The 230,686-nt window shown below is 57.7% G+C and carries 184 protein-coding genes, 2 tRNA genes, 2 pseudogenes and 1 riboswitch (1 of these 189 running past the window's edge); of the genes and pseudogenes, 76 read left to right on the forward strand and 112 right to left on the reverse strand.

Translation table 11 applies throughout. The annotated features are described in order from the left end of the window. The 8 genes from QMG40_RS07855 to QMG40_RS07890 all read right to left on the reverse strand — a co-directional run. On the reverse strand, positions 1-1,615 hold the 5' portion of the coding sequence (locus tag QMG40_RS07855; protein WP_283530238.1) for a transglutaminase-like domain-containing protein. Its footprint begins 866 nt before the window's first position; the window shows 1,615 of its 2,481 coding nt (coding positions 1-1,615); its start codon is at positions 1,613-1,615; the stop codon falls past the left edge of the window. After that, entirely contained in the window at positions 1,612-2,943 is a 1,332-nt protein-coding gene (locus QMG40_RS07860) for a DUF58 domain-containing protein (protein ID WP_283530240.1), read from the reverse strand. The genes QMG40_RS07855 and QMG40_RS07860 overlap by 4 nt, the downstream gene beginning before the upstream one ends. Positions 2,944-3,033: 90 nt before the next feature. Next, positions 3,034-4,005 (reverse strand): AAA family ATPase, encoded by a 972-nt coding sequence (locus QMG40_RS07865; RefSeq protein WP_283530242.1) that lies wholly within the window; start codon positions 4,003-4,005, stop codon positions 3,034-3,036. Between the two features lie 159 nt (positions 4,006-4,164). Beyond that, positions 4,165-10,266 (reverse strand): Ig-like domain-containing protein, encoded by a 6,102-nt coding sequence (locus QMG40_RS07870; RefSeq protein WP_283530243.1) that lies wholly within the window; start codon positions 10,264-10,266, stop codon positions 4,165-4,167. Between the two features lie 192 nt (positions 10,267-10,458). Then, entirely contained in the window at positions 10,459-16,614 is a 6,156-nt protein-coding gene (locus QMG40_RS07875; RefSeq protein ID WP_283530245.1) for an Ig-like domain-containing protein, read from the reverse strand. Between the two features lie 144 nt (positions 16,615-16,758). Further along, positions 16,759-17,832, reverse strand: coding sequence for an adenylate/guanylate cyclase domain-containing protein (locus tag QMG40_RS07880; RefSeq protein ID WP_283530854.1), 1,074 nt, complete (start codon positions 17,830-17,832; stop codon positions 16,759-16,761). Positions 17,833-17,902: 70 nt separating this feature from the next. After that, the gene (locus tag QMG40_RS07885; RefSeq protein WP_283530247.1) at positions 17,903-18,451 is read right to left on the reverse strand and encodes a PH domain-containing protein; all 549 of its coding nucleotides are present in this window, start codon (positions 18,449-18,451) and stop codon (positions 17,903-17,905) included. After that, complete coding sequence (locus tag QMG40_RS07890; RefSeq protein ID WP_283530249.1) at positions 18,444-19,409, reverse strand: biotin--[acetyl-CoA-carboxylase] ligase; 966 nt, start codon at positions 19,407-19,409, stop codon at positions 18,444-18,446. Before QMG40_RS07890 ends, QMG40_RS07885 begins: the two co-directional genes overlap by 8 nt. 217 nt (positions 19,410-19,626) lie before the next feature. On the opposite strand from QMG40_RS07890, the gene QMG40_RS07895 reads away from it, so the two are divergent. Both QMG40_RS07895 and QMG40_RS07900 read left to right on the forward strand, forming a co-directional pair. After that, positions 19,627-21,210 (forward strand): acyl-CoA carboxylase subunit beta, encoded by a 1,584-nt coding sequence (locus QMG40_RS07895; RefSeq protein ID WP_283530252.1) that lies wholly within the window; start codon positions 19,627-19,629, stop codon positions 21,208-21,210. Then, entirely contained in the window at positions 21,207-21,422 is a 216-nt protein-coding gene (locus QMG40_RS07900) for an acyl-CoA carboxylase subunit epsilon (protein ID WP_283530254.1), read from the forward strand. The genes QMG40_RS07895 and QMG40_RS07900 overlap by 4 nt, the downstream gene beginning before the upstream one ends. A gap of 48 nt (positions 21,423-21,470) precedes the next feature. On the opposite strand, the gene QMG40_RS07905 is transcribed toward QMG40_RS07900, so the two are convergent. Further along, complete coding sequence (locus QMG40_RS07905) at positions 21,471-23,249, reverse strand: molybdopterin-dependent oxidoreductase (protein ID WP_283530256.1); 1,779 nt, start codon at positions 23,247-23,249, stop codon at positions 21,471-21,473. 191 nt (positions 23,250-23,440) lie between these two features. Between QMG40_RS07905 and QMG40_RS07910 the strand changes: the two genes are divergently transcribed. Continuing rightward, a complete protein-coding gene (locus QMG40_RS07910; RefSeq protein WP_283530258.1) occupies positions 23,441-25,156 on the forward strand; it encodes a DUF885 domain-containing protein in 1,716 nt (571 codons plus the stop codon). A gap of 91 nt (positions 25,157-25,247) precedes the next feature. On the opposite strand, the gene QMG40_RS07915 is transcribed toward QMG40_RS07910, so the two are convergent. Next, positions 25,248-26,240 (reverse strand): DUF559 domain-containing protein, encoded by a 993-nt coding sequence (locus QMG40_RS07915; RefSeq protein ID WP_283530261.1) that lies wholly within the window; start codon positions 26,238-26,240, stop codon positions 25,248-25,250. A 247-nt stretch (positions 26,241-26,487) separates the two neighbouring features. Between QMG40_RS07915 and QMG40_RS07920 the strand changes: the two genes are divergently transcribed. From QMG40_RS07920 to QMG40_RS07940, 5 genes are all read left to right on the forward strand, one after another. After that, positions 26,488-27,945: a dicarboxylate/amino acid:cation symporter gene (locus QMG40_RS07920; RefSeq protein WP_283530263.1), complete on the forward strand. Its 1,458-nt coding sequence runs from the start codon at positions 26,488-26,490 to the stop codon at positions 27,943-27,945. Between the two features lie 128 nt (positions 27,946-28,073). After that, positions 28,074-28,454 carry a YbjQ family protein gene (locus QMG40_RS07925; RefSeq protein ID WP_283530266.1) on the forward strand — a complete coding sequence of 127 codons (381 nt, stop codon included), beginning with the start codon at positions 28,074-28,076 and terminating at the stop codon, positions 28,452-28,454. Positions 28,455-28,559: 105 nt separating this feature from the next. After that, positions 28,560-29,186: a TetR/AcrR family transcriptional regulator gene (locus QMG40_RS07930; protein WP_283530268.1), complete on the forward strand. Its 627-nt coding sequence runs from the start codon at positions 28,560-28,562 to the stop codon at positions 29,184-29,186. Positions 29,187-29,236: 50 nt separating this feature from the next. After that, on the forward strand, positions 29,237-31,903 hold the full coding sequence (locus tag QMG40_RS07935; RefSeq protein ID WP_283530270.1) for an MMPL family transporter: 2,667 nt from the start codon (positions 29,237-29,239) through the stop codon (positions 31,901-31,903). A gap of 172 nt (positions 31,904-32,075) precedes the next feature. Beyond that, entirely contained in the window at positions 32,076-33,353 is a 1,278-nt protein-coding gene (locus tag QMG40_RS07940; protein WP_283530272.1) for a GAF domain-containing protein, read from the forward strand. 84 nt (positions 33,354-33,437) lie between these two features. On the opposite strand, the gene QMG40_RS07945 is transcribed toward QMG40_RS07940, so the two are convergent. Continuing rightward, positions 33,438-33,827 (reverse strand): hypothetical protein, encoded by a 390-nt coding sequence (locus QMG40_RS07945; RefSeq protein WP_283530274.1) that lies wholly within the window; start codon positions 33,825-33,827, stop codon positions 33,438-33,440. A gap of 166 nt (positions 33,828-33,993) precedes the next feature. Here QMG40_RS07945 and exaC point away from each other — a divergent pair, with 166 nt between their 5' ends. From exaC to QMG40_RS07975, 6 genes are all read left to right on the forward strand, one after another. Beyond that, positions 33,994-35,517: an acetaldehyde dehydrogenase ExaC gene (gene exaC / locus QMG40_RS07950; RefSeq protein ID WP_283530277.1), complete on the forward strand. Its 1,524-nt coding sequence runs from the start codon at positions 33,994-33,996 to the stop codon at positions 35,515-35,517. 156 nt (positions 35,518-35,673) lie between these two features. Further along, on the forward strand, positions 35,674-36,090 hold the full coding sequence (locus tag QMG40_RS07955) for a DUF779 domain-containing protein (protein WP_283530279.1): 417 nt from the start codon (positions 35,674-35,676) through the stop codon (positions 36,088-36,090). 327 nt (positions 36,091-36,417) lie between these two features. Beyond that, on the forward strand, positions 36,418-37,029 hold the full coding sequence (locus tag QMG40_RS07960; protein ID WP_283530282.1) for a Maf family protein: 612 nt from the start codon (positions 36,418-36,420) through the stop codon (positions 37,027-37,029). A gap of 124 nt (positions 37,030-37,153) precedes the next feature. Further along, positions 37,154-37,597, forward strand: coding sequence for a hypothetical protein (locus tag QMG40_RS07965; protein ID WP_283530284.1), 444 nt, complete (start codon positions 37,154-37,156; stop codon positions 37,595-37,597). Continuing rightward, complete coding sequence (locus QMG40_RS07970; RefSeq protein ID WP_283530286.1) at positions 37,594-37,911, forward strand: winged helix-turn-helix domain-containing protein; 318 nt, start codon at positions 37,594-37,596, stop codon at positions 37,909-37,911. The genes QMG40_RS07965 and QMG40_RS07970 overlap by 4 nt, the downstream gene beginning before the upstream one ends. A 272-nt stretch (positions 37,912-38,183) precedes the next feature. Continuing rightward, positions 38,184-39,998, forward strand: a complete 1,815-nt coding sequence (locus QMG40_RS07975) for an acetyl/propionyl/methylcrotonyl-CoA carboxylase subunit alpha (protein ID WP_283530288.1) — start codon at positions 38,184-38,186, stop codon at positions 39,996-39,998. Positions 39,999-40,056: 58 nt separating this feature from the next. On the opposite strand, the gene QMG40_RS07980 is transcribed toward QMG40_RS07975, so the two are convergent. Together QMG40_RS07980 and QMG40_RS07985 are read right to left on the reverse strand one after the other, a co-directional pair. After that, positions 40,057-41,466 carry an MFS transporter gene (locus QMG40_RS07980; RefSeq protein WP_283530291.1) on the reverse strand — a complete coding sequence of 470 codons (1,410 nt, stop codon included), beginning with the start codon at positions 41,464-41,466 and terminating at the stop codon, positions 40,057-40,059. Between the two features lie 311 nt (positions 41,467-41,777). After that, on the reverse strand, positions 41,778-43,211 hold the full coding sequence (locus tag QMG40_RS07985; RefSeq protein ID WP_459252971.1) for an NAD(P)H-quinone dehydrogenase: 1,434 nt from the start codon (positions 43,209-43,211) through the stop codon (positions 41,778-41,780). A gap of 93 nt (positions 43,212-43,304) precedes the next feature. On the opposite strand from QMG40_RS07985, the gene QMG40_RS07990 reads away from it, so the two are divergent. From QMG40_RS07990 to QMG40_RS08005, 4 genes are all read left to right on the forward strand, one after another. Then, positions 43,305-44,126, forward strand: coding sequence for a purine-nucleoside phosphorylase (locus QMG40_RS07990; protein WP_283530293.1), 822 nt, complete (start codon positions 43,305-43,307; stop codon positions 44,124-44,126). Between the two features lie 33 nt (positions 44,127-44,159). After that, positions 44,160-46,034: a phospho-sugar mutase gene (locus QMG40_RS07995; RefSeq protein WP_459252972.1), complete on the forward strand. Its 1,875-nt coding sequence runs from the start codon at positions 44,160-44,162 to the stop codon at positions 46,032-46,034. Positions 46,035-46,118: 84 nt separating this feature from the next. Further along, on the forward strand, positions 46,119-46,826 hold the full coding sequence (gene deoC, locus QMG40_RS08000; protein ID WP_283530295.1) for a deoxyribose-phosphate aldolase: 708 nt from the start codon (positions 46,119-46,121) through the stop codon (positions 46,824-46,826). 84 nt (positions 46,827-46,910) lie between these two features. Then, positions 46,911-47,135, forward strand: coding sequence for a hypothetical protein (locus QMG40_RS08005; RefSeq protein WP_283530298.1), 225 nt, complete (start codon positions 46,911-46,913; stop codon positions 47,133-47,135). Between the two features lie 105 nt (positions 47,136-47,240). Here QMG40_RS08005 and QMG40_RS08010 read toward each other — a convergent pair whose 3' ends face one another. Then, on the reverse strand, positions 47,241-47,579 hold the full coding sequence (locus QMG40_RS08010) for a hypothetical protein (protein ID WP_283530300.1): 339 nt from the start codon (positions 47,577-47,579) through the stop codon (positions 47,241-47,243). 479 nt (positions 47,580-48,058) lie between these two features. On the opposite strand from QMG40_RS08010, the gene QMG40_RS08015 reads away from it, so the two are divergent. Then, complete coding sequence (locus tag QMG40_RS08015) at positions 48,059-48,655, forward strand: GAF and ANTAR domain-containing protein (protein WP_283530302.1); 597 nt, start codon at positions 48,059-48,061, stop codon at positions 48,653-48,655. A gap of 37 nt (positions 48,656-48,692) precedes the next feature. Then, positions 48,693-49,412 (forward strand): GAF and ANTAR domain-containing protein, encoded by a 720-nt coding sequence (locus tag QMG40_RS08020; RefSeq protein WP_283530304.1) that lies wholly within the window; start codon positions 48,693-48,695, stop codon positions 49,410-49,412. Between the two features lie 75 nt (positions 49,413-49,487). Here the strand turns inward: QMG40_RS08020 and QMG40_RS08025 are convergent, their stop codons facing one another. Next, positions 49,488-51,170: a sensor histidine kinase gene (locus QMG40_RS08025; RefSeq protein WP_283530306.1), complete on the reverse strand. Its 1,683-nt coding sequence runs from the start codon at positions 51,168-51,170 to the stop codon at positions 49,488-49,490. Beyond that, positions 51,148-51,519: a response regulator transcription factor gene (locus tag QMG40_RS08030; RefSeq protein WP_283530308.1), complete on the reverse strand. Its 372-nt coding sequence runs from the start codon at positions 51,517-51,519 to the stop codon at positions 51,148-51,150. Before QMG40_RS08030 ends, QMG40_RS08025 begins: the two co-directional genes overlap by 23 nt. Between QMG40_RS08030 and QMG40_RS08035 the strand changes: the two genes are divergently transcribed. Next, positions 51,520-53,412, forward strand: coding sequence for a glycosyltransferase family 2 protein (locus tag QMG40_RS08035; protein WP_283530310.1), 1,893 nt, complete (start codon positions 51,520-51,522; stop codon positions 53,410-53,412). Between the two features lie 6 nt (positions 53,413-53,418). Here the strand turns inward: QMG40_RS08035 and mfd are convergent, their stop codons facing one another. Next, the gene (gene mfd, locus QMG40_RS08040) at positions 53,419-57,087 is read right to left on the reverse strand and encodes a transcription-repair coupling factor (RefSeq protein ID WP_283530312.1); all 3,669 of its coding nucleotides are present in this window, start codon (positions 57,085-57,087) and stop codon (positions 53,419-53,421) included. Positions 57,088-57,294: 207 nt separating this feature from the next. Between mfd and QMG40_RS08045 the strand changes: the two genes are divergently transcribed. After that, positions 57,295-57,798 (forward strand): DUF2505 domain-containing protein, encoded by a 504-nt coding sequence (locus QMG40_RS08045; RefSeq protein ID WP_283530314.1) that lies wholly within the window; start codon positions 57,295-57,297, stop codon positions 57,796-57,798. Positions 57,799-57,810: 12 nt separating this feature from the next. Here the strand turns inward: QMG40_RS08045 and QMG40_RS08050 are convergent, their stop codons facing one another. Further along, entirely contained in the window at positions 57,811-58,617 is an 807-nt protein-coding gene (locus QMG40_RS08050; RefSeq protein WP_283530316.1) for a response regulator transcription factor, read from the reverse strand. Between the two features lie 219 nt (positions 58,618-58,836). Between QMG40_RS08050 and QMG40_RS08055 the strand changes: the two genes are divergently transcribed. Next, positions 58,837-60,537 carry a sensor histidine kinase gene (locus QMG40_RS08055; protein ID WP_283530319.1) on the forward strand — a complete coding sequence of 567 codons (1,701 nt, stop codon included), beginning with the start codon at positions 58,837-58,839 and terminating at the stop codon, positions 60,535-60,537. Positions 60,538-61,596: 1,059 nt separating this feature from the next. On the opposite strand, the gene QMG40_RS08060 is transcribed toward QMG40_RS08055, so the two are convergent. The 4 genes from QMG40_RS08060 to QMG40_RS08075 form a co-directional block, all read right to left on the reverse strand. Next, the gene (locus QMG40_RS08060) at positions 61,597-62,373 is read right to left on the reverse strand and encodes a hypothetical protein (RefSeq protein ID WP_283530321.1); all 777 of its coding nucleotides are present in this window, start codon (positions 62,371-62,373) and stop codon (positions 61,597-61,599) included. 125 nt (positions 62,374-62,498) lie between these two features. Further along, positions 62,499-63,110, reverse strand: a complete 612-nt coding sequence (locus QMG40_RS08065; RefSeq protein ID WP_283530323.1) for a signal peptidase I — start codon at positions 63,108-63,110, stop codon at positions 62,499-62,501. Positions 63,111-63,121: 11 nt separating this feature from the next. Next, the gene (locus QMG40_RS08070) at positions 63,122-63,712 is read right to left on the reverse strand and encodes a hypothetical protein (RefSeq protein ID WP_283530325.1); all 591 of its coding nucleotides are present in this window, start codon (positions 63,710-63,712) and stop codon (positions 63,122-63,124) included. Between the two features lie 79 nt (positions 63,713-63,791). Beyond that, positions 63,792-64,382 carry an alternate-type signal peptide domain-containing protein gene (locus QMG40_RS08075; RefSeq protein WP_283530327.1) on the reverse strand — a complete coding sequence of 197 codons (591 nt, stop codon included), beginning with the start codon at positions 64,380-64,382 and terminating at the stop codon, positions 63,792-63,794. Positions 64,383-64,685: 303 nt separating this feature from the next. Between QMG40_RS08075 and QMG40_RS08080 the strand changes: the two genes are divergently transcribed. The 6 genes from QMG40_RS08080 (at position 64,686) to QMG40_RS08105 (ending at position 70,787) form a co-directional block, all read left to right on the forward strand. After that, positions 64,686-66,425 (forward strand): sensor histidine kinase, encoded by a 1,740-nt coding sequence (locus QMG40_RS08080; RefSeq protein ID WP_283530329.1) that lies wholly within the window; start codon positions 64,686-64,688, stop codon positions 66,423-66,425. A 250-nt stretch (positions 66,426-66,675) separates the two neighbouring features. Next, positions 66,676-67,044: an Hpt domain-containing protein gene (locus QMG40_RS08085; RefSeq protein WP_283530331.1), complete on the forward strand. Its 369-nt coding sequence runs from the start codon at positions 66,676-66,678 to the stop codon at positions 67,042-67,044. A 193-nt stretch (positions 67,045-67,237) separates the two neighbouring features. Beyond that, positions 67,238-67,603: a VanZ family protein gene (locus QMG40_RS08090; protein ID WP_349361609.1), complete on the forward strand. Its 366-nt coding sequence runs from the start codon at positions 67,238-67,240 to the stop codon at positions 67,601-67,603. Between the two features lie 187 nt (positions 67,604-67,790). Beyond that, a complete protein-coding gene (locus QMG40_RS08095) occupies positions 67,791-68,459 on the forward strand; it encodes a hypothetical protein (RefSeq protein WP_283530334.1) in 669 nt (222 codons plus the stop codon). 13 nt (positions 68,460-68,472) lie between these two features. Next, entirely contained in the window at positions 68,473-69,777 is a 1,305-nt protein-coding gene (locus QMG40_RS08100; RefSeq protein WP_283530336.1) for an MFS transporter, read from the forward strand. Beyond that, positions 69,774-70,787, forward strand: a complete 1,014-nt coding sequence (locus QMG40_RS08105) for a hypothetical protein (protein ID WP_283530338.1) — start codon at positions 69,774-69,776, stop codon at positions 70,785-70,787. The genes QMG40_RS08100 and QMG40_RS08105 overlap by 4 nt, the downstream gene beginning before the upstream one ends. On the opposite strand, the gene QMG40_RS08110 is transcribed toward QMG40_RS08105, so the two are convergent. From QMG40_RS08110 to QMG40_RS08120, 3 genes are all read right to left on the reverse strand, one after another. Further along, entirely contained in the window at positions 70,784-74,791 is a 4,008-nt protein-coding gene (locus QMG40_RS08110) for a DUF4082 domain-containing protein (protein WP_283530340.1), read from the reverse strand. The genes QMG40_RS08105 and QMG40_RS08110 overlap by 4 nt on opposite strands. Before the next feature lie 200 nt (positions 74,792-74,991). Then, on the reverse strand, positions 74,992-75,471 hold the full coding sequence (gene sufU / locus QMG40_RS08115) for a Fe-S cluster assembly sulfur transfer protein SufU (protein ID WP_283530342.1): 480 nt from the start codon (positions 75,469-75,471) through the stop codon (positions 74,992-74,994). A gap of 4 nt (positions 75,472-75,475) precedes the next feature. Then, entirely contained in the window at positions 75,476-76,780 is a 1,305-nt protein-coding gene (locus QMG40_RS08120) for a cysteine desulfurase (RefSeq protein WP_283530344.1), read from the reverse strand. A 245-nt stretch (positions 76,781-77,025) separates the two neighbouring features. Between QMG40_RS08120 and lhgO the strand changes: the two genes are divergently transcribed. The 3 genes from lhgO (at position 77,026) to QMG40_RS08135 (ending at position 83,393) form a co-directional block, all read left to right on the forward strand. Beyond that, positions 77,026-78,231 (forward strand): L-2-hydroxyglutarate oxidase, encoded by a 1,206-nt coding sequence (lhgO, locus tag QMG40_RS08125; RefSeq protein ID WP_283530346.1) that lies wholly within the window; start codon positions 77,026-77,028, stop codon positions 78,229-78,231. A 263-nt stretch (positions 78,232-78,494) separates the two neighbouring features. Beyond that, positions 78,495-81,326, forward strand: a complete 2,832-nt coding sequence (locus QMG40_RS08130; protein ID WP_283530348.1) for a WecB/TagA/CpsF family glycosyltransferase — start codon at positions 78,495-78,497, stop codon at positions 81,324-81,326. A gap of 114 nt (positions 81,327-81,440) precedes the next feature. Continuing rightward, a complete protein-coding gene (locus tag QMG40_RS08135; protein ID WP_283530350.1) occupies positions 81,441-83,393 on the forward strand; it encodes a DUF4082 domain-containing protein in 1,953 nt (650 codons plus the stop codon). Between the two features lie 60 nt (positions 83,394-83,453). Here the strand turns inward: QMG40_RS08135 and QMG40_RS08140 are convergent, their stop codons facing one another. The 25 genes from QMG40_RS08140 to QMG40_RS08260 all read right to left on the reverse strand — a co-directional run bounded on the left by QMG40_RS08140 (position 83,454) and on the right by QMG40_RS08260 (position 115,582). After that, complete coding sequence (locus QMG40_RS08140; protein ID WP_283530353.1) at positions 83,454-85,400, reverse strand: O-antigen ligase family protein; 1,947 nt, start codon at positions 85,398-85,400, stop codon at positions 83,454-83,456. A gap of 88 nt (positions 85,401-85,488) precedes the next feature. Continuing rightward, entirely contained in the window at positions 85,489-86,292 is an 804-nt protein-coding gene (locus tag QMG40_RS08145) for a YveK family protein (protein WP_283530356.1), read from the reverse strand. A gap of 60 nt (positions 86,293-86,352) precedes the next feature. Further along, positions 86,353-87,330 carry a glycosyltransferase gene (locus QMG40_RS08150; RefSeq protein ID WP_283530358.1) on the reverse strand — a complete coding sequence of 326 codons (978 nt, stop codon included), beginning with the start codon at positions 87,328-87,330 and terminating at the stop codon, positions 86,353-86,355. Continuing rightward, positions 87,327-88,253 carry a glycosyltransferase gene (locus QMG40_RS08155; RefSeq protein WP_283530360.1) on the reverse strand — a complete coding sequence of 309 codons (927 nt, stop codon included), beginning with the start codon at positions 88,251-88,253 and terminating at the stop codon, positions 87,327-87,329. The genes QMG40_RS08150 and QMG40_RS08155 overlap by 4 nt, the downstream gene beginning before the upstream one ends. Before the next feature lie 206 nt (positions 88,254-88,459). Next, positions 88,460-89,725 (reverse strand): glycosyltransferase, encoded by a 1,266-nt coding sequence (locus QMG40_RS08160; RefSeq protein WP_283530362.1) that lies wholly within the window; start codon positions 89,723-89,725, stop codon positions 88,460-88,462. After that, positions 89,722-91,185, reverse strand: coding sequence for an oligosaccharide flippase family protein (locus QMG40_RS08165; RefSeq protein ID WP_283530364.1), 1,464 nt, complete (start codon positions 91,183-91,185; stop codon positions 89,722-89,724). The genes QMG40_RS08160 and QMG40_RS08165 overlap by 4 nt, the downstream gene beginning before the upstream one ends. A 5-nt stretch (positions 91,186-91,190) precedes the next feature. After that, positions 91,191-92,318: a DegT/DnrJ/EryC1/StrS family aminotransferase gene (locus QMG40_RS08170; protein WP_283530367.1), complete on the reverse strand. Its 1,128-nt coding sequence runs from the start codon at positions 92,316-92,318 to the stop codon at positions 91,191-91,193. After that, complete coding sequence (locus QMG40_RS08175; RefSeq protein WP_283530369.1) at positions 92,305-92,979, reverse strand: acetyltransferase; 675 nt, start codon at positions 92,977-92,979, stop codon at positions 92,305-92,307. Before QMG40_RS08175 ends, QMG40_RS08170 begins: the two co-directional genes overlap by 14 nt. A 2-nt stretch (positions 92,980-92,981) precedes the next feature. Beyond that, a complete protein-coding gene (locus tag QMG40_RS08180) occupies positions 92,982-94,103 on the reverse strand; it encodes a DegT/DnrJ/EryC1/StrS family aminotransferase (RefSeq protein WP_283530857.1) in 1,122 nt (373 codons plus the stop codon). 86 nt (positions 94,104-94,189) lie between these two features. Beyond that, positions 94,190-95,200, reverse strand: coding sequence for an NAD-dependent epimerase/dehydratase family protein (locus tag QMG40_RS08185; protein ID WP_283530371.1), 1,011 nt, complete (start codon positions 95,198-95,200; stop codon positions 94,190-94,192). Then, complete coding sequence (locus QMG40_RS08190; protein WP_283530373.1) at positions 95,197-96,306, reverse strand: Gfo/Idh/MocA family protein; 1,110 nt, start codon at positions 96,304-96,306, stop codon at positions 95,197-95,199. Before QMG40_RS08190 ends, QMG40_RS08185 begins: the two co-directional genes overlap by 4 nt. 72 nt (positions 96,307-96,378) lie before the next feature. Continuing rightward, positions 96,379-97,950 carry a sugar transferase gene (locus QMG40_RS08195; protein WP_283530375.1) on the reverse strand — a complete coding sequence of 524 codons (1,572 nt, stop codon included), beginning with the start codon at positions 97,948-97,950 and terminating at the stop codon, positions 96,379-96,381. Between the two features lie 531 nt (positions 97,951-98,481). Next, positions 98,482-101,208: a helix-turn-helix transcriptional regulator gene (locus tag QMG40_RS08200; RefSeq protein ID WP_283530377.1), complete on the reverse strand. Its 2,727-nt coding sequence runs from the start codon at positions 101,206-101,208 to the stop codon at positions 98,482-98,484. Next, complete coding sequence (locus QMG40_RS08205; RefSeq protein ID WP_283530379.1) at positions 101,205-103,934, reverse strand: LuxR family transcriptional regulator; 2,730 nt, start codon at positions 103,932-103,934, stop codon at positions 101,205-101,207. Before QMG40_RS08205 ends, QMG40_RS08200 begins: the two co-directional genes overlap by 4 nt. 178 nt (positions 103,935-104,112) lie before the next feature. Next, positions 104,113-104,688, reverse strand: coding sequence for an aminoacyl-tRNA hydrolase (gene pth, locus QMG40_RS08210; RefSeq protein ID WP_283530381.1), 576 nt, complete (start codon positions 104,686-104,688; stop codon positions 104,113-104,115). Between the two features lie 12 nt (positions 104,689-104,700). Then, complete coding sequence (locus tag QMG40_RS08215; protein ID WP_283530383.1) at positions 104,701-105,276, reverse strand: 50S ribosomal protein L25/general stress protein Ctc; 576 nt, start codon at positions 105,274-105,276, stop codon at positions 104,701-104,703. A 220-nt stretch (positions 105,277-105,496) separates the two neighbouring features. Then, positions 105,497-106,477, reverse strand: a complete 981-nt coding sequence (locus QMG40_RS08220; protein WP_283530385.1) for a ribose-phosphate diphosphokinase — start codon at positions 106,475-106,477, stop codon at positions 105,497-105,499. Between the two features lie 39 nt (positions 106,478-106,516). Then, positions 106,517-107,974 carry a bifunctional UDP-N-acetylglucosamine diphosphorylase/glucosamine-1-phosphate N-acetyltransferase GlmU gene (gene glmU / locus QMG40_RS08225; protein WP_283530387.1) on the reverse strand — a complete coding sequence of 486 codons (1,458 nt, stop codon included), beginning with the start codon at positions 107,972-107,974 and terminating at the stop codon, positions 106,517-106,519. A gap of 102 nt (positions 107,975-108,076) precedes the next feature. After that, positions 108,077-108,151, reverse strand: a tRNA-Gln gene (locus tag QMG40_RS08230). 189 nt (positions 108,152-108,340) lie between these two features. After that, positions 108,341-109,183 carry a hypothetical protein gene (locus tag QMG40_RS08235; protein WP_283530389.1) on the reverse strand — a complete coding sequence of 281 codons (843 nt, stop codon included), beginning with the start codon at positions 109,181-109,183 and terminating at the stop codon, positions 108,341-108,343. A 203-nt stretch (positions 109,184-109,386) separates the two neighbouring features. Further along, positions 109,387-111,180: an ABC-F family ATP-binding cassette domain-containing protein gene (locus QMG40_RS08240; protein WP_283530391.1), complete on the reverse strand. Its 1,794-nt coding sequence runs from the start codon at positions 111,178-111,180 to the stop codon at positions 109,387-109,389. A 65-nt stretch (positions 111,181-111,245) separates the two neighbouring features. Further along, positions 111,246-112,259, reverse strand: a complete 1,014-nt coding sequence (locus QMG40_RS08245; RefSeq protein ID WP_283530394.1) for a 4-(cytidine 5'-diphospho)-2-C-methyl-D-erythritol kinase — start codon at positions 112,257-112,259, stop codon at positions 111,246-111,248. 3 nt (positions 112,260-112,262) lie between these two features. Continuing rightward, on the reverse strand, positions 112,263-113,141 hold the full coding sequence (rsmA, locus tag QMG40_RS08250; RefSeq protein WP_283530396.1) for a 16S rRNA (adenine(1518)-N(6)/adenine(1519)-N(6))-dimethyltransferase RsmA: 879 nt from the start codon (positions 113,139-113,141) through the stop codon (positions 112,263-112,265). A 126-nt stretch (positions 113,142-113,267) separates the two neighbouring features. Further along, a complete protein-coding gene (locus tag QMG40_RS08255) occupies positions 113,268-114,428 on the reverse strand; it encodes a resuscitation-promoting factor (protein ID WP_283530398.1) in 1,161 nt (386 codons plus the stop codon). A 260-nt stretch (positions 114,429-114,688) separates the two neighbouring features. Further along, positions 114,689-115,582, reverse strand: coding sequence for a TatD family hydrolase (locus tag QMG40_RS08260; protein WP_459252973.1), 894 nt, complete (start codon positions 115,580-115,582; stop codon positions 114,689-114,691). A gap of 268 nt (positions 115,583-115,850) precedes the next feature. Between QMG40_RS08260 and QMG40_RS08265 the strand changes: the two genes are divergently transcribed. Genes QMG40_RS08265 through QMG40_RS08275 form a run of 3 tightly spaced genes read left to right on the forward strand, consistent with a single transcriptional unit; the run spans position 115,851 to position 120,757 of the window. Next, complete coding sequence (locus QMG40_RS08265) at positions 115,851-116,894, forward strand: AAA family ATPase (protein ID WP_283530859.1); 1,044 nt, start codon at positions 115,851-115,853, stop codon at positions 116,892-116,894. Positions 116,895-116,900: 6 nt separating this feature from the next. Then, on the forward strand, positions 116,901-118,355 hold the full coding sequence (locus QMG40_RS08270) for a DUF58 domain-containing protein (protein WP_283530400.1): 1,455 nt from the start codon (positions 116,901-116,903) through the stop codon (positions 118,353-118,355). Positions 118,356-118,384: 29 nt separating this feature from the next. After that, on the forward strand, positions 118,385-120,757 hold the full coding sequence (locus tag QMG40_RS08275; RefSeq protein WP_283530402.1) for a transglutaminase family protein: 2,373 nt from the start codon (positions 118,385-118,387) through the stop codon (positions 120,755-120,757). Positions 120,758-120,839: 82 nt separating this feature from the next. Here QMG40_RS08275 and QMG40_RS08280 read toward each other — a convergent pair whose 3' ends face one another. Both QMG40_RS08280 and rsmI read right to left on the reverse strand, forming a co-directional pair. Further along, positions 120,840-122,336 (reverse strand): NAD-dependent succinate-semialdehyde dehydrogenase, encoded by a 1,497-nt coding sequence (locus tag QMG40_RS08280; protein WP_283530404.1) that lies wholly within the window; start codon positions 122,334-122,336, stop codon positions 120,840-120,842. Positions 122,337-122,658: 322 nt separating this feature from the next. Next, positions 122,659-123,456 carry a 16S rRNA (cytidine(1402)-2'-O)-methyltransferase gene (gene rsmI / locus QMG40_RS08285; RefSeq protein WP_459252984.1) on the reverse strand — a complete coding sequence of 266 codons (798 nt, stop codon included), beginning with the start codon at positions 123,454-123,456 and terminating at the stop codon, positions 122,659-122,661. A gap of 196 nt (positions 123,457-123,652) precedes the next feature. Between rsmI and QMG40_RS08290 the strand changes: the two genes are divergently transcribed. After that, complete coding sequence (locus QMG40_RS08290) at positions 123,653-125,401, forward strand: dolichyl-phosphate-mannose--protein mannosyltransferase (protein WP_459252974.1); 1,749 nt, start codon at positions 123,653-123,655, stop codon at positions 125,399-125,401. Between the two features lie 81 nt (positions 125,402-125,482). Here the strand turns inward: QMG40_RS08290 and QMG40_RS08295 are convergent, their stop codons facing one another. From QMG40_RS08295 to QMG40_RS08310, 4 genes are all read right to left on the reverse strand, one after another. Beyond that, positions 125,483-126,292: a hypothetical protein gene (locus tag QMG40_RS08295; protein WP_283530409.1), complete on the reverse strand. Its 810-nt coding sequence runs from the start codon at positions 126,290-126,292 to the stop codon at positions 125,483-125,485. Between the two features lie 10 nt (positions 126,293-126,302). Beyond that, positions 126,303-127,472: a TIGR01906 family membrane protein gene (locus tag QMG40_RS08300; RefSeq protein ID WP_283530411.1), complete on the reverse strand. Its 1,170-nt coding sequence runs from the start codon at positions 127,470-127,472 to the stop codon at positions 126,303-126,305. Positions 127,473-127,752: 280 nt separating this feature from the next. After that, complete coding sequence (locus QMG40_RS08305; protein ID WP_283530413.1) at positions 127,753-128,616, reverse strand: SGNH/GDSL hydrolase family protein; 864 nt, start codon at positions 128,614-128,616, stop codon at positions 127,753-127,755. Between the two features lie 61 nt (positions 128,617-128,677). Continuing rightward, positions 128,678-129,670 (reverse strand): stage II sporulation protein M, encoded by a 993-nt coding sequence (locus QMG40_RS08310; RefSeq protein WP_283530415.1) that lies wholly within the window; start codon positions 129,668-129,670, stop codon positions 128,678-128,680. Between the two features lie 50 nt (positions 129,671-129,720). On the opposite strand from QMG40_RS08310, the gene QMG40_RS08315 reads away from it, so the two are divergent. After that, positions 129,721-130,521, forward strand: coding sequence for an RDD family protein (locus tag QMG40_RS08315; protein WP_283530418.1), 801 nt, complete (start codon positions 129,721-129,723; stop codon positions 130,519-130,521). A 37-nt stretch (positions 130,522-130,558) separates the two neighbouring features. On the opposite strand, the gene QMG40_RS08320 is transcribed toward QMG40_RS08315, so the two are convergent. From QMG40_RS08320 to QMG40_RS08340, 5 genes are all read right to left on the reverse strand, one after another. Then, on the reverse strand, positions 130,559-131,791 hold the full coding sequence (locus tag QMG40_RS08320; protein WP_283530420.1) for a L,D-transpeptidase: 1,233 nt from the start codon (positions 131,789-131,791) through the stop codon (positions 130,559-130,561). Positions 131,792-131,930: 139 nt separating this feature from the next. Beyond that, positions 131,931-132,746, reverse strand: a complete 816-nt coding sequence (locus QMG40_RS08325; RefSeq protein ID WP_283530422.1) for an MBL fold metallo-hydrolase — start codon at positions 132,744-132,746, stop codon at positions 131,931-131,933. 72 nt (positions 132,747-132,818) lie between these two features. Then, on the reverse strand, positions 132,819-134,312 hold the full coding sequence (ahcY, locus tag QMG40_RS08330) for an adenosylhomocysteinase (RefSeq protein WP_283530424.1): 1,494 nt from the start codon (positions 134,310-134,312) through the stop codon (positions 132,819-132,821). A gap of 50 nt (positions 134,313-134,362) precedes the next feature. After that, complete coding sequence (locus QMG40_RS08335; RefSeq protein ID WP_343319777.1) at positions 134,363-134,569, reverse strand: hypothetical protein; 207 nt, start codon at positions 134,567-134,569, stop codon at positions 134,363-134,365. A 30-nt stretch (positions 134,570-134,599) separates the two neighbouring features. Next, complete coding sequence (locus QMG40_RS08340; protein ID WP_283530426.1) at positions 134,600-134,998, reverse strand: DUF3499 domain-containing protein; 399 nt, start codon at positions 134,996-134,998, stop codon at positions 134,600-134,602. 67 nt (positions 134,999-135,065) lie between these two features. Here QMG40_RS08340 and QMG40_RS08345 point away from each other — a divergent pair, with 67 nt between their 5' ends. Then, positions 135,066-135,608, forward strand: coding sequence for a metallopeptidase family protein (locus QMG40_RS08345; RefSeq protein WP_283530428.1), 543 nt, complete (start codon positions 135,066-135,068; stop codon positions 135,606-135,608). 436 nt (positions 135,609-136,044) lie between these two features. Here QMG40_RS08345 and QMG40_RS08350 read toward each other — a convergent pair whose 3' ends face one another. Genes QMG40_RS08350 through QMG40_RS08360 form a run of 3 tightly spaced genes read right to left on the reverse strand, consistent with a single transcriptional unit; the run spans position 136,045 to position 142,050 of the window. Beyond that, positions 136,045-137,976: a DUF5719 family protein gene (locus tag QMG40_RS08350; RefSeq protein ID WP_283530430.1), complete on the reverse strand. Its 1,932-nt coding sequence runs from the start codon at positions 137,974-137,976 to the stop codon at positions 136,045-136,047. Beyond that, positions 137,969-141,583, reverse strand: a complete 3,615-nt coding sequence (locus tag QMG40_RS08355; RefSeq protein ID WP_349361614.1) for a glycosyltransferase family 2 protein — start codon at positions 141,581-141,583, stop codon at positions 137,969-137,971. The genes QMG40_RS08350 and QMG40_RS08355 overlap by 8 nt, the downstream gene beginning before the upstream one ends. After that, on the reverse strand, positions 141,529-142,050 hold the full coding sequence (locus tag QMG40_RS08360) for a WhiB family transcriptional regulator (RefSeq protein WP_283530435.1): 522 nt from the start codon (positions 142,048-142,050) through the stop codon (positions 141,529-141,531). The genes QMG40_RS08355 and QMG40_RS08360 overlap by 55 nt, the downstream gene beginning before the upstream one ends. Positions 142,051-142,425: 375 nt before the next feature. On the opposite strand from QMG40_RS08360, the gene QMG40_RS08365 reads away from it, so the two are divergent. After that, positions 142,426-143,208 (forward strand): TIGR03089 family protein, encoded by a 783-nt coding sequence (locus QMG40_RS08365; RefSeq protein ID WP_283530437.1) that lies wholly within the window; start codon positions 142,426-142,428, stop codon positions 143,206-143,208. Positions 143,209-143,264: 56 nt separating this feature from the next. Here the strand turns inward: QMG40_RS08365 and QMG40_RS08370 are convergent, their stop codons facing one another. Further along, positions 143,265-143,795: a GtrA family protein gene (locus QMG40_RS08370; RefSeq protein WP_283530440.1), complete on the reverse strand. Its 531-nt coding sequence runs from the start codon at positions 143,793-143,795 to the stop codon at positions 143,265-143,267. 216 nt (positions 143,796-144,011) lie between these two features. Here QMG40_RS08370 and QMG40_RS08375 point away from each other — a divergent pair, with 216 nt between their 5' ends. The 5 genes from QMG40_RS08375 to QMG40_RS08395 all read left to right on the forward strand — a co-directional run bounded on the left by QMG40_RS08375 (position 144,012) and on the right by QMG40_RS08395 (position 149,798). Then, complete coding sequence (locus QMG40_RS08375) at positions 144,012-145,187, forward strand: 5-(carboxyamino)imidazole ribonucleotide synthase (RefSeq protein WP_283530443.1); 1,176 nt, start codon at positions 144,012-144,014, stop codon at positions 145,185-145,187. A gap of 79 nt (positions 145,188-145,266) precedes the next feature. Beyond that, positions 145,267-145,815, forward strand: a complete 549-nt coding sequence (gene purE, locus QMG40_RS08380; RefSeq protein ID WP_283530862.1) for a 5-(carboxyamino)imidazole ribonucleotide mutase — start codon at positions 145,267-145,269, stop codon at positions 145,813-145,815. Then, positions 145,812-147,434, forward strand: coding sequence for an LCP family protein (locus tag QMG40_RS08385; protein ID WP_283530445.1), 1,623 nt, complete (start codon positions 145,812-145,814; stop codon positions 147,432-147,434). Before purE ends, QMG40_RS08385 begins: the two co-directional genes overlap by 4 nt. 100 nt (positions 147,435-147,534) lie before the next feature. Continuing rightward, positions 147,535-148,794, forward strand: a complete 1,260-nt coding sequence (gene manA / locus QMG40_RS08390; RefSeq protein WP_283530447.1) for a mannose-6-phosphate isomerase, class I — start codon at positions 147,535-147,537, stop codon at positions 148,792-148,794. Further along, positions 148,791-149,798: a lipid II:glycine glycyltransferase FemX gene (locus QMG40_RS08395; RefSeq protein ID WP_283530449.1), complete on the forward strand. Its 1,008-nt coding sequence runs from the start codon at positions 148,791-148,793 to the stop codon at positions 149,796-149,798. Before manA ends, QMG40_RS08395 begins: the two co-directional genes overlap by 4 nt. Before the next feature lie 48 nt (positions 149,799-149,846). Here the strand turns inward: QMG40_RS08395 and glpX are convergent, their stop codons facing one another. Next, positions 149,847-150,863 (reverse strand): class II fructose-bisphosphatase, encoded by a 1,017-nt coding sequence (gene glpX, locus QMG40_RS08400; RefSeq protein ID WP_283530451.1) that lies wholly within the window; start codon positions 150,861-150,863, stop codon positions 149,847-149,849. A 197-nt stretch (positions 150,864-151,060) separates the two neighbouring features. Between glpX and QMG40_RS08405 the strand changes: the two genes are divergently transcribed. The 5 genes from QMG40_RS08405 (at position 151,061) to QMG40_RS08425 (ending at position 156,471) form a co-directional block, all read left to right on the forward strand. Next, positions 151,061-151,696 carry a DUF4245 domain-containing protein gene (locus QMG40_RS08405; RefSeq protein ID WP_283530453.1) on the forward strand — a complete coding sequence of 212 codons (636 nt, stop codon included), beginning with the start codon at positions 151,061-151,063 and terminating at the stop codon, positions 151,694-151,696. Then, positions 151,696-152,355, forward strand: a complete 660-nt coding sequence (locus QMG40_RS08410) for a carbonic anhydrase (RefSeq protein ID WP_283530455.1) — start codon at positions 151,696-151,698, stop codon at positions 152,353-152,355. The genes QMG40_RS08405 and QMG40_RS08410 overlap by 1 nt, the downstream gene beginning before the upstream one ends. A gap of 161 nt (positions 152,356-152,516) precedes the next feature. Continuing rightward, positions 152,517-153,947 (forward strand): class II fumarate hydratase, encoded by a 1,431-nt coding sequence (locus tag QMG40_RS08415; RefSeq protein WP_283530457.1) that lies wholly within the window; start codon positions 152,517-152,519, stop codon positions 153,945-153,947. A 182-nt stretch (positions 153,948-154,129) separates the two neighbouring features. After that, on the forward strand, positions 154,130-154,807 hold the full coding sequence (locus tag QMG40_RS08420) for a TetR/AcrR family transcriptional regulator (RefSeq protein ID WP_283530459.1): 678 nt from the start codon (positions 154,130-154,132) through the stop codon (positions 154,805-154,807). Next, positions 154,804-156,471: an MDR family MFS transporter gene (locus QMG40_RS08425; protein WP_283530462.1), complete on the forward strand. Its 1,668-nt coding sequence runs from the start codon at positions 154,804-154,806 to the stop codon at positions 156,469-156,471. The genes QMG40_RS08420 and QMG40_RS08425 overlap by 4 nt, the downstream gene beginning before the upstream one ends. 18 nt (positions 156,472-156,489) lie before the next feature. Here the strand turns inward: QMG40_RS08425 and QMG40_RS08430 are convergent, their stop codons facing one another. Further along, positions 156,490-157,143: a TetR/AcrR family transcriptional regulator gene (locus QMG40_RS08430; protein WP_283530464.1), complete on the reverse strand. Its 654-nt coding sequence runs from the start codon at positions 157,141-157,143 to the stop codon at positions 156,490-156,492. Positions 157,144-157,223: 80 nt separating this feature from the next. Between QMG40_RS08430 and QMG40_RS08435 the strand changes: the two genes are divergently transcribed. The 3 genes and pseudogenes from QMG40_RS08435 to QMG40_RS17390 all read left to right on the forward strand — a co-directional run. After that, complete coding sequence (locus tag QMG40_RS08435; protein WP_283530466.1) at positions 157,224-158,627, forward strand: flavin-containing monooxygenase; 1,404 nt, start codon at positions 157,224-157,226, stop codon at positions 158,625-158,627. Further along, positions 158,624-159,532, forward strand: coding sequence for an SDR family NAD(P)-dependent oxidoreductase (locus QMG40_RS08440; protein WP_283530468.1), 909 nt, complete (start codon positions 158,624-158,626; stop codon positions 159,530-159,532). Before QMG40_RS08435 ends, QMG40_RS08440 begins: the two co-directional genes overlap by 4 nt. A gap of 158 nt (positions 159,533-159,690) precedes the next feature. Beyond that, positions 159,691-159,933, forward strand: a pseudogene (locus tag QMG40_RS17390) (deferrochelatase/peroxidase EfeB); the annotation flags it as partial. Between the two features lie 51 nt (positions 159,934-159,984). Here QMG40_RS17390 and QMG40_RS08445 read toward each other — a convergent pair. Further along, entirely contained in the window at positions 159,985-160,455 is a 471-nt protein-coding gene (locus QMG40_RS08445) for an NUDIX hydrolase (protein WP_283530470.1), read from the reverse strand. Positions 160,456-160,493: 38 nt separating this feature from the next. Then, positions 160,494-161,006, reverse strand: a complete 513-nt coding sequence (locus QMG40_RS08450; protein ID WP_283530472.1) for a prepilin peptidase — start codon at positions 161,004-161,006, stop codon at positions 160,494-160,496. Positions 161,007-161,074: 68 nt separating this feature from the next. Here QMG40_RS08450 and QMG40_RS08455 point away from each other — a divergent pair, with 68 nt between their 5' ends. After that, positions 161,075-161,887: a hypothetical protein gene (locus tag QMG40_RS08455; protein ID WP_283530474.1), complete on the forward strand. Its 813-nt coding sequence runs from the start codon at positions 161,075-161,077 to the stop codon at positions 161,885-161,887. Between the two features lie 44 nt (positions 161,888-161,931). Here the strand turns inward: QMG40_RS08455 and QMG40_RS08460 are convergent, their stop codons facing one another. The 3 genes from QMG40_RS08460 to QMG40_RS08470 all read right to left on the reverse strand — a co-directional run bounded on the left by QMG40_RS08460 (position 161,932) and on the right by QMG40_RS08470 (position 164,884). Beyond that, positions 161,932-163,263: a PhoH family protein gene (locus tag QMG40_RS08460; protein WP_283530863.1), complete on the reverse strand. Its 1,332-nt coding sequence runs from the start codon at positions 163,261-163,263 to the stop codon at positions 161,932-161,934. A 179-nt stretch (positions 163,264-163,442) separates the two neighbouring features. Further along, positions 163,443-164,117 carry a YoaK family protein gene (locus tag QMG40_RS08465; protein ID WP_283530476.1) on the reverse strand — a complete coding sequence of 225 codons (675 nt, stop codon included), beginning with the start codon at positions 164,115-164,117 and terminating at the stop codon, positions 163,443-163,445. Positions 164,118-164,128: 11 nt separating this feature from the next. Continuing rightward, positions 164,129-164,884, reverse strand: a complete 756-nt coding sequence (locus tag QMG40_RS08470; RefSeq protein ID WP_459252975.1) for an isoprenyl transferase — start codon at positions 164,882-164,884, stop codon at positions 164,129-164,131. Positions 164,885-165,065: 181 nt separating this feature from the next. On the opposite strand from QMG40_RS08470, the gene trhA reads away from it, so the two are divergent. Continuing rightward, complete coding sequence (trhA, locus tag QMG40_RS08475) at positions 165,066-165,713, forward strand: PAQR family membrane homeostasis protein TrhA (RefSeq protein ID WP_283530478.1); 648 nt, start codon at positions 165,066-165,068, stop codon at positions 165,711-165,713. Between the two features lie 36 nt (positions 165,714-165,749). On the opposite strand, the gene QMG40_RS08480 is transcribed toward trhA, so the two are convergent. The 6 genes from QMG40_RS08480 to mca form a co-directional block, all read right to left on the reverse strand. After that, the gene (locus QMG40_RS08480) at positions 165,750-166,961 is read right to left on the reverse strand and encodes an ABC transporter permease (protein ID WP_283530481.1); all 1,212 of its coding nucleotides are present in this window, start codon (positions 166,959-166,961) and stop codon (positions 165,750-165,752) included. After that, complete coding sequence (locus QMG40_RS08485) at positions 166,958-167,785, reverse strand: ABC transporter ATP-binding protein (RefSeq protein ID WP_283530483.1); 828 nt, start codon at positions 167,783-167,785, stop codon at positions 166,958-166,960. The genes QMG40_RS08480 and QMG40_RS08485 overlap by 4 nt, the downstream gene beginning before the upstream one ends. 5 nt (positions 167,786-167,790) lie before the next feature. After that, the gene (locus QMG40_RS08490; RefSeq protein WP_283530485.1) at positions 167,791-168,885 is read right to left on the reverse strand and encodes an efflux RND transporter periplasmic adaptor subunit; all 1,095 of its coding nucleotides are present in this window, start codon (positions 168,883-168,885) and stop codon (positions 167,791-167,793) included. A gap of 102 nt (positions 168,886-168,987) precedes the next feature. Next, a complete protein-coding gene (locus QMG40_RS08495; protein WP_283530487.1) occupies positions 168,988-171,180 on the reverse strand; it encodes a thioredoxin domain-containing protein in 2,193 nt (730 codons plus the stop codon). A 9-nt stretch (positions 171,181-171,189) separates the two neighbouring features. Continuing rightward, complete coding sequence (locus tag QMG40_RS08500) at positions 171,190-171,597, reverse strand: hypothetical protein (protein ID WP_283530489.1); 408 nt, start codon at positions 171,595-171,597, stop codon at positions 171,190-171,192. 57 nt (positions 171,598-171,654) lie between these two features. After that, positions 171,655-172,563: a mycothiol conjugate amidase Mca gene (gene mca / locus QMG40_RS08505; protein WP_283530491.1), complete on the reverse strand. Its 909-nt coding sequence runs from the start codon at positions 172,561-172,563 to the stop codon at positions 171,655-171,657. 156 nt (positions 172,564-172,719) lie between these two features. Here mca and QMG40_RS08510 point away from each other — a divergent pair, with 156 nt between their 5' ends. Further along, positions 172,720-173,157 carry a DUF4307 domain-containing protein gene (locus QMG40_RS08510; RefSeq protein ID WP_283530493.1) on the forward strand — a complete coding sequence of 146 codons (438 nt, stop codon included), beginning with the start codon at positions 172,720-172,722 and terminating at the stop codon, positions 173,155-173,157. Positions 173,158-173,362: 205 nt separating this feature from the next. Further along, positions 173,363-173,863 carry a transcription elongation factor GreA gene (gene greA / locus QMG40_RS08515; RefSeq protein WP_283530495.1) on the forward strand — a complete coding sequence of 167 codons (501 nt, stop codon included), beginning with the start codon at positions 173,363-173,365 and terminating at the stop codon, positions 173,861-173,863. A 160-nt stretch (positions 173,864-174,023) separates the two neighbouring features. Here the strand turns inward: greA and ilvA are convergent, their stop codons facing one another. The 3 genes from ilvA to QMG40_RS08530 all read right to left on the reverse strand — a co-directional run bounded on the left by ilvA (position 174,024) and on the right by QMG40_RS08530 (position 177,607). Beyond that, the gene (gene ilvA / locus QMG40_RS08520) at positions 174,024-175,262 is read right to left on the reverse strand and encodes a threonine ammonia-lyase (protein ID WP_283530497.1); all 1,239 of its coding nucleotides are present in this window, start codon (positions 175,260-175,262) and stop codon (positions 174,024-174,026) included. A 127-nt stretch (positions 175,263-175,389) separates the two neighbouring features. Continuing rightward, on the reverse strand, positions 175,390-176,598 hold the full coding sequence (locus QMG40_RS08525) for an AI-2E family transporter (RefSeq protein WP_283530499.1): 1,209 nt from the start codon (positions 176,596-176,598) through the stop codon (positions 175,390-175,392). A gap of 79 nt (positions 176,599-176,677) precedes the next feature. Beyond that, positions 176,678-177,607 carry an aldose 1-epimerase family protein gene (locus QMG40_RS08530; protein ID WP_283530501.1) on the reverse strand — a complete coding sequence of 310 codons (930 nt, stop codon included), beginning with the start codon at positions 177,605-177,607 and terminating at the stop codon, positions 176,678-176,680. A gap of 146 nt (positions 177,608-177,753) precedes the next feature. Here QMG40_RS08530 and QMG40_RS08535 point away from each other — a divergent pair, with 146 nt between their 5' ends. From QMG40_RS08535 to galK, 3 genes are read left to right on the forward strand one after another with little or no spacing between them, the layout of a single operon-like run. After that, entirely contained in the window at positions 177,754-178,569 is an 816-nt protein-coding gene (locus tag QMG40_RS08535) for a DeoR/GlpR family DNA-binding transcription regulator (RefSeq protein ID WP_283530503.1), read from the forward strand. Continuing rightward, complete coding sequence (gene galT, locus QMG40_RS08540) at positions 178,566-179,684, forward strand: galactose-1-phosphate uridylyltransferase (protein WP_283530505.1); 1,119 nt, start codon at positions 178,566-178,568, stop codon at positions 179,682-179,684. Before QMG40_RS08535 ends, galT begins: the two co-directional genes overlap by 4 nt. Beyond that, a complete protein-coding gene (galK, locus tag QMG40_RS08545; protein ID WP_283530507.1) occupies positions 179,681-180,850 on the forward strand; it encodes a galactokinase in 1,170 nt (389 codons plus the stop codon). Before galT ends, galK begins: the two co-directional genes overlap by 4 nt. Before the next feature lie 65 nt (positions 180,851-180,915). Here galK and QMG40_RS08550 read toward each other — a convergent pair whose 3' ends face one another. From QMG40_RS08550 to QMG40_RS08650, 21 genes are all read right to left on the reverse strand, one after another. Continuing rightward, positions 180,916-182,100: a TerC family protein gene (locus QMG40_RS08550; protein ID WP_283530509.1), complete on the reverse strand. Its 1,185-nt coding sequence runs from the start codon at positions 182,098-182,100 to the stop codon at positions 180,916-180,918. A gap of 135 nt (positions 182,101-182,235) precedes the next feature. Beyond that, entirely contained in the window at positions 182,236-183,081 is an 846-nt protein-coding gene (locus tag QMG40_RS08555; RefSeq protein WP_283530511.1) for a Bax inhibitor-1/YccA family protein, read from the reverse strand. A gap of 303 nt (positions 183,082-183,384) precedes the next feature. Continuing rightward, a tRNA-Leu gene (locus QMG40_RS08560) sits at positions 183,385-183,460 on the reverse strand. A 66-nt stretch (positions 183,461-183,526) separates the two neighbouring features. Further along, entirely contained in the window at positions 183,527-184,027 is a 501-nt protein-coding gene (locus QMG40_RS08565; RefSeq protein WP_283530515.1) for a GNAT family N-acetyltransferase, read from the reverse strand. Positions 184,028-184,152: 125 nt separating this feature from the next. After that, positions 184,153-185,586, reverse strand: a complete 1,434-nt coding sequence (locus tag QMG40_RS08570) for an NAD(P)/FAD-dependent oxidoreductase (protein ID WP_283530517.1) — start codon at positions 185,584-185,586, stop codon at positions 184,153-184,155. A gap of 104 nt (positions 185,587-185,690) precedes the next feature. Further along, positions 185,691-187,109: a S8 family serine peptidase gene (locus QMG40_RS08575; protein WP_283530520.1), complete on the reverse strand. Its 1,419-nt coding sequence runs from the start codon at positions 187,107-187,109 to the stop codon at positions 185,691-185,693. Between the two features lie 28 nt (positions 187,110-187,137). Further along, on the reverse strand, positions 187,138-188,091 hold the full coding sequence (locus tag QMG40_RS08580; protein WP_283530522.1) for a Ppx/GppA phosphatase family protein: 954 nt from the start codon (positions 188,089-188,091) through the stop codon (positions 187,138-187,140). 6 nt (positions 188,092-188,097) lie between these two features. Further along, a complete protein-coding gene (locus tag QMG40_RS08585) occupies positions 188,098-188,715 on the reverse strand; it encodes a DUF501 domain-containing protein (RefSeq protein ID WP_283530524.1) in 618 nt (205 codons plus the stop codon). A gap of 181 nt (positions 188,716-188,896) precedes the next feature. Continuing rightward, positions 188,897-189,760, reverse strand: coding sequence for an FtsB family cell division protein (locus QMG40_RS08590; protein ID WP_283530526.1), 864 nt, complete (start codon positions 189,758-189,760; stop codon positions 188,897-188,899). 144 nt (positions 189,761-189,904) lie between these two features. Then, on the reverse strand, positions 189,905-191,185 hold the full coding sequence (gene eno, locus QMG40_RS08595) for a phosphopyruvate hydratase (protein ID WP_283530528.1): 1,281 nt from the start codon (positions 191,183-191,185) through the stop codon (positions 189,905-189,907). Between the two features lie 154 nt (positions 191,186-191,339). Beyond that, positions 191,340-192,137, reverse strand: a complete 798-nt coding sequence (locus tag QMG40_RS08600; RefSeq protein WP_283530530.1) for a MazG family protein — start codon at positions 192,135-192,137, stop codon at positions 191,340-191,342. Continuing rightward, positions 192,127-193,368 (reverse strand): adenosine deaminase, encoded by a 1,242-nt coding sequence (locus QMG40_RS08605; protein WP_459252985.1) that lies wholly within the window; start codon positions 193,366-193,368, stop codon positions 192,127-192,129. The genes QMG40_RS08600 and QMG40_RS08605 overlap by 11 nt, the downstream gene beginning before the upstream one ends. A 43-nt stretch (positions 193,369-193,411) precedes the next feature. After that, positions 193,412-194,506, reverse strand: coding sequence for a DedA family protein (locus QMG40_RS08610; protein WP_283530534.1), 1,095 nt, complete (start codon positions 194,504-194,506; stop codon positions 193,412-193,414). Between the two features lie 244 nt (positions 194,507-194,750). Beyond that, complete coding sequence (locus QMG40_RS08615) at positions 194,751-196,073, reverse strand: thymidine phosphorylase (protein ID WP_283530536.1); 1,323 nt, start codon at positions 196,071-196,073, stop codon at positions 194,751-194,753. 88 nt (positions 196,074-196,161) lie between these two features. Then, on the reverse strand, positions 196,162-196,575 hold the full coding sequence (locus QMG40_RS08620; RefSeq protein WP_283530865.1) for a cytidine deaminase: 414 nt from the start codon (positions 196,573-196,575) through the stop codon (positions 196,162-196,164). A 15-nt stretch (positions 196,576-196,590) separates the two neighbouring features. Beyond that, complete coding sequence (locus QMG40_RS08625; protein ID WP_283530538.1) at positions 196,591-197,886, reverse strand: ABC transporter permease; 1,296 nt, start codon at positions 197,884-197,886, stop codon at positions 196,591-196,593. Beyond that, complete coding sequence (locus QMG40_RS08630; RefSeq protein WP_349361610.1) at positions 197,883-199,112, reverse strand: ABC transporter permease; 1,230 nt, start codon at positions 199,110-199,112, stop codon at positions 197,883-197,885. The genes QMG40_RS08625 and QMG40_RS08630 overlap by 4 nt, the downstream gene beginning before the upstream one ends. Continuing rightward, positions 199,109-200,674 carry an ABC transporter ATP-binding protein gene (locus tag QMG40_RS08635; RefSeq protein ID WP_283530540.1) on the reverse strand — a complete coding sequence of 522 codons (1,566 nt, stop codon included), beginning with the start codon at positions 200,672-200,674 and terminating at the stop codon, positions 199,109-199,111. Before QMG40_RS08635 ends, QMG40_RS08630 begins: the two co-directional genes overlap by 4 nt. Positions 200,675-200,830: 156 nt before the next feature. Continuing rightward, positions 200,831-201,949 (reverse strand): BMP family lipoprotein, encoded by a 1,119-nt coding sequence (locus QMG40_RS08640; protein ID WP_459252976.1) that lies wholly within the window; start codon positions 201,947-201,949, stop codon positions 200,831-200,833. Between the two features lie 328 nt (positions 201,950-202,277). Beyond that, on the reverse strand, positions 202,278-203,486 hold the full coding sequence (locus QMG40_RS08645) for an amidohydrolase (protein ID WP_283530542.1): 1,209 nt from the start codon (positions 203,484-203,486) through the stop codon (positions 202,278-202,280). Between the two features lie 120 nt (positions 203,487-203,606). Next, a complete protein-coding gene (locus QMG40_RS08650; protein WP_283530544.1) occupies positions 203,607-204,752 on the reverse strand; it encodes a mannose-1-phosphate guanylyltransferase in 1,146 nt (381 codons plus the stop codon). A 336-nt stretch (positions 204,753-205,088) separates the two neighbouring features. Between QMG40_RS08650 and sdhC the strand changes: the two genes are divergently transcribed. The 4 genes from sdhC to QMG40_RS08670 all read left to right on the forward strand — a co-directional run bounded on the left by sdhC (position 205,089) and on the right by QMG40_RS08670 (position 208,635). Beyond that, positions 205,089-205,481: a succinate dehydrogenase, cytochrome b556 subunit gene (sdhC, locus tag QMG40_RS08655; RefSeq protein WP_283530546.1), complete on the forward strand. Its 393-nt coding sequence runs from the start codon at positions 205,089-205,091 to the stop codon at positions 205,479-205,481. A gap of 1 nt (position 205,482) precedes the next feature. Beyond that, a complete protein-coding gene (locus tag QMG40_RS08660; protein WP_283530548.1) occupies positions 205,483-205,950 on the forward strand; it encodes a succinate dehydrogenase hydrophobic membrane anchor subunit in 468 nt (155 codons plus the stop codon). Between the two features lie 94 nt (positions 205,951-206,044). Beyond that, the gene (gene sdhA / locus QMG40_RS08665; RefSeq protein ID WP_283530550.1) at positions 206,045-207,844 is read left to right on the forward strand and encodes a succinate dehydrogenase flavoprotein subunit; all 1,800 of its coding nucleotides are present in this window, start codon (positions 206,045-206,047) and stop codon (positions 207,842-207,844) included. Beyond that, entirely contained in the window at positions 207,844-208,635 is a 792-nt protein-coding gene (locus tag QMG40_RS08670; protein ID WP_283530552.1) for a succinate dehydrogenase iron-sulfur subunit, read from the forward strand. Before sdhA ends, QMG40_RS08670 begins: the two co-directional genes overlap by 1 nt. A 149-nt stretch (positions 208,636-208,784) precedes the next feature. Here the strand turns inward: QMG40_RS08670 and QMG40_RS08675 are convergent, their stop codons facing one another. The 6 genes from QMG40_RS08675 to QMG40_RS08700 form a co-directional block, all read right to left on the reverse strand. Then, the gene (locus QMG40_RS08675; RefSeq protein ID WP_283530554.1) at positions 208,785-209,885 is read right to left on the reverse strand and encodes a YihY/virulence factor BrkB family protein; all 1,101 of its coding nucleotides are present in this window, start codon (positions 209,883-209,885) and stop codon (positions 208,785-208,787) included. Continuing rightward, entirely contained in the window at positions 209,863-210,420 is a 558-nt protein-coding gene (locus QMG40_RS08680; RefSeq protein ID WP_283530556.1) for a 2'-5' RNA ligase family protein, read from the reverse strand. Before QMG40_RS08680 ends, QMG40_RS08675 begins: the two co-directional genes overlap by 23 nt. Positions 210,421-210,422: 2 nt before the next feature. Next, a complete protein-coding gene (trpS, locus tag QMG40_RS08685; protein ID WP_283530558.1) occupies positions 210,423-211,451 on the reverse strand; it encodes a tryptophan--tRNA ligase in 1,029 nt (342 codons plus the stop codon). 14 nt (positions 211,452-211,465) lie between these two features. Beyond that, complete coding sequence (locus QMG40_RS08690) at positions 211,466-212,365, reverse strand: exodeoxyribonuclease III (protein ID WP_459252977.1); 900 nt, start codon at positions 212,363-212,365, stop codon at positions 211,466-211,468. A 129-nt stretch (positions 212,366-212,494) separates the two neighbouring features. Then, positions 212,495-213,097, reverse strand: coding sequence for a hypothetical protein (locus QMG40_RS08695; protein ID WP_283530560.1), 603 nt, complete (start codon positions 213,095-213,097; stop codon positions 212,495-212,497). Between the two features lie 87 nt (positions 213,098-213,184). Further along, the gene (locus tag QMG40_RS08700) at positions 213,185-213,925 is read right to left on the reverse strand and encodes a GAP family protein (RefSeq protein ID WP_283530562.1); all 741 of its coding nucleotides are present in this window, start codon (positions 213,923-213,925) and stop codon (positions 213,185-213,187) included. A gap of 125 nt (positions 213,926-214,050) precedes the next feature. Here QMG40_RS08700 and QMG40_RS08705 point away from each other — a divergent pair, with 125 nt between their 5' ends. From QMG40_RS08705 to QMG40_RS08720, 4 genes are all read left to right on the forward strand, one after another. Then, positions 214,051-215,376 carry a sensor histidine kinase gene (locus tag QMG40_RS08705; RefSeq protein WP_283530564.1) on the forward strand — a complete coding sequence of 442 codons (1,326 nt, stop codon included), beginning with the start codon at positions 214,051-214,053 and terminating at the stop codon, positions 215,374-215,376. Next, positions 215,373-216,026 carry a response regulator gene (locus QMG40_RS08710; protein WP_283530566.1) on the forward strand — a complete coding sequence of 218 codons (654 nt, stop codon included), beginning with the start codon at positions 215,373-215,375 and terminating at the stop codon, positions 216,024-216,026. Before QMG40_RS08705 ends, QMG40_RS08710 begins: the two co-directional genes overlap by 4 nt. Positions 216,027-216,263: 237 nt before the next feature. Further along, positions 216,264-217,343, forward strand: a complete 1,080-nt coding sequence (locus tag QMG40_RS08715; RefSeq protein WP_283530568.1) for a M4 family metallopeptidase — start codon at positions 216,264-216,266, stop codon at positions 217,341-217,343. Between the two features lie 10 nt (positions 217,344-217,353). Further along, positions 217,354-217,662, forward strand: coding sequence for a protealysin inhibitor emfourin (locus QMG40_RS08720; protein ID WP_283530571.1), 309 nt, complete (start codon positions 217,354-217,356; stop codon positions 217,660-217,662). Between the two features lie 127 nt (positions 217,663-217,789). Here QMG40_RS08720 and QMG40_RS08725 read toward each other — a convergent pair whose 3' ends face one another. After that, positions 217,790-218,665 carry a bifunctional methylenetetrahydrofolate dehydrogenase/methenyltetrahydrofolate cyclohydrolase gene (locus tag QMG40_RS08725; RefSeq protein WP_459252978.1) on the reverse strand — a complete coding sequence of 292 codons (876 nt, stop codon included), beginning with the start codon at positions 218,663-218,665 and terminating at the stop codon, positions 217,790-217,792. Positions 218,666-218,667: 2 nt separating this feature from the next. Next, positions 218,668-219,954: a serine hydroxymethyltransferase gene (glyA, locus tag QMG40_RS08730; protein ID WP_283530575.1), complete on the reverse strand. Its 1,287-nt coding sequence runs from the start codon at positions 219,952-219,954 to the stop codon at positions 218,668-218,670. A gap of 173 nt (positions 219,955-220,127) precedes the next feature. Continuing rightward, a riboswitch (ZMP/ZTP riboswitch) is annotated at positions 220,128-220,215 on the reverse strand. Between the two features lie 82 nt (positions 220,216-220,297). Between glyA and purU the strand changes: the two genes are divergently transcribed. Beyond that, positions 220,298-221,140, forward strand: coding sequence for a formyltetrahydrofolate deformylase (gene purU / locus QMG40_RS08735; protein WP_283530869.1), 843 nt, complete (start codon positions 220,298-220,300; stop codon positions 221,138-221,140). Positions 221,141-221,442: 302 nt separating this feature from the next. Then, a complete protein-coding gene (locus QMG40_RS08740; RefSeq protein ID WP_283530577.1) occupies positions 221,443-221,961 on the forward strand; it encodes a gamma carbonic anhydrase family protein in 519 nt (172 codons plus the stop codon). 66 nt (positions 221,962-222,027) lie between these two features. Here the strand turns inward: QMG40_RS08740 and QMG40_RS08745 are convergent. Next, positions 222,028-222,310: pseudogene (locus tag QMG40_RS08745) on the reverse strand (VOC family protein); the annotation flags it as partial. Between the two features lie 955 nt (positions 222,311-223,265). On the opposite strand from QMG40_RS08745, the gene QMG40_RS08750 reads away from it, so the two are divergent. The 3 genes from QMG40_RS08750 to QMG40_RS08760 all read left to right on the forward strand — a co-directional run bounded on the left by QMG40_RS08750 (position 223,266) and on the right by QMG40_RS08760 (position 225,983). Continuing rightward, positions 223,266-223,844 carry a putative quinol monooxygenase gene (locus tag QMG40_RS08750; RefSeq protein WP_283530579.1) on the forward strand — a complete coding sequence of 193 codons (579 nt, stop codon included), beginning with the start codon at positions 223,266-223,268 and terminating at the stop codon, positions 223,842-223,844. Between the two features lie 106 nt (positions 223,845-223,950). Continuing rightward, positions 223,951-224,364 carry a VOC family protein gene (locus tag QMG40_RS08755; RefSeq protein ID WP_283530581.1) on the forward strand — a complete coding sequence of 138 codons (414 nt, stop codon included), beginning with the start codon at positions 223,951-223,953 and terminating at the stop codon, positions 224,362-224,364. Between the two features lie 431 nt (positions 224,365-224,795). After that, entirely contained in the window at positions 224,796-225,983 is a 1,188-nt protein-coding gene (locus QMG40_RS08760; protein ID WP_283530583.1) for an ROK family transcriptional regulator, read from the forward strand. Here the strand turns inward: QMG40_RS08760 and QMG40_RS08765 are convergent. Then, positions 225,974-226,129, reverse strand: a complete 156-nt coding sequence (locus QMG40_RS08765; protein WP_283530585.1) for a hypothetical protein — start codon at positions 226,127-226,129, stop codon at positions 225,974-225,976. The two genes, QMG40_RS08760 and QMG40_RS08765, sit on opposite strands and share 10 nt — an antisense overlap. A 133-nt stretch (positions 226,130-226,262) precedes the next feature. On the opposite strand from QMG40_RS08765, the gene QMG40_RS08770 reads away from it, so the two are divergent. From QMG40_RS08770 to QMG40_RS08785, 4 genes are all read left to right on the forward strand, one after another. Beyond that, on the forward strand, positions 226,263-227,552 hold the full coding sequence (locus QMG40_RS08770; protein ID WP_283530587.1) for an ABC transporter substrate-binding protein: 1,290 nt from the start codon (positions 226,263-226,265) through the stop codon (positions 227,550-227,552). 91 nt (positions 227,553-227,643) lie between these two features. Continuing rightward, entirely contained in the window at positions 227,644-228,549 is a 906-nt protein-coding gene (locus QMG40_RS08775) for a carbohydrate ABC transporter permease (RefSeq protein ID WP_283530589.1), read from the forward strand. Further along, complete coding sequence (locus tag QMG40_RS08780; RefSeq protein ID WP_459252979.1) at positions 228,549-229,442, forward strand: carbohydrate ABC transporter permease; 894 nt, start codon at positions 228,549-228,551, stop codon at positions 229,440-229,442. Before QMG40_RS08775 ends, QMG40_RS08780 begins: the two co-directional genes overlap by 1 nt. 131 nt (positions 229,443-229,573) lie before the next feature. Beyond that, positions 229,574-230,671 (forward strand): Gfo/Idh/MocA family protein, encoded by a 1,098-nt coding sequence (locus QMG40_RS08785; RefSeq protein ID WP_283530591.1) that lies wholly within the window; start codon positions 229,574-229,576, stop codon positions 230,669-230,671. Positions 230,672-230,686 lie beyond the last annotated feature (15 nt).

Raw genomic sequence — 230,686 nt, forward strand, 5'->3', positions numbered from 1 at the left:
AACCCATGACAACCCTGGCCGGAATCCCCAAATGCCGTGCCATTAGGGCCATTGTTGTTGCATACTGCTCGTCATCACCCACCATCTCTTTCCCGCTCAGCATTTTGGTGATGCGGGCCGCGCTATGGCCAGAGTTGGAGGTGGTTTGACCCTCAAGGCCGTTGCTGAACTTACCCTCACGCTGCAGCGCACTCTCCAGCGCCTGGACCTTCTTCAACGGTGTGTCAACTTCTCCGACAATTTCGTTGGCCTTGGTCCCTACCACCGGTGGTACATTTTCAAGCTTGGGCAGGGGAACTGAACCAAAACCGGACCCGGCAAGTTTATTAGCATCAACGCTGGGAAGCTGCACATCCATGGTGTACTCATCCCCCTTGGCCACACCTGCCAGGTTCAATGCTGTGCCTGAGGCCTTGTTCAAGTACAGGTTGGGTGATTGGCCGCTAATGCTTTCATAGCTAAGGCTCTGTGCGGCGGAGACGGTGGGAATCCACACGTCGCTGTAACCATCTACAACAACGCCAACACTTGTTCCTGTTCCGGCTATGCCGTTGTTCAATGATTTGGGGTCCCCGATCGGGGCAAAGGAGGCAGAACTGTTGGGGTCCACGTTGAAAACGACGCCGTCATAATTGTCCATGGCGGCAAGGCGGACGCGGCCATTCTTTGGCAGGTCCTTCACCGTCAACAATGCTGTGTCTTTTTCATTTTTAACGTAGTCACGGAACTTTGTCAGCGGGGATGGCAAATTGTGGAGGTCTGGCGGTGGGATCACTGTGTCACGCAAAACATCACGATCGGCGCTGACAGTCAGTGCGGGTGCCGCCGCCATTGTCACGGCACCGGCAACAAGGATGACACCTGCGCCCATGCCGATACGGCGGAGCAGTGAAGTCAGGGTGGCTGCTTTGTCCTGGATTTGCTGGTTGGCAGAAATTGCACCTGCAGTTTCGCGGCGGAGGACTTCATGCCGGTAAGCGAACCAGGCGATGGCACCTGCAGCCAAGAGAGATCCACGCAGTACCGGGAGGAAAACTTCCGTGGTGCCAAACAGAATAGCTGTGATGAATAAAACCGCCACGGGGATCATGGCCCAATAACTGTTGCGCAGGCGCCAAGCGAGCGTTGCCGTGAGAATGGCTGCCACAAAAGCGGCTAAGTACGGGACAACTAATACCTCTACGCTCGTCCCTACGGGAGGTGCCAGGGTCAGCAGTTGTTTCCATGAAAGCATGATGCCCAGCAAGAGTCCACGTAATGATCCAAGGCTGGGGATGAAGCCAAGGATCGATTCTCCGGGAGCGGCCAATGCGCTGCCAAAAACCATGTAAACAACAAAACCAAAGCCAATCATGGTAATCAGGCCCAAACGCCAGTGGGCACCCAATGCGCCCACACCGAGACCAAGAACAATGGCACCAAAACCGGCAACCAGGTAATGCGGGTTATGCCCAAATGCCGGCCCGAAACCCACAACGGCCACGCCCAGCAAAATAGCCAATACGGCGCCGTCCAGGAGGAAATGCCACCACCGGCGCCCTCCGGCAAAAGCCGAAGGACTTGCCGAAGGACTCCGGGTGGCAACGGCCGGGTGTGCTTTCCTGCGGGCGCTCACGCGACTGCCTTCCTGAGAACAATGGCAAGATCAGCCAAATCGCCCAGTGTCAGCACTGTGAGATCTGCAATATTTGCTCTGGCGGGTTCGGCCCCCGAGTAACAGCGCACAGCAAAGGCGCGCACTCCTGGCGGGACAGCGGCAGCTGCACTGCGCAACTGTGAGGGTGTAACCCTGGAGCCAACAACAAAGAACACCACCGAGGCGTTGGGAACGGTGTCAGAGAGTGTGCGGGCCAGATCCACGGCTGTGCCTCTGCGGTTGTGACTTTGCAACCGTGTCATATCATCAAGGAGGTTCCGCCCTGTTTCACAGCGGATGGGTCCGCGCTGCGTCATAACGCTCAACTCACGGTTCTCCTTGATCGCTTGACGGCCCAGCGAAGCCGCAGCCGAGATCGCTAACTCAAGATCGTCGTCGTGCGCGTATTCATCCATGTTCACCGAAAGCGCCACCGCCATGTGGGAGCGACGCGTCTCCTCGAACTGACGGACCATCAATTTACCGGTCCGGGCAGTAGTCTTCCAGTGGATGTGCCGGCGATCGTCACCGGGGACGTAGTCACGCAACGCATGGAAGGCGATGTCCGAACTTGAGAGGTCCTTGGTGGTGAGGCCTTCCAGATCCTTCAGGAATCCAGCGGCCGGCCCATCAAGGGCGGTCGTGTGCGGGTGCACAAAGAGATCGGTGGGATCGGTCCACAAAACCTGGCGACGCAGCAGCTGTAATGGATCAGCACGCACGGAACGCACGGGCCCAACGGTGATCACAGCACGGCGTGTGGTGGGGATGGTAAAGAGGTCCTCATGGACCTGCCCCGGCGCCATGCGCGGCAAATGGAAGAGCGCAGTTGCCGCGCCCACCGGAAGTTCAAGAGAGGCAGGCAGCACAGCGTGGGGGGAGGTATTTGTAACGGCGATGCTACCAACAGCGCGATCCCCAACGGCCACACGGGTGCGCGCTAGATCAAGAGTCACCTCATACATTGACTTGCCCAGGATGAAGGCGATGGCGATGAGCAGCAACACCACGCTAAACAATGCGGCAATCTTGGCTTCCTGCCAGCCAAAGACGGCACCAACAATCCACAACACTATGGCTGCACCCATGGCCACGAAGCCTAAGGTACTAATGGTTTCAAGCACCGGTACCACGTGACGCTTCCACCACGTGGTGACTTTCAACCACACGGGAGCGCCATAAATGCTGGCGAAACTGCCGCCCTCACGCCACAGGGACGTGGGGTGCAGGCGTGTGGGTGTGCCTTCGCGTTGGAACGGCCGGGAGAGAAACTCTTTGGCCTTTCCTGCGTTGGACTTCATACTCATCTTTTACCTTTAGCTCAATGCGCTGTAGCTGGGTGGGCACCAGCTCGGCGGGGCGTGGTGGCTTTGCTGCTTTAACGTGGCCTAGCGGGACTAAACTGACGCGCGCTGTTGGGGTGCGGCCACTTCGGCCAGGACACGGCTGAGAACAACCTCAGGAGTGGCGCCGGCAAACTCAGCTTCCGGATCCATGACGAACCGGTGTGTCCACACGTAAGGGGCAAGTTCCTTCACATCATCTGGCAGTACGTAGTTGCGGCCCTTTGAGGCAGCCCACACCTTGGCGATGCGAACCATGGCGATGGCACCGCGTACTGACACACCCAAACGAGTTTCAGGAGCGCTACGGGTTTCTTCACACAGCCGTGAAATATACTCCAACACCGCCGCATCGGCATGCGCAGTTGCAGCCAGATCAGCCATTTCGGCAACGGCCTGCGGTGTAATGATGGCTTGCAGCGTTGAAGTCCTATCCCGCTGGCCGGAGCCGGAGAGCAGCTGCACAGTGGAGGCATGATCCGGGTAACCAATTGAGGTTTTGACCAGGAAACGGTCCAGTTGGGCTTCGGGCAGACGGTAAGTACCGGCCTGCTCAATGGGGTTCTGGGTTGCCAGCACCATGAACGGACGGCCCGTCTCATACGTGGTGCCATCCATGGTCACACGGGACTCTTCCATAACTTCCAACAGAGCCGACTGGGTCTTGGGTGAGGCCCTGTTAATCTCATCCGCCAGCACAATGGTGGCGAAAATCGGGCCCTTGTGGAACTCAAACTCCTGCGCCTTCTGATCGTAGATCATGACTCCGGTAACGTCTGAGGGCAGCAGGTCGGGGGTGAACTGGATACGGGAATTAGTTCCCTTGACAGTTGCCGAAATGGCCCGGGCCAGCATGGTCTTGCCCGTGCCGGGAGCATCCTCAAACAACACGTGACCTTCTGCCAGCATTGCCGCAAGGGTCAGGCTAATGACATGAGACTTGCCCAAGATTGCCTGGCCAACGTTAGAGACAAGTTTCTCAAACGTTCCTGCAAACCATGTGGACTGTTCCGGGGTCATGGACATAGTTCCTCTTTCGATCGTGTTATTGCGTGCCTGGCACACAGCAAACCTGCATTAGTTTATCCAGTAATTAGTGTTACTCGCCATTGGCGGGCCTACGGGAGTTGATTTTCCTAGTTAGCCGGCTTTGTAGAACGGCAGCATCCGGTGAAGAAAGTACCGCTAACACTCCCCCATACCGCCCGGAGTTGGTATATTCGTAGACTCGGCCTTCACATATCCCCAGTCGCTGTAGCCGGGCGAAGTGATGTGATACCACTTGTGCGAATCATTCCTGCCACCCCAATACTTGTAGCAGTTGACCTGCACGGGGGTGTTGGCCTCCAACCACTGCGATGAGCAGTTGGCAGGGCTGCCCGGGGTGAAGTGGTCACCGTTGCCGGACGCCTTCTCCAGGCAGCTCCGCGGATTGACCGAAAGAGTCCACGAGGTAGGCTTCGGTGGCGTCTTTTTCCCGCTCTTGGGCGTGACAGTCTGCACAGGACCGTACTGGCCAATGGAGTTCACCGTCCGTGCCTGGATGGTGACCTGGGTGTCATATCCGCCGGTATTAAACGATGCACTTCCATTCCCATTCTTACTGGACCAGCCACCACTTGGGAGGAGAATCTCCACGTGCTTGGCGTCCACGGCTCCTCCGGGGAAACTCCAGGAGTAGGAAACAGAGGTGCTGTCAGCACCACCATTGCTGCCGCTAAGTCCGGCTGTCCCTGGGGTGCCGTAGGGTTTCACCGAGTTCGACGGCGCCGAGGCACTTCCAGAGCTGGCGAACACTGCCGATTTGGCTCGCACAGTGACGGTGGTGTTTGCACCATTGGTGGCGGAAATCGTTTGTCCTGATGTCACAGGTATGTTGTTGGCCCCTGGGCTCACATTGGCAAAGTACGTTATCTCCCCTGGCGTGGCCCCACCCAGGGCAGCGCCGCTGAGGGCCGGGAAAGTAAGAGTGACCTGTCCACCGGATCCGCCTGTGTTGGCCAAAGCGATAGTAGGTTGGCCCACTTGACCGGGCTGGCTGACTGATCGCCAGCCAGCAGATGCCGGGCTCAGCTCAGATCCTGACACTTCGGTAGTTGCCTGGACCTTGAATGTGTAGTTGGCAACCGCGTTGGGCAGGGACACCGTCTGGCTTGTTTGCGTGGTGGTGATGGCATCTTTTTGTGCCCCATCCAAATACGTGAAGAGCGTGTATTGCTTGAGCACTCCGCCATTGAGTTTTGGTGCGCTCCAATTGACCCGCACCTGGTTTTGATTGCCCACCTGATCAACCAGTGAGGTTGTTGGCGGCGCAGGGGCAAATGGTTTACCAGCCGGTGAAACCGCCTTGGCGGTGTACGCACTCCACTCCGATGGCTTGGGCGCGCTGTTAATTGCCTGTACCCGGAACGTGTACTCTGTCCCGTTGGTCAGGCCCGGCCAAACAAGCTTGTTTCCAGTCACCGATTTTTGCGGGTTCTGGCCGGCAGGAACCGGGGAGATCTGCACGTTGAAACTCTTGACGGCAGAGTACTCGCCCACCGGGGTCACCCAGCTCACATCCAGCGTTGTGTCACCACGGACAATGGCGGGCGGTGCCGGCTTATCCGGCTGTTGGTCGGGGGTGGCCGAGGCAGAGGCTTTGGAGAAGGCGGACTCCCCCACAGCATTTTTTGCACTCACCGTAAAGGTATAAGGCTTTGAGTTCGTCAGCCCCGTAATCAAACAGGTGTTGGTGGCACAGCTCTGGGTGAGACCGTCACTGCGTTTGACTGTGTAACCAGTTAGTGGTGAGCCATTGTCCACCGGTGTGCTCCACTTCAGCAGCACGGATTTACTCTTGACCTCCTGCACCAGCGGAACAGCCGGAACGGCTGGCTTGCCTTTCACATTCAAGGTAATGCGTCCATCCACGTGGCGTGCCGGATCCTCGGTTTTGTCGGCCACCGTGTAAAGAACAACTACGTTGCCGGTGAAATCCTCCGGAGCCTGCACTGTGACATTTGATCCCGCAACAGACACCTGTGTGCTGGGGGCACCCGTGACCATCTTTGCATCCACTATTTTCAAGGCGGTGTCAGGGAACGGATTGACATCATTCTCCAGCACAGGAATCGTTTCCATCCTGCCTGCGTGCGCATCAGGAACTGAGTCGGCATTGGCCACGGCCTTGGGTTTGGTTGAGGAGCTCACTTTGATATTCACCTCGGCTGTGACAGGTGGGTTGTGCCCATCCTCCACTGAAATTCCTACAGAATGAGCCGAGCCCAGTCCTGCCTCTTTTGCCGCCTCAACGGTGAGGCTCGCGCCGTCGAGCTTGGTCTTGAGGCCGGCGGGACTATCTCCGGTGATGGCGAACTTCAGCTGATCCTTCTCGGGGTCGCTGGCTAGTAGCCCAAGATTCACGGTGCCGGATTCAAGCTGGGCAACCGTCAGTTCTGTTCCCTGGAGCTTGGGCGGCAGATTCTTTGCCGGTGCCGGAGTTACCTCGGTCATGATCGTCAGCGTTGATTTCAAACCGTCAGGATCCTCCGGGCCTGTGCCGTCAGTAACCTCAAAGGTGATGGATCCGGGGCCGTAAAAAGCTAGATCGGCCTTGTACGTCAGCGCCGCACCATCGGCTGTCAATGCCTCACGGGCAGGGGCACCAATCATCTGGATCTTGTCAGCCTGGCTGATCCTGGGCGTGCGCCCCTCGCGGACTTTGACGTAGTCGCCAAGGTTCGCCACAGCCGTCTCACCCGCCTGGACTTTAATGACTTCATTGCTGGCCAACACCGGGTATTGGGCGTCCAAGCCCGGCACCCACACAATGGCGCTCGAGGAGAGCTTGTCCTGATCAGTCACTGTGTAAGGGATCATCTGCGGTTTAGCGCTCAAGGTGATGCGTAGCGTGCCATCGGAATTGATGGAGGCATTCTCATTGGGCAGCGTCAGAGTCAGCGCCAGTTCATCGGCAACACCGTCCGGGTCCTCATCATTTTTCAACACAGGAACAGTGACGGTGTTCTTTCCCAGTGCCTCCTGAATTGTGACCTCATCATCGCGGGCAATCGGCGCACGCAAAGGAGCATCCGGGGTGACGTTCATACGGATGTTTGCTGTTGCTCTGGCACCTGAAGGATCACTGACCGTGTACCCCATGGTGGCAATACCCGTGGCTGAGGGGCTCGTCAGCAGCACCCGTCCAAGATCGGTAACGGAAGGCTCCATCTCGTCAGGACCATTGAAACCGTCCTTGATTACAAAGAGCTGGTCCGCGTCCGGATCAGTGTCATTGAGGACCACATCAAGGGCCACCTTACGGTCCGGCCGCATAGAGATAAAGTCATCGGCGGCTGCTGGAGGGCGGTTGCTGGAATCTTCCGGAGCAATCCCCACCTCAACCGTTCCTATCGCTTCGGCGCCCAGACGGTCTCTGACTTTATAGGTGAACTTGTCAGTCCCGGCAGCATTTCCTGCCGCCGTATACAAGACGAAACCCTTACCCGCCACGGCCGTGCCCAACGTAGGGGCAATATCAATGCCGGCAAGTTGCACCGAGTCCCCATCGGGATCAATACCGTCCAGAGGGATCTGAATCTTGGTTTGACCACCGGCGATCACCCGCCCCTTGACATTTTTAGGTGCCGGAGGCAGATTCCGTTCAACATCCTGGGCCACGATGTTGATTGTCACCGTGGCAGAATCGGTTTGACCCGATGCGTTGGTGACTTGATAAATAACGCTCACAGCGCCCGGGGTGGGCCCGGCCAGAAAACGCAGCGAATCCTGATCCACCCATAGTTTTCCGGCTGCTTCATCCGGTTGATCCACAATTTCCGGATGTTTCAGCGTAGCCCCGTTAGGATCAAAATCGTTGGCGAGCACGGGGATGCGCACCACATCGCCCACCCGAACGTCTGCCACGTCATCATGGGCCACGGGTGGTTGCAGCGTAGCTGGCGATGGAATACGTACCACGGCGACAGCACCGGTAGAGGTGCCCTGACCGTTTGAGACTGTGTAATTAATGGTGACAGGGAAACCTGGGTCTCTGATGTCAGTAATCTTCAAAATGTTGTGTTCCAAAACGGTTACCGAGACACCTGCGTCCGCTGAGACGTCAACCCCGCGGACCACCAATACCCCACCAGCTGGATCGGTGTCATTGCCAAGGACATCAACCAAGGTGCTGCCACCAACGGGCAGCAGCGCCATATCCTTCACAGCAATGGGGGCAAGGTCTTTCTGCGCCGCAACCACATCAACCCGAATCAGACCCGTAGCGCTTTGGGGACCGTTGGTGACCTGGTACGTCAGGTAGCTGGCGCCCAGAGTTTCAGAAGAGAAGGTGAAGGTGCCGTTATCGGCAATAGCAGAGAGAGTTCCGCTCTCCGGCTTGTCCACACTGGCTAGGCGAAGTTCGCCACCGAGCGGATCCTGGTCATTGGCCAGAGGTGCAACAATGGCGCTTTGGCCCACAACAACCCGGACGTAGTCGGCGTTGGCCACTGGCGGCACGCCGCCGGAGGGTTTGACGCTGACCTTGATCTTCTTCTCCACAATGGAGCGCGTATCGGAGACCTTGATGGTTACGGTGCGCAGACCGTTGGAGGAGCCATCATCGGTGTAGCTCAGTTCACCGTCCGGGGTGAACTTTACCTGGCCGGTTTCCTCGGCCGAGGACGCTCCGACAAGGAAGATGCTGTCGCCGTCAGGATCCAGCATGTCTGCCAGAACATTTTGGCTGATCGTTTGCCCCTGGCCAACAATCATGGTGGTGGGGCGCATTGAAACAGGTTCTGAATTCTCGGCCTCGGGTACCACCCGAACGCTCACGGTGCCCTGATCTGTTCCGCCGCGACCGTCGTCGTTGGTGTAGCTAAAAGTTTCGGTGACGGCGGGTGCGTCAGCCGGAGTCACCAGTTGCAGACCCGTCCCGCCGTAGACGGTTTGTAAGCTCCCTGCCTTGATATTTTCGGCGCTGTCACGCACTGTGAGCACGTCGCCGTCAGGGTCGGAGTCGTTGTACAGCACAGGTAATAGCGTGGTACTTCCGGCACGGACGCCGTACTGGTCGGGTTCGGCTACGGGTGGCCGGTTGGGTTTTGTCCTATCCGGCAGCGTGTTCACAACGTTGGGATCGGCTGAGTCTTTATCAGAATCTTCGGCGTTCTTTTGGTCAACACTGAGATCATCCCAGTTGTTGACAAGCATCATGTTTTCATTGACAAGCCAGACGTCCCCACCGGCCATGTCGTTGAGCACCACCACATCGCGGTTCTTCCTGAACACCAGATCGGATGCCGCCGTCGCCTTGGGAATATCCCGTGGCTTTGACTCACCGTCCACACAGTGGAAAAGGTATTTATTTGAGCCATTCCAGGCACTGTGGACGCAGCCGCCCTGCTGTACCGGGGCAATGGGGGTCCCCAACGATCCCGCATCAATAATCGTTGCCGTGCCACCGCCCAGGGGTTGGAGCACCAACGAGTTACCGGTTTCTAGTGCAACAAAATCGCTTTTCTCACTGCGCTGCTGCAGTTTTGCCCCCTTGGCTGAGGGGACCACCACTTTTTTATTTCCCGGAAGAAACACGGTCCCGGTCTCGGGGTCAAGCACTACCGGCTTATCCCCCACAACGCTTAGCGTCAGCCGGCCGTTTTCCGGCAAGCCCTCCATGGTGGCGTCCGTAGCCTCAATAACTTTTCCGTCACCGGAGACCTTTAGCTCGGTGAGCACGGCGGCACGCGGGTCAAGCACAAAAACCTGACTCACGCCGTCGTCCGTTTTAAGGGCGACGGCGGCGCGTGCATTGGTGATCTTCGTCCGGATTGGTTTTGTGGTTTTCTCATCGAACGAGCCGGCGGTGTTGGTGGGTACGCTCCACACCTTGCCGGAGGCCGGATCGGTGATGACAGTGATTTCACTGCCCAGGGAGATGGTTTTGCTGGCGCCAAGTGCTGTGTCCTGGGTCAGTGTCATGGCGGGCACGTCAACCTGGTTCAGGAGGGTCCCGGAATCGTTGTCCATGAAGACCGTTCCGGCGTCCTGGAGTACGTCGAAACCATCCGAGGTGGCTGTGAAGCCACCATCAAGCACCTTCGAGGGGACATTGAGGTGCCCCACCATGTTGATGCTGCGGTTGGTCACCCACACGCTGCCGTCGTTGAGATCCACGTCGGCGGTGCTGAAACCGGGGTAGATCAATGCCCCGGCAACAACAGCCGCGGAAACAACTGCAGCGGCGGATACTGAGAAGAACCGCCGTTGCGTGATCTTCCCGGCAAAAACGTTTAAAGCCATGAAAAAACCCTTAACTCGCCGGATGGTAGTGACCGGCTAGAAGACACTTGTAAAAATAATTGATCGGTGGTGACACTGGACAGCGCTCCCCCTAAGGACTACTAACCCACTGTTAGTGTTCCGTAACTGGGCCGTGCTCGCAATGGGGAGTTGTGCCCGTCGGAGCGCCTCCCCATTGGGGTTGGAGTAAACCTAGCAGCGGACGTTGCCCCCATTGCGATCACGCACATCTACTGTGATGCCCTTAACCCAGCGACCGGCCTGTGGACCTGTTGACATGACGTACCAGCTGCCGCTGCAGCCTGTCACCTGAACCCAACCATCGGCATAATCCAGCCACTTTCCCCCAAGATCAACGTTTCCACCAGGGGAAATATTACCGTCGCAGGTAGCCGGGTTGGATGAGAAGTTGTTGCGTTCTCCAGGTCCTTGCGTACAAGAGTGCCAGTCTCCAGCTTGTACACGGACTTCAGTCACCGGCGGCGCTGGAGGTGGTGGTTTAGACCCGGCTTTGGCTGAAACCGCAGGGGAGGGCGCACCGCAACCCCCAGCGTTGCAAGCTCTCACGCTCAGAGTTGCTGATTGATCATAGACTCCCGTAAAGGAAAAGCTCAAAGCCTTTGCCCTGCTTTCCCAGCCAGCACCATTGAGGCTGCTTTCGTAACGGGTGATGGCACTGCCATTGTTGTTAGCCGCCGCCCAGGTCCAGCTCAAGGTCTTATCTCCCTCTCCGGCTTGGTTTCCGCTCACTGTGGTCCGCTGCGGAACACCGTAAGGAGTAACCGTGGGGGATGCCGCTGAGTTGTCCCCGTTCGATGCGAACGCTCCCGTAGCGGCCCGTGCCCTGACGGTGGCTGCTACGCCACTTCCATTAGGAGAGGACAGAACAGCTCCGGAAGCAACTCCACAGGTTTCTCCCGTAGTGGTGAGGGTAACGCAGTACGTAACCTCATTGGCTGCATAACCATTGAGCTGCGCAGCAGTTAGAGGTGTGTAGCCAACTTGAACACGCCCACCAGCTGCGGTTTCATCCACTATCTTTATGCTCGGTACGGCCATGATGCCCACCTTGCCTACGGCTCGTTGCGGGGTTGAGGCAGGGCTGGCACCGCTGGTTCCAGCCTTGTTTGTGGCGACTACCGCGAAAGTATAGGGAGCCGTTGAGTTGTTCACCGTTACGGTCTGAGCGTTGGTGCCCGGCGTGTAGGCCCGTGAGGGCTCACCCCCGCCGCTTTGGGTCAGCGTGTAACCGCTGATAGCTGCGCCGTTGTTGAAGGGCGCCGCCCACTGGACGCTAATCTGGTTCTGACTGCCAACCTGGTTGAGCATCTGAACAGTGGGCGCGGCAGGGGCGGATGGTACGCCAGCCGGTACTACCGAAGCTGAGTAGGGGCTCCACGCTGAAGGTTTAGGCGCCTTATTAATGGCTTGGACTCTGAACTGGTATTCAGTTCCGTTCGTCAGCCCGGACCAGGTTAGGGAGTTGCCAGTTACCCCGGGTTTCTGGCCGTTTTGTCCCGGTGGCGCGGGCGATATTTCAACGTTGAATTTCGTGACGGCGGAGAATTCTCCCACGGGCGTCACCCATTCAACGCTGACCGACTTATCACCAAAAGTAGTAGAAGGGGCTCCCGGTGCGTCTGGAACTCTATCTGGCATCGCAACGGCTGATAACGGCGATGGTGCTGACGTACCAACAGCATTGCTAGCCGCCACAGCGAACTTATATTCTTTGGCGTTGGTCAGCCCTGTAATGGTGCACGTGTTGGTGGCACAATCCTGAGTACCACCTGCCCAGCTCACAGTGTATTTGGTAATGGGTGAGCCATTATCTGCTGGTGGATCCCATTTCAGCAGGACAGCCTTGTCCCGTTCTTCAACAATCTGAGGTTTGCTGGGTGCCTCGGGTTTGCCCTTGATGGTGATTTTGATGCGGCCTGTTGCGTGCCGGCCCGCATCCTTGGTTTTGTCCTCTACGGTGTATCTAACCACCACCGTGCCCTTGTAATCTTCATTGCTGTTAACACTCACGCTGTCGCCCGTGTGCGTCACGGTGATACCCGCACTGCCGGTTTCCGTCATTGTGTCCACCACGCGCAAAGGCGTATCGGGGAATGGATTGACGTCATTTGCCAACACTTTGACTACTTCAGCACGGCCAGCGAAGGCCTCCAGCACAATGTCATCATTTGCCACTGGGGGCGGAAGTGAGGTTGACGTTGCGCGCAGGAGGACTTCGGCCACAACCGGATCGTTGCTGCCGTCAGTAACACTAAGCTGCACAGTTGCCTGCGCACCCACCTGGGTGCCATTACTTTGGGATACGCTCAAAATGGTACCGGCAAAAGATACCTCGAAGTTTCCAGGCTGGCTGCTCACCATGGCGTAATTAAACTTTTCCTTATCCCCTGGATCAATATCGAATGCCAAAGGGCCTACATCCAAACTGGCTTTTTCTTGTTGGGGCACATCCAATGAGGATCCTGTGAACGTGGGTGGGGTATTCTTCTTTTCGTCTTTTTTATCGGGGGTAGACACCTTAGCAGGATCAACCAGTGTCATGACGGTTAGCGTGGATTTTAGCCCGGCTGGATCGTTCGGTCCCGTTCCATCGGTGACCTCAAAGGTGATTGATCCGGGACCGTAGAACTTGATGTCGGAGGCATAATTGACTCCGGCACCATCGCCAACAATGACATTGTTTTTTCCTGCACCAACAAGTGAGATTTTCGATTCCTCAGTCAGCCGGGGAGTGCGTCCATCTCTGACTTGGACGTAGTCGGCAAGTTTCATCACGGCACTCTCACCGGCCGTCATTCGAATGACGTCAGTGCTCTTGAGCACGGGGTATTGCTTGTCCTGCCCTGGAACCCAGATGAGCGCTGTGGATCTCAACCCATCTTGATCCGTAATGGTGTAAGGAATCAACTGTTCTTGTGGGGCAAGTTCAACCCGGACGGCTCCATCAGAAGTGACAGTGGCAGTATCTAAGTTCATCCCGGTGACTGCTTGAATACTGACCTTGAGCTCCTCCGTCACCCCGTCTGGATCAGCATCATTTTCAAGCACTGGAACATCAACTGTGTTCTTGCCCAGCATCTGTTTGACCGTGACACGGTCATCGCGGGCTATGGGCGCTTTCAAAGGTGCATCCGCTGTCACAGTCATGCGGATATTGCCGGTGGCTGTGGCTCCAAACTTATCTGAAACCGTGTACATCATGGTGGAGATGCCGGGCTCCGCTGGAGATGTTAGAAGCACTTTTAACTTCTCCGTCACAGTCGGCTTCATCTCAGCCGGGCCCTGGAAGCCATCCTTGACCAGCCCTAACTGTCCACCGTCAGGATCGGAATCATTGAGCAGAACATCCAAAGCAAGCTTGCGCCCCGGGCGCATCGTGATGTAATCGTCTTCGGTGACAGGAGGGTGGTTCACAGCAAGTGGCGGGGCAATACCAACGTCAACTCTTGCTGTTGCTTCGGCACCGAGCCTGTCGCGCACCCGGTACGTGAATGAATCCGTTCCGGAGGAGCTCCCGCCGGCCGTATAGTAAATAAACCCATTGCCTGTCTCAGCTGTTCCCAGCCGCGGCCCTTGGTCAATTCCAACCAGTTCAACGGAATCCCCCTCCGGGTCAATACCGTCCAGTGGAACCACAATCCGAACCTGGTCTCCCGCAATAACACGTCCGGTAAGGTTTTTAGGGGCCGGCGGCAGATTGTGTTCGGGGTCGGCTGCAACAATGGTGATAGTGACTTGCGCCGAGTTGAACTGACCGGAGCTGTTCGCCACCTTGTACACGCCTTGGACTGTTTTGGCCGTTGGACCGGCAATAAAGCGCAGCTGGTTCTGATCCGTAAATAGTTTGCCCAAGGCTTCATCCGGAGACTCCACCACGACGGGGGACTTAAGTACCTCACCATTGGGGTCTGAGTCGTTTTCCAGGACCGGGATGGTCACCACATCCCCAACCCGCACAATGGCGGTGTCCGGCTCAACTCTTGGTGGCAGCAACTTATCCGGTGCGGGAATACGAACCACCGAGATTTCGCCGGCAGCATTGCCGACTCCGTTGGAAATGGTGTATTTGATGCTCATTTTGTCTTTCAAGCCACGCAAATCCGTCACCTTGATGATGTTTCGGTCAATGATCGTGGCGGAGACAGGCGATCCTGTAGGCAATTCAACAGACTGGATGACTAACACGCCGCCAGCAGGGTCCGAGTCATTTCCCAATACATCTACCAAAGCTGACCCACCTGAGGGCAGCATGAGCAGATCCTTGACCGCAACAGGCAGCCCTTGTAAATCAGCTTCCACCACTTCAACTCGAATAAGACCTGTTGCGCTCATTGGTCCATTCGTCACCTGGTATTCCAAATAAACAGGTCCCACAGCACTGGAGGTAAAGATGAATGTACCATTATCTGCGATCTCCGAAACCGTTGAATTTTCCGGCTTGGAAACGCTCGCCAACCGCAATTTGCCACCCGCCGGATCCTGATCATTCTTCAACGGGGCTAGCACTACTGGCTGACCAACCACAGCCTTGAAAAAGTCCGCATTGGCAACCGGAGGCACGGCCCCTGCCGGCTTGACGTTGACGAGAATTTTTTTCTCGGTGATGTCCTGACCATCTGAAACAGAGATCATCATGGACTTCATACCAATATTTTCACCATCGTCGGTATAGCTGAGCTGACCATCAGGGGTGGACTTGATGACGGCTGAGCCGTCCTCTGACACCGCGTCATTTAGATAGATATCATCCCCGTCGGGATCGATCCAATCCGTCAAGATATTTTGGCTCATGGTCTGGCCCGATTCCACCACCAGGGTGGAGTCACGCATGGTGTCGGGAGGGGAGTTTTCACTCACCGGCACTACCCGCACATTGACAGCCGCCGTGGAGGTGCCGCCGCGGCCATCGTTGACGGAATACGCGAAGGCTCCGGCCCCGGCTTGTCCATCCGGGACTGTGATCTGTAAGCCTGTTCCATCATAGATGGAGGCCAAAGCACCCATCTCAGGTGCCACACCGGGAGGCTCCACTGTGAGTACGTCACCATCGGGGTCGGAATCGTTAAAGAGCACCGGCAGGATGGTGGTCCGCCCTGCTCGCACGCCAAAGGAGTCCGCTACTGCTTCGGGGGGACGGTTAGGTTTGGTCCTGTCGGGCAAGGTGTTGACAACGTTCGGGTCAGCCGAGTCCTTGTCAGCGTTGTCCGCCTTCTTCAAGTCCGTCTTCAGGTCATCCCAATTATTGACCAGGAGCATATTTTGATTGACCAGCCACACATTGCCGGTATTGACATCGTTGAGGACCACTACGTCCCGGTTTTTACGGAAAACAAACTCTGATTTCCCGCTCGCTTTGGGGATGTCCACCAGTTCACCACTGCCGTTGCAGGCCAGCACATATTTGTTTGCTCCGGACCAGGCCGCGTGGACACAATTGTTTTGAACTACCGGGGCCACAGTTTTTCCTGTGCCAGATAACTGCAGAACGTTCGCATCTGATCCGTCAAGGGGTTGGGTGAACAAGGCAGTAGCCGTTTCTACGGCTACAAAATCACCCTCTTCCGTTGGCTGGGCCAACAAAGCTCCCTGGGCGTTGGGAATAGTGATGGTTTTGCCACCGGGAAGGAACAGCGTTCCTTTCGCCGCGGCAAAGACCACCGGTTTTCCACCGGCAACGGTGATTTGTACGTCTCCCAAACCAGCCAACCCGGCAACGGCCGTGCGCTCCTGGGAGTCAACTTTTCCGGCGTCGTTCAGCACTGTGGTAATCAGCTCACCGGCATCGCTGTCCGCAGTGTAGATAGTGTCATCCGGTGCGGTGACAGAAACCGCGCCACCCAAATTTGTCAGGATGGGCTTGGTGGTTTTATCGTTGAAACCCGGCACCTCCGCATTGGGCATTGCCCAAACTTTCCCGGCACCGGAATCGCTGAGCGTTACAAGGTGGCTGCCCTGGGAAACCGTTTTGCCGCCGCCCAGGCTAGTCTCGGAATCCATTGCCATCATGGATACGTTCACGGGATTCAGCAGGGAACCACCATCACCGCTCATGAAAACATTACTGGCATTTTGAACTACGTCGAAGGTGGGGCTCGTGGCCGTAAACCCACCGTCGAGGACCTTTGACTGGTCATTGAGGTGGCCCACCAAACCATCGGCACGGTTGGTGACCCATACGCTGCCGTCGTTGAGGTCTACGTCAGCTGTGGCGAAGCCTGGATAAATCACTGCCCCTGTCACCACTGCCGCCGAAACAACAATCGCTGCCGAAGCAGTAAAGAGTTGCCTCTTGTTAGTGAAGGAGGTGAACAGGGAGATCAATGCCATGACAAACCTTTGCTTCCCCGCGCCGGCCGGAGAATCGGGTATGAATGAATACATGGGAGCAATCATCAGTCCCCTGGCCATCCTAGCGGATTGCTCCACATGATGGCTTAAAGATTATTTGTTAGGCGTTGCCTGGCTGGCGGGTCAGTCGATAACCAGGCCTTTGCCGGTTCCACGTTGGAGAAGAACGGGCGCGATCTCCCCGAATCCACGGACGTTTTCAACGGGCAGCTGGGTCAGCACAAATCTGTCGTCATTTTTCAAAGCTGACGCTGTGACGGAGTCAATGAGCACGGTGCCCGGTTCCGCCAGTGAGGTCAGCCGCGCGGCGAGGTTCACAGTTGGCCCATAAATATCGCCCAGACGCGAAAGCACCCGCCCCCACACCATGGCTACCCGAGCCTCGGGTAGGAAATCATCCGCAGCCATGGCCTCTGCCAATGAGAGGGAAATCTGTGCGCCGGCCACGGGGGTTTCACAGTTGAACAGCACTTCATCGCCAATGGTCTTCACCAGGCGTCCACCACCAACGCTGATGATCTCCGCACACACGTTCTCAAAGCGCTGCACCAGACGGGCAAGTGTTTTTTCATTCATACGACGGGACAGCGAGGTGTAGCTAACAAGATCTGCGAAACCAACGGCCCGCGCTAGGGGAAGCGGCGCGTCGTCCTCATCGCCGGCACGTCCCAACTCACTAGAAGCAAGTCCTTCTTCGGCGCGCACGGCCAGCCGCTGGATTCCGGCATTGAGCTGGCGGCGGTAGGAATACACCAGAAGTTCTTCCAACGGTGCAATCAGGTTCGGCAGCTCAGATACCACTGCACGGCGTGCCTCAGCGTCACTGACTCCATGTTCCACAACAAGGTCTTCTACCAGCGCCTCAATCTGCCAGACAGCCATCCTGTCAGTCATCTGACCGATGGAGCGGGTCACGGAGATGGCGGTTTCCTCTGTCAGGAGGCCCTCCCGAACCATTGTGACAACAGTTTGCAGCGCTTTTTGGTCGCGCTGGGTAAACGCAACATCGTCATCGCCCAGGTTGGGAAATCCCATGGCACGCCAAATTTTGCGCGCAGATAAGAGTGAGACTCCCACTCCGGCGGCAACATCACGGCGCTTGAGCGTCCGCTCGCCGCCAAGAAGCTGCGCCTCAAGAGCTCGCGTTTGATTGCGAGAGGCGGGGGGTAAGAGATTACGCGAGACAAGAGGAGACAGCGGCTCGGGTGGATCAGTTGTTTCTTCCAAGCTTGCGCAGCTCCTTCTCTGTCATGTCAACTCAACCAGCCTAGTCCCCTTCTCGGGGTGTTTGCTGTATGGACTCCCGAAACACTCTTGTCCAAGCCTGTTGGGTTTCCTCATTAAAGCTCTTCAAGTCAGGAACTTCCGCCACCGTCCGCATGGCGCCCCTGTACATGTATAGCTGCAGATCTCCTGATCCAACCATCCTTTGACGCCACTTTTGTACCGGGCGCACCTCTTGGACTTGTTCAAAATCATGAATTTGTTCGATGCGGCTCAGCGGCCCGCGCCGCACCAACAGTCTCTGGTTGGTCAGGATGTACCGCGTCCAGTTCCACCGGAGCACTCGCCGCACCGGGAAGATGAGCTCAAGAAGAACCACCGCCACCACGAGGATAACAATGGCAGGCTCTCGCCATGGCGCAGCAGCGGAACTTGGTGCCCACTGTGCAAAAGGAACGGATTGTAATTTAGCCAAGGCGGCAGATCCCACAAGAACCAGAAGCAGTCCTGCCGTGATGGGCCAGATCAGAATTCGGGAGTGCGGCCGGCAGCGGATAACAACCTGTTCGCGGCTGCGCAACCAACTACGCATAGTTCACCGTGCCGCCAGGCCCTGTGCGGCGCAGGTGAATCACATCCCCTGCGCTGACAGTATGGAGCGCCCCGCTAGCATCGCGCAGCACTAAACTGCCGTCTGCGTCCAAGGCTGTTGCGGTACCGTGCAGCATGGTTCCGCCGGGTAGTTCGGCACGGACTTCTTGGCCCAAAGTGCTCATGCATCCCTGCGCGAGCTCCAACACGCTCTGGTCCTGCACACCGCCCAGCGGACGTTGCGCATCCCCGCCTACTGCCACAAAGTCCAGATACAGTGCCGCAAACTTGTTCAGGTACGCAGGAAGCAGCAGGTTTCGGTCAAGGGTCGATGCACTTTCAAGCAGTAGTGAGGTGGCCCGCTCCGTGGGTAGATCCGCAGAGTCCAGGCTGACATTGACACCGGCACCAACCACCACACCGGCACCAACCACCACACCGGTACCAGGCTGAGCCCCCCGGCTGCCTTGGGCGCCGGGTGTTGCTGGTACCAATTGGGCCAGGATGCCGGCTACTTTGCGCCCCTTGACCACCACGTCGTTGGGCCACTTTAGCTCGGCGGGCACCCCCGTGACGGACCGCAGAACCGTGCACAACGCCACGCCGGCCAGGATGGAAAGCCAGCCATAACCAGTTGGTGCGAAGGCCACTCCGTGCCCCGGGCCCAGGTCCTCCCCCGGCCGCAAAAACACACTTGAGATCATGGCTGCACCGGGGGGAACTTCCCAGCTCCTGCCCATGCGGCCCTTTCCGGCTGGCTGGGCATCAGCGATCAACACGCTCAAACTAGGCCAATATTCATCAACATTTGCTGCACCAGCGGCCAAATCACTGTTAGTTGAACCGCTGGAAACAACCACTTCCACACGAGCAAAGCGGCCTTGGGGGTGCACCAGAGCAGCCTTCAGAGCCGTTTTCTTCAGGGGGTGCTGGTTTTGTTCAGGTGAGAGGCCATTCATGGCTTCAATCCTATCCGGCACAGCATTGCATTCGCTCGGGGCACACCCTCTCATACTTGCCACGGTGGAGGACCCTTAGATAGTTGGATAACGACTTTGTAGGGTTCCTACACACACAACGGCAATTTCCGTTACTAGACTGATCTTAGAGTTTGCCCTTTTGTGCGGTTCCTACTGAAGGGTCGCTACGCTTTCCCACTACCGAGCCGGAGTATCAATGAGCCACGATCTTTCAACGACAGCAGGCAAAATTGCCGATTTCCGCGACCGATTGGCTCAATCGGAGATGCCCTCAGGTGAGGCGGCCATCGAGAAGCAGCACGCCAAGGGCCGCAACACCGCCCGCGAGCGCATTGATATGCTCCTTGACCCTGATTCGTTTGTGGAGTTTGACGCCCTCGCCGTGCACCGCTCGCACGCCTTCGGCATGGAGAAGAAAAAACCTCTTGGTGACGGTGTTGTTTCCGGTTACGGCACAGTGGATGGACGCTTGATCGGCATCTACAGCCAAGATTTCAGCGTTTACGGTGGTTCGCTGAGTCAGGTGAATGGCGAGAAGATCGTCAAAGTGCAGGAGTTTGCTCTGCGCAACGGGTGCCCGGTGGTTGGCATCAACGACGGCGGTGGCGCACGTATCCAAGAAGGTGTTGCCTCGCTGGCGATGTTCGCTGACATTTTCCGCAACAACGTGCATGCATCTGGGGTTGTCCCGCAAATCTCTCTCATCATGGGCCCGTGCGCCGGTGGTGCCGCGTACTCCCCCGCTTTGACTGACTACGTTGTCATGGTTGATAAAACCTCGCACATGTTCATCACCGGTCCCGACGTCATCAAGACAGTCACCGGTGAAGACGTGGATATGGAAACTCTTGGCGGTGCCCGTCAGCACAACAGCACCACGGGTACTTCCACCTATCTGGCCACTGATGAAACGGACGCCATTGAGTTTGTCCGTGAACTCCTTGACTTCCTGCCCTCCAATAATCTCTCCGAGTCCCCCGTCACTGAGCATGAGCAGGAATTAGTGCTCGACGCCGCCGATCTGGCCCTTGACACGCTGATCCCCGACTCCGCCAACCAGCCCTACAACATGCGCACAGTGATTGAGCAAATCCTGGACGACGATCACTTCCTGGAAATGCAGGCCCTGTACGCTCCCAACGTCATGCTCGGTTACGGCCGGGTTGAGGGCCACACGGTGGGCATTGTGGCCAACCAGCCCATGCAGTTCGCTGGCACCTTGGATATTAACGCCTCCGAGAAAGCTGCCCGTTTTGTCCGCAACTGTGATGCCTTCAATATCCCCATCATCACACTGGTTGACGTGCCAGGCTTCCTGCCCGGCAAAGACCAGGAATTCCAAGGCATCATCCGCCGCGGCGCAAAGCTGCTCTATGCCTACGCCGAAGCCACCGTCCCGAAGCTGACAGTGATCACCCGTAAGGCCTACGGTGGCGCCTACATTGTTATGGGTTCCAAGAAGCTCGGCGCCGACCTGAACCTGGCTTGGCCCACAGCCCAAATTGGTGTCATGGGCGCCCAAGGCGCAGTAAATATCCTGTACCGCCGGGATCTTGCCGCCGTGGATGCAGAGGGAGGCGACGTTGAGGCACGCCGCGCAGAAATTGTTCGCCACTATGAGGACGAGCTCCTGAACCCTTACCAGGCTGCCGAACTTGGCTATATCGACGCCGTCATTGCCCCCTCTGACACGCGCATCCAGCTCATTAAAGGGCTGCGAGCCCTACGGGACAAGCGAGCCTCGCTGCCTGCTAAGAAGCATGGGAACATCCCGCTGTGACGGACCAGCCCCTAGAAGCGCCGTTGCTTACGGTGACCCGCGGCAATCCCACCGCCGAAGAACTGGCGGCGGTGACCGCCGTCGTACTTGCTCTGCAAAGCGATGGCAGCAGCGAAAATGTCCAAACTCCCACACGGCACTGGGCTAGGCGGGCACAGTTGAAGCTGCCGCCCACCCCTGGTGCTGGATCGTGGCGGCGTTCGGGGCACTAGCGCATCGTTGAGCGCACCCGCATGGCACTACTTCAATACAAATTGGGCCTAGATTGACTGGCGGTAGCCGAAGAACTCGTGGTCGTTGTTGTAGCCGCCCTGCCCGCCACCCACCTCGGAAAAGTGCTCAACGAACTCTATGCCCTTGATCCACTTCACGGGCTTGAATCCGAGCTGAACTTCGTTACGCAGCCGCAGTGGGGCGCCGTGGCCAAAGGAGAGGTCCTCATCGTTCATCTCGTAGGCCAGCATGGTGAGCGGGTAGTGCATCTGCTCGATGGGCTGGGCGTCGTAGTAAATCCCGCCGTCAGGGCCCAGCGCGAACGAATAGAAAATAACCCACTTCGCTTCGGGCTTGGGCTTGGCCAGCTCCAGGATTGTGTTCATCGAGACGCCGCCCCACTTGGCCACCCCTGACCAGCCTTGGATGCAGAAGTGCTGGGTGATTTGTTCGTGGTGGGCCAGCGCGCGCAACTGCTCTAAGTCCAGTTCCACCGGGTTCTCCACCAGGCCGTTGATGCGCAGTTTGTAATCGGCAAATTCAGCCAACTGCAGCTTCTTGTACTCTTCCGTCTCCGGATATTTACCGTTGTGCCAAAAGTACGGAGAAATATCCTTCTCGGTGTACTGGCCCGGCTTAGCGTCAATGTGCTCGAACAGTTTCTGCGCGGGCCCAACCAACGCGTACCCCACTTTTTGCACCTTTCGCGGGAAACGGTAGGTGAGCGGGGAAGCAGCAACCCACGCAACAATCATGACGATCAGCGACGCAGCAAAGATCCAGAAACCAACCCATGAGCCATCGTCACGCGCGCCGTACATATGGTTCAGGTTTCGCAGGGCACCGGTGGTCAGGACCAACGTCACGTGCACAAGGATGAACATCAGGAACCAGCACAGCACCAAAAAGTGCAGGGTCCGGGCGATCTGGATACTGAAGATGGAACTGATCCAGCGGAACCTGGTGGACAGTGCCGGGGACATCCCCAACCCCGTGATCAACGCCGCCGGTGCAGCTACAAAAACGGTGATGAAGTAGGCCATGAGCTGCAGGCTGTTGTAGTTGACCCAGCCATTTTCGATGGGCCAGTTTAGCGACAGATACTGGATGGCGACCGAGATGGAATTTGGGATCACGTCCCAACTCCTAGGGACCAAACGCATCCACTGCCCGGTGATGAAGAGTAGAACCATGAAGATGATCCCATTGAGCAGCCATAACGTGTCTACGCCCAAGTGCCACCAGCGGGCGAGCCCAATAGAGTGCCGCCTACCGGGAAGACCCACCCCATCGGGCAAGGTGATGGAGTCCTGCTTGGCCGTGTAGAGCGGATCGGTTGGGATTGGTTTCTGGATACGAAACCAATCCTTACCTGGGGTGGAGTGACGGGTCATGTACAACCGTGGATGGTCGGCGAGGATCGTCACACCGGAGCGCATGATAAAGATCAGCAAAAACGCGTTAAGAAAATGTTGCCACCCGAGCCAGGCAGGAAAACCGACAGGGGCATTCCCCGGGAGTTCGGACTCGCCGGGGTAGCGGGTGATGAAGTCCTGCACCGCGGGGAGTTCGCGCAACCCCTTCGCCACAGCGATGCCAACAATGAGCAGGAGCACACCGATAGGGATCAACCAGAGCAGATTGAACCATTTGTTCTTCCCAATCCGAATGCGTGGGGCGACACCGAATTGCGGTGGGACACCACCGGCCCACGCTGCGTCCACAACGTCGTGCTCTTTTTTAACAAGCTCGGTGCGGAAGCTCTGCTGCACTGTTGGTGTGTTGTCTGCTGCGGGAGAGTTCGGTTCGTCCTGAGAGGAGTCCATGTCCTGAACCTAGCACCAGAGGAGCGCATAGGAGCCGACTTAAACGCCCCATTAATTTACAAACTTCCGTCCCAGGAGCCAGTCATCTCGACACCTGGCGCGGCTGCTGTGTTGATGACGTTGGTCGATGAGAGCGTCGTGGGCAAATTGGTTGAGTAGCGGAGCCAACTGCGGCAGGTAGGCTCGGTGGCATGAGCTTACCTGCGCAGGCCGTTCGGGCCGCTACCGCCATTGACCATGCCGCCAACAGTTACACCGAGACGTTGCTGGCATTAGATCCGGGATTTGCCACAGAGCTGGGCCGGCCAGGGCATGAGAGCGAATACTCAGATCACTCCCCCGCCGGTTTGGACGCGTTTGCTCAGGCCGCCCGCAACACTCTTGCAGCACTGGCCCTCCTGACGCCCACGGATGAGGTGGACAAGGTCACCCTGCACGCCATGAACGAGCGCCTGGGCCTTGACCTTGAACTGCACGCCAGTGGTTGGCTTTTGGCGGATTTGAACAATATTGCTTCCCCCGCCCAAAGTATCCGAGCTATTTTCGATCTCATGCCCACCGCCACGGTCACGGATTGGGGACACGTTGCTGACCGGCTCGCCAATGTCTGCGCCGCCGTCGAAGGCTATATCGCTTCTCTGCGGGCAGGTGCAGCACTTAATTTGGTGGCTGCCCGCCGTCAGGTTCTCACAGTCATTGAGCAGTGCGAACGGCATGCCAGCGCAGATGGTTTCTTTGTTTCGCTGGCTCGGGATGCTTCGCCCTCTCCGGACGACGCCGATTCCAGCTTCCCAGCCGAACTCACCACCGCGCTGCTCGCCAACGCTGAGCTGGCCCGTGCAAGTTACAGCACCCTGGTAGATTTCTTGCGCACCGAACTTTTGCCCTTGGCGCCCACAGCCGATGCAGTGGGCAGGGACAGGTACAGCCTTGCCTCACGGTTGTTCCTGGGGGCTGAAGTAGATCTAGAGGAGAGCTACGCATGGGGTGTGGCCGAACTGGACCGCATCATTGCTGAGCAGAAATCAGTGGCCGAACAGATCAAGCCGGGCGCTTCAATCGAGGAAGCCAAGGCTGTTCTGAACGCTGATCCGCAACGCATCCTGCACGGTACCGGCGCGTTGACGGCCTGGATGCAGAAGCTCTCCGACACCGCCTTGGCAGATTTGGCCGGGGCCCAGTTCGAGATTCCCGAGATCATGCGCACCCTGGAGTGCCGTATTGCGCCAACTCAGGATGGCGGTATTTACTACACGGGACCTTCCGAGGACTTCTCGCGGCCCGGTCGCATGTGGTGGTCTGTGCCTGAGGGTGAGGATACGTTCACCACATGGGCCGAAACCACCACCGTTTACCACGAGGGCGTTCCGGGCCACCACCTCCAAGTTGCCACTGCCACGCGCCAATCGGCTCTCCTAAATGACTGGCGGCGCAATGTTTGCTGGGTGTCCGGACACGGCGAGGGCTGGGCGCTCTATGCTGAGAGGCTCATGGACGATTTAGGCTACCTGCGTGATCCGGGCGATAAAATGGGCATGTTGGATGGACAGCGCATGCGTGCTGCCCGCGTCGTCTTTGATATTGGCGTGCACTTGGGCTTTGAAATTCCTGCCCAGTGGGGCTCCGGGACGTGGACTGCCGAAAAGGGCCTAGAGTTTCTGCGCCAAAACTTGGACATCTCAGCAGGCCAGCTCAACTTTGAGTTCAACAGGTATCTGGGCTGGCCGGGGCAGGCTCCCTCATACAAACTCGGTCAGCGCCTGTGGGAAGACATCCGCGACGCTCGAGCAACACGGGACGGCTCCGAATTTTCGCTGCGGGACTTCCACACCCAGGCCTTAAACCTTGGCTCCGTGGGTCTGGACACCTTGAAAATGGCGCTCTTGGACTCATCCGCCGGAAACTAGGCCCACTATGGCCCGCGAGTTGCCACTTGTGGTGTCCAAATCGCGAATTTGGACACCACAAGTGGCAACTCGCGGCCAAGGATGTGGGTGATCACTGAAAGTCTCTGCGCGTCATCAGCCGTCCCTGCAGCGAGCGCCCGGACAGGTTCGTCGGATCCGGCCAGCCGCCACGTTTAAGCATCCGAGCAATTTTGGTGACAACCACTAATTCTCCTGCACGGATATCGTCATTGTTGATCAGCACTTGGTGCCAGCCCAGAGATGCGGTCACGAAGTCTCTGTCATGGTCCCTGACTTGCTGCTCCCGGGTGAAATGATGCCCGCCATCATACTCAATGCACGTCACGTACTCCTCACACGCCAAATCCGGACCAACTTTGCCTTGGCCGGCCGCGTCCCTGATCTCTACGTTGTGTTCAAAAGTCGGAAGTGGGGACCGGGCAATCATCAAGCGCAGCATGGTTTCACGAGGTGAGTCCGAGCCCACACGCGTTAGCTCCATCGCTGCCCGCAGCCTGCGCATTCCCCTAGCTCCTGCATGCTGGAGAACATAAAGTTCCAGCGCCTCCAGCTGGACTTTTGGCCACACCATACGCCCAAATGTCCTGCGATGTTCACAGATTATTTGATCGCTCACGGCCACCAATTCATCAACACTGAGCAGCTGCGCAATATCTACGAGCGTGCGTTCCACGGAGGTGGCAGGAACTCCGCCAATGTGGACAACATCATGGGGCCCCAGGGACAGCAGATGGCCGGTTACTCCTTTTCTTCTGGGCTGGCGCGCACCCACGGGCGTGGCGACATCGATGCACGGCAACTGTGTAAGCCGCTGAGGCAAGTAGAACTCATGCAATGTTGCCGCGCTCACGTGGCTGACAATGCCCCTTGCCGTCACGGCCGTGTGCGCTCGGCAGCTTTCCAAGAGGCTAAGCGGCGCGTCCTGGGGCACTCGAATTCCCCGTGAGGGCGTCCAGAGGTCCTTTCGCCGAGACCTGCTTCGGGAGATTCCGGCAGTTTTCGCCTCGTCCATGGTGAAGGGACGGATTGAGAGGTGCAAGGGAAGTGGTTTGAACTTATCCATGCACCCATTAACAGCAACTACTCTCCGCCGTGGAGGGCCATAGAGAAAAAATACTCGAATGTGTGGATAACGGGCGACTCCTGCGCCAAGAACGCTCTGAGGAACTTCGCGAGTTGCCACATATGGCGTCCACAGGGCGCTTCTGGACACCATATGTGGCAACTCGCGGCGATGGGCACCTCTGAGATCCGTAACAAGGGGCAACACAAATTATCCGCCTCTAGAGCACCCGGCCTACCGTTGCCTTATGACATCTACAGCCACCACCCCCAAGGCCACTACCCCCAAGGCCTCGAGGCTGCCCAAATGGGCAAGTTCGTTCGGCGTTCAAATTATTGCCGGTCTGATCCTCGGCCTGGTCTTGGGCCTGATTGCGCGCCAGCTCGGTGGCGATCCAGAGACCACCCCCAACGGCCTGGTCACCACACTGAGCGTTATTGGATCCAGCTACGTCTCTATTTTGAAGGCGGCCGTGGTGCCGTTGATCTTCACGGCTGTGGTCTCCTCGATCGCAAATCTGCGCCAAGTCACTAATGCGGCCCGTTTGGCGTGGAATACGCTGCTGTGGTTCGCCATCACCGCGCTGATAGCCGTCACCATCGGAATCGGTTTGGGCACTTTGTTCCAGCCGGGCGCCGGCACCGGCACGGCGACCCCCGCGGATTACACCGGTAAGTCAGGCGATTGGTGGGCCTTCCTCCTTGGACTGTTCCCCTCCAACTTCCTGGGTTTGAGCGCCTCAACCAAGGCTGCCGAGTCCGGAGCCCTGACCACCAGCGTGAACTTCAATGTTCTGCAGATCCTTGTCATCGCCATCGTCATCGGCATCGCCGCACTGAAAGTTGGCAAGGCAGCTGACCCGTTCCTGAAGCTGAATGGTTCGGCTCTAGCCGTCATCCAAAAGGTGCTCTGGTGGATAATCCGTTTAGCACCGATTGGTACGGTCGGTTTGATCGGCAACGCTGTTGCAAGTTACGGCTGGACAACCATCGGCTCCCTCGGGAAGTTCACCATTGCCATCTATGTGGGTCTGGCACTTGTCCTCTTCGTCGTGTACCCGGTACTGATCAAATCCCACGGCCTCTCGATCAAGGCGTACTTCTCCGGTGTCTGGCCGGCAGTTCAGCTGGGCTTCGTATCCCGCTCCTCAATTGGCACGCTGCCGCTCACCCAGCGTGTGACCGAACGCAACCTTGGCGTGCCGCGCGCTTACGCATCCTTCGCTGTACCTTTGGGCGCAACAACAAAAATGGACGGTTGCGCCGCCATTTATCCGGCCATTGCAGCGATCTTTGTGGCACAGTTCTTCGGTATTCAGCTTGATCTGGGCCAGTACCTGCTGATCGTGCTCGTCTCGGTCCTTGGCTCCGCTGCCACCGCGGGCACCACTGGCGCCGTCGTTATGCTCACCCTGACGCTCTCAACGCTGGGACTGCCGCTGGCCGGCGTCGGACTTCTGCTTGCCGTTGACCCCATTTTGGATATGGGCCGCACAGCCGTGAACGTTGCAGGCCAGGCCCTGGTTCCCACAATCGTTGCCAAGCGCCAGGGCATCCTCGATGAGGGACTCTACAATGCTCCCCGCAACGGCGATCCCTTCGCGGATGATCCAGACACTGAAACGGACAGCACCGATGATCTAGTGGCAGCGTTGGATTCAGGCTTGGACGGGATCGATTCGAAGCGCGAACCGGCCAATGCATAGGTAATCTCGCAGGCGTGTAGGGAACCCGGATCCCCAATGTTCGCACGTAGGATTTGAACCAGGCAGTAAATATTGCAGCCTACGCCGGTATCCATCGCCGCTGGCGCCCCATCAGCTAAAGGACAGCAATGATCATCGTTACCACCAACGACCTCCCGGGCTACAAAATTGATGCTGTGTTCGGCGAGGTCATGGGCCTGACGGTTCGGTCCCGGCATATTGGCGCCCAATTCACCGCCAGCTTTCGGGCTCTCGGCGGCGGGGAACTACCTGAGATGACAAAGGCCCTATATGAGAGTCGGCAGGAGGTTGTGGCGCGGATGGTCACGGAAGCCCAATCAAAGGGTGCCAATGCGATTGTTGCCGCCCGCTTCGACACTTCCGAAATGGGCGGGAACTGGACTGAGGTCTGCGCGTACGGCACAGCGGTCTTCGCGATCCCGCTCGCTGAAGGTCAGCCGGGCGCAACAGGCCAGTCGGTTTATTTATCGCAAAACCCGCAGGGCTAAGCCACAACGCACCTAGCTCAAGCGGCGAAGCGGAGCGCCCGGAACACATGGTTCCGGGCGCTTTTCAATTTGCACATAGTGCAAACTTGCACTTAGTGTAGTCATGTGAGCACCCCCGCATCTCCCCCTCCCAACCAGCCTTCGCGCCGTGAGCTGAACAAGACTGCCACGCGTGAAGCCATCGCCACCGCTGCCCTAGGTTTTCTGCGCAACCAGAGCGTTAACTCGTTCACGGTCGACGACGTTGCTGCCGCCGCCGGGGTATCCCGACGCACCTTCTTCAACTACTTCTCCTCCGTGGAAGCCGCTGTTGCCAGCTTTACGCAAAACTACCTGGATCAGGTCATTGTGGAGCTTGAAGCCCGGCCGGTTGATGAGTCACTGCTTGAATCGGCCCAAATAGCGCTCTCCGCCGTGGGTAGCCCCCACGATCTAGCCATTTTGGCCGAAACGTTCACTCTCACCCAAGACCCCCAATTGGACAGGTTTCAATTGCAAGCTTGGGAGGAGTGCACCTTCAAAGTCACCGAAGTAGCTCGGGGCCGTCTCCCGGCAGGCACAGATGAGTTGTATTTGTGCGCCCTGGTTGGTGCCGTCATGGGTAGTTGCCGTGCAGCATTCTCGGTCTGGTCCCAAACTTACGGAACCAGTACTAGCCCGGAGTCATTGGCTCAGCTGCGCACGAACTTGGAACGCACAATCTCTCACATACGTAACGGTTTCAATAACTAGTTTTTTATCGACTGGGTCCGCCCAGCCATCTTATAGAGAATGGATTCACCATGGCCCTTTGGCTATATAAATTGGGACGGTTCGCCGCTCGACGTGCCTGGCTGGTGATCACCGCCTGGGCCGTGATCATGGGCTTGGTGGGAGGTGCCGCAGTACTTTTCATGGGCCCCATGTCAAACAACTTCCAAATTCCCGGTACTGAGACCCAGCAGATGGCGGACAAGCTCAAGGCTGATCTGCCCGAAGCTTCCGGTGGCACGGGCTCTGTGGTGTTCACCAGCACCAACGGTGAACCGTTCACCACCGCCCAAGAGAGCGCCATCACCGACGCACTTGAATCAGTGAAAACTGTTCCCACCGTCAAAGATGTCATAGACCCGTTCCTGACAACAGCTGCCCAGAAAGACGGCGCAGCCAAACTCGCAGAAGGCGCCAAGGCGTTGGCGGACGGAGAAGCACAGGCCGCTGAACAAGCCCCTAAATTAGAAGCTGGAGCCGCTGAAATAGCCGCTGCCAAGGCCAAACTGGATGCCGCCCAAGCGCAGCTCGATGCTCAAAAGGAGCAGATAGCGGCACTGCCGCCAGGATCACCCCAGGCGCAGGCAGCAGGGGCACAAGTTGCTGGCGCGCAAGCACAGCTGGATGCTGGCATGGCCCAGTGGCAAGCCGGCAAGGACCAGTTCGACGCCGGTAAAGCCAAGTTTGACGAAGGCCAGGCAACTCTGGCTGCCAAGAAGGCCGAACTGACCGCGGGCCAGCGCACCGTCGATGCCACAGCCGGGCTCCGCTTTGTCTCTGAAAACAATAAAGCCGCCATTGGCCAGATCCAGTTCAGCCAGTCGATGAATGCTGTGACCCCGGATAACCGCCAGCTGGTCCAGGACAGGTTGAACACCTTGGAATCCAGTGGCGTCAGTGTCTCTTACAGCAAGGAAATCGTTGAAGACGTTTCCGAACTGTTCGGAATTTCTGAGGTAGTTGGCATTGCCGTTGCCGCCGCCGTCCTGCTGATCATGTTGGGTACTTTTGTTGCTGCCGGTTTGCCGCTGTTGATGGCCGTTGTGGGCGTCGGCATTGGTGTGGGCGGCACGATGGCCCTGACAACCGTTATTGAGATGTCCTCCATTTCGCCAATGCTGGCCTTGATGCTGGGCCTGGCTGTGGGAATTGATTACTCCTTGTTCATCGTCAACCGGCACCGCCAGCAGCTTCTGGCGGGTGTGGGTGTCCGTGACTCTATCGCCAAGGCCACCGGCACCTCCGGCAATGCCGTGACCTTTGCCGGGCTGACAGTTGTTATTGCCCTGGCCGCACTCTCCGTCACGGGCCTGCCGTTCCTTGCCATCTTGGGCTTGGCCGCGGCTGCCACGGTTGCTGTCTCAGTCCTGATCGCCTTGACTTTGACACCTGCATTGCTGTCATTGATTGGCACTAAGCTCATCTCCAAAAAGGCCTGGGCCAAGAACTCCCTGTCTACCGCGAAGCACAACGCAAACCTTGTGGGCATGAATAACGCCCAGAAGGCTGACGCTGATGAGGCGGCCGATGTTGCCCGCAGCGCCCGTGGTTGGGGCGGTCTTGTGACAAAGCATCCAGTCATCTCGCTGGTGGGTGCTGTCATTGCTCTGGTTGTCATTGCCATCCCTGCCACCGGACTGCGGCTGGCCCTGCCCGACGGCGGCTCTGAACCTGTCGATTCCAGCGCTTTCCAGGCGTACTCGATCACTGGAAAGAACTTTGGCGAAGGCATGAACGGGCCCATCATTGTGGTTGGCTCCTTGCCTGCCGGCTTGGATGAAGCGAGCGCCACAACACTGAATTTGGATGTGGCTGACAACCTGCGCCAGGTCAAAAATGTTGAGGCAGCCGTGCCTGTCACTGTCAGTAAGGACCTGCGCACCGCCGTCTATCAAGTGGTCCCCAAGGAAGGTCCCGCCAGCGAAAGTACCGTCCAGGTGATCCATGATCTGCGGGCTGAGGGAGCAACCATCAGCTCAGATTTGGACGTCAGCATTGGGCTGACGGGCCAAACGGCCGCCAACGTCGATGTCTCAGAAAAGCTGGGAGCGGCGCTTCCGCCTTACCTGGCGATCGTCGTCGGACTTTCCCTGGTGCTGCTGATTCTGGTCTTCCGCTCCATCTTGGTCCCGCTGCTGGCAACCGCCGGCTTCCTGCTCTCCCTCGTGGCTGCCTTTGGCGGTGTGGTGGCCGTCTATCAGTGGGGCTGGCTGGGCTCGATCTTCGATGTGGCGAATCCGGCAGCCGTACTGAGCTTCTTGCCGATTATTTTGATTGGCGTGCTCTTCGGGTTGGCGATGGATTACCAGGTGTTTATTGCCTCCGGAATGCGTGAAGCGTACGCCCACGGCCAGGATGCCAAGCAGGCTGTGCGGACCGGCTTTAAGCATGCCGCCCCGGTGGTTACCGCCGCGGCGATCATCATGATTAGCGTGTTCTCGGGGTTCATTTTCTCCCACCTGACAATGGTCCGCCCGTTGGGCTTTGCGCTGGCGTTTGGCGTGCTGATTGATGCGTTCGTGGTGCGCATGACAATTGTTCCGGCCACCATGCACCTGCTCGGCAAGTCGGCCTGGTGGCTGCCGAAGTGGCTGGATAAGATCCTCCCCGACGTTGATGTGGAAGGCGCTAAGTTATCTACTATCACTGCCACGGACGACGCCGAAACTCCCGTTTCCGGAAGCGCGCCGGCTAAGTAGCACCACCGTAGGAGACGCCCATGGCGTCACCGAGAAGGCGGGCAGGGCTTCGGCCCGGCCCGCCTTCTGCTTGCCCGGGCTGTGACCAAGTGAACTACACTTGTGACTCACGGCACGTCTCTCGCCTTGAGCGCCAGCCGCCAATTGCCCCTTGCTTGGTTTTGGAGAGTTGATGTCCCCGCTACACCCCTCTGGTGAAGGCTCGCCACAGATGCGGGACTTGGTGCGCGAATCCTGGAAACGCTCCCTAGCCGCCCTAACATCATCTGCGGGGCGGCCGCCTCCTGTCATCTGGGAGAGCCGGGAATTAAACGATTTCCGCCGTGACCACCCGCTGGCGGCCATCATGCCCGTCATCACCAAATTGCTGATTGAGCCCAGCCACAACACAGGACTTTTGGTTGCCGTGGGCGATGAGCATGGGCGCCTGCTCTGGGTAGAAGGCGACTCCCCTGCCCGGCGCAACGGTGAAAACATCAACTTCGCCACGGGCGCCGATTGGTCAGAGACAGTGGTGGGCACCAGCGCCCCGGGCACCGCGCTGGTTCTTGGCCAGAGTGTGCAGATCGTGGGGCAGGAACACTTCAACCCCGATGTTCACTCGTGGAGTTGCACGGCCGTTCCTGTCCACGATCCCGATTCCGGCTCACTCTTGGGCGTTGTTGACATTACAGGAGGTCCGGACGCCGTAGGGGCAAATACGCTCTCGCTGGTGCAAGCCACGGTGGCTGCCGCGGAGGCTCAGCTGCGCATCCATCGTCTGGAACGGCGGGCCAGCAATGCCGGGGAACGGGGTTCTTCGCGTTCAGCCGGCCGTCGTGGCCAGACTGCCGCCACCGCTAAACCGCTTTACCGTGACTCTCTGCAGCTTCTGGGCCGCGATCAGGGCCTGCTCCATGTTGCCGGCAAGGCCGTCACGCTCAGTGAGCGGCACACCGAGATTTTGGCCGTTTTGGCCTTGTACCCGCACGGTCTCAGCGCCGAGGAGCTCACCGAGAAAATTTACCCCGATGGCACTTCTTTGACCAGTATCCGTGCTGAGTTGGTGCGCCTGCGCAAGTTACTGCTCACTGTTGCACCGACGCTGGTGCCGGCGTCCCGGCCATATAGGCTGCCGCGCCCGCTCGTGGTGGACGCTGAGCAGGTCAGCAATTATCTTGACCGCGGAGCGCATCGCCTGGCGTTGAACATATACCGCGGCGCCGTCATGCCCCGCTCCATAGCCCCGGAGATCGAGGCCATCCGGAACCGGGTTGCGGTTCAACTGCGCGAGGCCATCCTCAACGACGCCAGTCCGGAGGTGCTCCTGACCTACTTGCAGCTTCCCGAGGTAGCGAACGACGTCGACGCCTGGCGCACAGCGTTGCGTCTCCTCCCGCCGCGCTCACCTAAGCGCTCCGCCATAGTGGCCCACGTGCAGGCGCTGGAAAGAGAACCGCTGGAACACTAGGCACAGGCACGGATACAGATACAAGGGGCAAAAGGGGCGCCGGAACGTTAGGCCCTGGCTCTGTTACTGAGTGGCCCACGCATGTCAGCCCGCGCGTGCCTCTTCGCTGTGTTCTTGAAGCTGGTGCCGGTCCCGGGCTGCAGTCCAGCCAAGAAGTCCCAGCAAGAGACCGCCAATGAACACCGCAGCGATGGCGAAAAGTGAACCATTGAGAAACAGCGAGAGGTATATATCCTCCTGATCACTCACCGGCCCGCTCAAGTCCCACTCCTGCGCAGAGAGCCCTATTAGTCGGTTGACTTTGGCGGCTGCCCACATCAGGACCAGCAGAGCTATACCCACGGCGCCAAAGTAAAAGTTCCAACTGCGCACTCTGGCCATTGCCCGTAAAAGCAGGCAGCCGAGCAACAAAATTCCCAGTGTCACCAGCACTATCAGTGCCGCTATCCCGTACACCCAGATCTCGTTCCCCATCTACTCAGCCTAGCAATCCCCCGCCGACCAACGCCCAGCCGAGCAACGAGGCCACGTTTATCTGCCTCATACAGTGTGAGGCAGATCATGCAACGTGCTTGCAACCTCCCCACGCGTACGCTTCCAACCAAGGACGCTGAGGTCCCCCACGCAAAGGAGTTAGACCATGACTGTTTATGCACAGCCCGGTAGTGAAGGCTCAAAGGTCACGTTTAAGGACCGCTACGAGAACTGGATTGGTGGCGAGTGGGTTGCCCCGGTTAAGGGCGAATATTTTGAGAACATCACACCCGTCACCGGCAAGGTTTTCTGTGAAATTGCCCGCGGCACGGCCGAGGACATTGAATTAGCACTAGATGCAGCACATAAAGTGGCTCCCAGCTGGGGCAAAACTTCTGCCGCTGAACGCGCCGGAATTTTGAATAAAGTCGCCGACAGGATCGATGAAAACGTTGAGTTGCTGGCCGTTGCCGAAACCTGGGATAACGGTAAGGCAATCCGGGAAACCCTCAACGCTGATATCCCCCTAGCGGCCGATCATTTCCGTTACTTTGCCTCAGTGGTTCGCGCCCAAGAGGGCAGCCTCACTCAGATCGATGAGAACACCACTGCCTACCATTATCACGAGCCCCTCGGTGTGGTGGGGCAGATCATCCCCTGGAATTTCCCTATTCTCATGGCGGTGTGGAAGTTGGCGCCGGCCCTCGCGGCGGGCAACGTTGTTGTCCTTAAACCTGCTGAACAAACCCCCGCCTCCATTCTGGTCCTGATGGAACTGCTGGCAGACATTCTCCCGGCCGGTGTCATTAACGTGGTCAACGGCTTCGGTGTTGAGGCGGGCAAACCACTGGCCTCCTCCAAGCGCATCCGCAAGATCGCGTTCACCGGAGAGACCACTACCGGGCGGCTCATCAGCCAGTACGCGAGCCAAAACCTCATCCCGGTTACGTTGGAGCTGGGCGGCAAGAGCCCCAACGTCTTCTTTGAGGATGTTATGGATAAGAAGGATGCGTTCTATGACAAGGCACTGGAGGGCTTCACGCTCTATGCCTTCAATCAGGGCGAGGTTTGCACCTGCCCCTCACGCGCGCTGGTGCAGGAGTCCATCTATGAAAAGTTCATGGTAGACGCCATTGCCCGCACCGAGGCCATCATTCAGGGCAACCCGCTGGATACCAACACGCAGATTGGCGCCCAGGCTTCCAATGATCAGCTGGAGAAAATCCTCTCCTATATGGACATTGGCCAGCAGGAAGGCGCCAAGATCCTCACCGGTGGCGAGCGCAATATCCTCGAAGGTGACTTGGCTGGCGGCTATTACGTCAAGCCCACCATTTTTGAGGGCACAAATAATATGCGCATCTTCCAGGAGGAAATCTTTGGCCCTGTGCTGGCGGTGACAAAGTTTGATGACTACGCCGACGCCATGCACATTGCCAATGACACGCTCTACGGCTTGGGCGCAGGTGTCTGGTCCCGCAACGGCAATGTGGCCTACCGTGCAGGCCGTGAGATCCAGGCCGGGCGAGTGTGGGTGAACAATTACCACGCCTACCCCGCTGGAGCCGCGTTTGGTGGGTACAAGTCTTCAGGTATTGGCAGGGAAAACCACGCCATGATGCTCGATCATTACCAGCAGACCAAGAACCTGCTGGTCAGCCACGGCGAGGACAAGCAGGGCTTCTTCTAAACCGGACGCCGGGCACCCCAAATACTCAGAGCGGTGCCCGGCCCCGTCGCTCGCTCACTCCACGTCGTGTTTTAGCCATCGCGCGCTCACTCCACGTCGTGTTTTTGCCGTCGCTCGCTCACTCCACGTGCAACCGAGAAGAAAAGAAACCCTGCAATGACAACTACAGCCGATGTTTTGGATGCCGCCATCACCATCCCGGGTGAGAGCGAATCACGCGTGGCTTTATCTGGCATGGCAGTTGAGCTGTTGCAAAAGTTGTGGGGTTTGCACGGTCCGTTAATGTTCCATCAATCCGGTGGCTGCTGCGACGGCTCCTCCCCCATGTGCTACCCGGCCGGAGAGTTCATCACAGCCGAAGCGGACATCCTGTTGGGACTCTTTGAGCTTCCTGACTGCGGACCACTGGAATTTTGGATGTCCAAGGAACAATTCAACTACTGGTCGCACACGCATCTTACCGTTGATGTTGTTCCCGGACGCGGCAGCGGCTTCTCCGTTGAAGCCCCTGAAGGCAAACGATTCCTGATCCGATCCAAGCTCGTGGACGGGTTTGTTCCCGCCCAGACCTAGCCCCCGTCCCCTAAGCCTCGCGCCCTAGACACACCCCAAACCCCCCCCGGTTGAGATTGGAGATCATGACACGCATAAAGCCTATTTGCGCTTACGTTTAGACTGCTGCCGTTTTTGCACAATGACAGCCACTACGGCCACCACGATGGCGCCGGCCATGGCGATTTCCATTCGTTCCCCTCCCTCCGCCGTGTTCACAAACCAGCCTCAAGCATAGGCGAGGCCCCCTGAGGCAGAAAAGTCGCAGGCAAAAAAGCCTGAAGCGGAAAAGTCGGAGACGGGAAGCCGGATCAGGAAAGTTGGGCCGGCTAAGTCTAGGCTTGAGGCATGACCCAATCACTCGTGCTTGCCTCCGCCTCTCCCGCCCGCACCAGACTCCTCAGCGAAGCAGGCATTGCCCACACAGTCATGGTTTCCGACGTGGATGAGGACGCCGCCACCGCCGCTGCAGGTCCCCTGACACCACCCGAAACCGCCCTCCTGCTGGCCCGCGCCAAGGCCGAATCGGTTGCTTTGAACGCCCCAAACTCACTTGTTGTGGGCTGCGATTCAGTGTTTGAACTTGCGGGAGAGCCCTATGGCAAACCATGGGAACCGGAGGTGGCACGCGAACGCTGGCAAATGATGCGCGGCAAGTCAGGAGTATTGCACACGGGCCACTGGCTCATTTCCTTGGACGACGCCGGATCTTCCGTTGGGCACGGTGAGGTCACCAGCGCCGTGGTCACCTTTGAAGACGTGTCCGACGCCGAGATCGACGCCTACGTGGCTACCGGGGAACCTCTCGCGGTGGCTGGCGGATTCACTATTGACGGTCTCGCGGGAGCGTTCATCTGTGGTGTTGAGGGCGACCCCCACACTGTTGTGGGACTTTCGATCTCCACACTTCGCCGTCTGTTAGCCAAAACCGGCGTGTCAATCACAGATTTATGGGCATGACCTTTCTAATCGCGACAGCCCCCGAGAGCACAAATGGGAAGTGGATTTAGAGAAAGTACTTGACGTAATGGAAAGTACTTCTCTAGAATCGGTTCAGCGAACCATTCCATGAAAGGTGCTCCCAATGACTCAGGGCAACAATCCCCTCTCGGCAGAAGAGGCGCGGGCGCTCCTGGCCAGGGCTGACGGCATCAGCAGCACGGCCATCAACAACACCGGCTGGCCCACTGCAATGATCTTCAACAGCCTGGCGATCTTCGGCTCCCTACTCATGATTGGACTGCACATTGTTGCCCACACAGGGTACGGCGCCGCGCTCATAAGCATGTCGGTTGGTTTCTGGGCCGTCTTCTCCTCACTAACCTGGACCTTCATGCAGCGCACCACCAAGGCTGGTTACTCCAAACGGTTCCTGTCATCCATTGCCATTTACATGGGCTTGTACGTTGTGGCCCTGCTGATTGGAACGCTGGTATTCCCCCACGGCAGCCTCGCGTATTACATCACTGCGGCCGTGGTGCTTGCAGCAGCCGGTCTTGCCGGTGCGTTCAGGGAACTGCGGGCATGAAGGAGCAATCTGCGAACCCAGCGCAGCACCCCCGCCACGAACTCAGCGAAGTCCTTCATCAGCCCGTGCGGTTCTCCATTGCGGCCGCTCTGTCACGAACTGAAACCATGGACTTCAAGGACCTTCGCAATGCCATTCAGGTCAGCGATTCGGTGCTGAGCAAGCAACTCTCGGCACTGGAAAAAGCGGGCTATATTGATATTAAGAAGGCATTTGTTGGTAAGTTTCCGCGTACTTCGGTCAAACTAACAGCCTCGGGAACTCAGGCTTGGGAGCACCACTTGGCCACCCTGCGCCTGATTGCCGGCGGGTAGCGGATAACGGGGTAGCAAATACCCCGGAGCCCGCACGCGATTTCGAAGCGGGGCCAAGCCCACGGGCCGAAGGTCAGCCAAGCCCCCGGGCCAGAGTGCAGCCAAGTCAGCCAAGCCGCCTTGGCGGCGGTACCAACAGGGACGGGGTCACAAAGGAACTTTCTTGTAGGAAACCCACAAAATATTCCTTCCATACACGCATAAACAGTCTCATGTGTGCCGAAAATCCACATATCCACGCTAGGCTCGCTTGAGAATAGAAGGAGTCCCGTGTGACCATTTCACGCTCTGCAACTGCCAATGCAGCGGAGGCAACCCCGCTGACCAAAGTCCTGATAGCCAACCGCGGCGAAATTGCCGTCCGTATCATCCGGGCCGCTCGCGACGAAGGCATCCTCTCCGTTGCTGTCTACGCAGAGCCGGATAGGGACGCCCTCCACGTGCGCATGGCTGATGAGGCGTTCGCACTTGGCGGTGAGACGGCCGCCGATTCCTACCTGGTCATGGACAAGCTCCTTGCTGCGGCCCAGGCTGCAGGGGCCGATTGTGTGCACCCCGGCTATGGTTTCTTGGCCGAAAACGCCGTATTCGCCCAACGGGTCATCGATGCCGGCCTCACGTGGATTGGCCCGTCCCCTGCGGCTATCGCGGCTCTTGGCGATAAGGTTCAGGCTCGCCACATCGCCGAAAAGGTCGGTGCACCTCTGGTCCCCGGCACCAAGAACCCTGTTGAATCCACACAGGAAGTCCTGGCATTTGCCGATGAATTTGGGCTCCCCCTGGCCATCAAGGCAGCCTACGGCGGTGGCGGCCGGGGCATCAAGGTTGTCCACACTCGTGAAGAGATCCCCGAACTCTACGAATCTGCCGTCCGTGAAGCCGTGGCGGCTTTTGGTCGTGGCGAGTGCTTCGTGGAGCGTTTCTTAGAAGCTCCCCGGCACGTGGAAACCCAGTGTCTGGCGGATGCCGCCGGCAATGTGGTTGTTGTCTCCACGCGTGACTGCTCATTGCAGCGTCGTAACCAAAAGCTCGTTGAAGAAGCACCGGCGCCGTTCCTCAGCGATGATCAAAACAAGCGCCTCTATGAAGCCTCCAAGGCCATCATGAAGGAAGCAAACTACGTAGGCGCCGGCACGTGCGAATTCCTTGTGGGCCCGGATGGAACCATCTCCTTCCTCGAGGTCAACACACGCCTGCAGGTGGAACACACCATCTCCGAAGAAGTGACAGGGATCGATCTGGTCCGCGAACAGTTCCGGATCGCCCGCGGCGAGGAACTCGGTTATGGGGACCCTGAGATCCGCGGCCACTCCTTCGAGTTCCGCATCAATGGCGAGGATCCGGGCCGCGGCTTCATGCCAGCCCCCGGCACCGTCACCACCCTGATATTGCCCACAGGCCCCGGCGTCCGCGTCGATTCAGGCATCACCGCCGGCGAAGTCATTGGCGGGAATTTCGATTCCATGCTGGCCAAGCTGATCGTCACCGGCGCCACCCGCGAGCAGGCCCTCCAACGCTCCAGCCGCGCGCTGAGCGAAATGCAGGTCGGCGGCCTGCCCACAGTCCTGCCCTTCCACCGCGCAGTGGTGATCGACCCCGCCTTCGCCCCCACCGACGGCACCCCCTTCACCACTCACACGCGCTGGATCGAAACCGAGTTCAACAACACCATCCCCGCCTTCGATCTCACGGGTGTTTCCAGCTCAGCGGACGACGCCGGAACTCGCCAAAGCGTGACAGTTGAGGTGGGTGGCAAACGGCTTGAGGTGACCCTCCCGGCGTCGTTCGCTTCCAGCAATGGCAACAGTAGCGGCGCGAAGAAGGCCAAGAAGGCCGGGCGCAACCGCTCCTCCAACCCGGCGGCAGCCAACGGCAACGCACTGACTTCCCCTATGCAGGGAACCATTGTGAAGGTGGCAGTGGCGGACGGCGATGTGGTCTCAGAAGGTGACCTGGTGGTAGTGCTGGAGGCCATGAAGATGGAACAACCCCTCACGGCGCACCGGGCCGGGACCATCACCGGTCTAAGCGCGGCCGCCGGTGACACAGTTTCTGCTGGTGCCGTGTTGGCATCCATCGAAGACTAAGTACCAACTAAAGCGGGTCCCGAGCGACGCTCGGGACCCGCTTTAGTTTAACGCCTTGTTAGGTGAGGTTGGAGGTGTAATCCAGGTCGCGGGTTTCCTTCATGATCAGCAACGCAATCAAGGTCAGGACCGCCATGGAGGAGAGGTAAATACCCACCAGGACCGGGCTGCCGCCAGCGGACTGCCAGAGCGCCACCGCAATGAACGGGGCAACAGCAGCACCCAAGATGCTTGACATGTTGTAGCTGATGGCGGATCCCGTGTAGCGGACATTGGTGGGGAACAGTTCAGGGAGCAACGCCCCCATGGGCCCGAAGGTCAGCCCCATCAGTGTGAAGCCCAGGATCAGTAGTGTCATGACGCCTGCCAGGCCTGCACCGAACAGCGGTACAAAGACTAGGCCGAAGGCGATGATGGCACTGGTAACCCACAAAAGCGTTTTGCGTCGGCCAAACTTTTCGGCCAGAGGTCCTGAGACAAGGGTGAAGATGCCAAAGAACACCACGCCAATGATCAGCATGATCAAGAATTCGTTGCGGGTGTAGCCAAGTCCGGGGACCCATGAAGCAATAGCATCGGCACCCATGGGTTTGCCAGCGGCTTCCGCTTTGGCCTTCGCGGCCTCAATAGTTGCCGGCGTGGTGCCGTAGGAGAGCGTGAACGTTGTCATCAGGTAGAACAAAACGTAGGTGGCCAGCATAACGAAGGTGCCCAGGATCAGGGGACGCCAGCTTGTCTTGAACACGCGGCCAACAGGCAGCTTGGAGACGTGCCCCTGGTCAACAACCTGCTGGAAGGCCGGGGTTTCAACCAGCTTCAAGCGCACGTACAGGCCAATGATGACCATGACCGCGCTGAGCAGGAACGGGATGCGCCAGCCCCACGCCTGGAACTGGGCTGTGCTCAGGCCGAAGCTCAGAGCAAGGAAGATGCCATTGGCCAGGATGAAACCGATGGGAGCACCCAGCTGAGGGAAAGTTCCCCAGATGGCGCGCTTGCCGGCAGGAGCGTTCTCGGTAGCCAGCAGTGCGGCACCGCTCCACTCCCCACCCAACGCAAGGCCCTGCATGAAGCGCATAACAACCAGGAGGGCCGGGGCCCAGAACACCCAACCGGGCACAAGTGCCGTGGGCAGGCAGCCAATCAAGAACGTGGCAATACCCATTGTTAGCAGGGATGCCACCAGGGTGCCCTTGCGGCCCACCTTGTCACCAAAGTGGCCAAAGACAATCGATCCCAGTGGGCGGGCAACGAAGGCCACACCAAAGATCGCAAACGAGCTCAGCAGGGCTGTGGCAGCGTCAGCGTTGGGGAAAAATAGTGCCGGGAAGACCAGCACTGCTGCAGTTGCGTATACATAAAAATCGTAAAACTCAATGGTGGTGCCAATAAGGCTGGCAACAATGACCCGGCCTTTGGTGTTGACCTGTGGGTTCTCCACTGTCTCCGCTTTTTCAGGCGTGCTCATGGGGTGGCTTTCTCTAGGGGCCCTGCCGCTCATATTCGAACAGTCCATTTATGCGTGATCTGTGTCTCACGCATAAATAGCCAAGCTAACAGAAATCTAGAGATTAGCGGGTAAATAGTAGCGGCAGGACGGTTTAATTCGCTCTGCGGCTTTTAATCCTAGACCCTGCGTCCACCCACTGGACAATCTTTTCACTATGTGGACACGCTGCTGGCGGCCACTTCGATTTCTGCGCACCGTGAAGTGGCCAGGTGCCGCAGCGCTCACCGTAGCGGCACGCCAGCACTCAACGGTGCGCAGGAGTCCAAGTGCTACATGTGCACGTGCAGGCGCCGGGCGGCCTCGGAGATGGAGCCTGACATGGACGGGTACACGGTGAAGGTGTTGGCAACGTCATCCACGTGCAGTTTTTGGGTCACGGCTAGGGCGATCGGGAAGATCAGTTCACAGGCGCCAGCGCCCACCACCACGCCGCCAATTACTGTGCCAGAACCCTTACGGGCAATGATCTTGATGAACCCGTCATTGACGTTTCTCATCTTGGCCCGCGCGTTGGTTTGCAGGGACAGCTTGATAACATCCCCCTGGTACTTACCCGAGGCCAGATCCGCTTCCGAGACGCCCACGGAGGCAATCTCAGGGGATGTGAAGATATTGGAGGAGACCTGATTGAGCTTCAGTGGGCGCACACCATCGCCACCCAGGTGGGCTACGGCGATGCGGCCCTGCATGGCAGCCACGGAGGCCAGTGCAAACACGCCCGTGCAATCCCCCGCCGCGTAGACGTTGGATGCACTGGTGCGGGAAACCCCGTCAACTTTAATGTGGCCGCTGGGCGTGACTTCAACACCAGCAGCTTCCAAACCAATGTCGGTGGTGTTTGGAATGGAGCCAACACAGACCAAGCAATGCGTACCGGTGACCTTGCTGCCATCGCCCAACGTGACAATGACGCCGTTCTCGGTGCGTTCTACCGACTCTGCGCGCGAGCGAGAGAGCACGCGCAGGCCACGCCGTTCAAAGACGTCCTCAAGCACGGCCGCGGCGTCAGAGTCTTCACCGGGCAGCACCTGCTCACGGCTGGAAATCAAGGTGACTTTCGAGCCTAGGCCGTTGAATGCCGAAGCGAATTCCGCACCCGTGACACCGGAGCCCACCACAATGAGTTCCTTGGGCAGTTCATCGAGATCGTAAATCTGCGTCCAGTTCAGGATGCGTTCCCCGTCAGGCTGGGCGGTGGCAAGCTCCCGTGGGTGGGCGCCCACGGAGATCAGAATCGCATCAGCTTTGATGATCTCCTTGGATTCTCCGCGGTCAACCTCAATGGTCCTGTTATCCAGGAGCCGGCCGGTGCCAATGACGATTTTGACTCCTACCGCTTCAAGCCCGCGCCGAATATCGGTGGACTGTTCACGGGCCAGCAGCATCACGCGTTCGTTGATGTGCTTCAGATCGGCCTGCATGACCGTCTTGGGGTCACCATCCTGGGCGTTGAAACTCACACCCATCTCAGTAGAGTCAACGCTGCGGTTCATGGCCTCAGCCACGGCGATCAGCGTTTTGGACGGGACCACATCGGTTAGAACGGCCGCACCGCCTACACCGGAGCGTTCCACAATGGTCACTTTGGCTCCCATTGAGGCAGCCACCATGGCGGCTTCATAGCCGCCTGGACCGCCGCCAAGGATGGCCAGGCTGGGGAGGGCAAAGGGATTAATGATATCTGGTTGGCTCGTCACAATCATCCATTCTTCCCTAGCGGAGACTTTGCACCAACTTAGCCAAGGCAACAGGGCCCAACAGTGCGCCGCAGCGCGTTGTGCCGGTATGTTGGTTCTGTGACTAATTCTCAGGCCTTGGCCCACACTGACCCCAGCGATCTTGCCCGCGATGCGGCAGCCTACATTGCACAACACACAGGAGTTGCCCACCATGACCTAGCCGTGGTGCTGGGTTCGGGATGGGGTGAAGCTGCCGGTCTCATTGGTGAGGTCACGGCAGTTCTGGATGCCGCTGACGTGCCCGGATTCTCCGCGCCGGCCGTGGTGGGGCATACAGGTTCATTGACATCCATTCGCACCCCGGCAGGAAAAAACGTGTTGGTGTTGGGTGCCCGCACCCACTTCTATGAGGGCCGCGGAGTGCGTGCAGTAGTTCACGGCGTGCGCACGGCTGCTGCCACAGGAGCAAGCACCATTGTGCTGACTAACGGTTGCGGTGGCCTCAATGAGGCGTGGGCCCCGGGCACTCCTGTGCTGATTAGCGATCACATCAACCTGACGGCGGCCTCTCCGCTGGAGGGCGCCACTTTCGTGGACCTGACGGATCTATATTCAGCACGGTTGCGTGCGCTGGCCCGCGAGGTGGATCCCACCCTTGATGAGGGTGTTTACGCGCAGTTCACCGGCCCGCATTATGAGACCCCGGCGGAGGTGCAGTACGCCAAGCGTATTGGCGCTGATCTGGTTGGCATGTCTACGGCGTTGGAGGCCATCGCCGCCCGTGCCGCAGGCATGGAAGTTTTTGGCATTTCCCTTGTCACCAATCTGGCTGCCGGGATCAGTCCCACACCGTTGAGCCATGGTGAGGTCATTGCCGCGGGCGAGGCTGCCGGGCCCAGGATTTCGGCCTTGTTGGCAGACGTGATTGCTAAATTATAGGAGTTCGCCCCGAAGTCCGGTTACATTTGTCTCGTGAGACATCTTAATGAGTTCCGCTCCGAGTCCAATGCTGCGCTCGAGGCTGCGGCCTTGAAGACGGCCGCTACGCAGTGGGCCACCCATGACCCCGATCCGGCCACCGCCGCGCAATTGCAGGCCTTGATCGCCAGCACGGATCCCTCCGACGCTGCCGAGCTGGCTGATAGTTTTGCCGGCGATCTGCAGTTTGGCACGGCGGGTCTGCGGGCGGCCATGGGTCCTGGTCCCAACCGGATGAACAAGGTGGTGGTGCGCCGCGCCGCTGCCGGGGTGGCCGCTCACCTGCTGGCCCTGGCCCAAAAGGATCAGGCCCACAAGGATCAGGCCCAGGAGGAACTGGCCCAGGAGGAACTGGCCCAAAAGGCCCCGGACGACGTCGGAACCTCCTTCGCGTCTTCTCTCACCTACCAGCCCAGGGCTGTCGTGGGATTTGATGCCCGCTACAACTCAGCGGACTTTGCCCAGGAAACTGCCGCTATCTTCACCGCGGCAGGGATTGAGACGTTCCTGCTGCCGGCACCGCTGCCCACCCCTGTTCTGGCCTTTGCTGTGCGCTCTCTGGGGTGTGAAGCAGGCGTGATGGTCACGGCCAGCCATAACCCGGCCAGGGACAACGGTTACAAGGTCTATCTTGGTGGCCGGGCCGTGGAGGCAGAAGCCCGCGGCGTACAAATTGTGGCTCCGCATGATGCGCTCATCGCCGGGCACATCAAGGCGGTAGCGAACTCCGGCGAAATCGGCGAAACCTCCTCCATCACCTTGGCCCCCAATGGGTGGAGCGTTCTGGACCCCGAGTTTGTTGAACGCTACAAGATAGCGGTGGTGGCCCTGGCTGACAGCGCTGTTTTCCCTGACCGGGATATCAGAATTGTCCATACCTCCCTGCACGGTGTGGGGCATGAGACGGCCATGGATGTGCTCCACAACGCCGGCTTCACCGACGTTCACGCCGTTCCCGAGCAGTCCGCCCCTGATCCCGATTTCCCTACTGTCACCTTCCCAAACCCGGAAGAGCCCGGAGCCATGGACCTGGCGTTTGCTTTGGCGCGGGAGGTGGGCGCAGACGTGGTCCTGGCCAACGATCCCGACGCCGACAGGGCCGCAGTGGGCGCCCTGGATCCAAATACTGGTCAATGGCGTCAGCTTCATGGGGACGAGGTGGGTGCCCTGCTGGGTGCCCACATGGTCGTCAGGGATCAGGACCCAAGTGGCGCAGAAACAAGGGTGTTCGCCAACTCCATTGTTTCTTCCAGACTGCTGGCCAAGATTGCTGCAGCTGCAGGGTACCGCCACGTCCAGACGCTGACAGGCTTCAAATGGATTTCGCGAGTTCCCCAGTTGACGTTCGGTTACGAGGAGGCGCTGGGCTATTGCGTGGCGCCGGAGCTGGTCCGGGACAAGGACGGGATCTCGGCAGGGTTGCTCATTGCCGAGATGGTTGCCGCGCTTAAGGCTGCCGGGCGCACGCTCTTTGACGTACTGGATGGGCTGGCGTTAGCTCATGGTTTGCATGCCAGCACTCAGGTCAGCATCAGAGTTGAGGACCCCCAAGGCATAGCGGACATGATGGCCGGGCTCCGGGCTGAACCGCCTGTCAGCTTTGATGGCTCAGAGGTTGCACAGTTCACGGATTTGGCGCAGGGTTCACCCGAGCTGCCGGCCACCGACGGTTTATCATTCTTGACGGAGAATGGCACACGGGTGATTGTGCGCCCCAGCGGCACCGAGCCAAAGCTCAAGTGTTATCTGGAGGTGATAGTGCCCGTGGCAGATAAAGACCAGCTCAGTGCAGCCCGGGAGGAAGCCAACCGGGCCTTGGCCGCCGTCGTACAGGACACAAAAGCGGCGCTGGGACTGGCAGCCAGCTAACCGCAGCAACAGCGCCCACGCGGTTTTCACGAACTCATGTGGCACCATAGTAGGTCTACAACCGCACTTGGGAAGGTACTCATCATGACACCCAACAGCCCCTTCACGGCTAATAACGCCGCTGACGATCTGGCCGCCTACATTGACCACACCCTTCTGGCGCCTCAGGCCAGCCGGGAAGAGATCCTGAAGCTGTGCAAAGAGGCAGCCGAGCACCACTTCAAGTCTGTCTGCGTCAACCCCGTCTGGGTAGAAACGGCCAAGAAGGCGTTGCTGGGATCAGGGGTGCTGACCTGCACAGTGGTGGGATTCCCGCTGGGTACCCACAACACTGATGTGAAGGTGTTTGAAGCTCGCGGGGCCACCATGGACGGCGCGGATGAGATTGACATGGTGATCAACATCGCCTCCGCCCGCGCACTGGATAAGGAAGCGCTCGTGTCTGATATTTCCGCTGTGGCTGAGGTGGTTCACGGTGAAGATTCCTTGCTGAAGGTCATTATTGAGACCTCCCTGCTCAGCGACGCTGAAAAGGTGCTGGCGTGCCAAGCCGCGGTGGAAGCCGGGGCCGATTACGTGAAAACGTCGACAGGTTTCAACGGTGGCGGCGCCAATGCCTCGGATGTCTCGCTCATGCGTCAAACCGTGGGCCCGGACGTTGGTGTGAAGGCATCAGGTGGCGTGCGTACCCGCGAAAAAGCACTTGAAATGATTGCCGCCGGGGCCACCCGGATTGGCACCAGTTCAGGCATTGCCATCGTCACCGGCGGTGCAGGCACCAGTTCGTATTAATCCGTACTAAGATCATGGGTAGATAAGCGCGCCGGCTCTCCGGTGCACCCCACCCAGTTCCCCACCTTGGGGTAAGGAGGAACCGTGTCCAACGGTAGCTACCGCCGCGAGAATGATCTTGTGCAGTCCGTCGTCTTGTTTGTTATCTTCTTCGCCTTGTTTCTTGGCGGAATCTTTGCCTTCTCCTACTGGTCCCTGGAGAGCTTTGCGCACGCGTTTGTGCCCGCCGGTCTTGGTCTGGGCTTGTGCACGCTGGCCATCTTTGTCCCTGTAACAATCATGGGCCGCTCCAACTCCGCTGGTGAGTAAGTAGTTGTAACAAAAGTAACCCGCACCAAATGATCCTTGGATCATTTGGTGCGGGTCTTTTTGTAATGAACGACGGCGTCACTAACCTTCTACGCCTGCCCCGGTTCAGGGATGGCCGGCATCTGTGCGGGCAGTGGTGGCCTCAACGCCTACCACTGTGGCCAGCAAATCTTCAATGGTATTTTCCATCCACTTAACGGCGTCTCTGGTATCGTTTGGCGCTGATCCGCTGGTTGGGCTCAGGGCGTTCAAGGCCAGGTAATCCCTTAGTTTGTCCTTGAGCTCCACGACGAGCTCAACGATCTCCCCCGAAACTTGTTGGTGTTGCTGCGCGCGGGATTGACGCACTCGTCTTTGGCCTACAAGAGTCAGCGGTCGCAGACTTTCTGGTGTAATTTCAGGGTTGCTGCCTGTGGCATTGTCATTTTCTCGTGGCGCTCTCATGGCAGCAACCCGGCCGTGGCATAAGCCAAGCAACCTGTCAGCAGCGGTGTTCTGTGTTGCAGTCGATTCATTGACATTGCGTCACTCCCCCGTAAATCGCGACTATTGATATTGCGCCGGGGTCTGGGGCGAATATCTCATTGTAGATGGACAAAGGAAGAATAGGTAACAATTTCTCGTGTCTTCTGGGTAGTTAGCGTGAAAAACGGGCATAGGGTGGAGGGACATCAGTAATCCAGTGATGTGTTTCAGTGCTTTTTAATCAAATCCAAGGAGGCGCGTTCCCGTGCCTCTCAATGCCTGCGCTAATGCCTCATGGTTGAATGTGTCTACTCTCATCCGTCCGGTCTCTGCGTCAACTTCTGCGGTTGTGACTATGAGCACAGCCAATGGTTGAAAGTGTGGACTCTGAATTTGCCCATTTTGGGGCTGAGCTATGTGCAAGCTTTCTGCAGAAGTTGCCCATTACTGGTATCTCTATGTCAGCATCTTCGGGCTTTGGACCAGAAACCTCGGTGTTTTCCAGCGACACCACCTCTGCCGGGATAGATGAGCTGCAATTCGATTTGGGGGAAGGGCCCCGGTGGACTGCGCTGCAAACGCGCCAGCCGGTGTTGCTCCCAGACGTTAAATTGGAGGCGCCTGTAAGCTGGCCTGTTTTTAGTAAAGCCGTCTCCGAATTTGAGGTAGCCGCCATATTTGTGTTCCCACTGCGTGTTGGTGCCGTAGATGTGGGTCTTATAGAAATGTATAGCTCAACGCCAGGATCTTTGGAATCCGCGGATTATTCACTAGCCATTCAGCTTTGCGAGGCCGCCTCCTGGCACCTTTTACGGTACATTTTGTCCCTAGGTCCGGCTGAGGGCACCCAAAGCATGGAGCCCTCAGAGTCCACAGAGCGAGTTTCCCGCCGGGCAATCCACCAAGCCACGGGTATGGTTTTGGTCCAAACAGGACTGTCGGCCACGAATGCGCTTTTGTTATTACGCGCCCACGCTTTTTCACATGATCAAACAGTGCATGAGGTCTCACGTGATGTGGTCAGCAAACGGCTTGACTTCACACAACACGGATGAGGCGATCTCCGCGCTCCTAGAGGAGTAGAATTAACAAATGTCGACTATAAACCGCGCCCGACGCGTGAGTGCCGCTTTCGTGAAGATAGCGGACACTTTGGTGACTGACTACGACGTTGTAGACATGCTGCACACACTTGTTGGGGAGACCGTTGGACTTCTAGATGCTTCAGCAGCCGGGCTGCTGCTGGTGGACCCCGCAGGTGAATTACAGGTGGTTGCCTCCACGAGCGAAAGAAGCCAGCTTGTGGAAGTACTTGAGCTGGAAGCCGGGGAAGGACCATGTATTGAGTGTTTTCGGACGGGCACCGTGGTCTCTGTCCCTGACATTGCTTCCGATGGCGCACGCTGGCCCCATTTTCAGGCCGCAGCGCTCTCACAGGGCTTTGTCTCAGTTCATGCTGTCCCCATGAGGCTGCGCGGGAACACCATCGGCGCTCTGGACCTTTTTCGTCAGGAGAAAGGCCGACTCAGCGAGGAAGACGCAATCCTGGCCCAAGGGTTTGCTGACATTGCCACCATCAGCCTCCTGCAGGAACGGGCACTGCGGGAAAGCACCCTGGTGAACGAGCAGCTCCAGCGGGCGCTGAATAGCAGGATCGTGATTGAACAAGCCAAGGGCGTCATTGCGCAAACCGCAAACGTCACCATGGATGAGGCTTTCGCCCTCCTGCGTTCCTACGCACGCTCCCACAGCACGCCACTGTATGAGACCTCTATGAACGTGGTGGAACGCATCATCACCATCACGGCCTAGGGACTCTGTGGCGGCACAGGAACTAGGCCCCAAGAAAAAACACCTGTATTGCTTCAGCGCTTCTTAGACATCGCGTCAGGGCGTGATCAGTGCAGGAATTCTTAGAGTGAACGTGCTCCCCTTCCCGGTTTGGCTCTGTGCTATTAGAGTTCCGCCATGGGCATCGACAATATCTTTGGTGATGGCCAATCCCAAACCTACACCTGGGACTGCGGCACTGCGGGCTGAATCTGTTCGGTAAAAGCGTGTGAAGAGCCGCGCTTGTTCATCGTCATTCATGCCGACCCCGTAGTCACGGACCAACACAACCACGCCAGAATCTTCATTCCTTCCCACAACATCCACAACACTGGAGGTAGGGGAGAATTTAATGGCGTTGGAGATCAAATTATCAATAGCCTGACTGATCCTGCCGCCATCAAAGCTGCCTAACAGCCCCTCCTCCGCATCCAGACGAAGCGTTATACCCCGTTCCGCAGCACGCGGTCGGGCAGCGTCCACTGCCGAGATGAGCAAAGGATACGCATCCCCAGGAACCAAAGAGACAGCCATGGCATCGCGTGTTGAGTCAAGCAAGTCACTGACTAGGGTCAACAATCGTTCGGCATTGCGGGAAATTACTTTCAGATAACCAGCCGTCGCTTCGTCTTTCTCCTCATCCATGACCAGTTCTAGGTAACCCAGAATGGAGGTCAATGGTGTGCGGAGTTCGTGGGATACACTGGCCACAAAATCTTCTTGGGCCGCCACCGCTTCCATCACTTCCGTCACATCGTGGAACACCACAACTGCCCCCTGGTTGTTCCCCCGGTCATCAATTATTTGTCGTGCCGACGTTGACATAGCACGCTGATTGACCCCCCTGCCCAACCAATACAGCTCACCAGAAAATTCGGCTCCGTCCACGGCTCGCCGGACCGGCCGTTTGGCTGGCTCTACAGCTGTAGTCCTGTCAGAACCGAACACTAGTAGTTCCGCTTCCGTAGGATTGAGCTTGCCTGGAGGTACGGCCAAACTGTGAAAAGTCCGCTGTCGAGTGTTCATAAGAACGTCACGCCCTTCTTCATCCACTACAACTACTCCCACCTCAGCCACGTTGATAATGGTGTCAAGATGCCATGCCCGTCGGTGCGCAATGGTAGAAGTTTCCGTCAAACGCTGCGCCTGCACGGTCAAACTTCTGGTAACGATCGTGGCTGCGATAGCCAGAGCCATCATGATCAAAGGGATCAGCAACGGTTTGATCAAGCCTGAACGGGTGGGCTCGGTAGTGGCAAAAATAAAAGGTGCCCATGCGATGGCCAAAGGAGCAAAAAAAGCAACCATCCGTGTGACGAGCGGGGGAATGTCCGACCACGCAAGCCAAAGCACGGGAAAGACGGATAAAAGGCTCACACCATTCAAAGTAGAATTGGTGCCATGGACCATCGCGCCAATGGGAATGAAATCCGCCAATGGCACAAGCCACATACACCAGTGCGGCAGCCGGCTCCAGCGCAGCAGCGCAGCAGCGCCCGTCAGTAAGAAGACCCCTGCAACACCCAAACTAAATAGCTCGTTTTTTACCAAGGCTGGGTCAATGACTAGCAAGAACACCACCACAATCAAGGTGGTAACGGTCAGTGGAGTCTGGCTCCACAGTACCCTGTACGCACGGGGTAAGGAAAAGAAATCCGCCCCCACAGTGACTCTCAACCCGCTAAGTAAAGTGGCGCCTTTTTCACCGCCAGGCGTCTCAGCGCCTAATGATTTCCGCAAGTTCTTCCTTTAACGAAATCGCCCTAAATGGTTTGAGAATGTAAGCGTCTGCTCCCGCGGCCATGGCACTGTCAATATCCCCTTGGCGCCCACGGGCGCTGAGCATCACCACCTTTCCATCGTGGAAGATCCGCAGTTCCCGCAGAACAGCCACTCCATTAATGTCCGGGAGCCCAATGTCCAATGTGATCAAATCTGGCCGAGCACTACGCGCACTTTCTAAGCCGGCCCGACCCGTTGCCAAAGAAGTAACTGAGAAGCCCATCTGGCTCAGAACTATTTCCAGCAATCCCCTGATATCGTCGTCGTCTTCAATGACCAGTGCTTTTTTTCCCCTAAAATCCAACATGTGCCCAGTATAGTGAAGAGTTACTTTACTTCTGCTGAAAGGGAAGCCCCCACAGTGCCAACAAACCAGCCTCGTGCCCCACACTGCGCTGATTCAGTGGTCATGGTTGCTTTGGCCCTCGTCTATGGTGCTGCAGCATTTTTGGTATTTTGCAGCTCCGGTCTATTCGGAGACTTTGGTGAAAATCCTTGGCGTGACACCGCGCTGCTGGCAGTGACGTTAACGGCTTCGTGCGCACTGACCTATATTTCGATGCTCTATTACGCCTATTTGCGCAGACGCCCAAATAACATTGGCGACCCGGAGATTCTGGATTGGCACTTTCTGATCCCTTGCCGAGACGAGGAAACCGTGGTGGCGGCCACTATTTCTGCTGCCCGCACCAGTTTTCCCTTTGCACATGTTTGGGTTATCGATGACTCAAGTGAAGACGGGACCGCAGCCGTAGTCTCCCGTGCCATGGATTTCGATAAACGCGTGCACCTGATATCCCGGGTACCCCCTGAGGCTAGAATCGGCAAAGGTGAAGCCCTCAACCACGCTTTCACGATTGTTTCGGATTTCATCGGAAGCGACAGTTCTCGCCGGGCACGGACTGTTATTGGAATTCTTGACGCCGACGGTTATCTCTCAGACGACTCGCTCAAATTTTTGTCCGGACCTGAGTCCTTCGGCGATCCAAACGTCGGCGCCGCCCAACTTGAAGTGTGGATGAAAAATCGCGATGATCGGCTGCCACTGCCGGAACGGGGAACACCTTCAAACGCATTGGCCAGATACTTGATTAGAATGCAGGATTTGGAGTTTCGGGCCACTAATTCTGCCATGCAGATGCTTCGAGTGCGCACAGGCACCGTCGGTATGGGTGGGAACGGACAGTTCACCCGGCTGTCCGTTCTAGATGAGGTAGCAACAAAGTATGGCAAGCCTTGGGGCAATAAGCTCGCCGAAGACTACGAACTTGGGCTGCGAATATTGGGGCTCGGCTGGCGAAACCATTATGTTCCTGAGGGTCATGTCTCGCAAGAGGCTTTACCATTCACGCGCCGTCTGCTAACGCAACGTACCCGCTGGGCACAAGGCAACATGGAATGTGCTTCTTTGCTTTCTGATCTTCGCCGGTCCAAGTCGCTTAGATTCTCTGGTGCACTTGAAATCCATTATTTCATGGCTCAGCCGTTGATAATGATGGGTAACTTGTTGCTCATCCCGATCCTCACTTACTTTGCGCTCATTGAGGGCAGATTCGGTTTCCTCGACGCCAGCGCAGTAATTCTGCAGGTTCTGGTGATCGTCCTATTTCTTTTAATCCCCTACTCGAGTTGGGGGGTCCTGTATCGCAGGAAAACACGGACAGAAGGGCGAGGATTTGGTGGACTACTGCTGGGCGTTGGAGCGTTATTCTACCTTTATGCTACGTATTTGTACTATCCCCGCGCTATAGGCCGTCTATTGACCGGGCGTAATTCTTGGGCGAAGACGGCTAGGAACAAGGATGGCAGAAACGTCCTAGCTATGGCCGATGTGTTCATGCTTGGTGAGCTGCCAGTTCTTGACCGGCGGACTCTGGCGCAGCTAGCTGAGGATTTAGGCAGCGCAGAACTGGCCACCAACTTCTCGAATGCCTTTGCCATGATGTGGCCTCAGCGTATGGCACGTCTGGAACAGGCGGTAGCGGCACAAAATTACGAGCAGGCTAACGATGCGGCCGGTAGCATCCGGGTATCCGCCACGATGGTAGGCGCAACACAGCTAGAGACTGCGGGGGCACAAATCGTAGAACTGATCCTCGCAGCGGACCCGGCAACGGCCCAAGGGGCGCTAGCCCAGCTAAACCGTATCGGCGAGGCCGCGGTGGATTCCATGCGTTTGCTGCGATTCACCGCAGAATAACCGGCTTCAAGCGGTTGGCACTGCTGTCGCATCGAAGATCGCTTCAAGCACTCCCTGTGCCCAGGTGAGTACCTCTGCATCGGCTAGGTCCCGGCCACCAATGCGCGCGGTTTTGGGCTTGGGGATCAACACTGAATTTAACGCCGGTTTCACCAACGATCCCGGATACATGCGCATCAAACGCATCACCTTTGATTCGGGGAGATCGGCAGGGGCAAACTTAATGAAGTTCCCCTGCAAGGCAACGTCCGAAAGCCCTGCGCCGCGAGCCATGACCTTAAAGTGAGCCACCGCAATGAGGTTGGTGGCAGCAAGAGGCAACTCACCGTACCGATCAACCAGTTCCTCCTGCACCTCTGCTATTCCTTCAACGCTGACAGCTGCTGCGAGTTTCCTATAAGCCTCAAGGCGCAGGCGCTCCCCGGGGACGTAGTCGTGCGGTAGGTGAGCATTGACGGGCAGCTCAATCTTCATTTCCGCCAGCCGCTCCTCCCCTTCGCCGCGGTATTCGGCTACTGCCTCGCCCACCAACCGGATGTACAGATCGAACCCAACGCCTTGGATGTGGCCCGATTGCTCCCCACCCAGTAGGTTTCCGGCTCCTCGAATTTCCAGATCTTTCATGGCCAGGGCCATTCCTGCACCTAGCTCATTGTGAGCTGCCACAGCTTTCAAACGCTCCAGGGCAACCTCGCCCAGCGGTTTGTCAGCGGGGTAGAGGAAGTAGGCGTAGGCACGCTCACGGCCGCGGCCCACGCGTCCGCGCAGCTGGTGCAGTTGGGACAGCCCGTAGTTGTTGGCTTGCTCCACGATGAGCGTGTTGGCGTTGGAAATATCCAGTCCTGTTTCAATGATGGTTGTGCAGACCAGGACGTCAAAGCGTTTCTCCCAGAAGTCAACAATGATCTGCTCCAGCCGTGACTCGCTCATCTGGCCATGAGCCACAGCTACGCGTGCGTCAGGAACCAACTGTTGAATATGAGCGGCGGTGCGCTCAATTGATTTAACACGATTGTGCACATAAAAAACCTGTCCTTCACGCATGAGCTCCCGGCGGATGGCGGCCCCCACCTGCTTGTCGCTGTGCGCACCAACATAGGTCAGCACAGGGTGACGTTCCTCTGGCGGTGTGGCCAAGGTGGAGGTCTCACGAATGCCCGTCATAGACATTTCCAAGGTGCGCGGGATGGGTGTTGCACTCATCGCCAGAACATCCACGTTGGTGCGCATCTTCTTCAGCGCTTCTTTGTGCTCAACACCAAAGCGCTGTTCCTCATCGACAATCACTAGCCCTAGGTCCTTAAACGCAAAGTCCTTTGAAAGCAGCCGGTGCGTACCAATGACAACATCCACTGTCCCGGTTCTGACCCCTTCAACAATTTCCTTCGACTCTTTTGCCGTTTGGAAGCGAGAGAGCGGTCTGACGCGGATGGGAAAGCCGGAAAAGCGTTCGTTAAACGTTTCATAGTGCTGCTGTGCCAACAACGTGGTGGGCACAAGCATGGCAACCTGTTTGCCGTCTTGGACAGCCTTGAAAGCCGCACGCACAGCAATCTCAGTCTTGCCATATCCCACGTCACCGGAAATCAGCCTGTCCATGGGAACTTCCTTTTCCATGTCAGCCTTGACCTCGTTGATGGCAACGAGCTGGTCCGGCGTCTCCACGTAAGGGAAGGCTTCCTCCAACTCGGCCTGCCAGGGCGTGTCAGCTCCGAAAGCGTATCCACGGCTTGCCATGCGGGCCGAATACAAACGGATGAGCTCTCCTGCAATTTCCTTAACTGCCTTGCGAGCTTTGCCTTTAGTGGCTGCCCAGTCAGAACCACCCATTTTTGACAGCGCCGGGGCGTCCCCACCTACGTAAGCGGTCACCTGATCCAGCTGATCGGTGGGCACAAACAGTTTGTCCCCGGGTGCACCGCGCTTGGATGGGGCATACTCCAAGACCAAATATTCACGCAGTCCTGCGGCTCCGCCAACTCCTGCTCCCACTACTTTGCGCTGAATCAACTCAACAAATTTGCCCACACCGTGCTGTTCGTGAACAACGTAATCCCCCGTTTGTAGCTGGAGAGGATCCACGGCATTCCTGCGTTTGGAAGGCATCTTGCGCATGTCCCGGGTAGAGACGGCTGAGGCACGCCCCAACAGGTCAGCTTCAGTGAGCAGGCCTAGCTTCAGCGAGTCAAGAACAAAGCCACGTCCGGTATCCGCTGTGGTCACCTCAATAATCCCCGGTTGCGGTTCATGGTCCAGTGTTTCAACGCGCGACGCCGGAATGTTGGCTTCGTGGAATAGCTCGGCAAGGCGTTGGGCTGGGCCAGGGCCCTGCGTCGCGACAACAACGCGCCACTGGTCCTTGACCCGCGAACCAATAAACTCCATCATTTCTGCCACATCGCCGCGGTAACCGCGAGGTTCCCGCGCGTGCAGGTTTAGTACATCCGTAGCTGTCCCTAGTTCCTCGTCTTGCGCCAGTGCGCTCATGGTCCACCAGCTCACTCCATGGCCAAGTGTCAGTTCGCGTGTCTCCGCCAAAGATTTGAATCCAGCTGTTGCCAGGTCGATTCCGTCCGCAGGCAAAGAGGCTGAGGCGAGGTCCAGGGGTGCATTGCCGCCATCGGATGCTGTGGACCAGGCGGCTTCGAGGAATTCCTCGTTGGTGGATACCAAATCGTGTGCCCTGGCGCTGACCTTTTCAGGGTCCAGCACCACAGTGATTGAGCTGGCCGGAAGTAGCGATGTCATCGCCACCATACCGTCGACTAAGGCCGGCGCCAACGATTCCATGCCTTCTACAGCTATGCCACCAGCTATTTTTTCCAACATGGCGGATGCGGCAGGCATCATGTCTTTGAGCTTTGCGGCACGGGACATGACAGTGGGGGTGATCAAAATTTCGCGGCACGGCGGGGCATACAGTTCAGTGGGGTGGGAAATGCTGCCTTTTACTGACGTCAAGGTGCGCTGATCGGCAACGCTGAACCAGCGCATGGCTTCAACCTCGTCGCCAAAAAATTCAATGCGAACGGGGTGGTTTTCGGTGGGTGAAAAAACATCCAGAATACCACCACGAACGGCAAATTCACCCCGGTGAGTCACCATGTCTACGCGAGCGTATGCGGCATCAGATAGGCGTTTGATTAATTCCGTAAACGGGATGTCCTCGCCTACTTTTACGCGCACCGGGACAAGCTCACCCAAACCAGCTACCAGCGGCTGCACAACAGCCCGGATCGGCGCCACGATCACCCTGAGGTGAGTTCCGGAGTCGAGCTCGGGGTGTGCCAGTCTGCGCAAAACGGCAAGACGGCGACCCACGGTATCCGAGCGCGGAGACAGCCGCTCGTGCGGAAGTGTTTCCCAACTGGGGAACTCCGCTACCGAACCAATGGGCAAGTAGGAACGTAGCGCGGCCACGGTGTCCTCTGCCTCGCGGCCTGTCGCTGTGATGGCCAGGACCACCCCTGGTTCACTGTCAGCGGAGGCGGCTGCAGTAGCACTCCGTTCACTTAGCCCGTCCGCTACTTCGGCAAGGAGCACGGCACGCATGCCGGCGGGGGCGCTGAAGGCTACGTCCGTGCTGCGTGTTGCGGGATCTGCCGCTGCGTAGCTGCGTACCCTGGCGAAGAGTGGATCCTGTGACAGCGCGGTCCGCAACCCTGCAAGACTCATGGGTGATTTTCTCCTTGGTGCCTGTTGATGCCTGACCACTGCCCACGTGATGGCCACTGCCACCTTGTGCGCGTTGTTTACCGTACCGGGGACAGCATGAAGGCCCGGAAATTAATATAATCCCCGGGACATAATCCAGCTTACTCGCAGTGCCCGGGGCTTGGTATCCTAGGAGCACCCCCTAACACCCCCTATTTTGGAGGAAACATGGCGCTTGCCGCCTCAACGACGCTCACAGCAACAGCTCAGCGTGTGACAGATGTCTTTACTAATGCAGACTTCATCAAACATGTCAGCGAAGAAGTTGGTGGGGAGCTGAAGTCATTCACCATTAGCGGGCCCACCACCGCGGCTTTCACCACTAAGACTGTGCGCACACTGCCCACTACTCGGATGCCGGAGATTGTGCAGAAGTTTGTTGGGGCTACCTTGACAGTGACCCAGATTGAATCGTGGAGTGCCCCGGAAGCGGATGGCTCCCGCAACAACGCCATAGAGCTTAAAGTCACCGGTGCACCGGTTGATATCGCCGCTCTTCAGAAACTCTCGGCCACCGGTGAATCCACCCTCGTGGAACTCACGGGCAGCGTCAAGTCCGGCGTGCCGTTTCTCGGTGCCAAGATCGCCACAGCGGCAGAGCCTGTGATCGGTAGGGCACTGAACTTGCAGGCCACGCTTGCGCAGAAATGGTTGGACAATCACGCCAGCTAATTATCGTCGGTGCTAAACCACCAGTCGATACCCAACGCCGCGCACGGTTTTGATCCAGCGCGGGTCACGTGGGTTATCCCCCAGTTTGCGACGCAAGTTAGCCATGTGAACTTCCACCGTGCGCTCATCCGAGTCGCTGATGAAAGAACCAACATCGTATTCTTCCCCTCGAAGTCTGCGCACCAAGTCCGACTTGGTGCGTACTTGCTTACCGCTGTCGAAGAGTGCTGCAAGCAGATCGAATTCCGTCCGCGTTAATTCCAGTTCTTTGCCGTCCACTTCAGCGGTCCTGTCACCACAAGCAAACACCAGTCCGTTGAGAGTGCGTGGTTCAGTAGCTAAAGCAGTCGCCGTCACGGCTAAGGTTGGCTCCTTAGACCCGGGCCTCTCCATATCACTAACGATGGCGGGTACAGGTACCTCCACTGCCACATTCTCTGCGCTGGAGACTCGTGGCCGGCGCATCATTGCACTGATGCGGGCACGGAGTTCTCTAGGACGGAACGGTTTGGTCAGGTAATCGTCGGCACCAGTTTCCAGCCCCAATAAAGTGTCCATCTCATCTGCCCGTCCAGTGAGCATGATGATGTATGCATCGCTGAAGAGCCGGACTCGCCGCGCTACCTCAAACCCGTCAATGTCCGGAAGACCAAGATCAAGGGTGACGATTGCTGGCCTGTGCGTCCTAATAGCGGCCACACCGTCAGCTCCATTGCTGGCGGTGTGAACAACAAAACCCGACTGGTTCAGGATCACACTGACAAGTTCCCGAATATCCTCGTCATCTTCCACGACGACCGCAACACGAGAATTGTCCATTTTTCCCTCACTAATAGTACTAAGACCGTTAAAAAGACCAACTTGTTACTGCAGTTTTGAGGCTCGTGAGCCTTTCGTATCCTCCAGTATGGCATCATCGATAGCGGCGGACTGTAATTTTTCCTGACTTGCGATCAATTTTTTGCACCAGACCGCACTCATGCTTTGTGGAGCCCAGTGCAACGGCTTTCTTCAAAGAGTTACGCAACGGAAGTTATCTTGTCTGAAACACCGAAAAATCAGTTCATTGGCCGGCACCTTCATGAGCGATCCCTAAGAACACGGATTATCTTATCTCAGCTGCCGCTGTTCCTGACCATGACTTTGGCCGCTGCCCTTATTGCCGTGCTGAACCCCGAATTTTTACGAGAGACAACCCTCATCGCAGGTTGCGCACTCAACGCGCTGCTTCTCATGGCTTGCATGGTGGTTCCCTGGAACAAAATCCCTCCAGTAGCTTCGTTGGTGATCCCATACTTGGGATTCATTGCCGTGGCGCTTTTCAGGGATGGTGCTCAAGAATTTCTGTCATCAACAGGAATTCTGGCACTTTTCCCCATCTTTTGGATCTGTTCCTCGGGGTTTGCACCCAAAACAGCCGTCCTTGTCAGCACGCTAGTTAGTTGGGTCATTGTCTGGATCCCCGTTTTTCAAAGTGATGCGCCTCTGAGCGTGGATACTCTTGTCAAGCCGTTGTTATTTCCATTTATGATGCTCGCCTTCTCTGTAGCTTCAGTGGTGCTCACAACCAGCATGGATGCCCATAGAACCCGGCTGGAATCTAAGGACAGGTTACTTCGAGCCGCTTTGGAACAAAGCCAGCACAGCGAACGTCTCATGGAAACCATCCTGGATACCGTGGGTGTTGGTGTGGTGGTGGTTGACGCAGACGGCAACGATCGCCTCGTTAACTCCACACAGATGGCACTGCATGACTTCGGGAAACCGGCAGGGGTCGCCGTTCCACAAGAGGGCGACTTACTATTGTTTAACGCCAACCGAGAACCACTTTCCCCGGAGGCTCGACCTGTACAGCGAGCTATCTCCGGTGAATCATTCACGAACTACCAAATCTGGATTGGTGCCGGCGAACGCGCACGTGGTTTATCCACCACCGCGAGAGTGATCCTCGATGAAGATGGCGCCCGTGATGGCGCCGTGATTGCTTATCATGACGTCACCGAGATGTTTAACGCCATCACGGCTAAAGATGATTTTCTCGCCAACGTCTCTCATGAGTTCCGGACACCGTTGACAGCTATCCAGTCGTATTTAGAGCTGGCGTTGGAAACCCCGGGGCTGCACCCTGGGCACGTAAGAAAATATTTGAGCATCGCTGATCGGAACGCCGAACGTCTCAGTGGATTAGTGACAGATTTATTATCCACCACGTCAATTACCGTGAAACGCAAACAAAGCGATGTGGCACGGCTTTTGGCTGACAGTATAGCTACTGCATCTCCGGCCGCGGCAGTCAATGCAGTGGTGCTTGACTGCCAATCTGAAGAGCCGCTCTTTGCCATGATTGATCCGGTACGCATCGGCCAAGTGCTGGATAATCTGTTGTCCAATGCCGTGAAATACTCCCCCAACGGCGGCACTCTCACGGTCCGTGCTTGGGCTGAAGGTACTGATTTGCACTGTTCCGTCCAGGACACAGGCCTCGGGATGAGCGCAACCGAACAGGCCGGCGTCTTCCAGAAGTTCTTCAGAGCCGGTACAGCTGTTGACCTAGGAATTCCCGGCATTGGCTTAGGCCTGATGATCTGCAAAACCATCATTGAAAGTCACGACGGTACGTTGAATCTAGAGAGTCAGCACGGTGTAGGAACCACCATGAGCTTCGTCATTCCCGCCTGTGTGAGATCAACTAATTCACAACTGACAGTTTCAACGTACTCGACACCTGCAGAAGTATAACGCCAGTAGTATTTGCTAATCTACTTGGGACTGCAACTAGCATGCCTTCGCTTATCTGCGCGGGAAATAGCGCCGAGAACCAGATTCTCGCCTTATGTTACACAAACTGAACTGTCAGCACTATCCGATGGCCCGCAAAGTGATCGTGACTTATAGTTCGCTAGCCTATCTAATTCACCCAGAAAGCTGGCCCCCAGTATTGGATTGTCTTATAGACAGGGTCACCAGCTACATTCCCATCCATCGGCTGGATGCGCAACGTATAACTATCCCACGGCGCCGCATCAGGGAACGCCACATCAGCGCGAAGTGATGATGTGGTGAACTCTACTCCGTACGTAGAGTTGTTTGCCCTGATAGTCACTTTGTAAGATGTCGCGCTACTTCCTGACCAGCTAAGGCCCAGCACTCTGGAGTTTGTAGTGGTACTAACAGTAAACGGACCAAGTGGCGATGGACCCTGCGCTGTCGCGGACCCACATGTTGGGCTTAGTTGACCTCTGAGCTTTACGGTACGATACGAAGCGTCTCCCGCAACGTCCCCGTTCATGGGCTGGATACGAAGGATGTAATCCCCCTGAGCAGCAGCCACGCCCACACTAAAAACGGCTTCACTATTCTGGGATCCAGAATGCGGTATGACCTGGGTTTGGGAAACTATAGTCCCAGCAACGGATCTAAGAGTAACAATATAATGTGATGTACCAGTGCTCCCGTTATTCCGCCAGATAAACCTAGGAGTAATGATCTTGCTATCAGCGCTATTGACTAAATTGCATGTAAAGAAATTTGTTATGATCCCGTTCGGGCGCATTGCAACAATAGGATTGCGCACAATATTTTGCGTACCCGTAGTTTTAGCTGCCCCTGCTGTAATGGTGTAGCCCACCTGGGCGGTTTGACTCCATTTAGCAACCGCTACGCCACCTCCACCCAAAAGCACAACCATAACGAACGCAACGGCAGCCGCGGTGAATCCAGGGAGGTCCCGAATACTGCCACCTCGGCGCAGGAAAGGCTTATGGGCTTTTTGAGAGTTCTTCTGTGGTTCCAGAGGGCTCATCGAGTTTTCTTCCGTCTCCTCGTAGAGATCAGCGTGTACATGACTGCGCTTAGCGCTAATAGCCAAGGCCAGGGCGTGCGGGTGACAGCTGCAACATTACTGTGCATTAAGCCATTCCCGGACCACCGGTTCAACCAAGAGAACGAAAAAACTGACCTTTCTTCGCCCTCTACGGCTCCCTGCACATTCGCGCCACCGAAATTCTGGTACTGAGTACCCGAATCGTTGTTGCCATCGGATTGCAGCGTCGATATCTTTTCTGGGCTGGTCGCCGTTCCTCCAGTCATCGGAGCACGCCCAACCGAGGTACCGACCGGTATGGTTGGCGAGACTGCAGCGCACGGAGACACAAGCGTACCTCCGTCAACACCCTGCATAACGAAGAGCAGTTCAAAGTCAGATACTTGGTTTCGGGTGGCATTGGGTGCCTGCAACGCCAACTGCAAATCAAGATTCATCGGCATTGCTTCACCAGCTTTTAGTGGCCACTTTTCCAGTACCACGGTGCAGTGTCCAGGACCGGGAAGTCTTGGAGCATCTGCAAGTCCCTTGGTAGCGACAGCCTGCAGACCCAGGTACTGCGGCAATATTGCACTGCTGGTCCTGCCAACATTGGCAACAGCAAGAGAAAAATATGCAGCTTCTGAGCTGACGTTATGCACCCACACCTTTGCATTTCTTGATTCTCCAGGCACGAACCCGTGGCTGTCAGCAAAAACGCTCGTTAAGCTTCCGAGTTTATACGCGACGCCGTCCCGGCTGAGCTCAAGCATGGCGTCTGTGTCTTGGGCAGCATGAGCAGGGGTAGCAAGGAACACTCCCAACATCAGTGACGCTAATACGGTTATCACCCCAGGGAGCAAGCTCAAGCGTGGCAAACCAGATCTGTTCGATTGCCTCACTTGCTGCGCCTCCCTTTTGGACGTGCGCGCTTCTTCTCTACCGTTCCTTTCACCATGGTCAGCGCACCGAAACCGATGAGCCCAACCGCTACAATCGGCAAAATAATGTGGCGATCCTGGCCAACCGCATTGGCAACAAATCCAACATAGGGTATGGCGTAGAAGAGTTTTCCCTTAACCTGGATAGCTTGCACGGCTTCGGTGTCCTCAAGCGAGTTGTTATCTCCCTTGGTGGTTAGTGCCCTAGCACCATCTTGTCCCACACCTACGGAGGAGATACGGTGAGTTATCACATCAGCTTTGCCCGACTCGATCTGGTATGTGATTATGTCACCCACTTGAAGATTCTCGAATGGGGCTGGTTTCACGACTAAGAAAGTTCCGGGCGCATATTTTGGCGCCATTGAATTCGTCAACACTGTATAAGTTTGTGACCCCGTGACCAGCGGAACAATGATCATTGCTAGGGCTGCCATAATCGCAGCAAGCAAGAGAATATACGCTGCTGCCCGTCCAACCATCCGTGAAGCATTGCCGAGAGGCCTGGCCGCAACAGCCGGCGCCGCATTGCGCTCAACTGGCGTCTTGCTTCTGTTGACAACAGACATGGCGGCCTCTCTTAGAGTTGGTTGACGACGATGGGGATGGCTACTTCAGCGCTTTGTCCCGTGAGACTTGCTGGCATGTTTGCAGCGAGTGTCGTCTGAAAACAAAACACGCCTGTGCTGCCCTTTGTTATATCTATTGTGGCCGTCACCGGGGTAGCGGCCGAATATAACGATGGCTGGCTACATTGGTCAAGAGAAGTTGCAGCAACTACTTTGGTTCCCAGGTACTGCGCCAATGCAGAACCCGAATTGTTATCTATGACCGGTGCACTGGTGATTGCGCGAACGGTAAAGACACCACCAGCGTCACTCTCATTGCCAAGTTTTACGCCGGCATAGGCGCTCTGTCCAGGTATGACCGTTCCCAACGGAGTGGTGCTCAATGACATGGTTGCTGCGTTTCCGGCTTCACTCGTCATGTTCATAGCGGTACTAGTCACGCTATCGGTCAAACTAATTTGAAAATTAGCGGCCTGAATACTTCCGGCATTCGCATTTGCTACCTTGTTCCAGAGTGCATAGCTACCTTGAACGGTCAGCATTCCCAGCACTACTGCAATCAGCACAAGGCCAGTTGCTTTCAGCGCGTGGGTGGTTTTCATGGCCGCTTCCGTCTAAGGGTGGTGATGTGCCGGTGGAACCGGCACATCACCGGGGTCTAGCGCTGGTATTGCCTGACTGTTAGTTGGCGTTTGCCGGTGCTACCTGAACCAGCTTATATCCGAAGGCTTCTGCGTTGAAGTCATACTTGCTGTTTACTGAGCTGCGGTTCTGCGTGTCGGTTTTGAACGTGAACGTCGTTGTGGCGTTTACGTTGCGAGCGAACGTTGACACGGGGGTGGTCACAGGAACAGTTGCAGCAACGAGGGTTCCGGGAATCAGATCGCCAGTCAATACTTTCTTGGCTGCACTTGTATCAGTGAAAACAGTTGTGACCGCAACATTGGAGTCTTCAAAGTTTTTGTTAGCCCCGGTCGGCAGTCCTTTAGTGACCAGTGTGGCTTTCATCAAGTCGCCCGTCAACGTTACGTTCAGGGGTTGAGTGTAAGTGAGCGTGTCACCCGGCACTACCTTATACGAACCGATGGCGATCGTGGTGCCGGCCGCGTTCTTCCAAACACCGGCATCCGCTACCAGGTTCAAATCACCGGAAACAACCGAACCCATGGAAGCATCCTGCGCCTGGTTCCAGGTAGCCAGTGTTCCGCCGCCACCTACCAACAGAATAACGCCTACGCCAGTTGCAATTGCGCCTTTTACCATCTTGTTCATGCGAGACCCCTTGTTCAAGTTCTTCTCAGCAAGTCTTCCTGCCGATGGGTATAACAATGCCGCTCCCAACTCAAGAATCAGCCTTGAAAACCCGGAAGATTCCAACAAGAATGCCCTAAGATTTTCCCCCGTTCCCAAAGACTCAAGAACACCTCAAGATAAAGTCTCAAGTCTCAGCCAAAAAAAGTCTTGGCTGCGCAACTCGAGTCATAGAACAGCGCTCTTTGGTCCGTGTGGGACTATCGTTATCTGCTGCATTTCAAACGCCCGTTGCGACTGCCACCCTGAAGGATCGAAGTAGTTATGCCAACCACAGTTTCACCGGATAGTACCGGCGGTCATTTCAACTCCAGGGGTACGTTGCAGAGAAGGACCTTCCTCACACAGCTGCCCCTGTCGATCCTGGTTGTTTTTGCAGCAGTCATGGCTATGGCGTTCTATCCGCAGTCGTTTCGGGAACCCCTCTTCATGAGTTCCCTCTTAATGCATGCACTGTTACTACTGGCAGCCTTCGCCGTGCCATGGGACAAACTACCTCGAGGCGCCTTCTTGATAATCCCGTATCTTGATTTCTTGGCGATTGGGCTCCTACGGTTTGGCCACCCTCAGTTCTTGTCAGCAATCGGCTTGCTCATCTTTTTCCCTGTCTTTTGGTTGGCTTCCTCAGGGTTGGCTAAACGCATCTCGGTAGTAGTCAGCGTATTTGCAGCCTTACTAATTGTTTGGATTCCGGTTTTCGGTCCACAGACTGGTTTTACACTGGAGCAGCTCGTCAAGCCAGTCCTTTTTCCTCTAGTCATACTGGCCTTCGCCATCATGGTGATCGCAGTGACCAAAAGAGTTAATCTGCAACGCAAGTCTTTGGAGGCCAAAGATCTGGAGTTGAGGGCCGCACTTGAAGTGAGCAGGCAGCGGGAGCGGTTGTTGTCAACGGTGCTAGGCACGGTCGCCGTCGGACTGGTAGTGGTGGACGCTGACGGCCACGATGTCCTAATGAATGATACCCAAACAGCTCTCCATTCTTTAGCACTCCCAGAGAACATCGCGGACCCTCAGGAGAAGGATCTGTTGCTGTTTGGGCCGGATACGATCACTGAGGTGCCGGCCCAAGACCGCCCGGTCCGTAGGGCTATAGAGGGCGAAACCTTTACTGATTACCAGATGTGGTTGGGAACCGGTGAGACCAAGCGCGCGGTTTCCACTACTGCACGGCCCATGTATGACGCGGCCGGAGCTTTCGACGGCGCCGTGATCGTGTTTCATGACATCACCAAGATGATGGCAGCACTAGAGAGTAAGAATGACTTTGTGGAGCATGTTTCGCATGAGTTTCGTACACCGCTGACATCGATTCACGGCTATTTGGAAATGGTACTGGAGGACACTCCCGAGCTCCCGGACGTTGCGCGACGTTTTTTGGGTATCGCAGCACGAAATGTGGAACGACTGAACGCTTTAGTGGCGGATCTCCTCACGGCGGATGCCGTTACTCTTCAGATAGGTCGCGCAGATGTTGCCCAGTTGATTGAGGAGAGTTTAGGTTCGGCGGCTCCCACTGCCGCGGCCAATAAAGTCACTTTGGTCAACGCCGTGGAGGTACCCCTCCAAGCGTTCGTCGATGCCAGGCGAATTGGGCAGGTGCTGGATAACTTCGTCTCAAACGCGGTCAAGTACTCCCCTGACGGCGGAACAGTCACCGTGCGGGCATGGTCCCACGGAGCGGATCTGTGGTGCGAGGTTCAGGACACAGGTATGGGCATGAATAGTGCGGAGCAGGCAGAGGCTTTCACTAAGTTCTTCCGCGCTAAGTCCGCCATGCAGCGATCCATTCCGGGCATCGGATTGGGGTTGATGATCTCACGGACCATTGTTGCCAAGCATGGCGGGACCATCAGCTTGCACAGTAAGCCCGGGGTGGGGAGCACTATTGGGTTCATGTTGCCCGGTTGTTTGGCCACCAAGGATGAAACAGCTGCCCTTGAACGAATCAATCCAGGGAGTGCGGCTGACGCTGGGCGAGCCAGACCAGTGTCCACTGACTAGCAGACTTCGGGCCTGATGAAAAGCTCAAGATTGACTCAAGTATTACGGCAAATCGGGAAGATTTTGAGTGGTTTTGTGTTGAAAACGGTCTTCTAAAAGGCAAAGGTTGTCCTTTTGTATAAGGTTTCGCCAAGATTGCAATTTTAAGGTGAAAACCAGTCTCATCTGCCTAATCTGGCATTATTATTGAGAGTGAACACACCATCAGTTGAGATTGTGTGTCACAACGAAGCAGGAGTTGGGAGCAAATATGACTGTCACCATGATGCCTCTTGTTTGTACCGAAACTTTGCACACACTAGAAGAATCGCTCAACGGTGAGACGGCTCTTTGCCGCAGCTTCGTCTGCCGCTTCATTGACATGTGGCCCGAGCGTTTCCGCCGCATTCACCAAGCCGTCAAAGCTGGCCACCTGGATAACGCCATGGACGCTGCCTTAAGCCTTCGCAGTTCCAGCATGATGGTTGGTGCCGCCCAGTTGGGCGAGCTGGCCAGTGACCTTGTCAGAACTCTTGAATCAGGCTGCAACGTCAACGCCGCTAGACAACTCAGAGCATTACGACAGTGCGGGAATCTAACTGCAGCCCAACTGACTTCGAGCTACGTTAACGCAGCCTAAGCGGATGTGAACGCACCCCTGCGAAGGAGCATTTTACCGCTTTAACCAGACAGACCAGAGGTGTAAGCACCGCAAGTCCGTGAAACACTCCTCTAGACTGGGCACGTGAGAACAACCAGCCACAAAGTGGCAATAGTCCTAGGCATCATTTATTTTTTTGCGTTGGCAGGAATCCTTTTTTTGGCCCTCCCCTGTGGACAGGCCCATTGATAGCGCACTGACTCATGTCATTGAGTGGTTGCACGCCCACGGATTACCACAATGGTTTGTTGGCTACCGCAAAATTGAATTCGGTGCCAATATTCTGCTCTTTGTCCCCTTTGGCGTTATTTTAACCTTGCGCCTGCCACGCCGCCTATGGTTCTTTAGCGTTGTCATTGCAGCAGCCGTCTCGGGAGCCGTGGAGTTGGCTCAGGGAGCATTTCTGCCCCAACGAGTACCCGCCCTAAGCGACATTGTGGCCAACACCTCCGGAGCCTTCCTTGGTGCGCTACTTGTACTGTTCGTGTGGGCTCTACGCAGGCGCCAGACGCGTGGGCTAACTCCGCAGAAAAGCTAGAAATCCATACACCGAAAAATCAAACACAATAGAATCTAGGGTCTCTTCACATTGCGAACGGATTAACTTCTGCCCCTAGCTCTAGAGCCGCGGAAGCGGCCGGGCTAAGCTAAGAATATAAGGTGGCCCGGCAATTGAGCGGTCATTTTATTTATTGGTGGGAGCATGAACCAACAGACTTGGAACAATGATGAAACCACGTATTCTGGTAATTGCCGGTTTGGGTCTTGCTGTGATCATTATTGCTTTGGCAGTGGTCCTGAATTTATTGCCTGGTCAGTCCGACGAAAAACAGGTTGCTGTTTCCACCATTGCCCCTCCAAGCCAACAATCAGAGCCCAAACCAGCCCCGGCCACCAATGCAGCAGTGCCCGCCCCGGCTAACCCCAAGGCTCCCGCCGCGACGCCAGACCCCAAAAGACCGCTTGAAGTAATTCCCCCTGTTGGGCAACCCACAAATCCAACTTTGCCTAAATCTCGGGTGGACGCGCCATTGATCAAGGCACCGCTTCCGCCCGAGGCCAGCGCCAACGGGAAGCTTGTTGACGGTTTTCCCTCCGCCGTGATTCTTACCGAACCAGCTTCGGCTTTGAAAAGTAGCTCGGTGAGCCCACAAGGATCAATTCTTCAGGTCAGCCTCGTTGCCCGCACCACCACCGAACCGCTGGGCGTCATGGCATTTTACCAAAAGCAGTTTGCCGCTCTGGGATTAAGTGCAGCCCAGGCTCCCGCTAGCACCGGTGCAACTGCCATGTGGTTCACCCGGGGCACGGATAAAATCACCGTTACAGCCACACCACACCCCAGCGGCGGCACGGAGTACAGCGTCTTCGGCATTTTTCACGCAGAAAAATAGGGAAACCCAGTAAATGTATCTTTCCTTTTCGGATCGCCGTGGCGGCAAAGATGAAATGCCAGCCCGCGCGTCCACTGTCTTTAAAGTATCGCCCATCATCATCTCACTTGGACTGGTCAGTCTCTTCACTGATATCTCCTCCGAATCCGTCAGTGCCATACTGCCGCTGTACATCACCGGCGCTTTGGGACTGACCATGGTGGCCTACGGTTTTCTGGACGGTATAAACCAAGGGATCAGCGCGGTGGTGCGTATTGGCGCTGGCTGGACAGCTGACCGCTCAGACCACCACAAACTGGTGGCTTTTCTTGGTTACGGCTTATCCGCCGTCTCGCGAGTTGGGCTGCTGGTGGCGACTGGCTTCGGGGCAATCACCTCCGTCATTGCCGTGGACCGGATTGGCAAGGGCATCCGGACTGGTCCCCGTGATGCGATGATCTCGGATGCCGCCCAGCCTGAGCATCTAGCCAGGTCCTTCGGTGTGCACAGGATGCTTGACACCGTAGGTGCCACGATTGGCCCATTGCTAGCGTTCGTTGTGCTCTTGCTGATCCCGAATGGATATCACGCAGTCTTTGTTGCTTCTCTTGCCTGCGGTGTCATTGGGCTAGCTGTCCTGGGCCTGATGGTTCCGGGCAGAAAACAACGTGCTGCCATTATCGCCAAAGCCTCTTCTGCTACAACGGAGACTGCGGTTGCCGCGGCCGGCCCGCAAGCCCGCCGGCTCCCGTTCCGGTGGGCGGACTTGAACAATATAGGCATGCGCAGGCTACTGATGGTGGCTGCCATCTTTGGTCTGGTGACCATAGGGGATGGGTTCATTTACTTGGTTCTGCAAAGCAGGGCATCCTTTGCAACCCAGTGGTTCCCGCTGCTTTATGTTGGAACCAACGTGGCCTACCTGGTGCTGGCTATACCGTTGGGCCGTTTGGCAGATCAATGGGGCCGAATGCGCTTGTTCATTGTGGGACACGGAGCTCTGCTGGCGGCCTACCTCTGCGCGGCACTGCCCACCACCGGTGCCGGGGCAACGCTGGCCTGCCTGCTTCTTCTGGGCATATTTTATGCTGCCACAGACGGAGTCTTAGCCGCTTTGGCTGGCCAATTCTCAACACCAGCCAGCAGAGCTAGCGGGATCGCCGCTGCACAAACAGTGGTGGCGCTATCCAGGCTTGTGGCCTCAGTTGGTTTTGGAATCCTGTGGTTTGCTTTGGGCCGCCAACAGGCAATCCTATTGGCCGCCATTGTTCTGGCCCTAGCAATACCCTGCGCAGTCTTATTAGTGCGCGGATTGAAGCCAACACAGGTTCCGTTGTGACGTCCCGGGCGCGCTGGGCGTGGCTTTTAAGTATCACCGCAATAACCTTGGCCCTAGCCATCGGCTATGGTGTGTGGTCATTCATCCAATACCAGCAACGCCAGAGCGCACCCGCTTCAGTAACGCTCACGAGCGGAGCAATTGACCCGTCAGTGCCTCACGTGGTTTTTCGAAATACCGCCTCAGGCGCCGGGTACGGACACGTTGCAGCGGTGCCCCTGAGCAATCCGGACGGTCCACGCCAGGTCACCGAAGCGGTGTGTGATCGCGTCTATTCCGCCGGTGGTACCAACGCTTGTCTGCGCACCAACGCCGGCATCGTCACCACTTTTGAAGCTGCGGTCTATAACGCCACATGGCAGGAAGAACGGGCCTGGCCGTTACCTGGCATTCCCAGCCGGACAAGGGTCTCCCCCGACGGGGAAATGGTTGCATCCACGGCTTTTGTCACCGGCCATGCCTATGCCCCGGCAGGATTTTCAACGGCAACAGTCATTGCCAAGGCCGCGGGTGGAGACTTTGGAAATTTGGAAGATTTCGCTTTGATTGTTGATGGTGACCCCATTGCCCCCGTGGATAGGAACCTGTGGGGCGTCACGTTCTCAGCGGATGACAATATTTTCTACGCCACGGCAGCCAGCGGGACAAACACGTGGCTGGTGCGCGGGGATCTGGCCAAACGGACTCTGACCTCCATTCAGAAAACTGCTGAGTGCCCGTCGCTGTCCCCCGATGGCACCCGCATTGCCTATAAGAAGAACACTGTCCCTGGCCCCAATCCACTTTGGAATATTGCTGTCCTGGACTTGGCGACAAATCTAGAAACTGTTTTGGCGGAAACTCGAAGTGTGGACGATCAGGTGGAGTGGCTTGACAATGCGAGCCTTCTTTATGGTCTGCCCCGCGCCGGCGCAGTTGGTGACAGTGATGTTTGGTTGGTTCCTGCCACTGCTGGCGGGGCTCCCACCCTGTTTATTGAACATGCGTGGTCGCCGTCCGTTGTTCGCTAGGGTGCTGGCGGCACAGAGAACACCACATCAACAAAGTAGTTGCTGGAGTTCCAACTGTTGACCGGCATGCCTCCACCAGTTCCGTAAAAGTACCGGCCGTTGCTGCTGGCGGCCACGGATAACGGACCTTGAGTGAACGGTGCCGCAAAGAATGCTCCCGTGGATGAGTAGCGCCCGTTCGGTGCATAGTAGGAGACCGTGTAGGTGGTTCCAGCCGTGAGCGCCAGAGGCGTGGCTAAGGTGGCGGTCTGCCAGCCGGTTGGTGTCTCAGACGTGAACTGGACTGTGGCCAGCCTGACACCTGCGCCGCTCCAGATGGAGCCTGTGTGCGCGCCCACGTTGCCTGAACCCTTGAAGAACCGGATGGCGGTTACGCTCCCGGCTATGGAGGGTGTGAACGCCACACCCAATTCAATAGCTGCTGGATCATCTGCGTTGGCTGCCGTGGCCGGCACAAGCGCACCAAACATGGAGTAATTACTTGGTGTTGCCGAGCCATCTGCGGTACCAAACTGCCATGTGGCATCCGCCAGTGCCGCCCCTTCGGCGGACACAAGCTGGCCCAGTGTCACGGAAATGGTGGCGCCCGCCGGAAGCGCCGCTGCGGGCGTCACGCTCAGTGTTTTCCCATCCGCAGATAATGCCGTGGTGCTGGCCAACACCGTGGCCCCGTTTTTCAACTTCCCCGTGTAGCCAGCCGCCAGCGGTGCCGAGAACGTTGCTTTCACAACCGCATCCACGGCCTGATCACTTGCCCCTGGGACAGGTGACTGGCTGAGCAGTGTCAGGGGTGCTGCTACTGGCGTGAAGATGACGTCAACCAGGTAGCTGGCAGAGGATCCGTTCACCGGATAATTGGAACCATAGGCGTACACCGCCGAACCCGCAGGCACATGCAGTGGACCAACATTAACGTCCCCACCATACGCCCCCGGTGTCGCTGAATACGTACCCACCGGATTGCTATACGCAGCCGTATACTCAGTCCCAGCAGTGAGCGCTACAGGAGTTGCAAACATCACGCTCTGCCACCCAGTAGTGGACTCACCGGCAAACACCGCCGAAGCCAGCAACGTCCCATCTCCCTTATACAAGTAACCGGTATGGGTACCCGTATTCCCAGGCCCCTTGTAGAACTTCACCCCAGTGACAGTGCCATTAGAAGCCGCACTGAACTTCACACCCAAGGACAAGGGCGTCCCGTCAGCAATCGATAACACAGTAGGAACAGCACTGTCCTGATACAAACCACACGGACAGCCAACCGTATCCGGCTTCACAGTTGTAAACGACCACACAGCACCAGCAGTAATCCCACCCCCAGCACTAGCAGCACTCAGTGTTGCCGTGTACACCGTGCCCTTGGCCAACGCAGCCGCCGGCGTAAACACCGCCGTCCGCGTAGCCACGTTATACAAGGTGGAACCAGCAACCGAAACCCCCGCCGCCGTCTTCACCACGATCCCCACACTGCCCGCCGTCACATCCTTAGACAACACAGCACTGACAGGAGTAGAAACACCCACACTGCCAGCACCACCAACCGGCACCTGGCCCGTAGCCACCAACGGGGAGGTGTCGGTTGTTTCAAAGATGGCATCCACAAAGTAGTTACTATTCTCATAACTGTCTGTGGGGAAGCTGCCGTTGGTGTTATAAACACCGGATGGTGCAGCGCCGAACCCGCCCGCGGCTGCCAGCGGAGCAGCCGTAATCCCCTTGTAGTCCCAGTAGCCGGTGGCGTAGGAGTAATGCCCCTTGGGAGCTTGGTAGGAGACCACATAACTCTGCCCTGCCGTGACGCTCACAGGGGTAACAAACTTGGCATTCTGCCAGCCGCTGGCACTTTCATTCGCGAATATCAGCGTTGCCAGCTCAGCTCCAGAGGAGTTCCACAGACTACCTGTGTGGGTGCCTGTGTTGGCTGCACTTTTGTAAAAGCGCACCCCTGAGATAAATCCGTTTTGGGTTGGGCTAAATCTCAATCCAAGAACGGTTGACCCAGCATCACCTGAATCTGCGTTCTTTGGCACGTCATTGCCAAAAACGCTGTACGGACCGTTGACTTGCAAGGTGAGTTTTTTCGGCGTGGTGGGATAGTTGGCACTGTCATCGATGCCGCGTACCAGGATATTTTGAGTGCCGATTCCATGCTGTACGTAGCTGTAAGTCCAGTTGCTTGTTCCGCTGGCGGGATGCCAAGTGGCACCCGCATCCGTGGAAACTTCGACGCCGGCCACTACCCCGCCGCTATCCGTGGCCGTTCCGCTCAGCGTCATCTTGGCGCCATTGATAACTGCCGAACCATTGGCCGGGCTAGCGATAACAACCACCGGAGCGGTGGTGTCCGTACTGGCTGCTGCTGCCACAAGTGCGGGGTCAAGGGTTGCCGGCTGCGCACCCATATCCGCAAAAAGGTTCACCTGGGCCTGGCGCATTCGAGGATCTGCCGGAGCACCTGCGCCGTCGTGTGTTTGGTCCAGTCCCCAGGTCCATTGCACGCTGCCGGCAGAGAAGATCAAAGCTCCGGCCGCGTTCTTGTACAGGGTGATGTTGTGGGTAGTGGTTCCTGGCAGAACAGCATTTCCGTAGTCCTGCAGGTATTGGGGTGTGCTGCCAACTGTGGTGGAGAGCCGGATCAGGCCTGCTGGCCTGAAGCCGTTGTCAAGGTCTTCATTGGATTCATAGCCCACCGTGTGCGGGGCTAGTGCGGCCTTGGTTCCTGCGGCCAGCGACTTCAGTGCCGTGTTCCGCCAGAGCCGGGTCTTCCCCTCAGCGGCGGACACTGTCACCGGAAGGTCGGTGTAGTTGGACATATAGATGGTTCCGCTGAGTGCATTTTCCGGCATGCCGCCGCCGTTGGCAGGGGAAGCGAACCGGGGGTCCCGCCACGTTCCAGTCCACTCCGGTGCCGGATCAATTTTGGCGTTTGACCAGGTCTCTTTGTAGGAGGTGATGGTGCGGTAGCTGGTGTTATCCGTGGCGGAGGGTTCGTACCGCGTCCTCCAATAATCGTCATTGCCGGAGAGGAACTGCAAGTTCACCCCAGCATTTGCCGCTGCCGTGATGTTGGCGCGTTGCGCGCCGGACCAGTATTCGTCATGGCCCACTGAGAGGAACACTTTGTGATTGGTCAGCAGGCTGCCATGCCGGTCCGTATCAACACCGGCAATATAAGTGGTGTCATAACCGTTTTGTTCCAGGAACCGCACCATTGCGTATTCACTGGCGAAGTAAGCATCCCGGCCGTCAACATCTCCACGGGTGACAACAGGACGGTTGTAACTGATCTTGAAGGCACGGCCAATGGATGCCCCCTGATAAAAGTCCGCGCCACCGTAGGTGTTGTAGGCCTGCCAGGTTGGATCTGAGGTTTGGAAGACTACCTTCGCATGGCTGGAATCATCCCGGACAATGAACGTGATGTGGCTGGTGTTTCCATTATCTTTCCTTTTTAACAAGGCAATATAAACACCCGATACGGCGTTGGCCGGGACGGCCCACGACGCCGAGAGCCCCCAGGTTCCACAGTCGTAGAGTTGCGTTGACACGTCAGAAAGGCATTGCGGCTGGGTCTGAGGGAGGGCGGCTGAGGGGTTGATGGTGGTGATCTTGCGAGCGCCTAGCCCCTGGTACCAACCAGTGCGGTAAATATCGATGCTGTAGTTCGAGGCATTGGTCTTAATCTTGAAGCCCATGGTTTGGCCCACATTGACGCTGATGTCGGTGGAAAACCCTTGAATGTCTGCATCCCCCGCCCCAGAGATATCCCAAACGGACGGGTCCGTGCCGGGTTTACTGTTCTCACAAGAAATCGGGTTACTCCCGGCGCCGCAGGGATCCGCAGCCAGTGCCTCCGAGATTGGACCGAGTATCAAACTCACCCCAACCATGGCCCACGCCAGCAATGCGGCCAGCACCACCACAAGCCACCTTGAGCGCCCAAGCAAAGGCGCGGCACCGCCGGAACGCATACTGCTGAGACGTGCATGTGATTCATTCATAGCTGCTGTAACGCCCTTGCTCTATTCCTCTGCCCGCCACCCCATCACAATGGCACCCGCCCACAACGGGTTTGGACTTTACCTGAGATTAGGTCCGGTGCTAGAGCAGCACAAGAGTAGTGGCAGAAACAAGTAGTTCAGCGGAAAAGCGAGTACTCGGAAACATTCCTGACACATCAAGGAACGTTGAGCCGTTTGCGTCAGGAAGCTGTTTGCATCAGGGCATCCTCGGCCGCAACCCATGCCAGCATGGCGCACTTGACCCGGGCCGGGAACTTGGAAACCCCTGAAAGTGCTGCTGCGTCTCCTAGGATCTCCTCATCCCCTGCCAGTTTGCCGCGGGAGCGCATAACCTCCCGAAAGTTCTCGATCAACTCCTGCAGCTCCTCCGCCTGTAAGCCAATAGCCAGTTCGCTGAGGATCGAGGCCGATGCCATGGAAATGGAGCAGCCATCCCCCGACCAGTGGATGCCGGAGATGCTCCTGGAAGTCTCCGGCTCGGAGGATGTTTCCACCCGCAGCGTGATCTCATCACCACACACGGGATTGAGCTGATGACACTGGCCCACCCCCTGCGGTAAATTGCTGACCTGGAGCTGGTCCGCCGGCAGGTCGGCACCGTGGCGGGTTTTAGCCTGCTCCAAAATGATCTGCTGGTAAAGAGAATCTATTGAACTCATGTTTTTATTCTCCGCTCACACCAAAGTAGGGACGAACTTTGGCAACTGCCTCAAGGAACACATCCACTTCCTCGGGGGTGTTGTACAAATACGTGCTCGCCCGGGTTGAGGCGGAAAGGCCAAGCCGGCGGTGCAGCGGCTGGGCACAATGATGCCCCACTCGCACGGCGATCCCTGAAGCGTCAAGGAACTGTCCGACGTCGTGCGCATGAACCCCTGCCACCTCAAACGCGGCCAAGCCAGCCCTCGGGATGCCCGAAGCCGGTCCCAGCACCCGGATGCCTTCGATGGCTTCAAGTCCACTGACCAAGCGCTGCCCCAGTGCAGCTTCCCAGTCATGGATGCGGTCCATGCCTGTCTCATGCAGGTAATTCACGGCTGCTGCCAGCGCTACAGCCTGGGAGATGGGCTGCGTGCCGGCTTCAAACCGCTGTGGCGCCTTGAGGTATTCGGCCTTTTCCATGGTGACAGTGGTGATCATGGACCCTCCTGTCAAAAAGGGTGGGAGCACATCTAACAGCGCGGCCTTCCCATAAAGGCCGCCAATGCCCGTGGGAGCGAGCATTTTGTGTCCTGAGAACACAGCAAAATCAACGTCAAGGGCCTGCAGATCCAACGCCATGTGAGGTGCCGATTGGCAAGCGTCCAGGACAACCAGTGCGCCCACGGCGTGGGCCATTGCGGTGAGCTCTGCTGCCGGGTTGATGACGCCCGTGACGTTGGAGACGTGGGTGAAAGCAAAAACCTTGGTGCGCTCGGTTAGTAGTTGCGCTGCGGCGTCCATATCCAAAGTGCCATCATTGTTGATGGGGATGAATTTCAGGGACGCGCCTGTGCGAGCGCACAGTTCCTGCCACGGCACCAGGTTTGCGTGGTGTTCCATTTCGGTGACAAGAATTTCATCCCCAGGCCCGACGCCGAACTGCCGCGCCTGGGCGGGCACCTCACCAATACTTGCGTTACCAAACGAGTAGGCCAGCAAGTTCAGCCCTGCGGTGGCGTTGGCCGTCCACACCAGCTCGTTTTCCGCTATGCCCAGGAAATTGGCCACTGTTGCCCGAGAGTCCTCAAAAACATCCGTTGCTGCCACGGCCAAAGTGTGTGCACCGCGGTGCACGGCCGAGTTGCGCTGCTCGTAGAATTCCTGCTCAGCTTCCATGACGCTTATAGGCTTTTGAGACGTGGCACCGGAGTCCAAATACACCAGCGGCTCTCCGTTGACCTCCTGCGCCAAAATCGGGAAATCATTGCGGATGCGCAGGACTTCAGTGCTTGTCATGGGACCGTCATGGTCAACAGGGTGTGGCATCAAAACAGACGCTCCTTGATAGATTCAGCAACTTTGGCTTCAGCAACAACCGGCCGTGGGACCGCCGCCGGGTGCGAGAGTAAATACATCACACCCATTTCACCTAATTGTTGCATCATTGCTGCGTTGCGGCATCTCAGGGGTGACTTACCTTAGCTGGCCCGTGTATGACTGACAGTTCACGGCTGCAGGGGTGACCGGCGCTACGCTGAGTTCATAAAGCAGCCTAATGAAAGTGGAGAAGTATGAAAAAGATCAGGGCCGGCGTGGTAGGCGGCGGAATTATTGGGGTGGCGGTGGCTCGGGAACTCTTACTTTCTGGCGCCGCTTCAGAGGTGGTCCTGTATGAGAAGGAGGCTGAACTAGCTGGCCATCAAACCGGGCACAACAGCGGAGTGGTCCATGCTGGGCTGTACTACGAACCCGGGAGTCTCAAAGCACGCCTCTGCCGCCGTGGCGGGGACCTACTGCGTGAACTCGCAGCACGACGGGTCGTGCCCTTTGATGAATGCGGGAAGGTGGTGGTAGCCCGCGACGAAAAAGAAAGGGCCCGCCTGAACTCGATTTTTGAACGTTCCGTGGCCAATGGCGTACCCGGAGTGAGATTGATCAGCCACACTGAACTGGCCATCATTGAACCCCACTCACGCGGAGTGGCCGCGTTGCACTCCCCCACCACCGCCATCACCGACTATAAGGCGGTAACAGTGGCCCTTGCTGCGGATTTCACCGATGCCGGCGGCACTGTGCGGCTTTCACATAAAGTTACAGAAATTCTGGACGGGGGAGCTCAATCGAGCGTAACCGCCAACGGCGCCACCGAGTCATTTGACCTGGTGATCAACTGTGCAGGCTTGCAATCCGACCGCTTGGCTGTGACCTCAGGCGATGAGAAGAACCCGCGGATTGTGCCGTTCTTTGGTGAGTACTTTCTGCTCCGTCCCGCCAAACGGGCCCTGGTAAACGGGCTGATATACCCGGTCCCGGACCCTAAATATCCTTTCCTTGGTGTGCACCTAACCAAGCGGATCGACGGGGAAATTATGGTGGGCCCGAACGCGTTTCTGGCCGGCGGACGTGAGGCCTACCGGGGCCATCAAGTATCCCCCTCTGACCTGGCCGATGTGCTTTTATTCAGTGGATTCTGGCGTTTTGCGGCCGGAAACCTCCCCGCTGCCTTCCGTGAAGCTCGAACAGTGGTGAGCACGCGTGCGTTTGTTGACGCTGCGCGCGCCTATGTTCCCGAACTTGCCGTGGCCGATGTGGTGCGGGACCGCAGAGGCATCCGCGCCCAAGCGATGAACTTTGACGGATCGCTGGTTGATGACTTCGTCATTACAGGCAGCAGCCGCGTGATGCACGTACGCAATGCACCCTCCCCCGGAGCAACCTCCTCCATGGCCATTGCCGAACATATTGTGGCCCTGGCTGGCAGCCAGCTCAACCCCTAGGACCACCACTTGCTTTGGTGTCCGCGGACATGCAGGCCACCCTCTCCAAAGTGAGTACCGCTACACGCCTAATGTAGGTAGATCCACCCACCAGGGGCGAGTATCGCGCCCAAAATTCGGGTAAGACCTCACTCTATCCGCGCCATTTTTCCCTCCCTAAAGTCCCCAGTAGAGCAGTAACTCCGCAGGCTATCCACGCCTGGGGACCTTGCTCTTTGCAAGGGCCGAACACTCGGCCCGCAGTGGACCAAATGGGGGTCGGAATGTTTGGCATCAACCTTGTACAGAACCCGGGTGCAGTCCGCACAAAAGGCCGGCTGAGCGGTCCCCGCACACTGTCCCCGGCGCCACAGCAACATGACGGGCGTACTGGCGGCAACGGGCGCATTCGCAGCACGCCAAACGTTGTCCACGCTGACGCTACGCTTTCTGGCAGCGCTGTCATTGGCGGAGCAGCAGTGGATCTACGCACCTTCAATGACGCCGTTGCACAGATCATCGCTGCCGCAGCTGGGCCACGGGATAAGCCGTTGGGTGTTGCCTCGGCCAACCTTGATCACATCCTGCACTTTGGTGCCGGGGGCCGCTGGGAGGGCAGCCTGGACCCGGCTGGTACCGTCGGCTGGCTAACACTGCTGGATGGTGCCCCCCTGAGAACAAAAGCAGCGCAGCTCACGGGACATGAATGGCCCAGACTGGCCGGAAGTGACCTGATTGATCCCTTGCTGGATAAGGCCGAGCTGGAAGGGCTACGTGTTGGCTTCCTTGGCGGCAGCGAACACACGCAGGAGCTCCTCAAGCTCAAGCTGGCCGAACGCAGACCCACACTGGAAGTTTCCGGCTGGTGGACTCCTGAGCGTGCCGAGCTGGCCTCCCCCGCTCTCTCCACCAAACTCGCCAAAGAGATAGCTCTGACATCCACCGACATTTTAGTGGTTGGTTTGGGAAAGCCCCGTCAGGAACTATGGATTAGCCAGTACGGCGCACTGACAGGCGCACCAGTTCTGCTGGCGTTTGGTGCTGTTGTGGATTTTTTGGCCGACCGAATCAAGCGAGCTCCGGAAGCCGTTTCCGCGGCAGGGATGGAATGGGCCTGGCGTTTGGCCATGGAACCGCGCCGCCTGGCCAACCGGTACTTGGTGCAGGGCCCGCAGGCTTATTTGCGTATGAAGCGGGACAGTACCGTGGAGCTCTCCCCCGCAATTCCACCACTCGCGGGGTGGTCAGCTGCCACCTCCAAGCTGACACAGGCTGTGTCCACAAACGGGCTCCCGCCCCAAGCAACCCAAGCAACCCAAGCACCACAGGCCGGTTGTTTTGTGGCCAAAGAGAACTTAGCTGATGTCAGTGTTGTTGTGGTTACCTACAACAACGCCGAAGATATCTCTCCCCTGCTGGAGTGCCTGCGGGCCGAGACCAAGGGACAGTCTCTCAAAGTAGTTGTTGCGGACAATGGCTCCACCGACGGGACGATCGGGCTGGTAGCCGATCATTTTGACGTGGTGCTTGTCAAAACTGGCGGGAATCTAGGTTACGCCGGCGGCATCAATGCAGCACTTCGTGAAGCCGGACCATACGCGGATGTGCTGGTCCTCAACCCCGATCTAAGGGTCCTTCCGGGCGCTATTGAAACCCTCAGGGGCAGGATGCGCCAAAGCGGCGCCGGTATTGTGGTTCCCAAACTCTTGGACGATGACGGCACCACGTACACGTCGCTGCGCCGTGAGCCCAGCTCGCTCAGAGCCGTCGGTGATGCAGTTCTGGGCAGCAGGGCAACAGGGCGCCCGGACTGGTTATCCGAAATTGATTACTGCGCGGAAAGCTACCACTACCCACACGCCATTGAATGGGCCACCGGGGCGGCACTCCTCATTTCCGGCACAGCCGCGGCCCAAGTGGGTGACTGGGATGAACGCTACTTCCTTTACTCCGAGGAAACTGACTACTTCCGCCGAATGAGGGAAAGCGGTCGCAGCGTTTGGTTTGAACCCGGGGCAACAATGGTCCACAGTAGGGGCGGTTCCGGTGCCTCCGCAGCGCTGGTGGCCCTCATGGCGGTAAACCGTGTCCGTTATGCCAGTGCACACCACTCCGCCGCCTACAGCGCAGGTATCCGTACCATCACCGCCGCTGGAGCTTTGGCACGCAGCTACAAAGCAGGCGAGCGCAAGGCATGTTTGGCCCTCGCCGGGCTGACGCGCTGGGATAAACTTCCCCAGGCCGTGGTTGCTTCCTCGGCAGTGACGGCTGGAACATCTGCGCCGGCTCCCTTTCCCGACGGGGCAGTCATCATTCCCGCCCACAATGAAGCCGCTGTCATTGCCAGAACACTGCAGCCGTTAGCTGCGCTGGCAGAGTCCGGTGCCATCGAAGTAATTGTGGCGTGCAATGGCTGCACTGATGCAACAGCAGCCATTGCCCGATCGTTCCCTGGCGTGAAAGTCCTGGAGCTGGCGGAACCCTCAAAAACCGCCTCGCTCAATGCGGCCGACGCTCTGTGCACTCGCTGGCCTAGGCTGTACCTGGACGCTGACATTGAAGCCACCACCGAAGCCTTGGCCGCAGTGTTTGAGCACCTACAGAATCCCAATACGTTTTCGGCCCGGCCGGCGTTTTCATATGACACCACCGGCTGCAGCTTCTTTGTCAGGGCGTACTACCGTGCCCGGGCACGCATACCCGCCCTGCAGGAACATCTGTGGGGCGCCGGCGCTTACGCCGTGAATGCTGCAGGACATCAACGCTTCTCGATGTTTCCTTCGGCAACCGCGGATGACCTGTACGTGGATTCGCTCTTCACCGGGCTGGAGAAAGCAATTTTGGCAACAGTGCCCTTAGTGGTGCGCACCCCCACATCGTCAAAGGAACTGATCAAGACTCTGCGGCGCATTTATCGTGGCAAGGACGAACTGAAAGCCGGGTCAAGTCAGAGCAGCGGGCTTGGCAATCTATTGCGCTCCGTGAACGGTTTTCAGCCCGCCCTGGACGCGGGCGTGTATGGTTCCTTGGCTGTTATGGGCAAGCTTCAAAAGAGTAAATCCCTGACGACGAGCGGGGGCTGGGACCGTGATGAAAGCAGCCGGGGAAGCCACTGACAGGCCAACCGAATTGGACCTACAGTTGCTTTTCCCATTGACTTACATGTTACGATTTGGTTACGGGGGAGAACGTCTTGGTCTGAAACGACAACCCTTCAGGACTATCCCATAATGCAAAAGAAGATAGCGCTCGCGCGCCTGGATTTGCCTGCCAAAGGCAAATTCTTCCGCGGCAAGCGTTCACAAATCACCCTCGCTTCAGTAGCGGCATTGGCGTTGCTGATGCCCATGCTGCTAGCCCCTCCCACAACAGCTTCTACCGAACTAGTTTCCGAAGTTTCTGCTCTGGATAACCGGGTACCACAGACCCTGGTTGACCCTGATACGAGATCAGTTGAGCTTGGCTCAACATTCTCCAGCAGCCAAGCCGGAGTAGTCTCAGCAATTCGATTCTATTGGACCCCAGTTAACGAGGGGCCTCATGTAGTCAACTTATGGTCAACAACCGGTGAGAATCTTGCCACCGCAACACTGCCAGCATCACAGGGAACCACTGCCGGCTGGCAAACTGTAAAGTTCACGACCCCGGTGGCAATCTCGAAGAACGAAAAATACGTTGCTTCTTATATCGCTCCCATGGGCCGTTACGCAGTTGAAGAAAACGGCCTGGACCAAAGTCAGACCCGTGGACCATTAACACTGCATGCCAAAGGTGGCGTGTATGCCTATGGCACTGGCGGAGAGTTGCCCACCTCCACTTACAAAAATAGCAACTACTTTGTTGACGTTGTTTTCACCCCCTCGGCAGGTGAGAGCGTGCCAACCACTCCGGCACCCGTTCCAACTACCGCGCCGACTTCTGCTCCTCCAACAACTGAGCCAACAAGCAAGCCGGAGCCAACAACCACACCCGAACCCAAGCCTGAGCCAACAACACCCGGGGCTGTGCCGGCAACCTTGGACCTCCCCCGTATCCCGTGGGAAGGTGGGGCTAGTTATTGGAAACAGTTCAAGCATGCAAATGATGCCGGGTGGTCTGATCCCTCATTCTTCCCGATTGTTGCTTGGTACAACGGGATAAGCTCCAACGCCGAAGCCCAGTATGACAAAAAAGTGGGTATCAACACCTACATTGGCATGGACTCCAACACTCCGTACAGCTTGTTCAAAGACAATGATCTGTTCTGGATTGGCGGAAAACTGAACAGTACGTTCACCGAAGCCAGCAGTAACTGGGTGGGTAACTTTCTTGACGATGAAGTTGATGGTCGATTCACACCTGAAGAAGGCCGTGCGGTCCTGCAGGATTTGAAGGATAAGAACGCGGGCAATGGACGCTTCAATTACTCCAATTTCACGCAAATGGTTATCAGCAATGATATGAAGGCCTCGGACTCCCAGGCTTTTGTCAATGACTACACTGACGCAGTTTCACTTGACATGTACTGGTACACGATTCCATTCTGCGACTGGTCACCGTTCCGGCAGAACTACATCACCCCTGTCAATCAAGAAAACTGCCGTACGGCATCAAGCTACGGGAAAACCATGGAGTCCCTACGCAAGCAGGATGCCGCCGATGGGAAGTTACAGGCTCCGTGGCAGTTTATTGAGCTTCTCAATGGCGGCCCCGGGGGCGGCCCCTTCACAGCCAATGTCTCTGCCGGCCAGCTGAAAGGCTCAGTCATGAGCTCAATTATCAACGAGGCACGGGGTTTGGTGTACTTCAACCAGAGCCTCTCCGGGCCTTGCCAAGGTGGCAGCCTGATCCGGCAGTCACAGGTTACGCAGAACTTTTGCGGTCAAGCTCAAGTGGATGCAGCCACCACCGTTAACAACCAGATCAAGCGACTGGCCCCCGTGCTCAATAGTCAGTCCTATGAATACTCCTTTGGTCCTGGTTTGGACACCATGCTCAAGACCTATGACGGATCTGCGTACGTATTTGCCATGGTCGATGGCAGTTCATCACCGGGGAACCGGGCGTTCACCCTGCCCAAGGGGCTCAAGGCGAACTCGGTTGAAGTAGTCGATGAGAATCGAAGCATCGCAGTTGGTCCCGATGGAAAATTCTCCGACAATTTTTCCAGCGAGTTTAGTTACCATATTTACAAGATAAAGTAATCCTCTTCACGCACGATTAGGGCCGTTTCCAGCCACCCCGCGGGGTGGCTGGAAACGGTCCTAATCGTGCGTGAACCGAGCTGTTTTTCGTCCGCTTCTCAGCCGGCGAATGTGACGTGCGCCCCTGTCCAGAACTACTGCCGAGGCGATAGAGACGGCTATTGCCAGAAGCCCGATCACTGCGATCGCGTACTTGGCTCGGACGGGAATGTATTGCACACCGATGACGGCAGGCTGCCGTTCGCTGGAAATTCTGGCTTTATCCAAGACACCCATTGTCTCTTGCGGTTCAAGCACCAGTTTTGTGATGGCTGCAGTCACTTCTTCCGCCGTTTCCTCTACGGCTTCGGGAGAGTCCTTGACGATCTCCACAACTATTGTGGGGCTATTAAAGTTCGTCTGCCACTGCCCTCCGGCGCTTGGCAAATATACAGCAACGGCATCCCGCAAACCGGTGCCATAAAGTGGCGCCGTCGTCGGAAGCACTGACGCGTTGGGGTGCCCGGCCTCATAAAGGCGCTGAATGATGGCAGCATAGTTGACGATCGATGAGGCCTCAGTGCGCAATGCGTTGCTTTTGGTGGCTCCGGGTGGCGCCTGGAAGTCGATGTTGAATTTAGCGTAGTAGCTTCCGTGAACGTTGTTCACGGAGAAGCCAAGTGGGACAAATAGAAGTAGGACCAGCACCGCAACATACCACCGTCGTTTCAAAGCCCCCCCGATGCGTCGAGCACCCGTATTCTCATGGGTATCTGCCCCGTGCTTCAAGGGATCTTCCAACGTGATTAGGTTAGCTTGGCGAAAATTCCAGTGAGCACCACAGAGGCCCACAATGAGAAAATACATGCCCATAGCTTGTGGAAAGTGGAAGGAATCAAAGAAGGCGCTCAATAATGCACCGGCCATAACGGCCGCACATAATGCCGGCCCCAGTGCTCCAATTAGCGGGTCAGGCCCACGCCTGCGCAGAAACGTTGTGATCATGGCAGTCAACGCCATGATCACGAATACGGCAGTTCCAACGATCCCGATCTCGATGAGGAAACCAATGTACTGGTTGTCAAAAATTCTGTACTGCGGTCCCATGGTACCCAGCCCCCTCCCAAAGGCAGGCGAAACTCCAACATATCCACCCAACACGGAATAGCTATCCGTTCGGGAATCCACGCTGGGATCATTGCCAGAAAACATGCCAATGATTGTCCCACTCAGTCCCGGAACCACCACGTACAGGACTCCAACACCGGCCAGCCCGGCCCAAAGCGCCATCCTCTTTACGGCGGCTTCCCACGTGGGGATGAGCAGCAGTAGTACGGCGACGATCCCCAAGAGTGCTGACCTTGTCACCGATAGAAATGCCGCCATGAAGATTGCTGCAACGGGAAACCACCTGGGAAACAACTTACGGTGCGATTCTCTAATAGCCATAGTCAGTGCAATGGGCAGAATCATGGATAACACAGCTGCGTATTCGAGGGCATGCCGTGCCGTTGACTCAGGACGGACAAAATCACCGCGGGTGTCAACTCCCCCGGTACCACCCGATGCCAGCCCAGGAATTTGGATGGCATCGACAATGTTGTGGCCGGTGAAGAACTGGGCCAATCCAAGGACAGCGTACAGTCCCCCGGCCAATGACAACCTGCGCAGGAAGACCAAGAAACGCTCGCGGTCATTGATACCGTCATTGGCCACCAGAACAACGCCTGTATATGAGGCAATGTTCAGCAACACCATGTTGGATGAATTTTGGTCCGTGAATGGTAACGACGTCGAAGCGGCCACAACATAGCTGACGAGGACGGCAAGGACAAAACCTAGGAACGTGATCCTTATGGGCTGTAGCCGACGGAACTCATGAGGTCGAATGCGGCGAACATGATGCCAAACCCACCACAGGAGCATGCCGAGACCAAAAATGGTGGAAGGAGCTCCAGCCCCTCCAAGTGCACCAATACCGCGGTCAGAAGGAATAGCCAACAATAAAAACAAGTAAATTGTCAGCACTGAGATAGCATCCCAAGGCTGCAATTTATGGGGTTGTGGGAGCTCTTTCAACCAGCTCCTACCCTTGCGAACTTGTGCCGTTTGCAAGCTATGTGCCGACGTCTGCGGACGATTCGACGTCGTCGGAGTCAGCTTCCGGTACGTGTTGTCGCTTACCGCTGCGACGAGTCGCCCGCTCAGCAGCGGGCCTGTTTGGTTGGCCCGTGTCATCTACGGCCAGCGGCTCGCTCTGCGGGGCCTGCCCTGCAACCAACTGCATGGGACCGAAAGGCGTGTCTGGGCTGTTGACGTCTTTCTTGTTCTTCTTTTCTCTACGCCGGGACATGAGCCTGTCAATGAACCCGGTGAGTAGTAATGTGGCTGCCAATCCGCCAACCGCGGCAATCGCTGTCATTTGAATTTGTTTTTTCGCTACTACTGTTGGTTCTAGGTCAGCTGATAACGTCATGGAAGCGATCACAGATTGGGCTGGTACGTTCAGTTCTTTCTGCAACTGCCCAAGAGTAGTTGGGACCAGCTCCATAGCACCACGCAATAATTCCATCGTCTCACCCGGGCTGTTCGCAGAAACCGCCACACTCATGATAGGCCCTGATGTTGTAGCATCCTTGGCAATTGTTATGTTCGCTCCAGGATACCTATCTGTTAAAGGTCCCGCTATTTCTGGAGAAACAACTTTTACTTGCAAAACACCCAGTGCTTGGTCCAGACCTCCGAGGTACAAGTAGGGGTTGTCACCTACCGTCACAGCCACAGCTGGGGGAATCAGGACTATGCTACCTTTTGCCTCATAAGTTGGCGAGACGGTGACAAAGGCAAAATAAGTGATAAAACCCGTAATAATTAAACCGATGACGAGAAAGTACCATCTACGTAAACAACTAATAAGCATGTCCCTTACGAACATATAACCGTCCCCCTCGACAGCTCATTATTTCCTGTGACGCCTACTCTATCCCGCATTTATGCCTCTACCACTGTTCGATTGGTCTTCTACACGCTTATTTCTTGCCACAATGACTTTGAGACGTTCCAGCCCACCCTTTCCTCCAAACGCCAGAACCACATTTTTAGCGCCTACCCTCAGAGCATCTTTGGTTGCTCGGGCAGGGTTAAGCACTATTCTGTCCTTTGCCAGTTCTAGAAACCGGGGCTCTAATGCATCTGCCATACCGACAGCAAAGATGTCCCTGAATAGTCCGGGTCCGACCCGGCGCCCGCGCACACGGTTGCTGACATTACCTGTATGGATGACCTGCAACCAGCCGGGGGTGCCACCAACTTCTAGCACCTTCATTTTCTTGCCGAGCTTAGTGTGCCAGTCTGACCAGCAAGTTACGGGGCTGGTCCAGGATTCACTCACCGAACAAAACGCATTAACCTTGTCCCTGCGCAAATACAGTCGGTTTCCTTGTTGAATGAGTCCATTAACAACGTAAATGGCTGTACGGCTTTGATTCTGTACAGCCTTTTGGAGCCGTTCCACAAAGTCAGATGCGATGCCATCGTCATTGTCAAGATTTGTGGTCAGTAGACCCTCTCGTCTGGCACCTGTCACTCTTCGAAGATCCTCAAGTAACGTTGCATGAGGTACTTCATCCCGATAAATGGCGATAAAGTCTCCGTCACGGGCCAGTTCGGCAATACGGAGTTTGAGCCATTGTGGACTTTGCGTGTCAAAATAAATTATCCACTGAAAGTTCTTTATACTTTGACTCTTAACTGCTGGCAGACAATATTTTTCAAATAGTATTTGTCTATCTCTGAGCCAGCCCTCCTGTGCACGTACCAAGCTTTCCACGCCAAGTGAGGGGAGATTGAAGCGGGTCAACAGCACATGGTCAATATTCATCGCTACGTCCTGTTCCGGGCTGGCAAAATGTTCATGGGTGCTGTTGCCTTCTTTATCTACTTCTCGCTGGAAGCTCACGCTGGGATGCCTCCAATCAAGGACATCATTGCCTTGGCCCTTGCATCCCAGGTATGCATGCCCGCAAAGGCCCGTCGAGAAGCAATGTCGCTTTCAGTAGGCAGTTCATCTAAGGCACAGCGAACCATTTCTACAAATTTCTCTTTAGTTTCAGCCACCTCAATCCATTCACTGTTCAGCCAACGTGTGGCGGGTAAATCGCTGCTGACCACGGGCAGCCCAGCCGCTAAATAATCCAGCGTCTTAATAGGAAAACTCGCCCGGTTGAACTCGTTATTTATATAAGGAGTGATGCCCACAGCCATGTTTTGCATCTTGGCGAACACTTGGTTTTCCGGAATCTCACCAAACCAAGTGACGTTGTTGGCGTTCAAAAAACGATCCAGCCGTTCGGTGGCCGCAGCTTCCCGTTCTCGGCGCGGCCCGATCACTTCAATATCTACACCGCTTTTAACCAGCGCATCAAGCACATCGAAATCCAGCCGTTCGTTAAGTTGGCCCACTAACCCCACGGCGCCACGACGCTCTTCATTGGCTGGCGCCAGTGCCAAGACAGCACAACCATTGGGTAAAACAACGGCACGCCGGCGAGCGGTTCCAACGCTAGCAAGGTCTGCCAAGGCCGGAGATACAACGCAAACAATGTCAGCAGCAGCAATGTTTGTTCGCAAGGTCGATGAAACAGACGCACAGGACAGGCCCATCATGCCAGCACCAGCCACCCAGTCGTCGGTAATATGCAAGATCCTCTTTCCAGAGACGCCTGCAGGAAAAAACTCGCGGGGGGAGAGCAGTATAGTTGCGAACTCATCGAAGGGTAGCTTGGCAAGGGTTTTGCGGATGGCTCGCCCAACAAGACGATTAGCAAAGCCGCGGATCATTGGACGGGTGAAACCAGGTGGAACAGCAACCCGAAGGCGCATCAAACCCGGTTTTAAACCGTCTAAGGCGTAGCCAGGATTTAGGGGCGGGCATCCCTTAGATGCCGGACCGGCAACTGGCACGGCCGGATCAACCCATAAAACCGATGTTCGCCTGGACAAGGCTTCAGCCAGCCTATGATCTGTTCCCCTAGTATTTTCCCATCGACTTCCTGGCATCATGACAACGAGTCGTTGCTGATCAGCAGTCATCCTCTAACCACCACCGGTAGCGTGCCGGACTTTAGTACCGGTTGAGCGTTGAAATCGTCGCGTGAATGGTTGCCGAGAAAACGAGCGGTGAGCTGTTGTTGTTTGTACCGGCCAAAACGTGCACTCGAGGCACCCCAATGCCGGGCTAACGCCAGTACTCCCATAGGTGGTCGGGAACGAGCCTCTTCATAGAATTGCAACTGCCTCAGAGCAGCCTGCTCCAACGAGTAACGTTCGACCACTAATTTTCTAGCGAAACTCCCTAGCTCACTACGTAGGTGCTGATCAGTGAGCAATGGTGTAAGTATCGCGACCAGCCGGGACACTGCATCCCCGGCTCCCGGTCCTGCCCCATACCAGCCCTGCCATAAGAACGTGGGGGCGGACTCCTCTGAGAGCAGACTCCAAAATCCGCTCTCGCCTTGCACCACCAGTGGCAGTCCAAAGGCCATTGCCCGTAGCGCAGAGCCGCCCATACCAATGCTCACATCGGCGCAGTCGTAGGCCGGTCTAGGATCCGTCAACTCCCCAACGAGAAAAATCCGCTGCACACCCAGGTTCGCGTTAGCTCGCTGCGCAAAAGTCCGTACATCCTCAAGTGCCGGACCGTCTCCGGCTATGACAAGTTGGAGCGCAGCATCCTTGTTCATCTCCTCAACGGCCGCGATGGCATACAATATCCCTTCCAATTTCATCTCATGCGCCAGACGGGAAACAATCGAGACGGTGAAAACCTCAGGATCAGCCCCTACCTGGGCCAAAAAATTGGACATGTCCAGTTGAGCTTCTGAGCTATTTAGGACTGTGTCAACGGGCGGTTCTAGAAGTCCCATGTGCGCGCGGCCAAATTTGCTTTCGAGATCAGCAATCTGTTTGGTCCCCACGAGCAGCGACAAATGTTTGGGAATGAACGGTGCCACAGACATGGACATGACAGTGGACACGGCAACCGCAGGACTCTTACCCGTGCAGGCCAGTGCTGCCTCCAGTGAGGGTGGCCACTCATATGCGTGGACGACATCGATCCCGTGCTTTTTCACGATCCTGCGCAGGTCTCTGACAATCCCCGGTGTTGGACGCCTGTGGACTGCCGGGGACGGCAGAAATTCAAGCCCCAATTCTTTGACTTTGTCCACCAGGGGCCCATTCTGCCCGTAGACAACCACTTCGTGGCCAAGGCCCTTTACTGCAGCGGCTAGTTCAATGGCGTTGAGCTGGCTGCCGCCAATGGCCATATCGTGAGGGTAGACAAGAATTTTCATAGAGACTCCACTTGTGACTTGCCCCAGCTGCGAATAGCAGCCAGGTCCCGACGTCGAACAAAAATCAAAATAACCATGGCCACCGTGCCCAAACAAGTGGCAGCAAGTATGCCCAACAGTGCCGAGTCCATAATGTTCGCAGCCAGATAACTGCCGGCTGCAATGGGAATAGCGGCAACCACGGGCAACCAAACCTTGGCCAACAGTTCAATCAAACGGAAGCCCCTGTTGATCAGCATCTTCACGTAGATCGGGAGCACTACAAATGCCGCCACTGCCACCGGAGCGGCTGCCAAGCCGGCGAGCCCACCCCACGTTGCCCCCACCCAGAGCGCTGGTACTAGGAGGATCAACCACACAATTTGTACTTTGAAGATTTTTCCGGAGATTCCCAGCACCACTAGGTAGTCATAGACCAGCTCAAACATGATCCTAAAAGCGGCCAATACAGCTAACCAGCTCAGCGCTGCTGCTGCCGGAGCCCATACCTGGCCATAGACGAAAGTGACCAGCGGAACTGCTGCTCCGGCCATCACAGCAACTACTGGCACCACGGCTGCCGCCACAACCCCCACAAGTGAGAGCATTGCGGCACGCATGGCGGGCGGGTCATGCTGCAGTTTGGCAAAAACTGGTGGAGCCACCCCCCGCAACGGCTGAGAGAAGATACTGGTGGGCCAGCTGGAAAGGTTAAACGCCAACACGTACAGTCCCAGAGCCACCGCCCCTAAAAGTTTCCCGGCGATAATCTGATCCACGTACCCCACAGCAAAAACCAGGATGCTTGAGCCCGCCAAGGGCAGCCCAAAGACCAACAAGGAATGGATCTTTTCCTTATTCCAGCCAAATCTGACGGGCAGCGGCGAGTATTTGATGAACAAAAACGCCGCCACAAGGCTGGCAATGACCCGCCCAATAGCAAGACTCATGGCACCCATGCCCATAAAGACCAGCGTCACGGATATTATTGCACCCAGCCACACATTGACTTGGTCAATCACCATTCTGCGGCCTTGCAGAAAGTCCCGCTGCATCAATGCCGCAGGTGTGGCCACGGTGCCGTTGATGACAACGCACGTGGCAATAACCCGAACCACGCTTGTGGCGCCCGGATCACCCATTGCTGCCGCAAAATACGGTGCCAGTGCGTAAGCACCAATGAAAATGATGGTACTGCTGAGAACCGAGATGGTGGTGACTGTTCCAGCGATTTCTTTCGGATCGCTGGGCCAGCGAACTATGGCCAGGCTGACGCCCAATTCGTTAAAGCTAAGGATTGCTATCAGCGCCACCAACGCAATCGCATAAGTGCCAAATTGGGCGGGCCCGAGCATGCGAGCCAAAACTATCCCAATGCCTATGGTGCCAAACCTAGAAATGACCGTGTTGAGCAAGCTCAGTGCTAGCGCCCGGGAAGGCGTGGGTAACACTGGCGGTTTGGTCCGGGCAGGAATTGCCATTGCTCTCACCGCATCCGGAGAGTCTCTGCAAGTGACTGCACGACCCGGCGCTGTTGTTCTAGTGTGATGTGCGGGAAAAGCGGCAGGGACAGGATCCGGCTGGCAGCCCTTTCAGCCACTGGGAAGTCACCTTCGCCTTGTCCCAGGTATGAGAAGGCCTTTGTCAGGTGGACCGGCGTGGGGTAGTGAATTCCCGCGCCGATGCCGGCGCTGTGAAGTTCATCCAGCACACGGTCCCTGTCATCTACCCGCACTACATACAGGTGCCATGCATCCGTATTGCCCGGGCGGGACTGCGGCACCGTGACTGCCGGCACTTCCGACAACAGCTCACCGTACCTAGCCGCAGCATCCCGGCGTAGCGCATTCCACCGTGCCAGCCGTTTGAGCTTGGCGCTGAGAACCACGGCCTGGATGGTGTCAAGACGTGAGTTCATGCCCACCACGTCGTGGACGTATTTGGCACTGCTACCGTGCCCGCCCAAAAGGCGGATTTGCGCGGCAATATCCGGATCGTTGGTGGTGACAGCTCCCGCGTCTCCAGCCGCACCAAGGTTCTTCCCCGGATAGAAGCTGGTTGCCGCCGCGATCCCAAAGGACCCTGAAACTTTTCCTCCGTAGGAGGCGCCTTGGGACTGGGCCGCATCTTCGATGACGGCAATCTCAAAGGACTGGGCAATAGCCAGAATCTCTTCCATGGGCGCCAGCTGCCCAAACAGGTGCACAGGCAGGATTGCTTGAGTTTTAGTTGTGACTGCCTGGGACACTTTCTTTGGATCAATGAGTAGATACTCCGGGTCCACATCCACAATGACGGGAACGGCACCGATCCGCGCTACGGCCTCGGCCGTGGCTACAAAAGTGTTCGCTGGAATGATGACCTCTCCACCAGCGCGCACGCCTGCTGCCCGCAGTGCCAGTTCCAGCGCATCCGTACCATTGCCAACACCAACGCAATGTGAGGTGCCCGTAAACCGCGCGTATTCGGATTCGAACCTGCCCACGGCAGGGCCACCAATAAAGGCCGCGGAACTCAGAACCTCATCCAGCTCCGGACGGATCTCAGAGAGAATCTCTGCCTGTTGTGCTTGGAGATCAACCAGTGGAATTTGTTCCATGTCAGTGTTTTCCATTCTCAGAATTTTTATCCGTCGGTATTCCTTGGCCATGCAATCGGCGAGCCGGAACGCCAACCCAAGTTTCGTCGTCGGGCATGTCCTGTAAAACCACGGCCCCCATGCCCACGGTGACCCCCGCCCCCAGTACGCAGCCCTCGCGCACGCTTGAGTTCATGCCCAAGTAGGCGCAGCGGCCAATGCTGACATCTCCTCCGAGGCTCACTCCCGCGGTGAGCGTGGCGAAGTCATCCACTTCGTTATCGTGAGTGAAGGTGACGCTGGGCATAACGACTACGTGGCTGCCGAGCCTGACACCGGCCGTCAAAACTACGTTGGCAAGTAAGATGCTGCCGGCGCCAATGACAGAGCCCTCCGAGACGAAAGCAGTCCTATCCACCACGGAGGTGTAGCGGACACTGCCAATACCCAGGCCCGCCAATGCTCCCGCAATTTTCTCCCGCGCCGATCCCTTGCCGGCGCACAGGACAAAAGAGGCCGTAGGGAATGCTGTGGCGTCGCTGATCCTGCCCAACACGGGGAGCCCGTCAATGTACTCTCCGGCGAGCTCCGGATCGTCATCAAGGTACCCGACCACGTCAAACAGGCCGGAAGCGCGCGTTGAGGCAAGTACCTCGCGGGCTAGTCCGCTGGCAGCGACCAGGATCAGTTGTGTCATGGCTAGTTCTTTCCCGCCAATTGCATTGCCTCAATGACACGGTCTTGTTCCGCATCGGTGAGCTGGTGATAAATAGGCAGTATCAAAGTGTTTTCGGTGAGCCGCTCCGTCACGGACAGGCTCGCCGTGCCGGTGTCCCTACCCGCATAGGCTGGTTCCCGGTGAGATGCCATGATGCCGCGCCGAGCAGATATCCCGGCCTGGGCCAGGTCGGCCAGGACGTCTTCACGGGAGCGGCCAAATTCCGGCAGCACCTCCAACCAAAATGATTGGAAGTTACTTGTCCCGTAGGACGGATCCTGTGACAGCCGAATTCCCGGCAAATGCCGAAGTTCCTCCGTGTACTTGGCCGCAATGCTGCGCCGCCGCTCTACCGCCTCGGCAAGCCTGCCCAGTTGCACCAGACCCACAGCCGCCTGCATATCCGTCATGCGGAAGTTGTAACCAATCTCCAAATATTGTTCTTGAGGGGCTAGCAGGGCCGAATGACGGTCCTTGGCCGATGCGCTCATGGCGTGCTCCCGTAGGCGCCCTGCCCGCAGCGCCCACTCTTCCTTGGAGGTGGTGAGCATGCCGCCCTCGCCCGTGGTGAGGATCTTTCGGGGGTGAAAGGACCATGCCGCAATGTGTGCACCGGCCGCTACCGGACGCCCCTTGTACGTTGAACCTGCACCGCATGCTGCATCTTCCACAACCACAATGCCCAGCGGATCACACAACGCCAAGATGGGATCCAAATCAACCGGCATACCGCCTTGGTCCACCACAATGACGGCCTTGGTACGGGCTGTCAGCGCCGCTTCAATGGTTGCAGCGCTAATATTGCCGGTTTCCAGTTCGACGTCGGCAAAAACGGGCCGCGCCCCCACATACGTTGGTGCGTTGGCTGTTGCGATGAAAGAAAATGAAGGCACCACGACGTCGTCCCCCGGCTGAACTCCGGCCACCGCGAGCGCCAGGTGAAGAGCCGTGGTGCAGTTACTGGTGGCCACCGCATGGTTGGCTTGCTGGTTCCGAGCGAAAGCTTGCTCAAATTCTGCAACTTTGGGTCCCTGCGCCACCCAGCCGGAGGCAATAACCGCGGCAACAGCCTGCGCCTCCTCAACACCAAGCCATGGCTTCATGACGTTGATTCGTGGCAGGGGCTCGGTGGTGGACTCAGTGGTGGACTCAGCGGTGGTGCTGGACTCGGTGGGGGCGGGTGCGGTGCTCATCGAGCACCGCCCTGACCGCTGCCCACAAGCCTGCCGGCGGCGATTTCTTCACGCAAAGGTGCCCACCATTGGACAAGTTCCTTCAGACCCTGCTGCAGTCCCGTAGTGGCGGAGAAGTCCAGATCGCGCTGAGCTGCCGTTACATCAGCTAAGCGCCGTTCCACACCATTGACTGCGCGTTCGGGCCCGTGTTCCACATCCAGTTCAGAACCCATCGCCTTGAGCAGCTCTTGGGCTAAACCAAGCAGGCTGGTCTCGGTGCCACTAGCCACGTTGTAGGCGCCCTCGGTCACGTTGCTGGCTGCCGCCAAAATGTTGGCCCGGGCAATGTCTTCGGTGTAAACAAAGTCCATAGTCTGCAATCCATCCCCAAAGATCAGGGGTGGGCGGCCATCGGCAATGCGCTCCATCCACCGCACCAGCACCTCGGTGTACAAGCCGTGGACATCCATGCGTGGACCGTACACGTTGAAGTAGCGCAGCAGCACGTAGTCCAGGCCGCTCATGGCTTTGAAACTGCGTGCCATACCCTCGTTGAAGGACTTGGCCGCACCATAGAAAGTGTCATTGTTGTGGTGGTGGTGGCGTTCACTAGTGGGAAATACCTCCGCCATTCCATAAACCGAGGCACTGGAAGCGGCAATGACCTTGTCCACTTTGTGGGCCGCCGCGGCTTCCAGCACGGTGAAAGTACCATCTACCAGTACCTCCAATGCCAACCGCGGCTCCTCAGCACACTGGGTGATGCGAATGGCAGCTTCATGGAACACAATGTCTTTACCACGTGTGACATCATTGACCAGATCGCGATTGCGCAGGTCTCCTTCAACCAGGTGGACCTTGCCGCTGGTCATGGCCGTGGCAAGATTTCCCCGCCTTCCCCGCACCAGGTTATCCAGCACATCAATATGGGCCACACCGGCCTCCAACAGCTGGTCAACGATCGCTGACCCAATGGTTCCCGCGCCACCTGTGACTAGAACATTGGCACCTTGTAACTTGCTCATCGCGTTTCCTCCAGTTGAAATTCGTAATTGGCCACGGGGCTCTGTTCGCCGTCCGCTGCCAAACTCTTGCTTGCAGCCTCTAGGACCGAGAGGACGCGAAGCCCTGCCACGCCGCCGGTCCGGGAGGGGCGTCCCTCGTGGATGCTGTCAGCAAATTCAGCCACCATCAGCCCCAACGCTTCTTTTTCCGGCAGGGCCGGGGACCAGGTGTCACCGAGTCTGTAAGAGACTGCCTGTGCCTTGCGCTGGACTTCGCTGGTGGATGCTTTTTCAAAGTTGACACCACGGTCATACACACTGATGCGCTGCTGCGGATTCAGGTCATCCCACACCAAAGTTCGTTTAGAACCACCAATGACCATTTGCCGAATCTTGGTGGGGCTGAGCCAGTTCACATTGATGTGGGCCATGGCATTGTTGGGCAGCGCAAACGTCAGGTGCCCCACACATGCCTTGCCGGTACCCAGCGGATCAGCGCCCTGGGCTGCCACGCTTTCAGGGCGCAAACCACCGGGGAGGATGAAGTCAATAACGGAAAGATCATGCGGTGCCAAGTCCCAGAAAACATCTACGTCCGGTTGGATCAGACCCAAATTGATGCGGACAGAGTCAATAAACAAGATCTCCCCCAGCGCATCCTCAGCAATGAGTTCCCGGATTTTCAGTGCGGCCGGGGTGAAGCAGTAGGTGTGGTCCGCCATCAACGTCAAGGAATTCGTTTCCGCAAATTCAACCATTTCCACGCCCAGGTGCCACTGCGCAGCCAGCGGTTTCTCAACCAGCACATGCTTACCCGCCCGCATGGCAGCCATGGCCACACCGTGGTGTGTGCGTGCCGGAGTTGCGATGGCCACGGCATCGATTTCCGTTGAAGCTAGGAGTTCATCCAGGGAGGCGAACACTGGCACATCGCCTAAGGGGCGGGCTATCGCTAGCGCCCGCTCTACATCCATGTCCACTATTGCGCTCAGCTCCCAGGCTGGGCTGGCTTTGAAGTTTCGGGCCAGGTTTGGCCCCCAGTACCCGGCGCCGATGACGGCCACCTTGAGTACGGGTTTTTCGGTAAGCAGGTTCAGTTGATCCAATGGATGGGGTATCGAGACCATGACACTAATTCCATTTCCTTTATATTTTTTTCCTGTACCGCACGTTCGTGCGGTGGTTCTGGATGTGGAGCTCTAGTACGCTCCGACGGGCTCTGCAACCGCTTTGAACGTTCGCCACAAGATGACAAAATCTCCTGTGAGCGACCAGTTCTCTACGTAATACAGATCAAGACGAACAGCTTCTTCCCACGCAAGATCTGAGCGCCCACTGACTTGCCACAGTCCCGTGATGCCTGGCTTGATGAGCAAGCGGCGGTGGGCGGGGCGTTCATAGAGAGCAACCTCCGATGCCAAAGGCGGGCGCGGGCCTACCAGGCTCATCTGACCCACAAGTACGTTCCAGAACTGTGGAAGCTCATCCAGGGAGAATTTGCGCATCCAGAGTCCGGAGCGGGTAACGCGTGGATCCTTGGACATTTTGAAAAGCACCCCTGCGCCTTCATCACTGCCCTTCAAGGCCGCCAGCCGGGCTTCGGCGTCAACAACCATGGAACGGAACTTGATCATCTTGAAGGTTTCCCCGTTGCGACCCACACGTTCCTGATGGAACAGTGCCGGACCGGGGCTGCCCAGTCTGACAACAGCCCCAAGGATCACCAGCACCGGCAGCAGTACAAGTAACGCGGTCGCGGACAGGATAACGTCCATTGCCCGTTTGAACGCATGCTTGGCTCCGGAGTATTGAGGCAATTCCACATGCATAAGTGGCAGCCCCTCCATGGGGCGGAAATGCACGCGAGGACCGGCCACGTTGGTCAGACTCGACGCCAGGACCAGCTCCGTGGACATATCTTCCAAGCGCCAACCAAGTTCCTGAATTGCTTTGGGTCCGCCAGGTAATACGCCGGCTACCACAACGGCCTCGGCACCGGTTTTGCGGACAACGTCAGTGATATCAGCCAAGGTGGACAACACGGGAACCCCGTACCATGGCTGCTTTAGTTCAATGTCTGAAGCCAAGGTGGTCAACGCCACGCCTGCTACGCGGTAACCTGCCGAGAGGTTGCTGCGGAGGTGGCCAATCACGTATTCCACATCCTGCGGGTTACCCAGCACCACCACGTTGGAGAGTGCCTTCCCGGCACTGCGTTGTGCTCCCAACCAGTGGCGCCACAGCCAACGTCCTGTAAGCAGGAGCAGTATGCCCAGTGGAAGGGCAACGGCAAAGAAGCCGCGAGATACATTGAGTTGGAAGACCACCATGATCATTGCCATGAGCCCAAAGGTCCGCAGCGTGGATTGCACTACCCGGCGGTATTCGCTCACACCAATGCCAAAGACGCGCTTTTCCCGGGATCGGCTGTATTCCAGATCAATATTCCACAACAGAACTATGGCCAGGCAAACCCACAAGTATCCGCGTTCGGAGGTGGTTGTGGATCCCACAAGCGGGCTGGGGCCGAAGCGCCACAGATAAGCCACGGCAACCACCACAACGCTGATCAAGGCATCGCTTACCCGTAGGCGGTTTAAGTACGAGGTGCTCCATTTGGCGCTTTCGCTACGAGCCTCCGTGCCAGCACTAGCCGGGAGCGCATCCCAAACGCTGTGCTGCGCGGGGGAGGACTTACCGGTGTCAGAGACTTTCCTCTGGGGGCGAGCCAGCGCTTTGCCCAAGCGAGGATGGAACTTTAGTTCCGTCATTGTCCGCTCCCCGAAGTCAACAGGGGTGCGGTCCTCTTGTAAAAAGAAGGAGCCGACGACGGCTGGGGGAAAGCCTTGGTCTCAGAAGGCTTATCCGCCGCCGGCTCCGCATGTGGAGTCCTACCATGACAGTAGGGCTGGTTAGTTGGTCCATGATTTTGGCGGCTGACTGCACAGAAAGAACGGCTGATCTCCAGCTGGTTGTTTCTTCCTCCAGCATGGAGGTACGCCGTTCTAATTGTGCTGAGCATCATGAGACCTTCTGGTTTGAGACCACCCGAGGTTCTCGGGGTAATTAGAGTCAACGCCAGTTCAAGTCATAGAACACGAGTGATTCCTACTCGACTTTGCACTCACCTGTGTACTCGGTTCCTTACCAAGTACTCGGGTCTGCGCCGTGGGCACTAGGTACCGTCACATTCCGCTGCCAAATTCAACGCTGAATTTGGCGTTAAATGGACGTGTTTATCCGCAGTAGGTACACACCATTTCAGTTGCCGGCCGTGCCGGAGGTTGCCCTTCCAGGCAAAACTATTTTTGAATTTCCAGCACTTCGATCGCCAGCGCGAGTTCTTCACGGGAGGAAACGCCCAACTTTGCGTAGGCCCGGTAAAGGTGACCCTCCACAGTGCGCAGTGAGACGTTAAGCTTTTCAGCAATTTCACGGTCGCTGCAAGCCGCTGCGGCCAAAGTGGTGACTTCACGTTCACGCCGCGTCAGCTGCGCATTCACCGCAAACTTGGCCCGAGCCTCCAACTGCGCAGCGGATGCCGGAGGCGTCTTGGAACGATGTTTGAGGCTTTTCTTAGCCCCAGCAGTTACTAGCGAAATTTTGCTCCGCGCTTGACGTGCAAGCCCAAGTAAGCCAGCGCCAGAAAGTAGACTCTCTGCCTCCACCAACGCCTGGTTCTCACCGGTGAGAAGAGCTTGCGCATAGGCGCCCACGCTGCGAGCCCACGGGCCTTCTACCCCGGCTGCAACAGCTCCAACACGAGCGGCAACGCTGTCATCCCCCAGTTCCAGCGTAAGAACCAACGCGTTTAGTTCTAACATTGAAGAACCATCGGCACCTGCCGCGTTGGCTTGTGCCAGCAACTCGGCTAGTCCGGGTCCCTCTGGTTGCAGCAGATGACGGGCGGCACAAAAGTAGGCACGCTCGTGTGCGAGGACCACAAACATCCCCGTACTCTCCACGTATTCCTCCATGAGTTGCGTTGCCATCCCATGCCGTCCCAAACACGCAGCCGCGTAGGCGGCCATGGCCGTGCAGTAGCCGAGCAATTGTTGCGGGTCACTGGATCTCAGTGCATCGATGCCTGGTAGTAGCGCCTCCAGGGCTTCAGAGTTCAGTCCACACCGCAAAAATGCCATACCCCTGACCACACTTACACCGCCGCCAAATGAGAAAACCACTGGTCCAGCTTCCACAGAAAAATGCTGCAGCACACCCTCCGCAGCCGCCCAATCACCAGCACACAAAGTGGCCGCAACATGCCTAAGAAGTATGGTTTCCGGCAGAAAGAAAACATCATCCTGCTCAGAATGCTCAATTGCGAACGATTCCTGTGCCCGCACCAAAGCCTGCAATGGATAACCCTGAGCTGTGAGCCGTTCGGCATCCATGGCTAGTGCCACAGCGCGGTACAGCTTCTCTGATGCCGTGCCCAGTTTGTTGGCCCGGGCAAGGACCATGGCCAGTGGAGCCATGTCTGAGTAGCGGCCCTCTCGGGATAACTCCATCAGCGTCAGAAGCAGCGCACTTTTACGGCTGTGCTCCAGGATGTGATCGCCCTGATCCGGGTTCTCCAACGCCAGCCGTTCACCAGCCTTGCGCAGTGCGTCAGCGTCGTCTTCAATGGCCTGTACCGGCATCCCCAACGCCGAACGGGTTGAGGCACGCAGCAACGTGCCAAAGAGCAGATCTTCGAGGTTTTGTGCGTCCTCTGGCATGGTCTGCATATAGGCGAAAGCTCCGGTGTAGTCACCAAGATCGTATTTTGCCCGGGCCCTGACCATGTTCGCACGGAGTTGGTACTCCTTGCCGCCAATGGCATCCGCCAAACGTAAAGAGATGGCTGATTCATAGAGTCTGCCCGCATAGGTGGCAGCTTGCAGAATTAGCTTGTCATCAACATCTACACCGATTTCCAGTGCCCATAAAACCCGTCGCAACAGCGCGTGGGAGTCCAAGGCCTCCCAGCCCAACCGCATAACGAGTTGTTCATGCAGATGCCGGCTTTGTCCGATCGGGACCAGCTCACGAATCATTTCCCCATAGACGGGATTGACCAGGGAGAGCAACTCCGAGTCTGGGTGACGGTGCTGCACCAAATTCCATTCACGTAGTTCGTTCACAGCCACGGCTCCGATTAGCTCATTCACCAGGTGGGCGTCAATCGGCTCAGCGAGGGCAATTAAGTTCAAGGCTGACTTGCCGGCATCGGAAAGTCCTCGAAGTTGCGTACGAACGGATTCGCTTAATTCCCGACCATGAGCGGAATTGCCGTGTGCAAGAACCCACCGGCCACGTCTCAGCGCGAGTTGTCCATTTCTTGCCGCGTCACCTAACATAATGCGCAGCAGGAGAGGGTTCCCGGCAGAAGCGGACCAAAAGTGCCTGCTAGTTGCCGCTAAGACCGGGCCACCCAGTACAGTGTCACAGAACTGGCGGCCCTGTTCCAGGCTCAACGGTTCCAAAATGATGTTCTCTGCCGTGCCTGTAGACCACAACTTCGGCAGTGGTTCCGGCATAATCTTTCGGCTCACATGTGAGGCCACGACGTTCATAGTGCCGGACATGACCAAATCCACCAGAAGCTTCGAGGTGGATGAGTCTATGTAGTGGGCGTCGTCAATAATTATCAGCGGTGGATCAGCGGTGGGCTGCACAGATAAAGGAAGCAGCTCTCTAAGCCGCTCAACTTCTGCCAGCAGCGCGTGCAACACATTCGTTGCGGCATTTATGTGTCCTTTGCCCGCCCTAGTCATCAGCGAGGCAAGCACGCCGTAGGGGACGTTAGAGAGTGATAAAGAGCCGTGGATAAAGACAACCGGCACATATTTGCCAGCTTCAATGCTCAGCTCACGGAGAATGGAGGTGGCACCTAATCCGTTCTCTGACGTCAAGAACACTGCACGGCACTCCTCCGTGCGAATAACGGAGATGATGTCTTGCAGCTCTGCCTCCCGGCAGAAAGGTGGTTCAAGGATTGCCGGTGTTCCCGACCGGGCGCACTCAGCGCGCTCTGGCGGGCTCACAGCTCACTAAACAATTCAAGTTCGTCTCTGGAGGAGATGCCTAGCTTGGCAAAGACCTGGTACAGATGGCCCTCAACGGTGCGCACAGAAACTCCAATTCGTGTTGCTATGGCGCGGTTACCTTGACCGAGTCTGGCCAACCGCGCGATCTGCAGTTCTCTTGATGTCAATTTCACTGCAGGTACCGTGGGAGAAATGGGCAGTACGGAAAGGGTATGGCGTAACCGGTCCAAACGCTTTTGAGCTGACATCGCGGCCTTCGAATCTCCCAATATATGAGCCAGGTCTAGGGCAACGGCTGCGCTGCGGAATTCCACTGCCGGAAGTTCCAAGGCTTCCGCTTCCGCTGCTGCTTCCAAAGCCACCCGGGGATTGCCAGTGCGGTGAGCTTGAGCGAGAGCAACATTGATGCCAGCCATGGCTCCCTGCCGTTTAAGGGAGGACTCCTCTAGCCATTTGAACTCTTCATCCGTGCCTGTGAGAGTTGCACCAAAGAATCCGATCGAGGCTGGGGTGAATTTGCCTTCCGCGGCGTCCGCCAGTGCAGTGGAAACCATGCGTGCGGGGACGGAATCATCGCCCATCCATCGCTGCGCCATCTGCTGGAAGAACTTTGCCACGGAACGGTGCGTCCACAGCGTGTAGGGCACCGCAATTTGCGCCTTTTTCAGATACAGTCTGGCATTTTTTTCATCATTGCTCTGCGCAAAAGCGAAAGCCAGTGCCGAATAAACCAATCCAAGGCTGTGCCATGTATCCCTCACCTCCAGCTGTGCTGCCGCCGTTAAAAGTACACTTCCGGCCTGGGCACCCAAGCCGGCGTAGGTGTAGGCAACGCCTAAGGCAAGCTCAAGCACGCCACCGCCGTACGGAGTAACGCGTACGTACTGTTCAACCACGTCCTTGAGTAACGCCTCGCAGGTCCGCCACTGACCGCTCCACGTCAACGCCAACACCCTGGCCTGCAGATGCCAGTCCGAAAACCTCAGCACCACATCAAACTCGTTCACTTGTGCGTCAATGGACGCGGACAGCTCCATTGACTCAACTTCCCGCCCGGTGGCTGCCATAACCATGGTCAACAGGCAGGCACAATTCAGCCGATATGCGAGGTCCCCTGTCCCCTTGCTTTCCGCCTCCAACTCCTGAGCAACCTGGGCAAAATCGCCCTTGTGTACCAGGAAGGAAAAGCGGGCTAAATTGAGGTGTCTGCGAGCCAACACTGTTTCCTGATGGTCCGCGGGAAACTCCTGTAAGCGCAGCTCCAGCTCTGCCAACACCTGTTCAATCCTGAAGTAACCACCAGGAACCCACAGCAGAGAATTTACCAGGTCACTGGCCCATGCAGCCTGCTCTTCGGCGCAACGGCCAGCCAACATCCGTGGGTCAACGACTTCCAAAACAGCAACTGATCTGGGGTAATTCGCCATAATATAATAAGCCCGGCTGCGTGCTTGGGCTGCTTCTACTTCCAGCTCATGACCGGCGGGCACATGCGCGCAGCAGTCCAGTCCCAGCTTTGGGTCACCCAACTGAACAGCGGCCCTGGCCGCTGCAATGGCAACCTTTGGTTCCATAACCATCCCGGCATCATTACTCCATGCCGCAAAGAGCAAGAGCTCCTGATCAGTCATACCATTTGGATCCAAGCTTACAATTTCAGAAATCTCCTGGAAGAGTGAGGCTTTCTCCGCAGTGCTCAACCAACCACTGACCGATTCAGCGATGTAGTTTTCTGCTAGTGAGACAGTACGTCTGCCACCACGCGCAATCTTGATTAGGCCGCGTTCCTCCAGTTCCCAGAGTGTTTCCTCACCCAAGACGGTGATGGCTACAGACAACGGTAGCCGTTTGAGTACGGCCATTTTTCTTACGCCTTGATTGACCACGGCACTTTCCCGGGCCAGCCTGGAGAAGACCACCTCGGATAGGACGCTGTCCCAACTCACGGCTGAGAGATCCTCTAGTACCCAAACACCTGCACGGTTATGCAGCACACCCTGCGCCAAGTACTCATTGACCAAGGCGTGCAGTACTAGCGGGTTTCCAGCACTGGAGTTAAAAAGGCTGCCCACCACTGATTCAACCACTGTCCCGCCCAGGGCTTTAGCCAACAGTGCCCTGGTTTCTTCTCTGGAGAATGGTTCGATGCGGGTTTCGCCCAGCAGCCTGTCCTTGATCATCCACACGATGTCTTCTGGCAGATCGCCTGGATGCCGGGCCATAACCATCAGTTTGGCAGTCCCGGATAGGAGTAAATGCATGATGACTCCCATGCTGGAAGTATCCACGGAAGGCAAGTCGTCCAAAACAATCACGACCAAACGGCCCCTGCCATCTGTTTTCACAACGTCAGCCAGGGCCTCAAGAATACTCACCGCTGACTCGCTTTCACGCTCAGTAAGCCGCGCCATGAGGACCCGAAATACACCGTAGGGCACAACGGTTTCGGTGTCGTTGCCGAAAAGTCTAATGAAGTGAGCCTTGTTAGCGAGTTTGTGCTCCACACTACGGGCGAGGGTGGTCTTGCCTACCCCGCGGGGGCCCATAATGGCGGCACCATAAAAATTATTGTCGCTGAGTTGGGCAACAACAGCATCAACCGTGTCTTGACGCGCAAGAGCCGACCATCTTCGTCTGTCCCCGGCCCCCATGGCACGGCGTCGACTTGTGCTTCCGTCACCGATTTCGGTTTGAGTCGCCAGTCCGTCCCATACACTCGTCACTTGGTTTGTCCCCCTGAACCACTGCTGTCCCCTGCAGCATCCAGCATTTAGGCATGGCTGCGATTACTGGTGATTCTAACACCGTTACACGAAAAGAGCATTCGCAGCAAACATTTAGGAAACAGACAAGGGCTAGAACAAGGAAAGCTGGCTAGTGGAACCAGCCGGTCCAAGGAATCTAAACGTTAAACTTCTGTTGGGCAGCCAGTAACCCCTCGTTAACCAGGAGCTCAACGGCGTCTGCGGCATTGTCAATCAGAAAAGGGAGGAACTTGTTCTCTGTTGTAGAGAAATCGCGCAGCACATGGCTGGCCGCATCGCCACGTCCGGGCGGCCGGCCTACTCCGGCGCGTACACGGTAGTACTCCTTGGTGCCAAGCGTCCGAGAAATATCACGCAGACCATTGTGCCCGCCCTCACCACCACCCATTTTGATCTTGACGGTGTCAAAATCAATGTCAATTTCATCGTGGACGGCAACCACATTCCCTACCGGCAGGTTATAGAACTTAGCCAGTGTCGCCGTCGGGCCTCCACTGAGGTTCATGAATGTGGTGGGCTTAGCCAAAATAAGTTTGTGCCCGCCTACCGCTAACCGGCCTGTGGCTATTAGCGCCTTGGCTTTATGGCTCGTAAAAGTGGTTCCAAGGCGGGAGGCAAGTTCCTCAACCACCATGTAACCAATATTGTGCCTGTTACGGCTGTAGCCGGGCCCGGGGTTCCCGAGCCCGACTACAAGCCAAGTTTCACTCATGAAGGGTGCTGATTACTCAGCAGCTGCTTCTGTTGTTTCAGCTTCAGCAACAACTACGGGGTCTGCGAAGTGAACGATCAGCAGATCGCCGTCGTTGACCAGCTCGGAGTTGGCAGGCAGAACCAGATCCGAAGCGTGGATGTGCTGGCCGGCGGCGCGGCCGTTAATGTCAACCTCAACGCGGACAGGAACGTTGGTTGCATCAGCGGAGAGGCTGATAACAACTTCTTCCTGGTTAACAACGGTTGCCGGTGCGGGCTCGCCAACAAGAACAACGGGAACGTCAACAACAACCTTCTCGCCCTTCTTCACTGTCAGCAAGTCGATGTGCTCCACAATCTGCAATACGGGATCGCGCTGGATGTCCTTGACCAGGGCGAGGTGCTTTTCACCATCGATGGTGATGGTCAGCAGAGCGTTCGCCGAGCGGATGGCGCGGATGGTCTCAAGTACCGGAAGGACCAGGTGCAGGGGGGCTGCGCCGTGGCCGTAGATGACGGCTGGAATCTGTGCTGCGCGGCGGATGCGGCGTGCGGCACCCTTTCCGAATTCGCTGCGTACTTCGCCAGTCAGGTCCAAATCAGACATAAAAAAGCTCCTTCATTTCTTTGTGGTGGGCGTGGACTAAACAGGTCAACCCAATCCACAACATGAAAGTTAAGGAGCGTAGAAGACCTAGTCGATCACGGAAACTCATAAATGAGCCTCCCTCGCCAAGGTTTACTGCACAATACTAGCAGAATTCACGCCAACGCCCACCCAACGTCCAGAGACATCAACAACTGGACGTTGGGAGGGTACGTGCGGGCTATGCGTCGCCGTCGAACAAGCTGGTCACTGAGCCGTCCTCGAAAACTTCCTTGATGGCACGGGCCAACAGTGGTGCAATAGGCAGGACCGTCAGGGTCGGGAAACGCTTCTCTGCCGGGATGGGCAGCGTGTCAGTGACAACAACTTCGCGCGCGCCACAATTTGCCAGCCGCTCAGCAGCCGGATCGGAGAACACGGCGTGGGTTGCCGCGATAATGACATCTTTGGCACCTGCGTCCTTGAGCACACGCACCGCTCCGGCGATGGTTCCGCCGGTGTCAATCATGTCATCGATCAAAACGCAGGTACGGCCCTTGACCTGTCCCACCACGGTCTTGGACACGGCCTGGTTAGGCACAGTCAAGTCGCGGGACTTGTGCACGAACGCCAAGGGGGCACCGCCCAACCGCTCGGCCCATTGCTCAGCCACGCGCACGCGGCCGGTATCCGGGGAAACCACAGTGACGTCGTCGTCCCCTACAATCTTGCGGATGTGCCCAGCCAGGAGCGGGATCGCAAAAAGGTGATCGACGGGGCCGTCAAAGAAGCCCTGAATCTGTGCCGTGTGCAGGTCAACGCTCATGATGCGGTCAGCACCGGCCGTCTTGTACAGGTCAGCCACCAGACGCGCCGAGATGGGCTCGCGACCGCGGCCCTTCTTATCCTGGCGTGAGTACGGGTAGAACGGGGCAACCACTGTGATGCGGCGGGCCGAGGCGCGCTTCATGGAATCCACCATGATCAGCTGCTCCATCAACCAGTTGTTCAGCGGAGCGGGGTGGGCCTGGATGATGAAAACTTCCTTGCCGCGCACGCTCTCCCCGGAACGGACATAGATCTCACCGTTGGCGAAGTCATAGGCTGACATGGGCAACAACTCTGTCCCCAAACAGCGTGCCACTTCCTCAGCCAGCTCCGGGTGTGCCCGACCGGTAGCCAACACCAGTTTCTTGTCAACGTTATGAATTAATTCGCTCATGGATCCGCTTTCTCGCAATGGTGGGGGAGGTGAGAAGTTTTAGTTTTTGGCATTCGCTGCAGCCTGTGCGGAGACGCTGCCCGGGCGGTTGGCTGAGGTCCACCCCTCGGCGTTGCGCTGTGGAGCCACAGTCAGGCTCAGGGCCCCGGCGGGCACGTCTTTTCGCACAATGGCACCGGCGCCGGTGAATGCGCCGTCGCCAACGTTCACTGGCGCCACGAACACAGTATTGGATCCGGTGCGTACCCCGGAGCCGATCACTGTGCGGTGCTTGTTCACACCATCAAAGTTGGCCGTGATGTTCCCACAGCCAATGTTTGTGTCTTCGCCAATTTCCGCATCCCCGGCATAACCGAGGTGCGAGAGTTTGGAGCCGCGGCCAATGACCACATTTTTGGTCTCATAGAACGCACCAATTTTTCCGTCCGCACCCAAAACGGTGCCCGGACGCAGGTAGGTGAACGGTCCCACGTGGGCTCCCGCACCGATGATGGCGCCCGTGCCGTGCGTACGGGTTACTTCCGCACCGGCCGCGATCTGCACGTCCCGCAGCGTTGAATCCGGACCTACGACGGCGTCACTGCCCACTGTTGTTAGCCCGTGCAGTTGGGTGCCGGGCAAGATGGTGACGTCCTGGGCCAACTGCACAGTGGAATCTATCCAGGTGGTGGCGGGGTCAATGACACTGACCCCGGCCCGCATCCAGGCCTGAACAATGCGGCGGTTATGTTCTGCGCCGAGGGCCGAGAGCTGCACCCGATCATTGGCGCCTTCAACCTGCCAACGGTCGGTGGTGGAAACTGCGGCGACCCGGCCGCCGTCGTTCCTGGCCAGCGAGAGGACATCGGTGAGGTACATCTCGCCCTGATTGTTATCCGTGGTGACACCTGTCAGGGCCTGGCGCAGGACGCCCGCATCAAAGGCGTAGATGCCCGAGTTGATCTCGCGGATCTCACGTTCTACATCCGTGGCGTCCTTATGCTCACGGATACCCAACACGGTGCCATCTTCGTGGCGCAAGATACGGCCATAACCGGCTGCGTCCTCAAGGACGGCGGTCAATACTGTGACGGCGTTCTTATCGCTGGTGTGCGTGGCCACGAGCTCGGCCAGGAGTTCGGTTGTCAGCAGCGGAACATCACCGTACGTGACAACAACCGTGCCCTGCACAAGCCCCTGGGCGTCAAGGGCGGTCAAAGCCTGCTGGACGGCGCGGCCCGTCCCGGGAATTTCATCCTGGTCAACAATCTGGGCTGTGTCATCAAGTTCAGCAATGTGAGCTGCAACCAGATCGCGTTCGTGGCGGACAACTACTGCCAGCTTGGCCGGCTTCAGACCCTTAGCCGCAGCCAGTGCATGGCCCACCATGGAGGTGCCACCTATGGTGTGCAAAATTTTGGGTACACGGGACTTCATCCGAGTGCCAGCACCGGCCGCTAGAACAATAACGGCTGCCGGGCCTGCGCAATCTTTGGGTGTGTTGTCTTGGGGGCTCACTAAGTGGCACTCCTGCCCGGACAAAAGTCCGATTTCGAACGTACGCAATGGGAAACAACTCCATGGTACCCGCTCGAGGAACACGCCCGATCGTTGAGAACGTGGTTCCGCCCATAGGATTCGAACCTATACTCCACAGCTCCAAAGGCTGGGGTGCTGCCATTACACCAGGGCGGACCATGGGCTTCTTGCTCTCGCTGGAAGCTCACGAGAATATAGTGTGCCACGCGAACAGCATATTTCGCGAGTTGAGAGCTGCGCGGCCGCTGAAATTAACGTTTAAAAGTGGGAAAGCTCACACTCTGGCCTCGAGTCCTGCGCACGGTGGGCTACGGATGTGGCGCCACCGTGATTGCTGCGCCACCATCACGGCCGACGGCGCGCCGGAGTCATAGTGGTCAGCGCCTGGTGCACCCAGTCAAGCAGCACCTCGGGGCGATAAAGAGCAATACTGGCCTTGATCCGCAGTGTGGGGATGCCACGGATCACAAGCACATTGCCCCGACGCAAGTCCTCTTCCCACGCTTGGGAATTGTTGTGATATTGCTCCCCGTCAATCTCCAAACCAAGGACTCCGTCAACAAGAGCGTCCAGGTGCCCCACGCCTGGTACTTTTACCTGGCACTGGACGTTATAGCCGCCCTGGCGCAGATGATATCTGGCACAGGTTTCAGCAATGGACATGGTTTGTGGGTCAATCATGGCAATAATGCGCCGCGCCTGGGCATCTTTGCTGCGGATAAAGGCACCTCGAAGTTCGGCGATGGTGCACTTTTTAAGCACCACTGCCGATTCCATAACGCACAGCGCCTCAATTTCGGTTCCGCACTGCACACAATGGCGCAGCACATCCCACAGTGTTAACCGGCCCTTGACCCTGTGCACTACACATCCAGGAACGTCCCGCCCGTGAGCCGTTGCCACGTGCGGTACGGCTGGCTGTTGCAACACCCACAGCCCAAGCTCCTGTGCACGGCTAAGACAGTCCCGCGTTGCCTGGTTGAGGGCCAGATGGGAATCCAGCGTGGAGATCCCTGGCAGGGCATAGAGCCCCGGAGCGAGCAGCGCCAGCATCCCAGTATCCAGCGCCCTGTGCAGGGTCCAGTCCGTTGCGCCGTGGGCCAGCAGTGTTTTACGCCGTGCGGTGCCTCCAAGAGAGGAGACAATCAGGTCAACGGATCTTTTCGGGGCGCTGTTGCGTGGTGACATAACACCAGCGTGGCCCCGGAGCGGGCAGGTGAGGGGCCCGGCGTCGTAGTTTTCGCAAAGATGTGGACAACTTGTGCTGGTGCCCACGCTGTGGAGCAATGAGTGACTTTGACTCCTGCGCACCATGACGGGTCGTGGTGCCGCCAGCCTTAGGGTGGCGGCACCAGCACGGAGCACCGTGCGCAGGAGTCAAAGTGGGGTGGCTACTCCAGAACTTCTGAGGCGCCCAGCCATTCGAGTTCCAGGCCTTCACGCTCAGTGGCAAGCTTGGCCAACTTGGCGTTGAGCTCGGCCAGTGCATCGTAGTCGCCCACGCTGGAGGCCATCTGCGCATGAATCTTGGCGGCTGCGGCTGAATTTTTGCCCAGCTGACGCTCCAAACGGTTCAGCACCTTCCGGGCATCACGCTTCTGCCCCTCCGTGGCACCAGTGGGCGCCGTCGTGGCGGCGGACGAGTTCCCGGCAGAGGGCCCCACGCCGGCGTCTGAACGCAGCTCCAGATACTGGTCCACTCCCCCGGGCAGTCCGCGCAGCTTGCCGTCACCCAACAGTGCCATCTGGTGATCGGTGACGCGCTCCAGCAGGTACCTATCGTGGGAGACCACAACAAGGGTGCCCGGCCAACCGTCAAGGACGTCTTCCACGGCGGCCAGTGTGTCGGTGTCCAAATCGTTAGTGGGCTCATCAAGCATGAGCACGTTGGGCTCCCCCACCAGCAAGCGCAACAGTTGCAGACGGCGGCGCTCACCACCGGAGAGGTCCTTGACCATGGTCCACTGCTTGTCCTTGGTGAAGCCCAACTGCTCCACGAGCTGGCCGGCGGTCATATCCTTACCAGCCACCTCAAAGGAGCGTTTCTCGCGCTCAATGACCTCTATGACGCGCATTGACATGACGTCGTCAAGCTCGTCAACTTCCTGTGTCAGCACAGCAGTCTTGACAGTTTTGCCGCGCTTAACTTTCCCTGAGGATGGTTCAACCTCGCCGTTGAGCAGACGCAGCAGGGTGGTCTTGCCGGCACCATTGACACCTACCAGGCCCAACCGCTCCCCCGGAGCCAGGCGCAAAGTGATGTTATTAAACAGCTCCTTGGCGCCCTCTCCTTCCCCATACGTCAAGGAAACGTTTTCCAGATCAATCACATCTTTGCCCAAACGAGCCGTAGCCATTTTGGACAGGGCCACGGTGTCGCGCGGTTCAGGCACGTCAGCGATGAGATCGTTGGCGGCCTCAATACGGAACTTTGGTTTAGCCGTCCGGGCAGGTGCGCCGCGGCGAAGCCACGCCAGTTCTTTCTTGACCAGCTGGACACGCTTGCTCTCAACCACCGAGTTCATCCGGTCACGCTCAGCCCTGGCCAGCACATAGGCGGCATAACCGCCGTCGAACGGCTCAATCATCCCGTCATGGACTTCCCAGGTGCGGGTGCACACCTCATCCAGGAACCAGCGATCGTGAGTGACCACCACGAAGGCGCCCTCGTTGGCCCGCCAGCGTTGCCGCAGGTGTTTGGCCAACCAGGCCACGCCCTCAACGTCCAGGTGGTTAGTGGGCTCATCGAGCATGATGACGTCATCATCGCCAATCAGCAGCTTCGCCAGGGCCACTCGCCGCTTCTGTCCACCGGAGAGCGTGTGGATGTTCGCATGCCAATCAACCTCGCCCACCAGGGCACCCATGATCTCGCGAATCTTGGGGTTGGAGGCCCACTCGTGATCGGCTGCCTCGCCCACAATGGCAAAGCCCACGGTGTCCTCGCCATCCAAGACGTCTGTCTGGTCCAGGTAGCTCACCTGAACCCCGCCACGCACTGTGACACGGCCAGAATCAGCGGTTTGCCGCCCGGCCAGCAGGCGCATCAGCGTTGATTTACCGTCGCCGTTACGTCCCACAATGCCAATGCGGTCCCCTTCTTCCAACCCAACGCTGATCCCGTCAAGGACAGTTCGGGTGGCGAAGGCGATGCTGAGATTTTCTCCGCCAAGCAAATGAGCCACGGGCTACCACTTTCTTTCAGGTATTTGTTTTAAAGTTCTTTGTTTTTTGCTGCAATAAACAATCATTAAGGGACCAAATGTGCACCATGCACGGGGCCTTCCACAGCCCACGCCGTATGGCCATACTTGGCCAGGGCCTCAGCCAGTTCGCCGGCCCGCTCCGAGCTTTCGGCTAAAAATGCCACCGTTGGGCCGGAGCCGGATACCAGCGAGGCTAACGCCCCCAACTCCTGCCCCTGCGCCAGAACGGCGCTCAAGGACGGTGCCAGCGACTCTGCGGCGGCCTGCAAGTCATTGTGCAGGCACTGTGCCAGCGCATGGGGATCGCCCGTCCGCAAGGCCGCCAAGACTTCCGCGTCCACATGGCTTGGTTCCACCGCCGTACAACCAGCGGATGCGCGTAGGTCATCAAGCCTCCCGTAAACAACCGGTGTTGACAAACCAAAGCCTGCTGGCACCAGTACCCAGTGCAGCGGTGTGGGTGCCAGAGCCGCTGTCAGCTCATCCCCCACTCCCAGTCCGACGGCGGCACCCCCCAAGAGCGCGAACGGCACGTCTGCGCCCAGTTCGGCACCCAAAAGGGAGAGTTCCTCCCGAGAAAGCCCTGTGTGCCAGAGCGCATCGCAGGCAACTAAAGTCGCTGCCGCATCGGCTGAACCACCACCCATACCGCCGGCAATGGGCACATGTTTAATAATTTCCAGATGGACGCCACAGGGGTTTTCGGCAACATCTGCCACCAGCCTGGCCGCCCTAACAGCTAAGTTTCCGCTATTAAGCGGTATGCCCGCTAGTGCGTCAGCGTCAAGCGAGCTGGTATCACTAATGCTCACGGTTATGTCTGTGGGTGCGGTGCCTGGCTTGGTTGTGGCTATGACTTCTTCATAACGTGACACGGCCAAATACGTGCTGGCAACCCCGTGATAGCCATCGTCACGGAGCGGTCCCACGTGAAAGGAGGCGTTAATTTTCCCCGGAGCTCTCACTCTGAGCGTGCGTGGCGCAACGGCAAAGAGCGGGTCTCTGCCAAACTCGTCCTCGTTAGCGGTGTTTATGTTTGCCTTGTTCAATGGGTCCATGGGCTATGCCGTGAAGGGTATCTTGGCTTCGGCGATGCGGGCAAACGCGGCAACGTCAATGACTTCGCCACGGGCACTAGGATCCACCCCGGCCACGCGCAAATACGATTCGGCCGCAGCTGCACTGCCAGCCCAGCCAGCTAGTGCTGCACGCAGGGTTTTGCGACGTTGGGCAAACGCTGCGTCAATCACGGCAAACACTTCAGCACGGGATGCGCGGGTGACCGGTGGGTCGTGGCGAGTGAAGGCGACAAGTCCTGAAGAGATCTTCGGTGCTGGCCAGAACACATTCATGCCAATGACTCCGGCCTTGCGCATTTGCGAATACCACGCGCCTTTCACGGAAGGAACCCCATACGTTTTGGAGCCCGGTCCTGCCACCATCCTGTCTGCCACCTCGTCCTGAACCATGACAAGCCCGTGACGCAATGAAGGGAAATTCTCCAGCAGGTGTAGCACCACCGGCACTGCCACGTTGTACGGCAGGTTGGCGACGAGGGCCGTAGGCTCACCGGGAAGTTCGGTGATACGCATGGCATCGGAGAGCACCACTTCTAAGTTCCCCGCTAGTTCGGGGCGGAATGCGGCAACGGTTGACGGTAGTTTAGCCGCCAGCACCGGGTCAATCTCAACGGCTACAACCCGGGCAGCTGCATCCAACAGGCCTAAGGTCAGCGAGCCCAGACCCGGCCCCACCTCAAGGACCGTCTCATTGGGGTCAACATTGGCGGCAGCGACAATGCGCCGGATGGTGTTGCCGTCAATGACAAAGTTTTGTCCCAGCGTTTTGGTGGGGCGCACACCAATCTCTTCCGCGAGGCGGCGAATTTCGGTTGCACCCAATAGGGGCTGGGTTGCGGGGCTGGGAGCGGGGGAGGTCACCCAATAATCGTAGCCGCTATTAACACAAGACTCCCCCGCCGCGGGAATCACGGCAGGGGAGCTGATGAATTATGTGCAGCTATTTACGGCTTTATTGCCGCACAGCTTTGTTACCGCACGGCTTTGTTACCGCACGGCGTGGGCACAGCCCCACGGGCCGAGACCTGCCTTGGCGTAGTAGGTGTTCGCCACGGCGATCTGCTGGGCTTTGGTAGCAAGGCTTGCATTGGGGGCGTACGCTCCGCCACCGTTGGCCATCCAGCTGCCGATGTCGAATTGCAGGCCGCCGTAGTATCCGTTACCGGTGTTGATTGACCAGTTGCCGGTGGACTCGCACTGAGCGATGGCATCCCACATGGCTTCGTTGGACATGGCCGGGGCTGGCGCACCGGTGGCAGCACCTTCAGCTGTCGGGGCAGCCTTGGGTGCCGGGCGTTCCTTGGAACCCACAGAAATCTTGGCGGCTACTGGTTCCTGCACAACTTTCGAGCCTGTTTCGGTCCGGCTAACAACCACGCCGTCAACTGTGACCGTACGGAAAGTCTTCTCCAGGGAGCCTGGGACTCCTTCAGCGAGGGTCTTCTTTTCATCCTTGAACATCTTCGCGTCAACGCTCTCCACAGTCTCGAAAGGAACGGACTCGGTTTCGTTGGCGGTTCCGGCGGTGTCAACGCGGGTGACCTTAACAACCATGTTCTCCACCACAGGGGCGGTGCTGGGTGCAGAGAGTTGGTCAGTTTCTGCCAGGCTCACGCCTACTTCATCCAGGAAGTGCGAAACGTTTTGCGCTGTAGTCGTTGCAACGGTTTTTTTACCGTCTGCCACAAGCGTGACCTGCTTGGGGGTGATGATGCTGATGTCATCAGAGCTGGCGATCAGTGCATCTGCCGGTACGGAGATACTGGCGTTGGCGGCGATGCCCAACTGGCTGATCAACCCGCTGATCTTGTTTGAGGTGGTGGTAACAGTTTGTTCTGCGCCATCCAGGCTCACCGTGATGTCCTTGGCCGTGTTGACGGTGATTGTGTCCCCGTCTTTTACTGCAACCGCAAGGCTGGGGGTGACGTGATCTGCCCCGGCAACGCTGACGTCTGCGCCCTTGAGTACGTCAGCAACCGAACCACCAAAGGCCCGTACTGAACTACTCTGGCCGTCCACCACAAGGGTGACGGACTTGTTTGCAGTGACAAAGGCCATCAGACCTGCCACGAGGGCTAGTGCGACTGCGGCCTGGCACGCAAGCTTCAGATAGCTCAATTTGCCATTGACGGTAAGGAATGAAAACACGGGTTCCCGTAACTACTAGAGCATCCGGGCACGGAGAAGAAGCGAACAATTCGCCGCTTGTTTTCCGCCGACTTAAAGCACGGACTGAAGCGCCAAATTGTTCTTTCGAACGTTTTCCCACAGATCCATTGTGAACGGAAGGATCGTGCGGTATTTCATCCGTTGGTCTTCCCCGACCACGGCTAATAGTCCCTCAGCGTAACCTAAATGTGACCTTTTGGACAAGGCTTGGTAACGGTGGAGTGATAAATGCTACATTCTCAATCGGCCCATGATCCGTAAACGGACTCGGTGTTTCTGCGCAGGAGTTGGCACATGTCAGTCAGCTCAGTCTCCAGTAACTGTGCCATGGTTTGCACCGTGTACGGCAGCATATAGCTGGCATTGGGGCGCCCGCGGAAGGGATGTGGAGTTAAGAACGGTGCGTCAGTTTCGGCCAACAAAAGGGCTGGATCCGCCACCACAAGTGCTTCGCGCAAGTTGTGGGCGTTCTTGAACGTCACGGTGCCTGAAAATGACATGTACCAGCCATTTTCGTTACAAATTTTTGCCAGCTCAGCGTCTCCTGAGAAGCAATGAAAGACAAGCCGCGATGGCGCACCCACTTCCCGCAATATGTTCAGCACATCCGTGTGCGCGTCACGGCAGTGGATCTGTAAAGCAAGGCCCCGTTGCTTTGCAATCTCCAGGTGTCCACGAAATGAATGGTGCTGGGCGGGCAGACCATCCTCGGGCGTCCTAAAATAGTCAAGTCCCGTTTCCCCGATGGCGCGAATCCGGGGATGAGCGGCCAGCGCATCAATCTCCACCAGCGCCTCATCCAGGGTGCCAGCCTGCGCCAGCTCCGGTGCATCGTTGGGGTGGATTGCCACAGCACCAAGCAGGCGTGGGTCAGCATCAACGGCGGCAACGGTGAAGCGAGACGAGGGCAAGTCACAGCCCACCTGCACGGCGCCGGCAATGCCAACAGCTTCGGCCGCATCAAGGGCCGCCTGCAGCTCTATTGGAGAGTCGCCAAAATCAAAATGCGTGTGGTTGTCATACACGGGCACGGGCAGTGCTGGCGGAGCCGGAGCAAAGGCACCCCGCTGGGCACCGCCGTCGTGCTTAAGCATTTCGGGGCGGTAAGGGCGGGGAACCTCGTCAGTGCACATGGTTGCCCACTTTACCGGGCAGCTGGGGAACTGCAGGGACTTTTCCTGCCCGGGTGCCGCCAAAAAGTTCTCAAGCTAGTAGCGTAGGTCACAGTACTCGGATGCATTTTGCGTCCGGCAGCAACATGAAGGGTGGAGCATGCACCAGCAGGAGACATTGTTGACGCTCGACGGCGCGGGCACGGCGCGGCGGAAACCACCACCTTTTGGTTCCCCCGGCACAGCAGGCTCCTCCGCAACAGGAGGAGAAGCGGAACGGACAGCGGTCATGGAAGCGGAGATTTTCCTGCAGCTGAGCGAAAAAATTATGGCCGCCATGAACACTGTCATTGACGGCAAGGAAGAGTCGGTTCGCCTCTCCTTGACCGTGCTCCTGGCAGGAGGACACCTGCTGCTTGAAGACGTGCCGGGCGTGGGAAAAACTCTGCTGGCAAAGACCCTGGCACGGACGGTTGACTGCTCCGTGGCAAGGATCCAATTCACCCCGGACCTGCTGCCCAGCGACATTACAGGGGTGTCAATTTTCAACCAATCCTCCCAAGTATTCGAGTTCCGTCCCGGCGCCATTTTTGCCAATATTGTGATTGGTGACGAGATTAACCGGGCGTCGGCCAAGACCCAGTCCGCTCTTCTTGAATCGATGGCTGAACACCAAGTCAGTGTTGACGGCACAACCTATACTTTGCAGACACCGTTCATGGTGATTGCCACGCAAAATCCCATTGAGATGGAGGGGACGTATCCGCTCCCTGAGGCCCAGCGTGACAGGTTTATGGCTCGGATCTCCATGGGCTATCCCGACACTGTGGCCGAACTTGCCATGCTGGAAACTCACCAGTCGGTGAACCCGCTTGACTCCGTCCAGGCCGTTGTCACGGAGGACCAGATTGCGGCGATGATCGAGTCCGTTGCCGCCGTCCATGTCTCCCCGGCGGTGCGTGCGTACACAGTGGCTCTGGGTCAGGCAACCAGGAACAGCGCCGATTTGCGCCTGGGTGCCAGTCCGCGAGCGCTACTTCAACTTTTGCGGGCAGCCAAAGCGGCGGCAGCCCTGCGTGGACGTGGTTTTGTGCTTCCGGATGACATCCGTAACCTTGTTCAGCCTGTTCTGGGACACCGTCTGCTCCTTGAGCGCAGCGCTGCTAGCCAAGGTCTCACGGTAGAGGCCGTGATCCAAGAACTGCTGGCAACGGTGCCGGTGCCGGGTGGGGCGGGCTCTAGTGGGGCTGCTTCTGGCGGGGCGTCTGGAAGCCCTGGAACTACTGGGGGCAGACCGGGCAGGCGCGCCGTGAAGGACGCCTGGAACCGGTAGAGTCAGGTGTTTTCGCTGCGTTTCTTCCGCCCCCGTGGCTGGCTGCTTCTTGGCTTTGGTGCACTGGCCTTGTTGCTGGCCGTTGTTCTGGGCCGTCGTGACCTCTTGAATATTTCTGTGTTTTGTTTTGCTTTGCCGGTGCTTGCTTTGGCAGCACTGCACTTGAGTAGGCCCGGTATCACAGTGAAGCGCACCCTTTACCCGGCACTGGGCCGTGTGGGTACCCCCGTTGACGTCGACTTGGACGTGCACGGACGCAGTCCGGGGGGCTCACGCACGCGTTTAGCGGAGGAATTGCCGTTTAGTTTCCGTGACACCCCAACCTTCAGCCACCCGGATCCCGTTGTCCCCAAAGGGTTGCTTAGTAGGTACCACTACACACTGCACCCGTCCCACCGCGGCGTGTTCACCATTGGTCCGCTGCGGGGTGATTTCGCCGACCCTTTTGATGTGGCGCTTCTGCCCCGGATGTTGGACGCGGGCATAGCGCTCACAATTGCCCCGGCGGCTGTGGAACTGCCCACGATTTCCATCACCGATGGCAGTGGCCAGGATGGTTCACGGAGCACCATTGAACGTGCTCACGCCAGCTACGATGACGCCCTGATGCGCGAATACCGCCACGGCGACTCTCTGCGGCGCGTGCACTGGCCAGTCACCGCCAGACAAGGCAAGTTGATGGTGCGTGCAGAAGAATCCGTCACCACCCCCGAAGCGGTTCTGCTCCTTGACCGCCAGGCCCTCGCTTTTGAGAGCAACAACAGAGCCACAGGGCTATCCCAGACGGGGCTGCCACAGATGGCTGGGCGCAGCACAGTGGTCCTGCCCCAGCTACTAACGTCGGTGACTTTTGAGCGCGCCGTTATCGCCTCACTCTCTGTTGCCACACACTTATTGGAACGCAATTACGCACTGCGCATTCTTGATCAGGAGGGTATGCCCGGGTTTGCTTCCTCCGCCTCTGCCGTATCCCCTGACCGTGAAGAATTCAACGGGATCGACGGGATTTTGGATGTTGCCACCGCGCTGGCGGCCTTGGAACTTGCCGAACCTGCGCCAACAAGCGGGTCGTCCCCTTCAGCCCAGTTCGCGGCGGCCCAGCCGGCGGCGGCCAAGTTCGCGGCGGCCCAGCCGGCGGCGGCAGTGGGCGCACGGGCCGGGCGCATCCCCTACGGCGATGCGCTAGTTCACAAGCTGCGCCAGGGCAGAAAAAGTGGACCGTTGGTGGCTGTGACGGGTTTGCTGGAAAAGACGGATGCCCTGTTGCTGGCAGGGTTGGCTGAATCCTCACAAAGCGCCCACGCCATTGTGGTGTGCCAGGACGCTGAGCAGGTGCACGACGCTGTGGATGTTTTGCGTGCTGCCGGCTGGCAGGTTGCCACCCTGACTCCGGATAAATCCCTGCTGCAGACGTGGCTGGAGCTGGATCAGCATTCTCCGGGGACACGGAGGTTTTCGTGAGCGGGACTCTCCAAGACAGGAGCCCTTCCATGCCAGAGTACGACGGCGGCGGGCGGGCTGGAATCCACTCGGCACGAGGAATCCTGCGCGAGCCCCGGACGGGATCTGCGCGCTGGGTGTTGGCTGTGGCGGTATTTGGCGCCGTGATGGGTGCGGCGCTGGCTTTGGACGGGGTGCTGCTGAACCTGCGGTGGCTGCCGCAGGCCGCTTTCGTGGTTGGCGGGACGTTATTGATTCCGGCCCTCTTACGCAAGTATCCGGTGCTGGGCCCCTACGCACCGTTGGGGGCATTGGCCGGCTGGTTCATGTCCCTGACGCTGATCTTCTTCCCAACAACTGCTGTGTTGGGGGTGTTCCCAACAACGAACACCGTGAAGGCAGCACTTCAGTTGGCTTCTGAATCCTCCACAGTGATCACAACCCACAACACGCCGGTTCCTGCCGTGGTGCCAATCGTTTTTTTGATCTGCGCCGGTTTGGGCTTTGCCGCGCTTCTGATCGATACACTTGCCATCACTGTGGCCATGCCTGCGACCAGCTCGTTGGGGCTGGTCCTGATTCTGCTTCCTGCGGCGCTGACAACAAAAACTGGTATTGGGACCATGGGTTTTATTGGGGCCGGAACTGGATTCTTACTGATTTTGGGGTGTTGCCGCTGGTATGCGCCGGAGGGAAAATTAAGGACGGGGACCGCCTCGATTGCCAGCGGAACACTGTCCAAGGCTGCCGTTTTGGGTGGGGCAGTGGTACTCCTTATGAGCTTTGGGACTGCTCTCATTCCTGGGTTCGCCGAAGGATCTTTTCCGCAGGGTTCACGGGTTGACGGGACCGGCGGAACTACTCGGCTCGATCCAATGATTTCATTGGGCGAAGATCTACGCTCCCAGTCCACACAGGTTAGTTTGACTTACTTAAGCAACACCGACGCACCCGAGTATCTGCGGTTGAGCACTCTGGAAGACTTTACGGGGAAGGCGTGGGAGCCCTCGGAGTTCCCCGACGGACTTGAGGCCACTCTTTCCGACCTGGCCCCAGCATTAGGGCCTTCTCCTGCCATCCCTGTGAGCAAAACGGTGACGAAGATTTCAATTGCAAGCCTGGCCGGTGACTGGCTGCCCACACCATTTTCTGCCACAGAGGTTCAGGAGCTCAGTGGAAAATGGTTGTGGAACCCGTCAACGCAAACATTCAAAGCCCAAGGTTCCTCAACCTCCGAGCAGGTTTACTTGGTACGCAGTGAGATGCCTGCGCTGACTCCCGCTTTACTAAACGCCGCGACAGAAACCCCCAGCGCCGAATTGGACCCGATTTATACGCAGCTGCCACGGAACGTGCCCAAACTGCTCTCCAGCACCGCTTTCACGGTGGCCGGTTCGGCGGCCACCCCGTACGCCAAAGCCATGGCCCTGCAAGACTTCCTGCGGGCCGGTGATTTCACCTACAGTTTGAGCACTCCCGTTGCTGAAGACTATGACGGCTCAGGCATGGAGGTCCTCGCCAAGTTCCTGGAGGCCAAGGCGGGATACTGCGTGCATTTCTCCGCAGCTATGGCCGTCATGGCACGTGAGCTGGGGATCCCTTCACGTATTGCTGTGGGATATGCTCCCGGGACCAGAACTGCCAGCGTCAGCGAGTTCGACGGCCAGAAACTGTTGGGTTATGAGGCCACCGGAGCGGACGCCCACGCCTGGCCCGAACTTTATTTTGAGGGTCTGGGCTGGGTCCCCTTTGAACCGACTCCGTCCCGTGGCAACGTACCGGCCTATGCCCAGGAGGAGAGCACCCCGGGTACATCGGCTGTTGAACCGGCCATTCCCACTGAGGAAGCGGTCAACCCGAGCGCCTCACCAATCCCAAGCAAAGCTCCCACAGCAACCAGTGGCGCTTCCGCTGCCAACGATGGCCTCGGTCAATGGTTGCAAGCGGCAGGGTTTCTTTTGGTGATCCTCCTCCTGCTGGCGGTGCCTGCCTTAGCTCGTCTAGTTCTCCGACGACGGCGGCTGGCCCAAGTACGCGGGGCTGGTTCCGGTACTGCACTAAGGTCTGGAGCATCAGCGGAGGTTCTTGCGTGGCGTGAATTGCTGGCTGCGGCAGTTGATTTTGGCTACAAGGGGGATCCGGCGCTGACACCTGCCCTGCATGCGGCACATATTTCCAAGCTGTTGGGTTCCCCCACCCCCGCTGGACTCGCCCTGGTCCTGCACGCATATGAACAACGTGTTTACGGGCACGATTCTGCGCAATCCGCCGGTGCAGCGATCATCGGCCGCGATGATCTGGCAGATGCTGTGGAGGCCCTCCTTGAGGCGTTGCTTACTAACGCCACGCTATGGGGACGAGTTCGCGCAGTGGTGATCCCGGCGTCGCTCATCCACCGCCCCTATCAACGCTCGCTCACTTAACGTCGAGAAACACAGAACGCTCCTTCACTAGGTGAAGGAGCGTTCTGTAAAACCCAGCATAAACTGTAGGAGGGTCGAGGGGTTAGAGCTTGTTCGGGTTCGGGAAGCCAATGTACTGCGTGTACTGGTACTCCTCGATTCCCTCCGTGCTTCCTTCACGGCCAAGGCCGGACTGCTTGACGCCGCCAAACGGCGCCGCGGCGTTGGAGATGACGCCAGCGTTTAGACCCATCATCCCGGTCTCAATCCGGTTAGCCATGCGGAGTCCACGATTATGATCCTTGGTGAACACGTACGCGACAAGGCCATATTCGGTGGCATTGGCCAAAGCGACTGCCTCATCCTCGTTCTTGAAAGTGACAATCGGGGCCACCGGGCCGAAAATTTCTTCGGTCAGGATGCTCGAACTAGGTGATACACCCTGCAGGACGGTGGGCTGGTAGAAGTAACCTGCTCCATCAACCGGCGCACCGCCCACAAGCGCTGTAGCGCCCTGGGCCACCGCGTCACTGACCAAGGAGTGAACCTTGTCCCGACTCTTGGCATCAATGAGCGGGCCAAGCGTGGTGGCAGACTCCGTGCCGCGACCAATGGTCATGGCAGTCATCTTCGCGGCGAACTTCTTCGCGAATTCACCGGCAATGGACTCGTGCACCAGGAAACGGTTGGCCGCTGTGCAGGCCTCGCCCATGTTGCGCATCTTGGCAGCCATTGCTCCCTCAACTGCGGCATCTAGATCGGCATCCTCGAAGACCACGAAAGGTGCGTTGCCGCCCAATTCCATAGAGGTGCGCAAAACGTTGGTTGATGCATCCGCCAGTAGGCGCTTACCTACCGGGGTGGAGCCTGTAAAGGAGAGCTTGCGTAAGCGTGAATCCTTGATCAGCGGGCCCGTGACACCCCCGGCGTCGGAGGTGGAGATCACGTTCAGCACTCCGGCTGGCAGGCCAGCATCACTGAGCACCTGAGCAAAAAGCAGGCTCGTCAACGGAGTCAGGTTGGCGGGTTTGAGCACCATTGTGCAACCGGCAGCGATCGCCGGGGCGATCTTGCGGGTCGCCATGGCCAGCGGAAAGTTCCATGGCGTGATCAGCAGGCACGGGCCCACCGGCTTTTTTTGCACCAGGATCTGCTGTGTGCCCTCGGGGTTGCCGGAGTATCGGCCAAAGGAGCGCACAGCCTCCTCGGAGAACCAACGCAGGAATTCGGCGCCGTACTTCACTTCGCCTTGAGCCTCAGCCAGCGGCTTGCCCATTTCCAACGTCATCAGGAGCGCAAAGTCATCAGCGCGCTCCATCACCATGTCAAAGGCGCGGCGCAGAATTTCTCCACGCTCGCGAGGGGCTGTGGCTGCCCAGTCATCCTGGGCGGCAACGGCTGCATCCAGAGCGGCAGCGCCATCCTCCGCAGAGGCGTCAGCAATTTCAAGGAGCACCTTGCCGGTGGCAGGATCCTCGACCTTGAAGGTTTTGCCCGAAGCTGCGCTGCGCCACTGACCATTGATCAGCAATCCAGTCGGAACACTTGCCAGCAAGGTGCTTTCGCGCTCATTGAGGTCGGTGGCAGTTTTCGCAGTCATAGGGACTCCTTTGTCAGGTGCTTGTCATGTACTTGTCTTGTGCTTGTCACGTGCTTGTCTTGTGCCGCTGCCATGGAGCTTGCCCGCCGCGTAGATCCAGCTGACTTAGTAGATCCAGCTGGCTCATCCGGTGAAGTTTTGCTGTTTTCCATGGACGTGCGGCGCAGAATGCGGCTTTTAGCTCACGCTAGTTCCCGTTACCCAAAAATGTCTACGCTTACACGCACTGCAGACGGGAGTTTTGCTGTGCAACTGCACAAAGCGGCCGCACCCTGCGTGCAAGTGCTACCGGCATCGCTAACCCCGGTTCCGCCGTCGCCCGCTATTTGCCACGTGCTGCCAGCACGGCGCTGTACAGCTCGCGTTTACTGACGTGTTCGTCATGGGCGATCACCGCAACAGCTTCCTTGAGCCGCATCCCTTGCGCAATAAGGGCATTCACGGCTGCCACCTGCTGCTCGGGTGTGATCGGGTCTGAATCGGGCGCACCCCCAACCACAATGGCAATTTCGCCACGGATCTGGGTGGTTTCGGCCCATTCAAGCAACCCCGACAGCGGCTTGCGGATAACCTCTTCGTACGTTTTGGTCATTTCGCGACAAACAGCTCCGTGCCGTGCGGGACCAAATGCCGTGTGCAGCGCACGCAGCATTGCTTCAAGGCGGTGCGGTGCTTCGAAGAAGACCATGGTGCGTTTTTCAACGGCCAGATCGTGCAATCTGCTGGCGCGTTCACCGGATTTACGTGGCAAAAAACCCTCAAAACAAAACCTGTCAGTGGGCAACCCGGACAATGCCAACGCCGTCAGCACAGCCGACGGTCCGGGTGCGGCGGTGACTTTGACACCCGCTTCAACCGCCGCACTGACAAGCCGGAACCCCGGATCGGACACTGATGGCATGCCGGCGTCGGTGACCATGACAAGGGTTTTTCCACTTTGCACCTGGGTCAGGAGCTCACCGGTCTTAGTGGCTTCGTTGTGTTCGTGATAGCTGATGATCTGCCCGCCAACCTTGATACCCAAGCTTGTCACCAGACGGTGCAGCCGGCGGGTGTCCTCAGCCGCAACAATGTCAGCGCCTTCCAACCACGCGATGAGACGGGCGGAAGCGTCCCCCATGTTTCCAATGGGCGTTGCTGCCAGCACAATGTAACCCTCCCCCGGCTTGGCAGTTGGGGCAAGACTTGAGTCAAGGGGTTCATCGGCTTGTTCAGCGGCCTGTTCTGCGGTGTCGAGCTCGGTGCCAAAGTCATCTTCCATAACACCAGCGTAGTGGGCTGCGGCAGTGAGAGCCCACTTAGGTAGCATTGGCTGGGTGCACCCCGATTCTGTTCTACCCCAACCCCTCGATGCGAGCAACCACGTACCCAAAGGCCCAAACGCATCCCGCTCAAGCGCCCCCAAGCATGCATCCAAAGGCTCTGACCGGGCCACCGGTTGGGTGCCGCAGCAGGATGCACGTCGGAGCTGGATCCAAGATCCGGGCGTTGCCTTCAGCCGCTCAAGCTTGCGTGCCAGACTTCTCGGGGTTCGCTGGGCCACCCCTCCCGGCATGCGCCTGTGGTTTTGGCTTGCCCCCGCACTGACCGCCCTCATTGGCGGCGTCCTGCGATTCGTGCGCCTGGGCCAACCACCGTCACTGGTTTTTGACGAGACTTACTATGTCAAGGACGCCTACAGCTATCTGCAAAGTGGCTACGAACGCAATTGGGCGGAAAAAGCCAACGATCTGTTCAATCAGGGTATTTTCTCCAGCATAGAAAGCACCGCCGAATACGTTGTACACCCTCCCGTGGGCAAATGGATGATTGCCTTTGGAATGTGGATTTTCGGTCCGGATAACACTTTCGGTTGGCGATTCACGGCAGCACTTGTGGGAACCATCTCCATCTTTATTCTTGCTCTCATCGCCCAAAAAATGTTCCGCTCAAGCATTCTTGGGGCTATGGCAGGCCTTCTCTTTGCCATCGACGGGCACGCCATCGTCTTGTCCCGGACCTCACTGCTTGATATTTTCGTCATGTTCTTTGCCCTTCTGGGCTTTGGCGCGCTTTTGTTGGATAGGGATGACGGACGACGCCGGCTGGCAGCCAAGCTGGCCTCCCTCACCGGTGCTGATGGCCTGATCCCGGCGAAGAAATTGCTGTACGGACCCTTGCTGGGCATCCGGTGGTGGCGTCTGGCTGCCGGAGTGTCCCTGGGTTTATGTATTGGCACCAAGTGGTCAGGGCTTTTCTTCCTCGCTGCTTTTGGGCTTATGAGCGTCATTTGGGACATGAACGCCCGCCGTATTGCTGGCATCAAGTACTGGGTACTGGGAGCTGTCTGGAAAGATGGCATTTTCGCCTTCATCAGCATGGTGCCCGTAGCAGCTCTCACGTATCTGGCCACATGGACGGGTTGGTTCATGTCCAAGGATGCCTACGACAGGAACTGGGCTGCGGAAAATCCGGCTGGTCCGTGGGGTTGGATCCCGGACTCCCTACGCTCCTTGTGGCACTATCACTCGACGGCGTATAACTTCCACACCGGGCTGGGCTCAGATCATCCCTACAAAGCCAACGCCTGGTCCTGGCTAGTGATGGGCAGGCCAACCTCGTTCTACGTCCAGAATTATGAGAACGGGGAAGCCGGCTGCGCGGTGGATAAGTGCACAGCCGCCATCACAAGTATTGGCAACCCGCTCATCTGGTGGGGTGGCTCCCTGGCCATCCTCTTTCTCATCGGCGTGTGGGTTGCCAAACGTGACTGGCGCGCCGGAGCCATTCTGCTAGGTTTCGCAGCGGGATTCCTGCCATGGATTTTTTATCCGCTACGCACCATCTTTTTCTTCTACGCCATCGCCTATGAACCATTCATGATTTTGGCGATCGTCATGGTCTTGGGAATGTTGATGGGCAAGGTTGGGGACCCTCTGTGGCGTCGCGCCCAGGGTGCCGTTATTGTTGCCATCTTCATTGTTCTTGCCGTGGCTGTCAGTGCTTTCTTCTACCCCATTTGGGCCGGTGAAATCATTCCCCAAGAGTATTGGCGCCAACACATGTGGCTTCCCAGCTGGATCTAGCTGGACCGAACTGGATCTAGCCGTATCCAGCAGGATTCAGCAGGGTCCAGCAGGGTCCAGCAGGGTCCAGCAGGGAGCTGGCTACCGCGGGTCGAGGCGTGGCAGGCAATGATGAAGCATGCCAAGTTCCGCCGCCATGGCCTGCGCGGAAAGTTCCGGGCTGATAGTGCCTTGCATCCGCAAAATATCGATGGCCTTGTGTAGGTCAGCGCGGAGTGATTCCTGAGCTGTTTGTGGCAGCGAGGCAACAGCCACACGCATGTTTTCGGTCCAGATAAAGTCACTTTCCAGGGACTGCGCGGCACGCTTTGCGAACGGTCCAGGTGACTCATGTAAGTCATTGGAGAGAAAGTTGATCAGGACTGCTAAGACGATGGCAAGGATTGTTGGAACCAACCAAATTTCCCAAGCGGGAGGCTGCTGGCGTACTCCAATTGTCAGTATTCCAGCCAGGGTCAGCACGCCAAGAATGATGGTTCCCCCCGCAATACTTTTATCATCAGCACCACCGACACCATTGCGCAACGCACGCCGAAGAAGTGTTCCCAGCTGGACTAGGGTGCTCACGATCATGGCCACACCTGCGACGGGAATTGCCTGCGCCCCGTCAACGTCCTCTACGCCGAAAGGATCCCCCGCAAGCGTCGCAAGGCCCCAAATCGGTGCCCACATGATGGCAAGACCAATAGGGCACGAAATGGCAATGACCAGTCCGGAGACGATCCCAAACGCTCGCCCCTGCATCCGTACCTCATCCGCCGCAGGCCCCAGAAGCGAAAGAACTGCCCGATGCTCACGGAAAACGTGCGCTTCAAGTTCATCCCAATGGATTCGAGCCCCTCGCGGAAGCTCCCGAACCCAGTCAACGGCGCTGAGCGCACCCCGGCTCATATCCCTGGCCCTAGACTGAGCGCCGGCCCGGCCGTTGGGCCGCACCCACGGCTAAGCGGCGGTCCTTGGTGGGCCAGGTGAAAGCCAAGGTCAAAGAGGAGACAACCAGAACAAATACTCCGATAAATATGCCCGCGTCCATCCAGAACTGGCTTGGGAACAATCGGATCAATGTGTCATCGGTATAGAAAGTCCAGGTGCCGTCGGCAAAGAATATTCGGTGGAACTCTGTGAAGAACTGTTCCCAACCGGTCACAGCAAGTACACCCAGAGCCAGTATCAAGGCCAGCGTTGCAATGGAGCCGGCAAACAGGGCACGCCGAATCCCGCCAACACTGCGTCCGGCAAGGTACACCATGCCGATGACCATGATCACCGCCAGGACAAGACCGGCCAAGAACGCCATGACAATGACACCCTTGACATCGGCCATATGGCCAACCTCTCTTGTCAGGAACAAGGGATTGCCAAGGTTATTGACAAGGTCACCCAAGTACCGCGGTGGGGAAAAATTAAGCAAATAATCGATGGTGTAGGAACCGTAGGTCATCCGGTCCTCAGTGCTGAAACCAAAAGAATCGGCAGGGAAACCCGGGCGGTGATACTCAACCCAGAGAAAGACTGAGGAGGTGACCAACCGTATTGAGAGAACAAGCAAAACGATCGGATAAAACACCGCGATCAACACCTGAAAAACGCGTGTCAACACCGGTTTGGTGTTGGCGGCCCTATCCATGGCGGCCTGTCGCTTGGCCATCTCCTGCGTCCGCGTACGCGCCGTGGTCATGCTGTTGGGGGCTGCCTCGAGGTCAGCACTTGTATCCACCTCGTTGCTGTCCTGTGTCAGGTCCGCGGCAATCTCGTCATCACTGGGTAACCGCGGTAGCCTACCAGCCGCCCGCATGGGCTCGGCCGCGTCGTCGACCCTGATCTTGGTACTGGAAGCACGTGAGGATGAGGAGCCCGAATCCGGTAACGAAGCTGCTCGGCGCGGACCGCCCTTTTGCGTGACAATAGAAGGCCCAGCTGTCGCAGCGGTATCAGCCACGGCCGCTGTTTCAGCAGTCCCTGTGGCATCCGCTATTTCCACCTTGCTGGCAGGTTCGCCAACACGCTCCGACGGAGTCGTTTTCGGTGCAGCGTTGTGGGCTGAGTCCTGGGGCTTTGAATTCTCGGTCACAAGTCGAAAGGATACCGGCCGGGCCGCACGTCGTGGCACTGCCACCCCGCGTCGATGCCAAAATGTCACCAGATGTCCAGTTCAAGCACAGCAAATCAGCGTGCTTTGGGTGGGACCTTGCCTTGGAGCCCGCCGGCTCCCATGTTGTTGCATCCCAGTTGTTGCATCCCAGTTGTTGCATCACACAGTCGTTTCATCACACACCGTGCCCGCTGAGGAGTGGGGAGATCCGTCCCAGGCGTCAAGAAAGTTTGTTCCCCGCGTTGGCGAGCCTGTTCCACTACACAGGCGGTTCTGACGGTGGCTCGTGGTCAATGCCCAACGGGATGGGACGTTTGGCTGAGAATCCGCTGCTCGGTGATTGGTGGCGGATACTGCCAATGACCCAGGGCATAAGATATTCGCGTGCCCAAAGCACATCGCCGGCACGGGCCTCGCGCCACCTTTTCTCCGGCAACGGCTTGGGCAGCAGCGGCATCAACGAATGTGGCACGTTGAGCGTTTCAAGCACCATGGCTGCCACCGCGTGATGTCCCAAGGAGGACGGGTGCAGCCGATCCCGGCTCCACATTCGTGGATCATGTAGTTCAGTCATGGCCCACAAGTCGGCAATCACGGCGTCGTAGTGTTTGGCAATACCACGCAAGTTCTCGTTATATACGGCGATCTTTGTGCGGAACTGTCCCAGTACCGTGGACCGACCCGAGTCAGGGCCAACAAATATAAGTACCTGCATACCCTGACCTTTTAAAAGTCCCACGGCTCCGGCCAAAATTTCTGCCAACTTATCGGGATCGGCGCCCGCATGCAAAAGGTCATTGCCACCAGCCTGAAGAGAAACCAGATCCGGTTTCAATGCCAATGCCTGGCCTATTTGAGAATCAAGAACCTCTTGAAGCACCTGCCCACGAACTGCCAGGTTGGCGTAAGCGAATTCAGGTACTCCCACGCTGAGTTCTTCGGCCACACGATCAGCCCAACCCCGGTAATCACCTGGGCTGTTTGGCTGCGGATCATCAATCCCCTCGGTAAAGGAATCGCCAACGGCCACGAACCTTCTATAGGGGTGGGGCGGCAGATAAAGTTTAGGTGGCTGCTCTGTGGGCTGCCCATCCTCTTCACTTTTCGCTGCCTGAAGATCCATACACCCATACTCCACCCAATTCGCAGTCTGTGGGAGGGGCCGGCGGGCAACAGCGCAAGTCTCAGACTGAGCGCACGGAGGCTCCGGCGTCGTCCGCGTCAAGGTCACCGCTCTCCCCCGCCCGCACAGCCCGGCCACCAAGGATCAGCGTGTAGGCCCAGTACGCGGCAAGGACCAGCGCGCCAATGGCGATTTTAGCCCAGACCGGCAGGGAGCTGGGGGTGACGTACGCTTCCACCAGGCCCGAGACAAACAGCACCAGCACCAGGCCCGCAGCAACCGTGATCAGCGAACGCCCCTCCTTCGCCAGCGAATCCAGCCTGGTCCGCGGGCCCGGACTCACCCAGGACCAAAAGATCCGCAGCCCGGCCGCGGCGGCGATAAAGATTGACGTCAGCTCCATCAACCCGTGCGGCAAAATATAGCTGAAGAACACATCCCCGCGGTCAAAGGCGAACATGACGCCCGCGCTCATGCCAATGCTCTGGGCGTTCATGAAAATTGAGTACGGGATGAAGACTCCGGTGATGCCAAACGCCACACACTGGGCGGCAATCCACGCATTGTTGGTCCACACGGCCCCCGCAAATGAGGCAGCGGGGTTCTCCGAGTAGTAGTTCACAAAGTCTTTATCAACCAACTGTTGAAGCTGGCGATCACTGCCCAAAGCCGCCATCACGCCAGGATTTCCCGCGGTCCACAGCGCAAACAGCGAGCCTATGAGGACAAAGACCGCACCAACGATCAGTGTCAGCCACCGCAGCCGGTAAAAAGCAGCTGGCAAGGAGATGACAAAAAAGCGGGCTGTATCTACGAAGAAGTTCGATTTTGCGCCCGTGAAACGAGTCCGCGCATTGGCCAGAGTGGCCGATAACGACGCCGACAGTGCGCTCTCCGCCGCCACCGAGCGGATCAGTGAAAGCTGAGCTGAGACGCTTTGGTAAAGCTCCAACAACTCCTCGGCCTCAGCACCGCTCAGGCGCCGTTTTCGGGCAAGCACTTTCAGGCGCTCCCACTGCGGGGCGTGCACTGTTGTATAGGCATCCATGTCCATCCGACCCAGCCTATCGCTCGCAGAGCCCACAGCGTGGATAGACTGTTTTTATGTCCGCAATTATCACCGGTGAAGCCGTTGTCCTCGAGCTTCGGCCCGCAACTTTTGCTGCCCGCTCCCTCGCCACGGCCATCGACGTTACGGTCACGCTCATAGTTGGTTTGGGGCTGGTGCTACTTCTTGGCGCGCTACCGTTTCTGGTTGATTTTGCCGCGCTCCGAGCAATCGTCTTGGTGCTGGTAGTGACCCTGCTTGTGATTGTGCCCATCACAGTTGAGACCCTCAGCCGCGGGAAGTCGCTGGGGAAGCTTGCCATGGGCCTGCGCATAGTGCGGGACGACGGCGGATCCATCCGTTTCCGTCATGCCATGATCCGTGCGCTTTTGGCTGTGTTGGAGATTTATATGACGCTAGGTTCACTCGCTTGCCTTGTGTCGCTTTTCAACGAAAAATCCAAACGCTTGGGCGACATGCTGGCCGGGACTTACGCCATCCGTGACCGTTCGCCAAAGACCGTGCCGCTGCAAGTGGCGGTGGCACCTGAACTGGCTCAATGGGCAGCTCTATCAGATATTGGCCGCCTCCCCGACACGCTAGCGCGGCGTATCTCCATGTATCTAAGCCAGGGAGCGGCCATGGCTACCTCCTCACGCCATAGTCTTGGCGTGGAATTGGCGGAGGAGGCAAGCCGTTATGTGGCCCCGCTGCCGGCCCCGGGAACCGACCCAAGAGTCTTTTTATCGTCCTTGATTGCTGAACGCCGGGACCGCGAATTCAAACGAATGACACTAGCTGCCCAGAGGGCAAGCACAGTGCGTGCCCGGCTACAACGCCACGGTGTGCGCCACTAGAACTGCGTGCCGGAAGGCTCACTTGAGCTTTTTGCGCTCATCGAGAGGCGTACTGCTCAAATGGAATGTTCCAGTCTCCGAACCCGTCGGTAGGTGCAATAGTTTCATTCGGTGTGCCCACGGTGTGGACCAGGTCCCCGGCCCGCATGTTTTGGAACACCCAGCCCGCACCCTCAGCGGATAGGCCAATGCAGCCGTGTGAGAGGTTTGCAACCCCAAGATAGGGCATGGCGGATGCGGTGGCCTGGTGGATGAAAATACCACTCTTAGACAAGCGGGTGGCGAATTCAACATCGACTGAGCCGTAATCACCCGGGTCCCCTGGCTTCAAGCCAATGCTTGCAGCCTTGAAAGTTGCATACCGTTGTTTATCGGCTGTGACCACTATGTACCCGGAGGCTGAGGGGAATTCGGTATCACCCAAAGTAGCGCTAAAAGTCCGTGCAACCTTGTCATTGACCAGGATGCTCACGCTCATATTGGCTGCGTCAGCCTCCATCACCACCTTGTTGCCGATGTTGACGTTGTAGTTTTTGTTGAAGTTGGCGATCATCCCATTGCCAATATCGATCCCCAGCAACTTCATATCAACATTGACTTGTGAGTTGGCGGGCCAATAATCGGCCGCACGGTAACGAACCATCTGATCCGTGTACCACCTAAAAGCCCCTACTTGGCCAGTGCTGGTGGTGATCTTAATAGCGTTCTCGACGGCTTCCTTGTTCGCCACCGGTTCGCTGAAATTGAATTCCAGCGGCTGCCCAACGCCCACCGTTGAGCCGGCTCCCGGATACAGGATGGCGTCGGCCTCGTGTGAGGCAGGAACAGTGTTGAAGGTGCTCACTCGGTTGCTCTGATCGCCCTCCGGATTAACGACTGTAACGTCAAGGGTGTAAGCGGTGTCGAACTTAAGCGGAGTCTTTGAAGACCACTTGCTGCCGCTGGGATCTCGCTCCCCATCGATGACCTCACCGGTGGCGGTTTCCTTCAGGACAGCGTTATAAACTGTGCCGTTATCTACCACGGCCAAGACTTCCGAGACCGGGTTGACGAACGTTGCGTCCTTTTCAGGAGTCAGCACTACCGTGGCTGGTTCAGCCGCCACGGTAGGTGTGGGAGAGGCTTGGGCGCTTGTCGATGGCGCAGGAGCAGGAGCGCCCGTTGGTGTTGTACAACCAGCAACGCCCGTTGCAAGTCCAAAAACGACCAAGGAGACCAGCGCGATCCGCCACCCACGGCGGGGCGTCCGGCTCTCTTCCAACTCACCCATGCAAACTCCCCAATTCGGTGGACATATTCCACGATCGTCAACAGTGGCGCATGGCGCGCCAGCTTCCATTTTACGCCATATTCAGACGGATCCGAGCCTATATCACCTACACGGGCCAGTCGCAGGGTGCAATTGCCGCCTACAGCCCCACTGTTCCGCCATTTTTGATGTAGTGCAATTGTGCTTCCACAGAGAGCCGCGCGGCGGGCTCCAGATTCGCCGGTATGTCCCCGTAAACTACTGCACTTACCGCCTCAACTGAGGGCGTGCACCCGTTTTCTTTAGCCAAATATTCGACGGCGTTCCTCACCTGGGCAATCCGCTCACCCCTGTGGTTTTGATAGGCAAGAGCCGCCGCGGAGATATCAACCAAAACAGGTCCGTGCCCGGGCAGGCCTGCTACCGGGTTGCCTTCCGTGCCCTTTTCTTCGCCCCAGCTGCGCAACGTGGCGAGCGTGGTGAGGTAGTCCCCCAATGTTCCATCCGGGTAACAAATGACAGTGCTGGAGTTGCCAAGGATCGTGTCTCCAGTGAGCACCATCCGCTCGGTCCGCTGTCCCGGGTGCGCTGGCTGATCCGGGTGCGCTGGCTGGTCCGGGAGCTGCGGCAACTCTGCGGAAATGGCGAAACACACTGAGTCGCTGGTGTGACCTGGGGTGGCGAGTACTTCAATGGTGAGGCCCGCCGCCTGGATGAGCTCGCCGTCGTACAAGGGTTCTGAATTGTGGCAAAACTCCGCGCGGGCCGCGCGCACGGGCGCTCCCGTGAGTTCGTGCAGGGCGGCACTTCCATCGGTGTGGTCGCCATGGTGATGGGTGATAAGAATCAGCTCTACCGCACCGGTTGCGGCCAGCTGGGCCAAGTGAGAGTCCAGGTGCGGGCCAGGATCAACTACCACCAAAGCGGCGGATTCGGGGGCGGAAAGCACGTAAGAGTTCGTCCCGTCGAGAGTCATAGGCCCAGGGTTCTCAGCCCTCCGCCGTCGCGCAAGAGTTCCAATATCTTCCCAGCGAGTGCTCATCAGTTCCTAGTATCGGTAGTGGTTGGGCTTGTACGGTCCGGCCGGATCCAGGTCCAGGTACGAGGCTTGGTCCTCGCTTAGGACGCTCAGCTGCACACCCAGAGCGGCGAGGTGCAGTCGGGCAACCTTCTCGTCAAGGATCTTGGGCAGCACATAAACCTCTTTGGCATATTCGGAGGTTTTAGACTTGGTAAAGATCTCAATCTGAGCCATGACCTGGTTGGTGAAGGAATTGCTCATGACGAACGATGGATGCCCGGTGGCATTGCCCAAGTTCAGCAAACGCCCCTCGGATAAGACAATAATTGAGCGCTCCGCGGCGGATCCTGCGGCGAAGACCCATTCATGGACTTGCGGTTTGATCTCTACTTTTTCGGCGCCGTCGAGCTTGGCCAGGCCTGACACGTCAATCTCATTATCGAAGTGGCCCACGTTGCCAACAATGGCCTTATTTTTCATTTTGAGCATGTCAGCAGCCATGATGATGTCTCTGCCGCCGGTTGTTGTGATAAAAATATCGCCGTGGGTCAGCACCGTGGCCAGGGTTGTGACTTGGTAACCATCCATGGCCGCTTGCAGGGCGCAGATGGGATCGATTTCTGTGACGATGACCCGAGCGCCCTGTCCACGAAGCGCCTCGGCTGCCCCCTTGCCAACGTCACCGTAGCCGCAAACGACGGCCACTTTTCCTCCAATAAGCACATCCGTTGCACGCATGATCCCATCAGGCAAGGAATGCCGAATCCCATACTTGTTATCGAATTTCGACTTTGTCACCGAGTCATTGACATTGATGGCCGGGAAAAGCAGTTTATCTTCGGCCGCGAGCTGATACAGCCTGTGAACGCCCGTGGTAGTTTCTTCGGTGACCCCGTGGATCTCCGCGGCAATACGTGTCCATTTCAGCGGGTCGCCAGCGAGGCTCTCACGCAGAACCGAGAGGAACACAGCGCCTTCTTCAGACTCTTCCGCTGACGTAGGCGGAACTTTTCCGGCTGCCTCGAATGCGGCGCCCTTATGGACAAGCATGGTGGCGTCTCCGCCGTCGTCAAGGATCATGTTCGCACCCTTGGAGGGGTCAGCGTCGGCTCCAGGCCAGGTCAGAATCTGCTCAGCAGTCCACCAATACTCGGCCAAAGTCTCGCCTTTCCAGGCAAAGACCGGGACCCCTGTTGGACGCTGGGGACTGCCGCCGCCCACAACTACTGCGGCGGCCGCTTCATCCTGGGTGGAGAAGATATTGCAGGAGGCCCAGCGAACCTCGGCGCCCAGGGCCGTCAACGTTTCAATGAGCACAGCTGTTTGTACGGTCATATGCAAGGAGCCGGCAATGCGGGCACCGTGCAGTGGCAAGGTGTCCTTGTATTCCTCGCGCAGGCTCATCAGACCGGGCATTTCAAACTCCGCTAGGCGAATTTGGTGGCGGCCAGCGGCGGCTAGAAAAAGGTCTGCCACCTTGTATTCGGAAGGCGTCAGTGGCACTGGTTCAGAGGCGCTCATGCGGAATGTCCTTTACGGGTCGAAGTCCGGCAATCAGGGTGCGCTGAGGATTACGCCGTGGTTTGTTCTGGCCGCAGCAACAGAAGAATGCCTTCATCAATGGAGTATCGCAGAGGGCTACCCTCAGGCCCATTCGCGGAACTGATGAGCTCCTCGCCTTCTTGCACCAAGGTGGAGCCGGTGACGGGGCAGCGCAGTATCGGCAACAATTTTTCGCTAATTTTCGCCATGATCTTCCATTCCTCTGGATTATTCATACCGGTCTCATTATTCATACCGGTCTCGGATTAGTCGCGCAGGATGCGCAAATGCCCTCGCCGGCCCGTATTTGAACCGTCGTGAGCTTGGGTCGGCGGTTCAAGGGTGCCACGATATTCACGTCTGGCTGAACTAACATCGGCGTCGGCAGGCTCAGAGTTTGCGGCCTCTCGCACGGCATCAGCCAGAGCTAGAAGGTCATCCGGGCCCGGGACGGGCAGCTTATCTGACCGGGCAAGATGAATGACGTCCCAGCCCAAAGGGACTGTGAGCCGGGCGGAGTGTTTGGCGCATAAATCGTAGCAATGCGGTTCGGCATAGGTCGCCAACGGACCCAAAACTGCTGTTGAATCTGCATACACGTACGTCAAAGTGGCCACGGCCGACTCACGGCAGGCTGATCGAGTGCATTGACGAAGGGTTCCCACGGTTCCCAAGACTACCCTTACCGCGGCGATATTTCCCCTTGTCCCCTCCCGGGCCTAGAGTGAAATGATGGAGTTCAATGCCCGGCACAGCGAACACTCGCTCACCATATCCCTGGATTCAACTGGTTCCGCCCCTGGTCAGCCCGCCCCAGCGAAAACCCGCCCGTTTCTGCGCCGACGCCGCGACAGGCATGGCAGGGGGCTTCGTGGCCCGCTAGTACCTGCTTCACTGCCCGCCGCACGCACACGGGGTGAACAGTTTGAAGACCTCGTTGTTGACTCGGCCGACCGTCTGCGCAGTCTCTGGCCAGAGGCACTGGCGACCGTTGAATATTTGGTGGAGGAAGTTCCCGATCAATTGGAAGCTCTCATCGCATCCGGCGCCCAAGCACCGTTGGGCAAGTACACCCGCGGTACTCTTTCCGCACCGGATATTCTTGCCACGCCCCCTGTCATAGCCATTTATCGTCACCCTGTCGAGGTTCTGTGCGATACCCCGGGGCAGGTGCGGGAGCTGGTGCATGAAGTGATGGTTGAACAGGTTGCGGGCTTGCTAAACATGGATCCAGGCTCCGTAGACCCGCTGTTCGGCCGCTTCCGTGGCCTCTGACGCTCACTCACTCCACGTCGTGTTTCGGTGGACGCTCGCTCACTCCACGTCGACTTTAGGCTGACGCTCGCTCACTCCACGCCGTGTTTTTCTGGACGCTCGCTCACTCCACGCCGAGCAGGCCAAGACATGGCCAGCGCTCGCCAGATATTCGGGAACGGCCTGCGGCCAAAAAAATATGGCAGCTCACCATCTACCGGACCTTTATGGCCTTTACTATCGGAGGCAGGGGCTGGTACCCCCGCTCACAACACGCGTCCAGAGCCCCTGTCATTGCGACGCGGAGTGAGCGAGCGTCCAGAAAAACACGACGTGGAGTGAGCGAGCGTCCAGAAAAACACGACGTGGAGTGAGCGAGCGTCCAGAAAAACACGACGTGGAGTGAGCGAGCGTCCAGAAAAACACGACGCGGAGTGAGCGAGCGTCGGGGTGGGGGTCAGTAACCTAACGTGAGGTTGATTGCCTGGGCGCCAGCTGATGTACCCACGATCGGCAAAACAGCAATATTGGCCGAGTCGGCAGTGCCCAGTAATTGTGTGCCATAACTGGGAGCCCCCGAAGCGGAGACCAAAACGGCTGCGGTTCCGGAGCCCAGCAGAGCTGAGGGATCCACCGTTACAGTATTTCCGGCCTTGAGCTTCACTTCCTTGCTCACACCCAGTACCCCCTTCTCGGAGATTGGTACAAGGTTCACTGTGGCGCCATCATCCGGAGCAGAAAATACTAAACTTGAGGTTGCATTTTGCGGCAAAGAGACAAGATGCGTGTCCCCAAGCCGTGCTGCTGAAGGCACAAAAGCCATATCAACGGCGTCGCCCTCTTTAGTTGAATTGACCAGTCGCACAGTGGCTGCCACGGCCTCGTCGGCACGCACGCTAAGGGAATACGTTCCCTTAGCCAAACCCGCCAAAGAGAGCTGATTGACTTTGCCTGCGACGGCGGTGAACACGCCACCGTTAGGCAACGCCACCTGCCCCTCCGGACCGTATGCCTTGACCTCCACAACCGAGTCACGCAAACCAGGCACCGTCACTGTCAATGCCGTGGTGGCATCCTCATACCCTGCCTGGGCAGAAATTTTTGTTGCGGCACCCGGGTCCTGAACACGCACACCGGGAATGACCAGTGCTGAGGACGGTGCCTGTACGGGAGCCAAATAATCGATGCCTCCGGGTGTCAGACCGCGCAGGATCGACTGCTGGATCACGGCGCTCACAGCGCCTCCGGCACTCTTTAGATGAACGCTGAGAAGTTCTTGGTCAGGGGCCAGACCTGAAAGCACCACTGAACGGACGGTGCCTGCATCAATCACCAAACCCTTGCCAGCAGGTGCTTGCAACGGCCCATTGCCGCTGAAAAACTCAAGTGAGACTGTGGCAGGGCTCTGCGATGAATTAGAGATGACAAGAATAGCCGTCCGCCCTACCGTTGTACTTGCACCCGAGAGCCACAACTCGTTCGACGGCGTTTGGCAACTCGCGGCAGCCAACCCGGCAAGGTCCCCGTCGGCGGCATCAACCACGACGGAACCACTTCCTCGAGAAGCTTCTTCGCCCAGCGGCTGCAAGCGCAGTACCGAAGACGCCTGCATTGACTTTCCACGCACCACCTCGGCCCGCGCCTTGGGCTTACCCGTCATAGCACTGGGGCTGGGCGCCGCACTTGCAGGCGCCTGCGCCACAGTGAAAAGTGGCGTAGATTTCCCGTCGAGAGACTGCACTTCGGCACCCGGTAGATCACCCGTGGAACCGCTGAGGACAACCGCATCGAGCAGAGTATTGGTGGATGAGGGACTGGCTGAGAACTCCGGATCCGCTCCCACCGCCGACCCAGCCAGCAGCTGAGTGGGCCCCTGACAGTTGGCCGAGGTTTCACCGACCGGCAACGGGTGCGGAACCGGCGTAGTCTCGGTGGTGGCATCGGCGCCCGGATATAAAGTACCGGCACCCACTACTCCAACAGCCAGAGCTAGTGTGGCAACACCTGCCAAAACGGCAGGCCAACGACGGCGGACCTTGCGTTGGGAGTGCCGCACACTTTGCGTCGTGGCAAGCTTAACTTCTCCGCGCTTTTTCTGCTCATCAGCAGCAGCAGTTTCAGAACCGCTGGCAGTATCAACATGCCCAACCGTCTTTTTCTTCGGTTTAGCTGCCTGCTTTGATGCGGCCTTTTTTTGGGCAGCCGCAACCTTCTTTGCAGCCCTTTCAGGCACATCAGCCTTCTTAGGCACAGCAGCGCCCCCCGACCCGTCCTTAGGCAGTGTCGGTTGGGTCACCGGTGGCCCTGATTCGTTGGGAACTGCCTTTTCCGGCAGTGACTTGCTGTCAGGGATATTATCCTCTGCGCCGCTGTCCTTGATCTCAGGCACCTCTACCAACCTTTTGCAATGATGCTTCATCTCTATACGCTCCGGTGCGGCCACGCCGCGCACGCACTGGCAGGGCCAGCAACAGTGTCAGCCCAAAGAGGACCAGCTGTACCAGGGCCATCACCGCGCTCATCGGATGAACGTAACGTATTTCCAAATACCCTTGTGTTTGGGGTAATTCAAAGGCTTGCGCCCAGCCTGCCGTGACTGCTTTGAGCTGTTTGCCATCCAGCCATGCCTGCCAACCTGGGTCAGAGCGTTCCGCCAGCACCACGCGCCGCTCCGGTTCACCTGCCGGGATGTCGGTGGCAACATTTTGTCCCTGCGAATCCACCGGCGCTACTGCTGCACCTTGTGCATCTACGAGCCTGACTCGATTGACGACGTCGGTCAGTCCGGCAGTTTTGTAGTTCGGCTTCACGCGCCACAGCCACCCAGATTCCGTGGGCCCAACTGTGGCCAAACCTGGAACTGCTTCCAACTCTCCTGCCAGGAGCTCCGCTGCAGTGTCGCCTTGGCGCAGCACAACGAAGCCCACCCCCAGTTCTACTAGCCCTGCCCGTGGGTCAAGTCCCGATTTCGAGACCATCGCGGCCACACTATCTGCCAATGCTGTTGTTGCAGCATCACTTTCCAGAACTACTTCTGAACCAAGGTCACCGGTGATGCGGGCTGCGGAGGCAATGCTTGATAGATCATCCAACGTTGTTCCAGAACCCTGCATCAATGTTGCCTGCACGCCACCTTCGGGCTTGACTGACATGACGATGGCGCGGCTTGCTTCAGGTCCTGCCCCGCGGTCGGCTGCTGTGGCTGGGATGGTTCCTGCCGTGACGGCCTGGGGCAGGAACGGACCTGTCAGAGCAGAGGCATTGTATTCACCAGTGGCCTGCTGCACACCCCAGAGCCCCAAACTGGCCAAAGGTGCGCCAACAAGGAGTACTGAAAGCGTCACAGCCATGCCTCTAGCAATTCGATGCTGCTCGGAGCCCTTTCCGGCCGGCCTGGCTGGCTCCAAGACTCCGCGTTCGGTGGCGCGTTTGCTCTTGCCACCCTGCAGGCGCAGGCTGGAATCAACACTGCGATAGCTCGGGTCCCAGGCACGGCGGTGCAGGGCATCAAAGCCCAGCATGGCCGCACCCAGCAAAGCGAAGAATGCAAGGGAGATGGCAGGTCCGTTGTACGGGGTAACTAGTGTCACGCCGTCGAACGCCACGGCAATGAACTTTCCGGCATAGGCGGCTGCAAGGGCCAGCAGCGCCACCACCCAGAGCGTGCGCACGGTTGAGCCGCGCCGCAGTGGAAACAACAGAGCCGCCACCGCCGCCACAACCACCGGCGCACCGATGATGAACACAGCTACCCAGGTCCACCATGGGGCTGAAGCAAAAGCACTCAACCCGACGAGTCCGGAGCTGGCGTCCAGTGTCTGCGGGAAACCCAGGAGTTGTTGCCACAGCGGGCCCGGATTCGTGGCCAGCGGGACCCCGGGATCGGCCAGAAGTGCACGCGGATTTCCCCATGCAGACCAGATAAAGGGGGCAAACAGGGCAGCCGATGGCACCAACGCCCACCAAATCGTCCTGCCGCGGCGTCCCAACAACAATGCCGCAGTCAGAATTCCAAGCACAGCAACGGGAAGCAAACTTGGAGAAGCAGCGCTGACAACGGCAAGTGCCAGACCCGACGCTGCAGCCGCCGTCCACGACGGATTGCCGTCAATACCCGGGCGTCCCATTTTTGAGATTGCTCCGGTGCCGGAGCTTGCGGTGGCGCCAGGAATGATCACCGCGGCAACTGCCGGGGCAACGGCGCCACCCACGGCCCTGATCAGACCCAACATCACCAGGGGAATAAGAACGTGGGCTACCAGCGCACCAACGCGCCCCTGTCCCATGGCGACAAGCAAAACCGGCGCACCAGCCCAGGCAAGTGCGCCCACAATGCGAGGCCACCGTTGCAAGGTGAGTGCTCCAACGCCAAGCCAGGCTGTGATCCCGGAAAGCGGAAGCGCTAACAGGACCAGCCACAGCACCGCAACAGAGCCATTGCCGCCGGAGCTGAGCAGTGTCAAAACGAAGTTAAAGGGATTGCCACGGCCGGGCAGACCAGAGCCGAGGGAAACCCACCAACCAGTGGCGTTCTGCCACACCTGTCCGAGCTGTTCAGAGAGCGGAAGCATGGCACCCCCGGACAATGCCGAGACACCCAGGAACCGGGACAAAACACTCAAAGAAAGGATCACAAGCAGTGCTGTCAAGGCCAGTGCACTGACAATTGGTGCCGTCTTTATGGCAGCCAATGGTGCCACCGTTTCCTGGTGGGCTTCCCCTGTTGGTTCCAGAATCGAGGGACCGTTCAGCGCATTTTCTTCGATTTCTTCATCGGGGCCAACGGATTCGCGCAGCATCTTCAAATGCGCACGCGCAACCCGTCCATCAACAAGTAGCCCTTTGTGCACGGAGCGCGGCTTTCGCCGCTGTCCAGCCAATGCCTTGCGGCTCCGGTGCAACGTAATGGGACGGACAATGCCAGCACACGTAGCGGCAAACATCCGCAGCGCATGCCCCGGTGCTTTCAAAACGAAACCGGCTATCAACCAGTAGATAGCCGCAAAAAATGTGCCGATGGCCAGGAATGGAACGGCCCATGCTTGGGCGTGTTTGAGCCGTAAGAAAATTCCGGCTTTGCGAGCGGCTACGGCAGATCCCATGCCATTGGGCCTGTTCACTACGTGGAACATCCGGGCGTTGGGAACAATCAGGACCCTGTCCCCGGCCAGACGAACACGGGCACAAAAATCCAGATCGTCTCCGGGGCCCGGCAAAGCGGGGTCAAAGCCACCCAGTTTTTCAAAGACATCTCTGCGAACCAACATACCGGCCGTATTGACGGCGAACATGTCCGCTCGGTCGTCGTACTGGCCCTGGTCTTGTTCATCAAGGCCCACGAGGGAGAACCGATCAAACCATTGGTTTGTCCAAAGCCCGACGTCGACAAGTCGCCTGTGATTCTCCCAGTCAAGTTGTTTACACCCAACAACAGTGGCTGTGGTGGCCCGCTCGGTGGCCTCCAGGAGTAGTTGCAACGCATCGGGAGCAGGGACGGCGTCGTCTTGGAGCAGCCAGATCCACTCATCAGCCGAAGATGTCCGAGTTTCTACAACGGCAACTGCACTGCTGCCAGAGTTGCTGGAATCTGAGCTGTCCGCCTCAGGGCTGGAGGCGGCTGAGCCGGTGGCACCGGAAGCGGCGGCTGTGCCAGCGTGGTTTTGCCGTCCGGTTGTAACCAAACGGGCTCGCTCAAGACTCTGGTGTTTGAGGACCGCATCAACCCCAGCACCATAACCTTTGCGTCCATCAAGTGAAATGACGTTGCGCTCGCCCAAATTTTCACGGAGCAACTCCCCGGAGTTGTCCGTTGAGCCTGCATCTGCAGCCAAAACATAGTCGGCGCAGCGTGTTTGTTCGGCAAGTGCCGATAAGACTGCGGGAAGATAGGCACCGCCGTTGTGGGCAACCAGAACGGCCGTGACTTTTACTGCTTCAAGAATTAGACCGCTCGCTTCCGCAGCCGCCGGCGCTCTCGCTCCGACAGTCCGCCCCAGATTCCAAACCGCTCGTCATTGGCTAGAGCGTATTCAAGACACTGCGTCTTGACGTTGCAGGCGCCACAAACCTTCTTGGCATCCCGAGTGGAACCACCCTTTTCAGGGAAGAACGCTTCTGGATCAGTTTGTGCGCACAATGCATCAGTCTGCCAGCCTAGTTCACCTTCGTCGCTGAAATCTTCAAGCTTAGGGTGCAATCCAATCCAAATCGGTTCGTTATCCAAACCTTGGACTGGCGCCAGCTGGGCAACAGCCAGCTCATCATCCTCATGCAAAGTAAGGAAAGCCGTCGCCGCATCCTCGCGCGTTTGAGCGTTTTCACGTTCATGAAAAGCAGCCGCACCGGGGTCTGCGGGGTCCACATACCAGTCAGTGGGTACCCCACGGGAGAGTTGAGCGGTGCCGCCCTGAGTCTCCACGGAATCATTTTGTAGTTTTGCCACACTCAGCTGAGCTTGCCCCATTGTCATCCTCCTGAATGTTGCCGCCAATGCTGTGTTCCGAATCTTCGGTTCCGCATCGTGCGGATTACAGTGCCAATAACAGCGGTTCGTGGGTCTAATTACATCCATGTAAGTCTCCTACGTCAAGCGGGAGGCGATCATATCCACTACTGAGCATGATCTTCCTGCACGCCACGCCCGGCAATTACATACCAATACATCCGCGTATTCGCGCCGCTAATTGCGGAAAAACCTCTCAGATTGGCGGGACTGAGGCTTTTTTTCATGTTTTCAAAGATTCATCTCAACTTTGGTGTCATACAGATCACATAAGCCGTGAAGTTCATCCAAACGATGGAGATGCACAAAGCCACAGACATGGAAAGATAAGGAACCATGAACCCCCGCCCGAAATCCCCCAAATATCCGCAGACCCCCACGCAGCTCCTGACATCCTTGAGAACCTGGAACGCAACCTCACCCAGGCTCTCCTGGTACGGACCGGATTCTGAACGTGTTGAGTTCTCCGGGCGCGTGTTGGATAACTGGGTTGCTAAGACGGCCAACTACCTAGTTGACGAGCTCGACGCCGAACCCGGCACTGTCATCTGCCTTGACCTTCCGCTGCACTGGCGGACTTTTGTTTGGCTGCTTGCCACGTGGGCTGTGGGGGCAACAGCCGTGAGTGCATCCGATCAGCTTGCCGGATCACCATCCGCGACCGCCGCAGATATTGTGGCCACCACTGATCCCGTCGGCACCCAAGAGTTGTTGGCGGCAGCCAAGCCCGCACCCCTGATCGTGGCCGTGGCCCTGCCTGCCCTTCAAATGCGCTGGCTCGGTGAGCTTCCTGCCCGGACCCTTGATTATTCCGGGGATGTACGGGCTCATGCGGATGAGTTCTTCGCCGATGATTCGCCAGCCCCCAACGACGTTGCATGGCGTCACAATTCCGCGGCCACCAGCTACGAACAGCTACTGGCGCCAGAAGCAGAACCCGCCCCGGAGACACAGGCTCCCTCTCCCCAGCGGGTGCTGCTTGAAGTGCGTGCCGGATGGGAGGCAGTGGTACCTGCGGCACTGAAAGTGTGGGCAGAAGGGGGTTCGGTTGTCCTGCTCGACGCCGGTGTGGAACCCACAGACCATCTGCGCGCCAGTGAGCAGATCACCCGGGGCTAGGCCGGGGACCACAGAGGGGCTAGCCATTTCTGACTAGCCCCGCTGTGACGACTGCTCTAAACCTCGTGCCCGGAGCGCCCTGGGCGCCCTGACGGGTCAGATTCGAGTAGTTGATGGTCGCCGGCGAACCCGGGATCCTCGTCCAGCTCTTCGGTAAATACCCAGAACCTGTAGGCGAAGAACCTAAAGATGGTACCCAGGACCAGGCCAATGACGGAGCCGGCAATGACATCGGCATAGGCGCTGTCGAAGCCCAAGACCCAGTGGGAGATGTACACACAAGCAGCAGCGATGCCAAGACCGATGCCGTTCATAATGATGAAAAGAACCACTTCGCGCAGGATATTGGCTTGGCGACGGTGGCGGAAAGTCCAGTAGCGGTTGGCAAGCCATGAGAAAACTGTTGCCACGGCCGCTGCAATGATCTTGGCTTTGGTGGGGTGCCCGCCCATGCTGCCACTCAGCAGCCACAGATATATGCCCGTGTCGATGACAAAAGCTACACCGCCGACCACCCCGAATTTGGCGACTTCGCGCCAAAATAGGCCCAATAGGCCCTTGATGCGGTTGGTGATTGTTTGGTACATGGTCCTCCGTTGACTATGGGCCAAAACGGACAGTTCACGTCGCAGCCTCCATAAAATACTAAGCCCTCCATGAGCGCAAAACGTCCGCAGGGGGTTTCAAAGTACTGGGAATTAGCACACAGTTCCCTGTTAGTAAAGGCTTAGAACAGGGTTGGGACAGGAGCGCGGGAGCGGCCAAGGCATGGAACAGGGCAGAGTTTCGGTACGCTGGGGACTGTGACTTTTCCTGTAATCGGTGTTGTGGGCGGTGGGCAGCTTGCCCGCATGATGGCCCCAGCAGCCGTGGCCCTTGGTTTTGAATTACGAGTTCTTGCAGAATCTCCTGACGTGTGTGCCGTGCCCGCCGTGGCAACAGCACCGGTGGGTGACTACACGGACCTGGATATTTTGCGTGATTTTGCGCGTGGCGTTGACGTGCTCACCTTCGATCACGAACATGTCCCGAGCGCTCATTTGCAGACCCTTATTGCTGAGGGGGTGAACGTCCAGCCGCGCCCCGATGCGTTGATCAATGCCCAAGACAAGCTCGTCATGCGTGCCGCCATTGAGCGGCTCGGCCTGCCCAACCCGGCCTGGGCAGCCGTGGAATCCGTGGCAGACATCACCACCTTTGGCGACACCCACGGTTGGCCCGTGGTGCTGAAGATGCCGCGCGGCGGCTACGACGGCAAGGGCGTGGCCTTCCTGCGCAACGCCGACCACGCCGCCGAGTTTGCCGGGGATTGGTTCGCCGCCATGAGCCCGTTGCTCGTGGAGGAGGTTGTTGACTTTTCCCGCGAGCTCTCGGCCCTTGTGGCCCGCACTCCCTCCGGCGAGGCCAAGGCGTGGCCCGTGGCCGAATCCATCCAGGTGGCAGGGGTGTGCGACGAAGTCATCGCCCCCGCGCCGGGCATTGCCGACGACGTCGCCACCCAGGCGCAGCAGGCTGCCCTGACGATCGCCAGCGAGCTGGGCGTCACCGGCGTCATGGCCGCGGAGCTGTTCGAGACCCCCGGCCGCGGCCCCGGCTACCTCGTCAACGAACTGGCCATGCGCCCGCACAACACCGGCCACTGGACCATGGATGGGGCCGTGACAGGACAATTTGAGCAGCATTTGCGTGCCGTTCTGGACCTGCCGCTGGGTGACACCGCGGCGCTGAGCCCCATAGTGGTCATGAAAAACTTTCTTGGCGGCGCCAACCAGGACCTCTTCAGCGCCTACCCTGCGGCGCTTGCCGCTGAACCCACGGTGAAGGTGCACAGTTACGGCAAGGCAGTGCGGCTTGGCCGTAAGATTGGTCACGTTAACGTGATTGGTTCAGCGGACGACGACGTCGCTGGCGTCCGCGCCCGCGCCACCACCGTGGCAAACATCATCCGAGACGGAGCAAAAGGAACCCTCAATGACTGAAAAGTCCGCCCAGGCCGCTGACAGTGCACTAAATAGTGCACCAACCGCTTCACCTGGCAAGGCGCTCGTTGGCGTTGTTATGGGTTCCGATTCTGATTGGCCCGTTATGGAAGCAGCGGCGGCGGCGCTCAGTGAATTTGGTATTGAGTTTGAAACTGATGTTATTTCAGCACACCGCATGCCCACCGAAATGATTGCGTATGGGCAAAACGCTGCCGCCCGAGGCATTCGTGTCATCATTGCCGGTGCCGGCGGCGCTGCCCACCTGCCCGGTATGCTCGCCTCCGTCACAACGCTTCCGGTGGTGGGTGTTCCTGTCCCGCTAAAAACCCTTGATGGCATGGATTCCTTGTTGTCCATAGTCCAAATGCCTGCGGGAGTTCCCGTGGCCGCTGTTTCCATTGGTGGTGCTCGCAATGCCGGGCTGCTGGCAGTGCGCATGCTGGCCGCCGGCACCGACGATTTGGCAACCACCTTAACCACCCAACTTGCCGCGTTCGCACAGTCACTGAAGAGCCAGGCGTCCGCCAAGGGTGCGGCACTGCGTGAAAAAGCTGGGAGCGCCTACCCGTTGGCAGTTGTGCCGCAAACGGACACCACTGCGAAAGCCGTGGGCACCAACACATGAGTTTCAGCAGCCCCAAGGTGTCCAGGGCCTCGAATCGTCCGCCCCTGTTGACTAACCCGGTCCGCTACCCGGAACCGGCGTCTGCACCAGTGCGTTCAAAAAGGGCTTGGTTCCTGTTGCTGCTGACATTATTTGTTCCTGGTTCCGCCCAAGTAGTTGCCGGGGATAAGCGTTTTGGTCGTCTGGCCCTGCGCTGTACTTTTACCCTCTGGGCATTGGTGATTGCCGCCGTCGTACTAGGAATTCTCAGCCGCGAAACCCTGCTGAACCTATTTTCCAACCCATGGACCTCACTGCTGATCATTGTTTTGATAGCGGCTGTGGCAGTGGGCTGGGCCGTGATGTTCCTCAATACTTTGAGAATTATCAAACCCGCCCTGCTGGCACCAGGAATGCGTGCCATGGTAAGCGGGGCGCTGGTTGTGCTCATGGCGCTCACCAGCGGCTCGCTGGGGTATGGGGCGTACCTGATCAATTCCGGTCGCAATGCCATCAACTCGATTTTTCAGGCCGGCCCGGACATGGTGCCGGTTGATGGGCGCTACAACTTTTTGGTCATGGGCGGCGACGCCGGTGAGGACCGCAGCGGCAGGCGCCCGGATTCAATCATTGTTGTCAGCGTGGACGCCAAGACTGGCCAGGCTGCAACCATCAGCATCCCCCGGAACTTACAGAACGCCCCGTTCTCCCAAAACTCTCCCCTCTGGGGCGTGTATCCGGATGGGTACAACTGCGGCGATAACTGCATCATCAACTTCCTTTACACGGATGTTACAAACAAGCACCCTGAGCTCTACCCGGACGCCCAGGACCCGGGCGCGGCTGCCATGATGGATGCCACTGGCGGAATTTTGGGACTAGAAGTCCAGGGCTATGTTCTCGTGGATATGGCCGGATTCTCCAACCTCATCGATGCCCTGGGCGGAGTCAAGGTCAACGCGGGTGGCTGGGTACCCATCAGCGGCGACGACGTCAACGGAACCGGCCAACATTTGCCTCCCACTGGCTGGATTGGACCCGGAGTACAGACCTTGGATGGCTACCACGCGTTGTGGTACGCCCGTTCGCGTCAATGGGTGCTTGAGTACAGCCGTAGCCAGCGCCAACAGTGCATCCAGGCGGCCATGCTGGCACAGATGGACCCGGCAACTGTGTTCACTAAATTCAATGCCATCGCGGATGCAGGCTCCAAGGTGGTGGAATCTGATCTAGCCGCCGGCCAGCTCGGCAGCTTCGTGTCCCTGGCTTTGAAAACCAAGGAACACAAGTTGGCCAGGCTAACAATTGGTCCCCCTGATTTCCCTCAAGACTTCCCCACCTACCCCGACTTTAACGCCATCCACCAGCGTGTTCAGGCCCTGCTAAACCCGAAACCAGCGCCCGAGGCTCCATCGGCACAGGAGACTTCCGCGACGCCAGATGCAGAGGTGGATGCTCCAGCCGGCGACCCAGCCGCGCCCGCTCCCGCACCCGAGGCCCCAAGCCAGGCCCCCGTACCCGGGCCAGCGGCACCGCCTGCGGATCTCACAGCCGAGTACCTGCAGCAGCTGGCCATCAACGGAGACGACGTGATGCTGACATCGCTCTTGGCCAACAACGGGAGCTGCTCTCCCGGTTAGAAGCCCGGGACTGGCGTCTTCACCCCCGGATCTTGGAAATACCTTGCCGCCCTTACTTTCAATCGATCTACAGCTTGTCTTGGACCAGGAGAAACTTAGTATGTTTGCACTGACCAACCTCACCCGTGACTATCCGTGGGGTTCTGCCACTGCCATTGCCGGGCTTTTAGGCACCACGCCAAGCGGTGGCCCGGAGGCTGAATTGTGGATGGGGGCACATCCTGATTCACCCTCAATTGCCAATACTCCCGAGGGACCTGTGGCACTTGATACGCTCATTGCCGAGCACCCCATCAGCACTTTGGGCGCGCAGGCGCATGCAGAGTTTGGCGCCCATTTGCCTTTCCTGGTCAAATTTCTTGCCGCCGAGCGCGCCCTGTCCCTGCAGGTGCACCCCACCAAGTCCCGAGCCAAGAAACGCTTCGCCGAGGAGGACGCTGCAGGTGTTCCGCGCGATGACGCTCACCGCAATTACAAGGATGTGAATCACAAGCCGGAGATGCTTCTGGCCCTGACGCAATTTGAGGCACTCTGTGGGTTCCGTCCCTGCTCCGAGGCTGCCCAACTCTTCCGCACCGTGGGCATGGCAATTGCGGCAACGGGTACGCGCGTGCCTGCGTTGCTGGATCAAATTCACAGGACATTGGATTCGTCCATGGCCGCACCCGCCGTGGTGCGGCAGGCGTTTGAAACAATTGCAGGCGGGGGTCAAGGAACGCGGACGTTGGTTGACCTAGCCGCCTCTGCCCTCAGCGCCACCGCCGAAGCCGGTGGTGACTTACCTTCTCCCCTGACTACTGTTATTGAACTGGCCCAGCAATACCCAGGGGACCCTGGTGTGCTGATCTCATTGTTATTGAATCGGGTCTCTTTGGCCCCCGGAGAAGCCATTTATCTGCCAGCAGGAAACATTCATGCATATTTGCACGGATTGGGTCTGGAGGTCATGGCCTCATCAGATAATGTGATGCGCGGCGGGTTGACGGGTAAACACGTTGATATTCCAGAGCTTCTGGAGACCGTGGACTTTACCCCTGGCGAGGCTCCAGTGGTCCCCACAAGAGTGACCGAGCTGGGCCAAAAGGTTTGGGAACCACCTTTCGCGGAATTTGCCCTCCAGCGCGTAGAGATTTCAGCGGACGGTGCACCTGTTCCGCTGGTCCAAAATGGTCCTTTGATAGTTGTGGCCGTATCGGGTTCAGTGCTGCTGGATTCCCCGCGTAGTGACATGGTTCTTGGCCGTGGCGACTCCGTGTTTATACCGGCCGCGGAGAATCCTGTCATGGTCCACCCGCACGCCAACGCTGCCGCGGAAACCTCTGTGGTCTTTGCAGTGACCTGCCAAGGATTTAACGCGTGAAACCTATACTTCAAACGGCTATTTGGGCGCAGTTCCAACGCAGCCTGGGTAAGACTGTCCACGAAGCGCAGGGGCCAGGCTGGAGTTTTGTGGCCCTCGAGGAAAAAACTCCGCTGGGCAAATATATTTACGTCCCCTACGGTCCGTGCGCCGACGGGGAAGCAGCACTGACCAAGGCGTTAAGCGCCCTGTACGCAGTGGCCAAGTCAGTACATGCCCAGTACGTGCGGGTGGAACCTGTTGCCGCTGGCCTGGGGGCTGACTACGATGCTGTTTTGAGGGCTCGTGGGCTGGTCCGGGCACCAACTGATATCCAACCGCATCTAAGCTGGAAAATTGATCTGCGCCAGGACGAGGCAGACATTCTCAAAGCAATGCGCAGCACCAGCAGAAACCTCTTTCGCAACATCCACAAAAAGGGTGTCAGCTTTGAGATTTCAACCGATCCGGCCCAGCTGCCGATCCTGCTTGGATTCTTGGGAAAGGTGTCCGGCAGGGCAGATTTCACAGCGCAAACTGATACTTACCTGACCAAGGCGGCGGAGGTACTTATGCCTGCCGGTGCCGCCAAACTTTTTATTGCACGCCTTGAGGATGGCACACCCATTGCCGCAGCACTGTCCTACGACACCGCGGATACCCGGGTTTACGCCCACGCCGCCGCTGACGACACCTACCGTAAACTCAATGCCGGTGTCCCACTGCTGGTAAGCATGGTCTTGGATGCCAAAGCATCGTCAATGACAGAGTTCGACATGTGGGGTGTGAGCCCCGAAGATGAACCCGACCACGCTTGGGCTGGTTTCTCCAGGTTCAAGCGCTCATTTGGTGGTGCCGAAGTGGCCTACCCCGGGACGTGGGATCGCCCTGTCAACCGGTTTATGTACACGGTCTATCTCTCTAGCCGGAAGACGCGTTCACTGGTGGGCACAGTACTGAAAAGCGCACGCAGCCTCACGGGACGTATCCGTAAACAACGGGGGAAGAACAGTTCCCCCAACTAAATCGGTGGGTTCTGAGTTTTACCAGAACCCACCGCACTGCTGTGGAGATCAGTTGCGCCGGGCGTAAGTCTCCCATTTTGCGGCCTGGTGCTCGCCGTCAACAAACCTGATGGTCCCTGACTTGGAGCGCATGACGATCGATTGGGTAAGAACCTTGCCCTTGTCGTAGCGCACACCACGGAGCAAGTCTCCATCGGTGATACCGGTAGCCGCAAAGTAGCAGTTGTCGCTTGTGACAAGGTCATTGGTGGAGAGCACGCGGTCCAGGTCGTGTCCGGCGTCGAGCGCCTTCTGCTTCTCGTCATCATCCGTGGGCCAGAGACGACCCTGAATCACGCCGCCCAGCGTCTTGATGGCGCAGGCTGAGACGATTCCTTCGGGTGTGCCGCCAATGCCCATGAGCGCGTCTACGCCTGTGCCCGCACGGGCTGCGGCAATGGCACCGGCCACATCGCCATCGAGGATGATTTTGGTGCGCGCACCGGCTTCACGAATCTCACCAATGAGGCCCTGGTGGCGGTCTCGGTCAAGAACCATGACCGTGAGCTGGTTGATTTTCACGCCCTTGGCTTTGGCGATCAAGTGCAGATTTTGCTTGACAGGCAGACGCAGGTCAACCATGTCAGCAGCCTCCGGGCCGGTCACAAGTTTTTCCATGTAGAACACTGCTGAGGGGTCAAACATGGTGCCGCGTTCGGCCACCGCCAGCACTGCCAACGCGTTATTGATACCCATGGCTGTCAGGCGGGTGCCATCGATGGGATCCACGGCAACATCACACTCGGGGCCGGAGCCATCACCAACAACCTCGCCGTTGTAGAGCATGGGTGCTTCGTCTTTTTCGCCCTCACCAATGACAACAACACCATTGAAGTGAACAGTGGAAAGTAGGGCGCGCATGGCATCTACTGCTGCGCCGTCGGCCAGGTTCTTCTCCCCAAAACCAACCCAGTGGCCCCCGGCAATGGCCGCGGCCTCGGTGACACGCACCAGTTCCAAAGCCAGGTTCCTATCCGGCTCGTCATCGCCAACAGCGAGAGACTTGGATAATTGCGAATAATCCATATGTGATGCTTTGTTGGCCACGTAAAAACCCCGTTGTTCAGGTAGGCGCAGAATTTGCCGTGCGCGACGGTGCGCACCTCTGCCATATTTTTGCCTACGCAGCAATCATAGGCGAAGCAGCGCCGCAGTCGCGGGTGAGGTGGACCACGTCGGAGCCTCTGTGCTAATTCTCCCCTCATATCTGGGAAGATAGTCAGGTGAGTGATTCCAGTCCTACCCCACCCGTCAAGCCCGTTCTTGCTGCCGGCGCTGCCAAGCGCGCCAACGCCTCAGTGATCGGCATGCTGCTAGCCATGCTTTCAACGGTTGCCATTGTGCTGACCATTGTGTGGCTCAATCCAGAGCCAAAGGCGGAGAGCTTCCGCACCCATATTGATGTAGCCGCCGTGGCTAACCATGCAGCCGATACCGCCGGTTTCACCCCTGTTGCACCAGATCTTCCGGAGGGTTGGTCAGCTAACTACGCTCGATGGAATCCGGCCGGCGCCGACGGCGTGTCGTTCTGGGACGTTGGTTATGTTACGCCGAACGACACTTTTATTGCTCTGCGCCAGTCAAATACGGCAAATCCAACCTGGACTGCCACACAAGCCCAGGACGCCCCTGTTACGGGAACTCGCGCCATAGACGGCCAAGACTGGGAACTCCGTGATAAACCTAAAAGCGACCGCAGCCTGGTTCTGTTTAGCGGCGCAACCACTATTGTGCTGACAGGCGCAGCAGATTTCAAGGACTTTGACGTTCTTGCAACGGGGGCCACGAACCTGCTCGACGCCGGTGCACCAGCCGGCACGAGCGCCAGCAGAACTCCAACAGCGAAGGAAAGTAAATAATGAACGGTGGAGAAGACGGCAATATCAAGGCAATTTCAGTGCATCCAAGCACCCCAACGGAAGCCTGGATGAAATTGATGAACGGCAACCGCCGGTTTGTCGAGGCCAGTGCTTCACACCCCAATCAGGATGCCGCACGCCGCAGCTCACTGATCTCCACCCAGCACCCTTTTGTCATGATCTTTGGCTGCTCGGACTCTCGCCTGGCCGCTGAAATCATCTTCGATCTAGGTCTTGGTGACGCCTTCGTTGTCCGCACGGCCGGGCACGTCATTGACAACACGGCCCTGGGTTCCCTGGAGTACGGGGTGGAATATTTGGATGTTCCGCTGATTGTGGTCTTGGGCCATGACAGTTGCGGGGCGGTAACAGCTACCAAGGGAGCCGTTGCTACGGGCAAAATGCCGGCCGGTTTCATCCGCGACCTGGTTGAGCGCATCACCCCCTCCGTGCTGACCTCCCTGCGTAAGGATCCGGACAGCAGTGTTGGGGACATGGTGGAAGAGCATGTGAAACAAACCGCCTTCCGTTTGGTGGAGAACTCCCCCATCATCGCCAACGCGGTGGCACGTCAGAAGACCGCCGTGGTGGGCCTGACCTACCGCCTCAACGACGGCCGTGCCGACCTGGTGTACAGCAATGGTTCAATCGGCATTTGATAGTTGACCGGGCCCGTTTTTTGCACACCCCGGCAGGCACGACGGCGGAACTTGGGTTCCCGCCGTCGTGCCAGTTTTTGTTGGGGCAGGGCAAGCGCGCCGGCACCGCTAACACGGCCCGTGGTTTCTAACTCCGGCAGTGGCGGCGATATGGTGTAAGCATGACTGATACTGCCGCGGCTAACGCACAAGAATTCCGTATTGAACATGACACCATGGGCGAGGTCCGGGTTCCGGCCAACGCACTGTACAGCGCACAGACCCAGCGCGCCGTGGAAAACTTCCCGATTTCTGGCATGACGCTGGAGCCGGCCCACATTGCCGCCCTGGCGCGCATCAAGAAGGCAGCGGCCACAACCAATGCCGAACTGGGTGTTTTGGATGCTGAGCTGGCACGAGCCATCGAGGGGGCCGCCGATCTGGTTGCCGCCGGAAAATTCGATGGTGATTTCCCCATCGATGTCTTCCAGACAGGCTCCGGCACCTCCTCGAATATGAACATGAACGAGGTTCTGGCCACCTTGGCCAACAAGGCGTTGGTGGAGGCCGGCTCAGAGAAGCGGGTTCACCCCAACGATCACGTCAACGCCTCACAGTCATCCAATGATGTATTCCCTACTTCAGTGCACGTCGCTGCCACCTCAGCTTTGATCAACGAACTGATCCCGGCACTGGGCCACCTGGCCGAATCGCTGGAGCGCAAAGAAGCCGAATTCGCCACAGTTGTGAAGTCCGGGCGCACCCACTTGATGGACGCCACCCCTGTCACCCTTGGCCAGGAATTCGGCGGCTACGCCGCTCAGGTGCGCTACGGGATCGAACGGGTTGAATCCTCGCTGCCTCGCGTGGCAGAGGTCCCCCTTGGCGGCACCGCCGTGGGCACGGGCATTAACACCCCGGCTGGCTTCCCGCAGCGTGTGATTGCCCTGCTGGCAAAAGACACCGGCCTGCCGCTAACTGAGGCTCGCAACCACTTTGAGGCTCAGGCCAACCGCGACGGCCTCATCGAAGCCTCCGGTCAGCTGCGCAATATTGCCTACTCCATCATGAAGATCAACAATGACCTGCGCTGGTTGGGCTCAGGTCCCAACACCGGTTTGGGCGAAATTTCCATCCCCGATCTGCAGCCCGGCTCTTCAATCATGCCCGGCAAGGTCAACCCGGTGATCGCGGAGGCAGCCATCATGGTTGCCGCCCAGGTCATTGGTAATGACACCACCATTGCCCTGTCCTCCACCAACGGCGCCTTTGAGCTGAACGTGGGCATCCCGGTCATGGCTGCCAACCTGCTTCAGTCCATCCGGTTGCTCACCAACACCTCCCACATCATGGCGGAGAAGATGATTGATGGGCTCACCGCCAACGTTGAGCGTGCCCGCTTCCTCGCCGAGGCCTCCCCTTCCATCGTGACACCGCTAAACAAGTACATCGGTTACGAAAACGGCTCCAAAATTGCCAAGCACGCCATCGCCGAAGGCCTCACCATCCGTGAAGCCGTGCTTGCCCTGGGTTACGTTGACCGTGGCGAACTCACAATGGAACAGCTGGATAAGGGCCTGGACGTTTTGGCCATGACCCGCGCTCCCCAGTAATCACCGCTCCCCTGCCGTTGAGGTTGGAGATGATGACACCCCCTTCGTTCCTCCGGGGTGTCATCATCTCCAACCTCAACGACGTTTAAGGGGGTAAGGGTTTGGCCGTGGGAGTAAGGAGTGAGTAACACCACGTTGGTATAATTTTGCACTCTGACAGAAATAGTGCAAACTTTTACTTTGTGAACGAAAGTGCAAAACCCTGCCAGGCCAATGGCTTACGAGCGCGCAAACGCGAGGCCACCCGCTCCGCCATTACTGCGGCGGCACGGATCTTGACGGCACAAAACTCTCTGAACGGTTTTACCGTTGAGGAGCTATGTGAGGAGGTGGGCGTGTCACGTCGAACGTTTTTCAATTACTTCCCCACCAAAGAAGACGCCATTATTGGCCATTTATTGGATGAATTCCCCGCCGCTGCGCTAGCCAGGTTCCTAGCGGGCCCCACCGGGGTGCCCTCCGCGCAGCAGGAACCTTACCCGCTGAGCTCAACTCTGCTGGCAGACCTGTTCACCCTCACCTGCTCCATGGTGGATCAGCTGAGCCTGACCAAGACGAACATCAGTGAACTCATCGCCGCCATGGAAAAGGAACCCCAGCTCATGCTCAAAGTGATGGGCAGCGCGCCGGTGCGAGAGCAGGAATTTTCAGCCCTCATTGCCCGGCGTGAACAATTGCCGCCGGATGATCCTCGTGCCCATATGGTGGCGGCCTTGTTTGGCACCTGCACGCGCCGGGCCATCGAAGTCTTCTTCTCCGAAGAAAACACTGCCAGCTATGACGAACTTTTATCCGGCAACCTTTTGGCGGCCCAACAGATTTTCACCTTTTCACCTTTAACCTTCGAAGGATCTCGATGAGTACCGCCATCAAATCAGGACAACCGCTGCTGTTAACGCAAAAACGGATTTGGATCATCTTCTCAGCGTTGATTGCAGGCATGCTGCTCTCCAGCCTGGACCAGACGATCGTCTCAACCGCCATGCCAACAATCGTGGGCAAACTTGGCGGCGTGGCGCACCAAACCTGGATCACCACCGCCTACCTGCTGGCCACCACCATTGTGATGCCCATCTACGGCAAACTTGGCGACATGCTGGGGCGCCGGAACCTGTTTTTGGCTGCTATTGCCATCTTTACTTTGGCCTCCATAGGCTGCGCCTTCGCCACCGACTTTTGGGGCTTTGTTATTTTCCGTGCCATCCAAGGCCTGGGCGGAGGAGGCCTGATGATCCTCTCCCAAGCGATCATCGCCGATATTGTTCCGGCCAATGACCGCGGTAAATACATGGGGCCGTTGGGCGCCATCTTTGGTTTGGCCGCCGTGGCCGGGCCTCTTCTGGGTGGGTACTTCGTTGACCACCTGACGTGGGAATGGGCGTTTTACATCAATATTCCGATCGGCATCGCCGCCTTCATAGTCGCGTTCTTTGCTTTGACGTTGCCGTCCAAGAAAGCCACGCAACGGATCGACTTTATGGGCGTTGTGTTCCTGTCCATCGCCACGACCTGCTTGATTTTCTTCACAGATTTCGGTGGCAAGGCTGACGGTTGGACATCGCTAACCACATGGACGTGGGGCGCCGGTCTTGTGGCCGCCGTAGCATTGTTCATTTTCACCGAAGCCCGCGCCGAAGACCCCATCATCCCGCTTTCACTGTTCAAGAACCCCATTTTCTTAAACTCCACTGCCATCGGTTTTGTGCTGGGTATGGGTATGTTTGCCGCCCTGGCCTTTGTGCCAACATTCCTGCAAATGTCCTCCGGCACATCTGCCGCCGAGTCGGGACTGCTGATGCTGCCCATGATGGTTGGCTTGATGGGAACCTCAATCTGGTCGGGACTGCGGATGTCCAAGACCGGCAAGTACAAGGCCTTCCCCGTTGTTGGTTCGGTGCTGACAATCATCGCCATGCTCTGGATGACCACCCTCTCAGCGCAGACTCCCATCTGGGTCATTTGTGCCCAGCTGTTCCTGTTTGGCGCCGGGCTTGGTTTCATCATGCAGATTGTTGTCATAGTGGTCCAGAACTCGGTGCCTGCCGCTCAGTTGGGTACGGCCACGAGTACCAACAACTACTTCCGTGAGGTTGGCTCCGCTTTGGGTGTGGCCGTGTTTGGCGCCATGTTCACCACACGCCTTGCCGATTCCCTCAAGGAGGTCTTCACCGCGGCCGGCGCGAATCAGGAGCAGGCCGGCAACGCTATGGCCACTTTGGATCCGCAGGCCCTGCACCAGCTGCCACAGGTGGTCCAGGACGGCATTATCAACGCCTACGCCGAGTCCTTGGCACCTGTGTTCTGGTACCTGATCCCGTTCATGGCGATAGCCTTGGTGCTGGCCATCTTTATGAAGGTGATCCCACTCTCCGATACCTCGGGCATGGTAGCCCGCGGGGAAGCCATTGGCGGGGAAGAGGCCATTCGCTTGGAAGCCGAGCGCGCGGCAGCCTCCCTCTCCCCCATGATTGCCCCGGCAGATGAGGGCGCCGAATCGGTCCGTGACACACCAGGTAAACCTTAAGCGCACCCACTCCTGTGGTTATCGCACCACCATCAGTCCAACAACCCGCGCCATCTCGGCGACCAGTTCCTCCGCCGGCCTGCGCTGTTCCGCCGGGATGCTCAAGTGACTCACCAGGACCTCAGTCATGCCGCCCACCACCATGAGTCCCACAAGTGTTGTGTCAAAGGCAGGGACTAGCCCGTTGCGCATGAGCTCGGCCAAAAGTCCCTCAATGGCCCCTGCGATCTGCGCGTTTTGCGTCCTTCTGCACTGCTCCAATGCCGGGGAGACGCCCACGGCTTCGATCTCACACACGCGCCCCAGACGCTCATCCTCAAGCATTGGCCCCACACCGGCCATGACACCGCGGCGCAGCAGCTCTTGCACGGAAGCTTCTTCGTTGAAGGCTAACTGCGCCACACGGCTGCGCATCTGCTCCGTAGCCTGAATATATACAGTGCGCAGGAGTTCCTCCCGGCTTGGGAAGTAATCGTAAAAGGAGCGGGAGGAAACTCCCGCCTCACGGCAGAGCCCTTGGACTGTTGTTGCTGCGTAGCCGGCCGTTCCGAAGAGTTCCAGCCCCGCCTCCAGCAACCGTCCTCGGCGGGCAGCGTCTCTCGCTGACTTGGACGTGCCATGCCAGGTCCGCTCATTGCGAGGATCCTGTGTACCATCGGTCGTTGTTTCCACGGCCCCTACTTTTCCACAGTGAGAGTAAAGAACTGTCAGCGGCTATTGAAAATGTGCATTTTCACTGTAATGATTATCACATGCCATACCGTGTCAGGGACAGCCACCGCGCCCCCGCTGCAACCGCGCCCATCCTGGCCAACCCCGGAGCACCCAGAGTCTGCGTCATAGGCGCCGGGTCCTCTGGCCTGGCAGCAACTAAGACGCTGTACCACGCCGGAATCGGCGTTGATTGCTTTGAGCAGGGGCCAGTTGTTGGTGGAAACTGGGTCTTCAACAATCAAAACGGGCAATCCGCCTGCTACGAAACACTGGAAATTAACACTTCCTGTCCACGGATGGCTTTCCCCGATTTCCCCATGCCCGCCCACTATCCCCCCTACGCCAAACACCATCAGGTGGCCGCCTACTTTGAGTCCTATGTGGACCATTTCGGGTTCCGCGAACGGATCACCTTCAACACCTCCGTGACCTCCGTTGTGCAGGCAGCATCCGGTTGGGATGTCACCATTTCAAGCCCCCAGGGCACACGGGAACACCACTACGACGCCGTCCTTGTGGCCAATGGCCATCATTGGGACGCCCGTTGGCCAGAGCCAGCGTATCCGGGCAGCTTTTCCGGGAAGCAGATTCACGCCCACGACTACCGAACAGGTGAGCAACTTCGCGGGCTCGACGTTGTGGTGGTTGGTTCCGGAAATTCTGCACTGGACATCGCCTCAGAAGCCGGCTTGGTGGGACGCAGCGCTGTCCTTTCACAGCGGCGAGGGCAGTGGGTGCTACGCAAATTTCTGTTGGGCAGGGCCGCCGATACCATCGGACTGCCGGGCTGGTTACCGTGGTGGTCCGTCCGTGCCCGTCTGCGACTTGCCGCCCTTGCATCCGGAAGCACGGCCAAGCTGGGCCTCCCTCGGCCAGAACACCGACCCAGTGAATCCCATCCTGTGCAATCCGAGCAGATCCGCCCGGCTCTCCGCTCCGGGCGCGTCACACCCAAGCCCGGAATTGAGCGCTTAGACGGTGAACGGGTGATATTCACGGATGGAACCTCTGTTCGGGCTGATCTAATTGTTTGGGCCACAGGCTACCGTGTGAGCTTCCCGTTCCTGGACCCCAAACTTGTTAACCCCACGGGCAATGAACTACCACTATGGAAGCGCACGCTCCACCCCACATTCCCGGGACTGTTCTTCATTGGACTGCTCCAACCGATCGGAGCAGTCATGCCCCTGGCCGAGGCGCAATCGAGATGGATAGCCGAGCTGCTTTCCGGGCAATACACGTTGCCTGACGCTGAGGAGATTCAACGCCAAATGAAGCGGGAAGTCCAGCTAAATACCGCCCGATTTTATGCCTCACCCCGCCACACCATGGAGGTTGACTTTGATCATTACCTCTGGGATCTGGGCAGGGAGCGCAGGCGCGGCAGAGCCCGCGCCATGTCGGCACACCGCCACGGAGAGCATCTAGAGGTGGCAAAATGAGACGCTTCACCCAGCGGACATCCACAAGCCGCGGTGGCGCCGTCGTCACCGGCGCGGGGCAGGGGCTCGGCCGTGAGATTGCTTTAGGGCTGGCCCGCGACGGATTCACTGTCCATGTCACTGATGTTAACGCTGAGCGTGCCTCCGCTGTGGTGGAGGAGATTACACTGCGGCAGATGCACCCCGGAGGAGCCCCCTGCCGCGCCTTTGCCTCAGTACTGGACGTTCGTGACGCAGCGGCGTGCACGGCTGTTGCCATTGACACAGTTAAACGTACGGGGACGCTGGATCTGTGGGTTAACAACGCCGGAGTATTTTTCACCGGAGCGGTCTGGGAAAACACTCCGGAACAACGGCAATTGATGCTAGAGGTGAATGCACATGGCACTATCAATGGCTCGCTGGCCGCGTTGGAGATCATGCGGCGCGAAGACAGCGGTCACATAGTCAATATTGCCTCCCTGGCCGGCCTGGTTGGCGTGCCTGGCGAAGGGATCTATGCCGCAACCAAGCATGCGGTGTTGGGGTTCAGCATCTCGGCCCTAGGGGACCTCCGCTCTGCCGGTATCCGTCGTGTCCACATCAGCTGCGTCTGTCCTGATGGGATGTGGACCCCTATGCTCTATGACAAGCTCGAGGATCCCCGGGCCGCGCTGTCCTTTTCAGGAGTGTTGTTGCAGCCATCGGATGTGGCGCAGCAGGTTCTTGGCATTGTCCAAAAACCACGCCCAGTGACGGCTTTGCCAGGGTGGCGCGGTGCACAAGTGCGCCTGCTTGACCTGCTGCCAAGCCTCTCGGTACGGCTGGCTCCGGTGATCGTGAGATTCAGTAAACATCAGCAGGTTGCGATCGCTAGGCGGCTACGAAGAACCGGTGCCATTCCAGCCCCGCAAGATGAATTATGATCTAATCCGAGAATACTGTTCTTAATTATGCACAATGTTCTCGCTTCATGCGGGCTTCTTCATCATGAGCAAAACAACAGCAGCCAATACCCCGTCAACCCATTCCCTGACACCCGCGCTTCCTCCGGACGGATCCGGCGTCGGCACAACATTTACATCGCTTCGATCGTCGCGGCCGCCCCTACCGTGGCGCCGTACAACCCGATGGAACAATAGATCAGGGGCTACTCATCCTTGCCTACCAAAAGGACTCCGCCACCAGTTTCATCCCGGTCCAGCAACGGCTATCAGCACACGACGCGCTTGAACACTTCACGCTCACCACGGCCAGCGCCCTGTTCGCGATGCTGCCAGGAGTCACCACGGAAACCGACTGGCTCGGCTCGGCCCTACTGGCGTAAGCAGCCCAAAGAATCACAGCCCAAGGTGAGTCGGTGAGGTACCGCAACCCCTCACCGCTGGAAGTGTGGCACACCCTCGAACGCGAGAGCCCGCTGGATGCAGTCAAGATGCCCTGCGCGCAGTGGCGGGAGCGAATCGATGGCAAACCAGGCCACTGCAAGGGATTCGTCGTCGTTCACCCGGGCAATGCCGCTAACGTGCCGGGCAATGAATTCAACGTTCAAAAAATCGCAGATGTCCCCGTTGGGAAATCTCACTGGACCTACAGCGGCAACACCGAGTAGATGCTCAATCCGGGCCACAACAGCCGTTTCCTCAAAAATCTCACGGACCATGCCAGGGCCGGGCTCCTCCCCTGGCTCAAGAATGCCAGTGATCAGCGCCCACCCGCCGGTATCTGAACGCTCCCCGAGCAGCACACGTCCTTCGGCGTCAAAAACAACCGCACGCACCCCCGGCAGCCAAAGCGGTTCGTGACCAATCTTTTCCCTCAGTTTGACGATGAATTCTGGAGATCCCATGCACTGAGCCTAACGCGAGTGCTAGTGCTGCCCGACATTCACGCTGCCGGGACCAGCAGCATCGTAACCATCGCACCGGCCAGCATCGCCGGGCCGAAAGGGATTGACGATTTCGCTGTGCCGCGGCGGCTAACAATCAGCGCAATGCCCCACAGCCCGCCAACAACAAAACCTGCGGCCATACCAATCACCACATGTTGCCAACCCAGGAAACCCAAGAAAAGCCCCAAAACACCGGCCAGCTTCACATCACCAAATCCCATGCCGGCCGGGTAGAGAAACCACAGCAGCCAGTACAGTGCCCCCATGGCCAGGGCACCCACAGCCGCAGAGAGCGCATAGTGGGGCGCTCGTGCCAGAAGAGAAGCCGCCAACAGCAGCACCGCGGCGATCGGATAGGCCGGAAGCACCAACCGGTTTGGCAAAGTGTGGGTGCGGATGTCAATGATGCTCAATATAACGCTTAGCCACAGCAGGAACAGGCAGGCGGTCAGGACACACAAAAATGCCGATGCACTGTGTTCGAACAAGTCCATTAGCCGTGTGACCATAGCGCGATGCTACGCCATGAACCCTCCTGCCGGGGCCATTTGTTGGCGCCCGGGGCTAAGCTGTGGACATGAGTGCCTCCCCTTACACTGCCGATACTTTTCGACACATTGCCCGCTCGTCTCCGTGGCGTTGGCAGACGGTGCGCTTTGAACTGCACCGTAAGTTCCCCACCACGGCCGACGGCGGTGCAGGGAACGCATGGGTTGCTGCGGCCAGCGCCGGACTCGCCGAGGGAGAAGAGCCGGCATCGTCGCTGAACTGTTGGGTTCGCCGTCCGGGGGCACTTCGGGTAGAGACAAGCGATGGGGCACTCCTAGCAAGTACCACCAAGATTAATGAGTCAAGGGACTCGCTGTTCATTAGTGGCAATCGTAAACCATGGCTGTTGCCGCCTTCGCTGGTCAACCCCGTTAAGGACCACGCCGGGTTTGTTCTCCGCCGCCCCGAAGCACTTTATGGCGAGCCAGCTTACGGTTCTGGCAGGGCTGCTTCAGCACTTGACCCGGTTGAGCTTGCCGGTGACCGGCCGGTTCCGCTGGAAGCTCCCTTCGCCAACGTGGCTGAGATTGCGGACATCGCCAACGTTTCACATCATGGCCGGGCGGCTGTTGAGGCGATTCTGACCCCCAACCCCAGTTACCGCCCGCTCTTTACAGATGCTCCCTTGCTCTTTGCTGGCCGAACAGCCATCCGGATTGACCTGGAAACAAGTATTTGTGTGGCCTCCCAATCCCTTGACGGCCCCACCGCAGGGGCAGGACATTGGATGGTCCTGCTCGGTGTTGACGAGTACATGCTTGATGACCTTTTTGAAGAAGTCAGCATGGGCCTAACAGACGTTAGGGCCCACATCCCGTGGGATCTGGGCCCGAACGCCTAACCGGATTCTTCCAGGGAGGGGCTGTGCGCCCGCGCCCGAGGGGACTAAACTTCGGCCCGTTCCAGCATCTCCGTGACAAGGGCTGCAATCGGTGAACGTTCCGAGCGTGTGAGCGTGACATGCCCAAACAAGGGGTGACCCTTGAGGGTTTCCACCACAGCGGCAACCCCGTCGTGGCGCCCAACACGAAGGTTGTCTCGCTGGGCGATGTCATGGGTAAGCACAATCTTGGATCGCTGCCCAATACGACTCATCACGGTGAGCAACACATTCTTCTCCAGCGATTGCGCTTCATCCACAATGACAAATGAATCATGAAGTGACCGGCCGCGGATGTGAGTTAGCGGCAACACTTCAAGCATGCCGCGAGCCATGATTTCATCCATCAGCGACTCGGAAACCACTGAGCCAAGGGTGTCGAACACAGCTTGCGCCCAGGGGTTCATCTTCTCGCTTTCGGAACCAGGCAGGTAGCCAAGCTCCTGACCACCCACTGCATAAAGTGGCCTGAACACCACCACTTTGCGGTGTTCGTTGCGTTCCAGGACCGCTTCCAAACCTGCGCACAGGGCTAAAGCACTTTTCCCCGTTCCCGCGCGTCCGCCCAGGGAAACGATCCCCACCTCAGGATCCAACAGCAGATCAAGAGCCAGGCGCTGTTCAGCCGAGCGGCCGTGGAGGCCAAAAACTTCCCTATCACCGCGCACCAGGCGCACTTGCTGGTCAGCACCTACCCGGCCAAGGGCTGAACCCCTGTTGCTGGTGATCACAAGTGAAGTATTCACTGGTAGGACGGCCGCTTCAGGAATGGGCACCGGTTCATGGTTGTACAGGGCCGTGATCTCAGCTTCCGTTGCCTCAACCTCGCCAACCCCTGTCCAGCCCGAGTCCGGCACCAGCTCATTACGGTATGCTTCAGCGGCCAGTCCCAGTGCGGAGGCCCGCACACGCATCGGCACGTCCTTGGTCACCACGGTGACGTTGTCGCCTTCATTGGAGAGGTTCTTGGCAACGGCTAAGATCCGTGAATCATTATCACCGCCGCGCATGCCTGCCGGAAGCACCTCAAGCGAAACATGGTTCAGCTCTACCCGGAACGTCCCGCCGTCGTGCCCTAAAGGAACGGGGGAAGCCAGGCCGCCGTGGGATTCGCGCAGCTCATCAAGGAGGTGCAGGGCCGCTCGGGCAAAATAGCCAAGCTCCGGGTCATGGCGCTTGGCTTCAAGTTCCGAAATGACAACGATCGGCACAACCACGTGATGTTCAGCAAAGCGGGTGATGGCCCGCGGATCGGAAAGCAGAACCGAGGTGTCAACCACGTAAGTACGCAATTTCAACGCCGTGCCGGGATTGTGTGAATGCTGCTCAAGGTTCATGGTTTCAACCACGTCGACTCCAGCCTTTCCGGAGCGTGCAACGCTCCGGAATCATTTCGGTACGTAGAGCGGAGTTGCCCTCCGTTACACCCAAGATACGCCGCTATTTATCGCCGCGAGGACACCACGCCCTAATTACGGATGAACGTTAGAGGACGTTCCAACGAACGCTTGGCGGTTCAAAGAATAACCCGGGTGGCGCCTTGACGGGGCGGATTTTTGTGGATCCAGTCGTTGAAGAGAACCGATGTGACCAGCACGGCCACGGCTATCCACAATGCGTTTAGATCAAGGGCGAAGTAGGCGAAACCGCCAACAATGGAGCCTAGTGTGAGCGAGAGCCATAGCAGTGCATAACGGATCCAAAGCAGCTTTGCCCCGCCAGTCAAGGCGTTGGCAATATGTTGGCCCATTTTTACAAGCGTCCCCGTCATGTACGTCAGGCCAATGCTAACTTCCCCATCACGCTCGAAAATGACGTTCTCGGCACCCATTGCCACCGCCATGATGGCCGGGGCGAGCCAGCCCCCAACGCCCAGATCAAAAAGTAGCACGGCAGCTATCAACGCCAACGTCACATACAGCAGAACAGCCATGCGCTTTCGCCGTGGGACGCGCCTTCGTAAAATTGAGGCACTGACAACGCCTAAAAGAAATGCTGCCACCAGTCCGAAGGCTATGGCGAATCCGCCCCAGTTACCTTCCGCTAGTGCTGTGCCGCCGCGAGTTGAGTTTCCACTCATAAAGGAAACAAAGTACCCGCCCAGATGAATAAATCCCACGGCGTCAACAAACCCTGCGGCGCTGGAGAGAACAGCGGCCAGGATCATCTCAGAGCGGTGGTGGCTTTGCACTCGGGGCTGGCCTAGCTGCCATACCGGCGACTGCGGCCGGCGTAATCGCGCAGGGCACGCAGGAAGTCAATCTTTCGGAATGCCGGCCAGAGTGCCTCACAAAAGTAAAATTCACTGTAGGCGCTCTGCCACATCAAGAACCCTGAAAGTCGCTGTTCCCCAGAGGTGCGAATAACCAAGTCCGGATCGGGCTGGCCACGGGTATAAAGGAACTTGGAAATGTCCGCAACGCTTAGATCCGCGGCCACCTGCGCCATGGGACGCCCGGCAGCGTCGGCGTCATGCAAAAGTTCACGAACGGCATCGACAATTTCACGCCGTCCGCCATAGCCGATGGCCATGTTCACATGAATACGTTCCGTTGCCGGCACCCGGGCCGTCAGGGAAGAAAGACGGGTGGCCAGGTAATCCGGTAGAAGTTCGGGGGCACCCATGGCATGGACGCTGATGTTGTTATCGGCATCCAGCAGATCCAGGGTGTTGGCGATAATGCCCATGAGTTCATCAAGCTCTTCAGGTGAGCGGCTCATGTTATCGGTTGAGAGCATGTACAAGGTGACAACTTTGATGCCCAGGTCTTGACACCAGCCAAGGAACTCCAGGATTTTATCTGCACCGGCCTGATGCCCGTGCCCAGTGGGGGCATTGAACTGCTTGGCCCAACGGCGGTTGCCATCCACCATGACGCCAATATGGGCCGGGACGCTGCTCAGATCAAGCGAGCATGCAAGTCGCCGCTCGTAGAAGTTGTATAACAGTCTGGGCATTCGCACGGAGCCGGAGGACAGCCACATACGCGCGCACCGGACCTTTACGAATTATGGCCCTGCGGCCTAGCGAAACTTGCTAGCTCTAGATTACCCGCACAGGGAGCAAATTCTCACCAAGCACTTCCCCAACCTTTGTTACTCATAGGTAACTTAGGTGGTGGCGGGTTATGCTTTTAGTATGGTTACCGTGCACGAAATACAGCAAAAACCTTCGTGGCGCGGTTGGCTTCACGCGGGCTCGGCACCCCTGGTTTTGATTGCCGGAATTATCCTTGTGGCACTGGCCCCGGGAACCGCAGCCAAGATTGCATGTGCCATCTACGTGGCCACGGGCGTACTTCTTTTTGGTACAAGCGCACTATATCACCGTGGCAACTGGTCACCGAAGACCTCGGCAACACTGAAACGGCTTGATCACAGCAATATTATGTTGGTGATAGCGGGCTCCTACACCCCCTTGTCCTTCCTCATGCTGGCCCGCCCAACAGCCACGCTATTGCTGTGGATGATTTGGATCGGGGCCATTGCAGGGGTCTTGTTCCGTGTGCTTTGGGTGCGTGCACCACGCTGGCTCTACGTCCCCATTTATGTGCTGCTAGGCATCACAGCCTTGTTCTTCCTCCCGGAGTTCTGGGCAGCCGGCGCCCTGCCCACGGTCCTGATTTGCCTTGGCGGCGCGCTATACATTGCCGGCGCCGTCATCTATGGAATCAAGAAACCCAATTTTAGTGCCCGCCATTTCGGGTTCCACGAGTTGTTTCATGCCCTGACGGTGGCCGCCTTTGCCATTCACTTTACAGCCGTGGTGCTAGTGGTTTTTAAGTAGTCCTTGTGGTTTTTAAGTAGTCCAAAGCCCCCGCGTTTAGAATCTGATGGCGTCAATAACTTTCACACGGATCGCAACCAAGGCGGGAATGGCGCCAGCCAGAGCACCAACAAGGACGGCTGCACCCAAGCCAAGCAGCGCAGCCTCCACAGGGAATGCAGGGTAAGCCTCCAGACCAGGAGCCACCTTCGATTCCACGATGGGGTTTTTTACAATAGCGACTGCCAGCATGACCCCAACCGCTCCGGCCACTGTAGTGCCCACCACAGATTCCATCATGACACCGGTGAAGATTCTCCCTGAGGTTGCTCCAAAGCTGCGTCTAATACCAATCTCGCGCACCCTGTACCGCACCGTGACCATGGAGATATTCAGCAGTCCCACCACCCCCAGCAGCAGTATCAAAGTGGCTATGCCTGAGACCATCAAAGTCACCATGGCGAAGGGATCCCCGTAGGCTGCGTAATCGCTGCGGTACACATTCACGTAGGCGCCAGGAAGCTGCTGGGACAGCTCAGTGCTGAGCACTGCCACCAGCTGCTCCGCCATTCCAGCAGGAGCCCAAATTCTTAGTTCCACACCGGCACCGCCATCCCAAGGGTCATCGCTCACCCCCACAAGTTGTGCGGCCTCGCTCAAGATAAATGCCTGCGGCATCGCCTCCGGATACGCATTTGGCACCACACCAATGATCACTGAGGTGGCTTTGATGGTCCCGAGAACCGGGACTTGCGGATCAACGGTGAGATCAGGCTGTCCGGCGGCTAAGTAAAAAGCTTCATTGACAACGACGGCGGGAGCCAGCCTGTCGGCGTCGTCCGCGGCGAACCATCCGCCTTGGGTGAGGTTCACTCGATGAATGACACCATAAGGCGGATCCACCACGGTCAATTCCACGTTCTGGACGCCTCTGGGAAACTGAAAGCGGCCCTGCGAACGCAGCAATCGAGTGGAGTGCGTGAAGCCATGCCGGGCAACCGTGGCAGCCAGAATTCGGGTGGTCTTCTCCGTGCTGAGGCTTTGGCCAAGACTCGGACCGTTTTGAATGCTGACGCTCAAGGTGGCTTCCCTGCCCCCGTCGCGCTCGGAATTCAGGGCTATTCCCTCCCGTGCCAGGTTTCCTACACCCACCACTGTTGTCAGAACGGCAACCGAGAGGGCCACCCCTATCAGGGACAGTAGTATCCGGGTTTTGTGAATACGCAGCTCTGACCACGCCTCGACCAGGGTGGAGATGAACGCGGTCATGCGTGAGCCTGCGCAATCAATGCCGCCGGGCCAATACCCTCAGTGGCACTCAGGACACCGGCGTCAAGGCGATACCTGCTGCGGGCCCGTGCTGCAACATTGAGATCGTGAGTGATAGTTACCAACGCTGCACCAGATTCGGTGGCGATGGCATCCAGCAAGTCCATAACTACCTGGCCGGTTTCCACATCAAGGGCCCCGGTAGGCTCATCCGCCAGAATGAGCCGGGGCCGTCTAACAAGCGCCCGGGCTATTGCCACCCGCTGCTGTTCACCGCCGGAGAGCATGTGCGGCTGTGTGCCGGCACGGGCGCAGAGCCCAACCCGATCAAGCATTTCCATGCCGAGTTCGTTGCGACGCCAAAATTCTTTCCGGCCGGCGTACATCAGCGGTGTCACCACGTTTTCCAATGCTGTGCGGCCGGGCAACAGGTTGAATTGCTGGAATACGAAGCCGATGCTGGAGCCGCGGAGCTTCGCCCGGGTGTTGTTGCGCAGTTTTTCCACAGGCTTGCCCTCAAAACGCAACTGCCCGCTGCTGGGCACATCCAAAAGCCCCAGGATGTTCAGCAACGTGGATTTTCCGCAGCCCGAACGGCCAACGATGGCGGTGTGGTCACCTGCACGTATCTGCAGGTCAATGCCGCGCAGGATATGCAACTCCTGGTCATCAGCAAGCAGCACGGTCCGTGTCACGTTGCACAGATCCACCAAAGCGGGCGCAGAATTGTGCACGGCGGCGCTCTCACGATTGGTTGTTTCTACAGACTTCTCAGTTGGTTCTTCTGGAGCTTCTTCAGTAGGTTCTTCTAAAAAAATGCTCATTGGGATCAGCCCCTCATCGGGCCGAAGCCGGGCATCTGGCCCTCAGGTAACAAAGCATCCGTACCCGGGACAAACTCCAACACCGCTTCCCCCTCGGTCAAGCCGGAGGAGATCTCCACTTTTTCGCCGTCGTTCAGGCCCAGAACAACGGGGCGCTCCTGGGGTGCTCCGGCACCATCCGCCGCCGGAATCCAGACAATGCCGTTTTGGACACTGCCTTTCACAGCAGTTAGCGGCAGTGTCAGCACATCCTTGGCTTCACCAGCTACCAAGGTGATAGTGGCGCCCAGCCCGGGGAACACAACAATGTTCATGGGCACTGCGCAGCTGACCTGGCCACTGCCGTTTTCAACAGGCGGGCCCTGGCCGGCACCGGGATCAAAACCGGGGACACTAGCGGCAGCCGGGTCCATGCCGGGTGCATTCTGCGCGCCAGGGTTCGATTCCCCCGGAGTTTTACTATTGCTGATTTGGACGTTTTGGCAACCAAAAGGTGCCGGACCGTTGGTCACGGTGCCGGTGGCCGTTGTTGGTTTGCCCATGAGACGCAATTGCTGGGCTGTGGTGAGGGATCCGGTAATAGAAAACGTGCCGGGTGCAATGGTTCCTGCATTTTCGCCAACACTGGTTTCTTGGTTCAGCAATAGCGTGAGGGTCTCCAACGTGCCCTCGGCAGTGGCTACAACGTCAGTGTATGAATACACCGGGCCCGGCGCCGGCACGATGGGGGCATCGGGTTCAGCGGGAGCAGCAGGGGCTGCGTCAGGTTCGGAGAGCACCTCACTACGGATCTGGAAAATCTTGTCCCCGGCAGCCACGTGGGCTCCCTTGTCAACAAAAAAGAAGACCACTTTGCCGGCCGCCGTTGACCGCAGCGCGATGGCCGCATTACTTTGTACCGAGCCCGTAAGGTCCACAGTATTTCTCACGGTGGCGCGGCCGGTCTCTATGAGCGGAGCCTCAATGCGGGCGTGCGGGATGATTTGTTCGCCGTCATCCTGCAACCCGTCAATGAACGCGATCTTGACCAGTGCCACCGCTATGACACTAAATATCAGCACCCACACGACGGGAAAAACTATACGGCGCATAATACGCATTCTGCTTTCCTTCCGGAATCTCCCCACAGATCCCCGAACGGAGAAGTGTCTTGAACAATGTAACTGATGGGAAGACTTCCCGGCGGAAACACCCTGACACAATCAGATGAAGCGTTGCCGTACTTCAAGCGCCGTTGAAACTGGGTTTGTGCACACCATGTTGCGGCAAATATATGCCAGCACTCCCGCCGCAACTGGTTGCTGCCCCTGTTTACAAGAGCGCTGCGCCACACTGCGTCCTTCAAACAGCGCCAATGGCGGTTCCCCGGCGCCATCCCACACTCCAATGACCATCCCAGGGGAAGCCGAACACCAAGCCGCGTGCAGCAACTTCTCACGGTCATGGCCGGCAGGACCTACAATCGCCGTCTCAAACGGCCCAGCCAGCAGAGCCTCTGCCTGGGCAAGTAATCCACCAGCGGACCGCGGCGCTCTCTTAGCCAGTTCGGGAACACCTGCCAACAGATTCTCAGCAATAACGCGGTGCCTGCCCGATCCGGTGTACGCCGACCAAGAGATGAAAGCCCCAGCCATCATGGCCACGGCGCTGGTTGTGGCGTTATCGAAGGGGTCTGCAAATCGTGAGCCTTGCAGCGCGGAGTCAGAACCTTCGTGGGCACCATGGTTGTACACCACACCATCGGCTATGAAGTCCCGTTCCAAGTCGCAAATCAACGTCCCGGCAAAATCAAACCAGCGTCTGTCACCGCTGGCCGCATAAAGCGTCAAGTAACCTTTGGCGCAGGCCGCATAATCTTCCAGCAAACCCTTGATACCGCGCGCCTGCCCATCATGGGAAACCCGCAGCAACTCTCCGTCCCAATGCACTGTGGATAAATATTCTCCAAGTTCGACGGCGGTTGCCAGGTACGCGGGTTCCTCCAGCACCATGGCGGCTTCGGCCAATGCCTCCATCAGCATGGCATTCCAGGACGCCACTACTTTCTCATCCCGCGCTGGCATCACCCGCGCCGCGCGTAGCCTCCGCAGTGCCGGTTTAATCCGTTCCCACTGCTTCTGCTGCAGCTCGGAGAGCGGCCGCGAAGGATGTAACGGATACGTTTGGGGCACGGCGTCGTTTGGCACGCCCATAGCCCGTGCAACGTCCTCGGCCAGTTTTTGACTGCCCACTTCTGTGCTGGCATGCGCGGCAGTTTGAAGTTCGGCCATGCTCCACTTATAGCTAGCACCCTCGTGGTGGATGCCATCAACAACTGTGTCTGCATCAAGTGAGGAAGCAAATGCCCCGCCAGGGAGCCGCATCTCATCCATGAGCCAGGAAATCGTTGCCACGGCCGCTTCCCGGGCACCACGAGCTCCTAATGACGGCACCCTTACACGCAGTCCTGGTTCATCGTCGGCAAGGCTTTGCTGCGGGAACTTCTCCGCGATCCTCACCCAGTGCACAAGTACTTGGAGGAGGCCTGCGTTGTCGTAGAGCATTTTCTCGTAGTGCGGCTCAGACCAATCCGCACTCACACTGTAACGGGCAAACCCGCCACCCAGCTGATCGAATAATGCCGAATGCACCATGGCATTCAAGGTTCGGCCAACCAGCCCATGAGCCTGTTTCGCCGACGCGCCGGTGGCAGTGTCCGTGGCTTTTGATGCGGCATGCCGGATCAAAAATTCAAGGCCGGGAGTGGGCGGGAACTTCGGTGCCGAACCAAACCCGCCATGGATCAGGTCCTCTGTCCCGGCTATGGCAGCAACTGCGTCTTCGGTGGCCCTCAACCATGCTGGCTCTGGCTGTACCGAAAGCTCAACCGCCGTTGTGGCGGCGCTTCGCACTTGCCAGATAGGTTTAGCCAACGCCTCGGAGAGGGACTCTGCGGTCTTTTCCACCTGGTCTCTGCGTTCGCACCACGCCTCATTAACTGCGGCAAGCACCTGAGTAAAAGACGGGCGCCCACGTCCTGGACTTGGTGGGAAGTACGTGCCGGCGTAGAAGGCTTTTCCCTCAGGAGTCAAAAAAACACTCATGGGCCAGCCGCCCTCCCCGCTGAGTGCCTGGGTGGCTGCCATGTAAGCATCGTCTACATCTGGGCGTTCTTCGCGATCAACCTTGATAGAAACAAAGTGTTCGTTGAGGTAGTCCGCTGTCACCGGGTCTTCAAAGGACTCCCCCGCCATAACATGGCACCAATGGCAGGCGGCATATCCCACTGACAGAAAAATGGGTACGTCACGTGCTACGGATTCAGCAAACGCCTCCGCATCAAAAGGCTGCCACGCAACCGGATTTTGCGCGTGCTGGCGAAGGTAAGCACTGGGTTCACCTGCCAAGCGGTTCATTGCCGGATGCTACTTAGTATCCGTGTTCTCAGGATTACCAGCGGTGCCTGTGCTCCCTGCACCAGGCACAGCCCCGGCATCAGTTTCGTCAGGCTTTTCCGCAACCACACCGGAGACTGGGGAGTGCGCTGGAACTGAGGTCCCGGCGTCGTCCGCTCTAATGGGAATACCCATATGATCGGCAGCAGGGCCATGGGATCCGCTGACCCGGCCTTCCTCAACTTGTGCCCGGTAGCGAATACGGCGAATGCGCTTGACCATGTCGCGAATCAAAAAAAACATGATCACCACAATGCCGAACGTGACGGCGAAACCCAACAGACCGGGGGTGATTTGGTCCTCGGTCAAACCCGGGCGAAGCCCTGGCTGAGTGGGAATAGCGGGATCAGTGGTGGCAAGCAAAATCAGTGTGTGCACAATTCGTCTTTCGTTTTGTCCCCGAGCAACTTGGTGTCAACGGGAAACATCCACTATCTATCGTAGGCCAGCGAATAGGTCGTTCTCGGGTTGGGAGGTCAGGACACGTGATTCAATCAGCGAGTAGTCCTCCCACGGCCACACTTTTCGCTGCATTTGCGGGCTCACAGCAAAGAAGAATCCGTCCGGGTCAACCTGCGTTGCATGGGCCCGCAAGGCGTCATCACGAACCTCAAAATAATCTCCGCAGTCAATCTGCGTGGTGGTTGGATGCTTGCTCACCGGCGGTGTATGCCCCTCAGTGTCAGCCTCCAACCAGGACGCGATGCGCGCTGCATAAGGTGAAGCCAGCCCTGCCTCCTCCAACGCATAGTGCAAGGCCCGGAAGCGCTGCGGGTTAAACGCCAGATCGTAATAGAGCTTGGAGGGCTCCCAGGCTTCTCCGGCGTCAGGGTACAGTTCAGGATTTCCCGCCGCCCTAAACGCCTCCATCGTGACCTTGTGCGTCATGATGTGATCCGGATGCGGGTATCCACCGTTCTCGTCATAGGAAACAATCACGTGCGGTTTAAAACGACGAACCAACCGAACCAACGGAGCCGCAGCAATCTCCAACGGCTTCAGCGCAAAGCACCCCTCCGGCAAGTGCGGAAGCGGATCACCCTCGGGCAGCCCCGAATCAGTGAACCCCAGCCACTGATGCGCAATACCCAAAATTTTGGCTGCATTGGCCATTTCCAGCCGGCGCGCACCCCCCATGTCGCGGGCTGAATGCGGGTCACCAATGAGCGTTGGGTTTTGAATGTCGCCACGCTCACCACCTGTGCAGGTGGCCACCATCACCTGCACACCGGACGCCACGTAGGAGGCCATCATGGCTGCGCCCTTACTTGCTTCATCATCCGGGTGGGCATGAACCGCCAGAAGACGCAGCGACTGCCGTGCTGGAGACTCAAAGTTGTTCACGAAAGCTACCTTCAATTCTTGTGTGGCCACGGGTTAGAGGGAAGACGAGGCAAAATGCTCGTGCCAAATGAACGCTAAACTTGCCTTAGTCCAACGTCCCCATCAGGTGGGGCGCCCAGACCGCGGCAACCCGCGGAACAGACACAAGTGGATGCAGTGACAACTTCTGATTCTCCAGCAGCTACCAGCCTAACCAATCGATACGGCACACCCAAGCGGAGCCTGTCCAAAAAGAACCAAAAGATCCTCTTGGCGGTGGCAGCAGTGCTGTCATTGTCATGGGTATTGTGGGTGATCGTTGGCGGCAATACGGGAGTCTCCCAAAAAATCCTCAGCTACAACGTGGTGGACGCCACTATGACCACTGTTGATCTTTCGGTGACCAAAACCCCGGACGCCACGGCCGAGTGCGCCATCAAGGCCATGAATGAGTCTTTTGCGGTGGTGGGCTGGAATGTCATCACCATTGGTCCCAACGCTAAGGACGTTGGTTCCGAGAATGGCCGCACCACAACCGTGCGTGGCGAGCTTCGAACGGATTCGTTAGCCGTCACCGGAGTGGTTGAAAACTGCTGGATCGTTAAGCCGATGTAACACCCGCCACCCCGATTCTTGGGTTTATCCGCCTTATTGACTAAACTAGTCTCTATTACCATCTGCCCCGTTTGGTCAGCCAGTGAATTTTCTGCGCATGAATTGAGCACTTTGCCTTAGTGCATAGCTCGTGGTGCATAGCGCAGAGATTTCAATGGAACGCCTGCAGCGGGGCCTTTGCTTTTGTACATTCAAGGAGAATTACGTGCCTACCACTAACAGCGTGCCTTCAGCTTGGCTGACTCAGGAAGCCTTCGATCGTCTGCAGGCTGAACTCACACAGCTTTCCGGCCCCGGTCGTGCAGAGATCGTCAGCAAGATCGAACAAGCTCGCCAAGAAGGCGACTTGAAGGAAAACGGCGGGTATCACGCCGCCAAGGATGAACAGGGCAAGATTGAAGCTCGCATCCGCCAGCTCAGTGAAATGCTGCGCAGTGCCCGTGTCGGTGAAGCACCTGCCGACGACGGCGTCGTTGAGCAGGGCATGGTTGTTGTAGCCACCATCGCTGGGGATAAGACCACATTCCTGCTCGGCAGCCGCGAGGTTGGCGCCGGAGACCTGGAAGTTTATAGCGAACGTTCCGCATTGGGTGCCGCCATCATGGGCAAGACCGTCGGCGACAAACTGGACTATGTTGCTCCCAACGGGCGCACCATTGACGTGGAGATCATCTCCGCCAAGCCGTACGTTGGCGAGCAAAGCTAGCCACATGCGCAGTATTTGTCCCTGCCGGGTTCCACCCTTCGTGGTGAAATCCGGCAGGGACAAAATATTTAATACACGCTTTCTATAACCTGCGACGGCGGAACTCCCGGACGTCGCAGCGTCCGGTAACTTTCACAGCCTCCGGCAACGAGTGCGCCGGTTAGTGGACGACTATTGGCTGGAACCCTTCAGTGCGAAGAGCCGTCAAGACCAGCTCGCAATGCTCATGACCCTTGGTTTCAAGGTTTACGGTGATGGAGACGTCGCCCATCGAGATCGAGCCACCCACCCGTGTGTGGTCCACACCCGTGACGTTGGCGTCGTTCTCGGCGATGATGCGCGAGATCGTCGCCAAGGACCCTGGCCTATCCGTAAGCATCATGCGCACGGTCAGGAACCGGCCCGCGGCAGCTAGTCCACGCTGAATCACCTTCAGGAGCAGCATCGGGTCAATGTTTCCGCCCGAGAGCACAATGACAGTGGTACCGGGATTTTCAATCTTGCCCTCCATGAGAGCGGCCACGCCCACAGCTCCTGCCGGCTCCACCACCATTTTGGAACGCTCTAGTAAAAAGATCAGCGCCCGGGCCAGGGAGTCTTCACTGACAGTGATCACATCATCGACCAGTTCGCGGATGATGGAGAACGGCAGTTGGCCTGGACGGCCTACGGCAATCCCGTCAGCCATGGTGGAAACCTTCTTCAATGGCACCAACGCATCGGCGGCCAATGACGGAGGGTATGCGGCAGCGTTTTCGGCCTGCACCCCAATGACCCGGATCTCTCGCCCAAGTTCCTTAGCACGGGCCTTGACGGCCACCGATACGCCCGCCAGCAGCCCGCCGCCGCCAACACCCATGATGATGGTGTCAACGTTGGGTACCTGATCCAGGATCTCCAGGCCAATAGTGCCTTGTCCAGAGACCACATCAACATTGTTAAACGGGTGCACAAACACTGCACCGCTCTCGTTGGCGTAACGCTCGGCCTCCGCCAGAGATTCATCCACGTTGTTCCCGTGCAGCACCACTTCGGCACCGTGACCGCGGGTGGCGGCAAGCTTCGGCAGGGCAACACCTACCGGCATGTAGATTCGAGCCTTGATGCCCAACGCTTTTGCCGCAACCGCCACACCCTGGGCATGGTTACCAGCCGAGGCAGCCACCACACCGCGGGCACGTTCTTCGGCGTCAAGTTTGGCCATCCGCACATATGCACCGCGGACCTTAAACGAGCCGGCGCGCTGCAGGTTCTCACACTTGAAGAACACCTCTGAGCCTGTCAACCTGCCCAATGCCCGTGAGCTTTCGATGGGTGTGATCGCAATAATCTCCGCCAACAACTCCCGTGCCTGTTCTATATCTGCAAGGGTCACTGGGAGGTCGCTGGTTGCGTTCACGGTACTTTTCTCTTTCTCTTAGAAACAATATGAAACAAGGAACTCTGCGCACTGCTCCGGCGGGTTCCGGGCTAAACCATGTTTACCGGACGGGCTCGCAGAATCAGGCGTGCTTAGACGGGCGCGCTTAGACGGGCGGCTGGGGCACAGCTTCTGAAGCCGCTACCTCTTCAGCGGATGGGACGCCCGGAGCATCACCGGGCGGCACTATGTGTGGCAACCCATAAATATCCGGCAGTTCGGGATCGCTCTCCCAGCCCCGTTGTGCGATGTAGCGGATGAAAGAATTCGCCACTGCCAAGATCGGAACAGCGAACAACGCACCAAGAATACCTGCCACTCCTGAGCCTGCGGCCACAGCCAAGATCACGGCAACAGGGTGCAAGGACACTGCCCTGCCCATCACAAAGGGCTGCAGCACGTGGCTTTCCAGCTGCTGTACCAACAGCACAATGCCCAGCATGATCAGTGCATTGACCCAGCCATTGGCAACCAGTGCCAGAAGGACAGCGACGGCGCCCGTCACGAGTGCGCCCACCACGGGGATGAAGGAACCAACAAAGACTAGAACGCCCAGTGGCAGGGCTAGCGGCACCTGAATGATCGCCGCACCTGCGCCGATGCCAATGGCGTCAACGGCGGCAACAAGTACCTGCACCCGCGCGTAATTACCTAGTGATAACCAGCCGCGGCGTCCGGCACCATCCACGGCAGGCCTAGCCCGGCGCGGGAAGAACTTGACCACGAACGCCCAGATGTCCTGGCCCTCTAGAAGAAAGAACAGCAAAATGAACAACGTCAACAGCAACCCCACCGCGAAGTGGGTCACTCCCGTTCCCACACCCAAAGCACCGGAGACAAGGACGCTGCTATTGTCCTGGATCGCTGCGAGCGCCTCGTTGAGGTACTTGGTCACCTGGTCGTTGCTGATACCCAAAGGACCGGTCTTGAGCCACTCCTGGATTTGGATCAGCCCAGTAATGGCTTGCTGACTCAGATCGGAGAATCCAGCCACCATTTGCCGGCCCACAAGGAACAAGGAGCCCACCACTCCAACAATCAAACCCAGTTCAGCGACGGCAACACTGAGGCCTTGCGGCAAACCGACTTTCTTCAACGCTTTCACTACCGGGCGCAGTACTGAAGCAAGAATTGTTGCCAGCATTAGCGGTATGAGCAAGATGGTGATTTTACTCAGCAACCAGATCAGCATGGCGGAAACAACCAAAATAATTGCCACCCGCCACGACCATGCCCCGGCCACCCTCATTCCAAAGGGGACCCCGGATGTGTCCTTCTGCGAATAGCTCTGTGGTTCCTGCTGTACGGGCGTCATAGACTAATGATTCCCTATTGGCGCAGAATACGTTAAATGGCGTCCATCCCCGTCGCGGCGTCGTGAACCAATGACGTTCTCACAGGTCTGCTTCTATGCCCCAGTTCATGGTGAATGAATCCCCCGGTTCCAGCCATTTCAACCCGTCACCTGAATTAAAGGCATTGGCGGCTCCTGTCATGGGCTCCATGGCCACAGCAAGGGAACGGCCGGGAAATTCTGTGGTGATGAACACGTGTACATAGCTGACGCTTGAGTCGTGCCACAAACTCACACTGCGCCCATCCGGGGCCGAGAGTGTGTGCCGGCCAACGCCGTCGTCCATGCACAAGTCGGTGAAGGCCGTGTCCATCAGCAACTCCGAGACAGCTCTGCTTTGACGCAAATCATGGTGTCCTGACACCTCCACGAAACCAGTTGGAATCATGCGGGCGTCAGCCCTTATATACGTGGCGGCGTTAATCTGGATGCTTAACTGCTCCTGCGGCACACTGCCGATGGTGAAGTACGGGTGCGCGCCCAAAACAAACGGAGCCCGCCGGGCGGAGTCGTTGATGAATCTCTGGCAGACACGCAGCGCTCCCTCGGCGTCAAGTTCGTAACTGACTTGGTGGCGGGCCAGAAACGGGTAGCCGTGCTGCGGGTGGATGACGGCCTCCAGCAGCACGTACGAGTCAGTGCTATCCAAAGCGTGATAACCGGTATTGCGCAACAAACCATGGATCGCATTGTGCAACGGGACTTCCGTGATGTCCAATTGTTGGTCCACCCCGTCCAGCTGCCACAGCCCACCATCAACCCGATTAGCGAACGGTGCCAGCGTGATTCCCGACGCCCCAGGAGCAATGGAATCGAAGGCATAACTCTCTACTAGCGCCACTCCACCCCTGTCATAATGGCGAATACCAGCGGCCAAGGAGGTAACGATGGCGGTAGCGTCCCCGCGTCGCAAGGTGAACTGGGATCCAGTGGCTGCCCGCGTTCCCGGGGCTTCTTTGGGAGTGGTCATGAGCATTAGGCTACAGCCAAACGCTAGCTGGCAACACCGTCACATACGTTTCCAGGCTGCAAAAATATTGGCCTTAATGTAATATTTTGTTTGAAACTGTTTATTTTCTTCTCACTGACAGTTCACACTGACAGTAAGGGGTTCACATGCTCGCACCAGAGCGGCAGTCGCGCATCCTCAAGGAGCTCCAGCACCACGAGGCAGTACGCGTCGCTGATATAGCGGCTGCCATGAATGTCAGTGAAATGACTATCCGCCGTGACATTGAGGTTCTTGATCAAAGTGGCCTGGCTAGAAAAATCCATGGCGGGGCAATGCGCCTTGCGCGTTTAAGCGCCCTTGAACCTGGCTTTCTGCTCAACGTTGACAAACAGCTTGAGGGCAAACTGGCCATAGCCCAGACGGCCCTAACATTGGTTCAACCCGGAATGACACTTGCCCTCACCGGAGGAACCACAACGTACCAGCTGGCAGTGCTCCTGGCAGCTGAGATTGAACGGCTCCGCAGCCTGACAGTTGTTACAAATTCCCTAAAGATCACCGAGCTGCTGTACCTCCAGCAAGGCGGCTCTGATCTGAAAGTCATCGTCACAGGCGGAGAGCGCACACCCTCGGAAGCTCTGGTGGGTCCGGTGGCTCGCATGGCGCTAAAGAACCTAAATACTGATATTTGTTTCATGGGTGTCCATGGTTTGGACACCGAACGCGGGCTAACCAGCCCCAACTTGCTCGAAGCGGAGACAAACACGGCGTTCATCGAGGCCACCACACGCCTTGTTGTACTGGCGGACAACACCAAATTCCAGGTCCGTTCATTGGCCCAGATAGCACCGCTGGCGGCTGTAGACACCATCATTACCGATCACGCCCTCAGTCCAGCTGGCAAGGACCTGTTCGCCTCCCGAGTCCCGCACTTCATCATGTCACCAGCTTCGCCCGAGAACACTAGGAAGAACTCATGACTACTGCCACAACATCACTTTTGGCCGACGGCCGCGAGCTCATATATTTTGACGATGGCGCCGTGGCCAAACCCCACGTGGCCGTTGACACCCGTCGATTGGATCCGCGCTCGGAGGAGAACACCGGGGAGCTGCGCTTCGATGCACTCACTGGCGATTGGGTGGCCATTGCCGCACACCGGCAGACACGCACGTACCTGCCACCGGCTGATCAGTGCCCGCTGTGCCCCACCACCGGAGCGAATCTCTCAGAGATTCCCGATGAAGATTATGATGTGGCGGTTTTTGAGAACCGCTTTCCGTCGTTGGGCCCGGCGGTTGGTGCAGTACCAATCGATCCCGAATGGGGAACGCGGGGACGTGCTTTTGGGCGTTGTGAGGTTGTTGCCTTCACCCCGGAACACTCCGGCTCCTTTGGCGAACTATCACCAGAACGCGCCCGCACTGTCATTGATGCATGGGCCCACCGGACACAGGCATTGAGTGCTTTGCCCGGTGTGAAACAGGTCTTTCCTTTTGAAAATCGTGGCCAGGATATTGGCGTCACGTTGCACCACCCGCACGGACAGATCTACGCATATTCTTACGTACCCCCACGCAGTGCGGTCATGGCTAATGCTGCCCGCAAATTCTATGATGACAGCGAGGGGAGATCCACCTTGCTCGGGGACATTCTCACCAAGGAATCCGAATCCGGTGAACGCATGATCGCCCAAGGAAAATACTTCAGCGCATACGTACCCTTTGCGGCACATATGCCCTTGGAGGTTCATCTGACCCCGCACCGCCACGTCCCGGATTTTGCGGCGTTGATTGACAACGAACGCGACGAGCTGGCCGTCATGTACCTGGATATCCTGCGGACTTTAGAGAACATGTACACCACACCCACCCCTTATATTGCAGCGTGGCATCAGGCGCCACTAGATGCTTTTCTGCGTCCATCCGGACGTTTTCACCTTGAGCTCACGTCCCCACGCCGGGCCGCAGACAAGCTGAAATTTCTAGCGGGTTCGGAAGCCGCCATGGGCGCATTCATCAATGACACCACCCCCGAGCAAAGCGCCGCCATGTTGCGCAACTCCTTCGCACAACTGAAAGCAGGCCTGGAATGAGCATCTCCACTGACGCAGCTCTTGCAGCGAGTGCTTTCCAGGACGTCTTTGGTGCGGCACCCAGCGGCGTCTGGTCAGCCCCGGGTCGGGTAAATTTGATCGGCGAGCACACGGACTACAACGAAGGTTTTGTGCTGCCCTTCGCGATTGATCGCGCTGCAGCCGTGGCTATTCGCCGCCGTGATGACAACGATCACCACACGGCCCGGCTGTGCTCAAGCTACGGGGATCAACAAATCGTCACAGTTGATCTTGCCGCACTCACACAGGAAACCATGTCCGGCTGGAGCGCCTATCCATTGGGTGTTGTGTGGGTCATGCGCCAGATGGGCATCGAGATTGGCGGCTTTGACCTGTACCTGCATTCCACCGTCCCCTCGGGTGCCGGGCTTTCTTCCTCCGCCGCTATTGAGTGTGCCGTTGCCACTGCTTTCAACGACCTGGAATCGGCCGGGCTAACACTCAATGAACTGGTCCTTGTAGGCCAGCGCGCAGAGAACGAAGTGGTTGGTGCGCCCACGGGCATCCTTGACCAGTCCGCATCCTTGCTCTCCGCCAGCGGTCATGCCGTCTTTCTTGATTGCCGCACACAGGAATCAAAACTTGTACCTCTTGATTTGAGTACCGCCGGGCTGCTGATCCTGGTCATAGACACCAACGTCAGCCATGCCCACGCCACTGGCGGCTACTCCGACCGCCGGGCCTCCTGCGAACTCGGAGCTGAAGTGCTGGGGGTGCGCTCGCTGCGCGACGTTGCTGCAAGCGAGCTGCCAGAGACAGCGGGGCTGCTGGATGAAGAAACTTTCCGTCGAGTGCGCCACATCGTGACAGAGAACCAGCGCGTACTTGACACGGTTGAAGCATTGGATCAGGGCGGACCAACCACCATTGGCGATCTCCTCACCGCCAGCCACCTCTCCATGCGCGATGATTTTGAGATCTCCTGTCCCGAACTGGATCTTGCGGTGGAGAGCGCACTGATGAACGGAGCACTGGGCGCCCGTATGACAGGAGGAGGCTTTGGCGGTTCTGCCATTGCCCTCATCCAAATTAGCGAAGAAAACGCAGTGCGTGAGGCCGTGGTGAGTGCGTTTGCCAAGGCCGGATATACAGCTCCTGACATTTTTGCTGTCTCCCCCGCCGCAGGAGCCTGCAGAATCTTATAACCACCGGAACGCAGAAGGCCGCATCCCATAAAACATGGGATGCGGCCTTCACTGTAAACGGGGTCCTAGTTCAGGAACTCCCGATGCTGTTCATGCGCCTTGCTGATCTGCGCCAAGATTTCTTCGGAATCCTTGTGCTTGTCACGGAGTTTGGGCTCCATGGTTGCAATGGCGCCTTCTTCAACCATCAGCAGCTGGTAAACCCGTTCACGCTCGGTGAGATCTGCCGTGTATCCCAGCTCCAAATAGCTCTCTGCGTGGCGACGCGCGTTGTTTAGGACAGTCTGAGCCTTGCCAGACTTGCTCACCAGGGAGCCAACGATCGTGATGGCCAGGACACCAAGGATGACAATCAGCGAAACGCTGGTGCTAATTTCAATGACCGGAACGGCCTCGCCATCGTTAATAAAGGGCAAATTGTTCTCATGCAGTGCGTGTAGGACCAGCTTGACACCGATGAAGGCCAGGATGGTAGCCAGCCCGTAGGAAAGGTAGATCAGGCGGTCAAGCAGGCCGTCTAGGAGGAAGTACAGCTGACGTAGGCCCATGAGGGAGAACGCGGTTGCCGTGAAGACGATGTAGACGTTTTGAGTCAGACCGAAGATGGCCGGGATCGAATCCAGCGCGAAGAGCAGGTCGGTGCCACCAATGGCCACCATGACCAGCAGCATCGGGGTTAGGACCTTCTTGCCGTTAACAACTGTGAGAAGCTTGTCGCCGTCGTACTTATCAGAGGTCTTGAACAGACGCTTGGCCAACTTAATGATGAAGTTATCAGCATCGTCGCCCTCGCTGTCCTCTTCCTTGAGCAAGTTCCCTGCTGTGATCAGCAAGATGATCCCGAAGATGTAGAACATCCAGGACCACGTGTTGATCAACGCCGCACCCGCGAAAATGAAGCCGGTGCGTGCAATCAAGGCAAAGACGATGCCGAAGAGTAGAACCTTCTGCTGGTCCTCACGGGGAACCTTGAAACTGGACATGATGACAAGGAAGACAAACAAGTTGTCAACGCTCAGTGCCTTTTCGGTGATGTACCCGGCGAAGTACTCCCCACCCATGGTGGGACCGCCGAAGATGAAGACGGCCACACCAAAAACAAGGGCCAGGCCTACATAGATTGAGGACCAGATGGCTGCTTCACGCAGCGTGGGAATGTGCGCCTTGCGGATGTGGAAAAAGTAATCAAAGGCCAACAGGCCAAGAATGAGAACAATGGTAATGCCCCAGATCAGAGGGGATACGTTCATGAGCTGCTTTCGCTAGTCGCCTGCAACAGGCGTGTTTGATTTCGGTTGCCGAAATCGGGGTTATATAACATCACTTATAAAACAACGCCCGGTCTAAAAGGCCGGGCGTTGTCAACGCGGTACTTGAGATGCTCTCTAGTCATTGCCCCGCAGGATGGCCAAGAGACGCAGGATTTCAACATAGAGCCATACCAACGTCACTGTCAGGCCGAAGGCGGCAGTCCATGAGTATTTAGTGGGTAGCCCGTTTTGGACGCCCTTTTCAATGGAAGTGAAATCGACGATCAGCGAAAACGCTGCCAGACCAATGGCGAACAGGCCCAGGATCAAACCGAAGGGAATATTAGTTCCGGGGATGTCCATGCTGCGAATACCCCAGGGACTGTTAGTAGCCCCAAAGATCATCAGGGCAAAGTTAATCAGTGAGAACAGGGCGTAGCCGGAGAGGGCAATGATGAAGAAGCGGGTCATTTTTGGCGTGGCGCGCACCTTGGCGTTTCGGAACAACACCAGAGTTACTAAGAACACGCTAAGCGTGCCAAGTACGGCTTGGACAACAATGCCGGGGTAATTCGCTTCAAGCATCCCCGAGAGTCCACCCAGGAACATCCCCTCAAACAGTGCGTAGCCAAGAATCAGCGCTGGGGATGGTTGCTTCTTGAAGGCATTCACTAGACCCAGCACCAGGCCGACAATCATGCCCGGGAACATCAATACCGGAACAATCCAGCCAATGGCTGCACCAACCAGCACAAGGGTCAGTGTCATGACCGTCTTCATAATGACGTCGTCATAGGTCATGCGGCCGGTCTGTGCGGCGTTGGCAGAGGGCTTGCTGTACATCTCCTGAAGCTGCAGTGCTGACAACTGCTGCGCAGCAGCCAACGTGTCTGCTCCGCCGTTGACGTTGCGGCGCTGAGAAGAGGGCGTGTCCTTGAAGTTTTTGTTATTGGCAAAAACTGGATTACCACCAAGTGCCATAATGCTGTTGCCTCCGAAATAGGGGGTAAGAATAATTGTTAAGTCTATCAAGTTAGACGCTTGGGAGGGGTACTATATTCCCTTCCGGGCGAATTGGCAGCCCTTTCCCAGCAAAAGTTCACCCAATGTTCGCTTAGAGGCACAGAAATACGTTTGCGCTCGCGATTTTGGGGGTTTCTCGGCGTCTCGCCGCTCCGAGTTGCCACTTGTGGCGTCCAAAGTAGTGTTTTGGACGCCATAAGTGGCAACTCGCGGAAGCCGGCACGGCTATGGGATGCCCGGCGGTGGTGGTGCGTTACTTCTTGGTACCCCAGGTCGGACTCGAACCGACACTTTACAGATTTTAAGTCTGTTGCCTCTGCCATTGGGCTACTGGGGCATTGCTGCTGGATGAACCAGCGCTAACAACATTACGCGATGAGCGGCCTGTGCAGGAAACCGGGGCTCACGTGAAAGTGAATGGCGCCGAATATTTGAAGTGTCCGTGGTGGCCTGGTACAAAAGCAGCAAGCTCCAAAGCCATGAAATATGATCCCCAGGAAGGGTCCGGGGAACTGATTCCCAGAGAGTCTGCCGGGACAAAACCGAAGCGTGGGAAGTAGTCGCTGCCACCCATCAGCACAATAGTATGTTCTTGCATCTCATTGGCTGCTGCGATGGTGGCCTCTACCAACGCAGACCCGATGCCTTGCTTCTGATAGCCCGGCAACACAGCTATTGGGCCCAAGCCCAGAGAAACCGACGTTCCGATCCACGCCCTAGTGGTGATCACATACCCAAGAATTTCTCCTCGCTGGGACTCGGCCACGAGAGAGAGCCCGGGTAGGTACTCCCGTGCAGCAAAAAGTCGGCGCAACAGGCGCGGCTCATCACCCTTGGGGAAGGCAGCTTCCACGAGGGCCAGGATTTCGGGCCTGTCCCCGGCATGCTCACAACGGATGATCACCGCACCAGTCTAGTGCCTATGCTCGTGGACCAATCGGTGCACGAATAACAAGAAAGCGGCCCTCCCAAGAGCCGTGTTACAGACTGTAGGGAGGGCCGCCGTGGAGTGCATTACAGAAGTGTTGGCTACTTGCTGGCCGTAGCTTCTTCGCGAACTTCAACCTTGGGGGCAACAGCAGCAGGTGCCGCAGCCGGCTTCGGCTTAGGTGTTGCTGCAGCGACGAACGTGGTGCGCGGTGCCTGCAGGTTCTCCAGCTGGGCCAGGTCGCGGCCGGTTAGCATGGTGACAAACCAGTCCATGAGAACGCGGATCTTGCGCTCTACAGTGGGCATGGCCAAGCCGTGGTAACCACGGTGTGCCAGCCAAGCCGGGGCGCCCTTGAGCTGGATGCCCATGATCTTGGCAACACCCTTCCACTGGCCAAATCCGGCCACAGCGCCAAGGTTCTTGTGCTTGTAGCCTTTCAAAGCCTTGTTGAAGCGGCTAGCCCACAGGTTCTTGGCCAGGAGCTTTGCCTGACGCAGGGCGTGCTGGGCGTTGGGGACGCAGGTGCCGTCAGGAAGACCGCCCGTGACATCCGGGACAGCCGCAACATCGCCGGCGGCCCAGGCGTTCTCAATGACACCGAATTCGCCGCTGATCTGCAGGTTAACGTTGACGGAGACGCGCCCACGAGGTTCGATCGGGAAGTCAGTGGAGCGGACCATGGGGTTGGCCATGACCCCTGCAGTCCAGATGAGAGTGTCAGCATCGAACTGCTGGGCAACTGTCTTCTCCGGCAGGTTGATGAGTTTGAGATTGCTCTCTTCTGCATTATCCAATGAAGTGTTCAACAGAACCTCAACGCCGCGGCTGCGCAGGTGCTCCACAACCCAGAGGGCCTGGGACTCAGTGACCTCGGGCATGATGCGTCCCATGGCTTCAACCAGAACGAAGCGAAGTTCGGACTGCTCAACACGGGGGTTGATCTTGACTGCGGCACGGGCCATGTCTTCAAGCTCTGCAATGGTCTCAATGCCAGCAAAACCGCCACCAACAACCACGAAGGTCAAGGCGCGCTTGCGCTTAGCCGGGTCGGTCTCCGTGGAAGCCTGCTCGATCAGGGACAGAACCTGGTTGCGCAGGGCAACAGCTTCTTCGATGGTCTTCAGGCCGATTCCTGATTCTGCCAGGCCCTTGATCGGGAAGGTGCGTGTGATGGCACCTGCAGCCACAACAACATCGTGGTACGTCAGCTCGAATGGCTCGCCGCCGTCGGCCGGGGCCACAGCGGCCGTGCGGTTCTCATGGTCAATTGCTGTGACGGAACCCTGGATCAGCTCTGTCGCCTTCAGGTGCTTGCGGTGGGACACAACCGCGTGACGTGCTTCGATGTTTCCGCCGGCTACTTCAGGCAGGAACGGCTGGTATGTCATATAGGGCAGTGGATCGACCAAGGTGACAATGCCACCTGATTTTGCGATCTTCTTCTGCAGTTTGAGTGCTGTGTAGAGGCCGACGTAGCCGCCGCCAACTACAAGAACGCGCGGACGTGCTGAAAAGGTGGGAATGATTGCCATACCTCCATGATACAGATGTTTGTGAAAATATTCACTAGCCTAGGGAACGACGACGGATCGCAACTTCCGATGACGCCTTTCGCCCCGCCGTGGGAGCGTGTGGGCTAGTGTTTGTGCCCCTGCCCAGAACCACCAGGGGGCTCGCCCTGTGCGGATGTTTGGGTTGGTCTTACCCCGTCAGTTTCCTTTGCCGTAGCTAGTCGACGCCGGCGCAGCAACAGGTGCGTGGCCCCGCCTCCAGCGATCAGCAACAGCAGCCCCAGTGAACCAAGAACTAGCACTTGCGGAACTGCACTTGTGTTGTCTGCGGGCTGGGCAATAGGTGCTGCAAGGTCACTCAGGGTTGGCTTTGGCTGCGGCACCTTGGATACGGGTGTGCCGTTTTCCGAAGGCGGAGTTACCGCGCCTCGCCGGTGTACGTGGATCCATTCAGCAATGCTCCCCAGGGGGTTTGCCTCCACCACGGGAACATCTGCACTCAGGGCAGCCTCGGCGTCAAGAATCCCGTAGCCATAGATCGCGTTGGGAACCCCCTCACCCTTGGGTTTGGCTGTTGAGATGATCCTATTGATCACCTGGGCTGCACTCATCTCGGGGTATTTGGAGCGAATCAGTGCCGCAACTCCTGAGACTATTGGCGCCGCACCACTTGTGCCACTCCAGCGAGCGTACCCACCACCGGGAAGTCCCCCGGCAAGATCCTCAGCGGGGGCGCTGACGCCAATGCTGATGCCTTGGGATGAGGAGTCCACACTGGCTGTCCCATCCTTGTCCAAGCCACCCACGGCGAGGATGCCGGGGATGGTGGCCGGGGCCCCCACCTGTTCGCTTCCGGACTTGCGGTTACCGGCCGCTGCCACAATGACAACATCTTTTGACTCCGCATAAGCAAACGCGTCGTCCCAGCTTTGTGGCCAGGCTGTTGAGGTGCTGCCAAGGGACATGTTAATGACCTTGGCACCGTGATCCACAGCCCATTTCACTGCAGCCGGGATCTGATCGTCAATGTTTTTACCTGACGGGTTATCAGCGCCCAACCACACGGAGACGCTGAGCAGTTCAGCCTTCGGAGCCACACCGATGACCCCATCGGGCCCTGCCCCGACAGTGTCCTTTAGCGGCGCCGTCGTGCCGGGTTTTGCTGAAGCTGAGGGGCTGGCGGTACTTGCCTTGTGGCCACGTCCAGCCAACATTGTGGCAACCAATGTGCCGTGCTCGGGTTCGGCGCCAACACCTTTGGTGCCACCAGGAATTCCGGCACCTGACATGTCTTTCCCGCCTACCACGGCACCCTTGAGGTCGGGGTGAGAGGAGTCAATGCCGCTATCGATGATGGCAACCTTCACGCCTTCACCTTGGGAGACCTCCCAAGCTTTCTCCACGCCGGATTGTTCCAGCCAGAACTCCCGGTTGCGGATGTCATCTGCGGAGGCAGCAGGGGCCGTCAACACAACAAATGACCCGGCCAGGGCAAGCGTCATCAACGCGGCGGCGATGGATCGCAACCGTGGACCAAACTTCATGAACGCTCGTTTCCGTAAAATAACAGGCTCAGCTATGGGCTGCTGCCAGTGCGATTCCGTCCAGAATATCGTGTTCGCTGGTAGTTGCCGATTCCAGGCTCCCCCCGCTGAGCTTTGCCAGGCGGCGCAGCACGGTGCGCCAGATGAGTGCTCCAGCGCCAATGACGTCGACACGCCCGGGATGCATGAAGCCAAGCTCGGCTCGTTCTTTGCGCGTCATGGCAAGTAACGCGGATGCTGCTTTGTCTATTTCTTCCAACGGAACGACGGCGGCATGAATCACCTTGCTCTGATAACTGGCCAACCCCAGGGCTTGTGCGGTGACAGTGGTTATTGAGCCTGCAACACCAACCACACCATCGATCTCTCCTAGTGGAAGCACCGCCAGGACGTCATTTAATTTCTCTTCGATCGCGGCCTCTGCGGCCGTGATCTGGGCAGCGGTGGGCGGATCACTTTTTAGATAGCGCTCGGTGAAGCGCACACAGCCCATGTTGGTGCTGAGCGAGCCGCGAACGCCTGATGCATCGCCAAGGACAAACTCAGTGCTGCCCCCACCAAGGTCTACAACAAGGACGTTGCGATCATCCAGCACGGGCAAAACGCTCACCGCACCGGCAAATGAGAGTGCGGCCTCTTCGGCGCCACTGGCAACGTCCGGTAACACGCCGAGCCTGTCCTGAATTCCTGCAACAAAAACGTCGCGGTTGCCGGCGTCACGTGTGGCGCTGGTGGCAACGAATCTGACGCGTTCCACACGTGCAGCAGTGATGAGTGCCGCATAGTCATCTACTGCAGCGAACGTTCTCTCAAGGGCATCTTCTGCCAATACACCTGTGACATCAACACCCTGGCCCAGCCTGACGGCCCGCATTTCACGATGCACATCTGTCAGCTTCGCCCCGTCATCTGGGTCTTGGATAACGTCGGCGATGAGCAGACGGATGGAATTGGTTCCACAATCAATGGCTGCCACACGCATTTTTGCTTAGCTCCCTTGCTGGTTCAAATGTTTGACGTGACGGCTCAAGTCCTTGTGCGGTACTGGCGCTTCATTGTTCCAGGCCCCTTCGCAATGACACGTCTGCGCAGTCCACCACTGTCCAACGGCGGCAAGCGCCTCATCACCGAGCGGGTTGACGCCCGGGCCTGCGGCAAGGGCGTGGCCAATCAGTACATGCAAGCATTTCACTCGGGTAGGCATGCCCCCTGCCGAAATTCCAGCAATCTCTGGAACCGGCCCCGTACCGGCCCGCTCTCCGATGGCTTCACGTGCTGCAATGTAGCTCTCGTGGGCTTTGAGGTAGGCAGCAGCCAGATCGTCCTCGCTACCCAACCGGTCGGTCATTTCATTCATGAGACCAGCAGCCTCCAAACGTGAAGCCGCGGCTGTCAGGACGGGGTGTGTTAGATAATATGTGGTGGGGAATGGAATCCCATTGCTGAGTCGCGGAGCTGTGGCAGCAACCAGCGGATTCCCGCAGACACACCTGGCCGGGATCTCCACCACGTCACGCACAGGCCGGTTGAGCTGGCGGCTGAGAGTATCAAGATCAAGCTGAGTGGGGACACGTCCACCCGGGGCGTTGCTGGGCGTTGCGGGCACGGGGGCCTTTCCTGAAACTGTTTGACTGCGTTGATGCGTTACTTACTGCGTTGCTGAGCGGCGGCTCTGGCCCCACATAATGTGGGAAAAGTGTTCAACCAGCTATTTTAGCGTGCTGTCACAGCACGGCCTTGCCTACTTTCCCCGTGACACTTTAGCGCCGGCGAATCCCAACACCGGTTCAGGGAGCCGGCGCGGGTTCCGGTGCTGGCGGTGCGGGAGCCGGCGCGGGTTCCGGTGCTGGCGGCGCGGGTTCCGGTGCTGGCGGTGCTGGCGGTGCTGCCGCAGGGACTTCCACCACGGCAGATTTCTGTACCGCCTCCCACAAACTATCCACCCAGGGGTCAACTTGTATGGCTGTGGCGTTCTTGGCGGTGGTGGCTTGGGCGGCTGCTGCCTTGGCAGCATCAACCGAGTCATCAAGTGCTTCCACGCCGTTGGCACCATAAACCCAATATCCGGTTTCCCCGGGCATGAGCATGCTCACTCGATCACGAGCCTGCTGTTTGATGAAAGCAGGATCATCCCACCGGGCCAGCTCAGATTTGTAAGCGCTTTGCTGACTTTCCTTGGCCGCAATGTCTTCGTGTAGTGAGGCGATCTCGGCTCGCTGTTCCAAGAAAGTATGCACGTTCGGTGCCAGCAGCAAGGTGACAACGGCCATGGTCAGCCCCAACACCAGCAGTCGTCCCGAAAAGGAACGAGCCGGGACTGGGCTGTCCCCGCCAGTCTGGGGTAATCCATCCTGGCTGTTACGGCTATTGGGTCCAGTTGCACGCTGCCGGCCACTCTTCGCCCCGTTGCTTCCCATACCGGCCGGGCTTCCCTTGCCTGCCGCGCCGGACTTGCCTGCCGGGCCGGACTTCCCCACCGGGCTTCCCTTACCGGCCGCGCCGGACTTGCCGCCGCTGGGGGTGGGCGAATCAGCTGGGGTGGGATCCGCCGTCGTACCAGGCAGTGCAGCTTTTTTGCCAGCTTTGTCCGGGTCACTGCCAATACCGGCCGTGAATTGTGCTTTAGGCACTGAGGGCCGTCGTGAGGCCATGCTTCTCCTAAGTACTGCTACCGATCAATTCGTGCCCCGGCCGTGAAAGTGGGGGCTACAACTGTTTCCGGAGACGGCAAAGCCGCGACAACGAACCAAGGTGTGTGTTCAACCTTAGCCAGCTGCCGCGGCCCTTGCTGCTATTTAGCCCTTGAAACGCGGGAACGCGCTGCGGCCTGCGTAGCGTGCGGCGTCGTCAAGTTCTTCTTCGATGCGCAGCAACTGGTTGTACTTGGCAACACGCTCTGAGCGGGCCGGGGCACCTGTTTTGATCTGACCGGCGTTGGTGGCAACGCAGATGTCAGCAATGGTGGTGTCTTCGGTTTCGCCTGAACGGTGCGAGGTGATGGTGGTGTAACCGGCGCGCTGGGCCATGGACACTGCGTCCAGGGTCTCGGTGAGCGTACCAATCTGGTTCACCTTCACCAGCAGTGAGTTGGCGGTGTTTGACTCGATACCGCGGGCAAGACGTTCCGGGTTGGTGACGAACAGGTCATCTCCAACAATCTGGATCTTCTCACCAATGGCGTCCGTGAGGGTCTTCCAGCCTTCCCAATCGTCTTCATCCAAAGGATCTTCGATGGAGACCAGCGGGTAGTCAGCCACAAGCTCGGTGTAGTACGCGCTCATTTCAGCGGCTGAAAGGGACTTGCCCTCGAACTGGTACGTACCGTCTTTGAAGAACTCGGAGGAGGCAACGTCCAGGGCCAAGCCCACGTCCTTGCCAGCTTCGTAGCCTGCGCGCTTGATGGCTTCCATGATCAGATCCAAGGCTGCACGGTTGGAGGGGAGGTTCGGTGCGAAGCCGCCCTCATCACCCAGGCCCGTTGCCAGACCCTTTTCCTGCAGTACTGACTTGAGGTTGTGGTAGATCTCAACGCCCCAGCGCAGACCCTCGGAGAACGTGGAGGCACCCATCGGCACCACCATGAATTCCTGAATGTCCACATCGGAGTCGGCGTGTGAGCCACCGTTGAGGATGTTCATCATCGGTACTGGCAGCACATGCGCGTTGGGTCCGCCCAAGTAGCGGTACAACGGCAGTCCGGCAGACTCGGCTGCGGCACTGGCCACGGCCAAGGAAACACCCAAGATGGCGTTGGCGCCAAGTTTTGCCTTGTTCGGGGTGCCGTCCAACTCCAGCATCATGGAGTCAATCAGGCGCTGGTCAGTTGCGTCGATGCCTTCAAGCTCGGGTGCAATAACTTCCAGAACAGCCTCAACTGCCTGCAAAACACCCTTGCCCTGGTACCGGTTCTTGTCGCCGTCGCGGAGTTCCGAGGCCTCAAAGGCACCTGTTGATGCGCCGGAGGGAACGCCTGCGCGGCCCATGGCTCCATCTTCAAGGAGAACCTCAACCTCTACGGTCGGGTTTCCACGGGAATCCAAAATTTCGCGTGCATGGATGGCTTCAATAAGTGCCACGTATTGCTCCTAAAAGTCAGCTTTGTAGTGTAAATGTCGACCACGCTGTCCCCTCAAGCCTAACCCGCCCGAGTGACCGGGCACTCATTGCTACGCTCAGAGCGCCAATATGGCGTGGCGAGATTGGCACCAGTTGAAGCAGCGGACGCTTGCCTTAGTGGTTGCGGCGCACATTGCGCAGCGTCTTGCGCTGTGTCTTGCGCAGCGTCTTGTGCACTGTCTTGCGCAGGGCCTGCTCGGCATCCAAGCCACGCTGTTGGGCAAGACGGACGACGTCGAACAGTACGTTCCCGAGCTCTTCTTCAGTGCCGATCCACTCACCGAGAGCGCCCACGCCCGTGGTGGGCTGGGCCACTCTGGGCTGGGCCACTCTGGGCTGGGCGCGCTCCAGATCAATGCCGGCGCGTTCCGCGCGCTCCACAACCTTTTGAGCCATGGCCAGCGCCGGCAGCGTGGCCGGAATCCCTGTGAAAGGACTGGACTGTGCAGGCGCTTTTTCCGAGCCCGTTTCTTCGATGCGTTTGGCACGTTCGGCGGCTTTAACCCGTTCCCACGTCTCTTCGATTTCAGCGATGGAAGCAGGAAAGCTCTCCTGTAGGGTGCCGTCGGCGTGGAAGACGTGCGGACTGCGCCGAATCATTTTTTCCGAGAGCCCATGGGCCACATCGGCAAGCCCAAAGTGGCCCTGCTCCGCAGCCAGGTTGGCGTGGAGCACCACCTGCAGCAGAATATCGCCCAGCTCATTAGCCATTTCGGCTGTGTGTTGTGTTTCAACGGCTTCAATGAACTCGTAGGATTCCTCCAACAGGTACTTAGTCAAGGATTCATGAGTCAGGGCGGCCGTCCACGGGCAGTGTTCACGAAGAGCCGCAATGACGCCAACAAGGCGGGCTATTTCCAGCTCACTGGAAGTAGCCCGCCCCTTGCAGTTGTGCTGCGTGTCAGCTTTCAAGCGTGGATTCGTCCTCGTCCATGAAATCGTCAGCAAAATCATCCGCGCTGAAGGCTACAAATCCTTCGGAGTCTGCGAAATCATCCAATTCATCCATTGCATTTTCATAATGCTCAACGATGAAATCTTCCAACTCTTCGCGCGCCTCAATGGGCAGGAACGTTGCATGCACCGCGTTCAAGGTCATTTCAAGGACAGTGTCCAGTCCGTAGCCAAAAGCTTCGATGAGCAAGCCAAATTCGCCGCTCAATGTGGTCCCGCTCATGAGCCGGTTGTCGGTGTTGACGGTGACGTTGAAACCGAGCTGGTGCAACAGTTCAATCGGGTGTTCTGCAATGGTGGTGCCAAACGCGGCAATGGCGCCGGTTTGCAGGTTGGAGGATGGGCACAACTCAAGGGGAATCTGGCGGTCCCGCACCCACTGTGCCAAATCGCCCAGGGTGAGCGTGCCGACGTCGTTCCCGTCTTCCTCCTGGACGTCCAAGTGGATGTCCTCTGCGATGCGCACGCCGTGGCCCAGGCGCAGGGCACGGCCATGAACAAGTGCGTCCTGGATGCTCTCAAGCCCGGCAGCCTCGCCGGCGTGAACGGTGACGGGGAAGTTATTTTCGGCAAGGTAGGTGAAGGCCTCGCTGAAGCGGGAGGGCAGAAAACCATCTTCGGCGCCGGCAATATCAAACCCGACAACACCGTTGTCCCGGTGGCGCACAGCAAGTTGGGCGATCTCGGAGCCGCGATCAGCATGACGCATGGCCGTGATGATCTGGCCAACTTCAATGTATCCGCCAGCTTCATCAACGGTGTCCATGCCCTCCTCAAGGCCCTCTTGGACCGCTTCAACGGCCTCATCAAGACTCAGCCCGGCTGTGAGGTGCTGCTCAGGCGCCCAGCGAACTTCGCCGTAAACCACCCCGTCCTCGGCCAGGTCTTCGACGAACTCACGGGCCACCCGGACAAGCGCATCGTGCGTTTGCATGACGGCAACAGTGTGTTCAAACGTTTCAAGATAGCGTTCAAGCGAACCTGAATCCGCCGACTGCAAAAACCACTCACGCAGCTCTTCCGGATCGGTAGAGGGCAGTAAATGACCTGTTGCACCCGCCAACTCAATGATGGTTTCAGGACGTAAACCGCCGTCCAAGTGGTCGTGCAGGGATACCTTTGGCAACGATTTCAGGTCCACAACGGGGGCGGACGTGGCAGCGTGCTCTGAAGTTGGGTTAGTCACAATCCCCACTCTAGGGTTGTGTTCCGCGCAGCGCTAGTTGGGCGCGCTACAGGGGCTGGCCGGTGGACTCCCCCGAGTGCGCAGTGATGGGAACCCGGCACTGCCCGGCAAGGTGCTTGGGCGGCTCCGTTGCCGGGTTTGCAGGGGAGGCATTTGCAGGGGAGTCAAAGAAACGTTCGACGCCGGCGCCTCCTCCACCCGCGTTTGTTCCGTTCGCCACGGGCGCAGTTTTTGCCCCAGTCCGGGCGGCAGCGTCCTGGCGGGTAGCTCCGGTCAGGCTGTCGCTGCCGTCGCTGCCCGTGGTTGCGTCTTGGGTTGCGTCTTGGGTTGCGTCTTGGGTTGCGTCTTGGGTTGCGTCTTGGGTTGGGTCTTGGGTTGGGTCTTGAGTCGTGTCAACGACGGCTGGGGCGTTTTCGGCTTCCAACTGCGCTCTTGCTATGCGCTCCGCCGCCTCAGCGTGGACACGGGCTGCGTGCTGGGCTGCCATGAGCCCGGGCTCGGGGCGTGGCGCCACCCTGCCACGCTTCTCCAGAATATGATGCAGGTATTTGATGGCGTGATCCACTATAAAGCCAATGGCAATGGCAAAGACAATAGCAATTCCCACACCCAACAGCGGGTTGTCATGGACCCAGCGGCCGGCAAAAGTTCCCACGGCCACTGAATAGCAGGCCCACGTCACCACAGCGATGCCATCGAGCACAACAAAACGACGCCAAGGAAAATAGGTGGCCCCCGCCGTGAAGTTCACAGCAATTCTGCCCACAGGAATATACCGGGCCGTGAAAATCAGGATGGCCCCGCGTTTTTCCAGTTCTCTGCCGGCCCAGGCGAAGGCTTTCGCTCCCCGAGGTTTCCGCATCCACTTAAACCGTGTGGTGCCCAGGGTTCTGCCCAAGAGGTAGGCAATGTTATCCCCGATCATGGCCCCCATGGAGGCGCCGATGATCAGCAGCCAAATATTCGGCTGGCCGGTGCGTGCGGAGATGGAGGCCAAAGCAACAATGGCTGTCTCGCTGGGTAAGAACAAGAAGAAGCCATCAATCAGGCAAAAAAGGCTGACGATGGGGATCACCCACCATTGTGAGGCGGAATGCTCGATCAGAACATTAATCTGATCGACTATGTGCAAAAAGTCCACCTGGGACGGTTCCTCTCCAATGGGATTATCAGCTCTAAGCTTCCCACCACATTGTCCGGCTTGGTATCCATCCGAAGGAGGAGATTCCACCGTTTTTCTCAGCCTATGGGATTACTTAGGATAAATAACCCCTAGCTGCAGCAATTCTCGCTATTTCACTGAACGTTCACCCACCTGCGTCGAAGTTGGAGATGATGACACCCCGGATGGGGTGTCATCATCTCCAACCTCGACGCAGGGCCGGTTAAGCGATACGGTCGATGATAAGTTTCGACGCTGGGCGAGAGCCCTCAGGTGCAATAGTCACGGCACCTTCGAGTGCTTCTTTGGCCCGGTCAAATTTCTCCGGAGTATCCGTCAGTAGCGTCATGAGTGGTTCGCCGGCGCGAACCATGGCGCCGGGTTTGGCATGCATCCGCACCCCGGCTCCTGCTTGGACAATATCTTCTCGCCGGGCCCGTCCGGCGCCCAGGCGCCATGCAGCGACTCCCACCGCCATGGCATCAAGGCCAACCAATACGCCGTCGGCCGGGGCATAGACAACCTCAGATTCACGAGCCACTGGCAGTGCCGCGTCAGGGTCTCCACCTTGGGCAGAAATCATGCGCCGCCACACATCCATGGCCCGTCCGTCCTTCAGCGCAGCAGCGGGATCAGCGTCGCGGATGCCGGCAGCTTCCAGCATTTCCTGCGCCAACCTCACGGTAAGTTCAACGACGTCCTCCGGTCCGCCACCGGCCAGCACCTCCACGGATTCCTGGACCTCAATGGCGTTTCCTGCCGTAAGTCCCAGCGGAGTGGACATGTCGGTCAGCAGCGCCACGGTGTTCACCCCTGCGTCCTTGCCCAAGGCAACCATTGTTTGCGCCAGTTCCCGTGCCATGTCCACGCTCTTCATGAACGCCCCGGACCCAACCTTCACATCAAGCACAAGCGCACCCGTACCTTCGGCAATCTTCTTGCTCATGATGGAGGAGGCGATCAGTGGAATCGCTTCAACCGTCCCGGTGACATCCCGGAGGGCATACAACTTCTTATCGGCAGGCGCCAGACCGGCCCCAGCGGCGCAAATGACCGCGCCCACATCGGCTAGCTGACGCATCATCTGATCATTGGTGAGATCCGCTCGCCAGCCCGGGATCGCCTCCAGCTTGTCCAATGTGCCACCGGTGTGGCCCAGTCCCCGACCCGAAAGCTGTGGCACAGCTGCGCCAAATACTGCGACAAGGGGAGCAAGTGGCAACGTGATCTTATCGCCCACCCCACCCGTGGAGTGCTTGTCAGCCGTTGGCATCACCGCACCCTTTGCATTGCGCAGCGAAGAGAAATCAAGCGTATCTCCGGAGGCAATCATGGCGGCCGTCCACTGGGATATTTCCTGCCGGTTCATCCCGTTGAGCAAAATAGCCATGTTCAGTGCGGCCATTTGTTCCTCGGCGATGGTGCCTCGAGTGTAAGCATCAATGGTCCACTTGATTTGATCAGCGCTCAATATGCCCTTGTCACGCTTGGTCCGGATGATGTCAACAGCGTCAAACGCGGGGCCTGCATAAGATTCAGGGTTCATAGTGTGTCCATCCAATTCTCAGTATTGAGTGTCTCTGCTGCGCTGACTGTCTGCGATGACTGTCTCTTAGTTAAGCCTTGGCAGGGCGCTAATCTGCCGACGCACCCGCTGCTCGTTCCAAGTCCCTCGGGCCAAAGGCGTCGGGCAGGATTTGGGCCATGGTTTTTACCCCGGAGGAGGTCATCAGCCGCGTCTGCGCCGTGCTGAACTCGAACAGGATCTGCCGGCAGCGCCCGCACGGCATCAGAATTGCCCCGTCTCCGTCTACACAGTAGAACTCCGTGATGAGCCCTCCGCCGTTCATCTGTGCAGCGCCAATCATGGTGCACTCTGCACATAAAGTCAGTCCGTAGCTGGCATTCTCTACGTTGCATCCGGAGACAATGCTGCCATCAGCTAGTCTGGCCGCGGCCCCTACGGGGAACTTCGAATAAGGCACATAGGCGCGCCTCAGTGCTGCCGTTGCGGCCAGGCGGAGGGGTTCCCACTGCGCCTCGGACATGGTTGTGTTCACCGCTTACTCCTTAATATATGGTTCGCCGTCGGCGGCTGGAGCCAGTGCTTTGCCAACAAAGCCGGACACAGCCAAAATTGTCAGGGCATAGGGCAACATGGCCAGGAACTGCCCGTCAATGGGAGTACCAGCGAGGGAAAGAATGCTTTGTAAATTCCCTGCCACGCCAAACAACAAGGCGGCAAGGGCAGCACCAATCGGGTTCCACCGGCCAAAAATCAATGCGGCCAGAGCAATAAACCCAAGGCCACCGGTCATGTCCTTGCTGAAGCTGCTGACAGCCACAAGTGTGAAGTAGGCACCGCCTACCCCAGCCACTGCCCCACCGGCCAGCACGTTTAGCACACGGGTGCGGTTGACGTTGATGCCCACAGTATCTGCTGCTTTGGGGTGCTCCCCCACTGCACGCACACGCAGTCCCCAGCGGGTGCGGAAAAGCCCAAACCAAAGTGCCACTACAAGCACCAGCATGAAGTAACCAATGATCGACTGCCGGAACAGCGTGGGGCCGATGATCGGAATCTCAGACAGCAGCGGAATGGGGATGTTAGGCAGGTGTGCGGGCTGGTTGAAGATGGTCTCGCCGTTAACCTTTGTCTTCATGATCTTTTCAAACAGGAAACCCGTCAGACCCGAAACAAGCACGTTGAGCACCACACCAACAATGATCTGGTTGACCACGTACTTAATGCTGAAAACTGCCAAGAGAACAGAGACAAGCACCCCTGCCACAGCAGCCGCAAAGAGACCCGCGAACGCGTTATGCGTAATCGAGGCCACCAACGCGGCTGTGAACGCGCCCGCCAGCAACTGCCCCTCGATGGCGATGTTAACAACACCGGCGCGTTCCGAAAGTACTCCTGACAAGGAACCAAACACCAAAGGCGTAGTTATGAGCATGGCTCCGGTGAACAATCCAACGAGCGTGATGTTCTGGGTGGTGGTGCCACCGATCATCCACACCATCAGACCAATAACAAAGACCACGGCAAAGGACATAACAACCCATTTAGCGATTTTTCCGGTCACCTTGGTCTGGCTGTATGCCAGATAGGCCAGACCAACACAGAGCACCGAGACAATGATGCCCATAATCTTCGCTGGTAGGACCAAGTTGGGAACCTGCCAGGCATCGTTCTCTTGGGAGATGCGGAAGGTGGCTGTGCCGTCAGGGCCCAACACAATGAAGACGGCGACGGCGAACAGCGCCAATACGCCCAGGAGGATCGGAATTTTCCAGCTGCGAATGGCGACAGCGTCAACCACTTGACTTGGTTTGCTCTTGGCGGTGATGCTCATGCTGCAACTCCTTCATGGCGCACTGCCTTGATCCGGAACATGGAACGCACCAAGGGTGGCGCGGCAATGAACAGCACAATCAGGGACTGCACCACGGCAACAATGTCAATGGAAACGTCGGCGTTGATGGCCATTGAGGTGCCACCTGCCTTGAACGCGCCAAAAAGGAGCGCGGCAAAGAACGTCCCCCAAGGTTTGGATCGGCCCAAAAGTGCCACTGTAATAGCATCAAATCCGATACTGCCGGCAATGTCAGAATCGAGAATTTTCTCTGTTCCAGCCAGCTGGGTGACGCCCGCAAGTCCGGCCAAGGCGCCGGAGATCAACATGACGGTGATGTAGCCGCGGGAGACCAGCATGCCAGCGGTCCGTGCTGCCCGCGGATTAGCACCTATTGCGCGGTACTCGAACCCCAGCGTGGAGCGGTTTAGCAGCCAAGAGACAACAAAGACTGCCAGCACGGCCACGATCAGCCCTGCATGCACACGGTAGTTGGGGCCCAGCAGCAGCGGGAACATGGCACTCTCGTGCATGCGGGGGCTGATGGGGTTGCTGCTATTGGGATCGCGCAGTTGGTTTTTGAGCAGGTACAGCACCAGCGAGACGGCGATGTAGTTGAGCATAATGGTCACGATCACTTCGTGAGCACCCGTGCGAGCCTTTAAGAACCCAGCAATGCCGCCCCACAGCGCACCACCAATGGCACCAGCGAGCACCACGGCTACCAAGTGGATGCCCGGAGGCAGCTCAATCATGAAACCAACGACGCCGGCAAAAGTGGCGCCGATGATCAGCTGACCCTTGGCACCAATGTTGAACAGCCCCACCCGAAACGCCAGTGTCACGGCGAGTCCTGAAAGGATCAACGGTGTTGCGAAGGTCAGAGTTTCGAAAATACCCAATCTTCCCTGCCAGGTACGGGAACCTGGGTCATAGGTTGCACCGCGCCACAGGGCACCATAGGCTTCCGAAATGGCAGCCCAGATGGCTTTGAACGTGGCACTTGGATCACCAAAGAAGTAGCCCAGTGCACTGGTTACCCGCGTATCGGTGAAAGCAATGAGTATCCCACCAATGACAAGTGCCACCAGCACCGCCAGAACGGAGATCATCGCGTTGCCGCTGACGATTTCACGCATCAATTGGCTGCTGTTGCTTTCTTTCTGCGCTACAACTGGCGTCTTTGGGGACTCCGGTGCAGGCTTATTCACATCCACCCCACTCATTGCTGTTCACCTTCGTTGGTGGTGCTTTCTGTATTTTGTGTACTCATTTGTTCCTGTGCTTCTTCTGCGCTGAGGCCTGCCATCATCAAACCCAGCAATGCTCGGCTTGATTTTCCGGGGACAATACCCATGAGCCGGCCGGCAAAAAGTACTGCAATCCTGTCGGCAAGTTCCAGTACTTCATCTAGTTCCGTCGAGACGATGACTACGGGGGTACCGGCGTCCCGTTCGGCGACGATCCGTTTGTGTAAGAATTCGATCGAGCCAACATCCACCCCTCGGGTGGGTTGAGATGCCATAAAAAGTTTCAACGGCCTGGAAAGCTCTCGGGCCAGCACCACTTTCTGCTGGTTTCCCCCGGATAGCGTGTCTGCCTCATCCTGTGCAGACTGTGCCCGAACATCGAATTCGGCCACCTTTTCCACGCCGTTCTGGGCAATAACGGACCGATTCAAGGTACCCCGACGGGAAAAGGGTGCGTTCTTGTACAGATCCAAGATCAGGTTTTCGGCAATGGACATCTCGCCCACCAGCCCATCGTCTTGTCTGTCCTCGGGGACAAATCCAACTCCGGCATCAAGAATCTGGCGGACACTGCTTCCCAACAGCTCTTTGCCCTCCAAGGTGATGGAACCACTGACATGCTTGCGCAAACCCAGGACAGCCTCAGTAAGTTCCGTCTGCCCATTGCCCTGCACCCCAGCAATAGCCAGAATTTCTCCTTGGGCCACATCCAGGCTGACGTTATCTAGAAGTCTCAGTCCGGCGTCGTTGAAGACTGTCAGCTTGGAGATTTTCAAGGTGACCTCGCCGGGTTGCGCATCAGCCTTATCCAGGTTCAGGTTCACGGCGCGTCCCACCATCATGGCGGCCAATTCTGTGGTGGATGCTGATGGGAGCGCCGAGCCCACCACCTTGCCGCGGCGGATCACCGTGATGGTGTCCGCGACGGCTTTGATCTCGCGCAACTTGTGAGTGATGAACACGATCGAGGTGCCACCCTCTCTCAGCTGACCCATGATCTCCATGAGCTCATCGGTTTCCTGAGGTGTGAGCACGGCGGTGGGCTCATCAAGGATCAGGATTTTAGAGTTCCTCACCAGAGCTTTGATGATTTCCACTCGCTGCTGCACACCCACTGGCAGATCTTCCACCAACGCGTCCGGATCAACATCGAACCCGAATTTATCCGATATCTCGCGGATCTTCTTTCGCGTTTCTTCAAGGTTCAACACGCCGCCGAAGCTGGTGGCTTCAGCACCGAGTGCCACATTTTCCGCGACAGTGAAAACGGGAACCAGCATAAAGTGCTGGTGCACCATCCCTATTCCTGCAGCCATGGCATCTGAGGGCCCCGCAAACTTCACCGGTTTGTTATCGACAAGAATTTCGCCGGAGGTGGGCTCATAGAGGCCGTAAAGGACATTCATGAGAGTGGATTTTCCGGCGCCATTTTCACCGAGCAGGCCGTGAATCTCACCGGATTCCACCACCAGATCAATGTGGTCGTTCGCCACCAAGGCACCAAAGCTCTTAGTGATGCCCCGAAGTTCTAATTTCAACGTTTTAACCCGTCTGCGGATAATTTTCTTCTAATAGGTGCGTGTTGCTCGGCGACTCTTGGGTGCCATCGCCGCCGCTGCCACATCACCAAGCTGATGCTGGTGATGTGGCAGCGGCGGCATTTCCGGCTTGCTCAGGGCAAGCCCGGATGGCGTCTACTTCGGGCTGGACTTCGACGCTACCTTGATGGATCCGTCGATGATGCCCTTCTTGATCTCATCCAGCTGAGTCTTGGTATCGGCATCAACAGCAGATTCCAGATCGTGGAACGGGGCAAGGGACACACCGTCGTTCTCAAGGGTGCCAATGTAGGGAGCAGGATCAAACTTTCCACCCAGATCGTCCTTGACAATGGTTTCCACTGCCTCGCCCATGGTCTTGACAACCGAGGTCAACAGAATGGACTTGTAAGTAGGCGCCGTCAAGTAGCCGTCGGAGTCAACCCAAACAAGCTTGGCATCCTTGCCGCCCTTGTTTGCTGCCAAAATGGCGTCACCTGCACCCTTACCCAACGGGCCGGCAACGGGCATGATCACGTCTGCGCCTTCAGAGAGCAGGTTGTTCGTGATCTTTGTACCTTCCTGAATGATTTCGAAGGTGTTGGCAAAGGAGCCCTGCTGGGTTTCAGAATCCCAGCCCAAGAGCTGCACGGTTTTACCCTGCTTCTCGTTGAAGTACTTCACGCCTTCGGCAAAGCCATCCATGAAGATTGTCACCGTAGGGATGTTGATTCCACCGAACGTACCGACTTTGCCGGTTTTAGATACTGCTGCTGCGGCATAGCCGGCCATGAATGCGGCCTGAGCGGTGTCATACACAACAGGCTTGACGTTATCTGCCTTGATGCTGTTGTCATCGATGATGGCGTAATGCAGATCCGGGTTGTCCTTGGCTGCTGTCGCTGTGGCTTCTGCAAGCAGGAAGCCAACGGTGACGGTCAGGTTACATCCGGCGCTGGCCATTGTGGCCAGGTTCGGGGCAAAGTCAGCAGTACTTGAGGACTGCGCTTCCTTCATTTTGATGCCGAGGTCCTTCTCAGCCTTCTTCATACCCTCATATGAGGACTGGTTGAAGGACTGGTCATCGAATCCACCGGAGTCCGAGACAATGCAGCCCAAGTAGTCGGCTGCGCCGGCATTTGCTGAGCCGCTCGCGTCTCCGCCGGGAGCAGGCGGTGCTTCTCCACAGCCCGTGAGCAACAGCGCCACGGCGCTAACAGCTACGGTTCCAACAATGGCTCCACGTTTGACTTTATTGATGAGCAGGTTTTTCAAGGTTCCTCCATAAGGTGTGTGTACGCAGTGGAGGAGTGAGCCTCAAATGTGGTGACGGGTCAGCCTGATACAAAAGGAACAACATTGTCCCGTTGTGAGAAGCAAACTCGACTACTTTGATGCACCCCCGCAATGCGGCGCTAACCAACACCATAGTGTCACTTTGCCGTGCGCAGGTAGGGAGTCAGGGGATGTGAGGTTCATCGTTGGGGAACCGTTACACAACGGTTGCAAGTAGCAGATAAAGTTTGCAAAAAAGTGCGCGCGTTAAGCGCTTCAAGCCACTGTTTGCGCTACACTCCAGCTCTTGCCACCTGCCGCTGAGAAGCTACTCCCAAGTGCTAGTACGCAGGGTGCGCAATGCGGCCGCGCAAAGCACTCTGATACCCACGGCCAACGCGCGTTCATCCACAATGTAATCACCACGGTGCAAATCATATTCTTCCCCGCCAGGAACATGGGTTCCCAGGCGCATCAACGACCCGGGGATGCCTTGTAAAAACCAGGCGAAATCCTCAGCCCCCATGGACTGAGGCGCCAACACCACGGACTCTTCACCCAATTCAGCTCTGGCGGCGGCTTCAATGACAGCAGTTTCATGTTCTGAGTTCACCACTGGGGGCACGCCTCGGGTGTGTTCCAGATGCACATCCACACCGAAAGGTGCCGCAACTTGCTGCACAACCGCGTCAAGGAGCTCTCCTGCCGCATGCCATGCTTCGCGATCAAGGCAACGCATGGTGCCACCCATGACACCGTGCCCAGGAATTGCATTCGGCGCAGAGCCGGCATGAATTTGCCCCCACACCACTGACACGCCGCTGCGGACGTCCACTCTGCGGGAGAGAACCGCAGGAACACTGATGGCAATCTCCGCCAAAGCGAAAACCAAATCCTCGGTCAGGTGAGGCCGGGAAGTGTGCCCTCCACGGCCCGAGAGCTCAATTTTAATGGTGTCCGAGGCGCTGGTGATGGGACCGATCCGAGTCCCAATTTTGCCGACGTCAATGCGTGGATCACAGTGCAAGGCCATGATGCGTGGCACACCGTCAAGTGCGCCCTGGTCAATGCATGACAGGGCGCCACCTGGCATGGTTTCCTCTGCGGGCTGGAAAATGATTCTGATGGTCCCACCCAGCGGGGTGTGCTGATGCATCTTTGCCAGCACTAAGGCAATGCCAAGCATGCACGCCGTATGAAAGTCGTGGCCGCAGCCGTGGGTGACCCCGTGGTTGCGGGAGGCAAAGGCCAGCCCAGTCTCTTCCACGATGGGCAAGGCGTCAATGTCCCCACGCAACGCCGTCGTAATAGGACCTTCGCCTACATCAACTATGACCCCTGTGCCGTCCAGTCGGCGAGGCGAAAGACCGGCTTCAAGCAGGCGATCATAGATCTTTGCCGTGGTCCTGAACTCTTGGAACGACAACTCCGGGTGGGCGTGAAGGTCACGGCGGAAGTCAAGGACCTCTCCCAGCAAGGGTTCAAGCCAGGGGCCTACGAGCTCAGTCGGTTCTGTTTCCAGGGAGTAATTGCGCACACAAGAAACTCTAGCCTCGTCCGTGCGTCGTGGCTGTATTCGCTTCTCTGCGTTACTTTGCCGCAGCCAACCATTTGCACTTGGACAGTTTCCGGGGCTAAGGGCTCCTTAGGTAAAGAGCTACAGGACGTCTATGTCGCCGTTGGCCTTGAGCCCATCAACAGCTCTCTTTACGAGCTGCGAATGAGCTCGCGTTGTCACAAGCAGCGCATCAGGAGTGTCAACCACCACCACATCTTGGATGCCAATCAAGGCAATCACGCGCTTGGTGTCGGTAACAACAATGCCTGTGCTGTCCTCTGTGAAGACTCGTGCGCCTTCACCAATAACCTTGACGTTGTTGTTTTCTTTGGCGCTGCTCAGTCGCGCGATGGCCGCAAAGTCACCAACATCGTCCCAGCTAAAGTCCCCTGGAATGACTGCCACATCCCCAGCGTCTGCTGCAGGCTCGGCCACTGCATAGTCAATGGCAATTTTCGGCAGTGTGGGCCACACCCGATTTTTGACGGTGACTCGTTCGGGGGTGTCCCAGGCACGCGCAATCTCCATCAAACCCTCATAAAGAAGAGGTTCATTAGCTTTGAGGTGGTGGAGCATCAAAGACACCGGCGCAACGAACATACCGGCGTTCCAGTTGTACTCTCCACTGGCGAGGTATTCTTCCGCGACCCCTTGGCTGGGTTTCTCAACAAACTTCACCACCGCGTGGGCGCTGGGCGCACCAGCAATGTTCAGCGGCTCCCCCGTGAGGATGTAGCCAAAACCTGTGGAGGCGTGAGTTGGCTTGATGCCAATGGTGACGATCTTCCCGGTAGCCGCTGTGTAGATTGCCTCGCGCACAGCATCCTGGAACTTACCTACCGGGCTGATGACCTGATCGGCTGCGAAGGAACCCATGATGGTGTCTGGATCGCGGGTGAACAAGATGGCGGCAGCCAAACCGATGGCGGCCCCTGAATCTTTTGGTTCCGTTTCAAGAACAAGATTCTCATCAGCAATCTCGGGCAGCTGGCGGCATACCGCTTCACGGTGGGCATCCCCGGTCACCAAGAGGACCCGCTCCCCGCTGAGTGGGACAAGCCGGTCATAAGTGGCGCGGATCAACGTACTTCCACTGCCTGTTAGGTCGTGGAGAAATTTTGGTGCCGCCGCTCGGGACAACGGCCACAGCCTTGTGCCAACACCGCCTGCAGGGATAACGGCGAAGAATTTATCTAAGGGCTCCGTTGCAGGGGGAACGTTCTCAACCAAATTTTTCGTATTCATCAACACAACCATAAGCGATATCCGCACATCCAACGGTGCTAACTGCGGTCAGTGGCGTGAAACTTCCACCCAGGGTCGTAGGTCAGGGATACCGGCGTCGACGTTTAGGACAGGCAAGTGCGCCAACAGGCGAAAGAGCTGTAACTGCCGGGACACGGCCCTACAAAGCACCGATTTGAGACTGACTTGTGATTTGCTGCATAGAGCAAGGAGTGCCTAAGTTGAATATGCTGTTAGCTAAGCCTAAATTTAGGCTCAAGTATGAGTGCTCACGCCGTGTGCGTTTCCCCGCGTGGAACCACGCCAGCGCAACGGTGACGCAGGAAGGTTTATTCAGTGCCGACAAAACCAGCTGGCACTCTGTATCGCGGCCGAGAAGGCATGTGGTCCTGGGTGGGACACCGTATTACCGGTGTAGTTATTTTTATTTTCTTGTTGGTGCACGTTTTGGACACCTCTTTGGTGCGAGTGTCCCCAGAGGCGTACACAGCAGTCATCGGGGCGTACAAAAACCCCATCATGGGACTGGGCGAGGCCGGCCTCGTTGCAGCAATCGTGTTCCACGCTTTTAACGGCCTGCGCATCATTGCCATTGACTTTTGGAAAAAGGGTCCCAAGTACCAGCGTCAATTACTCTGGGGTGTTCTTGCCTTGTGGGCTGTGACAATGATTCCGTTCCTGATCCGTCACCTCACCATTGTCTTCTCCAATTTCTTCGGAGGGAACTAACATGAGCTCCAACTCCATCGCAGCTCCGCGCTCCAACAGTGCACAGTCACCTCAGTACAAGCGCAACAAAGCATCACACTCAAGTTTTGAGATGATCGCCTGGTTGTTCATGCGTCTCTCCGGCGTGGTTTTACTTGTGCTGATCTTTGGCCACTTATTCGTGAACCTGATGGTTGGCGAAGGTATCCACGCCATCGACTTTGGTTTTGTTGCTGGTAAATGGTCAGACCCGTTCTGGCAGATCTGGGATCTGGCTATGCTGTGGCTCGCTATGCTCCACGGCAGCAACGGTGTCCGCACCATCATCAACGACTATGCCGAGCGGGACCGTACACGCATGACCCTTAAAGCGGTCCTCTACGTTTCTTCCGCTGTCATCATTGTGCTGGGTACCTTGGTCATCTTCACCTTTGACCCTTGCCCCGCCGGTGCTGTTATTGATCTTCCGTCCTTCTGCTCCGTTCCTTAACTTTTAGTAGGGAACACCCCGTGCTTTTCACGCCGGGGGTTGTAAGAAGTGAACACCAGCTTTTAGCGCAGTAAAGAGAGAAAGAGCATCCAGTATGCAGGTCCATAAATACGACGTCGTAATCGTCGGGGCCGGTGGCGCAGGAATGCGTGCCGCCATTGAATCCGGTCAGCGTGCTCACACCGCCGTTCTGACCAAGTTGTACCCAACCCGTTCACACACCGGTGCCGCTCAGGGCGGCATGTGTGCAGCCCTTGCCAACGTCGAAGAAGACAACTGGGAGTGGCACACCTTTGACACCGTCAAGGGTGGCGATTATCTGGTGGATCAGGACGCCGCCGAAGTTATGGCCAAAGAGGCCATCGAAGCCGTTATTGATCTGGAAAAGATGGGCCTGCCGTTTAACCGCACGCCCGAGGGCCGTATTGATCAGCGCCGCTTTGGTGGTCACACTCGTGACCACGGCAAGGCGCCCGTCCGCCGTTCTTGTTACGCGGCTGACCGAACCGGGCACATGATTTTGCAGACGTTGTACCAAAACTGCGTCAAGCACAACGTTGAGTTCTACAACGAGTACTACGTGCTTGATCTGCTCACGGTTGATGAGGAAGCCACCCGCGAGGACGGCACCATCTACCTGCAGAAGAAGATTGCCGGTGTTGTCTCCTACGATCTAGCCACTGGGGAACTGCACATCTTCCAGGCAAAATCCGTGATCTTGGCTACCGGCGGTGCCGGCAAGGTCTTCAAGACAACCTCAAACGCACATACCTTAACCGGTGATGGCATGGGCATCGCATTCCGCAAGGGCATCCCCCTGGAGGATATGGAGTTCTTCCAGTTCCATCCAACGGGTCTTGCAGGCCTGGGCATCCTCCTCTCCGAGGCCGCCCGCGGTGAAGGTGCAATCCTGCGTAACTCCGAAGGTGAGCGCTTCATGGAGCGCTATGCACCCACCATCAAGGACCTGGCCCCACGCGATATCGTGGCCCGCTCCATGGCCAACGAGGTGCGTGAGGGCCGCGGTTGTGGTCCAAACAAGGACTACGTCCTCCTTGACCTCACCCACTTGGAGCCGGCTCACATCGACGCCAAGCTCCCGGATATCACCGAGTTTGCCCGCACCTACCTAGGTGTTGAACCGTATACCGAGCCAGTGCCGGTCTTCCCCACGGCGCACTACGCCATGGGCGGTGTTCCCACGAACATCACCACCGAGGTTCTGCAGGACAATGACACCATCATCCCGGGCCTGTATGCAGCAGGTGAAGTGGCGTGTGTATCCGTGCATGGTTCAAACCGTCTGGGCACCAACTCGCTGCTGGACATCAACGTGTTCGGCAAGCGCGCCGGTGTAGCCGCAGCAGAATACGCAAACGGCGCCGATTTCGTTGACTTGCCGGAGAACCCGGAAGCTGACACAGTTGCTTTGCTTGAGCATGTACGTGTGTCCGACGGCGGCGAAAAAGTTGCCATGATCCGCAAGGAACTCCAGGACACCATGGATGCGAATATGCAGGTGTTCCGCACAGCCGAGTCAATTGACAAGGTGCTTGCAGACATTGCTACCTTCGAAGAGCGATACTCGCGCATCACAGTTCAGGACAAGGGCAAGCGTTTCAACCTGGATCTTCTTGAGGCTGTTGAGCTTGGTTTCTTGCTTGAACTGGCCAAGGTCATGACGGTTGCTGCATTGCACCGCCAGGAGTCGCGCGGCGGCCACTACCGCGAAGACTTCCCGGACCGCGATGACGAGAATTTCATGAAGCACTCCATGGCTTACCTTGATGCAAACGTCACGGTGGAAAGTTCCGCAGAATCCATCGCCGGCATCCGGCTGGAAACTAAGCCTGTTGTTATCACGCGTTACCAGCCGATGGTGAGGAAGTACTAATGAGCACCGTAGAAGCTGAACTGCCGGAGCCGGCATCGAAGATTGAGCTGCCCGCACACCTTGGTGGCGGCGGTGAAATCCCCACATTCGACGTTACCTTGAAGGTGCGCCGCTACGACCCCGAATTCTCGGAAGAGTCCAAGTGGGAAGAATTCACCATGACCATGTACGGCACCGACCGCGTGCTGGATGCCCTGCACAAGGTCAAGTGGGAGCAGGACGGTTCGCTGTCTTTCCGCCGTTCGTGTGCGCACGGCGTATGCGGTTCCGATGCTATGCGCATCAACGGCCGCAACCGCCTGGCCTGCAAGACCCTGTTGAAGGACCTGGATACTTCCAAGCCCATCACGGTTGAACCCATCAAGGGCCTGCCAGTGGAGAAAGACCTCATTGTGGACATGGAGCCGTTCTTCCAGTCCTTCCGCGAGGTCATGCCTTTTCTGATCAACCGCGACCACGCCCCCACCAAGGAGCGTCTGCAGTCTGCCGAGGAACGCGAGCGTTTCGACGACACCACCAAGTGCATCCTCTGCGCCGCTTGCACGTCTTCATGCCCCGTATTCTGGACCGATGGCCAGTACTTTGGCCCGGCGGCCATTGTCAACGCACACCGCTTCATCTTTGATTCACGCGATGATGCCGGTGATATGCGGTTGGAAATCCTCAACGACAAGGAAGGCGTGTGGCGTTGCCGCACCACCTTCAACTGCACCGAAGCATGCCCCCGCGGCATTCAGATCACGCAGGCAATCGCAGAGGTCAAACAGGCTATTCTGTCCCGTCAGATTTAAGCTATTTGCCCCAAACTAAAGCGCCGCTCCCCGTTCGTGGGTGCGGCGCTTTAGTTATGTGCGGGGTTCCTTGCGGCCCGTAGAGGTGTCATTATCTCCAACCTCAGCGGGGTAGAGGTGTCATTATCTCCAACCTCAGCGGGGCGGGCTCAGTGGCGGGCTGTGTGGGACCTGTGAGGTCTTATGTCAGCCGCATGGACTGCCGCGATGGCTGCCGAGATTAAGTACACCTGACTCAGGAGGAAGAACCAGACAAAAAGGCCCAAAATAACGGCAAAGGGGGCTAGCAGTGCATTGTTGGTGACGCCGCTGAGCAGCATGGCGCTAAAGAACCGTAGGACGGTTGCGCCGGCACCGGAGAATAATGCGGCAAGGAGGAGCACCCGGCGCGGCATGCGCACACGTGAGGCAATGCTGAACATGATCATGGCAACGGAGACGTCCAAAACAAACATCAAAACAACTGAACCTAGTTGAGCTGCCGCACCCGAGAGGAAGCTCCCCCAGCCCAGTGCATCACTGATGGTGTCAACGGCGGCTGTGCTGACCACCCCGAGCCCACTTGTCAGTACTAGCGCCACAGCCAGCACAATCAGGGTCACACCGTCTCGGACCTTGGAAAGCACAGGGTTGGTTCTATCCCGGGCGAGCCCCAAAATGGAGCGGATACCCTCCCGTAAGCCATTGATCCAGCTCATGGCAGTCACCGCCAAGGCCGCCAGAGAGATAATAAGGGTCTTCCCGAACGCGCCCGAGCCAAGGAGTTGTTCCGGTGTGAACAATCCGTTATTGCCTGTGTCAATCAATCCCGGGGTGGTGTCGGCAATGAGTTTAATGACTGCGTCTCGCAGCACATCGTTGCCGGCGGCGACAATACCAAAGATGGCGAACCCGGCGACAAGCATGGCACCAACAGAGAAAAACATGAGATAGGCGTTGCCTGCTGCCAGTAGCGGACCGCGACGTCGCGTGTAAAGGTACCAAACACGGGCCGGAAACTTTCCGCCCGCCCACGCAGTAAGCCACTGCATGAACGTGGACGCCTGCAAAAAGAAACTGCCAGTCTTTCGCGCCTCCACGTAGGCGCCGCGCTTCGACTCAACCCAGGTCGATAGGCCCTGGCGGTTCAGCGGGCTCGGCGGCGGTTTAGCCGGAGCGGCCATCGGATTCTTCGCACTCACCCCCGGAGCGGCACTACCAGGGAAATAGGCCGGTTCGCGCTGAGTCTTAGGGTTTTGTTCCTCCGCCAAGACTCAACTCCTCGCGCAAAAACCAACCACCGGCAAGATAGTCAAAAAGACCAATACTTGTGACCTCAAAATCCGCACAAAAATCGCTCATGTCAGACTTCGCCCGGGCCAGCGTGGCCTGGTCCAAATCGTGAGCGATCGTCAAATGCGGGTGGAACCCAAATTTCAGCAGGTGCTCCACCGGACCGGCCACCAATTGCTCGTGCAAGGCGGCACATTCCTGTGCCCCTTCCGCCACATTGAGGAACACAACAGGTGAGATCGGCTCAAAAGTGCCGGTACCGCGAAGCGAAAGCATAAACGGCGCCCCGTCCGCAGCAATCTTGCGCACGTGGGCTGCGGCGTCATCCCAAGAATCTGCGGCTTGCCCGGAAACCAGGGTTATATGAGCAGGAACGACAGCGGCATCCGCACCGGCGTAGAAAGCCCGCTTTTCGCCGAGCTCGGCCGCCAACGCCGGTGGCAGGGAGATGATTACTCCCAGACTATTGGCGGGCGGGGCCGGGCTTTCCTCGTCCTTACCAATGCCAGTCACAGTTATCCCACCGAGCCGACAGGGGGCAGAAATCCAACCTTGGCATACACATCGGCCAGTGTCACGGAGGCGATTTCCCGGGCTTTAGCCGCACCAACTGCCAGTAGCGCATCAAGTTCGCCTGGGTCATCCAGGAGTTCAAGAGTGCGCGTCCGGATGGGCTCAAGCCGGGCCACTACCGCCTCCGCTACATCACCTTTCAGGTGCCCGTACATCTTGCCTTCATACTCGTTCACAAGAGTGTCTACGGGTTTTTGCGTCAGCGTGGAAAGGATCTCCAACAGGTTCGTGACACCCGGTTTACTCTCACGGTCATGAGCAACAACCGTGTCATCATCTGTCACAGCTGACTTGATGCGTTTGGCCGTAACTTTAGGATCATCAAGAATATTGATCAGTCCATTGGGGCCGGAGGCGGACTTGGACATTTTCGAGGTCGGATTTTGCAAGTCATAAATCCTTGCACCCTCTTTTTGAATAAAGGCTTCGGGGACTACGAACGTCTCACCAAATCGGTGATTGAAACGTTTGGCCAAGTCGCGCGCCAATTCAACGTGCTGACGCTGATCGTCCCCCACGGGAACGCCAGCTGGGCGGTACAACAGGATGTCTGCCGCCATCAGCACCGGATACGTAAACAAGCCAACGCTGGCCATCTCTGCCCCGCTCTTGGCAGACTTGTCCTTAAACTGGGTCATCCGTGACGCTTCACCGAAGCCGGTAATGCAATTCAGAACCCATGCAAGCTGGGCGTGCTCAGGGACATGGGACTGGACAAAGAGCGTTGATTTCTCAACGTCAATGCCACCGGCGATGTACTGGGCAGCAGTCTTGCGGGTCCGGGCACGCAACTCGCCAGGATCCTGCGTCACCGTAATGGCATGCATATCCGGGATGAAGAACAACGTTTGGTAGTCATCTTGGCTTTTAACCCAGTTGACAAGAGCTCCCAGGTAATTGCCCAGGTGCAATGAGTCACCGGAGGGCTGCATGCCTGAGAGTACGCGTGGGCGGACGGAAATTTCACTCATGGTTCCGGGTTCCTTTAGAACTTGTAGTCAACGACCAGTGGGGCATGGTCTGAGAAACGGTTTTCGTAGGAATCTGCCCTGTCAACCACTGATGTCAGAGCCTTTTCCGCCAGGCCGGGTGTGGCCATCTGGTAGTCGATGCGCCAGCCGGTGTCGTTAGTGAAGGCCTGTCCCCGGTTTGACCACCACGTGTACGGGCCGTCAACTTCTCCGGCAAGTTCGCGAGCCACATCTTTCCAGCCGATTTCTTCGCCAAGGAACCTGTCAAAGTAAGCACGTTCTTCGGGCAGGAACCCTGATTTTTTGACGTTGCCTTTCCAGTTCTTAATATCTAAAGTCTTGTGCCCAACGTTCAGATCTCCCACCACCAGTGCATGGTCGCTGGTTGCGGCTAGCTGGGGCAGACGACCAATCATGGTGTCCAGGAAGCGGTATTTATCTACCTGCTTAGGCGTATCGACGGCGCCTGAGTGCACGTAGGCGCTGACAACGCTCAGCGTTGTGGGCGTGCCATCGGCACCCGTCAGAACGTAATCGGCCTCAACCCAACGTCCTGAGGTGGCGAAGTAGTCATCGCCAATGCCGATTCTTGTGGCTACTGGCTCGAGCACGTCTTTCCGGGTGGCGATCAAAACACCCGCCCGGCCCTTGGCTTCTGCTTCTGCGTGCAGCACGTGCCAATCTTCGCTAAGGAACTCGTCAACGATGGCGTCAGGGGCGCGTACTTCCTGCAGGCATAGGATGTCCACATCGCGTGCTGCCAGCCAGGGGCCCATGCCGTTCCTGTAGGCGGCACGGATGCCATTGACGTTTACACTTGCGATCCGCAATCGACCGTTTTCAATACCGTTGCTCACTTGTTCCACCTTACCTGCTTGGAACCCTGAATTCTTGGGCCCCTCATCCGTGTACATAGGTTGTGTTTTGCCTGCTTCATAACCGGCCCTGTGCTGGTTTAGCGCTGGGCTGGCTTGGCCCTGGGCTGGCTTGGCCCTGGGCTGGCTTAGCGCTGGGCACCGCGCTCAAAGGCGGACGGTCCGGGGTTAATCAATAATCACACCGCTGACGGGGTCCTCACCATCAGTGCCACCTTGGGCGGTTGCGGCCCGTTCGGCGTTCTTCTTATGCATGGCCGCATCCATCTTCGCTTCCTGGGCTTCCCAGTGTGGGTTGATCATGCCACGGGCATTGGTGGCTGTGATCTCGATTGTTTCCAACGCCCGGGCCACCATCGCCGAGTCCTTACCAAGGTATTCGTTGACCACACCGATCTGGACGTTGATGATCTTAAAGGAGTGATCCAGCTTGAGTTCACGCGCCTTCTCGGCCGAGCGTGAACCAGCCTCTTGGGACACAAGCCGGGTGCCGCCGTCGGACTGGGCACTTTCACTGTTGTGCTGGGCCATCTGCGCCTGAGCCAATGCCACCTGTCGGGCACCAAAGGAGGCGGCTTTGTGCACACCAATGTAGACCACAGTGGACAAGGCTAGCCAGCCAAACGCGATGGCGGCGATGACCCAACCCAACACGGTGCTGTTGTTGGCGGCGAAGATAAGTGCCACCAAAAAAACGATCGCCAACACAATGGTGCCAACGCCAGTGAATTTGCCAGGTTTGGACATTTTGCCGGTTCCAAGAGAAGTCATGCATCCATTCTCTCAAATACCGGCGTGCCCGTGGACCGCCTTCCACCAGCGGCGAACGTGCCAGGTGAGCACCGGGCGCCAACTCCCCTATTTGAAGGGATTCCAGCTGGCCATCGGAGCCAATTCGGCCAGCCCAGCACGCAGTAGCAAGAACCCCACAATGCCCACCACCCACACAAGAGTTTCACTGGCGAACTTGCCCAGTTTGGGGCTGAGACGGCGAAGTCCCGCATCCATATGGGAGCCAAGTGCCACCCGTAATGCCACTAACACCAGCGCCGGAATGAGCATGAGCACACAATAAATGCCAAGCACACCGAGCTCCGTGGGAAGCGGCAAATCAGAATTGGTGAGTAGTCCAATCGCCGCCAGGTAGGGCAACATAGTGGGCAGTTCAAGCAACCCTGCAATCAACGCCAGGGTCACCAACCCCCCTGGGCTCCGCAACGCTGTTGCTATTCGGCTCGCCCATTTGGTCTGGGCCACCGCTTCCTGAGATTTACTGCCCGTGCTTTTACTGCCCAGGTCTGAGAACAGCGCATAGGCCAGCATGGCGCCGCCACCTAGTGTGAGGGTCCACAAGATGGGTGGGATCGCCAGCAACGAATCGACATCCAACCCCTTGGCGAGCCAGCCTGCCCCAGCAAGCACGCCAATACCCACCAGCAAATAAAAGCCCGCCAAGGCACCAAGATATAGCAAGATCCGCGGGGCCATCCGGCGCGCATCCGGGCGCAGGAGTAGCCAGAATGGAATTAATAGGGTGCCAATGCTTGTGCTGTCAATGAGAGCCAAAACGGCGAGTTGGGCGAATAGTGCAATGGTCATAGTTCCAGCGTGCCAAGTGAACCAGCTTCCGGAGTCCGCCATCGGAGGCACTACTGCGTCATCCCTTCGTATCATCATGGCGTGCCTGCCTTGCCCGGGCGGCGGGCTACGGACAGGATGGAAGTATGAGCCAGCTTCCGCCCAAGTCCGCAACCCGCGTGTGGTTCAACACCCGCGTTCAGCCTTGGGCTTCGGGCATCCGCCGGGAAGATCTCGGGCTTGCCATCAGCTATTTCCTCGTGTTTTGGATTTTGAATGCTGTGAGCGGGGGTGGCGGGTTTAATTTCAATTTTCCGTGGTTGTCCCAGAACTGGGTGTTCTTTGCTGCCGTGGGATGTGCGGCAGTGGTGTTGCGCCGGAGCGCCACACCCTTGATGGCCATTCTTTGCGGATCTGCCACCGTGATGCTGTTGCTGAGCAACCAGCCAACAGCCCTGATATTGGTGTTTGAACTGTTTTTCTCTCTGGTGTTGTTCGGCTCCCCCAAGGTTTCCGCGGCAGCCAGTAAAAGTGCTGTGGCTCTGTCAGTGCTGGTGACCCTGCTGGTCCTGGCCCTGACCGGTGAGGCAGAAGCCACGGTAGTAGCAGCGGTTGCAGCTGTCATGACGCTGCTTATGCCGATGGAATGGGCTGGAAATCTTCGCAAAGCTCAGCATCTAACAGAAAGTGAGTCCGCCCGGGCGGAGGCTGTCCGGGCGTCAGCGGAGCATCGCTTTCTTGCTGACAGGACCACCCATGAACTGATCCTTGAGCGCGAGCGCCAACACATGGCACGCGAGCTCCACGATGTTCTTTCCGCGCGGCTCTCAGCCATTGCCCTCCAATCCGGTGCGGCATTGCACACAGGATTACTGCAGGAAAAGAGGCAGGCAACGAAAATCCTCTCCCAAATTCGCTCCGAAAGCGTGGCGGCTCTGGATGAACTCAATGGGATGATCCGGCTCCTGCATACAGGCGCACTGGATGAGACGGCCGGACGCGCAGCTGACGTGATTTCCCTGGTGGAGCAGCATCATTTATCCGGGACCATGATTTCCTATGAAAATTCCCTGCCCGACGGCGGAGATCACCTACCCCTGCAGCTTCAGACCATTCTCTACCGCGTGTGCGCCGAATCCCTGCGCAACGCCGCCCTGCACGCGCCCGGTACACCCGTCACGATCACATTGGCGTGCTCCACAGGGACAGCAGCGGAGGTAGGGGTTGTTTTGCTTGTGTCTAACCCTTTGCCACGCTGCCCTGTCCCTCCGGCGCAAACAGGTTCTGCAGAGGTGGAGTCTTCACATGCTGGAACAGGTACGGGTATTCCCAGCATGCATTTCCGAGCCGCGCACGCTGGGGGAACCATCTCAACAGGTTTGCGTGCTGGGCATTGGGTGGTGGAACTGCGGTTGCCGATCGCAAGCTCCGCATCCGCAGAAGCCCACCTGTCATCGGGGGCCGCAGTATGAGCCCGGCTCAGCCAGTCACTGTCCTCTTGGCGGATGACCATGCCGCCATCAGGTTGGGCATGCGCATGGTGGTGGACACCGCAACCGATATGGAAGTGGTGGGTGAAGCCGGCGACGGTGCCCTCACTGTGAGTATGGCGCGGGCGCTGCGACCCGACGTTATCCTGATGGACTTGCGTATGCCGGTCATGGACGGTGTGGAAGCGACCCGGCACATTTGTGCCGAAGGTGTGTCCAAGGTGTTGGTGCTGACAACTTTTGACCATGATTCTTACCTCTTTGGTGCGCTCGCCGCCGGTGCTTCGGGTTTTCTGCTCAAGACGGCCGAACCTGCAACTATCACCGAAGCGATTCGCCGTGTTCATGAGGGTGATCAGGTCATAGCCCCGGAAGTGACGGCACGAATTGTTGCTGCCGCCCTGTCTGCGAATAGTGGGCCCGTGCTTGCCTCAACCGAGCCTCCGGCCTTGGATTTACTCACGGGACGGGAGCGAGAGGTCTTTGACTGCTTGGGCAGCGGACTAACAAATTATTGTATAGGCCGTCAGCTGGGCATCTCGGAAGCCACGGTGAAGACCCACGTTTCGCGCGTGCTGGCAAAGCTGGGCTTAGCGTCCCGGGTTCAGGCAGCACTGTTCCGACGAACCTGAACTGTGCCACCCCCGCTGCCACGCCCCGCAGTCCTCGCACTCCCTCGTTGAAGCCCTGACCACCGAGCCCACCGTCCTTCCTCCTTTTCTCGTTGAGGTTGGAGGTGATGACACCCCGGAGACCGCTGGGGTGACATCATCTCCAACCTCAACCGTGGGATATGTGCGTGCCCTACCCTTGCCCCGCTTGATGATCGGGAGCATCATGGTTGAACGGTGTTAAGAAGGGATATCAACATGTCAGGACTTCGTTCCAGAGCCCACTGCAGCATTGCTCCACCCGATATGTTGGGGAGGTTGGCTGTTGATGGGGATCCCGAACAACGAGAAGCCGCTGTCCGGGCGCTGGCCACCTCAGCTGCCATCCGTTCCCAGCGCGCCGTTATGGGGCGGCTGAACCGCCAGCTCAATCTAAACATTGGGCAGATGGTGGGCTTTGGCGTAATTCCCGAGCGCCGTTTGACCGTTTATGACAACAAAACGCTGGGCCGCACGTATCTACCCGGTGTCCGGGCGCGAGACTGGGGCCAGCCGCCCGTGGAGGATGCCGCTGTCAACCAGGCGTACGACGGCAGTAGCGCCACCTACGAATTTTACCGAGACGTTTTCCAGCGCAACTCCCTGGATGGTGCAGGCCTGGAACTCATCTCATCCGTCCACTATGGAGTGGCGTTTGATAACGCTTTCTGGGACGGCGCCCAGATGGTTTACGGTGACGGGAGCGGACGGATTTTCCAGATTGGTGGATTGACCCGGTCCCTGGATGTGATTGCCCATGAACTGACCCACGGGATCACCGAACTGACTGCGGGGCTGGTTTACAGCGAACAATCCGGTGCGTTGAACGAATCTTTCTCCGACATTTTTGGTTCGCTCGTTAAGCAATACAGCCTCAAGCAAACAGCCGCCGAAGCCGACTGGCTCATTGGCGAAGGTATTTTGGTCCCCGGGCTCGGAAAAGCCCTGCGTTCCATGATGCACCCCGGCACCGCGTACAAAGGAGATCGCCAACCCGGTCATATGGATGATTACGTTGTACTGCCGGATAATAACGACCCCCGCAATGACAACGGTGGCGTCCATATTAATTCTGGTATCCCCAACCACGCCTTTGCGTTGGCCGCCACGGCAATGGGTGGCCATGCGTGGGAGAAGGCAGGGAAGATCTGGTACGCCGTGCTGAACACCCGGCTGCGCGCCAATTCCCAGTTCACAGAGGCAGCCCAAGCCACTGTTGACGTTGCAGGGGCATTGTTTAGTTCAACGGAGCGGGATGCTGTCCATGACGCATGGAAAGAAGTCGGTGTTTTGACGTGAAAGTTCTAACATGAAACTGACAATCCGCAGGGGTGGGGGTATTGCCGGCATCGTGGCCCAGACCGAGTTGGACGCCCAAGTGTTGCCTGAACCAGCAGCGCAGGCCTTCGCTGGGGAGATTGCACGCGCCAATTTGCACGATCAGGTCGCCAAACCACCAGCCACGCAATGGCCAGATGGGCAGCTCTATGAAATCTCCTTGAAGGAGGCTGGACCGCCAGTAACGTGCTTTTACACCGATGAATCTCTACCGGAAAATGTCCGGCTGCTGTTGGCGTGGGTGGATGGACGTCCCGAACGCATCGAGTCAATTGAATAACTTCCAAGCCAGCCCACGCAAAAGGAGGACGACGCGCGGAACCTGAGTTCCGCGCGTCGTCCTCCTCAGGCTTTAGCCACCCAGACAAGCTCACGATCAGGCTCGCGGTGGATGAGCCCAACGAAGCTTAGGACCGCTCCGCTGCCTCAACCACATTGGCCAAGAGCATGGCACGAGTCATAGGGCCTACACCACCTGGGTTCGGGGAGATCCAGCTCGCCACTTCCGCGGCTGCAGGCTCCACATCCCCAGTGACCACGGCCTTGCCATTGCCATCATCGACGCGGCTAACACCTACATCCAGAACAATGGCACCGGGCTTCAAATCGGCGGCCTTGATCATGTGCGGGACACCGGCAGCGGCAACCACCACGTCGGCGTCGCGCAGCTCGGCCGCCAGATCCTTGGTGCCAGTGTGCGCCAAAACCACTGTGGCGTTGATGTCTCGGCGGGTCAGCAGCAGACCCATGGGCCTGCCAATCGTCACGCCGCGACCAACCACCAACACGCGCTTGCCACCGAGTGAAATACCGTGGCGTTCCAACAGCACAATGCAGCCCTTGGGCGTGCAAGGCAGCGGAGACGTCATGGGCCGGTTCACGTTCGCCACCAAACGGCCCAGGTTCATCGGATGCAAACCGTCCGCATCTTTGGCCGGGTCAATGGCTTCGAGCACCACGTCCTGGTCAATGTGCGTTGGCAGTGGAAGCTGGACAATATAGCCGGTGCACGTAGGGTCCTCGTTCAGCTGGTGGACAGCGGCGAGGACTTCTTCCTGCGTGGCCGATTCCGGCAAGTCGATGCGGATGGACTTGATGCCAACCTGGGCACAGTCCTTGTGTTTTCCACCCACATACCATTGGGAGCCCGGATCCGAGCCAACTAAAATGGTGCCTAGGCCCGGGATGACGCCGCGGGCAGCCAGGGCTGCCACGCGTTCGGTCAACTCGGCTTTGATGGCAGCGGCGGTGGCCTTGCCGTCAAGGATTTGGGCAGTGGACATTCTTACCATTCTTCCTGACCGGGGTAGAGCGGGAAGTTGGCAGTCAGTGCCTTTACGCGGACCTTGAGTCCGTCAACATCTGCGCCACCCTTCAGCGCTGCCGCAATGATCTCGGCCACCTCGGTGAATTCCGGGGCGCCGAAGCCGCGTGTGGCCAAGGCCGGGGTGCCGATGCGCAGACCCGAAGTGACCATCGGGGGGCGGGGGTCGAACGGGACGGCGTTGCGGTTCACAGTGATGCCCACGCTGTCCAGAAGATCTTCGGCCTGCTGGCCATCCAGCACTGAGTTGCGCAGATCAACCAGGACCAAGTGCACATCGGTGCCACCGGTCAGTACGGACACGCCGGCTTCGGCGACGTCTGCGGCATTGAGGCGCTCGGCAATGATCTTTGCACCTTCCAAGACACGTGCCTGGCGCTCCTTGAACTCCTCGCCCGCTGCAACCTTGAAGGCCACAGCCTTGGCAGCGATGACGTGCATGAGCGGGCCGCCCTGCTGACCCGGGAACACGGCGGAGTTCAGTTTCTTGGCCCATTCCTTCTTGGCCAGGATCACCCCTGATCGCGGGCCGGAGAGGGTCTTGTGAACTGTGGAGGTGACCACGTCGGAGTACGGCACCGGAGACGGGTGCAGACCTGCGGCCACCAAGCCTGCGAAGTGCGCCATGTCCGTCCAGAGCAGGGCTCCCACTTCATCGGCGATGGATCGGAATGCGGCAAAGTCCAGCTGGCGCGGGTATGCGGACCAGCCGGCGATGATGACCTGAGGCTTCTCCACGATGGCCTGGGCGCGCAGCTTATCCATGTCGATGCGGAAGGTATCAGGCTCAACTTCGTAGGCTGCGACCTCGTACAGTTTGCCGGAAAAGTTCAGCTTCATACCGTGGGTCAGGTGGCCACCATGGGCCAGGGACAGGCCCATGATCTTATCGCCGGGTTTGATCATGGCTGCGAGCGCGGCCGCATTGGCCTGGGCACCCGAGTGCGGTTGGACGTTGGCGTACTCGGCACCAAAAAGGTCCTTTACACGCTCAATAGCCAGGGTTTCTGCCACATCAACATATTCACAACCACCGTAGTAGCGGCGGCCCGGGTAACCTTCAGCGTATTTGTTGGTCAGCACTGAGCCCTGAGCTTCAAGGACGGCTCGGGGCGCGAAGTTTTCGGAGGCGATCATTTCCAACGTGTCCCGTTGACGGCCAAGCTCATCCTTCAGGACGGTGGCAATTTCCGGGTCAAGCTCGGAGAGCGGGGCGTTGGTCACGGACTGGGTGGGGGTAAAAGACACTACGGACTCCTGGTGGCAGCACGGAAAAAAACTCTTCTAGAAAAAGATTATCGCCAATCCGTTCATGGCCGCATTTGAAGACATTAGTACGCAACATGGTCTGGAGTTTGCTCCGGGCGCCATGTCTGGCTTCAGGGTTTATTCACGGCCAATGCGCGCATTGGCAAACGTGACCTCTCGTCCCAGGCGTACGATCGTGAGGTCTTCGCTAGTGCTGCTCCCCGGTGGTGTCCCACCTCATCGCCAGTTGCAACTCCTCAATTGTAGTACAGAGCCTGAATTCGACGGTAACGTTGAGTGGGTGAATGATCTGAATTCCGCCGCCGTGATCACCCCGGCAGCCATGCACGGATACGTCCTAACTCTCTCCTGCTCCGACCAGCCCGGCATTGTTCACGCCGTTTCCGGTTCGCTGCTTGAGGCTGGCTGCAACATCACTGACTCCCAGCAATACGGCAACCCGGACACTGGCACTTTCTTCATGCGCGTTGCTGTGGAAACTACGACGTCGTTCAGCCGCCTCCGCGAGCACCTTGAGTTAATCGCGGGGAAGTTCTCCTTCAACTGGGCCTTGCACCGCGTGGGTGCGCCAGTACGCACGCTGATCATGGCGTCTAAGGCCGCCCATTGCCTGAACGACATTTTGTTCCTGCAGCGCTCAGGGACCTTGCCAGTAGACATCCCGGCGATCGTCTCCAACCATCGCGATCTTGAGCCCCTGGCCGAGTTCTACGGCATCCCCTTCTACTACATCCCCGTCACCGCCGAGACTAAGGCCAACGCCGAGCGCCAGCTCGTTGAGCTGGTTGCCGAGCTCGACGTTGAACTTGTTGTTCTAGCCCGCTACATGCAGGTACTTTCTGACGAGCTGTGCAACCACTTGGCTGGTAAAGCCATCAACATTCATCACTCGTTCCTGCCCTCGTTCAAGGGCGCCAAGCCGTACCACCAGGCTCATGCGCGCGGGGTGAAGATCATTGGCGCCACGGCCCACTACGTGACAGCCGCACTGGATGAGGGGCCCATCATTGAACAGGAAGTCATCCGGGTGGATCACGGCCATTCGGTGGAAAAATTTGTGTCAATGGGCCGCGCAGTTGAGGCACGCACCCTAGCCCAAGCGGTGCAGTGGCATGCAGAGCATCGCGTGCTGCTCGACGGACACCGCACAGTGGTCTTTGACTAGTCCCCACGTCCTCCCCCTGCTCGCAAGCTCACAGCGGGGCCCTCGGACGCGTGGGCCCAACCACGACCACCCTTTGCCCGCAAGCTCACAGCGGGGCCCTCGGACGCGTGGGCCCAACCACGACCACCCTTTGCCCGCAAGCTCACCTCTAGCAAGCTGAGCTATTTTAGATAGGCTGAGGGAATGCCAGCTAACCTCTTGGGAAAAACAATCCTCACGGGTTGAGAAGCGCTGAGCTATCCAACGGCCAAAAAACTCACTAAAGTACTTCCGCAACCACCCGTCCCACGATTGGATCCGCCATGAATTCGCTAATCACTTTTGACGGCAATACCCCTATGGTTCACGAGAGCGCATTCGTGGCCCACACCGCAGTGATCATCGGCAAGGCAAGTCTTGGCACTGATTCCAGCGCCTTCTACGGTGTTGTGATGCGTGCTGACACAAATTCGATCACTGTGGGCGACGGTAGCAATTTACAAGACAATGTTGTGCTGCACGCTGATCCAGGTTTCCCCACCCGAGTGGGCAGTGGCGTCAGCGTTGGCCACAGTGCAGTTATTCATGGCTGCACCATTGAAGATGACTGCTTAATTGGCATGAGTGCCACCATCATGAACGGTGCCGTGATTGGCGCTGGCTCCTTAATAGCTGGCGGAGCGGTTGTCCTAGAAGGTGCCATCATTCCTCCCGGTTCACTGGTCGCCGGGGTGCCAGCGAAGGTGCGACGTGAACTCAACGCTGAAGAGTTGGAGAGTGTCCGCGTCAACGCCACAAACTATGTGGCGTTGGCTCGTAAACATAAAGGCCTCCAGTTTTAGCCTGCAATAGCGACTGCGGGATTGCCGCAGCAGCAATCGGCAGTGGGGGGCTGATATTTCGGCGCTTTAGACCCGGTCATGGAGGGTGATGTGGTAGCCATCAGGGTCGGCGAAAGTGAATGTGCAACCGAATGGGCCCTCGATCGGTGCTGAGACTATTGTGTGACCGCTGGCTACAAGAGCATCGTGAATGCCCTGGACACAGGTGACATGGAGGGACACCGGTGGCATGGAGCCAGATAGCGGCGTCTATGCCGGGTTGGGCAGCCGAGGCAAGATCGGTACCGGGAACTATTTCCCGCAGAGCGAAGACGATCGGCGTGGTCTCAAAAACGAAAGCATGATGCGGGACTACCAAGTTTTCAATGGGAGCATTGGCCTGCCGCGGACACGATCGATGGCAAGGATCGCCCCACGGTCAGCGCTATCGGCGGCTCTGACCTCGGATTGGACGTGCATCTTCTTGACAGGCTCACCTCCTGTGAACTGCCCCGTCTCCACCCCTTGCCATGCAGGCAGTCAATCGGGCTCTTCTTGGATGCGAGATCCGTCCCTTGTTGGCCCCTTACTCCTGTTCTAGTGCTCCTAGATGGGGAACACTAGTAATTATCAGAGATTTAACGCGGCCCTCGCTGTTGCCACAGCGTTCATTTTAGTCATGATGACTTCGCTGTGAACGCTAGCGGGGATGCTCAAAAGAATGAAGATTGGCGGCTCTACCCTGGCGGCTTCTGGATCAAGGAACCACAATGAGTTCCACTCGTCATAACCACAGACCAAGAGAGCAAAACAATCTACATTCCCATTGGGAAAACTTGCCAGCGATACGCACAAGCAGCCACGGGGCTCTGGTCAGCTACTCATGAGGAGAGCACCTAGCGTTCAACCGTTCAACAAGGCGCAAACCTGCACTTAGATATTTCTATAGCGGCGCAAGACAACGATTAAAACAATTCCGGCCACCAATGAAATCACACCGGGTATCACCTGAGAGAACGCCATCGCAACTACTGGCAAGAGGATGGCCAACCATATACCGATTAATATAAGAACCGAGGCTGCTAACCACGTAACTGCACGAAGTGGATTGTTGCTGACTTTTAGTGTGTCCGACATTTTTATCCCCAATGTATTAGCTTGCTCCTAGAGGTCAGCCAGATTCCTAGGCCCCAGAGCATGTCAGCTCATCGTCCCTAGTAGTAGGAGTCAAAGTCAAGCGATGCAGAGCAGAATCGGGGAGCTACTTTGATTCAGTCCATCTACATCAAACACCAGAAGTAGCTGCCAGCCGAGGCCGGAACATCTTGGTTCTTGAGTACCTTGACGGGCTACTGGTTGAAGGCACCGAAGAAGAGCTCGCCGATTACCGACCGGGCCAGTCGCTGTTGTTCCAACTCACGGGGATTGGCAGCCGCGGAACTGGCTCAGTGACCATAGTGGGCTCAAGGACACCACCTGCTGAGCTAATGCCTTCAGCGCTTCTGAACGAGAGCATGCACGCCCGGGCTCCGGTCCTAGGTGATAATTGCAGTATCGGAAGCTGCGGGGCGAAAGAAATCAATGACTGGTTCTCCTTCGTGCTCGCCCATGGCAGGATTCATCAGGTGAACAAGATTGTTTTGACTGGGCAATTGGTCTGCCAAAGTGACGATGAAATTGCAGTCGTTATCGAATTTCTACCACAACACATTGAACTGACCCTTGCAGAATCAGGGTGCATCTCCTTCAAGGTGGAACAAAGTGAGAATCCATGGGTGTGGGATGTTTCCGAACGTTTCACGGATGCTGATTCTTTTAGGCTGCACCAGGAGCGTGTCAGGGACAGCCAGTGGGGACACGTAACAGCCAATATCAAGCGCAGTTATTCCGTGTCCGGCCTGTAAAAAACGAAGCGTCGTGCGTGCTCCAGGATCCCAATGCAGCGTTGAGTTGTGTTGATCATCCTAGAAATACTGGGCGCGAAGATACTCCAACAATGAAGGAGAGCTAATGCCATCGGGAGAACCCTACGAATCTGCTCCTGCTGAAACAGAATTCGGTTTAGGACTTCACCATGTTCAGCTAGCCCTGCCATTGGGAGGGGAGGATGCCTGCAGGGAATTCTATGTAGGAGTTCTTGGGCTTACAGAGGTCCAGAAACCTCTAGTCCTAGCAGCCCGCGGAGGTCTCTGGGTCCGGGCCGATAATCTAGAAATCCATCTGGGTGTAGAAGAAGATTTTCGTCCACAAAAGAAAGCGCACCCCGGTATTCTGGTCGCTAACATCGACGCTCTCTCTCATCGGCTCGAGGCTCACGGGCACGCTCTCGAATGGGACGCTAATTTCCCTGGCATGCGTCGGTTCTATGTTTGGGATAACAACGGCAACAGGCTTGAATTCTTATCCCCACAAGCCCGCAACTAAAAGTCATCTCTAGCGGGTGGGGCCGGGCCGGCTGGTCCTCCCCACGGCGAACATGACGAGCGTACAGCCCTGCTTACCCATCCCAGCAGCGCCAGACTTCGACATCAGTCTCTGGCGCCAGGCTGGCCAATCCCAATGACGTCCATCTTTCTTGCGTCCAAGCCGTGAACTTCACGGCCTATGCATGGCAGCTTCTCCACCCGCAGTGCCAGGCAGCATAAAAACGCACAATAAACTAACAAATTCAACAAATAATTGACATATTTGACGTCCACATACTCCGCGTTGTGCCAAAAATTGGGATTTCAGACTCACTAACGAATCGACAATCATGCGTTTTTAGCTATTTGCGTTAACCCAAAAAACGAAGAAAAGCGTTTTTTGTGTTCATATCTTGACTGCAAGGCTCCTTGTGATGCACGCTACTAGGTATGCCCGAAAACGTCTCCCCACTTGCAGCCCATGGCCCCAAGCCAGGTTCACAGTCAGCGCTTCGCCAACGCAATGAACAGCTCATCGTCGCAACGTTGCGGGAACAAGGAGCCTTGCCTCAGGCAGCGCTGGCCCGTTCCACCGGACTGTCCACAGCCACGATCTCCAACATCGTCAAAGCCATGTGCGCCAGCGGATTAGCCGCAACCCATCCCACTACCAGCTCTGGGCGCCGCGCACTGGCAGTGTCCTTACTCGAAACCACCGATGTTGCAGCTGGAATCGATTTTGGCCGCAGCCACGTCCGCATGGTGCTGGCCAGCCCCGGCTTCAAGGTCAGGGCAGAAAAGTTCGCCCCGCTTCCTGTTGGCCACCTGGCAGCAGAGAGCATCACTGCTGCGGCCACCATGATGAACGAACTACTGAAAGAATCGGGCATCGACCGCAGTCAGATCATTGGCGCTGGAGTGGGTGTTCCCGGCCCCATAGACCATGGCACTGGCACCGTAATCCGTGGCGCCATCCTGCCAGAATGGGTGGGAGTCAATATTGTTTCGCAGCTGGAAGAAGCACTTAGGATGCCCATCTTTGCTGACAATGACGCCAACCTTGGCGCGCTGGCGCAGGTAACGTGGGGCGAGCACCGGGGGGTGAAAGACCTGGTATTTCTAAAGATAGGCAGCGGCATCGGCGCTGGCCTGATTTTGAATGGTTCGCCATACTACGGACACACCGGTGTCACGGGTGAAATTGGCCATGCAACCATTTTTGATCAAGGTCTTGTATGCCGGTGCGGAAATCGCGGTTGCCTGGAAACCGTGGCCTCAACAGCTGTAATGATCGAACTTCTTAGCCGCGGCGAGTCTTACACCCTTACCGTTCCGGAAATCATCAAAAAAGCCAATGCGGGCGATGCTGCCACACTGCGTGTTATTGACGACGCCGGCATGGCCGTTGGCAAGGCGATGGCCAATGTTGTCAATATGATCAACCCTGAAATCATCGTGGTGGGCGGCCCGCTCGCTCCGCTGGGGGACACGTTGCTGAATCCCATTCGACGCGGCCTGATCCGGCATGCGGTCCCCGCCATAGGTGAGGGCACTACGGTTGTCATGTCCTCGCTGGGCGACAGGGCCGAGGCGCTGGGAGCCATTGCACTTGCCTTGAGCCACAGTCATCACCAGTAGGACTGGGGCCCCGCCACCGAGGCCCTGCCACCGAGGCCCTGCCACCGCGACACTGCCACAGTGCCCCTTGCCGCAGCCCTGCGCAACTCCGCGTCAACTGAGTTAAGTCCAGGTAAGCCCGGGTCAGCCCATGAAATTCCGGCCATAATCCGGACTGTTACCATTCTGTTGCGTTAAATAGTTGACTGCAAGTAGTGATAAAGGTAACTTTTGGGGAGAGAGTAATCCATACGCTTTCCGAGATCATCATTTTCGAACATTTATTCATGGAGGAAACACATGCGACGTCGTCTATCGTTGCTTGCCGGAGTTGCAGCGCTGGGTCTGACCCTGGCGGCCTGTGGCGGCGGCGGCGACACACCCACCGACAGCTCCAACGCCAAAGATGCCACCGGAAAAGTTGGTGTATTTACTTGGTGGGCCGACGGTTCCGAAAAGGCCGGCCTTGACGCACTCGTCAAGGTATTTGGCACGGATTACCCGAACGTCACCTTTGACAACCTTGCCGTCGCCGGCGGGGCAGGTTCACAGGCCAAGAGCGTCCTGGCTGCCCAGCTGAAAGCTGGCAACCCGCCTGATTCTTTTCAGGCCCATGCAGGAGCTGAGCTGCAGGATTACATCGATGCTGACCAGCTTGAAGATCTGAGCGGCTTCTACAAGGACAACGACCTCGCCGCACAGTTCCCCAAGGATCTGGTTGACCGCCTGACGGTTGATGGCAAGATCTACTCCGTCCCCTCCAACATCCACCGTGCCAACGTGGTCTGGGCCAACGTTGAGGTCTTGAAGAAAGCCGGCGTGGATCCGGAAAAGCCTGCTGCCGATCTTGATGGTTGGTTCGCTGACATGGACAAGATCAAGGCTTCAGGAACCATCCCCTTGGCAGTGGCAGGTTCCTGGACACAGGTCCAGCTGTTCGAGAACATTCTCCTCTCAAGCTTGGGCACCGACGGTTACAACGGTCTCTGGGATGGCAAGACTGACTGGAAGAGCGCCGAAGTTTCCACAGCTATCAAGGCTTACGAGAAGGCTCTCACCTACACCAACACCGACCGCGACTCCCTCAGCGACTGGGCTCCGGCCACACAGCTGGTTCAGGATGGTGCAGCTGCCTACAACGTCATGGGCGACTGGGCTGAAGCTAAGTTTGCACAGGACGGCGACAAGCCTGGCGTTGACTACGTCTACTTCCCCACACCGGGAACAGCAGGAGTCTTCGACTTCCTAGCGGACTCCTTCACCCTCCCCAAGGGTGCTCCGAACCCCGCCGGCGCCAAGGCCTGGTTGAGCACCATTGGCTCGGCCGAGGGCCAGACCGCTTTCAACAAGGTCAAGGGTTCCATCCCGGCCAACACCACGGCAAAGACCGATGACTTCTCTGAATACCAGAAAAGCGCCATCAAGGACTTTAGCCAGGACAAGATCGTTTCATCCCTGGCCCACGGCGCAGCAGTGCCGGTTGCCTGGTTGAACGATCTGAGCACCGCCGTCAGCAAATTCGGTGGCGATAAGAACGTTGAAGGACTTCAGAACTCCGCTGCGTCCATCGCAGAGAAGTTCGCCAAGTAACAACCGCAATTAGGTCGGGGGCGGCTGCGACAAACATGTCGTGCCGCCCCCAACCCATGCGGTACCGATTTTCTTCGGAAGGAGGCAAATTATGTTAAAACGTGCAAAAACATGGGGCCCAGGCGTATTGCTACTCGCCCCCACCCTGATTCTGGTTGGCGTATTCGTCTATTGGCTTATCATTGAGAATTTCCGTGTCAGCCTGACTAACCAGCACACGGCGAAGCCCAGCAGCAAATATGTTGGTTTTCAGAACTACACCAATCTTTTGGCAGACCCGAACTTCCAGCACTCATTGTGGAATCTGCTGATCCTGACCATCGTCTTCCTTGGTGGCACACTAATCTTCGGCTTCCTCTGGGCCTGGATTTTGGAACAACCAGCCAAGGGTGAAGGCTTCTTCCGCTCGGTTTACCTCTTCCCCATGTCAGTGTCTTTCATCGCCTCCGGTGTTGTTTGGCGTTGGCTGCTTTCGAGTTTGCAAACCTCCCAGCCCGGTGGTGAACGCACCACTGGTTTGAACCGGCTACTTGATAGCGTTGGCTTGGGTGCCTTGCAAAACGACTGGTGGTCCAATCCGACGTGGGGTATTGCCGCCATCGCCGTCCCTGCCATCTGGCAGCTTTCCGGCTACGTCATGGCCCTGTTCCTTGCTGGTTTCCGCGGTATCCCCGATGAGCTGCGCGAAGCGGCCCGGATTGACGGTTGCACCGAATGGAAGCTGTACCGGCACGTGATTTTCCCGCAGCTGAGCCCGGTCATGCTCTCAGCGGTGATCATCATCGGTCACATGTCCTTGAAGCTCTTCGACCTCATCCGAGCGATAGTCCCCGACGCCAATACTTATGACGTCCAGGTTCCTGCCACGATGATGTGGGTCAAGTACATCGGCAGTGACTACGCCGATGCTGCTGCGATCGGAACTATCTTGCTGGTTCTGGTGGCACTGGTTGTCATCCCCTACCTCTGGTACACCTCACGAGCGGAGAAGCGCTAATGTCCACCGCCACAGTGAACAACAAGAACCGTCTGCGTTCGGCGCAGGACATGAAGTCTGACTCTAAGCGCAATACCAAGCGCCGCATTAACCGCACGTTGAAGTACGCTCTGCTGCTTTTCTTCGTCGTGATGGTTATGTTGCCGGCCTACGTTTTGTTCATTACCAGCTTCAAGGGAACGGCCGACGCCGACCCCTCCCGCGCATGGTACCTCCCCCAGGTTTGGGAAACCGGCGGCTGGGTGAAAGCCTGGACTACGCTGGCTCCCTCCCTGGGACGCACCGTCATGTTGGTGGTCCCCTCCGCACTGGTTTCCGCATTCCTGGGCTCCATCAATGGCTACGTGCTTTCAAAGTGGAAGTTCCCCGGCTCGAATATTGTATTCACGTTGATCTTGTTCGGTATGTTCATCCCTTACCAGGCCGTGATGATCCCGCTGACGCAGCTAGTTAGCGATTTGGGCGTACCTCAGGGTGTCCCCTCTTTGATGCTGCTGCACATTGTTTATGGCCTGCCGATCTGTACGCTGATCTTCCGCAACTACTACACCTCCATACCCGATGAACTCATCGAGGCAGCACGAATGGATGGTGCAGGAATCCTGCGCACTTACGGCTCCGTCATCCTGCCAGTGTCAGCACCTGGCTTCGTCGTGGTGTTGATCTGGCAGTTCACTTCAGCATGGAACGATTACCTCTTTGCCGCGTTCTTCTCCTCAGGCCGCAACGGCCCTGTGACGATCGCGCTCTCGTTCCTCGCTGGTGGCCAGCTCACCGATTACGCCGCCTCGATGGCAGGGGCACTGATCGCTTCTGTGCCAACACTCATTGTCTACATTTTGTTGGGCAAGTACTTTGTGGGCGGTTTGATGAGTGGATCAGTGAAGGGCTAAACCCCGCTCCTGAGAACCTCCTGCTGCAAAGTAGCACAAATCCAAAGGCCCCATCCGCCGTCGAATTTATTGACGGATGGGGCCTTTGTCATGTTCACTCCCCTTTGGTGCGTAGCTGGGAGAATATCTTCATGAGCAACCCACGATTCGTCGGCCGTCCCGACTGGTACACCACGTTCAATCCCGAAACGCTTGCGGCCACTGGCAGGGCCCTGCGCTGGGGCGTGATTGCTACGGGAAATATCGCCAAGACCGTCACAGCCGATCTTGTGCTTCTGGAGGACGCGGTGCTGCAAGCTGTCAGTTCGCGCAACGAAGGCAGTGCAACTCAGTTTGCAACGAGGTTTGGCTTTACCTCCCACTACTACGACGGCGGACCTGACGGCTTAGGTGCTGCCGGTCATCTTCAATTGGTGGCGGATCCCGACGTTGATGTTGTCTACATTGCCACTCCGCACGGCCAACATTACGATGTAGCCAAGTCAGCACTTGAGCATGGCAAGCATGTTCTGTGTGAGAAGGCGTTGGCCATCACAGCAGCCGAGGCGCGGAACTTGATCGCACTGGCACGGGCCAAGGGCTTGTTCCTCATGGAAGCGGTCTGGGCCCGCTTTGTGCCAGGCTTTCAGAGGGCGTTGGAGATCATTGCCGCAGGAGAAATCGGTGAGGTTAAATGGGTTCAAGCCAATCTGGGTTTCGTGGCCCCAGGCGATGAATCACTACGGATTTGGGCTCCGGCCGACGGCGGCGGGGCGCTTCTGGATCTGACCGTTTACCCCCTGCTGTGGGCATGGGCCACGCTTGGCCGCCCGGAGGCTGTGGCCGCCTCGGGCGAGCTCACAGCGTTGGGCGTTGACAGCCAGAACACCATTTCACTGAGCTTTCCCAGTGGGGCTCAAGCCCAGCTGCTCAGTTATCTCACCTCGCAGGGGCCCAGCCGGGCGACAATTTCTGGCACTTTGGGCTATTTGGAAACGGTGGACTCGCTTAACAACCCCACGCAGATCCTTATTTCAGGGCCCGGGAGTGCTAAGCGAACCGAAAAATTTGAGCACCCGGGCCGGGGCTACACGTACCAGCTGCGCGAGGTGACACGCTGCATACAGGCAGGATTGACGGAGAGCACCACCATGCCGCTGGATGATTCGCTGGCCATCATGGAGCTATTTGATGAGGTAAGACGCCAATTGGGTGTCAGCTACCCAAACGATGACAGAACCGATCTCTAACCCCCACCCGACGCT

This window comes from Arthrobacter antibioticus (assembly GCF_030063205.1).
Classification (GTDB): Bacteria; Actinomycetota; Actinomycetes; order Actinomycetales; family Micrococcaceae; genus Specibacter.

Coding starts and splice junctions, on each gene's coding strand:
- QMG40_RS08495 (WP_283530487.1), bottom strand. CDS start 171,180: ATGAACCGCTTGGCAGGTGAACCCAGTGCTTACCTTCGCCAGCACGCG.
- QMG40_RS08010 (WP_283530300.1), bottom strand. CDS start 47,579: ATGAGAGCGCCACGAGAAAATGACAATGCCACAGGCAGCAACCCTGAA.
- sufU (WP_283530342.1), bottom strand. CDS start 75,471: ATGAGTTCAATAGATTCTCTTTACCAGCAGATCATTTTGGAGCAGGCT.
- QMG40_RS08155 (WP_283530360.1), bottom strand. CDS start 88,253: ATGCGCCTTCGGGTTGCTGTTCCACCTGGTTTCACCCGTCCAATGATC.
- mfd (WP_283530312.1), bottom strand. CDS start 57,087: ATGAGTCTTGCAGGGTTGCGGACCGCGCTGTCACAGGATCCACTCTTC.
- QMG40_RS07985 (WP_459252971.1), bottom strand. CDS start 43,211: ATGATTGTGACGAGCCAACCAGATATCATTAATCCCTTTGCCCTCCCC.
- QMG40_RS08315 (WP_283530418.1), top strand. CDS start 129,721: ATGTCCGCAATTATCACCGGTGAAGCCGTTGTCCTCGAGCTTCGGCCC.
- galK (WP_283530507.1), top strand. CDS start 179,681: ATGAGCATCTCCACTGACGCAGCTCTTGCAGCGAGTGCTTTCCAGGAC.
- lhgO (WP_283530346.1), top strand. CDS start 77,026: ATGAAAAAGATCAGGGCCGGCGTGGTAGGCGGCGGAATTATTGGGGTG.
- QMG40_RS08170 (WP_283530367.1), bottom strand. CDS start 92,318: ATGGAAAACACTGACATGGAACAAATTCCACTGGTTGATCTCCAAGCA.
- QMG40_RS08180 (WP_283530857.1), bottom strand. CDS start 94,103: ATGAAGCCATGGCTTGGTGTTGAGGAGGCGCAGGCTGTTGCCGCGGTT.
- QMG40_RS08015 (WP_283530302.1), top strand. CDS start 48,059: ATGTCAGCATCTTCGGGCTTTGGACCAGAAACCTCGGTGTTTTCCAGC.
- QMG40_RS08145 (WP_283530356.1), bottom strand. CDS start 86,292: ATGCTTATTAGTTGTTTACGTAGATGGTACTTTCTCGTCATCGGTTTA.
- QMG40_RS08095 (WP_283530334.1), top strand. CDS start 67,791: ATGATGAAACCACGTATTCTGGTAATTGCCGGTTTGGGTCTTGCTGTG.
- QMG40_RS07910 (WP_283530258.1), top strand. CDS start 23,441: ATGAGCTTACCTGCGCAGGCCGTTCGGGCCGCTACCGCCATTGACCAT.
- QMG40_RS08415 (WP_283530457.1), top strand. CDS start 152,517: ATGACTGATACTGCCGCGGCTAACGCACAAGAATTCCGTATTGAACAT.
- QMG40_RS08690 (WP_459252977.1), bottom strand. CDS start 212,365: ATGTACACGGATGAGGGGCCCAAGAATTCAGGGTTCCAAGCAGGTAAG.
- QMG40_RS08625 (WP_283530538.1), bottom strand. CDS start 197,886: ATGAGCATCACCGCCAAGAGCAAACCAAGTCAAGTGGTTGACGCTGTC.
- QMG40_RS08530 (WP_283530501.1), bottom strand. CDS start 177,607: ATGACCACTCCCAAAGAAGCCCCGGGAACGCGGGCAGCCACTGGATCC.
- QMG40_RS07920 (WP_283530263.1), top strand. CDS start 26,488: ATGACATCTACAGCCACCACCCCCAAGGCCACTACCCCCAAGGCCTCG.
- QMG40_RS07960 (WP_283530282.1), top strand. CDS start 36,418: ATGACCCAATCACTCGTGCTTGCCTCCGCCTCTCCCGCCCGCACCAGA.
- QMG40_RS08765 (WP_283530585.1), bottom strand. CDS start 226,129: ATGGCCGGAATTTCATGGGCTGACCCGGGCTTACCTGGACTTAACTCA.
- QMG40_RS08215 (WP_283530383.1), bottom strand. CDS start 105,276: ATGTCTGATTTGGACCTGACTGGCGAAGTACGCAGCGAATTCGGAAAG.
- QMG40_RS08360 (WP_283530435.1), bottom strand. CDS start 142,050: ATGGGGCAAGCTCAGCTGAGTGTGGCAAAACTACAAAATGATTCCGTG.
- QMG40_RS07925 (WP_283530266.1), top strand. CDS start 28,074: ATGATCATCGTTACCACCAACGACCTCCCGGGCTACAAAATTGATGCT.
- QMG40_RS07875 (WP_283530245.1), bottom strand. CDS start 16,614: ATGGCATTGATCTCCCTGTTCACCTCCTTCACTAACAAGAGGCAACTC.
- QMG40_RS08435 (WP_283530466.1), top strand. CDS start 157,224: ATGCCATACCGTGTCAGGGACAGCCACCGCGCCCCCGCTGCAACCGCG.
- exaC (WP_283530277.1), top strand. CDS start 33,994: ATGACTGTTTATGCACAGCCCGGTAGTGAAGGCTCAAAGGTCACGTTT.
- QMG40_RS08470 (WP_459252975.1), bottom strand. CDS start 164,884: ATGCCCAGACTGTTATACAACTTCTACGAGCGGCGACTTGCATGCTCG.
- QMG40_RS08455 (WP_283530474.1), top strand. CDS start 161,075: ATGAGTGCCTCCCCTTACACTGCCGATACTTTTCGACACATTGCCCGC.
- manA (WP_283530447.1), top strand. CDS start 147,535: ATGTTTGCACTGACCAACCTCACCCGTGACTATCCGTGGGGTTCTGCC.
- QMG40_RS08385 (WP_283530445.1), top strand. CDS start 145,812: ATGAGTTTCAGCAGCCCCAAGGTGTCCAGGGCCTCGAATCGTCCGCCC.
- QMG40_RS08760 (WP_283530583.1), top strand. CDS start 224,796: ATGCCCGAAAACGTCTCCCCACTTGCAGCCCATGGCCCCAAGCCAGGT.
- QMG40_RS08720 (WP_283530571.1), top strand. CDS start 217,354: ATGAAACTGACAATCCGCAGGGGTGGGGGTATTGCCGGCATCGTGGCC.
- QMG40_RS08485 (WP_283530483.1), bottom strand. CDS start 167,785: ATGAGCATTTTTTTAGAAGAACCTACTGAAGAAGCTCCAGAAGAACCA.
- trhA (WP_283530478.1), top strand. CDS start 165,066: ATGGTTACCGTGCACGAAATACAGCAAAAACCTTCGTGGCGCGGTTGG.
- QMG40_RS07870 (WP_283530243.1), bottom strand. CDS start 10,266: ATGGCTTTAAACGTTTTTGCCGGGAAGATCACGCAACGGCGGTTCTTC.
- QMG40_RS08460 (WP_283530863.1), bottom strand. CDS start 163,263: ATGAACCTTGAGCAGCATTCACACAATCCCGGCACGGCGTTGAAATTG.
- QMG40_RS08245 (WP_283530394.1), bottom strand. CDS start 112,259: ATGGACCCATTGAACAAGGCAAACATAAACACCGCTAACGAGGACGAG.
- QMG40_RS07885 (WP_283530247.1), bottom strand. CDS start 18,451: ATGCGTAGTTGGTTGCGCAGCCGCGAACAGGTTGTTATCCGCTGCCGG.
- QMG40_RS08775 (WP_283530589.1), top strand. CDS start 227,644: ATGTTAAAACGTGCAAAAACATGGGGCCCAGGCGTATTGCTACTCGCC.
- QMG40_RS08780 (WP_459252979.1), top strand. CDS start 228,549: ATGTCCACCGCCACAGTGAACAACAAGAACCGTCTGCGTTCGGCGCAG.
- purU (WP_283530869.1), top strand. CDS start 220,298: ATGCACGGATACGTCCTAACTCTCTCCTGCTCCGACCAGCCCGGCATT.
- QMG40_RS08045 (WP_283530314.1), top strand. CDS start 57,295: ATGGCGCTTGCCGCCTCAACGACGCTCACAGCAACAGCTCAGCGTGTG.
- QMG40_RS08325 (WP_283530422.1), bottom strand. CDS start 132,746: ATGACTCTCGACGGGACGAACTCTTACGTGCTTTCCGCCCCCGAATCC.
- QMG40_RS07940 (WP_283530272.1), top strand. CDS start 32,076: ATGTCCCCGCTACACCCCTCTGGTGAAGGCTCGCCACAGATGCGGGAC.
- deoC (WP_283530295.1), top strand. CDS start 46,119: ATGACACCCAACAGCCCCTTCACGGCTAATAACGCCGCTGACGATCTG.
- QMG40_RS08220 (WP_283530385.1), bottom strand. CDS start 106,477: ATGAGCGAATTAATTCATAACGTTGACAAGAAACTGGTGTTGGCTACC.
- QMG40_RS08075 (WP_283530327.1), bottom strand. CDS start 64,382: ATGAACAAGATGGTAAAAGGCGCAATTGCAACTGGCGTAGGCGTTATT.
- QMG40_RS07970 (WP_283530286.1), top strand. CDS start 37,594: ATGAAGGAGCAATCTGCGAACCCAGCGCAGCACCCCCGCCACGAACTC.
- QMG40_RS08615 (WP_283530536.1), bottom strand. CDS start 196,073: ATGAACCCTGAATCTTATGCAGGCCCCGCGTTTGACGCTGTTGACATC.
- QMG40_RS08050 (WP_283530316.1), bottom strand. CDS start 58,617: ATGGACAATTCTCGTGTTGCGGTCGTCGTGGAAGATGACGAGGATATT.
- QMG40_RS08110 (WP_283530340.1), bottom strand. CDS start 74,791: ATGAATGAATCACATGCACGTCTCAGCAGTATGCGTTCCGGCGGTGCC.
- QMG40_RS08335 (WP_343319777.1), bottom strand. CDS start 134,569: ATGAATAATCCAGAGGAATGGAAGATCATGGCGAAAATTAGCGAAAAA.
- QMG40_RS08705 (WP_283530564.1), top strand. CDS start 214,051: ATGAGCCAGCTTCCGCCCAAGTCCGCAACCCGCGTGTGGTTCAACACC.
- QMG40_RS08235 (WP_283530389.1), bottom strand. CDS start 109,183: ATGTCACCACGCAACAGCGCCCCGAAAAGATCCGTTGACCTGATTGTC.
- QMG40_RS08160 (WP_283530362.1), bottom strand. CDS start 89,725: ATGAAAATTCTTGTCTACCCTCACGATATGGCCATTGGCGGCAGCCAG.
- QMG40_RS08525 (WP_283530499.1), bottom strand. CDS start 176,598: ATGACGCCCGTACAGCAGGAACCACAGAGCTATTCGCAGAAGGACACA.
- QMG40_RS08590 (WP_283530526.1), bottom strand. CDS start 189,760: ATGGCCTCACGACGGCCCTCAGTGCCTAAAGCACAATTCACGGCCGGT.
- QMG40_RS08030 (WP_283530308.1), bottom strand. CDS start 51,519: ATGTTGGATTTTAGGGGAAAAAAAGCACTGGTCATTGAAGACGACGAC.
- QMG40_RS08260 (WP_459252973.1), bottom strand. CDS start 115,582: ATGTGCACTGACGAGGTTCCCCGCCCTTACCGCCCCGAAATGCTTAAG.
- QMG40_RS08310 (WP_283530415.1), bottom strand. CDS start 129,670: ATGGACATGGATGCCTATACAACAGTGCACGCCCCGCAGTGGGAGCGC.
- QMG40_RS08535 (WP_283530503.1), top strand. CDS start 177,754: ATGCTCGCACCAGAGCGGCAGTCGCGCATCCTCAAGGAGCTCCAGCAC.
- QMG40_RS08085 (WP_283530331.1), top strand. CDS start 66,676: ATGACTGTCACCATGATGCCTCTTGTTTGTACCGAAACTTTGCACACA.
- QMG40_RS07965 (WP_283530284.1), top strand. CDS start 37,154: ATGACTCAGGGCAACAATCCCCTCTCGGCAGAAGAGGCGCGGGCGCTC.
- QMG40_RS08425 (WP_283530462.1), top strand. CDS start 154,804: ATGAGTACCGCCATCAAATCAGGACAACCGCTGCTGTTAACGCAAAAA.
- QMG40_RS07935 (WP_283530270.1), top strand. CDS start 29,237: ATGGCCCTTTGGCTATATAAATTGGGACGGTTCGCCGCTCGACGTGCC.
- QMG40_RS08365 (WP_283530437.1), top strand. CDS start 142,426: ATGAACCCCCGCCCGAAATCCCCCAAATATCCGCAGACCCCCACGCAG.
- QMG40_RS07945 (WP_283530274.1), bottom strand. CDS start 33,827: ATGGGGAACGAGATCTGGGTGTACGGGATAGCGGCACTGATAGTGCTG.
- QMG40_RS08345 (WP_283530428.1), top strand. CDS start 135,066: ATGGAGTTCAATGCCCGGCACAGCGAACACTCGCTCACCATATCCCTG.
- QMG40_RS08695 (WP_283530560.1), bottom strand. CDS start 213,097: ATGACTTCTCTTGGAACCGGCAAAATGTCCAAACCTGGCAAATTCACT.
- QMG40_RS08320 (WP_283530420.1), bottom strand. CDS start 131,791: ATGGGTGAGTTGGAAGAGAGCCGGACGCCCCGCCGTGGGTGGCGGATC.
- QMG40_RS08570 (WP_283530517.1), bottom strand. CDS start 185,586: ATGGCAATCATTCCCACCTTTTCAGCACGTCCGCGCGTTCTTGTAGTT.
- QMG40_RS08450 (WP_283530472.1), bottom strand. CDS start 161,006: ATGGTCACACGGCTAATGGACTTGTTCGAACACAGTGCATCGGCATTT.
- QMG40_RS08175 (WP_283530369.1), bottom strand. CDS start 92,979: ATGACACAACTGATCCTGGTCGCTGCCAGCGGACTAGCCCGCGAGGTA.
- QMG40_RS07905 (WP_283530256.1), bottom strand. CDS start 23,249: ATGGACTCCTCTCAGGACGAACCGAACTCTCCCGCAGCAGACAACACA.
- QMG40_RS08480 (WP_283530481.1), bottom strand. CDS start 166,961: ATGACCGCGTTCATCTCCACCCTGGTCGAGGCGTGGTCAGAGCTGCGT.
- QMG40_RS08370 (WP_283530440.1), bottom strand. CDS start 143,795: ATGTACCAAACAATCACCAACCGCATCAAGGGCCTATTGGGCCTATTT.
- glpX (WP_283530451.1), bottom strand. CDS start 150,863: ATGGATTATTCGCAATTATCCAAGTCTCTCGCTGTTGGCGATGACGAG.
- QMG40_RS08195 (WP_283530375.1), bottom strand. CDS start 97,950: ATGACGGAACTAAAGTTCCATCCTCGCTTGGGCAAAGCGCTGGCTCGC.
- QMG40_RS08280 (WP_283530404.1), bottom strand. CDS start 122,336: ATGACTGCGAAAACTGCCACCGACCTCAATGAGCGCGAAAGCACCTTG.
- QMG40_RS08715 (WP_283530568.1), top strand. CDS start 216,264: ATGTCAGGACTTCGTTCCAGAGCCCACTGCAGCATTGCTCCACCCGAT.
- QMG40_RS08065 (WP_283530323.1), bottom strand. CDS start 63,110: ATGTCTGTTGTCAACAGAAGCAAGACGCCAGTTGAGCGCAATGCGGCG.
- QMG40_RS07890 (WP_283530249.1), bottom strand. CDS start 19,409: ATGAATGGCCTCTCACCTGAACAAAACCAGCACCCCCTGAAGAAAACG.
- QMG40_RS08630 (WP_349361610.1), bottom strand. CDS start 199,112: ATGAGTGGGGTGGATGTGAATAAGCCTGCACCGGAGTCCCCAAAGACG.
- QMG40_RS08135 (WP_283530350.1), top strand. CDS start 81,441: ATGCAAAAGAAGATAGCGCTCGCGCGCCTGGATTTGCCTGCCAAAGGC.
- QMG40_RS08700 (WP_283530562.1), bottom strand. CDS start 213,925: ATGACCATTGCACTATTCGCCCAACTCGCCGTTTTGGCTCTCATTGAC.
- rsmI (WP_459252984.1), bottom strand. CDS start 123,456: ATGGGGGACGCTTCCGCCCGTCTCATCGCGTGGTTGGAAGGCGCTGAC.
- QMG40_RS07895 (WP_283530252.1), top strand. CDS start 19,627: ATGAGCCACGATCTTTCAACGACAGCAGGCAAAATTGCCGATTTCCGC.
- QMG40_RS08305 (WP_283530413.1), bottom strand. CDS start 128,616: ATGGATCTTCAGGCAGCGAAAAGTGAAGAGGATGGGCAGCCCACAGAG.
- galT (WP_283530505.1), top strand. CDS start 178,566: ATGACTACTGCCACAACATCACTTTTGGCCGACGGCCGCGAGCTCATA.
- QMG40_RS08785 (WP_283530591.1), top strand. CDS start 229,574: ATGAGCAACCCACGATTCGTCGGCCGTCCCGACTGGTACACCACGTTC.
- QMG40_RS08660 (WP_283530548.1), top strand. CDS start 205,483: ATGAGCTCCAACTCCATCGCAGCTCCGCGCTCCAACAGTGCACAGTCA.
- QMG40_RS08185 (WP_283530371.1), bottom strand. CDS start 95,200: ATGAGCAAGTTACAAGGTGCCAATGTTCTAGTCACAGGTGGCGCGGGA.
- QMG40_RS08770 (WP_283530587.1), top strand. CDS start 226,263: ATGCGACGTCGTCTATCGTTGCTTGCCGGAGTTGCAGCGCTGGGTCTG.
- QMG40_RS07955 (WP_283530279.1), top strand. CDS start 35,674: ATGACAACTACAGCCGATGTTTTGGATGCCGCCATCACCATCCCGGGT.
- QMG40_RS08190 (WP_283530373.1), bottom strand. CDS start 96,306: ATGGTCTCGATACCCCATCCATTGGATCAACTGAACCTGCTTACCGAA.
- QMG40_RS08670 (WP_283530552.1), top strand. CDS start 207,844: ATGAGCACCGTAGAAGCTGAACTGCCGGAGCCGGCATCGAAGATTGAG.
- QMG40_RS08165 (WP_283530364.1), bottom strand. CDS start 91,185: ATGGCAATTCCTGCCCGGACCAAACCGCCAGTGTTACCCACGCCTTCC.
- QMG40_RS08620 (WP_283530865.1), bottom strand. CDS start 196,575: ATGTCCGAGGCGCAGTGGGAACCCCTCCGCCTGGCCGCAACGGCAGCA.
- pth (WP_283530381.1), bottom strand. CDS start 104,688: ATGAGTGAAACTTGGCTTGTAGTCGGGCTCGGGAACCCCGGGCCCGGC.
- QMG40_RS07980 (WP_283530291.1), bottom strand. CDS start 41,466: ATGAGCACGCCTGAAAAAGCGGAGACAGTGGAGAACCCACAGGTCAAC.
- QMG40_RS08725 (WP_459252978.1), bottom strand. CDS start 218,665: ATGTCCACTGCCCAAATCCTTGACGGCAAGGCCACCGCCGCTGCCATC.
- QMG40_RS08580 (WP_283530522.1), bottom strand. CDS start 188,091: ATGCGTGTGGCAGCCATTGATTGTGGAACCAATTCCATCCGTCTGCTC.
- QMG40_RS07915 (WP_283530261.1), bottom strand. CDS start 26,240: ATGGATAAGTTCAAACCACTTCCCTTGCACCTCTCAATCCGTCCCTTC.
- QMG40_RS08265 (WP_283530859.1), top strand. CDS start 115,851: ATGGAAGCGGAGATTTTCCTGCAGCTGAGCGAAAAAATTATGGCCGCC.
- QMG40_RS07865 (WP_283530242.1), bottom strand. CDS start 4,005: ATGTCCATGACCCCGGAACAGTCCACATGGTTTGCAGGAACGTTTGAG.
- QMG40_RS08080 (WP_283530329.1), top strand. CDS start 64,686: ATGCCAACCACAGTTTCACCGGATAGTACCGGCGGTCATTTCAACTCC.
- QMG40_RS08490 (WP_283530485.1), bottom strand. CDS start 168,885: ATGCGTATTATGCGCCGTATAGTTTTTCCCGTCGTGTGGGTGCTGATA.
- QMG40_RS08410 (WP_283530455.1), top strand. CDS start 151,696: ATGAACGGTGGAGAAGACGGCAATATCAAGGCAATTTCAGTGCATCCA.
- QMG40_RS08120 (WP_283530344.1), bottom strand. CDS start 76,780: ATGCCACACCCTGTTGACCATGACGGTCCCATGACAAGCACTGAAGTC.
- QMG40_RS08650 (WP_283530544.1), bottom strand. CDS start 204,752: ATGAATACGAAAAATTTGGTTGAGAACGTTCCCCCTGCAACGGAGCCC.
- QMG40_RS08555 (WP_283530511.1), bottom strand. CDS start 183,081: ATGGCACTTGGTGGTAATCCAGTTTTTGCCAATAACAAAAACTTCAAG.
- QMG40_RS07860 (WP_283530240.1), bottom strand. CDS start 2,943: ATGAGTATGAAGTCCAACGCAGGAAAGGCCAAAGAGTTTCTCTCCCGG.
- sdhA (WP_283530550.1), top strand. CDS start 206,045: ATGCAGGTCCATAAATACGACGTCGTAATCGTCGGGGCCGGTGGCGCA.
- QMG40_RS08100 (WP_283530336.1), top strand. CDS start 68,473: ATGTATCTTTCCTTTTCGGATCGCCGTGGCGGCAAAGATGAAATGCCA.
- QMG40_RS08130 (WP_283530348.1), top strand. CDS start 78,495: ATGTTTGGCATCAACCTTGTACAGAACCCGGGTGCAGTCCGCACAAAA.
- QMG40_RS08445 (WP_283530470.1), bottom strand. CDS start 160,455: ATGGGATCTCCAGAATTCATCGTCAAACTGAGGGAAAAGATTGGTCAC.
- QMG40_RS08710 (WP_283530566.1), top strand. CDS start 215,373: ATGAGCCCGGCTCAGCCAGTCACTGTCCTCTTGGCGGATGACCATGCC.
- QMG40_RS08020 (WP_283530304.1), top strand. CDS start 48,693: ATGTCGACTATAAACCGCGCCCGACGCGTGAGTGCCGCTTTCGTGAAG.
- QMG40_RS08440 (WP_283530468.1), top strand. CDS start 158,624: ATGAGACGCTTCACCCAGCGGACATCCACAAGCCGCGGTGGCGCCGTC.
- trpS (WP_283530558.1), bottom strand. CDS start 211,451: ATGAGTGAAATTTCCGTCCGCCCACGCGTACTCTCAGGCATGCAGCCC.
- QMG40_RS08740 (WP_283530577.1), top strand. CDS start 221,443: ATGAATTCGCTAATCACTTTTGACGGCAATACCCCTATGGTTCACGAG.
- ahcY (WP_283530424.1), bottom strand. CDS start 134,312: ATGAGCGCCTCTGAACCAGTGCCACTGACGCCTTCCGAATACAAGGTG.
- QMG40_RS08550 (WP_283530509.1), bottom strand. CDS start 182,100: ATGAACGTATCCCCTCTGATCTGGGGCATTACCATTGTTCTCATTCTT.
- QMG40_RS08295 (WP_283530409.1), bottom strand. CDS start 126,292: ATGAGCCGGGGTGCGCTCAGCGCCGTTGACTGGGTTCGGGAGCTTCCG.
- QMG40_RS08755 (WP_283530581.1), top strand. CDS start 223,951: ATGCCATCGGGAGAACCCTACGAATCTGCTCCTGCTGAAACAGAATTC.
- QMG40_RS08070 (WP_283530325.1), bottom strand. CDS start 63,712: ATGAAAACCACCCACGCGCTGAAAGCAACTGGCCTTGTGCTGATTGCA.
- purE (WP_283530862.1), top strand. CDS start 145,267: ATGGGTTCCGATTCTGATTGGCCCGTTATGGAAGCAGCGGCGGCGGCG.
- QMG40_RS08060 (WP_283530321.1), bottom strand. CDS start 62,373: ATGCTTGAGCTCAGCCGGGACGGCGTCGCGTATAAACTCGGAAGCTTA.
- QMG40_RS08275 (WP_283530402.1), top strand. CDS start 118,385: ATGCCAGAGTACGACGGCGGCGGGCGGGCTGGAATCCACTCGGCACGA.
- QMG40_RS08575 (WP_283530520.1), bottom strand. CDS start 187,109: ATGAAGTTTGGTCCACGGTTGCGATCCATCGCCGCCGCGTTGATGACG.